The following is a 175,155-nucleotide window of genomic DNA, read 5'->3' on the forward strand; positions in this document are numbered from 1 at the left end:
TTAATATAAAATATTTCAATTATTTAATTTTTTATAAATATTAAATTAATTATGTTATTTAATGTTTATCTGCAATAAAAAGTATAGGAATTCAAATAAAATCTTATTTAAGTATGTATAAATATGGAAAATAAGTTATGAACCAATATCCTAAAAACCCCTCTCCAGAAATGCAAAGCCATCAACCGGGTATTCAATCTAAAATGAATCCCATGCCCGAAGTCATCAAAAATAATTACAAAGGAAGTGATAAATTAAAGGATAAGGTTGCACTGATCACTGGAGGTGACAGCGGAATAGGCAGATCAATTTCCGTATTATTTGCTCGAGAAGGTGCAGATATTTGTATCTGCTATTTAGAAGAAGATCAAGACGCGCTTGATACTAAAAAAATGGTTGAAAATGAAGGAAGACGCTGCCTACTCATAAAATGTGATTTACAACATCAAGATGAAATAAAGGAAATGGTAGAAACTGCCCTTCAAGAATTTCAAACTATCAATATTTTAGTCAATAATGCAGGAGTGCAATATCCACAAAAGTACATTACCGATATTAATACACAGCAACTTTTTAAAACCTTTGAAGTAAATATTTTTTCTATGTTTTATTTAACTGAACTGTTAGTTCCTTATATGAAACAAGGCGATACTATTATTAATACTACCAGTATCACCAGTTATCACGGACATGATTTACTTATAGATTACGCGAGTACCAAAGGTGCAATTACCTCATTTACCCGTAGTTTATCTACAAATCTCTTAAAAAACAAAACAGGAATTAGAGTGAATGCTGTCGCTCCCGGACCTATATGGACGCCATTGATACCAAGTAGTTTTGATGAGGAACAATTGAAAGACTTTGGTAAAGACACACCAATAGGACGTATGGGACAACCTAGCGAAGTCGCTCCAGCCTATTTATTTCTTGCCTCTGATGAAGCAAGTTATATCTCGGGACAGGTTATTCATGTCAACGGCGGTAGTATCGTAAATGGCTAGATAAAAATTGATAACTTAAATGCCTATCAGAGCATGCAGAATGATCATTATATAGAAGTTGACACGAAAGCGCGGATCTTAAGATCCGCGCTTTTATTTATCACTGATTACTTTTGCTGATTTTGTTGGCGTTGTTGATCATTTTGTTGCTGCTGTTGACGTTGCTGATCTTGTTGATTTGGTTGACGCTGCTGATCGTCTTGTTGTTGCTGACGTTGCGGATTTTGTTGTTGGCCCTGCTGATCATTCTGTTGTTGTTGCTGGCGTTGTTGGTCTTGCTGGTTTTGTGATTGATTAGCCATTTCTATATCCATCCTAGTTTTAAAATAAGTCATATGAGTTTGTAACTATTCTAAATTTGCATATTCATTGGGATAAAGCTATAAGGCTCATGTGACATTTTTTGTCGTTGTAAATTTGATTTTCTTTAAAACAGAATAAATGACTCATTAAAATCAAATTATTTAAATATTTTCAAAAGATATTAATTACATTTTTTACCGAATTTAAACATAGATAAAATTCAAATAAGGATCAAGTTTTAACTTGGCTAAGATTGCATTAGCACTGGTGATTAGCGCTAACACTATATTAACTTTAGCGCGCATATAAACTGAATTATTACAGGCTGTTGAAAAAATTGAGTTAAATAAGTATTTAAATACTTGCTATGAAGTTGCCAGAAAACCTTTATCTTTTTAAAATAAATACAAAAGTAATGGGATTGTTAACTATCATTTAAATAAGAATGGCAATATTAAAGTCGACAATAGTTTTTATACAAAAGATGAAAAGTTCAAAAATTCATTTGGTGAAGCATTTGTATAAAATGCATCCTTTAATTCTAAATTGAAAGTGAGCTTTTTAGCTAAAATCATCCGTTTTCCCAGTCGCATGAATTGACTACTGGGTTTTAAAATTTGATGAACATTATGAAACAGTATTAGCCGTTGAACCCGATAAAAATAGATATGAAGCCTTTCTCGTTCACCACACCATCAACCAGAACTGGTACAGGAGCACTTAGATTATGCTGAATCCATTGGATATGACTTGAGTGATGTAATTAAAAACCAAACAGACTCAGAAATAACTTCCCTAATGAATCATTTGAAGCATAGACCACATGTTCATGCTTTTTTTCTATCTCAACTTTGCATAGAATAATAATCAACAATTTTCTCAAGATATTATAATTCCATGCAATTCATCTGGTTTCGACAGGATTTACGCATTCAAGATCACGCTGCTCTTTGGCATGCTACGCAAGCGGGGCCCTGCATTGCATTGGTTATCATTTCACCTGAACAATGGGCTTTACACAGCGACGCCGCTGTTAAAATAGATTTTTATTTAAGACAACTTCAATCGCTTAAAACGCAGCTAAAGAACTTTAATATTCCGTTAGTGGTTCGGCATATTCCCTTTTGGAAAGATGTTCCACAAGGCATTTTGAAGGTTACCCAACAGCTCAATATCAATTGTATACATGCCAATATCGAACTGGGTGTAAATGAGTTAAAGCGCGATGCCCAGCTTCAGAAGCTCTTAGAAAAGGATAATAAATCCTTTGAGCTGTACCATGACCGCACTTTATTTCCAGTGGGCAGTATTCGCAATAAGAGTCATCAACCTTATCAGGTTTTTGGTGCATTCAAGAAAAATTGCTATGAACAATTCAGTGTGAGTTTACCGCAATGTTATCCTCAAATTGAAGCACAGTCTGATCTTCGGCTTGACTCTCTCATAGACGAACCTGTTTGTACTTTTGCTGAGTTATATCCAAATCATCCTTCAATAGAACTACAGGATCGTTGGCCATTCAGTGAAGAATATGCCCTAACTTCATTGGATGATTTCATTAATGATAAAGTGATTCACTATGAAAAAGAGAGAGACTTTCCTCATCAGGATTCAACCAGCCAATTATCACCTTATTTAAACTTAGGAATAATTTCTATTCGTCAATGTATTCAAGCTCTATTTCGTCGACAGCATGGTCACTTCCAGATAGAACATTTAGGTCAACAGACCTGGCTTGATGAACTATTATGGCGCGAATTTTATCAACATATACTCTTTGATTTTCCTCAAGTCTCTAAACATCAGCCTTTTAAGACACACACAAAAAAAATCCAGTGGCGTGATGCCCCTAAAGACTTGGCTGCATGGCAGCAAGGACAAACCGGCATTCCAATTGTAGATGCAGGGATGCGCCAATTATTGGCAACCGGCTGGATGCATAACCGTGTTCGTATGATCACGGCCATGTTTCTGACTAAAAATCTGCTGATTGACTGGCGGCTGGGTGAACAGTGGTTTATGCAACATTTAATTGATGGTGATTTGGCAGCCAATAATGGCGGGTGGCAATGGTGTGCCTCTACAGGTACGGATTCAGTGCCCTATTTCCGTATATTCAACCCCATCAGCCAGTCGCAAAAGTTTGATGTCAATGGAAACTATATTCGCCAATGGGTTCCTGAACTGGCCCATTTAGATGCCAAAACCATCCATGAGCCTTATGCCAAAAATTCCAATTTGGCTTTAAATTATCCGAAACCAATTGCAGATCTGAAGCAAACCCGAATTCGGGCAATTGAGGTTTTTAAAAGTATCTAAAATAGGCATCAGGTATGTTGATCGCTTCCTCTATCCCACACATAAGGCAGTCTCATTTTAAAGCTGCCTCAAATGCTTCCAGGTTCATACCATCGAGATGCGAATAACGCCTAATTCGATTGTAGAGCATTTCGGTATAATCAAATACATCTGCACGGACCATTTCTCGTGTTTTACAGATCCGCTTTTTAATTCTTTCCTTCTTTAAACTTCTAAAAAAGGACTCTGCAATGGCATTGTCTAATGAGCAATTTACTGTACAAGGCCTCGACAACTTATGCGGGGAATTAAGTTACGCTTAGAGTGGTGACAGTCCAATTTAGTTTTTGTGTAAACCGAATGCAGAGTTAAGCAAGTTCAATTGCCTTTGAACGATCAGTTCGATACTATTTTTATAATTATACTTTGCAAGCATATTTATTCTATGTCCATATCCCAGCTTTCATTAAGTGAATACTTATCTGCGGTAAAGGAAGTTATCCGTATCACTTTTAATGAGCCGGTGTGGGTGAAAGCAGAGATTCGTAATCTCAGTATCAAAGGTGGTCATTATTATTTAGAGCTTGCAGAAAAAGAACAAGATACCGATAAAGTCATTGCCAGCTGTAAGGCCACGATCTGGAAATTTTCAGCGGCCAAAATGGTTTTAAAGTTTGAGCGTGAAAGTGGAATTGAGCTAGCGAGAGATTTAAATGTTCTTATAAAAGTGAAAGCCACTTTCAGTCCTCAGTATGGTTTTTCAGTCAATATAGAAGATATAGATTCCAGTTATACCTTGGGTGATATTGCTAAACGTTATCAGCAAATATTAGAGCGCCTTCGCTTAGAAGGCTTAGCCAATAAAAATAGCTTACTCCCTACTCCTTTCGATATTCAGAATGTTCTGGTAATTGCTCCTGAAAATGCTGCAGGTTTAGGTGACTTTAAAAAAGATGCCGATGCTTTAAATCAAGCGGGTGTATGTCACTTCGTATATCACACGGCGACTTTCCAGGGAAATACAGCAGCGGTCAGTATGATTGAATCTTTAGCAAATGGTTTGGGTCAATGGGCGACAGATTTCCATTCTGCTCCTGATTTGATTGTGATCATTCGGGGCGGCGGTGCTGTAAATGATTTAGCGTATTTGAATGACTACCCTTTAGCAGCTTTCCTATGTAAATGCTCAGTTCCAATATGGGTAGGCATTGGTCATGAAAAAGATCGGACTATTTTAGATGAAGTCGCCCACCGTTCTTTTGATACGCCTAGCAAAGTAATTGGGGGAATTCGAAATCTGATTGTGGAACGTGCTCAAGACGTACTAGATTTTCTGCAAACCATTAAGCTTTTATCTCATCACCAAATCGCGGCCTATCAAAGTCAAAATGATCAGTACCTTAAAGTGATTAAGACGCTTGCCCAAAATCAAATTAATACGACTAAGCACACACTTGAGTTAATGAAAAGCAATAATCAGTATTTCGCGCAACAACAAATTAAAATGGCATCCACTCAGGTTGAATCATTGATGCGGGAAACCCTACTACAGAACCCAAGAAATGTAATGGCCAAAGGGTACGGGATTGTCCGCAGTCAAGGAAAAGCTATTCGTTCGATTCAACAGATCTCCGGTGAGAGCATCCAGGTAGAATTACAGGATGGTATTATTAACGCCAATGTTAAAGAGGTGATCGACAATGACTAAAAAAGAATTAACCTTTAAACAAGGTTATGAAGTTCTTAAAAAGAATGCAGAACTGCTTGAGTCTCAGGAAGAACCGGATATTGATAATTTAATGAAAATTGTTGAACAATCTATGATTGCATACAAAGCCTGTAAATCACGGGTAGATGCAGTGCAACAAGCTCTGAACGAGACGTTTAAAGATTGATTCAACCGCTATCTTTCCAGTTGTTAGATTCTTATTTGAATTAAATATCTTCGGGTGTTTTGTTAAGGTTTTAATCTTTGGGAAAAGAATCAAGCAAGAATTTTAGAACCTTCGTAATTGTCTTTCTCTGCGTAATAGGCCTAATATCTCTTTTCGCTGGATAATCTGATCATCAGTAAATGGTAAGTTGATTCTCAGCTCTGCAAAGGTGAGCGAATGGTTCTCAATCAGATAACCATCCTGCTCTGTGGTCCAGCTGGTTGTGGCTACTTCAAGTGGTTTTCTGGTTCGTCTATTCATTTATAAAATTATAGAACATCCACTACCGATTAGACAATTTAAACAATTATTTCCCAAATAATAGAATTTTCTTCGGCTTCATAAAACCCTACCACTTCATTAGTGTCATCCATTTGCGGAATAAAATGATTGTTATGCATATCATAATAACCGGCATGGTCTTGTGCCTTAGCTAAGGTGACTTGATCACCGAGAACTTTATTAATCGTTCTTTCTTCACCGGAATTTGGATTTTTAATTTTGATCATATCTATTTTAACTCTCTCTCTAAGTTTCTATCATAAGGAATCTAAAGTGAATGTATAACTTACTTTGTTAGCTTCAATGTAAATGTATAGTTGATTTTTGATATTTACATTTTTCCCTTTTATTGAAAACCAGACTGCTATTACTCAAATCAATTTTGGAATCAGGTTTTTAAATACATTATATTTTAAATATTTACCTGATATAAAAGCCAATATATCCTTCATTTTTTTTATTATTCTTAATCTATTAAATCTCTAATTTTATAATTTATAAAAATATTTGTACCTCAAAATTATTCAACTGCCCTGCTTGTTATTTCTAACTGATGTAAAAAACTGGAAAACCCTTCTGGAGCACGAGCATTTAAACGGCTACTTGTCTTAACGCGTACTAAATTAGTCCAGATGATTTTTAAATTCAGGTTCCGCATTCGCTGGATTAAGTCAACGTCTTCATGACAGCATAATGCTTTAAATCCACCTGTTTGGAGATAGGCAGTTGAACTAAAACTTAGGTTGGCTCCATGAATATGGGTATGATTCATAACATCCTGATAATGCGCCAAGTATTTTTTGCGAGTAAGAATAGAAAAATTGCGCCAGCTATCGACTTCTACCACACCACAAATTGCATCTGCAGGTTGATGATTGAGTTGTTGTAAAAGCCATTGGATATCCACACAGGTATCGGCATCAGTACATGCAATCCAGGTAGCGCCTGAATTAATAAGGTGACGCACACCTAAATCACGTGCTTTACCTACGCATCCAAAATTGCACTGTAAATAGTCTACTCCTGCATTTTGGACAATGTCTAACGATTGATCATTACAGTTGTCTAATACCACCAGTACACGGACTTCCCGGCTCAAAGTAGGCAAAGCCTGTATTGCTAACCGTATATAATGTAAACACTTTTCCAAGTATTGTTGTTCATTACACGCTGGAATTACAATCCCAATCATATCAAGCCCTCTTTGAAAGCCAATGTGGTTGTTTCTTTATTCCATAAATCAATTATAAAATCAGGATCGTTGACATTCAAATAATGCTGTAAATGAAAATGCTGCTTTAATAAATGATGAACTTTTTCACCTGTCAATACAAATCCATCAATCGGATAACGCCAATGACAACATAAGACTACCCCTTGTGAGGTTAAACTGTTTTCAACTTTTTCTATTAACCTGGATAATTCCTCTGGTTTAAGATAATACATAATTTCACTAATGATAATCAGATCAAATGATCCAGCAGGAAATTGATCGGGAATGCGCTGCTGGATAACTTGTACGTGAGATAAATTTTCAAGACGTGTCTTTGCTAACTGTATCGCTTTAGAATTAGCATCCAGACAGATTAATTGCTTAGCTCTTTGAGCCAGGTGCTGACTAAAAACACCGTTAGAACAGCCAATTTCCAATACCTTTGAATAGACAGGTTTTAACAGCAAGGCCAAGCAAATTTGCCGTTTACGATCTTCATACCAACGCTGTTCATACTCCCAAGGGTCATCACTTTTTTTATAAAGTTCATCAAAATAATCAGTTTGATCAAGCACAAATATATACCTCGCAAGGCAATAAAATTCGTTGAATAGTCTGCTTGGATAAAATAGGCGCTTGTCCTGTACTTGCATCGATTTCCAGCTGGCTTTTAAAACACAAGATTGCCTTATTTTTATATTGTAATTGTTGTGGGGTGAGTTCCAGCTTTAAAGCCTTTTCCCAAGGAATACGGCGATCATCTGGAGTGGCCCAATGCCATGCCCAGATCAGCACTTGATAACAGCTTAAGTAAGCTTCATTTGTCAATTGTTGTACCACTCGTCCTGTGGCTTCATGATCAGGATGCCCATCTTTATCAAAGGTGCATACCAGGATATCATCGGGACAGATCAATTCTGTTAAAGCTTGATAAAGCCTGTCTTGCTGAGCAGTAATTTCGCCGTCCATCAAGTTTAAAGCAATACGTTTAACTGTATGGTTTACACCTAATACTTTAAGCGCACTATGAGTTTCAGCAGGCCGTATTGTATTTAATTGATCAGGTGTATAAAGCAATGAGTCTGGATGGCTCTGAGTTCCGTTGGTGACGGCTACAAGTACAATGTCACGTTTAAGCTCAGCAAGTTGTTGTAATAATCCTGCACAACCTAGAATCTCGTCATCCGGGTGTGGCGCGATGATAAGGACACGCTTTCCTTCAGGAAAACAGGTAACGAGATCTAACTGCTTTAAAGACTCAAGTCCCGACCAGTCTTGCCATTCTTGGTAACTTGTCCCTTCTCCATAAATAATGCGATCTTCCACCTCATTGTCTTTTATAACATCCATGTAGCACCTTTATCTTTCTGGAGTACAAGCTTTGCAATTTGTTCTAAATCAAATGCTGCATGACTCTGTCTTAAAAAGACCGGCAAGTCTGCTGCCAAAGCTGCAAAGGTTCTATTTTCACAGAAGGGTCGCGCACCGAGTGCCTTACCTACTTGGTCTAAAACCAGCTGTGCCGTTTGCTCAACTTTGGTACGTAATATCCGGATAATAAGTTCATGGCTTTGCTTAGGATACTGATCAATCTGATTTGCAACATGATGAAAATATTGTTTCGTTGTAAAGAGTAAAGTACTAACTTCTCCCAGATACATCAAACGGTAAGCATGCGGCTTCGTTTGGCATGCCTGATATAAAAAATCGGCCAGACGTGCTGCTGCCCCAAACCAGCAGGCTGCGACTCCAGCTGCACCGTGCCAAAAACCGGGTCTTTCTAAATAGGCATTTGACTGACCAAGCGCTTTAGCACTCACCTGATCAAAAGATAAAGAGGCAGTGCGTGTATGTTGCATTCCAACGGCGTTCCAACCGTTATGTTTGATTTGAATATTTGGCTGACTCATATCGACAATGATTAACTGTGAGTGATTGTACTCATCGCGGTAGGTAAGCAAACCATAATCAACGAGTCCTGCACCCGAACACCAGTTTTTCTGACCTGAACAAAGAGCTTGTTTAAAATGAATGGGAGGTGTACTTCCTTCCGCTGCCCATACTGCCCAAAGCCCAGTGTTGACCGGACTATAATTTAATTCATTTAAAATGCTCAGTGCATCCAGATGTGACTCAAACCATTTGGCTAAATTTAAATTAGTGGATCCCACTTTTGCCAATATCTTCCATCTTGCTAATGTTTCTCCCTCTCCCGGATGAGGAATATCAGGTACAAACATGATGAGTTTTTTAATGGTATTTTCTAAATTTTGATCAATATCAGTTTCATTCTGTTCGAATTCAAACAAAACTTTATTTAAACTCAAGGATATTTCTCCTTTTATTTTATTGCTATACGCATTCATTCCTACACCATGAATAGGGGGTTATAATTGAATTTTATTTCTGTTACATTTCAATCAATCTTAAATGGGTTAATTATTTGAATTATAGTAATTTTGTATAGTAATGATAAAATGATATGAAACTCTTAAAGCAAAACAGTAGCGCCATTTAGAATGACACTACTGTCTAAGATAATTTACTTTCATATGATTCATTTAAGAATCTTAATGCACCTATGAAGGTGTCAAATTAAGGCGTTAAGATCACTTTACGGCATTCCTGTTCACGTTTATCAAAAATACGATAACCTTCAGCCGCTTCTGACAAATTCAGACGATGAGTGATAATGACTTCGGGCGATAAGTCGCCGTTTTCAATATACTCTAAAAGTTGAGGCAAGAATTTATGCACATGCGTTTGACCCATTTTGAAAGTAAGACCTTTATCAAAGGCATCTCCAAACAGAAATCCGTGAATGGGACCTGCATACACACCCGGAACACTCACCACACCACCGCGACGCACCGCGGCTATACATTGACGTAGTGCTGCCCCGCTTGAACCTTCAATTTTAAGATTGGTCAGCACAGTTTCAATCATGCTTCCTTTGGCTTCAAAACCAATCGCATCAATAACTGCATCTACACCGCGTTGACCAGCAGTATTACTGATAATAAATTCAGCCGCATCGACCTTGTCAAAATTTACAGGAATTGCTCCATAGGTGTTGCGAGCATACTCCAAGCGATAATGATTATGATCGACCATAAAGATCTGTTCAGCACCTAACATTTGTGCACATGCAGCGGATAGCAACCCCACAGGACCTGCTCCATAAATGGCGACGCTGGAACCTTTACCAATATTTGCATTGGTCACCGCTTGCCAGGCAGTGGGTAAAATATCTGTCAGGAATAATACTTTTTCATCGGATAATGAACCTGGTACCTTAAAAGGTCCTACATTTCCCTTTGGCACCCGTACATACTCCGCCTGTCCACCCGGTATACCTCCATATAAATGACTATATCCAAACAGTGCTGCACCTGGGGGAATCTGTTTCTTATTTAAAATAGCTCCTCGCCCGGTGTTAGTCTTTTCACACGCTGCAGTCAAATCATGTTCGCAGAAAAAACAGTGACCACAGGCAATAACAAATGGAATAATCACCCGATCACCTTTTTTGACTTCGGTGACCTGCGGCCCTACTTCTTCGACAATTCCCATAAATTCATGCCCGAAGATATCCCCTTCTTCAGTTGCAGGAATTTTACCGCGATAAAGATGCAGGTCTGAACCGCAGATAGCCGTCGCAGTGACCCGCAAAATGACATCATCAGGTTCCTGAATCACTGGATCTGGAACAGACTCGACTCGAACATCGCGAGTACCATGATAAGTAAGAGCACGCATAATGATTTCCTCTACTATTTGAGTTTTAAATGACATATTCAGGCTGAATAAATTTTTTTAAATTTTACGGCGGATATTTTGGTAATAAATGATGCTTCTTTAAACTTAGGGCTAAAAAGACAATTGTTCATGTCCAAAATTGTATAAAATATAACGTTTGAGTTATTTAATTGTGTGTTTGAGGTATCTATAAATAATAAGTTTTAGAGTTTATTCCTCTCGTTTATACAAAATTATCGCCTAATATCAGGATGGTTTTAACTAATTTTTCTCTATTTATAATTTATTGCCTGAGTCAAAAATGAATACCCTATAGCCTTTTCTAAACTGATAAAGCTTAATAGGGTAGCCTCTTTTTTACGCTTTGCATTTCCGTAAGTCCCGAATTATCTTATTATAATTATTATGTGATTTTTCAATTTATCTAATGCGAAGTTCATTTTAAAATATGAGCAATAAATAATATCGAAAATTTCTTTTTTGTAAGCGATTACCTGCAAATATGAAGATTTCTTCTCTTATATAGATGAGTCACTACAAGTGAGCGATCAATAATTTAAATAATACGAATTAAGTGGAAAATCTAAGTTTTAACTTGCAACAATCAGAATAGGCATATCTTTCTCAATTTATTTTTCATATTCTTATTCTAATAAGAAATAAGGAGTCCAAAAAAACATAAAACAATAATTATAAGTATTGAGTAAAAAGTAAGTGGGTGACAAGAGTTATAGCAAACCGTATATAAAGAAGCCCTGACAGGACATCGGAGCTGCTTTTATTAGTAGGGTACTTTTTTATAAATCCCAAAAAGGTATCTTGCAAGATATCTATAAAGTTAGTTTCTATTCATATCGTACATTGTGGCTAAATGAGTCAAAAAAATGTCATAGATATTATAGTCATTTAGTGTATTAAATAAGCTCAAGGCTTTTAAAATTCTGAGCGCAAAAAAATAATATAATTTTGCTGTTATTGTTGCAGCAAGGAGAAAATCGATGCCAACTATAATCCGGCCGATACACTTTACCCTACTGTTCACTCTGGCACCTCTAGTGGTGATGATCAGTGGTTGCTCTGCTACGGAACCTCAAAATCCCACTCTTACAACGCTGAACTCTCCTAATCGGATCGCTTATCCCAGCATTGATCCTGGCCTAGGTGAAAATCTGTACCCTCATGAAGCGGCAATAGCCGAAAAAATCTCGGAGGTAATTGAAAAATCGATCCGTAAACAATATTCCGCGGGCACGGCCCTTCGTGATGCACATCCGAAAGCTCATGGATGTGTACGAGCAGAGTTTCATGTGAGGGAAACGCTTCCTCATTATCTTGCACAGGGGATTTTTATTCCGGGTAAAACCTATCAGGCATGGATTCGTTTCTCGAATGGTTCCCGTGATGCAACGAAAGCAGACATTAAAAGAGATGCAAGAGGGATGGCAATCAAAATTTTAGGTGTACCGGGAGAAAAACTCTTAGAGGATGAGGCCACCACACAAGACTTCATTATGATCAATCATCCAGTATTCTTCGCTAATGATCCTGAGCGCTATATGGCATTGATGCAAGATATAAATAGCGATAATTTTTTTAGAAAGCTGCATATTCCTTTCGCACTGGGTGCTAAAGGAACTCTGATTGCCTTAAACCTCAATACCCGAATTTCAAATCCCCTGCAAACCCGATATTGGTCTATGGTTCCTTACCAGCTAGGACTAGGTTCTGATCGTCGTGCGATAAAATATTCTGCTAGGGCTTGCTCGACAGTAACAGACCCCATACCAGAAAAACCGAGTCATGATTTTCTGCGAGATGCCCTACGAAATAGCCTGCAAAAGGGCGATGCCTGTATGGAGTTTCTGGTACAACCCAGAACATCAGATATGTTGCCCATCGAAGATTCAATGACCGAATGGAAAGAAACGCAGGCACCCTTTTATCAGATCGCAACTATTCGTATTCCTGAGCAGGTTTTTGATACACCTGATCAGAATAAATTTTGTGAAAATCTTTCCTTCACCCCATGGCACTCTTTACCTGAACATAAACCCCTCGGAGCAGTGAACCGACTGCGTAAAGTGATCTATGATCGGATCAGTCGAGTCAGACATGAGATGAATTCGGCTAACAGGAACGATTTCCCAAGCAATGATTCATCGGAGCCTATTAACTCAGTTAAGTGATCCTTATCATGAATATATAGCGAAAATTCAGGTTTGAGGAGTAGATTAATTGCTCACCCTTTCAAATCTAAGTACTCGTACAATTTTATGAGGTATGCTTCGTTCTCTTGAGCATTTAGATTAATGGGTAGATATGGTCTATTCATAAAATTTACCAATAATAAACCTCCCGCAGGAGGCTTGGTGTTATTCTATTATTTCTATAATTAAGATTAATCTCTGACCCAAAGCAAAACGCATATTAGGCATCACCGAATGTCTAGGCATTTTGCCATAGGGATGTTTAGATGAACGCAAATAATTTCCCTCTTGATCACGATAAAAATAATTTAAAGTCCCCATGCTCGTATCTTCTTCAGCATCGAGTTCTATCAGTTCACCTGTATTTCGATCTCTAGCAATAATTTTCATTCTAATGCCTTAATATTATGGATTAGGCTGTACAATTTATCATGACGAATGAATATAATTTCATTTGGGAACTTAACCCATACTGACCCTTACATAAGAAAAGAAAAAACCGCCCATAACTCGTATGTGGCGGCGTTTTATAGGGCCATAGTGATTCGGCTATAAAGGAATGAAACTTATATTTTGTCCAGGTTTTTTCCACATTTTCGGCACACTTTGATCATCTTGCCCTTGTCATCCTGTTCATACTCATACGCGTGCCAACAACACAACTCTCTTAAAAATTGCATTAAATTAATACTCCACGGTAATCACAAATGTATTCTCGCCCTCTAAATGAGTTTGAAAATTAAAAGCGTGTTTTCGGCAGTATTCTTCCAATTCTAAAATTGCACCCTTTTTGATAGAATCTAAAGGTTCTTTCAACCGAACGGGATTTTGCTCTCGTTTAGCAATAGCATTGTGAAGTTCAGTAAATAATTCTTCAAATGTTAATAGCGAAGTGGATACAGTCATTTTGGTCACCATTGATTACCAAAAATACAATTATAACCCAAATACAAAATTATAAAGGCATGATAATAAATCATAAGTATCTGTTTTATATTATTAATTATATCTGTAATCTTCACCAAGTCACTTCCGACACTCAATTTCATCAAAGTATTCATAGGCATGGAGATAAAATCATTTACGTAGAAATTAGCGCATTTAAATTTTTTTAAAAAAATAGAATTTTAGGCAAAATAAAATCTACTTAATTGGTAAATTAGTCGAATTTATCTACTTGATTTATTTTTTCTCTATCTTCGAATAACTGAACTAAAGAAGCTCCCCCTTGCTAAGGAAGCTTCCTCTTGTCATTTGAAATGATTAAAGGGATATTGTTAAAATAAATTAAATCCTTATCGATGTAATTGTTTATATACCCATGCCAGAAACTCATTTTTATGCCGTATAGGAGGCGCTAAATTAATATTGATTATTTGTCGGCTGCCAAATTTACCAATAATTTTAGAAGGTGAATCTAGCCTTATCTCCGATTTTTGATCTTGCTGTATTTCTGAAAAAAATTCTAATAATAGATCTAACTCTCCCTTGGTTTTAAAGTTCGGTTTCTCAGCAATAAAGTTATAAACTTGCTGCAACATCTGAAAATTAATGGCACTTTTCATTTTTTATTGCTCCAGCAAACTTATTCATTAAATAATATACACCCGAAGAATTTCAAAAATATTCACTGCATTTGTTAGCTGATTGTTCACATTTAGTTATAAAAAAAGCCCGTCTTTCGATGAGCTTTTAAGTTCTTCTTTTTACTTCAATAACTTTATTTTAAGAAAAATTAACCACAGTTGGCTTGGGTAATTTTCTTAGTAACTGGATCAATCGTCACTGTAATTCGATTTGCACGGTAATCCATAGTTACTGGCTGTCCAGGCGCTATTCTACGAATAATTTCAGATTGAGTTTTTTGTTTAATCTGAGCATCCGTTAAACCCGTTTGCCCTACCAAAACTTTCGCTTCTTCTGCTAAGCATTCTTTTGAACTATCTCGGAAATATTTCCACTCTTCAATAACTTGACTATTTGGCAAATGGCAATAACCTACCTGACCGTTCGTCTCATTTTTGATTTCTAATTTTCCACCTTGGTTAATACAATATTCACTCGCAGGATTAGCTGTACCTAATTTTGGTGCAACAGTATCTGTGTTGTGTACAGTTGAACAGGCTGCAAGTGAGGAAATCATAAAGCCTAGTAACACTATCTTTTTCATGATTTTGAATTCTTAGTAAAATTTAAAGATATCAAAAATAGGAATATTATCAATATTGTTATTTGAGGCAACCCCCTCTACTTCAAGCTTAATCAATTCTCATTTGAATTCTTTTCAAAAATTTTTTTTATAATTATCTTTATAGCCCAACTGCTTATAGCATTTACTTTTTTTAAATAAGAATTGTAGATATTTCTATAATCTTTTTATTATTAAGGCTAATAAATCATAAAAAAGCTTTTTTATTTTAAAAAAATCTTAGAAAAAGGTTTCTAATCTAGTACCGACTTAGGTGAAGTTTATTCATAATAAATCTAACAAATTGGCTAAGCAGCGTCATTTGAATATCGTCCCAAATGCTAAACGCTGTAGAAACTATAAGAATTTTACTCGGTTGCTCCTAATTTTAATCATCTATTCTAATTGTGATGCTGTGTGATAACTTTAATTTACCTTTTAAATAAAGTTAATAATGGGCTAAAAAGTATTAAAATCGAGAATGAAACTGTAGATCAAAAGTAAAAAGCGTACAGTAAAAAAATGAGCCTATAAAAGCTCATTTTTCTTCTTTATAGCTTTTATTATGCCTTTTGCGGGTCATATTGACGGTCTTTGATAAAGATCCCCGATACCGCGCCACATAGGAAATATGCACCGCCCATAATCAGGAAGCCCAGGCCAATTGATCCACCACTTGCAGCAGCACCAATAATGGCTGGGGCAAACATGGCGCCAATACGTCCGGCATTATAAGCTCCACCGACTGCTGTACCACGAATAGAGGTCGCAAAACTTTCGGTCATATACGTGGCATTAATGGCATACGGAATACCATAAAGGAAACCGAAGAAAATCAGTAAATAGGCAATATTATCCGGGCTATTAAACAGGACAATTACCGGCAGAAAGATCGCTGTACCGATCGCACCAAAGGCAAAGACAAAGCGACGCCCTAAACGGTCTGCAGCAAAACCGGCCAAAATTTTACCAAAAATCATGGCGACATAAGTACCAATCATATAGCCCGCCATCGATTTGAAATCCATATGTAGTTCAGACTCCAGATAGGCAGGCATCCAGTTGTTGACCCCGTAATACCCAAACTGTAAAAAGCCGGCGGTAAAAATCCAGAGAATAAACATTCTGCGGTTTCGAGGATCGGCAAAAATTTCCTTGGCTGTGCTCTTTTTGATAGGTTGATTTGCCGTAGCCTCAGCAGGCGCATATAACCGTTGCAGTCTGGCACGCTGCCAGGATTCTGGTTCCGGAACCAGTTTCTGGATAAAGATGGCAAGTACAGACGGAATAATTGCGACAAAGAACAGCATACGCCAGCCGTAGTCTGGAATAATCCAACCGGCAAGCAAAGTTGCCACAATATAGCCTACAGTCCAACCGGCTTGTAATGTTCCCAATACCGTTGTTCGGTATTCTGTTGGGACATACTCCGCCATCAGTGTATTGGCGGCAATATAAAGAGAACCTATACCAAAAGCGGAAAGAAAACGTAATACCGCGAATTGTTCAAAATTTTGAGTGAAGCCGAGTGCCGCCGTTAAAATTGAAAAAATAAGGATAGAAATGACCACGGTACGAACACGACCTAAGCGGTCGCAGGCCCATCCTCCAATAAAACCACCGATAGCCATACCACCAAGGGTAAAACTTCCAAGCGTTCCTGCCTGCAAATTGGTCAAACCAAATTCAGCTTTCAGACTGTTTAAACTAAAAGACAGCAACAGCATGTCTGCGCCATCGACCAATAAGGCTAAAAAAGCAAATACAAAAGCAATTTGCTGTGTCCTTTTGGTGGTGGGCTTAATTTTTTCTAACGCTCTCATTAAATCCGTCATGGGTTAATATCCTTGTTGTTCCCTATCCTGTGTTTATTGTCCAGTTTGCATATAACTCAACCATTATCTGGATGAATGCTTTTTTACTATGTATATCTAACTATCCATAGTTCAGATCGTTCACTCACAGCTCCTGTTTTTCTAATGATTCTTTAGCGATGGTCTTGATCCCATCTTGATTTGAATAATTACTCTAAAGCTGATTTAGGGTAATCAAGATATCGTGAATTTTCAATAAAATTCGATAAATAATTTTGTCATACGAAATAAATTACCATAAAGTTGATTATTAAGTCGTTTTAATATAGTTTTTATATGATTAATGAAAATTAAATAACATTGAATAAGATAAGACAGGGAGCGTAACAATGGGTGCTTTAACAGGCTTTCGCGTATTGGACTTAAGCCGTATTTTAGCCGGCCCTTGGTGCAGTCAAATTTTGGCTGATTTAGGTGCAGAAGTAATTAAAATTGAAAAACCGGATCATGGCGATGACACGCGCATCTGGGGACCACCTTGGTTAAAAAATGATAAGCACGAAGACACGCATGAGTCAGCTTATTATCTCTCTACCAATCGCGGCAAACACTCTGTTGCGGTCGATTTATCTACACCTGAAGGCCAAAGCATTATTAAAAAAATTGCCCAGCAAAGTGATGTGGTGATTGAAAATTATAAAGCCGGGTCTTTAAAAAAGTATGGTCTGGATTACGAAAACCTGAGTCAATTGAATTCACGATTGGTGTATTGCTCGATTACCGGTTTTGGACAACATGGGCCACGCGCGCAGGAACCGGGTTATGATTTTATTGTGCAAGGTATGGGTGGCATGATGAGCGTCACAGGTGAACGTGATGACCTGCCAGGCGGTGGCCCGCAAAAAGCCGGTTTGGCCTTTGCCGACCTGACCACCGGTTTATATTCTGCGATTGCCATCCAAGCTGCCTTACTGTCTCGGGAAAAAACTGGTGAAGGTCAGCATATTGATATGGCGCTGCTAGACACCCAGGTCGCCTCTTTATCTGTTTTAGCCATGAATTATCTCACTTCAGGCAAAGTGCCGGGTCGCTTTGGTAATGCACATGCCAATATTGTGCCTTATCAGGTGTTTAAGGCGCAGGAAGGTGAGTTTATTATTGCCTGTGGCAATGACTTGCAATTTAAAGCTTTATGTCAGGCAATTGGCTTGCCAGATGTATCCACAGATCCTCGCTTTCAGAAAAATTCAGGACGGGTTAAGCACCGCGAGGAATTGACGAAGATTCTACAGAGTCATTTTTACACTCAGCCGGCAAAAACCTGGGTAGATCTGATTCATGCGGTTAAAGTACCGGTGGGTATGATTAATGATTTAAAACAGACTTTGGAAGAAGAGCAGGTACTTGCCCGTGAGTTGGTGATTCAAATGCCGCATGCTTTACGGGAAGATTACACCTCTATTGGTTCACCAATAAAATTATCCAAAACACCTGTGGAGTATAAGAAAGCACCACCATGTTTAGGTGAAGATACCGATGCTATTTTAAGCCAGTTTTTAAGCCCGGATGAAATTGAGGAATTTAAAAACAAAAAAGTGATTCAGCAACGCTAAAAATTTTCATAAAAAATAAAAAGGAATCATAAGATTACTTTTTATTTGGCTTATATTGCGGAAGCCTGCATGTGTTTTCGATCCAATACATCGAAAAACACGGTCATTAAGCTAAAAGCTAAACCTACGATACAGCAACCGGTCCATCCCCAATGATACCAAGCGTATAATCCGGCCATGGAACCAACAGCAGCCCCCATAAAATAGATAAACATATAAATAGAATGTTGTCTTGAACGCGTTTCATCGGCTGAACGTAAAATCAAACTCTGATTTAGCACATGGAGCATCGAAAGTGCCGAATAGCCGCAGAGCAAGCCAAAAACATATGCCATGAGTGAATGTTGTGCGAAATATAGCATTAACCATTGAACGATAAGCAGAGCACAGCCTAGTACTGCCACAAGTTTTTCTTTGGCCTGATCAATTTGCTTACCTGCCCATTTTGTTGCGAATACCCCAGCAGCTCCGACAAATCCAAAAAAGCCAATATAAAGTTCCGAGAATGCATAAGGTGGATTAGCCAACACAAAAGCCATGGTACTTAAGGCAAGAATCATGGATGCAAATGCCGTGGCACCTACACAACTCCGACGGATGAGTTGTGGCGAATGCATGGCTATACTGAACATCGATTTATAAATCTGCATGAGTTTTAGATTCTTATTCGATGCTGTAGGAACAGGTAATTTAAAATACATCACTACAGCTAATAATATAATGAGTAATCCACTGCTGAGATAAACCAGGTGCCAATCTGCGATAGTGGTAATAATTCCGGCATAGGAACGTGCCAGTAAAATCCCTAAAAATAGTCCACTCATCAGTGTGCCAATAATTTCCGACATTTTTTCTGATTCAACAATGCTGGAAATGAAAGGAATTAAAACTTGAGAGGCAATTGAGAAGGTCGTGGCAATAAAGGTAAAAAAATACAGACTCCACAATTGTTGCGAAAAAGAAATACAAATTTGGGCCAATCCACAGATCACCATTAAACTAATAATGATTTTACGTTTGGAATATTTATCTCCCAAAGGAATCAGGACAATCAGCCCTAAAGCATAGGCAAACTGGCTAATCACAATCGTTACGGCTGACTGTTCAACCGTTACTCCAAGGGATTTAGCCATGGCATAAATCAGCGGCTGGTTATAATAGTTGGAACCGGCACAAACCCCACAAGTGATCGCCATAATTAAAATAAAGCTTCGGCTAAATAAAGATTGACTCATGAGATCTGTGCTTTCCGTACGATGTTTCAAATTAACGATTAAAATTTATATTGTGCAGACAGGTTTACCCTTGAAATGTCTGCCGTTTTCCCTTCAAAACTTTTACGCTCCCCCAGATGATATTCCACGCCCAAATCGACATAAGGACGTGGGGTATAAATCAGATTAATAGCATGATCGGTTAGTTGTTTGTTATTGGTGATATTTGCTTTTGCATATGCACTATCATCTTCAAATTTCATCAGGGAGGTCGCAATATTGCCACGCCATTGATCATTGAATTTATGCGAGTAGCCTAGCGTCAAACTGTCAAACTCATTCTGCAAAAGTGAGTTATTGTTCAAATCTACAGAATAATCCCCTCCCATTGCTGCACCATCACTACTCGAGCCTTGTGTGGTGTAAGACACAAATTTCTGATCACCTTTGACATGGTAATAATTGGCTTGAACAGACTGTTTTGGAGTAATTTTATAGCGTGCACCTAACCCCACGCCCCAGCTCAATTTATCAATATCACGATTATCCACTTCAGCGCGCTTTTCATTGATAAACCCTTGGCCCATCAATAATACGGCCTGGTTCTTGTAAATATATTTTGCAGTTAATGCCGGTAGTTCAGAGGTGCGATCGCTTGCATATTCCAAAGCTAACTGTAATTTATTTGCTGCATTAAAATTGAAATCACGACGTACTTGCGGCAAGCGTGTAGTGGAAACCCCTAAAAACTGGGTGTAGTCAATACTTTCAGTCATGGTTTCCATATTTGACATCAATGACCAGGTTTGACCGAATAACCAGTCATCAAAATTTACATAGGCATGACGGATTCTAAGTTTGCCATCGCCTTTACCATTGTCAACCCAGAAATCGGCTTCCAGTTTAGCTTTAACATCTTCACGACCTGCCAGATTTTTAATATCAAAGCCAATACGCGAGGCTGCAATGGTGAAGTCAGAGCGCTTACCTTGAGCGGCATCAAACGGTACTTTATTAATTTGATTTGAAGTTCGGCTACGCGCAGCCGTGGTATCTTTAAAGTCTATGGCACCATCTAAACGCAAAATCCCATAAACATCCACATTGTCTGTCCAACTGCCACTATTTTTTTGCGCTGCAGATTTAAGCTCCGTATTGAATTGTTCTTGCTGCTGAACCAATTGAATATTGGTATTTTTCTGGGCAGATACTTCCTGTTTTAAACGCTGTAATTCCGCTTCCAACAAATTAATACGCTGCTCTGTTGTCGAAGTTTCGGCAAAAGAAGTCCCTGTCACCGCAGCGCAAGCTGCGGCTAAAATTAATTTTTTCATTATTTTCCCTAATAAATCAAATCAATGGTTTGAAAATAAATTTATGCTGCGGTTCTCGTATCAATCAAGACACAACCAGTTTTTTGCTGTAGTTCTTCAAAACTCAAACCTTCTACAATTTCTGTCACGAAGGCTTGATTGTCTTTTAAATCAATAATGCACAAGTCCGTATAAATCCGGTTCACACAATTTGCACCAGTTAAAGGATAAGTCAGTTCATTCACAATTTTAGGTTGATTATTTTTGGTCAGATGTTCCATACACACATAGACACAGCGTGCGCCTACTGCCAAGTCCATTGCGCCGCCCACAGCAGGAACAGTATCGGCAGAACCGGTATGCCAGTTAGCCAGATCGCCATTCACAGCGACCTGAAAAGCGCCCAAAATACAGATGTCTAAATGACCACCACGCATGATGTCAAACGAGTCTGCCGAATGCATGAAACTGCCACCACCCAACATGCTAATTAACTCCTTACCGGCATTGATCAAGTCATCATCTGCATGTTCTGGAGAAGTTAAAGCACCGAAACCTAAAACTCCATTTTCTGAATGCAAGATAATTTCATTTTCAGGTTTTAAATAACCTGCAACTTTGGTTGGCAAGCCAATACCCAAATTGACATATGAACCCGGCGCAATATCCTGGGCAACGCGTTCTACAATTTGTTCACGGCTGCGTTTTTGGATGATCATTTAATATCTCCAACTTTAACTACGTGCTGAACGAAAATGCCCGGTGTCACAATCACTTCTGGATCTAACTGGCCTAATTCAAGCACTTCATGTACTTGAGCAATTGTGGTTTTAGCTGCTTTGGCCATGAGTGGACCAAAGTTTCGAGCTGCCTTTCGATAAACCAAATTACCCCAGCGATCGGCCTGATGGGCATAAATCAAGGCATAATCAGCATAAATTGGATATTCCAGCACGTAATTTTTACCCTCAATACAGCGCGTTTCCTTGCCTTCCGCAATTTTGGTGCCATACCCGGTTGGCGTGAAAATTGCCCCTAAGCCAGCACCTGCAGCCTGAATCCGGCAAGCCAGATTGCCTTGCGGAACCAGGTCCAACTCAACTTTTCCGGCTTTATATAAATCCTCAAAAACAGTGGAATTGTTGGCTTTAGGAAACGAACAAATCATTTTTTTAACCAAACCAGACAGTAGCAGATTGGTTAAACCACGATCACCCGAAGCTGCATTATTATTAATGATGGTTAAATCTTTCGGACCAAAATCAATCAGCGCTTCAATCAGCTCGATAGGCTGTCCTGCCAAGCCAAAACCGCTGGTCATAATGCGTGCACCATCTGGTATTGACTTAAGGACTGTCTCAATATCCGTTGTGACTTTATTAATCATGCTGTTCCCTAACACTGTATATACGTTTGAAGAATTAAATTAGTCTGCTTTTTGTGGATCGAATAAACGATCTTTAATAAAGATGGCAGGAATTACACCACACAAGAAATAAGCCACACCCATAATGAGCAAGCCTGTACCAATTGAACCGCCCTGCGCAAAATAACCAATCGTAAGGGGTGCCAATACCGCGCCTAAACGACCGACGTTATAAGCTCCTCCGACTGCCGTACCACGAACCTTGGTCGAAAAACTTTCAGTCATGTATGTCGCGTTAATACCGTATGGAATGCCATATAAGAAACCGAAGAACAACATCAGCCATAAGATATTGTCAGGTGTATTACCAAACACGATGATGGGAATAAAAATAGCTGTACCAACCGTACCGAAAGTAAATACCGCGCGGCGGCCTATTTTATCGGCAATGATGCCTGCAATGACTTTAGTACACATCATGATCAGGAATGTGCCAATCATATAAGTTGTCATTTCTTTGAACTTAATTCCTAGATCTGACTCTAAATATGCTGGCAACCAGTTACTGACACCGTAATAACCGAATTGTAAGAATGCTGTACTGAATGACCATAAGATGAACATGCGGCGGCTGAGAGTATCTTGAAAGATCATTTTGAACGTATTTTTAGGTTTTTGTTCAACGATTCCACTTGCTTGTGCAGCCAGACGTTTACGACGAGACTCAACCCAGGCTTGCGGTTCAGGCACCAAGAAATACATAGCCACTGCAAGAACGATTGGAATGATGGAAATGTAATATAAATATCTCCAGCCAAACTCTGGCAATAGCCAGCCTGCTAAAAGGGTTGCGACCACAGAACCTAAAGTCCATCCAGTCATCAAGCCTGCCAATATAGTAGAGCGGTATTTAGTTGGAACATATTCTGCCATTAAGGTATTACAGGCAATGTAAAGTGCGCCTAATCCAATTGCGGAAATAAAACGCAGCCATTTAAATTGCTCATAGCTTTCTGCAAAACCGAGCCAGCAGGTAAGTAACGAGAATAAGGCAATTGCGATAACAATGACGCGTACGCGACCAAATCTATCACAGGCCCATCCACCGAAGAAACCTCCAATAGCCATGCCGGCAAGTGTCCAGCTGCCTAAAGCGCCCGCTTGAATACTGGTTAATGAAAATTCTTGTTTTAAACTGGTCAAGCTATAGGAAAGGAATGCAATATCTGCACCATCCACCAGTAATGCTAAAAAAGAAAAAATAAATGCCAGAATCCATATTTTCTTTTTCGGTGTATCGGTGTTGTCTAATATGACCTGTTCTGAACTTACTGTCATTAGCTGTTCCCTATTATTCTTCAAGCACTCCTGTGCTCTACAAATTTTTTAAAAATTTATGGACTATTTAAGTATTAATGAAACACTTGATTCAGCTGTGTCCCAATTTAAAGTAGCCTGTTAAATATGATATTAATAAACCATTTTTAAATCTAAAAAACAATAATAATAAAATATTATTTCTTATAGCGAAATATAATTATCAATATTGATTTTTAGTTTTGCTTAAAAATACAATTAAAAATAAGCCAGTAAAAATTTACTGGCTTATTTTTATTACATTAATTACCGAATGCAGCGATGCCGGTTTGTGCACGACCCAGAATCAGGGCATGCACATCATGGGTGCCTTCATAGGTATTGACTACTTCCAGATTGACCAGATGACGCGCTACCCCGAACTCGTCACTGATGCCATTCCCACCGAGCATGTCCCGCGCCAGTCGGGCAATATCCAGCGCCTTGCCGCAGTTGTTGCGTTTGATCAGTGAAGTCCCTTCAACCGATGCAATGCCTTCATCTTTCATCCGGCCAAAACGTAAGGCAACCTGTAAACCCAGTGCAATTTCAGTTTGCATGTCAGCAAGTTTCTTCTGGATCAGCTGGTTGGCCGCCAGTGGACGGCCAAACTGTTTACGGTCCATGGTGTATTGATGGGCAGTATGCCAGCAGAATTCAGCCGCCCCCATCGCGCCCCAGGCAATGCCGTATCGGGCACTGTTCAGGCAGGTAAACGGACCACGCAGGCCGCGGATTTCTGGAAAGGCATTTTCTTCAGGTACAAACACGTTATCCATCACGATTTCACCGGTGATCGAGGCACGTAAGCCGACCTTGCCGTGAATCGCCGGTGCAGACAGCCCTTCCCAGCCTTTTTCCAGAATAAAGCCGCGGATCTCCCCGACATTACCTTCTTTTGAAACCTCTTTGGCCCAAACCACAAACACATCGGCAATCGGGCTGTTGGTGATCCACATTTTCGCGCCACTTAAACGGTAACCGCCCTCGACCTTTTTGGCCCGGCTAATCATGCTGCCAGGGTCGGAACCATGATCCGGCTCGGTCAAGCCGAAACAGCCGATATATTCACCGGTGGCCAGTTTCGGCAGATACTTCTGTTTCTGTTCTTCCGAGCCAAATTCATTAATTGGTACCATCACCAGCGAGCTTTGTACACTGGCCATGGAACGGTAACCTGAATCGACATATTCAATTTCACGTGCCACCAGGCCATAACTGACATAGTTCAGCCCTGCACCGCCATACTGTTCCGGAATGGTGGGACCCAGCAGGCCCAGCTCACCCATCTCGCGAAAGATAGAGGCATCGGTGGTTTCATGGCGGAACTGTTCTAGGACACGCGGCAACAATTTACCCTGGCAATAGGCCTGGGCAGAATCACGAATCATGCGCTCTTCTTCGGTCAGTTGCTGCTCGATTAAAAACGGGTCTTGCCAGTTAAACTGAACTTTTGCTGTTTTTTTGGTATTGATCATTTGATTCATCGCGTCCTCTGCTCGATATCATGTTGTATTTATCTGACTCGATGCTAGGGGGGAAAAAAGATTCTTTCAAACGATAAATTTTCATGCAGATATACCATTTACGCATATCTTATTTTAAGCAGGTAGATAACAAGGGATTTAGCGAATTTATTTGTCAGATATTATTCAATTTCTAGACTAAAGTTGAATAGGTTTCGCATCTTCATATGTCATTTTAAAATATCTAGTTTCAGATAAAAAGATTTATCTATGCGTCGTTACATCCCATCATTACAAAGTTTATTATGTTTTGAGTCTGCGGCGAAACATGCCAGTTATACCCATGCCTCACAAGAACTGTGTATTACCCAAAGTGCAGTGTCACGGCAAATTCAACAACTCGAAGAATTTCTAAAGCTTGAATTATTCACCCGTACCCGACATGGCGTCGAACTCACCCTTGCAGGACAGCAATATTACAGTCTGATCAAACCTTATTTATTGGGTCTGGAGCAAAGCACTTTAGATATTATGGCGCACAAAGGTCTAGGCGGAACATTAAAATTAGGTGTGGTTCCTACATTCGCCACCTGTTGGCTGCTCCCTAAATTGCATCGCTTTAATGAAATTTATCCTGAAATTACCGTCCATTTGGAAACCAGCACCAAACCCTTTCTGTTTAATGAAACCATCTTTGATGCAGCCATATATGCAGGAACACCTCAGCAAATCGCGCATTGGCCAGACGTACAAACCCATTATTTAATGAAAGAAGACCTGATTGCTGTTTGTTCCCCACAGCTTATTTTAAAAAACTTTCCCGATGCACAAAGGATTAATGAATATAGCTATGATTTAAGCCCTGAACAACTCACCCAACTTCCACTGTTACAACAAACCACCCGCCCTAGCATTTGGCAGGAATGGTTTAAAACCCATCAAATTTTTCATCCGAAATCTGACATGGGTCATCGGCATGAACTGTTTTCCATGTTAGCGGTAGCAGCCAAACAATCAATGGGTATGGCACTTATTCCACAAATCCTGATCGAGTCAGAACTTCAAAATAAAGAATTGGTCATCGCATCAAGTAAAAAACTCGAAGGAAGCCGTTCTTATTATTTAGTGCATTCTAGTCGAGAGTCCTCTCCTCTGATCCAAAAATTTATTGATTGGATTCAACAAGAATTACTGCTTTCATCAACCAAAGATGATGGATAGAAATATAGAGGAATAAAGCAACTCATTCCGATGCTTCTTTAGTTCAACTGAGATATCAATAATGAATTGAAATCGTGTTATTGAAGTGTTTTTTAATCGCGCTCTGCTGTGTATTTTTATACTTTGCGAAGCTAATTTTCCGTTCCTTGATCACTCACGGTAATCAAATCTCAATAAGTGCTCACTTAAAGACTTTCACATTTGATTTTTTAATTAATGACATCGATATCTAGTTAATGTTCATCAATTCTAATTCCCCATAATATCATTCAAATTTTTTCTTTATTTATTCTTTAGTTTTTTATGAATAAAAAAATTAGACAATAAAAAACCCCGATTAATAATCGGGGTTTTGAATTTGGCGGAAGCGGTGAGATTCGAACTCACGGAGGACTCACACCCTCGTCGGTTTTCAAGACCGGTGCATTAAACCGCTCTGCCACGCTTCCAATGGCGGCTATGATATAAATAAAATCTGATCTTGGCAAATACTTTTCTATATTTTTCTTATCAACCGCTTAAAATAAAAACAAAATATATTAATTTGCTGAATTTTCAGGCATTTCATAACGAATTTGATTGATATACCACTGTTTCTTACCTAAGGGAGTTAGCACCTCAACTTCATCATTGACTTGTTTTCCGAGCAAGGCACGTGCCATAGGCGAATCAATCGAAATATGCTGTGGATGATGATCATAAATTTCATCCACACCAACAATACGTAAAGTTTTTTGGTCGCCTTCTTCATTCTCAATTTCCACCCAAGCGCCAAAATAAATTTTTCCTTCTTGTTCAGGTGAAAAATCAATAATTTTAAGCTCTTCTAAACGCTTGCCCAAGTAACGAACACGACGGTCGATCTTACGTAAAATTTGTTTATTGTACTGGTAGTCAGCATTTTCCGATCTATCGCCCAGACTCGCCGCCCAGTTTACTTTTTTGGTAATTTCTGGTCGCTCTTCATGCCACAAATGTTGTAATTCTGCGACTAATTTATCATGCCCAGAACGTGTAATTAAGTTAGATTTCATAGTCTCTTTTGATATTTTACTGACATTTTGTTTACAAGAATGGCCTATTTTATCCGCTATTTACACATAACTAAAGTTTATAAAATTAATTCTTCAATTAAATTAATTCCTTATGTTACATACCTCCAAAAACTTTAGTACAAAATTTGACAAGTTTATTTTTCACCCTTATTATTCGCGCATGTTCTCAAATCGTCTATTTTTTAATCTATGTAGAAATTCTACATTATTCTCCTTTTAATCCAATGTCATTTTTGAATGACGTCATGACTGCCCTACCCTTATTGAATTTATCAAACTTGAAGAAGCTTGAGGCATGTGCGCCTTTGCTTTTTAGGGCATAAATTACTTGTAGCGGAGACAACATGCACAGTAGTTCAACTTCTGGAGTGAGGCTTTGCCTTAACTCTTTAAAATCTTCTCTCTCATTAAAAATTCTTGCATTCAGTACCTTGTTAATCCCGTTTCACAGTATTAATGCAAGTAAATCGTCCCAGTACGATTCTGTAGTTAACGGCAAGCAACTCACCGTCGTTTCAGTCGAAAATTCGACCACCGTATTTAAAGATGGTGCGCATCTACATGGTTTTGGTTATGACTTGGCACGCAACTATGCCAACAGCTTAAATGTTAAGCTGATCTTTAGAACCGTACCGGATAATGCGACTGCACTCAAATGGGTATCCCAAGGTAAAGCCAACTTTGCCATGACCACCGCAAATCTCAGTTCAATTGAACAGAAGCGTTTAACTTCTTTTTCTGCAACTTGTGGTGATATGGGCAGCTTGAAACAGAATGGCTTGAATACCAACCTGAACTGGGTGTTTAAACATGCAGATGATCCACTCACCCAAACTGCGAGTGGTTTTGTCTGCAAAGGCAAACAATCGGGTGCAATTCGACAACTTGCTTCATTCTATAACCAGAATGTAGTAGAAGAACAAGCTTGGGATACTATTCAGCGTGATCTGAATAAGCGTATGCCGATTTATAAAGCCAGCTTTAAAACTACTGCAGCTAAATATGATTTAGACTGGCATCTGTTAGCAGCGATTGGTTATCAGGAGTCTTACCTGAAACCTAATTCCGTCTCGCCTACTGGTGTGCGTGGTTTAATGATGCTCACCAACAATACCGCAAAGGCTATGGGGGTCAGTAACCGAACTGATCCTACCCAAAGTATTGAAGGTGGAGCAAAATATTACGACCAGATGTTAAGCCGCTATTCAGACGTACCTTTTCCTGACCGCAACTGGTACGCACTTGTGGCTTATAATATGGGGCCAGGTGCAGTAAATCAGATTCAGAAACGCATTCGGGCACAAGGTAAAAACCCAAACAACTGGGTTAATCTGTACAGTTATTTGGATAAAAATAAGGCCAGTAATGGACGTTATCGTCAAGCAGTACAATATGTGACACGTATTCGTGCCTATTTAGAACATATTAAAACTTCAGAGTTAGTGAATATTTAATATATCCTAGATATAAAAAAAGCTTACCTTTGGGTAAGCTTTTTTTATGCTTAAAATTTGTTAAGTTGTTTGCTCAAGCACTTTCTTAAATAAATCTTTTTGTTCTTGGCTTGGCTTGGCAGTTTGTAAAGCCATCAATTGTGACATATCACCTTGAACCTTAATTTTCCCGGTCATAAAGGCTTGCATAGCAGCAGCCATATCAAATTCCAGGAATACTTTACGAAGGGTTTCACCATCCATATTCAAAGTGGTTTTGGCATTTGGAGATAAACCTTTTTTGATTGCCCCACCATCCAAAGACAATTCTGTATTGCCTTGTACATCTGTAACCACCAAGTTAATTGCTAAATTTGCCAATGCAGGTGGCAAGTTTAAATCACCCGCTTGCGCAGTTAAGGTTTCTACAGTTGAAAACCAATCATCAGTTAAAAAGGTAGGCATGATCTTTCCTCAATTTATTCGTTCATTTGTGTCGCCTATCCAGACAACATCTTTGTGAAGCTATTTATGCTTGAGGATTGTTATAGCATGTAAAATTGTTTTCTGCTTAAAGTTTTTTGCACGATACGTTCAATTTTTATATTTCTAATACATTATTTAACTGAATCAAATATATAAATAGACACCAATCCTAAAACTGATGTCTACCACAACGATTATTCAGCAGCAAAGCCTAAGTTCACCATATTAATACGTTTGCTTTGCGGTTCCTCTTCTGTTGAACAGCTACCGGTAAAATCAATTTCACGTTGTTCATCTAAAGCTTCAAAGTCGAACAGTTCACGATCGGCCAGTTGCGAAGGCGATACATTTTGCATGGCACCGAAAATACTATGTAAACGCTTCGGATACTGTGCATCCCATTCACGCAACATATTATTAATCATGGCACGCTGTAAATTTTCCTGTGAACCACACAAGTTACACGGAATAATCGGGAACTGACGCATTTCTGCATATTTAATAATATCTTTTTCTTCCACATACGCCAGTGGACGAATCAGAATATTTTTCTTGTCAGATGACAACAGTTTTGGTGGCATAGCTTTTAAGCTACCGCCATGAAACAGATTCAAGAAGAAAGTTGCCATAATGTCATCACGGTGATGACCTAAAGCTACTTTGGTCGCGCCAATTTCTTGGGCAAAGCCATATAAGGAACCACGACGTAAACGCGAGCAAACCGCACAATAGGTTTTACCTTCAGGGGTCAGCTTTTTGGTAATGCTGTAGGTGTCTTTTTCCAGAATGTAATATGGAATGTTATTTTCTTCCAGATAACGTGGTAAGACATCTTCAGGAAAACCTGGCTGCTTTTGGTCTAGGTTCACCGCAACAACATCAAAGTTTACGGGTGCAATCCGTTTGAACTGCAACATTATGTCCAGTAAGGTATAACTGTCTTTACCACCAGAAATACATACCATCACCTTGTCACCTTCTTCGATCATTTTAAAATCACGAATGGCATGACCGACTTGGCGGCGAAGCTTTTTCAACAAACGGTAATATGCCGAACTTGTTGGCAGTTCTGGTTTGAAATTAAATCCTTGTTCGGACTCAACTGGCGAGTACATAGACGAGATTTACCCATAAATAAAAATACCGCGCAATTTTAGCCGATTCAGAGTTAACAAGCACCAAAAGAATGTAAATTCTGAAAATTGATCTTCATTGTCATTTTCACGTAATCAAGCAAGTGTTATTTTAGACGTTAGAGTTCAAATTTTATGCACAACGCTTACCAATTGTACTTTTCCACAGTTGTCCACAAAACCTGTGGATAACTTTGTGGATTTCAAAAGGCTTGACAAGGTGTCTGTCCTATTATTTAAGGCTTCTATTTAAATTGATCATTTTTTAATCAATTTAAATATTATTAATAATCAGTATGTTATTAGTGTCAAGTTATCCTGATTAAAAAAAAATTAAAATATTTTTTGATTACTCTCTCTACAATTAGCACTTGCTTTTTACAAACTTGTTGAGAAATTAATTCTACAAAGCTTTTTATTCTGTTTTTTTTTGTTAAACTCCTGTTGAACTGTTTGGAGCAGATTTTTTCTAAATAAAAAAATGAAAAATAACCTTGTAAGTATCGGTCTTTATTTGTTGGGGTATGTAACAGTTGGTTTGGTTGCATCGAGCAGTTATGCCGGTCAAACTATTTATCAGTTAAAAGAGTCAAATGGAACTACCTTGCTCACCAATAAACAGAGCCGCTATAGCCATTTGAAAGTAGAAAAAAAGACTTACTACCCTGACAGTAATATGCATAGTTATAGTAACTGGGGAAGTTCAGAAGCTTCAGTTTTGCCCAGCTACAGTCGAAATAAAAATGCATTTGACCCGATTATTAAACAAGCAGCATCGCAACATGGCATTTCTGAAGGCTTGATTAAAGCAGTCATGCATACTGAATCCGGTTTTAACGTCAATGCACGTTCTCCAGTCGGTGCACAAGGATTAATGCAACTGATGCCAGCAACGGCGCGACGCTTTAATGTTTCAAATGCTTATGATCCTCATCAAAATATTATGGGGGGGGCAAAATATTTGTCTTGGTTAATGAAACGCTTTAACGGTAATACCTCCCTGGTTTTAGCCAGTTATAATGCGGGTGAAGGCAATGTTGCCAAATATGGCGGCATCCCTCCCTTTAAAGAAACGCAGGATTATGTAAGACGGGTCAGCAGTCGTTATAGCAACTTATACTCTAGTGGAATTGCTGGCAGTAACGGTTCAAGTAGCGACTCCTACTCGAATAATGCAAAAATTATTGCGCAATCTTCCCCTGATGAGTCTTCTTCCAGCTCGACACCGCACTATAGCGCGCAACGCCAAATTATTATGGCCTCTGATGGGAGTTTTACGGACGCACCTATAGGCTCTTACGCCACGGCACATGCCACGGCTTCAGCAAAAATTTCAATTAGCGACTAATAAAGTCATTTTTTTAATCCGCCTCATCCAACAGAATTACTTATTTTTCTTCTTGAATTTTTAAGACTTACACCTCATATTTACTAACATGATTTTTGATTCATAAATCAGATTATTTTTTTATTATAAGAGGATTCTCTCAATGATGCGGATTGGTTTGTTCTTGCTTACCAACCTCGCGGTACTGGTTGTAGCTGGCATTATTTTGTCACTCTTCGGTGTCGGTAGTTACCATGGCGCGGGTGGCTTAAATCTAGGCAACCTATTGGTCATCTGTTTTGTCTTCGGTATGGTTGGTTCTCTCATTTCCCTGTTCATGTCAAAATGGATGGCGAAAAAAACTACTGGGACAGAATTAATTGACCCAAATGCGCCTCGTAACCAAGCAGAAGCATGGTTATTACAAGAAATTGCGCAATTGTCGCAACGCGCTGGTATTAACATGCCAGAAGTGGGTATTTTCCCTTCTTATCAGTCCAATGCTTTTGCCACAGGTTGGAACAAAAACGACGCTTTAGTAGCCGTTTCAACGGGTTTACTCGAACGAATGAACAAAGACGAACTTCGTGCGGTACTTGCGCATGAAATTGGTCACGTTGCCAATGGTGACATGGTGACCCTTGCCTTGATCCAAGGTGTGGTCAATGCCTTCGTGATGTTCTTTGCACGTGTCGTTGGTGACTTTATTGACCGTAATGTGTTTGGTCGTGAAGACGGCGAAGCACCGGGTCTGGCCTACTTCGGTATTACCATCGTCCTGGATATCGTGTTTGGTATTTTGGCATCTTCTATTGTCATGTGGTTCTCGCGTCAGCGTGAATATCGTGCCGATGAAGCGGGTGCTCGTTTAGCCGGTAAACAAGCCATGATTTCTGCATTATTACGTTTACAGGCAGAATCAGAATTGCCTGATCAAATGCCTAAAGAAATGAAAGCATTTGCAATTGCGGAAGGTAAGGAAGAAGGGTTCAGCTTGGCAGCTTTATTCCAGACCCACCCAACGATTGAACAACGTGTAGCTGCCCTACATCAGCTTAACTGCCCATAATATGGTTTGATTAAAAATATTGGTTAATTAAATTGAATATCAAAAAGTCTCCACATGGAGGCTTTTTTAATGCTGCTGAATACAACGCAACAGACTGCCGTTGATATCAATAACACAGAACATCTCTATTTCAGTTAAGTGTTCTATAGCAGTGATTCGTGCTAGTGCAAATGCAGACCAATTTAAACCCTGCCACGCATGATAAAGTGCTGCCAAATCCTGAACACGAATACACGCACTATGCCAAGAAGTTTCTGGCTCCAGCTCGGGATGATGGAAAAACTCTAAACTCAAACTACCCCGATTTAGAATCAGCCATTCTTTTGATTGATGCAAACATTGAAAACCGAGCATACGATAAAAATCACAAGTTTCTTCAACATTGATTGCAGGTAAGTTTGCAGCAATATAATCCATAGATTTTACCCACTAAAAATCAAAAAGTATTCATAGCCTGAAACCATTGCCATAACCAGCTCAAACCGAACCACATCGCAATCAGCATCAATACTAAAACGATTGTACCTAAAAGATCAGGAATATGTAACCACAACCAAGCTACCACAGGATTTCGCCAAAAAGCCGAGTTCTGCTGTTTACGCTCTAAACTTTCATGCAGAAATGGATGAACCACATGTAAATCACTACCAATCTGGTATTCCTCTCGGATATGCTCATGCACAATCGCTAAAGCTTTACGACTGGGACGAATAAAAACGTCAAAAACCGTTCCTACTACAGGGACAAAACCCACCACTGCATCCAGCATAGCCAGTTTCATCACCGGATTAAGCTTGCTTTGTGGTACCCCTATTTGCTTAGCCTTATAAATGGCATAACAGGTCAAGACAAAACCTGCGACATCTCCGGCAATGGGAATCGTACTTAAAGCAGCATCTGCCCCGACGCCTTGTTTAGTAAACGGAATACGTACCACAGAGTCCATCATATTGGCAAACTTGGCTAAATCCCGTTCGAGGCGTACAACTTCTTGCTGACTGAGTTTTTTTTGTTGTTGCTCTGGCATAAGCCTTAATTCCCAGGAAAGCATTATCTAAACACTTGAGATTACATCATATCTTTTCTTATCGCTGTGTATCGATATGATTAATACAGCAGTTCAATGATCGAAAATGACAAATAAGGATGAATAACCAGACTCCTATATTTGCCCATATGACTTTTTATCATCTGGCTGCTGCTGCATGGCTCATAACTGCAGCACCCCTCACCCAATAAGCATCTTTAAGATCATACTTATGAGATGATGGAGATTGTTTAAGATTCCTGTTGAGCTTTGCCTTTAAATACAGTTCGGATCAGAACATACATAAATGGAATAAAAATCAGCACCAACACGGTCGCAAAAATTACCCCACCTAAAACACTCACTCCAATTTCCTGGCGGCTAGCAGCCCCTGCACCAAAGGCAAAGACCAATGGAATTACCCCTGCACCAAAGGCAAGCGAAGTCATCAGAATTGGACGCAAACGCAGGCTTGCACCTTCCAAGGCGGCTTCAATCACACTGCGCCCCTGATCCTGAGCCAGCGATGCAAACTCAACAATTAAGATGGCATTTTTACACGACAGGCCAATGGTGGTGAGCAGAGCAATCTGGAAATAAATGTCGTTGGGAAAACCGACAAAATAGCTGAACAGGATATTTCCGCCAATCCCTAAAGGAATGGCACTCATCACAGCACTAGGAATTGACCAGCTTTCATAAAGTGCAGCCAAGCACAGGAAAATAAAGCCAATTGAGATCAGATACAGCAACAAGGCCTGATTACTGGACTGTTTTTCTTCATAAGATAAACCGCTCCATGCCACATCAATACCGGGCTGCTGTCCAACCAGTTTGGCAACATCTTGCATGGCGAGGCCTGAACTCACATCTTTTGCAGTATCGGCTTCCATTTGCAGCGCGGTATACCCCATATAACGGTTCACTACTTCAGGCCCCCCACTCCAGGTCACATTGGCAAAATTGCTAAATGACACCATTTGATTTACATCATTGCGCACATACCAATACTGCAAATCTTCAGGCTTGGACCGGAATTCGACATCCCCCTGCATCATCACGCGTTTAATCCGGCCACGATCAATAAAGTCATTGATATAACTGCCGCCCCAGGCACTGGACAAGGTACTGTTAATTGCAGATTGTGAGAGTCCGTTGGCCATAGCCAGTTTTTGGTCTACATTAACTTTCAGTTCGGCTTTATCCGGATTGGAACGTTTATCCAGATTTTCAAAAGTGGAATATTGCTTTGCCTGTTCCTGAAGTTGCTTAAATTGAGTGTCCAAAAATTGACGTCCCTGACCATTAACATCGCGAATCCAAAAATCCAGTCCATCAGTTTGACCTAAACCACTGACCGAAGATGGCATGCTGACGTTAATTTGTGCATTGGGGTTTTTTTTGAAATATTTTAAAGCACGTTCGCGAATTGCTTGTGCCGAGTTTTCTTTACCAGAACGCTCATCCCAATGTTTTAAGGCAATAAAACCCTGACCCAGATTCTGTCCCGTGCCGGAAAAATTACGTCCATAGCGAATCATCACTAAATTCACGTTATCTTTTTCATGTTCCAGAAAATATTGTCGAATCTGTTCACCAATTTCACGGCTTTTCGACATCGGTGCACCATCGACCAATTTAAACTGTACGCTTAAAATGCCTTGGTCTTCACTTGGAATAAAACTGGTCGGTAAGGCACGATAAAATAAAGCAAAAACACTGATGAGTGCGGCAAAAATGACTAAGCAAATCGCTTTATGCTGAATGGTAAGAGTAGATAATTTTAAATAACGATGTTTTAAAGCATCCAATTTTTGATTAAACCACAGCGCCCATTTGGCCGGTTGTGGATTGGGCTTTAAAATCAGTGCACATAAAGCAGGCGTTAAAATAAGAGCAACGGCCAGAGATAAGGCCATGGCTGCAACCAAGGTAATTGAGAATTGGCGGTAAATTACTCCGGTTGAGCCACCAAAAAATGCCATGGGAATAAATACAGCAGTCAGCACCAAGGTAATCCCGATCAATGCACCACTAATTTCTTGCATGGACTCTATCGACGCTTGTTTCGCCGTTAATTGCTTTTCATGCATCAAGCGCTCGACGTTTTCAACCACCACAATGGCATCATCAACCAAGAGTCCAATCGCCAGTACCAAAGCAAATAAAGTTAGGGTATTAATGCTCATCCCTAGCACATAGAGCACAGCCATGGTACCTAAAATGACCACAGGTACGGTAATGGCAGGAATAAGTGTCGCTCGCCAGTTTTGCAGGAAGATGAACATCACTACAATTACCAGCAATATGGCTTCAAACAGTGTTTTGACTACTTCCTTAATGGACTCTTGTACAAAGGGAGTATTATCGCGTGGATAAACCAGTTTGTAGCCTTCAGGCAATTGTGTCGAAAGACGATCGACCTCCGCTTTAATTAAGGCTGAAGTGGCCAAAGCATTCGCACCCGAAGCTAAGGAAATCCCCATTCCGGCAGATTCAAAACCATTAATGGTATTGAATGATTGATAATTTTCTGCACCTAACTCAATACGTGCGACATCTTTTAAATAGATAAAACTTCCATCGCGGGCAGATTTGACAATAATATTTTCAAATTCAGGCACGGTTTTTAAACGTGAGCCTGAAGTCACTTTAGCATTTAGGTATTGGTCTTTGAGAGTGGGTAAATCACCAATTGCCCCAGCAGCGACTTGGGTATTTTGTGCTTCGATTGCTGCCCGAATATCACTGGGCATTAAATTGTATTGTTTTAATTTTAAGGGATTTAACCAAATCCGCATTGCATATTGCGAACCAAAAACATCAACTTCACCCACGCCTTCAATGCGCGCCAGCTCTTCTTCCAAATGCGTCATCATATAATCTGACAGTGCAATATTGTCACTTTTACCCGAGGCGTCGTACAAGCCAATCACCATATGGGTATCGCCAAGGGACTTAAATACATTCACCCCCTGACGTTGTACATCCTCAGGTAAACGATTCACTACCCCGTTAATTGCATTTTGTACTTGAACTTGTGCGGTATCAGGATCTGTGCCATTTTCAAAACTAATGCTGATTCGACTACGACCCGATGAATCACTACTTGAACTAAAATAAAGCAGATGATCAATACCTTTAATTTGTTGTTCTAAAACTTGGGTAACACTTTCTTCGACTGTTTCTGCTGAAGCACCATTATAGGTTGCACTCACCGTAATGCGTGGCGGTGCAATATCAGGATAGCGCTCCACAGGCAAATTCAGCACCGCAAAAAGCCCAAAAGCCATCACAATAATGGCCAGTACACCGGCAAAAATAGGTCGTTGAATAAAAAATTTCGACAGCATATGACTTGATCGCAGGTTAAAGAAGTGGTGTTGCTATACCTTAGAATGAATTCTAAGATCGCTTATTAAGGTTGATATTCAGTGACTAAAAATCAAAATACAATAACATTTAACAGAAAAAACAATTTTTATCATAAATAAGGAGAAACTATGAAGATATATCATTTGATCTCGAATTATCCGCCAGTTCATTCCCTATCTTCTTTCATCAGACTGTTAATCCTTGCTTGAACAAGATTGCTTTTTATATCCACCCTCAACAGCTGAAAATAGATTCACTTTATTCAATTCAATATAAGCAACCCTTAATTCAATCTAAATTTAATTAGATTCACTCAGCTCATAGAAACATCACCCAAGAATATAGTTTTTAGGATTCAAATTGAGAGAGACCGCAACATGATAGATGCAAAAGAACTATTCTTAACATTTTGATGTTACATATTTTTATCATAAGAAAATTTAATCATAAAGCATTTGAAATTAATCTCTGTTTAATAAATCTGTTCTATGGTGTCTGAAATTGATGAAAATTTTTAGTTATGAACTCATATTCCCCCTTTAAAGGCAAAACCGGTTTTAAGCGTATTATCCATGCCACTCATTATTCTTTTTCGGGTTTTAAAACTGCATTCATTAATGAAGCTGCCTTTCGTCAAATTGTATTTATAAATTTGATTCTAATTCCTGCGAGTTTTTTTCTTAATGTATCCCGTGTAGACCAAGCCGTGATGATTGCGGTGTGTTTGTTGGCACTCATTGTTGAATTATTTAATTCAGCGATTGAAGCAGTGGTAGACCGTATTTCTTTAGAAAAACATGAGCTTTCAAAAAGTGCTAAAGACATGGGTAGTGCTGCGCAATTTGTTGCACTGGCGATTATTTTCTTTACTTGGCTGATTATTTTAGTACCCTAAGATTTTTTACTCCCTATCAAGTTATTTACTATATAAAACAATAAAGAGAACATATTTTTATGTTCTCTTTTTTATTCTATTTTAACAATTATAAAAAAACCCTGCTTTCGCAGGGTTCTTTTTGAATCATTCGGGAGGATTAACCACCGAATTGGTTCATTGTGTTTTTAGCGTCATCACCCGCTTTAAGCGCGTTGTCACCAGCGAAGATTTCTTTGTGATCATCACCGATGTCAGAACCAGCCATTGCTTGGTGTTTAACACATGCGATTGAACCGCGGATTTCTTTACGTTGTACGCCAGCAACATAAGCAAGCATACCTTGATCGCCGAAGTAACCTTTAGCAAGCTCATGTGTAGAAAGAGCAGCTGTGTGATAAGTCGGAAGTGTGATCAAGTGATGGAACACACCCGCTTCACGAGAAGCATCTGCCTGGAATGTACGTACTTTTTCGTCAGCGTCAGCAGCCAATTCAGTTTCGTCATACTCAGCGCTCATTAATTTAGCACGGTCGTATGCAGATACATCTTTACCTTCAGCAACATAACGGTCATAAGTTTGTTGACGGAAGTTTAAAGTCCAGTTGAATGATGGGCTGTTGTTGTAAACAAGCTTAGCATTTGGCACTGTTTCACGTACACGGTTAACCATGTGAGCGATTTCGTCAACGTTTGGCGTTGCAGTTTCGATCCAAAGTAAGTCAGCACCGTTTTGAAGGCTAGATACACAGTCAAGTACAACACGGTCAATTTGAGTGTCAGCACGGAACTGGTAAAGGCCAGAAGGTAAACGTTTAGGACGGTGTAATTTACCGTTACGTTTGATCAGGATTTCGTCTTCTTGTGCATCAGCGATGTCAATTTCAGACGTTTCCAAGAAACCGATATATTGAGAAGCGATGTCGCCTGGCTCTTTAACCACTGGGATTTTTTGAGTCAAGTCAGCGCCTTCAGAGTCAGTACGCGCAACGATGATACCGTCATCAAGACCCATTTCTAAGAATGCATAACGAAGTGCATGGATCTTAGCGATGAAGTCTTCGTGTGGAACAGTTACTTTACCGGCTTGGTGACCACATTGTTTCGCATCAGATACTTGGTTTTCGATTTGTAGTGCACAAGCACCCGCTTCGATCATTTTCTTAGCTAACAAGTAAGTTGCTTCTTCGTTACCGAAACCGGCATCAATGTCCGCAATAATTGGTACAACGTGAGTTTGGAAACCATCGATTTGCGCAGTAATTTCAGCCGCTTTAGCAGTATCGCCTGCTTCGTTTGCTTTTTTAAGCGCACGGAACAAGTCATTTAATTCTTTCGCATCAGCTTGACGAAGGAAAGTGTAGATTTCTTCGATCAATGCAGGTACTGAAGTTTTTTCGTGCATAGATTGGTCAGGAAGTGGACCGAATTCTGAACGAAGTGCAGCAACCATCCAACCAGATAAGTAGATGTAACGTTTGTCCGTGGTACCGAAATATTTTTTGTTCGCAATCATTTTTTGTTGTGCGATGAAACCGTGCCAGCAACCCAAAGATTGAGTATATTTGCTAGAATCAGCATCATATTCAGCCATATCACGACGCATAATAGCAGCAGTATATTTAGCAATGTCTAAACCAGTTTTGAATTGGTTTTGCATTTGCATACGCGCAGCATCTTCTGGGCTGATATCGCGCCAAGTGTTGCCGAATTTTGCTTTTAATTCGCGGATTGCGTCAATCGCTGTTTGGTATGTAGTCATGATATTTTCCTGTATATAATTTTAGGATTTCATCAATCAAAGGACTAAATCTGCAAGATATTGATTTGTTCAGATTTAGAGCGCTTCGTTGCAATGAATACAGCTTAGATGCAGTCAAATAATTAATCCAATAGTCTGCAAGAATCTTCAGTATTTATTTAAAAAATATGTAGATTAAAGTCTAATTATAATTCTCCCTATATTTCACAAATTACTAATTTTTAATACTATATTGAAAAAACAAAAATTCTTTTTTTGTATAACAAATAAGCAAAATGCTGTTTTATTTTTCATTAGACCTAAGTATAGGGGTTATTAAAAAAGAACTATCTGCTCCATTTTCCTCTGTTTTTTTATTATTTAATCCTTAGTATTTTAAAAATACAATTGTATTTTATTTCATCAAATCATGTGTTCTTATTTTTTATCTATTCAAAACCTGAGCTGTAAAAGGATCATTTCGCTTTTCAGTATAAATTTATGAAATACAGCTTTTCACCTCAAGGCCTTTCCATTCAATTAACATCGACACAATTAGAACTGCTCTATTTGAGCGAATTGTATAAGTCGAAAATTAAACTTTAAACTCCCTCTATTGAAGTTATGCAGATTATCAAACTTATATTCTAATTTTCTTAAAAACCAATTGATAATTATCAAGAATTCAGCTCCTATAAAATGACTAAATTTATAACAAATTCACTTTTATACCGATTTTTTCTTCATCATATTTCCTACACAAGCCTTACCGCTTATGGCATAATCAATATAATTTCATGGTTTTATTATCGGTATTTCTTATATGAATCTGGAGCGGGTCGATCTCAATCTATTAATTTACCTTGATGTTCTTTTACGTGAAAAAAATGTAACCCGCGCAGCAGAACAATTGGGCGTTACCCAACCCGCCATGAGTAATATTTTACGTCGTCTACGTAATTTATTTAATGATCCGCTTTTAATTCGTTCTTCTGAAGGCATGACTCCAACAGAACGTGCTTTAGAGCTTCAGCCGCGAATCCGAGATGCTCTTGCTGATTTATCCATGATTTTGGAACCTCGTACAGAATTCCGCCCTTATACCTCGAATCGCGTTTTCCGCATCATGACCTCTGATTATGCCGAAGCGACTCTAGTTCCTCGGCTGGTTAAAGCTTTGCGTTCAGAAGCACCGAATGTGGTTCTCGACTTTTTAACCCCAAGTGACGTGTCTTACCGTGACATGGAACAGGGTAAAGTTGATTTAGCCATTAACCGATTCAATGAAATTCCACAAAGTTTCCATCAGGTCTTGGTTTGGCGTGACAGTTTTTCGTGTTTACTCAACAACAAACATCCTGCTAGCGCAAACTTAAATCTTAAAAGCTATTTAGATGCACAACATATTTGGGTATCTAAAACTGGTATGGGGGTTGGCTTTGGTGTCAATCCTGATAAACAAGCCGGTCTTGGCTGGATTGATCAGGCTTTAGAACGTATTGGTCAAAAACGTAAAATTTCTGTCTTTACCCGTCATTATCAAATGCCTGCACTTTTGGCATCCAATGTTGACTTGATTGCCACTCTCCCAAGCCGTATTGCAAAATTACAATCGAACAATCCAAACCTGCTGCTCAAAGATCCACCGTTTTATATTCCTGAATTTGAATTAAAAATGGCTTGGTGTCCATTATTGCACCATCATCCTGCACACCGCTGGTTACGTCAGCTTATTCTGTATGTAGCCCGTCAAATGATTGAAGAAGAAAATCGTGAATTTTTAAGCAATAACTCACAATTTTCTCACTATTAAGCGTAAAAATTCTTAAATTCTTCTTTTTTAAGATTATACTGTAATCACCTAGGTAGTAATTTGCTTACTACCTCTCGTCCTTTTGTGTTAAAAATATTCCATAATAATGATGATCAACAGGTGGATTCGTGAGCCTTTTCCAGAATATCCTCATCATCGTGATACTGATTGCGGGAGCCGGTTTTCTATCATTAACGGAGATTGCACTTGCCGGTGCACGTAAGGTCAAACTTAAAATTCTTGCAGAATCGGGCGATGAACGCGCCCAAAAAGTTTTAGACCTACAGGAACAATCAGCTGATTTCTTTGCGGCTTCGCAAATTGGTTTAAACGCGGTTGCCATTCTCGGTGGTATTTTGGGTGAAGCAGCATTTCGCCCTTATATCGTAAATTTTGTGAATCGCATTTATCAAGGTCCATGGACTGAAAACATTGGCTTTATCCTCTCCTTTAGTTTAGTTACCTCGCTTTTTATTCTTTTTGCAGATTTAATGCCGAAACGCATGGCCATGATTGCACCAGAAAAAATTGCAGTTTCAGTAATTAACCCAATTCAAATTTTTATTAAAATTTGCAAACCGCTGGCTTGGATCATCAATGCCATCGCTAATTTATTGTTCCGCTTGTTTAAAATTAATACCATTCGTGATGACAACATTACCTTTGCTGATATTTCGGCAGTGATGGATGCTGGTGCGCAAGCTGGTGTATTACAAAAGCAAGAACATCATTTCATTGAAAACGTATTTGAACTTGAAGAGCGTAATGTCCCTTCAAGTATGACCACTCGTGAAAATGTGGTGTTCTTTACTTTAAAAGAGTCTGAAGCCAGTATTCGTCAAAAACTGGCAGAATATCCTTATTCCAAATTTGTGGTGTGTAGTGAAACTATTGATGAGGTGATTGGCTATATTGATGCCAAGGATATTTTAGTCCGTATTTTAAACAATCAGTCTTTATTGCAACTTAATGAAAACACCATTCGTAGTGTACTGACCATTCCAGATACATTAACTTTATCTGAATTACTTGATCGCTTCCGGTCCACCAAGGAAAAATTCGCCGTTGTGATTAACGAATATGCCTTAGTGGTCGGTGTGATTACCCTGTCCGACATTATGATTACCGTGATGGGCGACTGGGTAACAACGGTTGAAGCGGATCAGCAAATTATCAAGCGTGACAATAATTCCTGGCTAATTGATGGCAGCACACCGATTGAAGACATCAAGCATGCGCTTGAAATTGATGAAATGCCGGATGATGAAAACTATGAAACTATTGCTGGTTTCATGATGTATAAATTGCGCAAGATTCCTCGTCCTGCAGATGCGGTGATATTTGGGGGTTACAAATTTGAAGTAGTCGATGTCGATCATTTTAAAATTGACCAATTACTGGTGACGCGTCTTCTGGAAAAATCAGCAGAAAATGGAATTCAGGAAGAAGCAGAGTAATCTGCTTTTTCTTTTTTAAACGCAAAGTTAATAACAGAACAACAAAATTGGAAAAGGAGAATGAATATGTCTTTATCGGCACTCTTCGCCTGATTCAGTTTTTATTCTTCTGGTCTTTGTATGAGTTACTACTTTTTGCCAAACAAGCCCAGCCCATCATCATTCTAATAGCAATTGTACCGCTGATTTAGGTTTAGTGGATTACATCCCATAACTATAAAAGCAATCGAAAAGTGATGACTCAACGCTGCGTATGAGTGAATTTCTTTGGAGGCTTCTTATTCCTTGGTGGAGACTGCTTATTTGGCTAATGGGTGTATTCTTAGCCTAGCTTTATCTATAAAAAACTCAATGCAGCATAAAAAAGCACCCTTTAACAGGTGCTTTTTATTTTTATAAGTAACTACTTAATGAGCGTTATTTAAAATTTTCAATCAAGTGCTCAATGACAAGCGCATAGTGAATACCAATGTCTTCTTCCAGAATATTGTAGGCATTATCAAACTGAACCATTGGCCAGCCTTCTTTCCAGAATGGGAAAATATTATGTAGATCGTGCGTTACAATTGCATCTTCACGAACAATTGCTTGCGCAACTTGTGATAAAACCTGCGCTGTTTCAGCACCGTCAATTGCCATGTAATCAATACCTCGTACTTTCAAAATACGGATACGGTCTTTTTTATATTTAATTTTTTTCGCTTGTCCGGGATTTAATCCTAATGCCAAAGTCACTGCTTCAACAAAGTTTTTTTCAAAAGTGTCATGTAAAGCCACAATTGCCTGTTTATACGCTTCTTGACGACCAGCTTTACCTCCATTACGGATAATCTCTTTCGCTTCAGTATTCAGCTCATCGTCTTTCATGGACTGTAAAATGTCTAAAATTTCGATATCGCTTAAAGATTCAGGAGATTGATCAGTCATAAACTGTCCTTGGACAAAAATAATAAAAGTCTATTTTCGCATAAATCATCTTTCAATACAGGAATAAAATCTGCTTCTGACGATTATTCAGCCATCATGCAGGCCTGTTGGGCTTTTGTTGTGTTAAATATGCTGAAAACCTTTATATTAGCCTTCGTTCTTCTTTGTCTTTGGCTCTTATGATCAGCAAGCAACAAACGGTTCTTTTTTTAAAACAATTGCGGCAGGAATACCCTTCGGCCTTTAAAAGAAATTATTTGTTTTATAGCATGATTAAGACCAAAGGTATTTTAGATGAGTTAAAAGAGCTAATTCCTTGGCTATTGGCCGCAATGATTTTTATCAGCCTCGCAATTAGTCTTGGTCATTTGATTGCACTTCAACTGCCGCAACTCAGTGCCTTTCGTGCGCAAGGCACCGCTGTATTGGCAATTATGTTGCTGTTTATGCTATATACACCATTGGTGATTAAACAAATTAAACACAGTTCCATCTCGATGTATCAACAACTGCGCCATACTCCTGTCAAACTGGCCACCCTGATTGTGCTACAAACGATTAATATTGCCTATATTGAAAGCATCTTCTTACAAGGAATTTTATTTTTCTTTGCCTTAAGTTTTGGCTTTGTGCACTTCTATAAAGAGAATATGTTCCGTGCCGACACCCAAGTTGAACAATATTTTTACTTGCAAGAGATACGACGCATTTGCTTTTGGTCATATAAACAAATTTTAAAAACTAAACTTAAGCGCCTAATCAGTACAAAAAATTCCGTGCCCTATAAAACAGCGCAGCAACAGGAAAAACAGTTTGTCGACTTATATATGCAACTGATTCAATATGAAAATGCGCTGTGTAAAACCTATAAACATGCAGATATAGAGAGCTATTTAGATACTTTAATGTAAAGATTATTGTTCTAATGCGCCCTATTCAGTTGCATGTAAAATAATAATTTTAAAATTGCCGAATAAGCACAGCAATAGCTACCCACTACTTCAGCTAACAGACTCATTGTCGTATTTACGCAAGTGGCGTACGCAACCCAACTGGGTTACAGTTCGAACCTGGTTCCAATAAACTTTGGGCCATTGCCAATGAACGAGATGAAATTGGTGCAAGTTTGGTGCCTGACTATTTAACCTCTATTCAAGATGGTGGCTTTTATGGCTGGCCCTATAGCTATTACGGTCAAAATATTGATACCCGAGTCAAACAACAACGTCCAGATTTAGTAAAAAAAGCCCTTAAACCAGACTATGCTTTACGCTCACATGTCGCTGCACTTGGATTATGGTTTTATAATGGCACAGGATTGCCGGCTCAATATAACGGTGGTGCATTTGTCAGTAATCATGGCAGTTGGGATCGGTCTCCGTTAAGTGGTTATGACGTGGTGTTTATACCCTTTAAAGATGGTATGCCAAGCGGCAAAGCGATACCAATTGTGACAGGATTTCCTTCCAAAGATGAAAGCAAGTTGTTTGGCGCGCCTGTGGGCCTAACACAAGATCGTAACGGGGCTTTGCTTGTGGCAGACGATGTAGGCAATATAATTTGGCGCGTTTCGGCTCAATAATAAAATTCAGCATTAATAAATGACCACTGTTTTAAGATAAAAGGGATATCTTTTTTGTTCTATTTCTTAACTAAAACAAAAAATCAAGAGAAATCCCTTTTTTAAGCCATGCGGTTACTGCATAAAAAGTAGGCACAAAAAAAGAAACGGCAAAGCTATTATCGGTATTAGGAGACTTAAGAAAGTTAAAATTCGATCTCTTTACCCCCATAAGCACATGAATTGATTGAAAAGAAAGCAAACACACCGAAAGATACTTGCCAAGTTTTATTTCGTCCTCTATTATTGCGCACATGCCCGAGTGGTGAAATCGGTAGACACAGGGGATTTAAAATCCCCCGCCCACAAAGCGTGCCAGTTCGAGTCTGGCCTCGGGCACCATTTTAAGTCTTATTAAAATGGTGCAATAAAAGACCCAGCGATAAGCTGGTTTTTTTATACCTAAATTCTTAAAATACAATCACTACATCATAAGAAATAAAATAATGAACAAAAACAGAAGACATAGCATTTGGTATGTCAGCCTATTCATCTTGATTATTTCATCTTTTTGCTACGCAGAAGAATCAGTTAACAAAGAACAAGCTAAGGTTATTTATGATTTATTTTCTGGAACGATTACTCAAGATAAAGATCAACTTATCTTACATCGCTGTAGTATAGCCCGAGATCAATTCCTACTTGATTTTAATCATCCTGAAGATGAAATAAAAATCCGCAGATTAATACAACAAGATTCCTATTTTTGGCTCAATCTAAGAGCCAGAGCTTATGAGAATAATAAGATATACCGTTTAAGAGTAGAGGGAATCTCCGCGGTACATCTTAAAAAAAGCTGTCATCTTTCAGATTTATTATCCGATTTAGATAAACTTCCCAAAGGAAAACTAACCAATAGAGAGTGACTTACCACTCTCTATTAGATACTAGTTCTTCCATTTCAATATCCATATAACCGTGCTCTTGTACCACCATCATCATGGCCTCAGCAATATAATCGGCTGCAGTATCATCTAAGGATGAATCTAGATCTTCAAACTGGGGTTTCATCTTATTAATTAAAACAACGGTTTCGGCAGCAAAACGATAAATTTCCACTTCAGACAAATCAGACTTTGCGACTTTCTTTGCAAACTGTTTAATAACCTGCTTAATTTCCGCTACCAGAATATCTGGATAATATTCATCATCAAACATGGGGAGAAGTAAATCTTCAAACATACAACACTCAAAAAAGACACGCATTAAAGCGAGCCTGTATAACATAAAGCAACATAATTACCAAACCAAACCACAAAAAAGAGAGGGGACTTTACCTATATTCTATTTTATTCACACTTCTTACATTCAATTACGCTTGGCTCATTACCTGCCAAATTGCCTCACTGATTGCTTTTCTAAAATATTCACTAATTCTATCTAAACCTAAAATAGATTATTTTCATATTTACTCTTCCTTTCTGTAGTTAAGGCATACTAAAAGATAATTAGACTTGCAACCTTTCTCACAATATAAACTAAACAACTAATTTATTTAAATTTTTAAATTTAATGTAGGGGTTTGGTTGAGTTTTCGATACATTCGATAGCCTTACTAGGATTTAAATAAAACTTACTTTATAAAATAAAAACATGATTTTTATAGGGAAATGTTATGAAAGCCATTTTAGTTACATTTCTTGGAATAACCTTAGCAGCATGCTCTACAACACCAATGAAAGATACTCACAAAAATATTATTTCTGAACCCGAAGTAATAGCGGCACAGCAAGCTTGGTGTAAAGCATTACTTGATATCAGTTCAATCTACGATAAAAGCGGAAAACAAGCAGCAAATGATCTCGCCAGTAAAGTGATTGATACTGCATATTTTTATCAGGATGGCCCTGTTTTATTTAAACCCACATTAGCCACCAATCCACAAACATTCAGAACCACAAAACAAGGTGCTTTATCTTATTTCGTGGGAGGAGATCCAAATTTTCCGAGTGACAAAGGGTTTGCACTCGGTGGGTGGCAAAAATGCGAAATCGATAATGCAGCTATAAATATATCGGGTAACAGTGCGACCACTTTAGGCAAAGTTCACTTCACCAATAAGAATGGCGAAGTCACTACTGTAGATAAAACCTGGAAATTTGTAAAAGATAATGCAGGTAAATTACGAATCGTTGTTCACCATTCTTCGCTTGAGCATAAAGACAAATAATTACATCTTTAAAGCAAAAAAAAGCTCGACCCCCTTATTGAGCTTTTCTTATTTACAGACCTAGATGATTCACTGCATTCCACACTTTAATTGCATCTGACATCGCTTTGACATCGTGTGCACGTACCATACAAGCGCCCTGTTGAATACTGAATAAATGAGCAGCAACAGAACCAACCGCACGATTTTGTGCATCTGCCCCACCCAATGCTTCACCAATGAAACGCTTTCGAGAAAGCGCAGATAAAATGGGATAACCCATGTCATTTAATTTATAAAATTCATTTAATAATTTTAAATTTTGCTGTGCATTCTTAGCAAAACCAAATCCTGGATCAACCATGATATTTTCAGGTTTTATCCCGACTTCTAAAGCATCATCGACACGTTGTTGCAGCTCTTTGATTACATCCGTTGTTACATCAGCATATTGGTTTAAATTATTCATTGTGGTTGGTTCACCACGCATATGCATAATGATGACAGGTATATTCAGTTCAGCCGCGGTTTCAAGTGCCTGAGGACGTGTTAACGCCCTAACATCATTCCAGATATGCGCTCCTGCTTGAACTGCTGCACGCATCACTTCCGGTTGTGAAGTATCAATTGAGATAATTACCTCATGTTTCGATAATTCATTCACCACAGGCACAACACGACGTATTTCTTCTTCGACTTCTACAGTTGATGCTCCCGGACGTGTTGATTCCCCTCCTACATCAATAACAGTCGCGCCATCCGCAATCATTTGCAGCGCATAAGCCACGGCTTGATCTTTTCCATTATGCTTTCCACCATCACTAAACGAGTCTGGAGTAACATTTAAAATACCCATCACATGCGGTTGAGATAAATCCAGACTTATCCGTCCACATTGCAATACTCGTTTTGGTAATGGCATTAACCGCATAATAACTCTCCTTAAATATCTAACTCACAGTGTATCAAGAGTTGGTTTCACTCTAGCTGAAATCTTTTTAAATTCTAAATTTTTAGCATAAAAAAGAGCCTCAATTGAGACTCTTTTTACACCAAAACCCAAGTCGTTAGCTTGCAGGTAATGGTGGAGGTGTTGCTGGACCATCAGTCGGTGTTACATCAATCACTGGATGATCAGCAATATAGACCTTAGGTGGTTGAGGTTCACGACCTTCCATAATGTCACGGATTTGATCACGATCAATGGTTTCCCATTCCATCAATGCTTTAACCATCGCATGAGCAACATCTTTTTTACTTTCTAGGATATCGCGTGCGATTTTATACTGCTCATCTAAAATTCGACGAATTTCACGGTCTACTTCTAGTTGTGTAGTTTCAGAAATACTGCGACTACCAATACTTCCCATGAAAGATTGCTGCGCATCTTCTTCATAAACCATCACGCCCATTTTGTCAGACATGCCATATTTGGTGACCATTGCACGTGCCATTTTCGTTGCACGTTCAAAGTCGTTTGAAGCCCCTGTAGACATCTGATTAATGAATACTTCTTCAGCAATACGACCACCAAACAAAATTGAAAGTTCATTCAACATTTTGTCTTTATAATGGCTGGTTTGATCAAATTCAGGTAACTGCCAAGTTACACCCAAAGCCCAACCACGCGGCATAATGGTTACTTTATGCACCGGGTCTGTACCGGGTAAACTTTCAGCAACAATCGCATGACCGGCTTCATGATAGGCCGTAGCTCGACGCTCTTCGTCACGAAGCACCATCGATTTACGCTCTGGCCCCATGTACAACTTGTCTTTTGCATCCTCAAAGTCATGCATATCGACTGTGTTTTTGTTGCGACGTGCTGCAAAAAGTGCCGCTTCGTTCACAAGATTCGCCAATTGTGCACCTGAGAAACCTGGTGTACCACGTGCAAGAACTTTTACATCTACACCTGTTACAGAAGGCAATTTTTTCATGTGAACATTAAGAATTTGTTCGCGACCTTTAATGTCTGGAAGACCCACCATCACTTGACGGTCAAAACGTCCTGGACGAAGTAAGGCTTTATCCAGTACATCTGCGCGGTTAGTTGCAGCGATTACAATAATACCCTCGTTACCTTCAAAACCATCCATCTCTACAAGCATCTGATTCAGTGTTTGTTCACGTTCATCGTGACCACCACCGGTACCTGAACCACGGTGACGACCGACTGCATCAATCTCATCAATAAAGATAATACATGGTGCATGGCGTTTTGCTTGTTCAAACATATCACGGACACGAGACGCACCCACACCGACGAACATTTCAACGAAGTCAGAACCAGAAATACTAAAGAAAGGAACTTTTGCTTCACCAGCAATGGCTTTGGCAAGTAAAGTTTTACCTGTACCTGGGGGACCGACCATTAAAACACCACGTGGAATACTTGCACCCAGACGTTTAAATTTGGTTGGGTCTTTCAGGAAATCGACAATTTCCACCACTTCTTGTTTAGCTTCATCACAGCCCGCAACATCTGAAAAAGTGACTTTAATTTGGTCTTCAGAAAGCATTTTGGCTTTTGACTTACCAAAACTCATCGGGCCACTTTTACCACCTGCACCACCACCCATGTTTCGCATAAAGAACATGAATAACAAAATGATTAAAAGTACAGGGAAGCTGGCGATAAGAAGTTGCATCAACAAGCCTTGACGCGCAGGTGCAGTACCCTCTACGACCACACCCTGTTTGATGAGGCTTGGCATAAGTTCCGGGTCTTGAATTGCAGGACGAATACTCTCAAACTCTGAACCGTTTGTTTTTTCACCACGAATTCTTTCACCATCAATCGTGACTTGCTTAATTTGACCAGCATTCACCGCTGAAACAAACTCTGAATAATTCATTGCAGTCGGTTGATTGCGGTCACTGATGTTGCTGAAAATCAGAATCAGCACACCGAGTATAACCAGCCACAAAACGGCATTCTTGAAGAGATCGCTCAAAGCTTTATTCCCATATCAATCTAATTTGATCATGCCCAAAAACGGGTGACCCTAATTTAAGCTGAAGATCAGCTTTGCAATATTTTAAAAATGTACAAAATGCACAATTTTTAACGTCTTGGCAAGTAAACTTTATTTAGAAGCCTTCTTGCGCCCTTGTCCGATCAAAAATACTTCTTTAGAACGGGCACGTGAAGCAGCAGGTTTTGATGTTTTTAATACATCAAAGCTATCTACAACTTGTTTACGGAATTCATCAAATCCTGTGCCCTGGAAAACCTTGACTACAAATTGCCCTTTAGGTCCTAGAACCTTGTTGGCAAAATCTAAAGCAAGTTCACACAAGTAAATCTGACGCGGTTGATCTACAGCCTTATTACCTGATGTATTGGGGGCCATATCTGAAATTACAACGTCTACGGTCCGTCCGTTTAAAAGATTTAACAATTTTTCGAAAACTTCTTCTTCCCGAAAGTCACCTTGTAAAAAAGTTACATCAGGCAATGCATCCATTTCCAAGATATCTGAAGCGATCAGCAAACCTTTATCGCCGACCAATTTTCCGGCAATTTGCGACCAACTACCTGGTGCAGCACCCAGGTCTACAACTGTCATGCCTGGTTTAATAATTTTATATTTTTCTTGCATTTCAAGAAGCTTATACGCAGCACGCGCACGGTAGCCTTCCTTCTGTGCTTTTTTCACAAACGGATCGTCTAAGTGCTCGCGCATCCAATCTCGACTGCTTTTCGATAACTTTTGGTTGGTAATGCGTGTTGCCATAACTCTCTAAATAATAAAAAACTTCTAATTTATTATTGTACGTGAAAAATGCCATAGTTGCAGTATACATCTGTATCTAAATCTGATCTTTGGTATGTTTTTTTCAATCACTGAAATCGATTATTTCACAGAATATAAAGCGTTTAAATGTGAGATTTGCTATACTAGGCCGTTTTTAAAATTAGGTTATCTTTATGGCGGCTTTATCAATTCAGGAACGCAAGCGTTTGCGTCAAATCGGACATGCACTTAACCCAGTGGTTATGTTGGGCGGTCAAGGTTTGACTGAAAATGTCATCGAAGAAACAAACCGTGCTTTAAATGATCATGAACTGATTAAAGTTAAAATTGCCGGTGAAGATCGCGAAGCACGTGTTGCTGCAATTAACGAAATTGCTCAAGTGACTGGCGCTGAGATAGTACAAACGATTGGTAAAATTGCGTTGCTTTATAAAAAAGCTGCAAAACAAAATCCAAAACTTTCGAATCTTGTACGCCACGCACATTTGTCTAACTAAGCTTTATGGCCAGTTACGAACTTAATGCTTTCGATCGTCGCTTTCAATCCATCTCGTTAGTGGGAGCGATTGAACAACAAGGTCCATATGGTATAAATGTAGGCTATTGGTTACGTGATCCAAATCAATTCATGCAGTGGCCTGATTTGGTGCAAGGTAATCTACGTCAAGATTTCTTATGGGAACATACCTGTTATGAAATTTTTATTGGCGTGCAGGGTGAAGATTTCTATCGGGAGATCAACCTCTCCCCTTCACAAGCTTGGCAGGCGTATCAATTCGAAGAATATCGTTATCCTGAAGATATGCCTCCGCAAGCTGCAGATGACATTGAACTCAATCAACTCAAACGTACACATTACGGTTTAAATGTAAGTCTGGATTTAACCGAATTTATGTTAAAGCATAAATTACAATGGTCAAATATGTTCTTGGGTTTAAGTGCTGTACTTAAAACTTCGCAAGGTACCCAATACTACGCAATGCAACATAGCAGTCCGAATGCAGACTTTCACAACAAACGTGATTGGCTACATCAGTTTTAAACCAGAACATTGATATTTGAAAAATAAAAAAGTGAGGCAGACGGCCTCACTTTTTTATGCTTTCAATTTTATGTTTTCAATACTTGGGTTCAGGAAATATTGTATATCCCTCTCTTAGTTTTGCATTTTGCATTTTGCATTGAACAATAAATCAGCTTTTTAATGTTGGTTTTTCTTCAGCTTTAACAGAAACCTTTTTCCATGCATCTAAAGTATGCTCTTTTGAACGCTTGAAGGTTTCAGTTAAATGATCTTTATGTTTAACAGAAATCTGGCTTACATCCTCTTTTAATTCTTTACCCAATTTGGATAAATCCTCAATCACTGCATTGAATTCGGTTTTCACAAACTCCTTCAACTCAGTTAAATCTTTTTGTGAAAAATTCAATTGTTTTTTAATGGTATCAATGCGTTGTAGCAGATCCTGTTTCAGATTTTGAACTTGATCTTGTACATTGGCCTGCAGTTCTTTGGCATCAGCCTTAATATTTTCAGCCGACTCAGTTACTGTTTCGGTTACCTTTTGCTTTGCCTCTTTAGATGCTTGCTCCAACTTTTCAGCACTATCAGCAACTACCTCTTTTAAGGCAGGTTTAGCTTTAACTTGTTTTTGTTCTGTAGTCATGGCCTTGTTCCTATCGTTATTGGATGAGAGCTATAGACTAGTCGATTTGATAAAATTTAAGTTTTGATTTGTCAGACAATTATTATTTGCTTACATTTTACATACACTGTCTACAAACAGACTTTTGTTTAAAACACAAGGTATTTATCTTTCATATTCGGGATAAATAGCATGGACTTCAACAGGTCGACTGCGTATAATGCCGTGTTAAGTTCAAGCGAGCAGACATAGGGAGGGTTGGTTAAAAAAATAGCCTTCCTTTTTTTTCGTCTTCTCGCTTTTTTACAGCCTAAATTTCAGGAGCTTTGGTTTGAGCACTCCCGCCATTTTAGCCCTCGCAGATGGAACGATCTTTAAAGGTACGTCTATCGGTGCATCGGGTAGTACGACTGGTGAAGTCGTTTTTAATACAGCAATGACTGGCTATCAAGAAATTTTGACTGACCCGAGTTATGCACAGCAACTTGTGACTTTGACTTACCCGCATATTGGTAATACAGGTTGTAATGATGAAGACGCTGAGTCAGGTCGAATTCATAAAGTATGGGCAAACGGTTTAATTATCCGTGACCTTCCTTTATTGCATAGCAACTTCCGTGCGAATCAATCTTTGGGTGAATATCTTCAACAACATAATGTTGTTGCAATTGCCGATATTGATACACGTAAATTGACCAGAATTTTACGTGCCAAGGGCGCGCAGAATGGTTGCATCCTTGCCGGTGAAAACATTACAGAAGAAGAGGCTTTAGAAAAAGCACGTGCATTTGGCGGTTTAAACGGTTTAGACCTGGCGAAAGAATGCTGTGACCCGGCCGGTTTTGAATGGACTGAAGGTTCTTGGGCACTTGGCCAAGGCTTCTCTCAACCTGAACTTAAATTCCATGTGATTGCATATGATTACGGTGTCAAAACCAACATCTTACGTATGCTGACTGATCGCGGATGCAAACTAACTGTAGTTCCAGCTCAAACGCCTGCAGAAAAAGTTCTCGCATTAAATCCGGATGGTGTGTTCTTGTCGAACGGTCCTGGCGATCCAGCTGCATGTGATTATGCAATTGAAGCGGTAAAAACGATTGTTGAAACCACCAACTTACCTGTATTTGGTATCTGTTTAGGTCACCAGATCCTTGCGCTTGCTTCTGGTGCTAAAACTGTGAAAATGCCTCACGGTCACCACGGTGCAAACCATCCTGTACAAAATCTTGAAGATGGTACAGTGATGATTACTTCTCAAAACCACGGCTTTGCAGTGGAAATTGATACTCTACCTGCAAACCTGAAAGCGACGCACATCTCATTGTTCGACCAAACCCTCCAGGGTATGCATCGCACGGATAAACCAGCGTTCAGCTTCCAGGGTCACCCTGAAGCGAGTCCTGGTCCACATGACTGTGCCCCTTTGTTCGATCATTTCATCGAACTTATCGAAGCGTCTAAGAAGTAATTAAGGAAGCGATCATGGCTAAACGTACAGACATTAAAAGCATCTTAATTATTGGTGCGGGTCCGATTGTGATCGGTCAGGCATGTGAGTTTGACTACTCAGGTGCACAAGCATGTAAAGCCCTTCGTGAAGAAGGCTACCGTGTTATTCTGGTGAACTCTAACCCAGCAACCATTATGACCGACCCGTCAATGGCTGATGCAACGTATATCGAACCGATTACTTGGCAGACCGTTGCACAAATCATTGAAAAAGAGCGTCCAGATGCTGTCCTACCGACTATGGGTGGTCAAACAGCATTGAACTGTGCGCTTGCACTTGATGAACACGGTATTTTAGAAAAATACAATGTTGAATTGATCGGTGCGAGTAAAGATGCCATTGAAATGGCTGAAGACCGTAAACTGTTTGATGACGCGATGCGTCGTATTGGTCTTGAATGTCCACGTGCTGCTGTTGCAAGCACCATGGAAGAAGCATTCGAAATCCAGGCAAAATTAGGCTTCCCTTCGATTATTCGTCCATCATTCACTATGGGTGGTTCAGGCGGTGGTATTGCTTACAACCGTGACGAATTCATTGAAATCTGTGAACGTGGTTTCGACCTGTCGCCGACTCACCAACTTTTAATCGATGAATCATTGATTGGTTGGAAAGAGTACGAAATGGAAGTTGTTCGTGACAAAAACGACAACTGTATTATCGTATGTGCGATCGAAAACTTTGACCCTATGGGCGTTCATACAGGTGACTCAATCACAGTTGCCCCTGCGCAAACATTGACCGACAAAGAATACCAAATCATGCGTAATGCATCGATTGCCGTTCTGCGTGAAATTGGTGTGGAAACAGGTGGTTCGAACGTTCAATTCGGTATTAACCCGAAAGACGGTCGTATGGTTGTGATCGAGATGAATCCGCGTGTATCACGTTCATCTGCACTTGCATCTAAAGCAACGGGCTTCCCGATTGCACGAATTGCAGCGAAACTGGCTGTGGGTTACACCCTTGATGAATTGAAAAATGACATCACTGGCGGTGCAACACCTGCGTCATTCGAACCTGCAATTGACTATGTAGTAACTAAGATTCCTCGTTTTAACTTCGAGAAATTCCCACAAGCTGAAGCAATTCTAACTACACAGATGAAATCTGTGGGCGAAGTGATGGCGATTGGCCGTAACTTCCAGGAATCTTTGCAAAAAGCGCTTCGTGGTCTTGAAGTGGGCGTATGTGGTTTTGACGAAAAACTCGAAGTCGGTGCTGATGGCGCACGCGAGAAAATTCTTCAAGAACTTAAAGTACCTGGTCCAGAACGTATTTGGTTCATCGGTGACGCATTCCGTCATGGTTTCACTTTAGACGAAGTGTTTGCAGCAACCAACATCGACAAATGGTTCTTGATCCAAATCGAAGACATCATCAAAACTGAAAACCAAATCAAAACCTTAGGTTTTGGTGATTTGAATGCGGACAATATCCGTTCGTTCAAACGCAAAGGTTTATCAGATCTTCGCATTGCAGATTTGATGGGCATTTCACAAAAACAATTCCGTAAACACCGTTGGAACTTGGGCGTAACCCCGGTTTACAAACGTGTCGATACCTGTGCAGCAGAGTTCGAATCTGATACTGCTTACATGTATTCAACTTACGACGAAGAATGTGAAGCAAATCCATCGAACCGCGACAAGATCATGGTCATCGGTGGCGGTCCTAACCGTATTGGTCAAGGGATCGAGTTCGATTACTGCTGTGTACACGCAGCGCTTGCAATGCGTGAAGATGGTTACGAAACCATCATGGTGAACTGTAACCCTGAAACGGTTTCAACTGACTATGACACGTCAGACCGTTTATACTTCGAACCGATTACCCTGGAAGATGTGCTTGAAATCGTGCGTATCGAGAAGCCTAAAGGCATTATCGTGCAGTACGGCGGTCAAACACCTTTGAAATTGGCACGTGCTTTAGAAGAAGCCGGTGCACCAATTATCGGTACATCTCCAGATGCGATTGACCGTGCAGAAGACCGTGAACGTTTCCAGCAAATGATTCAACGTCTGCAGCTTCGTCAACCAAGCAACAGCATTGTAAAATCTGCTGAAGAAGGTATGGCTGAAGCATCTAAAGTGGGCTACCCGCTGGTTGTTCGTCCTTCATACGTACTTGGCGGTCGTGCGATGGAAATCGTATATAACGACGACGAATTGAAACGCTACTTACGTGATGCAGTTCAAGCCTCTAACGAAGCACCTGTATTGCTGGATCACTTCCTTGATGATGCAACTGAAGTCGATGTTGACTGTGTATCCGACGGTAAAGATGTGGTCATTGGCGGGATCATGCAGCACATTGAACAAGCGGGTATTCACTCGGGTGACTCAGCATGTTCTATTCCTCCTTATTCTCTATCTCAAGAGATTCAGGACGAAATGCGCCGTCAAACTGTTGCCATGGCGAAAGAGCTTGGCGTAATTGGTTTGATGAACGTACAGTTTGCGGTTAAAGGCAACGACGTTTATATTCTGGAAGTGAACCCACGTGCATCACGTACTGTGCCTTTCGTTTCTAAATGTATCGGTGAGTCTTTAGCGAAAGTGGCTGCACGTTGTATGGCGGGCCAGTCTTTGGAATCTCAAGGATTTACCAAAGAGATTATCCCGACTCACTTCGCTGTAAAAGAAGCGGTGTTCCCATTTGCAAAATTCCCGGGTGTTGACCCAATTCTTGGCCCTGAAATGAAGTCTACGGGCGAAGTGATGGGTGTGGGTACAACTTTTGGTGAAGCATTCTATAAAGCTGTGTTAGGCTCGAATGATCGCTTGCCTGGTAAACCAACTGAAGGCGAAGTAAAACATGCATTCCTGTCTGTACGCGAGTCAGATAAACCGCATGTTGCACGCATTGCACAACAACTTGTTGATTACGGTTTCAAACTTGTAGCAACAAGTGGTACGCATAAAGTGATTACTGAAGCTGGTATTGCATGTGAACGTGTGAATAAGGTAACCGAAGGTCGCCCTCATATCGTAGATCGCTTGAAAAATGGCGAGATTCACCTCATTATCAATACTTCTGAAGGTAAACAAGCTCAGCAGGATTCGTTCTCAATCCGTCGCTCTGCGCTTCAAGGTAAAGTGTATTACACTACGACCTTGAATGGTGCTGATGCTGTATGCCAAGCTTTAGCAATTAAATTGCCAATGGATGTATACCGCTTGCAAGATTTAACAGTAGGTTAATAAATTACCGATAAGTCCCGTCACCTTATTGGTGGCGGGATTTTTTCATTTATAAACCATTCATTTTTATACTCACTTAGAGGGACAACAATGCAACGTTATCCTATGACTCCTGAAGGCAAACTTGCCTTAGAGAAAGAATTACATCAGTTAAAAAGTATTGATCGTCCACGTATTATTGCAGCCATTGCTGAAGCGCGTGAACATGGGGATTTGAAAGAAAATGCGGAATACCATGCTGCCCGCGAGCAACAAGGTTTCTGTGAAGGCCGTATTCAGGACATCGAAGGTAAACTCGGCGCAATGCAAGTGATTGATGTTAAAACACTTGAACAAAACGGTCGGGTCGTTTTTGGGGTGACAGTAACGATTGAGAACCTGGATACTGAAGAACAAAAGACTTATCAAATTGTAGGCGATGACGAAGCAGACTTTAAGATCAACAAGATTTCTGTGAACTCCCCTATAGCTCGTGGTCTTTTAGGCAAAAGCGAAGGCGATGAAGCAAAAATTCAAACACCAAATGGTGAAGTGGAATACGAGATTGTGAAAGTTGAATATCTTTAACTTTAAAGATTGAATACTTTTAAAGCCCCTCTAATGAGGGGTTTTTTATTGCAAAATCTTCATTTCATCTTTAACTTATAGACTAATCACCAGATAAATAAAAAATGGATGATCGCGTTATACAAGCTTTTTACTATGCAATAGGTGGTTTGATACTGGGTATTGCTATCGCCATAAAATGGTCATATTTCATAGACATGAATACCAATTCCGCACTTATTATCTTTATTACTACAATCAGCTCTGCAATTTTAGGTTTTCTTTTTCCTAATAGTGTCAAAGGCTTATTTATGAGTCTGTGGAATTTTTTTAGATAAAATTTTTCATAATTTTAATCTTTACATCTCCCTTTCGAACTCGAAATATATTTAAAGGATTCTCATCTCCTAAAAGGAGAGGAAACATTGATTATTAATTCAAATATTCCTTGAATACAATTCTCTATTTAACCAGTTAAACAACTTTAGTCATTTCATAATGGAAGTCCCTTTTGCCTATGGGATGAGCAGCACTGCTGCACAAGTAGGATGAGGGCTTAAAGCTTTTACGCTATAATCCCTCAACCTCCCATATCACATATTTCTCTATGGATAATCTGATCAACTCCCCTGTTAAACACTGGTGCGAGTTCGAATTCATCTCTAAAACAGTGAAGAACCCGAATATTCACATTAAGGGGAATTACAGTTATTACAGCGCTTATTGGGATCAAGGTTTTGAGCGTTGTGTCGTGCGTTATTTACATGACAAGCCTGCAACTGTAGAGAAACCAATTGATCAGCTCCATATCGGTAATTTTGTTTGTTTCGGCGCAGAATGCGCGGTTATGATGGGTGGCAACCAATTACATCGTACCGACTGGATTTCAGCATTTCCTTTTGATACTCGCAGTTTTGTCCCTGCTGGCGACACAGTCATTGGTGACGGTTGCTGGATTGGTTCGCGTGCCATGATTATGCAAGGTGTAAAACTAGGCGAAGGTGCTGTTGTTGCTACAGGCGCAGTTGTCACCAAAGACGTACCACCTTATGCGGTGGTCGGCGGTGTACCTGCCCAAATTATTAAATACCGTTTTCCTGAGGAAGACATTAAAAAACTGCTTTCTCTAAAGCTCTATGATTTAGATGAAAAGCAGTTTTTAAAGATGCGTGAACAGTTACAGACAGATGATGTGGCTAGCTTGGTAAATTTTATATCTAATTTATAAAATTACAGTCCAGTTTTTATATAATTCATCCAAGATTCAATAAAATCACTAGTTTTACTCAAAGGGCTTATTGAAAATGCAGACAAGTACTCTATGTACTTGCTTTCTTTCCAACTAGCATCATCTCTAATTCGCTCAATATTATGATGCTCATGAATAAAGCAACCCATAAAAAAATCTTCAATTTTATAATCCCATTTCAATATATCTCGCACCCATGTAGTATCAGTAATTGCATCAAACTTAGTATCAAAACTTAAATTAAGATTATGCTTTTTCATAAAATCTCTCTTATTTAAATACAGATTATGAGATAAGATTTTCATAATTGTTTCAAAATACCTAATATAATCATGTTTTACCGATAACGGCGTCATCATTAGGCTAATAAGAATTAAATTCTTATTATTTTCATTTGTCCTTAATAAAGCATATTGATTTAGCTTTTTAACTAACTCACGCGGATTTAATTTTTTCTCTAATTGCAAAGCTAAAACCCAAAAATAGAACTCGTTCACTTCATCTTTATTAGCCAACTCTCCTATTCGAAAGAGGTGTTCTTGGATAATATTTTCATAATTTTTTTCACACTTTTCTGAAGAAAGATGTACTGTAAAATCAATAATTTTTTCAAAATAATCGCCATTCAATTCCGAGTCATAACCATAATAACTTTTTACTGATTGCAACAATTGGGGTTTATTTATAACCAATAAAAAAACTATTTTGGGGATATCAAAAAAATGTTTAATTCTTTCAATTAAACGAATCGCAAAATCTGGTCGGCAACGATCTAGCTCATCAATGATAAATACCAAAGGCTTATCTAACTTTTCAGCGAGTTTAGCTAATTCATTTTTAAAATCTTGAATCGTTTCTTTCTCAATATGATGATTATTAATTTTCTCCTCTATTTTTTCTTTTACTTTTTCTGTAATTTGGTCGCTTGCTAAATCATATAGCTCTTTCCCCTCCTTATAAGTTTGCTGAGCAGCTTCACCTAAAGCACCTAAACCAATCATATGCAAGCCTGCACGAGCAGCAATCATAGGAATAATCGAAGCTAAAGAAATTAATACTGAAGCTGTCTTTGAATTAAAGTCTTCAATCTCTTCAGCATCGATTTCATTAGAGCCTTTAAAAGCTTGACTAATCTCTGCTGCAATTGTTAGAAAAGGATCATCAAGATAATCATTTGCGAAAGCATCTAAATAAATCACGTTATGATTTTCATTTTCTAAATGCTTTTGCCAATGCCTAACAAACCATGTTTTACCTTCACCCCAACGTGCATCCAATGCCAATACAGCGCCACATTGTAAACGATCCACATAATTCGTGAGCTGAATACCTAAACGCTCTCTCCCAAAGATCTCCATCCCACGCTTCTTCAATATTTTCAAAATCGTCTTTTGCCCAATTCAGCTGCTTTATCTCAGTCATTTCTACTTCATTATTAATAATTTAATACACTTATGATATGACAATTCTCAAAGTCAGTTTGCCTATATTTTTACATATAATTTCAAATTAAAAATCTGCTTACAATTTCATCAGACTTTAGTTTTAAACCTACTAATTTTCTATCCAATCCATGTTAGATTAACTTATAAAAATATTTAGCGGAGTTAATTATCCCTATGAAATTACTAGGTTTTATTCCATCAGGAATACAGCTAGTATTGGAGTGTAAATTGTTTTTATAAACCATAAATCATAGTGTTAAAAGCATCCGTGCAAGTAAAGATTATAAGGAGAAACACATGTCATATCATAATATTTTAGTTCCAGTTGACGGTTCAGAAACTGCATATGCAGCGGTAGCAAAAGCAGCTGAATTTGCGAAAGCATTTGGCAGCAAAGTTACAGTGGTACAAGTTTTATCACTTGACCCTTACATTGCAGCGGAATATATCTCTGCCAATCAAACCAACGATTTAATCGAACGCGCCCGTACCGCAATTATTGAATCCCTTGATGCTGCAAAAGCAAAATTTCATGAACAAGGCATTGAAGTAGAAACCAAACTACTGGAAGGACAAGTGGTTCATCGTGAAATTGTCAAAGCTGCCGAAGAGAATCATGCAGACCTGATTATCATTGGTTCACATGGTCGTACTGGCTTCAAAAAACTTTTCCTCGGCAGTGTCGCACAAAGCCTGTTGGGTGAATCCCATATTCCTGTACTGATTGTGCGTGAATAATAATGATCTTGGCCTTTCCCATCTCTGTCTAAAGGTGGGAAATCGCTAACTCCTAAGCATTTATTACTATTATTACTCATTTATCCATTGATATTGTTTTAAATTAATCTTGTCTCCAATCACCATCACTCCTTCTTCCAATAATTTTAAGCGTTGAATATTGTCACCATGATGATCAAGCTTACTTAGGCTAATTTTTCCTTGCGAATTAATCACTCTATGCCAAGGAATTTCTGCATCTGCCTCCAAATGCTTTAAAACATATCCTACTAAACGTGCATGTTTGGGCAATCCTGCCATCTTTGCAATTTGTCCGTACGAGGCCACTTTCCCATAAGGAATGAGAGCCACCACCTGCAAAATTTGACGGGCTAATTCATCACTAGAACGACTTGAATGTTGTGGCATAGATCGTCCTTCAATTATCCAATTTAAACTTGTGAACATAAAAAAACCTTTTAAAAGGCTTTTTTTATCAGCGTTAACGATTAGAAATTATCTGGACTTTCCAAGCGTTTCACAGCCTGTACCTTTTCCGGATTATGCATCACAGCAACCCCATCTTCAGCTTTTTCATCAATTAAGGCATCTGGGTTATATACTGTAATAGTTTCATTACCATTGGCGTCTTCACCCACAATATACTGAAAGCCTTTCTTGTTCATTTTATGACACATGCGTTGATACCAACCTTTAAAACCCGTCGTTTCTTCATTCGGGTTGTAATAGAACGCATTCATAACGGCGGGTAAACCGAGGCCACAAACCAGACCAGAAAGTAATACTGCAATAAAGGTATAACCAATTAAGATACTGCTATATTCGCTTAACTGCGGAATATTGGCTACTGCCAGAATCAAGGCAAGCGAAATTCCTCCGCGCACCCCGCCCCAAGATAATATAGCCAGACTGCCGTTATAACTTTTGTTTCTAAAACTCGGGAAAAATGCAAACGACAGATAGTTAGCAGCAAAGCGCGAAGCATGCAAAATAATAAAGGCAACAATACCGCCTAAAATGAGACTAATGCTTAAATCTAAAATAAACAGTTCCAGACCAATCAGCGTAAACAGGAATGAATTGATAATGCCTTCGACAGTATGCCAAAAATGGTTAACTTCACGAATTTCACGTTCTTGCAGAATTTCTTTCCATTTATTCCCCACCACTAAGCCACCAATGACGCAGGCAATAGGTGCAGAAGCATGTGCAAATAGGGCAACCAGATACGAGCCACAGGCCAGTAATGCCGTAGTTAGAATTAAAGACTCCATTTCATGTTTACCACGAAGCAATCTTAAAATTCCCAGACCAAAGGCCCAGCCAATAATGACCGCCACCACGATTTCGTAGAGCAAGGTTTCTAAAGTGCCAAGAATAGTAAAGTGTTCACCCTGCAATACATTCAACAAAGTCATGAATACAGCGATACACATGGCATCATTAAACAGTGACTCCCCTTCGAGTTTCACAATCAGATGATGAGGAGCACGCACTGAACTTAAAACACCTTTCACCCCAATCGGGTCAGTTGCACCAAGCGCAGCGCCTAATAACAGCAGAACCAGTATGTCGACATGCTTACCTATCAGGAATTGATAGCCATATAAAGTCATGCCAAAAAAGACTGCACAAAGTACCAGAGCAATACTGGCCAAAATACTAATCGGCTTCCAATGGCTTTTTAAATCGGATACTTTAAATTTTAAAGCTGAAGAGGTCAGAATAAAACAAATTACCCCATTAATTAAAAAGTCATAAAAATCAATATGACGAACCGCTTCTTCAATATTGTGAATATTAATTGTTATAAACTGATTACCGCTGAGTAAACTTGCGCCCCATTGTAAAATAAACACAAAAATCGCCGACACAATCGGTACACCAATCGCTTGCGGGAAACCCAGAATACGTTTATTAAAAATTGTCGTGGCAATAGAAAGTGCAAAAATGACAGTAAAGACTTGAAGAAAAAAGAAATTTCCCATTAAGGTTCCAATTTTAGCGATTCATTGGAATAAAGCGAATTTATCCAACTATTTCCCAGTAAAATAATTCATTAGATAACATTTATGAACTGAATCAGTTTAACGATTTTTTGTAGAGCAAACAAAATAGTTAAGTTTTTTTACATATTTTTAGCAATGATTTAATATAGACAAACATCTCAGCGTTTAGTGTAGCCACACTTTTTTTAATCTCCACATTAAGTTGAATTTATTCATGCATCAAACAGTGAAAACCATCTTTCGACTTTTTTTTGCAGTTGTCATTTTTCTCATTACCTTGGCTTTATTTTTCAGTGCCTATTCTAAAATCAAAGAAATTTTGCAAGCAGATCAGCAGTTCCAGCAAGCCAAACATATTTCACTCAAGTCGAGCGCTCAAGAGCAATTGGTTTTGGTTTCCAATAATAAACGCCCCGATCAAGCGATTTTTATTTTGATTGCCCAAAATGGTTATATTGCTAAATTAAACTGCATCCATTATCTGCAAAATATTTGTACCGATGAATATAACCAGTCACATACCCGACAAATCCAGCAGCTCGATTTATTAAAAGTGGGTCAGCAGCATTATATTGAAAATATTACTTATCAAGACAGCCGTACCCAAAAGCAGCAACAATGGTCTTATTCCAAGCAACAAATTCAGCAATTTTATCAGGTGGACATTGCTAGTTTAAAATACATTGTTTTTAGCATCCTTCTATTTGCACTAGCGGCACTGTATGTCTCCATTCGGATTCTCCGCAACTTTAAAAATTTTTTAACGCGTTAACAAGCCCAATAAAAAAGAGGATATGGAATCCTCTTTTTTAATCACTTTAAATAGCTTGATTGAAGGTATCGCAATCATTGATATTTCCCGATTTCAAACCAGTTTGAAACCATTTCATGCGCTGTTCGCTACTACCATGGGTAAAGCTGTCTGGTACAACCTGTCCTGTGGAACGTTTCTGTAAATAGTCATCTCCAATTTTGTGCGCTGCATCCATCGCTTCTTCAATATCGCCTTGTTCCAGGAATTGGGTACGTTGCTGATTATGATTGGCCCAAATTCCGGCAAAGCAGTCCGCCTGTAATTCCTGACGCACAGAGAGTTGATTACCCTGAACTTGACTAGATTGAGCACGTGCTTTTTGCACCTGATCTGAAATGCCTAACAGGGTTTGAAGATGATGTCCCACTTCATGCGCAACCACATAGGCTTGAGCAAAATCGCCGGCCTGATCTTGGCGGGATAATTCAGTGCTGTTCTGTTCACCGGAAATCCCCATTTGCTGACGCATATCTTTAAAGAAGGCCGTATCGATATAGACTTTTTGATCTGTTGGACAATAAAAAGGTCCCATCGCAGATTGTGCTGTACCACAGCCTGAATTCACCACCCCACTAAACATCACCAATTTAGGTGCCACATATTGGCTATTCAGTTGCTGCTGAAATACCTGAGTCCAGGTATCTTCGGTATCCGCCAACACTGTGCCAACAAAATCCATGGCTTCTTGCTGTTGTGGAGTTGGATTATCCAAGCCTCTGGTTTCAGCCAATTGTGATTGTGAGGTCACCTGTTTGGTGGCTTGATAAGCTTGCTGCGGGTCAACGCCAAAAAATTTCCAGGCTACGAACGCAACCACAAGTCCTAAAATACTAATACCACCTGCTTTCGCACCAGCTCCACCACGACGGTCCTCGACATTGGTACTTACACGACGTCCTTTCCAGCGCATAATGATATTCCTTCTAGTATGCTTTAATTAATTTTAGCGAGTTTTCTGATTATGCCTGCTTTGATTTTGGCCAAAACTTTTGGATTGTTGTAATCACTACAAAAACCAGTAAACCAGCTACAAAACCGATAGCAAGGTTGATTAAAGTCGGAGTAAGTGAACCAATAATATTGCCGACCGTAGGAATATGCTGAATTTGATCGACTGAATCTTCAGTAAAATGGTGTAATTGCGGAATAGCATGAGTAATAATACCGCCCCCCACCAAAAACATGGCAATTGTTCCAACAATGGTCAGGGTCTTCATTAGTTTAGGTGCAAAAGCCAGCAAACCATTACCTATACTTTGCTTTAGATGAGATGTCTGTTTGGTTAAATACAATCCCAGATCATCAATTTTTACAATCATGGCTACAAAGCCATAAACACCTACTGTCATTAAAATCGCGATAACTGACAGCACGAGAACTTTGGTACCAAAAGCAGCGGTAGCAACCGTACCCAGTGAAATCACCACAATTTCGGCTGATAAAATAAAGTCGGTACGAATCGCACCTTTGACTTTGTCTTTCTCGAACTTTGCCAAGTCGGTTTCAATGGCAGTAAATTCCGCTTCAGCAGCTTCTTTAGTTTTGGCTTTTTTATGCTGCAAACTGTGCAGCACTTTTTCCACCCCTTCATAACATAGAAATAACCCTCCAATCATTAATAAAGGGGTAATCAGCCAAGGAGCAACCACACTAATCAGTAAAGCTAAAGGAACAAGAATTAGCTTATTAACAAAAGAACCTTTGGCAACGCTCCAAACTACCGGAAGTTCACGCTCAGAACGTACACCGCTCACCTGTTGGGCATTGAGTGCCAAATCATCTCCCAACACTCCTGCAGTTTTTTTTGCCGCTACTTTGCTCATGACAGCAACGTCATCTAAAACAGTGGCAATATCATCTAATAATATTAATAAGCTACTCGCCATTATTTTTATCCTTAAAGTTACTATTCAATATCTTAAATAGAAATAGTTAAAAAAACTGTATCAACTTCATTAAATTATTCTTATTTTTTTCTATGTTCTGTTTTCATTGCGTCTGACATTCAAAAACATTATGCCGTACAATATGGCAAATTCATCGGCATATAAATGTAGTGCTAACTACTTTGGAATAGATAGATAATGAGTAATCAAGACAAGCGTCCTGTTATTTTGACTGGCGACCGCCCAACTGGACAACTTCATTTAGGTCATTTTGTAGGTTCTTTACGTTCACGAGTAGGGCTACAAGATTCTCACCATCAACATCTCCTCCTTGCTGATGCTCAAGCTTTAACCGATAACGCAGATAACTTTGAAAAAGTACGTCGTAATATTATTGAAGTGGCGACTGACTATTTAGCTGTGGGTATTGACCCAACCAAAACAACGATCTGTGTTCAATCCTGTTTACCGGCATTGAATGAACTGACCATGTTGTATTTGAATTTTGTCACGGTGTCACGCTTAGAGCGCAATCCAACCATTAAATCTGAAATTCAGATGCGGGGTTTTGAACGTGATATTCCTGCAGGTTTCCTTTGTTACCCTGTAGCACAAGCAGCTGACATTACCGCTTTTAAAGCGACAGTAGTTCCTGTGGGTGAAGATCAGATTCCCATGATTGAACAAACCAACGAAATTGTCCGTCGCCTGAATCGTCAAATTGGCTATGAGATTTTGCCTGAATGTAAAGCGCTGCTTTCAAATGTAGGCCGTTTACCTGGTTTTGATGGTAAAGCAAAAATGTCTAAATCTTTGGGCAATACCATTGTGTTAGATGCTTCGGATAAAGACATCAAAAAAGCAGTCAATGCGATGTATACTGACCCGAATCATCTTCGTGTTGAAGATCCGGGTCAGGTTGAAGGTAACGTGGTATTTACTTACCTCGATGCTTTCGATACTAATAAAGAAGAACTTGAAGAGTTAAAAGCTCATTATCGTCGTGGTGGTTTAGGTGATGGTACGGTGAAAAAACGTCTTGAAGGGGTTTTAAAGGAATTAATTACGCCCATTCGCGAACGTCGTATGGAACTTCAAAAAGATCCGGACTACATCATGGATATTTTAAAAACCGGTACTGATAAATGCCGCGATATTACCCAGCAAACCCTGGACGAAATTAAATCGGGCTTAGGGGTTTTCCACTTCTAAAGCAACTGATCTAAACAAATAGCCTTTCTTATAAAGAAGGGCTTTTTTATGCTAAAATAATGAGCAATAAATCACACTAACCAATAGTTATTAACCTGAATTTACACAACTTAACTGAAAACCTCATGAAATGACTGATCATTCATTTTATTATACTTTTAGTGCTTAGAGCTCATTAGAGTTCTAACATTCTCCTTAACCGAAACTGTGCAAACAGATTCGTTGTTCTACGCAGTGATCACCCCAATCATTGCGTATTTTTTTGTCTAAAATCTTTCTTATAAAAAATTTGAAAATTAGTACATAACTTTGATTATTTAATTCATATTTAAAAATAAGCTCAGATAAAAAAATCCTACATCTACGGGGTTCTTTATTTGCAGCTATACAAAAACCCTCGACACTTATATCTTGATCATTATCAATTTGTAAATCTCCCTCCCCATTTACACAATTTTTTGCATCCCCGCTCCCACCACCAGTATTAAACGCTAAGGCAGCTTGATATTGTGATTTTTGCTTATCTCCAAATGTGTGCGGGATATTCTTTTAATCCGATTCAGCAAATAAACTTATTTTAAAGTTATTATTATCCGCTTTAATTGCAGCTTGAACTGAATCAATGACTTTCTGTTGTGTATTATCTGATTTTTTTTGCCAAAACAATTGCACGCTGAATCTCGTCCTCATTCATTGGCCAAGTTGAGATACTGATGTGAATAACGATGAAGGCCTGCTGATTTAATCGGTTTATATCTGTTCTCAAATGATCCTCATTTAAAACACGTCCCTGAGCAAAAATTGTTGGTGATGCACTCATCATCATTGCTATAAATAGTATTTTCAACAAAAATTTTATTTATATTATAAAGCCTTAACCCTATAGGCACCTTATTTTCTTTAAGCCTTATTTCCAATATTTATAGTTTAGTGTGGTTATAATTATCCATAAAAAAACCCGCTCTAAAGCGGGTTTTTTGATATTCACAACTTAGTTTTTATGACGCATATGCGGGAATAAAATCACATCACGAATACTTGCTGCATCAGCAAATAACATGACCAAGCGGTCAATACCAATACCTTGACCTGCTGTTGGAGGAAGACCATATTCCAGTGCTTCAATGAAGTCTGCATCGTAATGCATCGCTTCATCATCACCTGCATCTTTCTCTGCAACTTGCGCTTGAAAACGTTCAGCCTGGTCAATCGGGTCATTTAATTCCGAGAAACCATTGGCCAATTCACGACCACCAATAAAGAACTCAAAACGGTCTGTAATGTGTGAATTGGTGTCATTACGGCGTGCAAGCGGCGAAGTTTCTGCTGGGTATTCTGTAATGAAAGTTGGCTGGCGAAGTTTAGTTTCTACCGTTTCTTCAAATACGATGGTTTGAAGTCTACCCAGACCAAAACCTGGTTTTACCTGTTCTTTCAATTCTTCCTGAATAAATTTAGCCAAGAACTCACGATCAGAAACATTTTCTGCTGTGAGTTGCGGGTTATGTTCAAGAATCGCATCAAACATCGAGATTTTCTTGAATGGGCCTTTGAAGCTGAAGACTTCACCTTGATAAGGCACATCAGTAGAGCCCAAAATATCAATCGCTAATTTTTCAAGCATATTTTCAGTCAAAGCCATCAAGTCTTTGTAATCGGCATAGGCTTGATAGAATTCGATCATGGTAAATTCTGGATTATGACGTGTCGAAATCCCTTCATTACGAAAGTTACGGTTAATTTCGAACACACGTTCAAAACCACCTACCACCAGACGTTTTAAGTAAAGCTCAGGCGCAATACGTAAGTACAATGGCATATCTAGTGCATTATGATGTGTTTCAAATGGACGCGCTGAAGCCCCACCTGGAATCACATGCATCATTGGCGTTTCAACTTCCATGAAGCGTTCATTGGCTAAATACGCACGCATCCCCGAAACCACTTTGGCACGGATTTCAAAAGTTTTACGTGTTTCTTCATTCACCATCAAATCAAGATAACGCTTACGATATTTGACTTCGGTGTCATTTAAACCGTGGAATTTATCTGGAAGTGGACGAAGTGATTTAGTTAAAAGCTCAAAATGTTCAATGTGAACATAAAGATCACCTTTACCCGAACGACCGATATAACCTTCAACCGCAATAATATCACCCAGGTCTAAACCTTTGATGGTAGCAACGACTTCTGGATCTAATTCTTTACGTGCAACATACAGTTGAATACGGCCAGTCATATCCTGAATCACCAGGAATGAACCTCGGTTCAGCATCACACGACCTGCAACTTTTACATAGACGCGATCATCTGCTTCAATTTCTTCTTTAGACTTGTCAGCAAATTGTTCTTGTAGATCTTGAGCATAATGTTCACGCTTAAATGTATTGGGCCAAGGGCTGATTCCCTTTTCCTTAGCATGTGCTTCAATATGCTTTAACTTGGCATGACGCTGTGCAATTAAATCGTTTTCGGAAATGTGTTGTTCAGAAGTCGATTGAGCGTTATGTTGCGTCATCTCTGCCTCGAATATGTGTAAAAAACGGAAGTTGCATAGCATAGCAGATTTAGTAAAATTTCGTATGACTTATTGCCAAACAAAAGCATTGATTTACTAAACCCAAATTCCTTAATTCATATTTTAAGCTTCAGCTAATTGCTTAACGATTTCAAATCCTCGCTTTAATCCATTATTCATCAATTCCACATGATCTTTAGAGGTTTCTAGCTCCACACCCAATATTGTTTGGCCATTAAAATCTTTAAGCTCATATTTTTCTAAGACACCGCTCCATTGTTTAACTTCTTCGCTATCTAGATCTTCAAGGCCGTCTTGCAACATTCCCAAGTGTTTAAAGGTCACGCTTTTAAATTCATCAAGTTCAGTAATTGTTGATACCATGCCTTCCCCATTGGCATCTAAGAATACCGTTTTACCATTGACGGTCCAGTCGGAATGCATGGATGAACCAGGTGAAAAATATTGTGTCCATTGCATATACGTTTCAGGATTCCATAAAACCTGCCAAACTTTTTCTGGCGTTGCAGCAATCAAAATTTCATATTTTAAAATTTCCATAGCTTTGCTCCCTAAAGTCATCGTCTACCTTTAAAATTATCCATCTTTATTTTTTCAGCAAATAAATCATTTGTTACTTAAATATCAATTCAGCCCAAAATATTTATAACCGAATATTTTTAATCAATAATTTATTTTGTAAGCTGTTTTATTCTATTTGGTCTAATGAGTGTCTTAGACCAAAAGCTAAGTTGTTTCTCTGGCACAGTCACCTACAATAAATTCAAGCAAAATAGTTGAAAACTAAACTATTCAACCCTTTCTATCTTTGTGATTAAAGACAGTCTGAACGATCAAACAATGAATACATGTACTTCGAAAATCTTATTTTTACATGGACTCGATTCCTCTCGTGAATCGACAAAATTCCATGCCATTGATGCCAATCAGAAATATTGCATCGATATAGATTATCGCAATCTAAATTTTCAAACCGTTGCCGATTTTTATCGCGATATTATTGCCAAAATTAAACCGGAAATACTGGTCGGACATAGCTTGGGCGCGTATTGGGCCTTAAAAATGTCAGCCTTGTGTAAAATTCCAACGGTTATTGCCAATCCGAGTCTTAGTCCAAACTTTCGCGAAGACTACCCCCCAATTAATGAAGATGATCTGGAACATGACATTGCTCAAATTGCCTATTTGGAATTAGGTGACGAAATACTGGATATGTATGCTGTTCAAGAACAGCTCGAACCTTATATGATTGTTCAAGCCTTAGAAGGCGGCCATCATCGCTTAGCGAGTCCAGAAAACATAAATGAATTAATTCAGCACATGCAAACGCATTTTCTGAAAAAATAAAAAAGCCTTGGTTAAACCAAGGCTTTTTTAGGACATAACATCAATTAAGCGACTGCTTGTTCTGGCTGAGATTTATCATCCAACACTGACCAAACTTCTAAACCTAAATCATTATGTAAATCGGGTAAATCGAGGAAAATGCTCGCTCCCAAAATTTCATGGTTACATTTATTGACCAGCTGTTTCACCGCTTTTAAAGTACCGCCTGTTGCCAATACATCATCTACAATAATAATTTTTTGCGGTTGGATGTTTGCAGACATTTCCAAACGGTCCATACCATATTCTAAGCTATAACCTACGCCCACAACCGGTGGTGGCAATTTTCCTGCTTTACGCACCAGTAACAAGCCTTTGCCTAAACGCTGAGCCAATAAACTTGCAAGTACAAAACCACGCGCTTCTACAGCAACAAAACTGTCTACTTGTTCCAGTTTTTCAACAGGAATACTGGCAATTAAAGCATCGGTTAACGGTTCAATATTGCTCATAAACAAAGGGGTTAAATCGAAGAAGCAAATACCCGGTTTAGGGAAATCTTGGACAGTACGAATGTGAGACCACAAAATTGTAGACAAATTGCTCATGGGAGAAAAGTAATTTAGAAGAGGATAGGCAATTTTAACGCTTTATCAGGTTCATGGCCAGTAAATGATCATGCTTACCATCCAGCAACACCTGCTAAAAAATTATAAGCCATTGATTTAATTATGTTCATTTTTTTAATAAATATTAAATATAGATTTATCTGATCTTAAATTAACAAACTTTGTCTATTTCTTCTCCCCGACCTTAGTCTAAACCTGACGTTTAACTCATAAAGTCATTTCTTGAGCTTCTCTATCTCATTCTGATTTATGCACTTTTTAAAATTCATACCCTGTTTAAATTGTTAGACAGAAACCATAATTACGTATTTCTATGACAAGTTTTGTCCTGCTCTGCAATTCTGGTTTCAAATTCACTGATTAAACTCGCATATTTGCTTTACATTAAGGCTAGAACTGCGTAAAAATTTGGTTGAATATGTACAATGAAAGTCATATTACTAGAGTCATGCTGTATATGGAATTTTACTGACTTCACTTCTTAAAAAGTCAGTGTTTTGGAGAGTCAAATGAAAAAGTATCAATGCATCGTTTGTGGATGGATTTATGACGAAGCTGAAGGTTGGCCACAAGATGGTATTGTCGCAGGTACAAAATGGGAAGATATCCCAGATGATTGGACATGTCCGGACTGTGGTGTATCAAAAGTTGATTTTGAAATGGTTGAAATCTAACAATTGATATCAAAGACCATAGTGAATGGTCTTTTTTTACGTCTTATAGAAAACAGTTTGGAGAAAACTATGCATCCTATCGTCATCATTGGTTCGGGTATGGCAGGATATACCGCAGCACGTGAGTTTCGTAAGCTAAATCCCGAGCATGAACTGGTCATGATTTGTGCAGATGATGCGGTAAACTATGCTAAACCCACGCTGTCTAATGCTTTAGCCGGAAAAAAAGCACCTGAGCAAATTGCTTTAGGTGATGCCAGCAAAATGAGTGATCAACTGAAGATGCGTATTGAAGCGCATACTCGGGTTAAAGAAATTCAAGCTGAACAGCATCAACTCATTTTAGAAAAAGATGGACAACAAATCACTCAACCCTATTCAAAGCTGGTTCTAGCTGTAGGTGCAAACCCGGTTCGTCTGGCGATTGCTGGCGATGGCAGTGATGACATTCATGTGGTCAACAATTTGGATGACTACAAAGCATTCCGCAAAAACCTGGATCAACATCACGATAAACGCGTGGTCATTTTAGGTGCAGGTCTGATTGGCTGTGAATTTGCCAATGACTTGCAAAATACAGAACACCAAGTGACAGTGATTGATTTGGCTGCCCAACCTTTGGGACGTCTCATTCCTGACTACGTTGCCGCTTCGTTCCAAGAAAAACTTGAAGCTATTGGCATTCACTTTGTCTTGGGCACAACGGTTGAAAAAGTAATTAAAGTTGAAAAGGGTGACTATCAGATTACTTTAGCCAATGGTCAGTCTGTTGTTGCAGACATTGTACTTTCAGCGATTGGCTTACAACCGAATTTGGAGTTGGCAAAAGCCGCGAATATTGATTGTAGTCGCGGCATTTTGACCAATGGTCATTTAGAAACCAATCAGGCAGATATTTACGCGATTGGCGACTGTGCAGAAGTCAATGGTTTACTGTTGCCTTACGTCATGCCGATTATGCAACAAGCACGCGCTCTAGCGAAAACCTTGAATGGTGAACAAACCCATGTTCATTATCCAGCGATGCCTGTTGCCGTCAAAACCCCAGCCGCTCCCCTCACGGTACTTCCAGCACCAGTGGGTGTGGATGTCAATTGGGAGACCGAAGAACTTGAAGATGGCATGATTGCTAAAGCTCTAGATGGTCAAAACACCTTGCGTGGTTTTGTTTTATTGGGCGCGACCGCAGCAAAACAACGTCTAAGTCTAACTAAACTGGTACCTGACTTGATTCCTGTAGCTGTTTAAGGGTTTAATAGTAAGGACATTTTTTAAGCAAAATGTCCTTTTTTGGGAAAATAACAATGAATCATAGCGCACTTAATTTTACAGGCTCACCCTATACTTCTTTTATGCACGAAACCAAAGTGACTTTAAGCAATGGAATAGAGCTGCATGTTGAAATGGGTGGAGATCCTGAACATCCTGCGATCATGCTGATTATGGGTTTGGGTGCGCAAATGTTGTTTTGGCCAGATTTTTTCTGTAAATCCCTGATTGATCAAGGTTATCGGGTTATTCGTTTCGATAACCGCGATATTGGGCTTTCATCAAAAATTCGGCATTCAGGGCCACGGCTCAATACCTTAAAACTGATGGGACGTTTTGCACTGGGCTTACAAAATCAAGGTGCGCCTTATAATCTGTATGATATGGCGGAAGATGCGGCCTTATTGATTGAGCATTTAGGACTAGAACAAGTCTCTGTAATTGGCGCATCCATGGGCGGCATGATTGCACAAATTCTGGCAGCCAAGCATCCTGAAAAAGTCAGCAATCTCGGTTTAATGTTCACCAGTAATAATCAGCCGCTCTTACCTCCGCCTTTTCCAAAACAGCTTTTTAGCCTGATTGGCCGGCCTGAGTCTACGGATGAAGAAGGTATCGTCAATCATAGCGTGAAAGTATTTAACATCATTGGCTCACCTGGATATATCAACCAAATCGAGATTATTCAGACCGCACGTAAACTATATCAACGAAGTTATTATCCAGCGGGTGTACTTCAACAATTTTTAGCAATATTATGTACCGGTTCTTTGCTACAATTGAGTAAGCAAATTCAGCAACCTACCCTTGTGGTACATGGCTCTCGTGATCGTTTACTGCCACCAAGCCATGGCAAAGCAGTTGCAAAGGCAATTACAGATGCTAAGTTTGAATTAATTGATGGAATGGGGCATGATATGCCTCCGCATTTTATTCCATATCTTAGCGGATTATTTGCTGATCACTTTAAATTAAAACATTAGGACACTATGGCTGCATTACCCTCTTTAAGACAGCTGTCATACCTCGTAACACTGTCTGAAACGCTACATTTTACTGAAGCTGCGCGCCGTTCATTTGTGACCCAATCGACTTTGTCAGGCGGGATCATGGAGTTAGAGCGTTTGTTAGGTGGAGTCCTCGTTGAACGTGACCGCCAAAATGTACGTTTAACTCCGCTTGGAGAACAGGTTGTGGCTCGAGCCCGTGTTCTATTGGCAGATGCTCAAGACTTGATGCGTTTAAGTCGTGAAATGAGTGAACCTTTAACGGGTGATTTGCATTTAGGCATTATTCCTACTATTGCACCTTTCATTTTATCGAAACTGCTTGATGAAGTGCATAAGCAACTGCCTAAAATTCAATTGCATTTGCATGAAGCGCAAAGTGAAAAAATTGTTGAAAAACTGGAACATGGCAATCTCGACATGATTGTTTTGGCACTTCCTTTTGACACTCGAGGTTTAAAAGTTGCTGAAATCGCCAAAGAAGATTTGTATTTGGTCTGTCACAAAAACGACCAAAATACCAACACAGCAAAATCGCTGGATGACTTAGATTTATCCCGTTTAGTCTTGCTAGAAGAAGGTCATTGCTTACGTAATCATACTTTAAGTGCATGTCCAATTGGTGAACGTAAAAATGATCATCGCTTAAAAGCCAGTTCATTACCTACGTTAGTTGAAATGGTCTCTGCGGATTTAGGCTTTACTCTACTTCCTGAAATTGCCATTCATACCAATATGATTAAAGCGAATTCAGATTTAGTGGTGAAATCTATTGAAGCTGCACCAAGTCGTACGTTAGCTTTGATCACCCGTAAAAGTACACCATTGCAAAGTGAATTTGATGTGTTATTGCAAATCTTGCAAAAAATCACCCAAAACCTTCATTAAAAATAAGCGATAAACTAAAAGGAGCAGTCGCTCCTTTTTTTATTGCCCCATTCTTTTCCTAGCCAATATTTTACTTAAATAAATTCGAACATTTAATCTAAAAACAATAAGTTCTTTGTTTAAAGAAAAAAGTTTACTCCCTACGCTAAACTCATTTTGAAATTAAAATATAATGTCTCGTATTTGGATGAGCTAAGATATGAATGATTCAATAATTTTAAAAACAATTTAATTCAATCGTATACCATAAATTATTTTTTGATTATTATTCTATATAAGCTTAATTTAATTTCATCAATTAGCTAATTCTTAGCTTAGGACTTTTATAAGTTTATATAACGAAGTTGCTCAATAAAATCGAAACCCGTATGAGAATAGTCTAGCCGATGAATTGGTATTGCCTGTTCCCGTCCTATTAATAGAGAATCAATCCGCTTTTAACCCTGTATTAGAAACATTCTTCATTGGATTAGGCGGCTATCCTACAGAATTAATGATGAGCATGACTCATCTTATTGAAGCTGACTACTTATCACAACCACATTTGCCCAACCTGATTTCGATAGATTATCCCTCAATCAAACAGCAACGCTTACATTTATCAAGCAACTCAAAATTTCTCTTCCGATACGAGCAGGATAATGATCTTAGCCAACCACAGACCTCTTTACTGTTAAAGGCTATTTAGACAGTGCGCAGGATTATTTTTTATGTAAATACTGAGACAGACTTATTAAATAACATTAAAGGTATTCCGTACGGTGGAGCGCCGATCTATCATGTTTTAGCGCAATATATTTTGTCGCATCAAGTAAAATCTGACCAATCAATATCAACCACTTGACTCAACAAACGAATACGTTTAAGCGCAATAAATTTTTAAATTTGGTATCAGTGGATTTTAACCTACTGCATGTCACAGAACAGACTTCGACTTCTCTTCAAAAAATTGAAGGCTCTATTAAAAATACTTCCAGGAAAATTGCATGCTTAGAAAGTTGGATTTTTTATTTTCAATATTTCTGTTGTATAAAAATAAAGGAGTCCAGAGACTCCTTTATTTTCTTCTTTGAGAGTTGAAGGAATTATTTGATGATATCCAATAATATTCTTTGCGCATTATGCGGTTCCTGGCCTTCTGCAACCTGTGCACGAACCCAGTTTCCATCTCCTTGCAACAACCATGCTTGCTGATTGTCTTTCAAATATGTCAGTAAACCTTGCTGATAAATCCGTTTTTTCAGGGCTGGATCTTCAATTGGGAAACAGGCTTCAACACGATTAAACAAATTACGATCCATCCAGTCCGCACTTGAACAGTAAATTCGCGCGTTACCATTATTACCAAAATAGTAAACCCGGGTATGTTCCAGAAAACGCCCGACAATTGAACGCACACGAATATTTTCTGAAAGCCCCGGTAAACCAGGACGTAAACAGCAAATTGAGCGAATAATTAAATCAATTTTTACACCCGCTTGTGAAGCTTCATATAACTTGTTGATCAGCTGCCTTTCAGTTAAGGCATTTACTTTGACAATAATTTGTGCGGGCTTGCCTGCTTTAGCATTAGCAATTTCTTCATCAATAAAATTGATCAGTTGCGCATGCAGGGTAAATGGTGCATGCAGAAGTTTCTTCAACTTTGCCATTTTGCCCATACCCGTGAGCTCCTGGAAAATGCGATGTACATCTTCACACAATTCTTTATCTGTGGTCAGCAAGCCATAGTCGGTATAAATTCGCGCATTTCCTGCATGATAGTTACCCGTACCTAAATGTACATAACGTACCAGCTTGTTATTTTCACGGCGAACCACAAGAATCATTTTGGCATGGGTTTTGTAGCCCACAATACCGTATACCACTACGGCACCGGCTTCTTGCAGTACATTTGCAACTTCAATATTTGATTCTTCATCAAAACGCGCACGTAATTCAATTACCGCCGTGACTTCTTTCCCATTCCGCGCGGCTTCTGCAAGTACCTGAACAATTTCAGAATCTGGCCCACTGCGGTACAAGGTTTGCTTGATCGCAAGTACTTGAGGATCACGTGCTGCCTCGCGTAACAAATTGATCACAGGTGCAAATGATTCAAATGGATGATGTAATAAAATATCCTGCTTCTGCATGGCTGAAAAAATATTTTCAGACTTCTTTAAAACTTTTGGAATAATAGGCGTATGTGAGTCATAACGTAAATGTGGACGTTTAAAATTCGACAATAAACGGGCCAGATTCACGGGGCCATCAACCTTATAAAGTTGATCTTTTTCCAGATCAAATTCATCCAGTAAATAATTATAAATATGTTCAGGACAATTATGTGTGACTTCTAAGCGTACTGCACGACCAAAACGGCGTGAGTTCAATTCCCCTTTTAGGGCTTTGGCCAAGTCTTCGACATCTTCATTTAAAGCCAGATCTGCATTACGTGTGACACGGAATTGATAGCAACCTGTAGCGGTCATGCCGGGGAATAAATCAGACACATGCTCATGAATAATCGCGGATAGCATGACATGATGTTCTTTGCCATCAGTGAGTTCATCCGGTAAACGTACCACACGTGGCAATGAGCGCGGTGCAGGTACAACAGCCAAATCAATTTGACGACCAAAAGCATCTTTCCCTTCCAGGGTCACAATAAAGTTTAAACTTTTGTTGACTAGACGCGGAAATGGATGAGCCGGATCTAGACTGATCGGCGTCAGCACTGGAGCGACTTGCTCTTGGAAATACTTTTTAACCCAGGCAGATTGAGCCGGGGTAAGTTCACCACGACGTAAAAAACAGATATCTTCTTCACGCAGCTTTGGCAGAATTTCTTCATTTAAAATACGATACTGACGGTCAATCGCTGCATGCGCAGTTTTAGAAATAATCTCTAACACTTGCTTTGGGGTTAACCCATCCGGACTGTGACTTTCATTGCCCAAATCGAGCTGTTCCATCAATCCAGCGAATCGGATTTCAAAAAACTCATCCAGATTACGCGAGAAAATCAGCAAGAAATTCATGCGATCAAGTAAAGGATGCAGTGGGTCAACCGCCTGTTCTAATACACGGAGATGGAAATCTAGAATAGAAAGTTCACGATTAATATAACGATCGTTATATGTATATTCTGTTTGTGTAGGAGATGCGCCTGCTGCAGTATTCATACCTAACCTATGATTATTCGAAAGTGATCCGTATCTTCATAAGTATGCTTCAAAATTATGACAATTTCATAAAAAAAGCCCAAAAATTTGGGCTTTTTAGTCCAGTCTCTCATTAGGGAATATTGCTATAACGCATATATTTTTGAATCATACGTTTACGGTATTGCAGTTTTCGGTCATCACGGTGGTCTTGGTAATATTTTGGATTGGGTAAAATGGCTGCTAAAAAGGCGGCTTGTTCACGGCTTAAACTTCTCGCACTTTTACCAAAATAATGTTGGGTTGCCGCTTCCACACCGTAAATATTGTCGCCAAATTCAACCGAGTTTAAATAGACTTCTAAAATACGTTCTTTTGTCCAAACACGCTCCATCATCCAGGTCGCCACGGCCTCTTGGCCTTTGCGCAGAAATGAACGCTTGTTATATAAAAATAGATTCTTCGCCAACTGCTGTGAAATCGTTGACCCGCCGGCCACCACTTTGCCTTTGTCTTTATTGCGCTCTAAGGCAAATTGCATTCCCGCCCAGTCAAAACCGTGATGTTGCAAAAATTTACCGTCTTCTGCGGCAACGACTGCATTTTTGAGATAGTCACTGATTTGATCGTAATCGCGCCATTGGTGTTTGATCGGCTTAGAGGGTTCAGACCAATAATCCAGACGCATCATCATGGTGGTGTCAACCGGATGGGTGCGCCACCACACCAGACTTGCAAAAATCCAAAGTTGTATCAAAAGTATCAAACTGACAAGTATTAACAAACTACGAACAATAAAAGCTTTCATGTCAGTGAGTTACTCCAAAATATCTGTTTTTTTCGTGCTAAGCTTGAAGCTGAATATAGCAAAGATTATAAAAGAATAGCATGGCTGAACTCTCACCTCCTTCCATTCGAACTAAACCCGAGGTTCACCTTTGGTGGCTGACTGCAGTTTTTATTGCCATTAATGTCGGTTTATTTCTCTGGCAAGTGCTCACAGGCGTCAATATTAACAGCCCAAGTCTGGTCGATGCTATTCGTTGGGGAGCTGATTATGCACCTTTAACCTTTTTAGAGGAACCCACTCGCCTGTTTAGCAGCATGTTTTTTCATTTTGGTTTGATCCATTTGATGCTCAATATGTGGGCACTGTATATTTTCGGCAGTGTGGCGGAACAGCTTTTTGGCCGATTCTATTATTTGGGTTTATATATTCTTGCCGGTCTGATGGGAAGTTTGCTCAGTGGCTTTATCGATATTCAAAATACCTTTCAACTGCTGCAAACTAATGACCCCAAACTTTTCCCGACGGTCAGTGCCGGTGCTTCTGGCGCAGTCATGGGGATTGGCGGTGCTTTAACCATCTTGTCTTTATTGCCCATCTTACCAAAACAACGCTTTATTTTAGATAAAAAAACCTTGGTCATGGTCATGGGAATTAACCTGTTGATTGGCTTTACCATGCCGGGTATTAACAATGCTGCCCATATTGGCGGCCTGCTGATGGGTGCGGTATTGGCTGCTATTTGGTATCTTGGACAACGGGTGCATAAACCTAATTTAGGCTTTACTCTAGGTTTAGTTGTCGGTGTAGTAAGCTGCTATGTATTTTATGATTACTGCATGCAACAGGTTCAAATCCTTGAACCTGTTTGGCGTCAAATCCTTGCAGCCATGCGCGCACAGCTGAATTTTTAAGGTGAATAAACTATCCGGTTAAGCGCTATTATTGAGTTGAGATGAGTTGTTTATTGATTCATCTCGCGCAAACTTTGTAATGGTGGAATATCACACAAATAACTCAAGCGATAGCGTCCAATCAAGGCACACACCACGGTCATTAAAATGGGTAAAATCAGCCAGATCTCCCAATGTGCCTGAATCAACAAATTCATTTTATAGCTGGCAATCGCACTAATCACTTCTGCAAAGAAGCATGAAACTACACCTGCCATAAATCCAATAAAGCCGATCTCTACAGTCATCATTTGTTTTAATTTTTGTTTAGAACTGCCAAATGAGCGCAATAAAGCCACCTCACGTTTGCGTTCATCCATCAACAGGTTCAAACAGGCAATTAAAACCAAAACGCCAGAGACACTGACCAATAGCGCGATTATGGTAATAATTTGCACCAGCACATTCACCACGCGTTTCACTTCATCCAGAATCAAACTGACATCAATAAAAACCGTATTGGAAAATTGCTGAATCACGGAAACCAGCTGTTTTTTATCTTGTTCGGGCACATAAAAACTGCCTAAATAACTGCCCGCATTTTCATCCATGGTTTTGGGTGCAAAAATAAAGAAAAAATTCGGACTAAAACTTTCCCATTCGACACTACGCAAGTTAATGACTTTGGCTTGAACTAATCCTTCAGGCAAACTAAAAGTCAGTCGATCGCCTATTTTAATGCCCAGCTCTTCCGCAGTTTTCACTTCCACCGATACATCACCAACATGACTCAATGCTGAAGTTCCCTGTACGATTCTATTGTCCGCAGGATATTCGGATGTTTGGGTTAAATTGAGTTCACGGCGTAAAGAGTTATTGTTTTCCAGCAATTCCTTGGAAAAAGGTTGATCGTTCTTTGCCACCAATCGCCCACGAATATTGGGATATAAAGGTGTGCTTGGCCATCTATGTTGCTCAATCTGGGCTTTAAATAAAGGCATATCAAACGGCGGCAAACCATAAACAAATTGATTCGGCGTACCTTCCGGTAATTGTTGCTGCCAGCGCTCGAGTAAGTCCGTTCGCAATACGGCCAAAACCGTAATTAAGCTGAGACCGAGGGCCAAAGCAGTAATTTGAAAGGCGGTTTGATAAGGCGCGCGGACATAGGCTGAAATGGACCATTTCAGGCTTTTAATTAATTTTAAGCTGCCCCAAATGAGCATATACAGCACAGTACACAAGATGATCATTGCCCCTATGACCCATGCGGTAAGCACAATATTTTCAGTCAGCACCACACTAAACAGCACCAGACTGGCTGTGCCCATCAGCAACATCCACAGCATAGACTGCACAGATTTTTCTTGTTGGCGAATCACCCGAATAGGTGGTGTATTCAGTAATTGCCATAAACTTGGAACGATAAAACCCAGCAACACCACGGCACTGGTCAGCATGGCAATCGGTAAGGGACCAAGCAGCATATCCAAGGCAGAAAACTGAATTTGCAGATGTGGAATCAGTTTTAGCATCAATTGCAATAAACCATAGCCAAGCCCTACCCCTGCCAGACTACCAATCGCCATTGCGACAATTAACACCACACCCAACAAAGTCAGATATGCACTCAGAATTTGATTTTTTGTGGCACCAATACAGCGCATTAGCGCAATATTATCCTGATTTTGCTGCACATAACGCTGACTGGTTAAGGCAATCGCAATGCCGCACAGTAAAATGGTCAAAATATTGGCAAGTTGTAGGAATGTATCTAGATTGGCAACCGGCTTCATTAAACGGGTATTGCCTTCCCTGGCATTACGTAACTTTAGACTATTCTGTTCATTGTCTATTTTGCTTTGAGCAGACCCATGCAGCTGGTTGAAATCTTGTTCAAACTGTTTGGTGTGTTGGGCAGACCCTGCCATCAATAAACGGTATTCAACCCGACTGCCAATTTGAATGGCATTGGTACGCGCAACATCGGCTTGGGAAATAATCACCGTAGGTGAAAAGCCGGAAAAGCCCAGTTCCTGATTGGAATCATGTTCAATTTCAGCAGTGACCTTAAAAGTTCCATCGGCAATATTAAGGCTATCCCCGACTTTGACATGCAACAAATCCATGGCACGATTACTGAGCCAAACCTCTCCTGGCTGAATTTTCTTTGCTGGGGACGCAACCCGAATTTCTCCGCGCAAAGGAAAGGCATCATCAATGGCTTTCACATTGACCATGACAAATTGCTCATGGGTATGCGCCATCGAACTGAAGGTGGTGACTTCAGATTGTTGTAGGGATAACTGGTTGGCTTTGTCGTGCCACTTGTGTTCAAGCGGCTGATTGTCGCTCAGGACCAAATCGCCTGCCAGCATTTCAGCAGCCTGTAATGCTACGGCATTTTGGATTTGTTCATTACTAAACTTTAGTGCCGTAGTCGCACTGATCGCCAAAGTTAGAGCAATGATCAGTAAGTAAACGCCTGTACTTTTAAAACTCTGGGTCAGTAAAGGTCGAAAGAGTGGATTCATTTCAGCCCTCACCGTTACGATGTTCAATTAGACGACCATCCAGCAATTCAAAATGTCGCTGACATTGCTCGGCCAGTTTTGGATTATGGGTTACCAAAACTAAGGTCGTCCCAAATTCACGGTTCAGCTGAAATAACAATTGCTCAATTTCACTGGCGGTTTGTGTGTCTAGGTTACCTGTAGGCTCATCTGCGAAAATGATTTTCGGGTCGCTAATTAAAGCACGCGCAATGGCCACACGCTGTTGTTCGCCCCCCGACAGCACTTTGGGAGTTTGGGTCGCCTGACGTTCTAAACCGACTTTTTTAAGTAGGGCCAATGCCTTTTTCTCAGCAGCTGCAAAATTAAAATTGTTCTGTAAGCGCAGCGGTAACATCACGTTTTCTACTGCTGTTAAATGCGGCAATAACTGGAAAGACTGAAATACAAAACCGATATATTTTAAACGTACCAACGCACGCTGTTCTTCATTTAATTCAGCGACAGACTCTCCACACACCACCAATTGCCCTGAGCTGGCTTGATCCAGAGTGGCTAAAATTCCAAGCAAGGTCGATTTTCCTGAACCTGAACGTCCGGTAATAGCCACTTGTTCACCCGTCTGGATTTCAAAGTTTAAATTTTCAAAAATGCACAGTTCTTTTTGTACAAGTTTTATCTTTTGTGTCAGTTGCTGGGCAGAAATAATCACTTGTGGCATGATGGAAGGGTCGCTCGTAACTTGGGTCATAAAATCCCTATATGCAAAATCGCAATTTAAGAACTCGTGTATTTGCTTGCTTGGCGATGTTCAGCCTGTGTCTTGCTCCAGTCGTGGTGTCTGCTAAAACCATTATGATTCTGGGTGACAGTATTAGCGCGGGTTATGGAATTCAGGCACAGCAAGGTTGGGTGCATTTATTACAAAAACGTTTAGAGCAACAGTATCCGAAACAACATAAAGTGGTCAATGCCAGTGTCAGTGGTGAAACCACCAGCGGTGCTTTGGCGCGCTTGCCTAAATTATTGCAAATCCATAAACCGCATATTGTAGTGATTGAGTTAGGTGGAAATGATGGTTTACGGGGTCAATCCCCGCTATTGATTCAAAAGAACCTGGCTCATCTCATTCAACAAAGTCAGCAAGCTAAAGCCACAGTGATTGTTTTTGGAATGAAAATCCCACCGAATTACGGTACAGCTTATAGCAAGGCCTTTGAAAAAAATTACCAGATTGTGAGTCAACAATATAAAGTAAAATTGATGCCATTCTTTTTAGAAGGAATTGCAGGCAAGAAAAACTTGATGCAACAGGATTTAGTTCACCCGAATGCCAGCGCACAAAGCATTTTACTGAACAATGCCTATCCCTATATAAAAGGCGCTTTATAAAGCGCCTTTTGTTCGATTTGAAGCTTGATTCAATTTTAAAAATCAAAAAACAAAACTTCACCCGTTTCTAAAGAGTATTCTGCACCGACAATTTTCAACTGCCCTTTGGCAATCAGGCATTCTAAAACCGCAGAACCATGACGCAGCTGATTTACAGAGGCAAAGACATTAGAACGAACTGCATGTTTCGAGAGTTTAGATAAATCGTTTTTCAATTCAGTTTGCATCAATGTTTCAACCGATGGGCGAACACGGTTTACAATAGACATTAGATTTAATGAGGGTGGATGATCCGGATTCATTAAGGTATCAATGGTCGCTTGAATAGCGCCACAATGACTATGTCCTAATACAATCACGACAGCGCAATCATAACGTTCTGCAGCAAATTCCACGCTGCCTACCTGTGAGGGTGCAACCACATTCCCTGCCACACGGATCACAAATAAATCGCCTAGACCCTGGTCAAATACCATTTCCGCAGGAACACGAGAATCTGAACAGCCCAAGACGATGGCAAAGGGGTTTTGATTTTCTGCCATCTCTGCCCTTTGCTGATGTGACAGTTGTTTGGGGTGTGTCGTTTCCCCTGATACAAAACGCTGGTTCCCTTTTTTTAAACGATCTAAAGCTTCTTCTGCTGTTAGCATGCTGGTCTTCCAATGTTTGAAGTTGCAATATTTTAATGCGATGAAATTGGAATGTCACTTGCAAAAAGAATAGCTGATTAATTAATAACAAAGTTACAAAATATTTTATTTCGCTCATAAATTTGATCTGGTGCACACTTTTATAGCTTCACGTAACGGACTTCAAGAAACAATTAAGTGACATTTCTACGATAATACTTACAATAAAATACAGACATTTTAAAAAAAATAAAATGCAGTCAAAATTAGATGGTTTTTAAAGGGTAAGTTAGCAAAATGACCGTCATTTACACATAAGGATAATGATCAATGACACAGCCTCACTCGACTTTATCCCGCTGTTTGCAGATGGCCTGCTTAGCCATTTCAATCAGTGTGCCGCTTTTTTCTCATGCAACTATAAATAAAAAAATCTTCGTTGCTCAACCTTCATTCGAAAATTATTTAGTGAAAGAACGTAGTGCGGCCGGCTTACGCAGTAAAACGATTAAAATTGATGATATTACTTGGAGCTACAGTGAAGGTGGCTCCAGCAATAAACCTGCGGTATTGCTTATTCATGGCTTGGCGGGAAATCGTGACAACTGGAATGGCGTGGCACATTTTTTAACCCCTTATTATCACGTAATTATTCCAGACCTGCCAGGCAATGGTGAAACCAAAGTTGCGGATAATTTTGATCTGTCTATTCCCAATGTCACGGAACGCTTGCGCCGTTTTGTTGAAGCCCTTGATGTGGAGGACAAGCTGAATATTGCAGGTCACTCGCTAGGCGGCTCAATTGCAACTGTTTACGCATCACAATATCCATTTGATACGCAAAGTCTTTTTTTACTCAATAGTGCTGGCATTTATAAACAGGCCAATACTGCCTATACCAAAGACCCTTATTTTTTAAAGCATCTGATTGTGTCCAAACCGGGGGATTTAGACGATGTCATGGCTCAAGTCATGCAGAATCCACCGGATTTACCCATTTATTTTAAAAAAGCCCAAGAAAAAATACTGATCTCTCAATCATTGCAATCCCGTAAAATGATTGATCAATTAATCACCCTAAGTCGTATTTATACCCCGGAATCCTTTGCTCGACTGACACGAACCATTGAAGCCCCCACGCTCATTCTTTGGGGCAAGCAAGATAAAATTATTAATGTGGAAGCAGCAAATGAATTACAATCTTCATTGAAGCGTGCCGAAACGCCTGTTATTTTAAATAATGTTGGGCATATGCCTATTTTAGAAGCAGAACAACAAGTGGCGGACCACTATTTACCTTTTCTATCCAAAACCCAAAAGTTAAAAAATCCACTTGCTGATAAACTTATCCCTTTAAATTAGCTTATAGAGACAGTATGCCGAAACATCCGATGATTGAGCAATTGATCGAAGCTCATCTTGAATTTTTAGAACAAGAATTTTCACATACTGCCACTATTCAAAGCGAATTTTTAAATTTCTATCAGTGGTTTAGAAAACAGACCTTGCAGGATATCTGGTCATTTGAACAAATCAATGCACTCTTGCAAAAGCAGGTTTTAGCCACTCCCGCGAGTCACTTTTTAATTGAGCAAATTACCGAACATTTTCGTTTTGCTTTAATTCATCCTGCCAATGAAAACACGCAAATTGCAGATGTGATTCCGGTATTAACCGTCGATAAAATTGCCCAATATGTTGCGAGTAAAAGTGGTCATCGTCAACGTCTGATTAAAACTGTGGTCAACAGCTCTGCTTTTTCAGCCATGATCACACAATTGATCCAACATTCAATACAGGATTATCTGGATAATTCGGTGATGGCAAAACGGGTTCCGGGTGTGTCGCGTTTTATGAAAATGGGCAAATCGGTTTTAGAAACCGTGACTGACTCAAATCTGGATGAAACTATCGGCCATTATCTACAAAAGAATATTTTAAAGCTCAGTCAAATGAGTGAGCATGTGTTAAATCAACATTTTGATGATGAAAAGTTGTATCACTTCCAAGCCAATCTGTGGCATAAAATTAAAGATCTGCCTCTAACGGTTTTAAAGAATTATATTGAAATTCAAGACCTACCTCATACTGTGGGCTTAGGGCATGAAATTTGGGATCATCTGCGCCAGACAGAATACCTAAAACAGCAAGTTCATGATGGTATCTATGCCTGGTACACCCGTAATCAGGAACGTAGTTTTGACTTGTTAATGCGTGACTTAAATATTGATGAGGCTTTAATTCAGCATGAATTGCAGCATTTACTAAATCCTGTAATTCAAAAGCTAGTTTCATCTGAATACTTAGGCATGCGTGCACGCGCATATTTAGAAAAGTTTTATTATGCAGAAACTGCACAGAAGATTTTAAATATCCAGTCATGAGAAAAGCCGCTTCAAGCGGCTTTTTCTTTATTCAACTTATCAGAAATTGGCGACAAAACTAATGCCATAACGGCGTCCATCTAAAACCTGATCGCCATCTGCATCTTCTGCTTTTTCATCAAGGATGTTATAAACCCCGAATTTACCTTTTAAGCTTGGGGTAAATTGGTAGTTAAAACCGACATCCAAGAATTGATACGCAGGGGTCGGATCAGACATTGCTGCACGACCTAAATAAGAAGACGTTTCACTACGATAATGTAAGCGTGTCCAGACGTCCAGAGCATCATTGATGTTGTAATCCACGGTTGCATTAAACATATGCTTTGGCATTTGATTTAATGGCTGACCTTTTAAATCACCTGATTTCTGCTCGGTTTCCGTATAGGTGTAATTAGTATTTAGGTTTACCCCTTCCGCAAGCTCGGTGTCAAATGAAGCCTCCACACCTTGCATGATCGCTTCATCCACATTGATGCGTGAACTGATAAAGTTCCACAAGCGGACATTCCCCGTCGCTGCATCAATGCGACCAAATGGGTCTGCACAGGTCCATGTTGCCGAATCACTGTTACTCCCATTTGAAGATGAGCAATCGCGTATTTCTGTAATTTTATCTTTATATTCAGTATAGAAAGCAGTTAAAGAGGCTTTAGACTTGTCGCCCTGCCATGCGGTGCCAAGTTCATAGCTCAACGATTTTTCCGGTGTTAAATCGTCATTCCCCATAATAAAGGCACTGCCTTTACCGGTCACAGAGTGTACATCACTTGATGATTGTCTTAAGTCGGGTTGTTTATAACCGGTAGATACCCCGCCCTTAAATGTCCAGGCATCTGTCGGGTTATACACCCCATATAAACGGGGTGAAAAGTTGCCATCATAATTTTCATCGTGATCGTAACGCAAACCTGTGGTTAAATTAAAAGTATCGGTAATTGACCAGGTATCTTCTGCAAAAACTGCAAATCCCCAACGGTCTAATTCAGTTACAGGCATCTCTAGATTTTGATTGGTAGCACGGTCAACCAGTGACTCATTTTTAAAATACAGACCTGAGATTAAATTGTGATTGCTCAACTGCCAATTCCACTGGGTATTGGCCAGCCAAGTGTCGAGCTCGATTCCGCTTAAACCTGAAGTGCTGTTTTTGCGATCGGGATTTTTTGATTTTTCATATTGAATATAAGAACTGCTATTCAGTACATCGCTATATCGGCCATTATGAGTTAAGCCGAAGACTTCACGATAATTTCGACCGTATGAATCTGTTCCCGTACTTAGAATGGTTTGACCCGCGGTAGATTCAGATTCCTGTTTCGTGAAATTCGCGTCAAACTCTAAATCATGATTATCATTAATTAAATAAGTCAGTCTGGAATTTAGACTTTCCACTTCCGTACCGCGGAAGCCACCTACATAGCTGTCTTCTTCACGCTTTTGCTTATTCACTCCAAGCTGCATGCCGAGTTTATTTTCAATCAAAGGCCCGGCTAGATAGACCGAAGCATTTTTGATATCTCCAGAATTATTAGAATCCTGTAAAACTGTTCCGAGTTCAGCTGTTCCCGACCATTCATCACTGACTTTTTTGGTAATGATATTAATTACCCCCCCCATAGCATCACTGCCATATAAGGTAGATGCAGGTCCTCGAATCACCTCAATACGTTCAATCGATGCAATCGGCGGTAAGATATTTTTTTCAAAACCACTGTCATCGCCATTTGGATTCACGTCTTTAGAAGATTGACGTTTGCCATTAACCAAAAATAATGTGTAACTTGAACTCATACCACGAATACTGACCGTTTGTGCAGAACCGGCTCCCGAAATCACCACACCTGGCGTATTTCTGAGTACGTCAGTAATATCATTATACTGTCTTGCTTCTAGTTCTTCCTGGGAAATCACAGTCATGGATGCGGGAGCTTTACTTACATCCTGTTCATAGCCTGCTGCTGTAACAACTATTGTTTCTAACTTGACCGGATTAGCAACAATAGTTGTGTTTTGATCGGCTGCAAATGTAACTGAAGTGAGAACAGATAAAATTGAAAGTGACAGTGCAGATTGAACAATACGCTTGGTCATTCAAGTTTCCCCAAGTAGCAAAATAATAGATAAGTAATGAAATTTTCGTTGCACATTGTAACAAACAATAAACGTATTGCAATTATTATTGATAACTATTCTCAATATCAATTATATTTTAAGCAAAAAATAACCTCCATAAAGGAGGTTATTTTTAAAGTACTTTCAGATTTTTACTTAAAGTAAGCACCTTCAGTATTACTGTGGTCAGTTTGGTCAACCACACGTGACAACTCGGGAACATGTTGTTTTAAAGTAGTTTCAACACCTTGTTTCAAGGTCAAGTCAATTGATGAACAACCTTGGCAACCACCACCAAATTTCAATACAGCAGTTAAGCCATGTTCTTCATCTTCAATAATTTCAACTAAAGCACAGTTACCGCCATGACCTGCAAGACCCGGGTTAATTTCAGACTGAAGTACATAAGTGATACGCTCTTCAATCGAAGCATCGGCCCCTACGCGTGGCACTTTTGAATTCGGTGCGCGGAATGTCAATTGACCACCAAAACGGTCTTTATTGTAATCAATCACCGCATCCAGCAAATATGGAATTGATGGCGCATCAATATATGCGGCAAAGTTTGGATAATCTTGTTTATAGTCTGTAGGAATCACTTCTTCAGGTGCACTATATGCCATACAACATTCAGCACGAGGCGTACCTGCATTTTCCACAAAAATACGTACAGCAATGCCCGGAGTATTCTGTTTATCAAGCAAATCAAACAAATACTCTTGTGCCGTTGGCGTAATCAATAAATTTGGAATTTCTTCTGCAACTGCAGCGCTGATGTTATCAGTCGACATAATCATATTTCCTCAAGCTGAAGTTATCATTTTAACTGAAGATGCGGGGTAATAAAAAAAATTCAACTAAAATTGTCGGAATTATTATAAAAGTTCATCTTAACACTTCATTTAATGGCATTATTAGTTATAAATATTTAAAAGTTGAACTTTCACTTTATGCTAGATTTACCTTTTAACCATACTGTTTGCCTGATCCTGATTACAGTGGCTGTTTCACTGATTGCATTTTCAAATCAGAAGGTCATGAGCCGGCTTATTTTTTGGCCCCCTGCGATGCAGCGTGGACAATATGACCGCTTTATCACCCATGGTTTTGTTCATGCCGATGGCGCACATCTGATCTTTAATATGATTACGCTATTCTTTTTTGGGAGCGTGATTGAAAGTTTTTACCGACAGTATTTTTTTGATCTTGGCTTTGTATTGTTCTACTTAGGCGGCTTGATTGTTGCCATTGTTCCGAGTTATCTCAAACATAAAAATGACCATCGTTGGGCAAGTCTAGGCGCTTCCGGTGCGGTTTCGGCAGTCTTGTTTGCTTATATTTTATTTGAGCCGTGGAAACTGATTTTTGTATTCTTTATTCCTGTACCGGCAATTATTTTTGCAGTTTTATATGTCGCTTACAGTATCTGGTCAGGCAAACGTGGCAATTCCAACATCAACCATAGTGCACATTTATGGGGTGCGGCTTATGGGGTAATCATGACTATTATTCTTGAGCCTCGTATAGTGCCCCACTTTTTGAATAAGTTGATGCAATTACCTTTCTAAGCTAATTTGTTCAGCTATGAATAGTCCAAGACGCTGAATTTTCAGCGTCTTTTTTCCAATAAAAATAAAATAATTTCCATTTGTTAATGATTATTATTTAACAATATTCGATTCTCTGCTACTCTTTTGCACAAATTTAAGAGAACATGACTTGCGAATGAATACTAGAGTTTTATTTTTAAGCGCCATTTTGGCTTCAGTAGGATTAAATGGTTTGGCGCATAGTGCAAGTTTTAATCTGGCAACCAACAAACAAAACATTGAACTCAAACAAACGCCAAAAAAAATTGCAGTGTATGACCTCTCCATTTTAGATACTTTAAATGCTTTAAATATTCAGGCTCAAATTGTACCTAAAACTACATTTACAGGCAGCTTGACCTCATATAATCAAGCACAATTTGTTAAAGCAGGCAGTCTTTTTGAACCTGATTTGGCTCAATTAAAACAGTTAAAACCCGATTTAATTTTTGTAGGGGGTCGTTCAGCGAAAACGCTTGAAAGCTTGCAACCGATTGCCGCAACGGTCGACCTTTCTCCCAATACCGACCAGTACATGACTGATTTGAAAAATCGCACCTTGAATCTTGCTAAAGCCTTTAAGCGTGAAAATATTGCCAATAAAAAATTAAAAGATTTGGAACAGCTACAACAAAAAGTGCAGCAACAGACTGCAAGTAAATCAGCAATGATGCTCTTTGCTGGTGGAGATCATTATATGCCGCATGCAGCAAATGACCGTTTTGGTTTTATCTATGAGTTAACGGGTTTTAAATCTGTTCTTCCCCTGACTGAAAAAACCGATGCCGCTCGACCTGAAGCTGGATCAATACAGGCTTTAGCTGCCCAAAAGAAAAATGCAGAACTGTTAGAGTCTGCCATTCAACAGAATCCGGATTATTTAATTGTGCTGGATCGTGGCGCCGTAAATACCCAGAAATATGCTACAAAGCAAGGTATTAAAACCCATCCTATTTTAGGGCAGTCTCAAGCCGTGAAACAGAATCGGATTATTTTTGTGAATGCTGATGCCTGGTATATTACAGGTGCAGGTCTGGATAATACTGCATTCATGCTGAAAGAAATCGCTAAAAGCATTTCGAAATAATACTGAAATGATAAAGCTTATACATTAAGGAGCTTCGGCTCCTTTTTACTGGGTCTTTTGAAAAAGATTTACACAATTTGTCATTAAATGCTACCCATCAAATCAATTTGGCATAGATAATGTAGACATCTGTATATTAATGATCAAAAAAAACGAGATTTTTTGCATGTCTACTTCACTAGATGGTCTTCAATTCCCTATCAACCCAAGCAGCAATAAAGCCAGCAGCTCCCAGACAGGCAAAGAAATTATTGCTGAAGCTTTATCTATTGTTGACAACAAGTCATCTATAAATGCACTTGGGGAAAAAAACTGGCGTAAGCATTATCCTCTCTATTTTAAGGCCTTGGTTGAACAAGGTATTCGAACTCTCAATAATCCAATTACCATTGCCAAACAGGGCTTGCACAAGGCCCATCATAGCTTTGACTTTTATAGGAATGGTCAGCGCTATTTACTTAAAGATATTATGAAGGATATCGATACAGCCAATCTGTATACCATCCAGCTAAAAGGTGAAAGTGAGGCTGCCCCTGAATGGTATGTGCCTTATAAAGGGCAAAAATTACAGGGTCAGGCTTTACTGGATCAAATTCAAATCTGGCAAGATGCTGGCATTATAGAACCAAGCCATGCGGATGCTTTACGTGCGGCACATGCCCATCCCGAATGGTTTGATCTTTCTGATCGCACTATGGTCTTATTTGGTGCAGGTTCTGAAGCCGGTCCCCTAACCTGGCTATCCAAATGGAAAGCCAACATTGTAGCTGTCGATTTACCCAATAGTCGCGTTTGGGACAGAATTTTAAAGACCATTCAACAAGGCAATGCAACCCTGTATGCACCTTGTGCGGAAAAATTGGCGGAAGATACTCCAACTGCTACGCTAAAAGAAAAATTGGGGGCCGATTTACTCACTCAAACACCTGAAATTGCCCATTGGCTGATCCAAAGTGAACGTCAGCTAGACCTTGCAGCCATTGCCTATTTAGATGGTGAAAAACACGTCCGGGTATCCATGGCCATGGACAGCATTATGCAGTATGTGAGTGAGCAAAAGGCTGACACCAGTTTAATGTTTATGTGTACCCCAACCGATGTTTATGCCATTCCTAAAGAGGTTGTAGAAGCTTCAAATCTCAAGCTCCTACAGCGCTCAAAATCGCAACGCATTATCAGTGAAAGCATTTCCATGCTTTCTGCCCAGCACTTTTTCAAGAAAAACCTGGATGCATTAATCAGCTCTGATAATGGTCAAAAATATGGTATTGCAGACTGTCTGGTGGTTGAGCAAGGGCCAAACTATGCTTTGGCAAAACGAATTCAGCAATGGCGCGCAACGCTGGCACGTCATTATGGACAACGTGTCAGCATCAATATCGCGCCCTCTACCACTACCCGTTCAGTGACTAAAAATCCGTTATTGAAAGCCGCATTTAATGGGGCAAGTCTGTTTGATGTGGAATCATTTAATCCGGAAACCACAAATGCACTGATGGCTGCATTATGGGTTTATGACTTGCGTCATCCAGAATCGGTAGCCAACCCGGAAATACCTTTGGGTCATCCATTAGAATTGATGATGAAAGGTGCCAATCATGGCGGTTTATGGCGTGTGGCTTATTTGGCCCGTACCGCGCTGCCTTTTGCCGCACTGTATGGCTTTGCCAATGAAAAATTGCCTATCAAGAAGCTATTAAAAGTGTTTAGGAAATAGGATTATTCTCTATTATTTTAGAAAAACTCCCTTTCCTGTTAGGAGATGAGAATTCTCAGAATATATTCTAAGATCGCAAGGGAGAGGCTTAAATCATATTTTATATTTAATTCTCTCCATGTCATACAGAATATATTCCTCCTCCCAAAGGGAGAGAGCAATAAAGATGAGCCATCAAAAAAAGCTGCAATTGCAGCTTTTTTTATTTCAAACCGAGATCTTAAACAAACTGCAAGAATAACCAGAACAGACCACCTGATAAACAAATGGTAGCAGGTAGCGTGAAAATCCATGCTGAAAGAATGGTTCGTACCATCTGGAAGTTTAAGCCGGATTTGTTGGCCACCATGGTACCTGCAACCGCACTGTTTAATACATGTGTTGTCGATACTGGCATACCAAAGCCATCTGCTGCTGCAATAGTAGTCATAGCAACCAGTTCAGCTGACATGCCTTGGCCATAAGTCATATGGTCTTTACCAATACGTTCACCCACAGTCACTACAATACGTTTCCAGCCCACCATGGTTCCCAGACCAAGCGCAAGCGCTACTGCAACTTTTACCCAAGTCGGAATATATTGCAAGAATGAATCGAGGTTTTTACGGTATTCCTTGACTGTCTTGGCTTGACTTTCTGACATTGCAGGAAGCTGCTTAGTTTTATCTAAACGCTTGAAGGCAGTCGTGCTTAAGTACATATCGTTACGGATAGTCGAAACTTGTTTTTCTGGAATATCTTTTAAATCACCATATTTGGCAACGTGATTACCCAAGTGATCGGTCAAACTTGCCAAAGCAGGCACCACTTCAGGTGACATTTCTTTAGTTTGAATATACTTGGTCAACACTTCACGCGCTTGTGTATCCGGAATATCTTGATGATTTGGATAAATAACTGCCGCAGTTTGCACAGATAACTGTTCAAATGATTGGAGATGCTGGGTGTCCAGGTTTTTATTCAATGAGTACGCCAAAGGTACACAACCGATCAAGATCAGCATGATTAAACCCATGCCTTTTTGACCATCGTTTGATCCATGCGCAAAACTTACCCCAGTACAGGTAAAAATCAAAATGGCACGAATTAAAGGCGGTGGTGGTTTGTTGCCTTCAGGGGGTTTAAAAAGTTCAACTTGCTTTTTAAAGATTTTTTTTACCAATAAGAATACTATTGCAGCAAAAGCAAAACCAATTAAAGGCGAAAACAACAAGGCTTTACCGACTTTAATCACTTGGTCCATATCTACGCCACTGGCACCATTACCCATGTGCAGGAGGTAATTCATAATGCCCACCCCTAAAATCGAACCGATTAAAGTATGTGAACTAGACGCAGGAATACCCAAGAACCAGGTACCCAAATTCCACAGAATCGCCGCAATCAGCATGGCAAAAACCATGGCAAAACCAGCACCAGAACCGACATTCATAATCAGTTCGACAGGCAATAAAGCAATGATGCCGTAGGCTACTGCTCCACTTGCCACCATCACTCCAAGGAAATTACAAAAGCCTGCCCACATCACAGCAACAGGGGCAGATAAAGCATTGGTATAGATGACTGTCGCTACCGCATTGGCAGTGTCATGAAAACCATTAACAAATTCAAAGCCTAAAGCAATTAACAACGCAGTCGCTAAAAGAATAACGGAATATAAACTTAATGTCGGGACATGTGACAAATCAGCTGAAAGTTGAAAGCCGATGTACACCAAAGTAGAAATAATAACCGTGAGAAACACCGGCATAAAAAATTTCGGCGTAGCAACATGCACATTCGTCGATCTTGCTGGTGCTGATGGCACCTGGTCTTGGACGGGAGGAATATTAGAATTCATGCAGACGGTTCAAGAGGATAATAAAATCCCCTTATTGTTCAATTTAATTGTGACAATTATATGACAAAAGGATGCCATATAAAGCCAAATTTCAATAATTGGCTTAATTTAACTCATTCAACTTTATCTTGATGAGCCGAACTGTTTTAAATCCATCAATTTGCATTATTTAAAGCTAAAAATAGTTTGTGCCTCAATATTTCAAAATGCATGAATACCTTTAGACAAGATATTTCTAATAATCAAATTACCCAGCTTGTCGTTATCTGTAGCCGATCATAGCCTGCTGATATTTCAATTCGATGAAAAATTCGGCACTAATGGGCTTATTTTAAGCTGTGTCTCACGATGTCGGCTGAATATTCCTCAAAGGCAGTGTAATTCTGCTAAAATGATGCCCATTTTGTATTCCATCGGATTGGGGTTATTTATGTCCACGCTTGCCACCCTGAAAGAGCTTCTCGCCAAACGCATCCTGATTATTGACGGCGCTATGGGTACCATGATTCAACGCCATAAACTAGAAGAAGCGGATTATCGGGGTGAGCGTTTTGCTGACTGGGCATCTGACCTCAAAGGTAACAATGACCTTTTAGTCCTGACTCAACCCCAGATTATTCAAGGCATTCATGAAGCCTACCTAGATGCCGGTGCAGACATCATTGAAACCAACAGCTTTAACGGCACACGTGTTTCTATGTCTGACTATCACATGGAAGATTTGGTGCATGAAATTAACTTTGAAGCAGCGCGTGTTGCCAAAGCAGCTTGTGAAAAATATTCAACGCCAGACAAACCCCGTTTTGTAGCCGGTGTACTTGGTCCTACATCTCGTACCTGTTCGATCTCACCGAATGTAAATGACCCGGCATTTCGTAACATTACATTTGATGAACTCAAAGAAAACTATATTGAAGCAGCTCACGCCCTGATTGAAGGCGGTGCGGATATTCTGTTGATTGAAACAGTGTTTGATACACTAAACTGTAAAGCAGCAATTTTTGCAGTGAAAGAAGTATTCAATCAGTTGGGTTATGAATTGCCGTTGATGATTTCGGGCACCATCACCGATGCTTCAGGCCGTACTTTAACCGGTCAAACTGCAGAAGCATTCTGGAACTCGGTTCGTCATGGCGACTTGTTATCAATCGGCTTTAACTGTGCCTTGGGTGCAGATGCCATGCGTCCGCACGTCAAAACCGTATCTGACATTGCCAACACTTTTGTTTCAGCCCATCCCAATGCAGGCTTGCCGAATGCTTTCGGTGGTTATGATGAGACCCCTGAAGAAACTGCAGCGTTCCTGAAAGAATTTGCAGAAAGTGGCTTAATCAATATTACCGGTGGTTGCTGTGGTACAACTCCCGATCATATCCGTGCCATCTACAATGCTGTAAAAGACATTGCGCCGCGTCAGATTCCTGAGATTAAACCAGCCTGTCGTTTAAGTGGTTTAGAGCCATTTAACATTGATGAAAATTCTTTGTTCGTCAACGTGGGTGAACGTACCAACGTGACCGGTTCAAAAAAATTCGCGCGTTTGATTCGTGAAGAAAACTATACCGAAGCTTTGGAAGTTGCCTTGGATCAAGTACAAGGCGGTGCGCAGATTGTCGACATCAACATGGATGAAGGCATGCTGGATTCACAGGGAGCGATGGTTAAATTCCTGAATCTGATTGCCTCTGAACCGGATATTTCCCGTGTGCCGCTGATGATTGACTCATCGAAATGGGAAATTATTGAAGCCGGCTTGAAATGCGTACAAGGTAAAGCAGTAGTGAACTCCATTTCCCTAAAAGAAGGTTATGAGGAGTTCGTACATAAAGCACGCCTGTGCCGTCAGTATGGTGCAGCAGTTATTGTCATGGCATTTGATGAAGATGGTCAGGCTGACACGGCTGCGCGTAAACGTGAAATCTGTAAACGTTCTTATGATGTGTTGGTAAATGATGTCGGCTTCCCTGCTGAGGACATTATTTTTGACCCGAACGTATTTGCGATTGCAACAGGTATTGAAGAACACAACAACTACGCGGTCGATTTCATTGAAGCAACCGGCTGGATTAAGCAAAATCTTCCACATGCCATGATTTCTGGTGGCGTATCTAACGTATCGTTCTCTTTCCGGGGGAATGAACCGGTTCGTGAGGCCATTCATGCCGTGTTCCTTTATCATGCCATTCAACAAGGCATGACCATGGGGATCGTGAATGCGGGTCAGCTGGCGATTTATGATGACATTCCTGCTGAATTAAAAGCTGCGGTTGAAAATGTGGTACTGAACCAAAACCAAGGCGAAAGCGGTCAGGATGCTACTGAGAAATTACTTGAAATCGCGGAACAATATCGTGGTAAAGGCGGTGCGCAACGCGAAGCTGAAAACCTGGAATGGCGTGAACAGTCTGTTGAAAAGCGTCTTGAATATGCTTTGGTTAAAGGTATTACCGCTTATATTGATATCGACACTGAAGAAGCGCGCTTAAAAGCTGCTCGTCCTTTAGATGTAATTGAAGGTCCGTTGATGTCGGGCATGAACGTTGTGGGTGACTTGTTTGGTGCAGGTAAAATGTTCCTGCCACAAGTGGTGAAATCTGCACGTGTAATGAAACAAGCCGTGGCCTGGTTGAATCCGTACATTGAAGCGGAAAAAACTGAAGGTCAGGCCAAAGGGAAAATCCTGATGGCGACCGTTAAAGGCGACGTGCACGATATTGGTAAAAATATTGTCGGCGTGGTACTGGGCTGTAACGGTTACGACATTGTTGACCTTGGCGTGATGGTGTCTGCGGAAAAAATCCTGCAAACCGCGATTGATGAAAAAGTCGATATTATTGGTTTATCTGGTTTGATTACACCTTCACTGGATGAAATGGTATTTGTCGCCAAAGAAATGCAGCGTAAAGGTTTCCACGTTCCGTTAATGATTGGTGGTGCGACGACGTCTAAAGCACATACAGCAGTGAAGATTGACCCGCAATATTCAAATGATGCAGTGATTTATGTAGCAGATGCTTCACGTGCAGTCGGAGTTGCAACTTCCCTGCTTTCACCTGAAATGAAACCTGAGTTTATTAAAGGTTATCATGAAGAATATGCCAAGGTACGTGAGCGTATTGCCAACAAGCAACCAAAAGCAGCAAAACTGACTTATGCCGCTTCAATTGCCAATGGCGTGAAAATTGACTGGACGAACTATGTGCCGCCTAAGCCAAATGTTCTTGGTCAGCAAGTTCTAAAAAATTATCCGCTTGAAACTCTAGTGCCATATTTTGACTGGACACCCTTCTTTATCTCTTGGAGTTTGGCAGGCAAGTTCCCTGCAATTTTGACAGATGAAGTGGTGGGTGAAGCGGCAACAGATTTGTATGAACAAGCGCAAATCATGTTGAAAGATATTGTAGAGAACAAGCGTTTTGATGCACGTGCGGTGTTTAGTCTTGCTCCTGCAAAACGTACCGGTGCAGATACCGTTTCGATTTATGATGAAAATCAAACTGCAACGCATAAGTTTGAGCATACCCGTCAGCAGTCAGACAAAGTTTCAGGTAAACCGAACTTCTCATTAGCAGATTTCATTGCCCCTGAAGATACCAAGCTAGAAGACTACTTGGGTGGTTTCACGGTATCAATTTTTGGTGCGGAAGAATTGGCACATGAATATAAAGCCAAAGGGGATGATTATTCTGCAATTTTGGCACAGTCTTTAGGTGACCGTTTTGCAGAAGCGTTTGCCGAGCATTTGCATGAGCGTATTCGTAAAGAGTTCTGGGGTTATCAAGCGTCTGAACAGTTGTCGAATGATGAGCTGATTAAAGAGAAGTATGTCGGGATTCGTCCTGCACCGGGTTACCCTGCCTGCCCAGAACATTCTGAAAAAGCGACCTTGTTTAGCTGGTTAGATTCAACCAATGCAATTGGTACCGAATTGACATCAAGCTTTGCAATGTGGCCACCTTCAAGTGTCAGCGGTTTCTATTACAGCAATCCACAATCTGAATACTTTAATGTTGGTAAGATTGCACAGGATCAGTTGGATAGTTATGCAGAGCGTAAAGGCTGGTCAATGGATGAAGCGAAGCGTTGGTTAATGCCAAACCTAGATGATTCGATTGAGATTTAAGATTTTTAAGATGTAAAAAAATCCCCTCTAAGTGAGGGGATTTTTTTTATTTATATTTTTTTTGGTCATATAGACATAATAGCTTTTTAAAATTTAATTCACGGTTTGAATTGAAAGATTGTAAATAGTGCTCTAAATCATCAAGTGTAATTTTATCGTTATATATTAAGCAAAAAATACATTCAATCTTATAGCTTTCAGCCACGATGTCTGTCTTTAAAACATCTTCTATCGTTGCAAAACCTAGAGTTAAATATTTCGTACAGTTAATTGATCTGAGCAGCTCTTCAATTTTTCTATCTTGTTGCTGTTGTAATACAGTCAATTTCGATAAACCATTATAAATCGATGAAAATCCATATATTGGAAACCAATGCGATTTAGAGATTTTCATATCATCAATTAACTTAATTAATGATTCATCTTTCTTATGTAATATATCAAAATAGTCTTCAATTAATTGTGAAGGCTCCTTGTAGGTATATTCAATTTTAGTCTTTGTAACTGGCGAAATAGCTAATATTTTCTCTGAATTTTTGAGATCATCAATGTCTTCAGCGATACTTACTTTAATTGAGCCACCTGATGTGATCTCTTTCACAGTATCTAGCACTCTCTTTACTTGATATGCTGTCACTGGTAGGCTCAGACCTTCGATAGCCTTATATATATCTATGTAATTATCAGTTTTAATTTTATTGATTCTTATTGTATTACCATCTACATCAATATCATGATCAAGTACATCTAAAGAGTCTGATCCTTCGGTATATTCAACCAGCAAAAAATTATTTCTAATTCGATCTGCTTCTCGTGAATTAAGCTGCACATATTTATAAATAGTACTCAAAATTTTCTTAATATTAATATCATTCACACTATAACCAATAAAAATTATAGGGTTATGTACAAATATTGAGATTAACTGTGCGCGTATTAAATCATAACGATCATCAAAGTCATCATAATCTTCTGTTGTAAAAACTAATCCTTCGGGTTCTTCAATAGATCCATGAATTTTATAAACAGAACCATAAGGATTACTTAATAGAATATTATTTCCAACTAATGCATCAAACTGCGTAATATGTTCGATTAACTGATCATAGTTAGTTGTAATAATTGAAGAAATATTTTTAGACAATTGTTTTATAATCTCAATCTCTTCTTCCTTAGCTTCTTTAAGTTTTAAGTCTTTTAAAAGGTAAGAAATATATATCTTAAACTTATCTGATGATATTCCTTCATCTGCCTTTTTGTAGTATTCATCATTAATGTCTTTAAATTTACCATTTCGATTTTCAGTAGTAGATGCTACTTTGTTGAACTCTTTTTGAAGAAGGCTGGCTAACTTCATAAAGTCATATTTATCAGTTTTCCTGTCGTAAACTTGACCTTTTAGATCATGAAAATATTCATTATCACCTTTAATTTCGAAAGCAATGGCTTTTAATAAATTTTCCCAAGAATAGGAATTCTTCAAATAGCGCAAACTAAAGCCAGTACCAAGGAAAAGTACTGGATGATTTTCATATTTATTAATAAAATCAAAAATGTCCATAGTTTTTTACATTAATCAATTCTAAAGTATTTCTGTTTTATACCACTAAAAAAATATAACTACCATAATTTAGTAGCTTCCTATTGATTACCTTTATCGCTCTAAATCGGCTCTTTTCCAATCCCCCTTCCCCAAACCCTCCATTTTTTTACATTTTAACTCTGCAATCTCAGGCACTTTCAATAATAATAGGGCAATAAATTTATCTCCTAAATTCATAACTATTGGTGTTTAAACATACTAAAACAACTATTTCAAATCAATAGAAATCAATAGATAGATAAAGGCGTATTACTCACTAACTCTAGGTAATTTCTCACCTGATTTCTGCCCTGCCGTTTAGCCAAATATAAGGCCCGATCGGCCAAACGAATGGTCTGTTCTTTATTTAAATGGCTTTGAGAGAGTGCTACACCAAAACTTGCACTTATTTTTAAAATCTCTTCTGTTTCTAGCTGAATTTCTTCCTGTTCAATTATTTTACGACAACGTTCTGCAATCTCTATGGCTTGCTGTAAATTTTGCTCTTTTAAAATCAAAATAAATTCTTCACCACCAAAACGCCCCACGATATCCTGCTCCCGTGTAGTAGCACATAAAATTGCAGCAACGCGTTGCAAAACCATATCTCCAACTTCATGGCCATATTGGTCATTAATTTTTTTAAAATGATCCAAATCCAGTAAAATTACCGCATACGCTGTTTTTTTCTTACGTTCTAAAGCGGTGAGCTGTTCACCAACATGACGACGATTAAATACATTGGTCAAGACATCGGTCTGGCTCATTCTTTTAATATTTCTTTCACGTCGACGCCATTGCGAAAGCAAAATTTCAAAAAACAAAATCGAAACCAGCAAGATCGGCAGATAGACTTCCGCCATACTTCCGATCCAGAATTCATTATGATAGAACTCCCCATGAGTAAGTGCATCACTAAACACAGGCGCGTAACGAATCATCCCATTAAAAGTTAAATAACAAACAATAATGGTAAATATAAGAGCAGGAATCGCAATACTATAAATGATGAGTCGTGAATAAAAGACCAAGCCAATCAGAACGATATTAACAAATCCGGCAATGGTAGCAGGGCTGTAAATACCCACGGTATAGCCTGCATAAATCATAGTGCCACCAAAAAATATCGGTGAAAAATGAGAAATAAATTTACGGAATCTTTTATTCCGCTTATATCTGAAACTCAGTACTACCAACAACATGAAAAACAATAAAGTAATAAACACGGTAAGCATACGGATGAAAAAAAAGTCCGTATTAATCCAGACAGCATTTTCTGCTGAGAAATAGCTCACCAGATACCATTTAATTGCACTGACTTGGCAAAATGCACCGAAAACCAGAAGCAATACTCCTTTATCAAAATCAGGCCAGTTAATAATTAAATTATCTGATTCGAGTAGGTGAAATCTAAATCTGCCCCAATAATGAAAAATCAATGTATATATTTTTCTAAACAAGTTCATATACTTAATTACTATATTTATAATTTATAAATTTTTATTACTTTATCTTTATAGCACAAAAATTAAACAATGAAGAATTATATCCGCTGAGTAAACAACACCCCATCTAAATGATCCACTTCATGCTGCACAATTCTTGCAGGGAAACCGGTATAGATCATTTCTATTTTTTGACCTTGCAATGTTAGATAACGCACTTTAATCGTTTCTGCTCGTGCCACTTGCCCACGCTCATCTGGAACACTTAAACAGCCCTCTTCACCTAGAACCAGTAACTCAGATTTTTCTAAAATTTCAGGGTTTACCATCACCACCGCATCCATTTCAGGCGCATCGGGATAACGTAGGTTAGAGCGTGAAGCGACAATAATCACCCGTTTCGAGACATAAACTTGAGGGGCTGCAATACCCACACCATTGCGCTGCATCATGGTGGTATGCATGGCTTCAGCAAGTTGATTTAACCAGTCACTATTCAGCTCCGACTTTGCAACTGTAGCCGCTGTTAAGGTCAAAATGATTTCACCACGCTGTGCAACAGGTAAAATGGTGCTCATAAATTTAATCCTGACTTTGCTATAAAGCTCAACTCTATATTATTTTAAACCACAAATTTTGTATAAATCTTAGCGTCAAAAAGCAGACTTTCATATTCTGTTTTTGGATACTTTTATTTCACCTTTTCTGCAAACCAGGGCGAGCTGTATATAAGCAAAAAATTAAGCCCATTTTAATTTTAGCTGGTTATAATCAGGCTAAATCTTTTATAAATATAAAATAATGACCACAACCCAACTTCTTCTCGGCGTCCTGTTTAGTTCTATTGGCTTAGGCTATTTTCTGTATGGAAAAAAGCAAAAAGTCACTGTGCCCTTGGTATGTGGCTTAGTCCTGATGATCTTCCCTTATTTTGTGGAAAATACTACGATGCTCACCCTGATCGGCATCATCCTCTCAATTTTGCCTTACTTCGTAAAACTATAATATCTAGACAGATCATGAAGGACTATTCATAAATTTAAGTTGTCATACCTAAAAGAAAGATTGATTTTTTATATCAATAGCAATTGATTAAAATCAAAACTTTATCATCATTTGTAGCGCCAATGACCCATATAACCAGCACGGAAGCAGCTGCACGTCTAAGCAGTGAAGATAAACGCACCCTTGGACTTTCCTCACTCGGTGGCGCACTTGAATTCTACGACTTCGTCATTTATGTCTTTTACGCCAAAATTATCTCAGAGCTGTTTTTCCCGAGTGGCTTAAGTCCTTTTTGGGCTATGCTGAATACTTACGGTATTTTTGCCGCAGGTTACTTCTTCCGCCCTCTTGGTGGCGTCGTCATGGCTCATTTTGGTGATTTGATTGGACGTAAACGCTTATTCAGCCTGTCCATTTTACTGATGGCACTCCCGACCTTAATGATTGGTGTAATGCCGACCTTTGAAAGTATCGGATATGCCGCGCCCTTATTATTATTGCTGATGCGCGTAGTACAAGGCATTGCCATTGGTGGAGAAATTCCTGCGGCCTGGACTTTCGTATCCGAGCATGTCCCCGCAAGAAAAATTGGTTTTGCTAACGGCCTACTCACCGCAGGCTTATCTTTAGGGATTTTACTCGGCGCCTTGATGTCCTTGTTTATTTCTATCAAGTTTTCAGAAACACAAATTCATGACTGGGCATGGCGTGTTCCCTTTATTGCAGGTGGTATTTTTGGTTTAGTCGCACTTTATTTGCGTAGCTATTTAAAAGAAACGCCCGTATTTAAAGCCATGCAGGCGCGTAAAGAACTTTCCAAAGAAATGCCGGTAAAACAGGTTTTAGCAGAACATAAAACCGCGGTGGTGATTGGAATGTTGTTTACCTGGTTCCTAACTGCTTGCGTAGTGGTACTGATTTTAGCCATGCATAACTTATTGGTCGGTGCTTTTGGTTTTGAACGCGCCGATGCCTTTAAAATGCAAAGTGCCGCAATTGTCATGCAAATGTTGGGTTGTATTCTGGCAGGACTTTTAGCTGACCGTTTTGGCGCAGGCAAAGTGATTTTATTCGGCTCACTTGCTGTCGCGATCATTGCGGGTGTTTTCTATAACAGCCTCGGACATGTCGCTCCATCCACCGTGTTTATGCTTTACATGTTGCTTGGATTATTTTCAGGAACTGTGGGCATGGTGTCTTACAGTATGGTGAAAATGTTCCCGGCTCAAATCCGCTTCTCGGGTATTTCATTTTCCTATAATGTGGCCTATGCCATAGCTGGCGGTATTACTTTGCCATTGGTGCAATGGTTAAGCCTGTATAGCAACATTGGCGCAATGTATTACATTTGGGTGGTATGTGTGGTCTCGTTCTTTACCGCGATGCTGTATAGAGCTAAATTTGAAAAAATGGACGTCGTAGCCTCTGCAGTTTCTACACCGCACAATCCAGTGCAAGATTAATCATTAATAAAAGACCAATAAAAGAAAAGCCCTTGATTAAAATAGTGCTGATCAGTTAGGGAGTTTTTAAAATAAACTCCTTAACTTTTGGTTTATTCACTGCAGATTATTATTTTAAGTCAAAAATTTGAAGTTTTTGCTTGTTTTGCGGAATAGTGTTTTTCCTTAACAATAATGATTAGCCCAAATATATATTTTGCGTGCGTAAGAATAGTATTTTTTCATCGCAAAACCCGTCTACTGCTTAAATTAAGAAAAATTGCAAAAACTGTATTTTTTAAATTTAGTTTTGCCTTGTACTGTAAACAAAGCATGGCTTTGTTCTTGCTCAAGTTATGAATGACATTTTCATGTATCAAATAACATATTGAATTCAAAATAAAAAATGCCAGTCAATTTCTTAAAAAACTGGCATTAATTTATTAAAAAGCTTTTTTATCATTAAGCAGAGAGGTTTTTCTTTAATTCATCTTCAACAATCTGAATCTCCAAATCACTGAACTTACGAATTTCACCTTCCGCATGTTTTTCTAGCATACCGGCAATCAAAGGAACTTTGACTTTTACCTGCCAGTTTAATGTGAGGTGAATTTGCTGGTCGTCCCCAGTTACTGAACGTTCACAATTTGCTTCTAAAGGTAGATTTGCACCCAATTCTATGGTCGATGTTAAAGCTTCCAAATTAGTGATATCGGTACGCTTCAAACGGAAAGCATCTTTGAGCAGTTTTTTTGCGATCTCCGGAATATTCACATCTAAATTATATGCACGGCGCAAAGTATAGGTACCGCCCTGAATCCTAGATTCAATAATTTCTAATTTTTCACCTGGAATACGTCTGCACACGGCTTCGTGCAAAGCTGTATCTGCTGCAAGTCTTTTAAAGTCGTCAATTGAAACGCCCTGAATTGTGGAGTTCACAGTAAAACGATGTGCCATCTTTCTATCCTTATTTTTTATTGGTTATTTTGAATACTTATAAACCATTCAATCATCACTAAGCTAGTGCCTTTGGTCGCTGTTTATTTAATTGAATTTTAGTGACACTGTCATTGACCGCCCATAACAAACTATTAATCATATATGCCACAGCGTATTTCAATTTGCTCAGAACAGGAAATACTGAGGAAATGGTTTCTATATTCAATGATTGCATAGAATTGCTCGGCACCATCATCCAGGCCTGTAGCTGCCCAGGTGCTGCCTTTGGGAAAATGATTCAACCATTCAGCCTTATAAAAATCAGAGACTGAATCGAAGTTAATATAGTCAGCAGGCGCAGCTAGAATCCGAGATGCCATTTCATCAAATTGCGTCAATTGATGTTGCATAAAATCAATCAGCATAGCTGTCAATCCAAGTGCGCCATAAAAGATTTATACACCCTTAAAATGAGTGATTGCCTGTTTCTTTTTCACTTGTTCCCACTGCCACCAGCCAAAAGCCGCCAAGCCGACAAAGGCGGCATATAATCCCGCGGTCAGGAATAAATCTTTATAAATAAACATACCCACATAAATGATATCGACAAAAACCCACAAAACCCAAGTGGCAATATGTTTACGACTGGTCCAATAGGTGGCCAGTAAACTAAACGCTGCCAATTGTGAGTCTAGCATCGGTACAGCTGCGTCGGTAAAGTGTTTTAAAGTTAAACCAAAAATCAAGCCACCCAATGCTGCAAGTGACATTTGTAGAATCACTATTCTACGCGCAATCGGTTCTATCCGAATTTCATGATCTTGCTGTTTGCCTTTCAACCAGTGATAAAAACCATAAAAGTTTACCACCATAAAAAAGAACTGCAGGATGGTTTCACCATACAGCTTAAATTCATAAAACAGGTAGGCATATAAAACAAAGGCTGCGAAGTTGAACCACCAACACCACATATTGCGTTTAATGGTTAATGTCACACCAATAAGACTAATAATGACAGCAACAATTTCTAAAGGTGACATAGCAACAAACAGACAGGCAAAGTGTGCTGCTATTATGAAAAAAATAACGCTGAACGCAAGATAAATTATATCAATTCAGTCCTTCAATCTGACCGATGCCACAGCTGTTTCGAACTCTAGGCGATCACTTCAATAGAGACTGAAATTAAATACCCAGATTTGACAGTTTTCTAAAGACCCTTTAAAAATATAAACAACGATCGAAGTAGAAGAATAAAAATGTCACAACAACATGGAAAAGTCAGCCGGGAAATTCGCGGGTCGCTGTTCTTGATTGGACTCGACCGAATCACCAAAAGAAATGCCTTTGATAGCCATCTGATTCATGATTTATCCTTGGCCTTAACCGAATATGAAGATCATGCCGAATTACGCTGCGCTGTGATCTTTGCTCATGGCGATCACTTTACTGCGGGTCTGGATTTGGTTGAATTACAACCCAGGCTGAGTAGCGGCATATTTAACTACAATGAGCATCAGATCAACCCATGGGGAACCAGCGGCCGTCAGCGAAAAAAGCCGATCATTGTTGCAGTACAGGGCTTTTGTTACACCGCAGGGATCGAGCTGATGCTAAATGCCGATCTTGTGATTGCTCAGGACAATAGCCAGTTTGCACAAATGGAAGTGCAACGTGGTATTTTACCTTTCGGCGGTGCAACGGTGCGTTTTGTACAGGCAGCGGGCTGGTCTAAAGCCATGCGCTACTTGCTTACTGGAGATACGTTTGATGCCCAAACGGCACTGAACTTAAACCTGATCAATGAAATCACCACTGAAATGCCTCTTAACCGAGCGATTGAACTGGCGGAACGTATTGCCCAAGCTGCACCACTGGCAGTACAAGCCACGCTTGCTTCTGCTAAAGAGGCTGCCGAACATGGTGCAGAAACTGCATTTTCTCATTTACAACAGCACCTTACCCCCCTGTTAAATACCCAGGATGCACAGGAAGGTGTCATGGCGATGCTGCAACGACGTACACCCGAATTTAAAGGTCAATGATTTATAAAAATGAACCATCCAAACTCCATAAAAAAGATTTTGCTATGCTACATCTGAACCCTACGCCCGAACCCCGACATTTTGAACAGTTTTATGAACATGCCGCGCAGTTTTTTAGTATGGGAGTCAAAGGTTGTTTAGTCATGAGGCTTTTTAATAAAGTCAAAATTTTAATCAACACAGTCTGGCCGATTATAAAGGAGCGATTTTAAGGTATCGCCTCAATGATGACCTATTCTATTCCCGCCCGTAAAGCATATAGCCTTTTCTCATTGATCTAAAATATTTGACATTTGAATCCATCCTTTAATCAAACGTGGCTAAGTGCATCTTTCATTTCAAATTTATGCTCATCCCCAAAACGGTCGACATAGGTATAAAACACCCCATAACGTCCAACATAATATTCCAAAGACTGATCGTAGAAAGTCCAGTAAATAGACCATTCATCTAAATCAAGCTTGCGAATTTGGCTATGCGTTTTGGCTGGCATTTTTTTTAATACCTCTTCTTGAACTACGATTGCCTGACTCAAATTTCGTTCGGCCAATTCGCGTTCAAAAAATATTTGGCAGACATCATCAAATAACTGTTGTTCGTATTCCTCCACTTCCTCAATACGTACTTCGTGGGCAGATAATGGCTTGGTTGATGTCACTGCTTGTTTATCTAAATCCGCTAAATGCTTGATTTTGAATTGTTGAAAATGTTGATTGATCTGAAATTTAAGAACGACTTTCCAAAGCCCTATAAGCACAATGAAAAGACACAACCCCACGAGTATTTTTATCATAGCGACACTCTCACGAGTAAATAATTGTTATCTTTATGTTTATAAAACAAATTGAGTAAAAATCATACAATTTTTAAAATATTATGCAATAAAAAAATTTATGTAGAGAGTTTCTCTTCATGCTAGCCGTTCCATATTCTGCATATCTGCTTGTGCTCTGGTTTACTTTGGACATTCAAGTCATCAAGGCCACTTCATGACGTCTATTTTTTGCATGGGATGACTTTTTTTCTTGCCTGAAATAAGGAAAATCCAATCAATCCTGCCTCCAGTAAAAATTATTTTTCCTCATCACTATCCGAACAGATTATAGCCTCTGTTGTTTATTGCCTTTTTTCTGGCCACATCTACCATCATAGCTACTCTCATTACACACCCATATTACGCTGATCTATAGCGCTTTATTTTTCTCAGTAGTGGTGATAATTGTTTATTATCAACTGCTGAGCAAAGTCAATTCGACCACCCTGATGCTGATTACAATCATGATGCCTCTACTGGCTACGCTACGGGCAACATGGTTCAATCAGGAAGCTCTAGATTCACATTTAATTCTTGAACTGTTTTTACTATGTGCGGGATTGTCGTTATCTTTTTATTTCATCCGTAAAATAATATCAATTAAATGAAAAAATCCCGGGTATGATTTTTACTCGGGATTTTAAAAACACTTAACTGAAAACCCTGTTCATTATTCGATTCGAATGATTTTACCGTGATCATCATGATGAACCACACTGACTTTTTGTAGACGCCCCTGCTTAATGTCCTGAACAGGTAAATCAAAATGATCCACATAATCTGACATTTTTTTGGCTGGAGTTTTCTTGACAACTTTGGAAGGAACAAAATTTGACCACAATAATAATCCGACCACACATGCCAATAATGCACTAACCCCATGTTCAACCCCTAAACCAAAAGCTGAAAAAAGTTTATGAATCACATGCTGTTTTTGCAGACTCACCACACCCATCACAATTAATAATGGACGCCACAACAATAGCCATACTGCCCACATCATTGCTGTAGAGGTATTGGAGGCATAGCGTTTATGCCAGGGCAACAAACGGCGCACATCAATAATTAAAGAATTATTTTTCATTGAGGATACTCTTATTATTGACTGTTGAATTACGCATACCGCGGTCTGGACTGACCCAGCGTGCACGCTTGCCATCACTACGGAATAAAACTTTTGGAAATGCCACAATACTGGCAGACAGCGTAATCAACCAGAAGACAAATGGATACCAGATCATCCAGAAGTAATTTTTGCCGAGTCCGGGTTCATAACGACTGTCCATCCATTTACTTAAAGCAAACTGAAGCAAACAGGTCGCACCTAATAACATACCGGTTCCGTAAGGCAGAAATGGAGAACTCAGCCCATTAATTCCAAACGGAACAACAAAATGTATTAACCAGAGAATCGCCATAAACAGCATTAAATAAGACCAGACCAGTGTCAGGATGAGCTCAAACAGCAAGGGCCATAAAAAATTCAGCTTTGGTTTAAACAGTACATCCATGTTTTTTATCAGCACTTGTGCCCCGCCCATAGCCCAACGCAGGCGCTGTTTCCACAAACCATTAAAGGTTTCAGGCATTAAAATCCATACCAGGGCATTCGGTTCAAAGTGGATATTCCAGCCTGCCCGTTGCAGCTTCCAGGTAATATCAATATCTTCGGTCAGCATGTCAGGTGACCAATAACCGACTTCATGCACTGCACTTTTACGAAATGCAGTAATTACACCAGAAACCGTAAACAGTCGTCCAAAACTACGTTGTGCACGTTTGATCATCCCTACGATAGAAGAAAACTCTCCGACCTGAATACGACCAATTAAAGTGGAACGGGTACGAATCCGTGGATTACCCGTAACAGCAGCGACCGTTTCATCTTTCAGAAAATGACGAAGCATCCAGGTTGCTGCATGCGGATCGAGCAAGGCATCCCCATCGATGCCAATCAAATATTCAGCCTCGGTCAACAGGCTTCCCGCCTGTAAAGCCATGGCTTTGCCTTGATTGTGTGCCAAATGCACCACACGCAGCTTTTCATACTGTCCAGCCAAACGGTTTAAGACGTCTGCGGTGTTATCCGTGCTCCCATCATTAATCGCAATGACTTCAAAGTTTGGATAATCCAGTGACAAAGCATGACTTAAAGTTTCTTCAGCGTTATCACCTTCATTAAAGCAAGGCACGAGCACTGCCACTTTGGGATAAGCAGCCAGTGGCTTCGGTTGTTGATACGGTGGATCTTGTCGTTCTTTCCAATAGAAAATCAGTGCACCAATCATCCATAAATACGACATAAACAAGGGATAATAAAAGACAAAGTGCAAAGCAGAATGCCAAAAGTGCTGGAGCGTTGACATATAAAATTCCTTTAAGGAACAAGTTTGCTTGATTTCAAATCAAAGGCTTTGCGTAACACTTGTGTATCGGGATGATCTTGAATCGGATCATCTGGATAGTAAGCCACGTGCATTGCACCTTGTTCATATAAAGATTGAATAGTCTGCGCCATCTCATCTGATGGAACTTTTTGATTGGTTAGCCAGTTCACTGCCTGCAATTCAAAGACGGTTTTTTTGATTCCCTTTGGAAATTGCTTCACGCGATGGACAATATCTCGATAAAAAGCATCGCTATTGGGTGCTTGCTCCATATACGGCATCGCCATAATGGCTGTAAAATCGTAACGGTTGATGGATTGTTCTAAAGACTGTGAGTACCAGTTTTCCGCATAAGGTTTAAGTGCAACTTGCGCATATAAATTACGTGCGGTGAGTAAAAAGGGTTGATACTGACGTACTTGTTGTGCCAGTTGCATGGCAAAGTCATCAATATATTTGGTTTTATAAGCGGTCCATTTTTGCAGATCTGCATCATTGCTACGAATTTTGGCTAAATCGGTCGGCAAACCAATAGCTGCATAAGCTTTTAAGGCTTTAGGACTGGCATCTTCATAGTCCGATAAAGTGGTATCGTCATGGAATAAAATACCGTTAAAAGGCACAGACTTGGCTAAGTCCTGATAAATCCCGCTAATGGTTTTGCGCGCCTCCGGTGAAAAGGGGCTTAATCGACGATAGCCCATATTCAGATGTTCTGTATCAACGGCTTGCTGGGTTTCAACCAGATCTTGGGACACAGGATTATTTTTAGGTAGTTCCCAAGCCAATAATGGCATCCAGGCATATACTCGCCCCACTTGAGTACGGGTCTGAATTTGCCAGGCGACACGGTTAAACAGGTCTGCGCGCATTGGCAAATAATGATTGGGGAAATACACCATATCCGCTGAGCCATTGGCATCAGGATCGGAAAAGGCCTGTAAATACACGGTATTCACTTTCATCGCCATAATCCGGTCAAGCAAGTGGTCGAGATTACGTTCTTGCTGAATCGGATCTTTGTCGTAAATGTAATCTAAATCGATATGCATAATTTTTTGCGGACGATTATTGTCGCCCAAATGCTGCTGTCGACTTTGAATTTCTCGTGCTAAATCCGCTGTGGTCATATTGCCTTCAATCAAAATACGATTGAGCTGACCCAGTGAACTTTTAGCCGAATCTGCACCATCATCCAGACTAATCGCAATAGGCATACCCAACTGTTTGGCAACCTTTACGAGCTGCATATTGTAGTGACCATAAGGCCAGACCATGACCCGTGGTGATTTCAAACCATGGGCTATCAGCAATTGGTTATTCTGTTTTAAATCATTGGATATACGCTGCTGATAATGGCTATCATCTTCATAGCTTGCAGACTTTGGATCATATAGGCGTGTGACAGCCGCAGGTTCCAGATTACCTTGTGGATTACCTAAAATACCGCGATGTAAATTATAACTGTGACTGGCAATTTCCACTAAACCACTGTCTTGCATCTCTCTCAATTCTGCCCAGGACAGCATTTCTTTACGTTGAATCTGCTCACCTGAAAAATCTATATTTTTCTCTTTCTTCGGCTCTAACCACGAACCGACCACTGCCAAAACCACAGGAATTTTATTGGCTTTAAGAATTGGATAGGCATTTTGATAAAAAGATGCATAACCATCATCTACCGTTAATAAAACCGGTTTTGTAGGCAAGCTATATTTCCCTTGATGAGCCTGGATAAGCTGATCAACATTAATAAAGTGAAAACCGTTTTTTTTCAGCCAATCAATATGTTGCTGAAATTGGGTCGTACTTACTGCATATTCAGGAATAAGTGCACTTTTAGTGTTGATAATTTCATGATAACCAATCACCGTTAGGGTTGGATTATGCACTGGCGTTTGACTCCAGGCTAAATGGGGAATCTGCAATAGAACTGCAGAAAGAGAGGTGGAAAGCAAAGTTGCAAGCAAGCGAGGTTTCATTAAAGGGTGCTCAAAAAATCATTTTATTCTCTGAACACCATCCATCGCCTATCCCTAGGGTGCTTTCCTTTTTATGATGTGTGACATTCAGTAGTTCAGCATGCTTTTTATCCCACTAAACTGAAATGAATCTTAAAAAATAATAGCGTAATAAAAAAATAAACCTTTAAAAAACACAATAGCATGCCTGTTTTTTAGTCATGCGATTAAATTTAAATAAACCACTTAGATTGATAAGAACATGACTTTAAAATATGAATGCAGTCCGATTAAACAATATACCTGTTGCTCTCATTAACGCTTCTGACGCCAGGAACGAAATGCTTGGTACTGATCTCGACCTGCGTTCTTTGCAGCATAGAGCTGAACATCCGCTGCTTTCATCAGTTCGTGAATATCGGCATACGGATGATTTTGGTCCATCCAGGATACTCCCATACTTAAGGTCACATATGGCTTTTGGTCAGGCCTATTTAAATGTTCTAAACCTGCTTGTCTTACTGCATTTAAAACCTGTTGCAATACATTTAACACCACCTCACTGGGAACATTATGCAGAATAATTGCAAACTCTTCTCCACCATAACGTGCCACATAAGCTGAAGCTGGCAAGGCACGCTGTATAATCTTAACCAAATCCTGCAAGACCACGTCGCCCTTCAAATGCCCATAGAAATCATTATAATTTTTAAAAAAATCTACATCTAACATGGCAAATGCCAAAGTATGATTGGTGTGATTTTTTGTCAGGGTAAATAAACGCTGAATTTCAGCATTTAAAGCACGGCGGTTAAATGCGCCTGTTAATGCATCAATTTGAATTTGTAACTCTAGCTGTTGATTGAGCTGATTTAATTGCAAAGTGCGCTCTTGTACTTTCTGATCTAGAGAACTATTCAGCTCGAGTAAATTATTGTTGAGTTGCTCAATATACTGAGTATGTTTTGCATAATTTTTGGATTGCTGAAACATAATCAGCAAGGCATAAAAACTGGTTGAAATAAAAGACAGGTTAAATGAATCAATTAAATTAAGGGTCAGTAAAAAGTCATGCAAAAAAGTGGTACATAATAAAATTACGGCCCAGAAGTTAATCGTCGAATATTTTTCTTTTAATTTCACCGTTCGATAAAAACCGTAAGCAAAATTTAATAGCACCACCGGACTAAATAAAAAACTATAAAATATTAAATACTCAAAAATTTCCGGTTCAGTAAATAGGGTGATAATAATATCAACGACAAATATCGACATTGCGACAAAATAAACAATTGGATGTATATAACGCCAATTGAGCAAATACATATAAGTAAGAAAAAGTGCGATTGTAAAATAGGTAAACAGATACTCTAATCGTACTCCCCAAATCCAGCTAAGACTTGTAAATGTAGTATAGGCATAAGGTGCTGAAAATAAATTATGTAAGGCAAGGAACAAAATAAAAATACCAAACACAAATACTCTAATGCTGCTACGCGTGATTTTTCCTTGAAAAATTGAAAACATCAGGGTAAAGATACCGATCCCTAATACTGCACCGCATACCAGGCCAATACTCATCATCAGTTGCTGGAACTGACGAGAAATTGTTGTACCTAGCCCAATTCGCATCGGATTTTCTAAACCACCATGCAGAGTATTGAAATTGGATGCTTGAATGGTCAGGGTGAAATATTCTTTTTGTAAGACAAAAAAGGCTATTTTAGGTACATTTTCTGTCCGGTGACTGATTTTATCTTTTCCCACCTCCCCTAAACGTAGTATGAAATCACCATTTAAATACATCCGGTAAGCACCATATTGGTTGGGAATATAAATGGCAATACGACGTCCAATATATTGTTTCGGTATTTTAAAATGTCCAATAAAGGTACCGTAGTTTTTATTGGTACCCGTCAGCTGTTTAAAAGAAATCGGTAAACTTACCGTTTCAGATTTTAATACTGCATTGGGTTTAACGATTAGCTGTTGAGGATAATACTCCCATGATCCTTTTAAGGGGACGGTACTGGTTTCAGTAAACTCAAACGGAGTGAGTGATTTTTGTTGTAAGTAATAAGAATCAGGCGCGGCATTATATTGTGCCCATGCATATTTTTGACACGCGAATATGCAGACCCATGCAATAATAAAAAACTTCAAAACATATATTAAATTATAGTTCTTATCCAAAAAGCGAATCATCCTTAAATTACGCTTAACCATTACCTAATGTAGCTATAAAAAATGAAAACTCAAACAATTATTCACCTATTCTGCAAGATTCATCCTTGTATCTTGCAAGATATTTATTAATTGGAAATTAATAAATTTTAATCACGGGTTTTCACGTCAAACAATTCAATTTCAAAAATTAGGTTTGAGTTTGCAGGAATGATTTTGCCCATTTTCCGTTCACCATAAGCCAAGTGCGCAGGAACAAGTAATTTACGCTTGCCACCTACATTCATGCCCATAATGCCTTGATCCCAGCCTTTAATCACACGACCAGTACCAATCACGGTTTCAAAGTAACTGCCACGGTCAATAGAAGAATCAAACTTGGTACCATCTTCCAGCCAGCCTGTGTAGTGGGTAGTAATCAGTGCCCCTTTAACCGCTTCCTTACCTTCACCTACTTTTAAATCAATAATTTGTAATTCATTTGTCATTGTCATTTACCTGATCGGATTACTCAATTTTCAATGGCTATTATAAACCGGATTACATTGATTTCTTGATGATTTAAGGTTTCAATATTTAAAAACTCAGCTCTTGGATATTCGAATCGTTGAGTAAATAAGCGGTCAGTTTTTTATGATTTTCAGCGGAGCCGATTAAAATCCAGCGGCCACTCATTCGATGTTCAGTTTTATGTTGCACACTGCGAACCACCTTCATCTCGTAAGTCCTAAATAAATCTTCATACTGATCTAAAGTCTTGTGTTGATAAGGACAAATAATTCGATAGGTGCGGGCATGACTCAGGGCTTCTATTCGCTCCTGAACATAGATTAGAAAAATTAAAACGATCAGCACAATCAAGGTTGCAAACAGGCTTAGCAGTTCATAACCTGCGCCTGCCGCCATTCCCAAGGCAGCAGTCATCCAGATTGTGGTGGCAGTGGTAATCCCGGAAATACGGTTCTCATCTTTAAAAATCACCCCTGCCCCGACAAAACCTAAACCCGTCAGGATATTGGCTGCAATTCGATCAGGACTATCAATACCAATTTTTAAAGACAGCATGGTAAACAAACAGGAACTGAGACTGACCATGATCATGGTTCGAAGGCCGGCAGATTTACTGCGATACTCACGTTCAGCACCGATAATGGCACCAATACCCAAGGCTATAAGCAAACGATATAAATCAGGCTGCACTATTCACCCCTCTCATTGTTATTCTTTTAAGGTATACGCAATTTTGAGATCAGAATGCAAGCCTAAACCCGCATCCTGCTTATATTTACTGTAACTGTTCCCATTCAACTACGACTTGTGCATGCTCGCCAATCAGCGTCCATTCACCATCCATAACGTTGAGTTGTAATTGCATGGTACGTGCGCATAATTGTGCTAGTGCATCTGTTGTTGCTGTAGACAATTTCCACACTTCAACATTTCTTAAAGTTTTTAATTTGCTATTGCGTTTATACCATTCTTCGACTGAAGACCCATAAGTCACCACTGCGACTTGCTTGCAACGTGCGCTGGCTTTTTTAACTTTATCTTCATCGGGACTACCGACTTCAATCCATTTGACCAATTGACCGGTTAAGTCTTTTTGCCACAATGCTGGTTCATCGGTTTCAAACAGATCTTTGGTAAATTCTAGGGCTTCATCAGCAAAACGCGCATAGGCCAAAATACGCACCATCAATCGCTCAATGGTTTCCGATGGATGTTGAGCCATAGTTAGTTGATAATCAGCATATTGATGATCATCCATATTGGCAATATTCAAATCAGCCTTATAAATTGTTGCTTTAAGCGCCATAAAAGAGTCCTCAAATTTGGCGCTTAGCATATAAGATTTGCACTACTTTTGCTGAGTTGTTTTATCCGTTTCATCCAAATTCAGCTGACATTGTAATAATTGATCTTCAAAATATTGCCAATCACGCTGATCTCGTACAATGATTTCAATACGGTTATCTATACCCTCCTCTGAGGACTGGTAATTAAATTGCTCCGAATTGAAGTTAAAGACTTTCCAGCCCTGATTGGTATTAAAAATTGCTTTAATACGCAGCCAATCTTGTTGTTCACAAAGCAAATCCAATAAAAGATAGAAATCGAATTGCCAACGTTTGGGTAATTTCCAACCCGCCACACTATAGCCTTGCGTGGTCTCGACATAGTGATAAGGCAACTGTTTAATTTCAGGCAAAATTTGTCTTGCAGTATATGTTTTTTGAATTTTAAGCAGCGGCTGAATTTTACGTTCCGTACATACATATAAGATATCAATTTGTTCAAGTGTAATATGCGCTTGCCCACTCATCAGCCAAGTTTGCTGATAAGCCTGATATTCTTTCTTCAATACTTCCAAAGCTTGGCGATCTGCAACGTCCATGATATCAGCATGGGATACCACAAGAATTTGGGCAGCTTTTAGCTGATCTGCATACAGGTTTTGCTTGCTCCAATCAGCATCATGCAAACGCGAACCATCCACCACCGTGACTAAGGCCCGCATCGCAATATTTTGCTGCCAATGCGGTTCGGTCAGCTGTTCCAGTAATTGTGCAGGATGTCCCAAACCAGTCGGTTCGATAAACAAGCGATCCGGTTTGCTCTCTGACAATAACCGTGATAAAGCGATTTGCATGGGTAATTGACTACTGCAACAGAGACAGCCGCCTAAGAGTTCTTTAACTTCATAACCTTGGGTTTGCGGTAATAACTGCTGATCCACCCCAATTTGTCCAAACTCGTTCATGAGCACTGCCCAAACTTCATTTCCAGGTTTTTGACTGAGTAAATGTTGAAGCAAGGTGGTTTTTCCAGCACCTAAAAATCCGGAAATGATATGCGTAGGGACAGCTTTTGTGGGAGAAATCAGTTTCAAAACTTACTCGCTATACATGGAGGGAAAATTAATACACATTGTGATAAGAGCAATTCACACAACTGAATTGCATAACACTTCACTTTAATTTTTTCCTTTCGCTCTGGCAACGTATTCATCTTATTTAAAAAATTAAACAGCGGGATAATTAAATTTTACTTATATAAATGAATTAAATATCTAAATTAAGTTCAGTATTAACACACTCTTTTTACTGCATTCCAAATGCAAAGTGATCAAAAACCCCATCGTAATCTGAAAAATTTATTTACATTTAATCTATTCAGCAATTTTATGAAAAACCGTCATTCTCTGGTGGTTTGTTTATTTTAAGTAAAAACATACTCTCAGAAAGCTGATCTAGAAATATCTCTATACATTTTTTATGCCTCTTTTTAAGTAATTTTTACAGTAAATGTACAGCAAATCCTTACTTGTGATTTTTATGTTAACCGACCTGTTTCACTTTGTTGCTTTGATTGCTCCCCTGTCCTAGGCTCTTTAGCATGAGCCCTGTCCATATTTATGTGATGATAAATATGGATCTAATCACTTTTTTAAAGAATAAAGGATGCCTAAAATGAAATTAACTCAACTATTACTTGCTTCTACTTTTACCATTGCTGCTGCAACCACCTTTGCCGCTAGTGCTGATAAACAACCTCAAGAAGAAAAAGTGATTGTCTCTACTCAAGAACAACCGGACACTGTAAGCTCTGAAAGTGCTGCTGCCAAGCCTACATCAGCTCAACCTGCTTCAGAAGTCGCTGTAGAAGAAGCACCGGCTAAACCTGCACAATAACCTTAAAACTCGATCTCTAAATTATTACCCCACCTTGTTTGCTCAAGTTAATATTTTAGAGATCAAAGCTGAATTATGTTAATAATTCAGCTTTTTATTTTAGGGAAGATTTCTATAAACGATAGAAATAAATGATCATTCATTTAAAAAACCATATAGTTAAATACACATATAATTATTAATTTTCAAATATTTAAAATATTAATAAAATTCTCCCTGTTTTGTTTTCATTCAACATATCTACTATGGCATAGCTTGTTTAGACCCTCAAATTCACCGTTAATACAGTTAAATGTGAATTGATTGAATGGACATTCGCTATGAGCAACAAAACAAATTACACCACTGAAGTGGCAATCTTGGGCGCAGGTCCGGTTGGTTTAACAATTGCGAACTATTTAAGCAAACAAGGTGTTCAGGTCACTATTATTGAGCAGCTGGATAGTTTGATTGACTACCCACGTGCCATTGGTATTGATGATGAATCTTTACGTACCATTCAATCACTCGGCTTAGTCGATCAAGTATTGCCGCATACTACTCCGAACCATGCAATGCGTTTCCTGACTCCTAAGGGTCGTTGTTTTGCTGACATTCAGCCGCTTACCCGTGAATTTGGTTTCTCGCGTCGTAATGCATTTATTCAGCCTCAAGTTGACAATGTATTACTGCAAGGTTTGAAGCAATACGATAAAACTGAAGTGCTTTTTTCACGTCAGCTGAATGAATTTAGCCAAGATGCAAATGGCGTAACGCTAAAGATTCAAGATAAAAACCAGAAACAAGAAACTGTTCAAGCAAAATATTTAATTGCCTGTGATGGTGGTAACTCAATTGTACGTCGTACTTTGAATATTGCTTTTGATGGCAAAACTGCACCGAACCAATGGATCGTAATCGACATTGAAAATGATCCTTTAGCGACTCCGCATATTTACTTATGTTGTGACCCAGTACGTCCTTATGTATCTGCTGCGCTTCCGCATGGTATTCGTCGTTTCGAATTTATGGTGATGCCGGGTGAAACTCAGGAAGAGTTAAGCCAGCCAGAAAATATCGCAAAATTGTTGTCCAAAGTTCTACCAAATGCTGAAAATATTGAAGTGATTCGTCAGCGTGTTTACACACACAATGCACGTATTGCGGATAAATTCCGTGTCGACCGTATTTTACTTGCCGGTGATGCAGCACATATTATGCCGGTATGGCAAGGTCAGGGTTATAACAGCGGTATGCGTGATGCCTTTAACCTGGCTTGGAAAGTTGCGCTCGTGGTACAAGGTAAAGCAACTGCTGATTTATTGGATTCTTACCAGATTGAACGTAAAGACCATGCCAAAGCGATGATTGATCTTTCTGTGATGGCAGGTCATGTGCTTGCACCACCTAAAAAATGGCAAGGTTTTGTCCGTGACGGTATTGCCTACGCATTGAATTACATCAAGCCAATTAAACAGTATTTGCTTGAAATGCGTTTTAAACCAATGCCAAAATATAATGACGGTGCCTTGCTTGCAGATGGTAAAAAAGAATCTCCAATCGGTAAAATGTTTATCCAGCCGCAGGTAAAACTTGAGTCTGGTGAAAAAGTTTTACTGGATGACGTGATTGGTAACGACTTTGCCATTATTGCTTGGGGTGTGGATCCACAATGGGGACTCAGTGCGACCACCATGCAAGTCTGGAAAAATTTAGGTGTTAAATTTATTCAGATCATTCCTGAAGTTCAGTTTGGCAATGAAAATCGCAAGAAATTTGACGGCGTGATTACCCTGGGCGATATTGGTACCGATATCCGTACCTGGTTTGGTAAAACATCAGAGTCGGTTGTGATTTTACGCCCTGACCGTTTTGTGGCCGCACTTGCAATTCCACAAACTTTAGACCACGTGAGCCAGCAGTTATTCAAAAAGCTCCACGTAAAATAATCATTCAACTGAATGATATTAAAAGATCTGACCACGTGAAAGCGTGGTCTTGTTTTTATCTAAATTCTTTAGCGATGTAAATTGCATATTTCTATCAAAATGAACACCTAAAGGCGTATATAACTGGACATCCGTTCTTGCTTTTCTTAGACAAAGAAAAAACCAATTATTCACGAATGAATAATTGTTTAGGTTTCTAATAACTAAAATTAACTAGTTTAGTGTTCCAAATTATAAAGACGGAACTAAACAAAATTAATCACAGAATTAAATTAGTCGCTGAGACCTTTCAATTTTTCAGCAACAAGATGAGTATGCTGCCTATCAACAATGCTTAAACCCATATGCTGTGACTCAGCCCAAACTAAATACTCGAATATATCTTGTAATGGTTTTTTATCTATCAGCATTTTATACAATGGCATAACATAGCTATCATATTCATTAAATGCTTCTGGAAAATTTTGCACACCAATAGAATCCCATTCTTTTAAAAGAATAACTGAAATCCTTTTGTATAATGATTCAGCAAGCTCTATATTTTCCTCCATTATGTTTTTCCTTTCATTGGCGTTACAACTCAACCTGTTTTGAAATCTACGATAACTCGAACATTATTCACAGGATCATAATATTCTTTCGTCCTAGGTCTAGTTAGATAAGAATAGGTGTTCAAGTCGTTATTGATTTTGCATAAATGAAAGAAAAACCATTTTAGGCATTTATTTTTTGAAACCACGGTACATCTTTCATCGAATCCCGGCTTCCAATCAGTTGAATAAAAGGCTTGAACTCATCCAGATAAGGCAAGATTTTAAAAGAGATGGCGAAAACCAGCCAGTAAGCCAGATATAAATCTGCTGCTGAAACTTTCTCGCCGAGCAAATATGGGTTGGCCTGTTGCATTCCCTGTTTTAGGAAAGCGAATAAAGTTTCCTCATGACCAAAAGCCAAGCCGGTTTTTCTCTTTTCAATTTGTTCTTTAGACACCTCAAGACTTTTTAAGTCCATATATTCGGTCAAGGGGCCATGACAAAAGAACATCCATTTCAAATATGCACCACGCTTAGGATCATCTAATGCCGGCGCCAAACCTTTTTCACTGTATTTATCGGCCAGATAGGTAAATATTGCCGCCACTTCTGAAACCACGATTCCTTGATCGACCAGACATGGCACTTTTCCCATAGGATTAATCTTTAAATATTCAGCCTGGTGCATGTCTTCATAGGGAACTTGGATCTGTTCAATCTGATCTTCAATTGCCAGTTCTTTTAGCAAAGGAAAAAGCGTCATTCCACGTGATTGAGTATTGTTATAGAGCTTCATCATTTTTGTTCAATCTATCTTGTTGTTTTAATTATTGAGTATAAAGCGATAAAACAGTTTGTGCATTGTTGTTCTGTGAATCGTTGTAATGCAAAGGATTGTTTTATGAAACACTGTGATGTTACGCAATATCTTTTATTTATTAAAACATGACGCAACATCTAGGTTTTTAATTTTTTAAAAGAATCCCATATAAAACTGTTCTTTCAATATTTTTAAAATCAGCTCAATGATTTGATTCTTTTGACCTTTACGGTAACTTACATATAAGTCAATCATCGGCAAAGGCTCAATGGTGTTTTTCACCACAATTTTATCCCCTAACAGTGGAATAACATAAGCCGGTACCAGACTCCACCCCACCCCCATCCCAACTAAATTTACATTCAATAAAATATTGGTCGATTGCTGTACCACATTGACATTCACTTTGGATTGCTTAAAAAAGTCGGTAATAATTTTATATAACTGCGGTGAAGCAATTTCATCACTGATAATGAAGTCTTGATCGTTAAAACTCTTGATACTGACGTGACGTTGCTCTGCTATAGGCGAATCTTTTGGAACAATTAAAGCCAAAGGCTCGCTAAAAATTTGTACATGCTCAAGTTCACTCGACTCATCAATATAGCGGGTAAAAGCAATATCAATATCGCTTTTCTTTAACGCCTTGAACTGATTTGCATCGGTCATACTGTGAAAGTTAATTTTGATATCAGGAAAGTGTGCACGAATATTCGGCATGATATAAGGGAAAATTTTCATTTCCGCTACCGGCACAAACCCAATATTCAGCTGGTCTTTGTTTAAGTTGGCAATTTGACGGGCATCCTGAATAGCTTTCTCAGCATGTTCCAAACTTAACAGGGCCTCTTTTAAAAATGCTTTGCCTTCTTCAGTCAGTTCAACTTTACGATTTGACCGAATCAACAACTGCACTCCGACTTCTTGTTCAAGATCTTTTATTTGCTGACTTAAAGAGGGCTGTACCGTACACATGCGTTGTGCCGCCTTGGTAAAGTTCAGCTCTTCTGCCACTGCAACGAAATAGCGTAAATGACGTAATTCCACGGCCATACCTCTTTATTTGGGTTGTTGAACTGCTGCTGATACCACTGAGTATTTATAGACAAACAAGGTTGCCACAGTAATGACAGCACAAAATAGATAAGTCATTTGATAGCCATAACTCGCAATGATCAAACCAAGAGCTACCGAACCAATCGCCATGCCTAAATCAAACAAGGTGAAAAAGGTTGAGACTGCATGTCCCATTCGCTGCTTGGGCACAGATTGAATCGCTAAAGTTTGAAAACAGGGAAATAAGGAGCCATAGCCAATCCCAATAAATATAGCAGATAGCCAAAGAATCCATTGGTTTGAAATAAAACTCACCACCACCAAGCCTAAAGCAAAGAAAATAAACGAAGGATAAATGACGGCGCTGGCACCTCTACGATCATAAATTCTTCCAACCCACGGCCTTACTACAATCATGGAAATTGCGAATACAATAAAAAATAAACTGGTATAGGCGAGTAAATCTTTAGATTCGCTGTATGCGGTAATGAAGCTCATAATGCTGGAATAGGCAAATGCAGTTAGCAAGGCTACAAAGCCAATCGGAACTGCGCGCATTTCAATAATATCATGAAAACCTAAACGTTTTTCTTCTACCGTGTTAGGTAACTTGTCGAGTTTATTTTCTTGTACCGGCACCATTAAGCAAAAAATAAAGCCCAGACAGATCACAGCGCTTAAAATGGCAAACAGCATCATAAAGTCGGTAAATTGAAGCACGGTTAAGGCAATCAAAGGGCCAAAGACCACGGCAAGATTGGTCGACATGACAAAATAGCCCATGCCCTCACCTTTACGATGATCCGGAATAAAATCATTGGCAATCGGTACGGTGACGGTGGTTAATACACTAAACCAAATGCCGTGAACAAAGCGAATAATCAGTAAAGCCCACATGTTATCTGCAAACAGATAGCTAAAAGAAAAAAGAACAAATAAAAATTCGGAACCGCGAAAGGATATTTTTTTTCCCAATTTTTCAATAATTAATCCGGAAAATGGGCGAACTGCAATTGAAGACAGCAGAAATAAAGTGAGTGCCAAACCTGCTTCTTTGACCGTTCCACCTAAATGCTTCATGATGTAAATCGGCAAAATGGTCAATAGCGCATAATAATACGTAAATAAAAACAGGTTATTGAACAGACACAATAGAAAAGAGCGATTCCATAAACGCCCGGTGTTCGTTGCAGACATAATGACCCACTTCAGTGTAGCGCAGCGCTACTTTTGAATCACAACGGGTTGCATCAGCAAACCCACAAGATTTTGAATATACGTTTCATCGGGCATACGATTGAAGAAAATAATCTGATAATGAATAGGGCCATACAGCGCATCTAGCATCAGCTCAAATGGATAGTCAGCAATAATTTCATGACGTTGAATGGCGATTTGAATCAGCTTGCGGGTTTGCTCACGACGCGGCAATAAATACTGTTTAAAGAATTCACCCGCAGCTTCACGATGCTCTGCCATGACGACCAACAGTGCCCGTCCAACAGGATGATTCAATGCATGCGACAACTTTAAAAGCTGCTGATTCAGATTAAATTGCAAACTTTGTTGAAAATCCAATTCAAATACGGAAGCAGTGTGTTCTTTAAAGGCATCGAAAACCAAATCAGACTTATGCTTCCACCAGCGGTAAATTGTTGATTTTCCAACCCCTGCCCGAGCAGCAATATCTTCTATAGTCAAATGACTATAATCATATTCTTCTAATGCTAAAGTCACTGCATTTAAAATACATTGCTTACGACGTGACGTTTTCTCTACTTCTACTTCAGTCATAAAATCACCAAAACGAAACGATACGTATCGTTTTATATTATGCCGATTGAGTTGAGTTGTACAGACATCCCGCCTCATTTCATATCAAAAAAAGACCGCTAAGTAGCGGTCTTTTTTCATTTGATATTTATTAACATTGTGAATTTTTCTTATAAATACTACAGGATGGATGATGATTTTCTTGCAGACGCGCTACTTTGCGATGTTCAGCCGCTTCAAAACGGCAACGCTTCCAGTCATTATCTAAATTGAGCGCTGGAATCTGTTGTGGCTTACCATTTTCATCTACAGCAACCATAGTGAAATAACAACTATTGGTGTGGCGAATCGTACGTTTTTGAATATTCTGCGCCTCTACACGAATCCCGATCTCCATAGAGGTGCGCCCTACATGGTTCACGCTAGCAAGGAAAGTGACTAATTCTCCCACATGAATCGGTTCTTTAAAATTGACTTTATCAACCGACAAAGTCACCACATAACTCCCTGAATAACGGCTGGCACATGCGTATGCGACTTGATCCAACAATTTTAAAATTGTTCCACCGTGAACATTACCTGAAAAGTTAGCCATATCTGGGGTCATCAAAACCGACATAGTTAATTCAGACTGGTCATCTAATGCTGGAGCAATTTGATCTAATGGGGACATCGCGTTCTCTAGACTCTTGGATAGACAATAGTATTAAGCCATTATTATATCGTCTTTCTACGAAATAGAATGTCAAAATCGGCAATAAAATCATCATTATTATTTATAGTGATTTTAGTATCATTCAAAAAAATATATAACTGTTTATTTAACACACTGTATCTACTATATTTTTAATTCATTCTTGTTTTATAGAATAAATACTCAAAAATTGACTACAAAAAATACACTCACATAAATTTTAAAGCATTCCATTTTTAAATAATGAGCTAGTGAATATAATTAAGACTCAATAAAAATCTATTTACAGATATTCTTTTAAGACTTTAATGGTTCAATAATAGAATACAGCCTGTTAAATAACATTAAGAAGCGATTTTACGTAACATCTCTGTGGAAATATTGCCATAACTAAGCACATTCTGCTGATCGAGCTGTGTTTCAATACTTAAGGTACCATCCGCATTTTCTGCAGTCACTGTAAAAACAAGATGTTCCATTGTCGCCATTTTGACTTTATGCCCGATGCTAATTGTTTCTATATTCATCCTGCTGTTATTCATTTAACGCCCCTTACAGAAATATATTTTCATATTGACTCTAATAAAATTGAGTTTATTGACTTTTAACTCAGCGGTAAACTTAAACAATTGAACAAAAACATATTAATATAAAAACAGTATATTATAAAACTTTTAGGCACTTAATTAATTTTACTCAGCAATATCAATCAATTAATCTATCTTTACAATAAAATCCAGCTTAATTTGCACACTTATCAATCAAAATTAAAATACTTATGACACCATTAAAAACAGGAACAAGGCTTCATGATAAAAACTTATACCTCGTTCTTAGCATTCATTTTATTTAAACTTCCAATTAATCATGCACACTCAATTGTTGAATTGGAGTTGCAGTTGAATAGTGTTTTTGACTGAATACAATTGAAATAGCATTTAATTGATTGAGCGTTGCTTCAGCACCGGCTTGCATAGTCATTTCACGGCCTCTGACATCAAAAATATGTGCTTTTTCTCTTAAATCAGGCTGAATTACAATATCTGCATGTTTAAGTTCTTCTCTGGCTAAATGATTCTGCATAATATTAATGTTTTGGTTAAACAAGCCCCAAACATTACTGGTTTCGGTATGCATGGGTTGAGCCAAAATGTCTACTGCAATAATGATATCTGCACCCAGGTCACGTGCCACATCTACAGGTACAGGACTGACCAAGCCACCATCAACATATTCATCTGCGCCAATTTTAGTGGGAACGAACATGCTGGGAATAGACACTGAAGCGCGCACTGCCTGCCCGGTGTTGCCATAATTAAAGACCACTTTTTTGCCTTCTTTTAATTCTGTCGCTACCACATACATGGGCGTTTTAAGTAATTCTAACGGAGTATTATTCACTTGTTGATTGACGTAGTTTTCAACTTTTTTGCCGTCAAAAAAACCTTTTAGATCCAGTTTTACATCACGTACATCCTGAGCTTTCATATTTAACGCAATATCACGTAACTCATTCGCAGTTTTACCGCTGGCATAAATTGAACCTACAATACTTCCTGCGCTGGTACCCACAATAAAATCAGGATGAATGCCTTGTTGTTCCAATACTTGAATTACACCAATATGCGCATAGCCGCGTGCACCGCCACTACCCAGTACCAAAGCAACAATTGGACGATTTTCTTGTTTTTTTAATTTTTTAAAATTAATGCGATCGGCATGTACTTGTGCATCCACACTGGGAGATTCAGATAAGCCTGTAGAGCCTACAGTAAGCTTAGAATGCGGAACACTTTGGCATCCCGCTACACTTATTACAGCTAAAGCAATATAACCAAATTTGATATTTATCATGAACCACCCAAAGATTGATCAGCTTATCTTTTAAAAGTCGTACAGTTTAAGAACTATATGTTTTTCACATTGTAGTATTTCGTTAAACTGCCATCAAAAAATATTAAACTTTAAAAGATCGACCTTAATGAATTTATCTATGCCATCCCTTCATTATCGCACTATTTTCCTAACTTTTCTAAAATTAGGTTGCCTTGCATTTGGGGGTCCTGTTGCGCATCTGGTGTTTTTTCATCACACCTTTGTGAAGCAATTAAAATGGTTAGATGACCAACAATATGCACAACTGGTTGCTTTGGCACAAATTTTACCTGGACCAACCAGCAGCCAAGTGGGTTTGGCGATTGGCTATGTGAAAAAAGGCTATGGAGGTGCAATACTTGCATGGTTAGGTTTTACTCTACCTTCCGCAATATTAATGACTACGGTAGCAATATTAGGCCAACAATTTTCACCGCTGCTTTCTTCAGCATTTTTTCATAGTATTCAACTTATTGTTTTGGCTGTGGTGACATGGGCTTTCTGGCAAATGCTTCAAAGCTTTTGTACCCAAATCTGGCAATACATTTTAATGCTCTGTTCCACAATCTTTATTTACACGGTTTCCCTGCCGATGAATCAAATCATAGTGATTTTTATCGCGGCATGGTTGGGCATATTCTTCACACAAAAAATTACTCCTGCCAAAGAAAACAAAGTGGAAGCCTCTTCTTTAACAGATACGATCTCTTCTACAAAAAGATCAAATGCTTATTTCTGGATCATTCTTTTTGTATTACCTTTTTTTATCTTTCTCTTTCTGAGCTTGCAGCAAAGCAATGTATTCATACAAGTTGTAGAAAGTTTCTATCGTAGCGCTTCTCTGGTTTTTGGGGGCGGACATATCATTCTGCCTTTTTTACATCAAGATTTCGTTGCAACTGGTTTAATGTCTGCCGAGAACTTTGATTTAGGTTATGCCTTGGCCCAGCTGATGCCTGGTCCTTTATTTAGCTTTGCCAGTTATGTGGGTGCACTCACACCTTTAACCCCATATCCGATCCTGAATGCCTGTGTCGCTACATTAGCTATATTCCTGCCCTCCTTTTTTCTTGTTTTTGGAACCTTACCCTACTGGTCATGGTTAATGAATCAGACTTATATTCGTCATGCGGTTGTAGGAATCAATGCGGCTGTGGTGGGACTTCTGCTTTGTATGGTCATACAAATGGCAGAGCATTATATTGTACAGATCACTGATCTTATATTTGTTGCTGTAGTCATCGCCTTACTCAAAACCAAGCTACCCGTCTGGCTGAGCTTAATGGGCAGTTTCATGGCCTACCAGCTCATTCTGACCTTTTTATAATGTTCAATAATAAAAAAGCCCTAGATTGCTAGGGCTTTTTAGAAATACATTCAGACTTATACAAAAAACTTAAGAATCACCTGAATGACAGTGGCGTTAATTAAATCGACAAAGAATGCCCCACATAACGGAACAATCAAGAATGCCTTATGCGAAGGGCCATACATATTGGTAATGGCTTGCATATTCGCTACAGCAGTAGGTGTCGCACCCATACCAAAACCACAATGTCCTGCAGAAAGTACGGCAGCATCATAGTTTTTACCCATAACGCGGAAAGTCACAAATGCTGCATAAAGTGCCATGGTTAATGTTTGCGCACCCAGAATGACAACCAGTGGACCAGCCAAATCAGACAATTGCCATAACTTCAAAGACAGTAATGCCATAGCGAGATAAAGCGATAACGAGGCATTTCCGAATACATCAATTGCACGATCGAAAATTCCAACTTTAAATACCCCTTCCAGGACATTTCGCAGAATTACACCGCCGGCGAGAGTCCATACAAAGGTCGGAAGTTCAAACCAGGTTCCTTTACTAAAGCCAGTCATGAATTCAGCAAAAGCTAAACATGCCGCAAACATACCTAAAGTGGTAATCGCATTATCAGCCGTAATTAAACGCACCTGATGCGGATATTCAAATTGGGTAAATTCAGTTGAATCTGTATCTGCATTGAGTGTTGAATCACGGTCTTCTATTTGCTTATTGCTACGTGGCTGGGCAAGCTGATGACGGTTAATCAACATTTTGGCCAAAGGACCGCCAATGATGCCGCCAATGATTAAACCAAAAGTCGCACTGGCCATGCCCAAAGCTAAAGCACCTTGAATGCCATGTTCAACTTCTAAAATCTCACCCCAGGCACCCGCTGTACCATGCCCGCCTGTCAAGGTAATTGAACCCGCAATTAAGCCAATTAAAGGATCGATTCCTAGTAAAGTCGCTAAGCTAATACCGACAAAATCTTGCACGATAATAAATGAAGCCACACAAACCAGGAAAATCACCAGACCTAAACCACCTTCTTTCAACTTGGCAAAGTTTGCACTTAAACCAATGGATGCAAAGAAAATCAGCATAAAACTGGTTTGGAGTTCAGTACTTGTAGAGATGCTCAAACCCCAAATATTGTGCACAAATAGTGAAGCAATTGCAGCAACTAAGCCGCCCGCCACTGGTTCGGGTATATTGTAGCGTCTTAAAAAATCAATTTTATTGACAAGAAACCGTCCTAATAAAAGAACGATTACCGCTGCAATGAGCGTATAAAAGGCATTAAAAGTAAATTCCATCATCATTGTCCATAAAATAGTTGGATTCTTTTTGTTCTATAGCCTTAGTATTTTCTTGATTAAAAAATCTCAAGAACCATTTGGCAAAGACCAAACAAAATAAAAGCTGTACAACAAAAAGGAATAAAAAATTCATTTTTGATGAAACCATAGACAAGGAGATTATTTTTCCATATAGATGGAAAAATAAAAAAGAGACGACGCAAGTTATTATATTTTTGGAATTCAAAGAAAGAACATTTCCTTAAATCCCTACTAACCCGCTTACTCATGAGAGATCGTCTCATTTAAAGCTTCTAGTCCTCATCATGCCATTTTTTGCAGGATACGCAAAAATAAACATGCATTTTCAGCAATGATAAAGCTATCACGCCAAGTAATGTTCAAAAAGAGCGTATATTATCCAAATTTTGTTATTAATGTCTCTATTTATTTACAATTTTGCCTATTACCCACAATCGGACTTTTTATATTTTAATTTATTAAATATATAGCTTTTATAAACAACTACTCATATTTTTCCAACTAGAAATAAAAAGAGGCGAATAAATCGCCTCTTTTTATTTCTATATTTTTAGAGATTAAGATTAGAAATTATATTTCGCCATTAAGCCTACACGGTTATCTTTAAATGACTGTCCAGCAAAGGTATCACGTTTACCGTTGACGTATTCAATACCCAGGTCAATCGGTGCAGCCGGTGAATAGATAAAGTTGATCCATGCTTGTTGAACTTTCTCATTTGCTACAAGTGCAGTTGAATTAGCTGTAGCATAATCATTGCCATCATCAGCAAAGATTGCTCCATAAGCCAAGGTTGAGCGTAATTGAGGAGAAATCTTGTAAGTCGCACCGACTTGTACTGCTGTAAATTCATTCTGCTCAATATCACCATTGACTACAGAATACGCACTATTACTGCCATATAAGTAATTACTATTACCCACTACATGTGAAACATCGGCAGACACTTTTAAAGGATCAGTGATTTGATAATTTACGCCAGCAGCAATCCCCCAACCTGTTTTATTATCGTCTGCTGTCGTCGATTTATAATTTTCAACTAAAGCACGTGCTGATGCTGAGCCTTTACCATCGGCAAAACCTTGAGTTAATTTTGCGGTTAAGTTTGGCAGACGGTATTTGATATCTGTAGCAGAGCTATCGCCCTCTTCAGCAGAGAAAAATAATTGAGTGGCAGGAGCGAGTTTAAGACCATAGCGTACTTGTGGAACACGTGTTGTACCACCACCAATGTTTGTAGCAAAGTCAATCATTTCAGGCGCATGATTTGACAAGAAGTTAGAAGTGGTTTGACCAAACAACCAGTCGTTATAGGTCAAATAAGCATGACGGATACGTAAGTTTTCAGCGGCACTTGCAAAATCAACTTCAACTTTACCACCGACTTTTGCATCACCTACTGGCGAACTAAAATCTAAACCGATACGGGTGGTTTTAGCTGTAGCGCGCAACTTATCATTTACGGAACCAACGGTACCATTGCCAACTTTAGCAGCATTACCGAAGTCATCATCTGCACCTTCAATAATATAGTTGGCATCACCACGAACGAAACCATATAGGTTTACACTTGCGCCCGATTTTGTTTTAAAGCCCGTCGCTGGTGCTTCAGGTTTAGCTACTGGTGCTGCTGCAAGTTGAACAGGTTGAGCTTTAACTTGCTCAATTTGAGTTTGCTGCTGTTGTTGAACTTGATGTTGCTGTTGAATTAAAGATTTTAATGTTTCAACTTCTTGACGTAGTTCTTGAATTTGTTGTTGCTCAGCTTTTCCTGCATGTGCTGTGCTTACCATTACAGCAGTCACTGCTAATGCTAAACTTTTAGCCATAAATTTACCGTTGAGTAAGCGACTCATTCTAATCTCCAATTTAAATATTTCGCATCCGTGCATAACTGACCCTTAAAAACTCGAAAAATCAATGAAAAATCATGATTTAAAATTTTAAAAAGCTTTAAAAATCATTGCATTTTCTGCTTATTAGTACAGTGAAAAAGCTTAACGTATTATAAAAGTACAACATATGTAAACGATATGTTGCAAACAATCTATCAAGTTCTCTACTTTATTAAAATCAGTTTTCTTGAACAATGATTAAAAAACAATCTTGTTTTTTAAATATTTCTTTAAAATATTGAATATATTCTTTAACTTATGAAAAAATTGTACATAGTCGCAGGTTCAAATATTAGACTAATGTATATAGGACTTCGTTCTAAAAAACTCATTTCAAAAGGAATTTTTATGAATTTGCAACAAGTTCGCCATGTTGATGATGCGATTACTTCACGTCATTCTGTACGGGCTTTTTTAAATAAAGCAGTTGATCCGCAAATTATTAAAGACATTTTAACTGTGGCGAGTCGGGCACCTTCAGGAACCAATACACAACCTTGGAAAGTTTATGTAGTGACGGGGAAAAAACGGGATGAAATGGTTGAACGGGTATGTAAAGCACAGATTGAACTGGCTACCCAACCCGAACTTGCAAACCGATACCAAGAGACTTTTGCCTATTATCCTGAAAACTGGATTTCGCCCTTTATTGAGCGCCGCCGTGAAAATGGCTGGGGTTTATACGGATTATTAAATATCCAAAAAGGCGAAAAAGAAAAAATGGCGCACCAACAACTGCGCAACTTTCAGTTATTCGATGCGCCTGTCGCTCTATATTTTACTGTAAATAAAATTATGGGTATTGGTTCTAAAATGGATATTTCCATGATGATTCAAAATGTCATGATCGCGGCCAAAGCGCGTGGTCTGGATACCTGCCCTCAAGCAGCCTGGAATCACTTTCATCCCATCGTACTGGACGTACTGAATGCCCCTGAAGATGAAGAACTGGTTTGTACAGTTGCCTTGGGTTATGCCGATCCGGACAATATCGTAAACACTTTTATTACCCCACGTATTGCGATTGAAGAATTTACCGTATTTCTGGATGAGTAAGTGGGATAAATAAGCCGGTTCAATTAATCTAAAAATAAAAAGAGACCTTTAATCTTCTATTTAAGTCTCTTTTTATTAGAATTTTTTGTTTTAGCTTTTAATCTTAAGTTTTTGCTTGCTCATGGGATGCAGGCGGATTTAATTGCATGATCGCCAGCAAAGTTATAGCTACAAACATGAGCATCACCAAGCCCATATTTAAAAGTGAATTCCAAATCAGGAAATTCAGGATCACACCACCGAGTAAACCACAGGCAAACTGCATGCTCCCCATAATGGCACTGGCAGTTCCTGCACGCGATCCTTGTTCCGACATTGCCAAAGCCATGGCATTCGGTCCTGTAAAGCCAATACCCGCAACCGCCAAAAACATGCCTGAGAGCACCATCCACAAGGGGATCTGACCGATCAGACCGGAAATGGACAAAATAGATGCGCCTATCAGCTGAAGCGTCCCTCCTATTTTCAAACGACCAAGTACCGAAAATTGATGTGCCAGTTTTTTATTTAGCGTAGATAGCAACATAATACCAAAGGCATTTAAACCAAAGGCATAAGCGAATTGCTGCTGATTCAAACCATAATCATCCATCAATACCGAAGCCGATGAACTGATATAGCAAAATAATACGCCACCCGAAAAACAACCCGCCAGCATCGGTAATCTAAAACTACGATCGGTGAAAATCACAGCATATAAATTGCATATCTGGCTTATATTCATTTTTAAACGGCGTTCGGGCGTCAGGCTTTCTTTAAAGAAAAAGTGTACGCACAGCAAGCAGATTATGCCCATCAGCGTTAAAAAGACGAAGACTGCCTGCCAGGCAAAAAACTTCAATACGATTGCACCCAAGCTTGGGGCAATAATCGGTGCAATCCCCATTACAATCATCATACTGGCAAAGGCTTGCGCAGAAGCTTGCATGTCCAAACGGTCACGAATGGCAGCCCGTGCAATCACTACCCCGACACAGCCCCCAACTGCCTGTAAAATACGCGCTGCAATTAAGCTCCATTCATCGGTTGCAAAGACACATAACATACTTGCTAAGATATAAAGCACCAAACCAAAATAAAGGGGCGGTTTACGGCCAATTCGATCGCTTAAAGGACCATAAATCAGTTGGCCTAAGGCCAGACCTAAAAAATAGGCAGGTAAAGTATTGGCCATCATCTGGGTACTGATCCCAAAGTCATTGGCCATTTGTGGCAATGCCGGCAAGTACATATCGATGGAAAGTGGACCGAGTGAAGTCAGTAATGCCAGCAGCATGATCCATGTCGTAGAATATTGTTGAGTAGACTGTTGTTCAGACATATTGATATTTAATTTTTAAATGACGGCTTTAAAGACAAGCTTACACTGTACATAGTATTATTTCTCAGAATGGAGAGTGAAAAATCACATAATTCACCTCACTGATGCATAGATCACTTTGTGGTAAGGACATAATTTGAAATCTTGGCTCACACGTCTTAAACAAGCGACGTATAACACTACTTTCATGTATAACCTGCGCATGGTGATTGCATTCGCAGGTACTGCTTTTGTGCCTTATTTTATGGGGCAACAACTGGCGACTATTCCTTTAACTTTGGGTGTGGTGGCTGCAGGCCTAAGTGATATTGACGACCGTTTTTCAGTTCGTATCATGAACCTGGTTTATACTTACATCGGCTTTTTTATTACCGCCACCTCGATTTATTTCTTATTTCCTTATCCGATTTTATTTGCCTTAGGCTTGATTGTTTCCTGCATTGGCTGGATTCTTCTTGGCTCATTGGGACGGCGCTACGCCACTATTTCCTATGGTTGCTTGGTAGTTTCCGTTTACTCGATGCTAGGTGTGGGATTATTTGATAACTGGTATACCCAAGCCTTGCTATTGGTTGCAGGTGCTGCATGGTATGGGCTGATTTCAACAGTCAGTTTTTTATTGTTTCCGGTTCGCCAAGTCCAAGATAAATTATCACAGTGTTATTCGTCACTAGGGGATTTCTTATTTGCGAAATCGAATCTGTTTGATGTCGATATGACACCAAGCAGTTATCAACAAAGCATGATTGAGCTGTCTTTGGAAAATGGCAAACTGGTCGGTATTTTCAATGAAATGAAAACTGCGCTACTGACCCGTTTAAAGGGTGACCGTGGACAAAAAGATACCCGCCGCAGCTTGCAGTATTATTTTGTGGCTCAAGATATTCATGAACGTGCCGATTCAGCGCACATTGACTATCAGAAACTGGTTAAAATCTTTGAACATAGCGACATTTTATTTCGTTTCCAGCGGGTTTTATCCCTTCAGGCCAAAGCCTGTAAAGACTTAAGTTACAGCATTTTGCACCGTGAAACCTATCAACATAATAAGCGTTTTAAACATACTTTTACCAACTTAAGAATTTCTTTAGAAAAATTACGTGCTGAACAACAATATGACCCAGTCTGGATCAACGCATTATTTTCCCTCTATCAAAATTTAAAGTCGATTGATGCTCAACTCCGTAATGTAGAAACCGAACGTCATATCAAGCTTGATAAAACCAAACACATTGAAAACCAGTTGAAAGATGACGACTTGAAAGGCTGGGATGATGTGGTGATCCGCATCAAACAGCACTTAACCCCGGAATCTGTGCTGTTTAGACATGCAATACGGGTCTCGATTGTTCTGCTTATCGGTTATATTTTTGTTCAAGTGACCCAGATTGAATATGGTTACTGGATTTTACTGACTGCTCTTTTTGTCAGCCAACCGAACTTCAATGCCACCAAACGTCGTTTACGCCTGCGTATAGTCGGGACTTTAGTGGGTATTATTCTGGGCTATGCGGTTTTGTACTTTATCCCGTCGATTGAAGGTCAACTATTATTATTAGTGTTGAGTGGCGTGCTGTTCTTTGAATTGCGCAGTAAACAATATGCCCAGGCCACCGCGTTTATTACCATTCTTGCGCTGATTAATTTCAATCTGGATGGAATGGGCTTTGATGCAGCTTTGCCTCGCATGATTAATACCTTAATTGGCTGTGCAGTGGCATGGTTTGGAGTCAGTTTTATTTTTCCAGACTGGAAATTCCGTCGCCTGTCGCGCACCATCAATCGCTCACTCACCGCGCAATGTAATTATTTGGCAGAAGTGATCGAACAATATAAGCAAGGGCGTAATCATGGTCTGAAATATCGTGTAGTACGTCGTGCTGCACATAATAATGATGCTGAAGTTGCCTCGCTGATTTCAACCTTAGCCACAGAACCGGATTTCGATCCCACACAAAAAAGCCTGGCTTTTGAATTCTTATGTTTAAATCACACCCTGCTAAGCTATATTGCCGCGCTCGGGGCACATCGTGAAAAAATACAAGATCAAGAAGTGTTAAATCTTTTAGATCTGGCTTTAGAGAATATCCAAGGTTCTTTATTAAAAGATGAAGTTCCCGATCTGACAGCACAGAATATGTTGAATACCGCTCGTCAACGCTTAAGCCAAAATAATGAAGATGATCAGAAATCGCTGATTGTTTTACAGCAATTATCTTTGATGTTAAGTATTCTGAAACAACTCAGTCGCTTAAAGCAAAGTTTGAGTCATGACCGTGATGAGGAAGCCACCGAATTGGGCTCCTTATAATTCGAATGATTTTGGAACAATATACTCCCTGAATGGGTATAAATAATGCTAAACTTTTTACAGTTCTAGATTTGTTAATTCATTATGACCGCGAAAAATTTATACGCTTATACCCTACAGCCTGTGAACTATGAAATTTCAGAGGCTGAACAACGTCAAGCTCAACTTGCTATTTGGCGTAGTACCAACAAAATTGGCACCAAGACTTGGATAATTATGGCGGTTGTGGCTGCGCTATCTATTGTTGGTATTATCCTATTAAAGAATTATTCGACTATTTTTTGTTGGGTTGCATTAGTCTGCGTCGTGGCGTACTTCCTCATCCGTAAATTCGGACTGGAATGGTATGTAAAACGTAAAATGAATGAATTCCCAGTACAGGAAATTAAGGGCATTCGTTTAGGTGTGCAACCACACGGGCTTATCATGCGTCAAAAAATGGGTGCGCAGGAAGGTGTTGGTGCAATTGGCTGGAAAGATATTTATGAATGGTATAACACACCTGACTTTATGTTGATTAACTTCAAGGTTAAGGGTCAGCAAGGTGCTTATATTTTGCCAAAACGTATGGATTCGAAGAATTTTTCATTTAATACCATTCGCAAGCATTTAAAAGAAACAGTCGGCGAAGCAAAACAGGTCTAAGCTCTGTTTTAATCAAAACGATTTACCTAAAAACCTCCAAATAATTGGGGGTTTTTTAATTAAAATAAATACAAATGAGAATGAGAATAAATATTACCTGCAAAATCCTTATTATCTTCCAGAAGTTCAGTTATAATTCGCGCTAATATCGTCCACCTCCCACATCTTTTCAGCTATGTTAAAAAAAATCTTTTTTCAGATCCACTGGTTCCTCGGGATTACCGCTGGTTTAATTCTCTCGATTATGGGGGTTACCGGTGCCATTTATTCCTATGAACAACCGATTCAAAAATGGCTGAATCCAGATAGTTATACCGTACAAGCTGAAAATCGGGACAAGTTAACCCCTGCAGAACTTTATCAGCATTTCCATAGTACTGATCCAGAGATGAAAATTAATAGCATCACTGTGGCCAAAGACCCGAACGCATCTTCCAGCCTGAACATTGTCAAAGAAGGTGCACGCAAGGGTTATAACATGATGATAAACCCCTACACTGCCGAAGTTTTACCCGAAATTAAAGGACGCGAGTTCTTTCAGTTTATTCAGCAGTTACATCGTAACTTAACCATTGGACCAGTCGGCAAGCAGATTACGGGTGCATGCACCCTAATGCTGCTGATCTTTATATTCAGTGGTTTATACCTGCGTTGGCCTAAAAAGCATTCTTTTAAACAATGGTTCCTGATTAAACCTAAACTTAAAGGCCGTAATTTCCTGTGGGACTTACATGCGGTTGTGGGGACCTGGGTGGTTGTTTTCTTCCTGATTATTGCCTGTACTGGCTTAACCTGGTCTTATGGCTGGTGGCGTAGCGGTCTGTATACCGTGATGGGGGTCGAACAAAAAAAAGAATCAAAAGGTGAAGCTCCACAGCGTGGCGCTGGAGAAGGTCGCGGTGAACGTGGCGGAAACACCCCAAGCGGTGAAGGACGTGATGACGCTCAACAGGCACAATCTACGAGCAAAGATCGAGAAGGTTCTCGTGGTGAAGGTGGTGATAAACGTGGTCTAAGCGCTGAGCAAATCAATCTTGCGCTCACCCAGACATGGACTGGATTTAATGCCCAAGTCGGTCGTGATTATTCTAGTCTGACCCTGAACTTGCCGAAAAAAGCCAATGGCGAAGTTGAACTGACTTTTGTGGATGCTATCCCGCAACATGAACGTGCACGCAATAAAGCCACATTTGACTATAAAACTTCATCTATTAAAGACATGGAAATTTATGAAGATAAAAAGTTAAATGAAAAAATCATGAGCAGTATGCTGCCGGTTCACCGTGGAAGCTTCTTTGGCCCGGTGTACCAATTCCTGGCAATGTTAGCCGCCCTAGCCATGCCCTTATTCTTTGTTACAGGCTGGATGCTGTATCTTAAGCGCCGTAAACAAAAGAAACTCACGAAAGCTGCACGCAATAGCTTGACTGCTGTCAGTATTGATCCAAATGCAAAACCTTGGCTGATTGCTTATGCCACACAAACCGGCATTTCCGAACAACTGGCTTGGCGTACTGCGACCAGCTTACAAGAAGCTCGACAACCTGTAACAGTGAAAGGCGTACAAAACTTAAGCCTGGATGATTTAAAAAATACTGAGCAAGTCTTGTTTGTCGCCAGTACTTACGGCACAGGTGAAGCGCCAGATTTAGCTTCAAGTTTTACCAAGAAAGTACTTTCATCACAAATTGATTTAAGCCATCTAAAGTATGCTGTTTTAGCTTTGGGTTCCAGCGAATACCCAGACACTTTCTGTAGTTTTGGACATGAAATTGAGGCATGGTTAAAGCAAAATAGGGCGCAGCAATTGTTTGCGACCATTGAAGTGGATAATGCCAACAATCAACAGATTCAGGCTTGGAACAATGCTTTAGCCAAAGTCACTAAGCTTGAGTTGCAAGCCATGAATATCGAAAAAATATTCGATACCTGGACACTCACAAAACGTAATGTGCTGAATCCAGATAGTCTAGGTGCGCCTGCCTTTAATATTGAATTAAAGCCAACCCATGAAGTGATTTGGCAAGCCGGTGATATTGCAGAGATTCAACCGGGTAATAGTCCTGAACGTATTGCCCAGTTTATGCAAAAATATCAAATTCAAGCGCGTACACAAGTAGACTCATTACAGCTCAGTATTGAACAGGCACTATGGGATAAAGATTTAACCGTGGAGGTTGAACCTTTTGCCAATATGGAACATTTACTTGAACAGCTAAATCCTCTGCCTTCACGTGAATATTCAATTGCCAGTATTCCATCACAACAAGTGCTACGTTTAGTAGTTCGTCAACAATCGGACGCTCAGGGACAATTGGGCCTAGGTTCAGGCTGGCTGACTCAGCATGCAGTATTAAATGGCCCGGTTGCACTGCGTATTCGTACCAATGAATCCTTCCATCTGATTGATGATAACCGTCCTGTAATTTGTATTGGTAACGGTACAGGTATTGCCGGATTGATGAGTTTATTACACGTACGTACCCGTCAGGACTATACCCAGAACTGGCTGATCTTTGGGGAACGTCAACGTGAACATGACTTCTTCTATCAAAGTACCATTGAAGCGTGGCAAAACACCGGCATGCTACAGCGCCTCGATTTAGCCTTCTCTCGTGATCAAGAACAAAAAATCTATGTACATCACGTACTACGCGAGCAAGCTCAAGAACTTAAATCCTGGGTGGATCATGGCGCTGTGATTTATGTTTGCGGTAGCATCAATGGCATGGCCAGTGATGTTGATCAGGCATTGATTGATATTCTGGGGGAAGCAACGGTTGATCAGCTTCGTCAAGATGGTCGTTATCGTCGTGACGTTTATTAAATATTAAAGCCAATAAAAAACCGAGCCTTAGCGTTCGGTTTTTTTATACTTAAAACATCCAAATTGTTTAAACTAACAGCAACATTCATACAGAACCCTCTTATGTCTGATCCTCTAAAACGTAGCTTCAGCCTTATCATAGGCAGCTTATTGGCACTCGATGGTTTATGGTTACTATCACTCGATAAAATCCATTTTGGAATCATTCTTCCTGTTATTATCGGTATCGGGTTCATTCTGTATGCCATATGTTTTAAGTGGATTCAAAAATTTATCCAAATCAGTAAATTACGACAGACTATATGGCGTTGTACTTGGGCAGGATTCTTTATGTGGCTTGGTACATTACTGATTTTTTTCGTTTATTTACAATATACAATTCAGCAAAATCTTACTCCACAGCCAGCAGCCGCAATTATTGTATTGGGGAGTGGTATAGAAAATGGACAACCTTCCCCTACTTTAAAACAACGTTTAGAGGTCGCCGCAACATATGCCAAGCACTATCCCCAAACAATCATAGTGATGACTGGCGGTTTAGGTTTTAAAGAGCGGATGACTGAAGCTGAAGTAATGTCTGAATACATCCAAAAACATCATCAGGTTGAGCCATCTCGCATTCTATTAGAAGATCAAAGTAGCAGCACTGAACAGAATTTGCGTAATGCTCAAACCCTACTTTTGGAACATCACATTACCCTCGATCAGCCCATCGTCATTGCAACCAGTGATTTTCATATTTTACGTGCCAAAGCCATAGCCCGACATCAAGGCTATCAAAACATTCTAGCCCAAAGTGCTTCGACACCTTTATATATTCGCTACAATTCCTGGTTAAGAGAATACTTTGCTTTTATCAGTGGCTGGTTACTCAACGAATATTAAATTGCTAAAGAAATTTAGGAATCATTGATTTGACTCATTAATTTAAACGAATATTACGTGGCAAAGGCAACCTGGCGTCTTTGAATAATTCTGGTTTTTGCAAATAAATCCGATAAAGATATTTTTTTATGTCTAATAATAATTTTTCCGGTGCAACCAGAACATTTTGCCCTTCTGGCGTTAAATCCATCGATATACAGGTATTTTCTTGACGCAAAAAAGGAATAACTTTTTCGACAAAATCTTTTAGTGAAATATCCTGAATTTGATATCTTTCCCAATTATCTTTAATTAATAATTTTGCCAGGCTTTTATGTTGCCAAACGGCGAAAGCACGCTGACCGGTAGGAGTGGCACATAAAGCCCAACCGTCATCATATAATGCGCTGATAGAACCTTGAACGACGATGGTTTCAATAAATTGTTTATAAATATCTTGAGCATTATAGACGATATTTTGATTCTTTGACGCAGCCTTGCGTTGATATGGATTTCTCATAGTTTTTAATTTTTTTAAATTATTATAGTCGTAAGATTCTATGAAAAAAATGGGATTGGAGCAAGGATAATATATGGTGGGCGCTGACGGGATCGAACCGCCGACATTCTGCTTGTAAGGCAGACGCTCTACCAACTGAGCTAAGCGCCCTTGAGGAATAAAAATAGCATGGCTATTTTTATGACGCAAGAAAGAAATCTTGCTGGATGTAACCATGATCTAGAACAAGGAATCTAGAAAATGGCGCAGCGGACGGGACTCGAACCCGCGACCCTCGGCGTGACAGGCCGATATTCTAACCAACTGAACTACCGCTGCACGGCAAACTTATAAATAAGTTTCATATCCGAAGATATGGTGGGCGCTGACGGGATCGAACCGCCGACATTCTGCTTGTAAGGCAGACGCTCTACCAACTGAGCTAAGCGCCCTTAAAGGGTGTTGCATTTTCGATTTTAAGGATGGCGCAGCGGACGGGACTCGAACCCGCGACCCCCGGCGTGACAGGCCGGTATTCTAACCAACTGAACTACCGCTGCATCGCAAAAAATCTGGTGGGCGCTGACGGGATCGAACCGCCGACATTCTGCTTGTAAGGCAGACGCTCTACCAACTGAGCTAAGCGCCCTTAAAAGGTCTATCATGTAAATGGCGCAGCGGACGGGACTCGAACCCGCGACCCTCGGCGTGACAGGCCGATATTCTAACCAACTGAACTACCGCTGCACTTACATAATATCGCTATTAAAGTACAAACAACTTGTTATCTGAATTAAGTGGCGCAGCGGACGGGACTCGAACCCGCGACCCTCGGCGTGACAGGCCGATATTCTAACCAACTGAACTACCGCTGCACTTAAAACATTTAACGTAAAGGCTTGGTGGGCGCTGACGGGATCGAACCGCCGACATTCTGCTTGTAAGGCAGACGCTCTACCAACTGAGCTAAGCGCCCTTTACGACTTCATCGTTTGTGTGGTGCATTATAGAGAATCTATCCAGCCTGTCAAACGCTTTTCTGCCTGTTTTTGGTATTTTGCGTTTGAGTGATTAAAAAATAGGTTAATCGCTATAAAAACAAACAATTTCTGTAATTTATTTAGAATTTTCTGCAAAAACTTATACATTCATGCTTTGGTTTTGACTCAAAAACGCTCAAGCTTTTTGAACGACTGGAAAATAATGCTATTTTCTACCCATATACATAGCAGAGTTTTCACTTTTCAGCTTTTAATATGTTGCTTTAGATATTTGTGCGGATTTTACCGTCAATTAAATTCAAACTATATTCTGAAATAAAAACCAATGCTTGTTCAGGAATAAGATCGAATAATTCAATCACATCTTCATTGCGCATCCGGATACAACCATGTGACATGGGAATACCCATCGGTTCGGTGTCTGGAGTGCCATGAATATAAATATAACGTTTAAATGTGTCACAGCCCTCCCCCTGATTTAAGTTCTCTTCCAAACCGCTTAACCAGAGAATACGGGATAGGATCCAATCCCGTTCAGGGAATTGGGTCGCCAATGCATCATCATAGACTTCACCGGTTTCCTGTCGCGCTTTGAAAACTGCATTTTTAGGTGCGCTGTGACCAAATTTGAGTGCGACTTTGTGCCAGCCCCGAGGTGTCTTACCTGAGTTTTCTTGTTCACCAATACCGTTCTTACCTGAAGAAATCACATAAAATTTATTATGTTTTGGCAAGCTTAAAGTTTGTCCGGCTAAATCAATCCAGACATCTGCTTGTGCTAAGGTATATGACATGGTGGATATTACTCTGCTTCTTTGATCGGTTCATTCGAAGGTTCAGGACGTAGCCACAGCCAAATGGAAACCGAAAGCATGATCAAGTTGGTAAATACTTTGACCAATAACGGCGCATTGGTAAACAACATAATGATGGCGCTAATCAACATCATGATACTGGCGAACCATTTTGCCTTACGCGGCACCGTGCCATTTTCACGCCATGATCGCAAAGTTGTTCCATATTTAGGATGATTGAGCAACCAGGCATCCATTTGCGGCCAGCCTTTTGAGGCGGCCCAGGCAGCTAAAATAAGAAAGACTGTTGTTGGCATACCCGGCAAAAGCGCACCGATAAAGCCCAGGATGACAAAGATCATCACCAAACTCCGCCAAAACAACATCTTCATAGCACTGCCCTACATGACTAATTGCGGTAGTATAAAGTGTTTTTGCAGATTATCCGTTGTAATTCTGCACTTTTTAATTTAGCGCTAGGTGTTTCTATGTTTGTTTTAAATCAAGCGTCTGATCTTGATGAACCTTGGCTTCAATTTAAAAATTTACTGGTCCGGCAACTGGCATTTTGTATAGCTAGTCCGAATATTTTAGCTGCTATTCCAGCAGAACTGGTGCTTAAGCATTCTTTTCAATTACATGCCAGTAAAACATGGACAAAGCATTTTCAGCATTATCATTCAAGATTGCTTTATTTAGATCAGCATCCTCAAGAATTGGAAGTCTTTTTACAGCAACTTAAAAGCACCCGTTTAGGTTTACGCTTTGAAATGTTTATCTGGTTTTGGCTGCTGGATCAAAACTATCATCCTTATAAAGTACTCGGCCATAGTATTCAGAAAATAGCGGGTGCTAAAACCTTGGGTGAACTTGATTTTCTATTACTCAATACCGAAACCAATCAAGTTGAACATTGGGAAGTGGCCTTAAAATATTACTTGGCTGAACGGGATTTTTCCTTGGCATATTGGTATGGCTTAAATCGTAGCGATACTTTAGTTCGAAAATTAAATCATTTTAGCCAAAAACAATTTCAATTTGAAGATGCACTTGAATATGAGATTGAGCGACGCTATGCAGTGTTAAAAGGTCAACTCTATCTTCCTGTTGAACCTACACAGCAAATCATTCCACCTTGGGTCAATCTCAAACGGCGATTAGGCTATTGGGGAAGTTATATTCCTCCTCAAAATTCACATTTTTATCGTTTGCAACGACAAGAGTGGATCTGCCCAGCCTCCCATGTAAGTAGTGAAACTGCACACTGGTGGATCAATGGTTTATATCTGCAAAAAGATAAGCCCAATTTCTATATGTTCAGACATGCACCGCTGCTTTCTCAAAGAGTTGAATGATTAACTTTATGAGAAATGTCTACTTTTATAACAATTGATTACTTTTCTACCATGAAAAACTCATATTTTTTACGTCAGGTATTATTTAACCTAAACTCACATCAAAATAATGAATTACTTGGAGATGATGATGAAAAAAATTCTAGCAACTTCCCTTATTATGGCATTTGTTTTAACTGGTTGTAATACATTTAAAGGCATGGGTAAAGATGTATCCAAAGCTGGAGATGCCGTAACCCATACTGCTGAAAAAACTTCTGACGAAATCCGCAAAAACTAATTCGTTATTAGTACATATGAAACCCTATCCTAGATAGGGTTTTTTTATGGCAATTTTATCGCAGTCGTTCACATTCAAGCGCATATTCGCCTATTATAGTGCTGACAAATTTATCGACTTATGAAAATCGCATGACATCTTCCGCTACCCTTGATTTAAGCCTACAATTGTTACGTCAGCCTTCTGTAACCCCGATCGATCATAGCTGCCAAACCATTATGGCGGATCGTTTAGAAAAAATTGGTTTCAATATTGAACCGATGCGTTTTGAAGATGTCGATAATTTATGGGCACGTAAAGGAACTGAAGCTCCGGTTTTATGTTTTGCAGGTCATACCGATGTTGTTCCAACAGGCAGCTTAGATGACTGGAACTCGGATCCCTTTGTACCCGAAATTCGTGATGGCAAGCTTTATGGTCGTGGCAGTGCAGACATGAAAACTGCGCTTGCAGCGATGGTGGTTGCCTCTGAACGCTTTGTTGCAAAACATCCCAATCATAAGGGTTCCATTGCATTTTTGATTACTTCTGATGAAGAAGGTCCATCGATCAACGGAACGGTAAAAGTCGTGGAAGCCTTAGAAGCCCGCAATGAGAAAATGACCTGGTGTCTCGTGGGTGAGCCATCAAGCACCAATCAATTAGGTGACATTGTTAAAAATGGTCGTCGTGGTTCGTTAAATGCCAATTTAACCGTTAAAGGCAAACAAGGGCATGTTGCCTACCCTCACCTTGCGATTAACCCCATTCATACCGCATCTAAAGCCTTGGCCGAACTTTGCGATACAGTTTGGGACAATGGCAATGAATACTTCCCTGCAACTTCTTTTCAAATTTCAAATATCAATGCCGGCACCGGTGCAACCAATGTCGTTCCCGGCACAATGAACTTACTGTTTAACTTCCGCTATTCAACTGAAGTCACGGCAGATGAACTCAAGGCACGTACCTTAGAAATTCTTGACCGCCACAATGTGGATTATGATATTAACTGGACACTTTCTGGTTTACCGTTCCTGACTCCAGTGGGTGAACTGGTGAATGCTGCAAAAAATGCGATTCGTAATGTGACAGGTATTGAAACTGAACTTTCAACCAGCGGCGGGACTTCAGATGGCCGTTTTATTGCCCCTACCGGTGCTCAAGTGCTTGAGTTAGGTGTTTTAAATGCCAGTATCCATCAAATTGATGAACATGTGAATGTGGCTGATCTGGAGCCGCTTGCTGAAATTTATGAACAAATTTTAGAAGGCTTATTGGCCCACTAAAATTCCAATAAAAAAGGAACTTTTAAAGTTCCTTTTTTTTATGAATGATAGATGAGCTACTTGTTAAAATCACAATCCTAACGAGGTTTGAATTTGCGCCAAATTAGGGATATGAAAAACTTGATCTGCCATACGTACATATTGAAATACAGCAGGGTCAATTAAATCCCTTTCATCGTCAACTACTTCAGAGATACGTAGACGAATGGTTCTTGGCATCTCATTGCACATCAGGGCAAAACGTTGACTCACCTCATCGCCTTCAATCACCAAAGCCACACCTGTTTTCTGTTCAGGATTATTCACCGCATAGACGGGTAGCTTAAGTTCATGCCATTCCACAAATGGAACTTGCGTGGCACTATCCAGGGCTGACAAGACGATATTTTGTGGTAATACCATCGCCTCCTTACCATGACAATCAATAATATAAGCGTCGATAAATCCAGTCGACACGGTAATAAGGTGATGCAACTCTTGCTGTGTAATTTGATTCACAGCAGAGTTTGAAACACTATTTTGGCTCATTTATTTACCCCTGGCTGGTTTCTAACAAGTTTTCAACATTGCTCAGCAATTCTGCTTCCTGGAATGGTTTACCCATATAGTGGCTTACACCGAGACTGAATGCACGTTCACGGTGTTTCTCACCTGTTCTTGAAGTAATCATGATAATTGGTAAATCTCGATGCACTTCATGGTGTCGAACCAGATTGGTTACTTCAAATCCATCCATACGTGGCATTTCAATATCCAGCAACATCAAGTCTGGCTTCACATTTTCAAGCTGTTCAATCGCATCCACCCCATCCTTAGCCGTCACAATGTCATAACCCTGACGTTCCAGTAAACGTGATGTCACCTTACGTACAGTAACTGAATCATCCACAATCATAATTAAGCGGCGTGCATTATTATGACGGGACAGATCGCGCTGCTCTGACAGATGCTTAATGCGCTGTGTGGCTTGAATTTGTCGTGCAATATTTTGACCATCCAGAATCAGGCAGACCTGACCATCCCCCAGAATGGTTGCTCCGGCAACAACCCCAACGCTCGAGAATTGCTGACCAATCGGTTTCACCACAATTTGTGCACGTGAACCAATCAACTGATCCACCAACAAGGCGATGGTTTGACCGCTATTACCTTTAATTAATAGCACTGGTAAAGAATGCGCAATATTAGTTAAACGTGGTAACGGCTGATTTGCAACAAACTCGGATAAATAACGTAATTTGTAATTGGTGTTATCAATTTTAAAGAAGTCATCTTTACTATTGAAATATTCTTCCAAAGTAGAGGGTGAAATTCGGACAATACGGTCGATTTGAGCCAATGAAATCGCAAATTGCTGATCACCCGCTTTCACCATCAAGGCATCACTTACTGCTACTGTGGTTGGTACGCGAATGGTAAAGGTGGTTCCTTCTCCAAGATTTGAATCAACAGAGACATAACCACCGAGTGCTTTAATTTCACTTTGCACCACATCCAGACCTACCCCACGCCCAGAAATCTGGGTAACTTCTTTTGCGGTACTGAATCCCGGATGAAAAATCAGTTGCAGGATTTCCTGCTTATCAAGGAATTGATCAGCTTTAATCAAACCTAAGCTTACTGCTTTTTCTTTAATCTTCGATTCATCAATCCCTTTACCATCATCACTAAATGACACGAGGACATCTGTACCTTGACTGCTGATATTTAAGACAATTCGTCCCACTTCAGGCTTCTGTGCTTCGCGTCGTAATTCAGTATCTTCCAACCCATGGTCAATCGCATTACGAAGCATATGTTCAAATGGGGTTACCAAACGCTCAAGAATGGTACGGTCCAATTCGCCTTCAGTATTTTGTACAATCAATTCTGCTGGACGATTCAATGTGGACGAAGTTTGACGTACGATACGCTGTAAACGTGGCAACATGCGATCAAATGGTACCAGACGAGTACGCATCAAACTTTCTTGAATCTCGGCCTGAATACGTGATTGTTGTAACAATAGACCTTCTGTATCACGAATTTTTTCCGACAAGGTCGTTTTAAAGTCCACCAAGTCGGATGCAGATTCTGCCAATGATTTTGACAATTGATTTAAAGATGAATATTGATCCATCTCTAATGGGTCAAAATCAGCATAACGTGAATTTTCTGAACCATGTTTTGCAATAATTTGTGACTCTAACTCACCTTCCATTCGACGTAACTGGTCAGCTAAACGCTTCATCGCCAATTCCATCTCATTCAAGGTATTACCAAGCTGGCCCAAATCCATTTCAATACGTGAACGGTTAATTGCATTTTCACCAGACAAATCGATCATTTTTTCCACCAAGTCGGCAGAAATACGGATCATTTCATTGCTGTTGTCTTGTTGTGAACTTAAGTCCCATTCACCCAACATTGCTGGGGGTTCAGTACCATCACCCTGAACAAATTCAAAGGTTTTAGGTGCAGATAATAGATCGGCTTGAGTCACACGATTTGGGAGTCGAGCGGTTACGTCAACAAATCCAATTGACTCCAAACTTAATTTTAGACTATCAAAATTACTGTAATCACCTTCGAAGATAGCCTGTTTTAACCATGCAAACGTGGTCTGTAATAATAGGTCGTATACATTAGAGTTAAAATGATGAACCGCAAACTGCTCAAAAGTGGTTTCCAGTTGATATGAAATGGCAGCTACAGGTTCATTTTCAATCATACGTGCACCACCCTTAAGACTGTGGGCGGCACGTTGTAATTGAAGCAGCAAGCTACGATCGCTTCGTTGATCAAACCATTGTTTTAATAGATCATCGGTAGATTCTAAAATTTCTTCCGCTTCTTCCAGGAATGTTTCTTCTGCAATTAAGCGAATACTATCCTCAGGATCATCAACAGCTTCTACATTTTGTGAAATATACTCTTGTTCTATTTCATCCTCTAAAGTGAGTGTCTCCACTACTGGTTCTGCTAATTCATGCACCTCAGTTTCAGCTACCACATTTTCAACTGCAACCGTTTCCAGCACAGCCATGCTTGCAGACTTGCCTTGCGAAATTTCTTGAATATTGCGCAAAATTTCAATCGATTCAGCACCAGAGTAGTCAATATTATCTTCACGAATAATTTGAATTCGATCTGATACATCATCCTGAACTAAGCGAATAATACTAATCAGTTGTGGCGTAACCGTTATTTGTTGACGAATCACACGCTCATAAATTGACTCTAATTCATGGGAAATTAAGCCAATATGAGTCGCTTGAATCATATTTGCACCCCCTTTCAAGGTATGCAAATAGCGCATTAAATTATTCAGTGCAGTGGTATTGGATGGATCCTTGCTCCAAGTATTTAAATCTTGGTCAATACCACCCAACAATTCTTCTGCTTCTTCCAGGAAGATTTCCAGTAAATCCGCATCGAACTCACTATTTGCATCAGCTGCATGCATTTGTGCACGGTCAGAGCGCATTCTTTGTGAAATCTGTGCAAGATCCACCGTAGTTGATGCTGTATTTATTGCAGCTACTGGCAATTCTTTAACTACAGATGCAGCATTTTCAAACTGTTCAAGGTCTTGCTGTACAAAGGCAGAAAGATCACTCAATATTTTCTGAACTTCATCGGTCAAAATGACACGTTGCCCGGCGGCCAAAGTATCAAACAAATGAATGAATTCTTGATGTGCCTGTCCAAATAACTCATAGGCATAATCGGTATTGAGTAATTCTGGCTTTGATACCAATTCTTCATAACTTGACTTTAATTCATGGGTAAATTGATGAATGCCAGCAGCAGCACGATTATCCGTATGGTCTAATAAATGTTGAGCCTGTTCACTTAAAGCCTGAATATATTCCGGATATTCAACCTTGACACGTTTTTCAAATTCGAATTCAGCATCGAGTAACAAATCAATATTTAATGCGATTAGCTTAGAAACCAGACCTTGAGGATTAACCCCTTCATCTACTTCAGCCGAAGTAAAGCCATAGTTATTCCAGGCATCATTAAAGGTTTCATAGATCACATCAAGTTTTTGCATTTCACCCTGTCTCAGGGTATGCAAATAATCACCTACAAATTCGGCATATTGAATCAGTAAAGCCATTTGCTTAGAGGTCGAACCAATTTCTTCTTGTAATAAGGTTTTGAATAAATTTTCTACCTTGGTACTGGCTTCAAAAACCTGCTCGATTTGAGCCATGGATGAACTGCCACGCAAGGTATGTAATGCACGAATGAGAGCGTTATAATCTTGTTTATTTTCATGTTCATTTTTCAAGAACTGATCAATCGTTAACAAGTGTTCTTCAGCTTCTTCAATAAAGATCGCAACTGTTTCTTCAATATCATTATTATCTGTTATTTCAGCAGCCTGTTCTGAAGCTTTTATTATTACTGCTTCTTGCTCTACTGCACTGGATGGGGTTTCATGCAACTCTAAACCAGTTACACCATCTTCAGCAGTCAAGGTTGTAGAGAGATCCAGTAATTCTTCCAAAGCAGGTTCTAAGCTTAATTTTTGCTGTATTTGCTGGCCCAGTAAAACCAAAGGTCGTAAATCAATATCAGCCAGCTGAACGGTTTTGAAAATTGGATATAACTTATATTGATAAATTTTGAATACAGTTTGAGCGAAGCGTTGAACTGTTGTATCTAATGGAATCGTACCCGAAATGACACGGTTTAAAGTGTCTTCAACTGCCCAGGCCAATTCACCGGCAGATTTTGCTCCCACCATGCGTCCAGAGCCTTTAAGGGTATGGAAATGGCGTCGAATAGTATTCAAGATTTCTTGGTCATTGGGATTTTCAAGCCAAGTCGTAAATAAAGTACTTAACTCAACGAAGATTTCTTCGATTTCTTCAACAAAAATTTCTAAAATTTCTGCATCTTGATCAAGATAACTATCTTCAGGAAGCGTAGTCGTTTCAACTAAATTTTTTAATATTTCTTTCATAGTTTAGGCTTCTTACGTTTATCTGCCACCAAGAAGGGCGCTCAAACTTAATTGTCACCATCACGCGAGACCTAACGATAAGGTTAAGTTCATCTTGTCGATGCTTTATCTGTGATTTATTGATGTGCCTTACCCTCAAGTCAGGCACATCACCCCAAAGCTTTCGTCTTACCTTAGTCCGGCAATTTAAAGTCAGTTACAGATTCACGTAGCGATTCGGCCATATTTGCCAATTCAGATACTGAACGTGCGGTATCAAAAGTTGCTGTTGTGGTTTGTGAGGTAATTTCCTGTACCACATTCATTGTGGTTGCAATATGACCTGCTGACGCAGATTGCAGTTTTGCCGCATCAGAAATGTTGGCAATCAATTTCGCCAGGTTGCTGGATACGTTTTGAATTTCATCCAGTGCCACACCGGCATCCTTGGACAAGTTCGCACCACGTACAACCTCGGAAGTTGTTTGTTCCATGGAAATAACCGCTTCGTTGGTATCCGTCTGAATGGTTTTTACCAAGCCTTCAATCTGTTTGGTTGCAGATGCTGAACGCTCAGCAAGACGCTGTACCTCATCGGCTACCACGGCGAAACCACGGCCTGCTTCACCTGCCATCGATGCCTGAATCGCAGCGTTTAATGCCAGGATGTTGGTTTGGTCGGCAATATCGTTAATCAACGCAACGATGTTACCAATTTCCTGAGAAGACTCACCCAAACGTTTAATACGTTTTGAGGTTTCCTGAATCTGCTCACGAATCATGTCCATGCCTTCAATTGAACGGTTTACAACATCGGCACCATTGGCAGCAATTTGCACTGAGCGCTCTGCAACGACTGCAGATTCGGTTGCATTTGAAGATACCTGGTCAATTGACATGGCCATTTCGTTAATCGCGGCAGAGGCACCGGCAATTTCTTGTGCCTGATGTTCAGATGCTTCCGCTAACTGATTGGTAATACCCTGCGTATTGGCAGTATATTGCGCAACTTCTTGAGAAGTTTCGGTAATACGTGATACCAGGTCACGTAATTGGTCAATTGCAAAGTTAATCGAGTCGGCAATCGCACCGGTGAAGTCTTCTGATACCGTTGCGTATGAACGAAGATCACCATCTGCTAAGTCAGCGATCTCATCCAGTAAACGTAAAATCGCATTCTGGTTACGGTCATATTCTTCTTGCAGGTTAGCCACACGCTGTTTATCTGAATGACCACGTAATGCAAGCAATTTGAATACACAGATCAAAAAGCCGACTAGACACAAGATTAAAAATAGTGCAGGAATAGTAACCGACCAACTTGAACCGGCAGATAACTTATTCAGGTTAGCCAATAGCTCATCTGATTGGGCAAAAATTGAAGATGAGGCTTGACGTACTTTTACAATTTGAGTCGAGTTTTTAAGAATTGTTGCGGACGCAGATTTTAATACCTCATCATAGTCAGCTTTGATGCCTTCCAATGACGCACGCAAGGCTGGATCGGCAATACGCTCCACCCCAAGTTCAGCACTGCCATTCAACTGTGCGTCAAGATAAGAACCAAAGGTTTCCGTATCGGCACTAAAGTCGTCTGCTGACTCACGAGAGTTATCACTACCGGTTAATACCGAACTGATTGAACGAAGAATACGTTCTGCAATAAATACCTGGTTTTTCGCAATGACCACCTGGTTACTCGGCATATCTTGACGTGCCATTTGGTCAACCATCAAGTTATATTCAGCCTGAATACCAGGAATGGTTTCACCAATTGCAATATTGGTATCATAAAGCTGGTTAATCATTTTTTGTTGAGAAGAAATTAAATCAATACCATCTGATACTGCTTTCCATTGCTTTTCAACTTCATCCAGTGCTGGAGTATGCGCATGAATATCGTTCACAGTTTCAAGATTTTCTGCAAAGCTTTTTTGAGATTGTACTAATTTATCAATTGATTCTTTGGTTCCTGAAGCCGTTGCTTCAGTTGCCTGACGAGAAATCGTCTGCGATAAAAGACGCAGATCACCCACACTACGTGTTAATTCATTGTTACGCGGCACACTATAGAATAAATATAGCAACAGGAATAGTGCGACGACCAGACAGAATGCTGCACCCAGAATTAAGGGTTTGGACTTCTCACTGTCACCAAATACACGTGATAATTGATCAGTTTGTGATTGAATCTTTGCCAATAAAGCATTACCAACCTGAGGGTTGCTGCCTTCACCTGTATTTTTCTTTTTAAGTTTAAAGCCCATCCAGCTTCTCCCCGACTTTCGCCATCATTCTTCAGCGCGCGAATATTAATTTATAAATTTTATAGATGCATTCATGTATTTTGGGTTTTGCAATAAACGACTAAATAAAAAAACATGCCAGTGTTGATTATGTTGATAAAAATATCCCTGACAATACTCTTGTAAATTGCTGTCTAATTCACTATGTTTAGAAAAGAAACTCTTCTTATTAAAGTGTTGAATCCCCAAAACTTGATCTACAACCAAACCGACATAATGGTCATTATGACTAATACACAGTACTTTTTGAGTGGGTGAAAACTGAGTTCGGTACCCGGAAATATATTGAGCCAAATCAGCCACTGAAAGTAAGCGTCCCCGAATATTGGCCAGCCCCATCACCCATGATTGAGTATTCGGAACGGGCGTATATTTAGGTGGATAAATCACTTCCGACACTTCACCTAAAGGAGCAACAAAATATTGCCCCATCATCTCAAAAGCAATGCCTGACCATCGGTTTACTTCATTTTCAGTGCTAACGTAGTTTTTATTGCCACGTTTAGCCAGCCGAAGTAATTCGATAAATCCATTAGCTGCCATAGAGCTTATCCTGCATTGATGTGGTGTTTAATCACATCAATTAATTGTTTTTCGTCTACAGGTTTGGTTAAATAATCACTTGCCCCTTGACGTTTCCCCCAAACTCGGTCAGTTGCTTGATCTTTGGTACTGACAATCACAATTGGAATGTGTTTGGTGGTTGTACCACGTGCAATTTGACGTGTTGCTTGGAAACCATTTACCCCAGGCATTACCACATCCATTAACACAAGATCCGGCAATTCTGCTTGTGCCATTGTGACACCATCAGCCCCATTCGCAGCTTCAATTACCTCAAAGCCATGTTTCGTTAAAATCTCTTTAAAACGGAATGTTTCTGTTGGTGAATCATCAACAATAAGGATACGTGACATGCTTTCCCCCAAAAAATAAAATTATGCTGTTACGTGATTACGGATTGCGTTTAGCAATTCATCTTTACTAAAGGGTTTAGTTAAATATTCATCCGAACCGACAACACGCCCTTTAGCCTGATCAAATAAGCCATCTTTACTTGACAGCATAATGACCGGAATATTTTGATAATTTTGAGAATTTTTAATTAATGCACAAGTTTGATAACCGTCCAAACGTGGCATCATAATATCGACAAACACGATATCTGGATTGGCTTCAGCAATTTTTGCCAATGCTTCAAAACCATCTACTGCTGTTATTACTTCACAACCTTCACGCTGTAGTAATGTCTCTGCTGTACGACGAATGGTTTTTGAATCATCAATCACCATGACTTTTAGATTTTGGAATTTATCGTCCATTTAATGACCCTTCCCATTTTTAGAGTGTACAAACAATTCGAGTAGAAAGTTTTATTACAAGTTACTAACATTTTTAACATATCTTTACTTTCATTTCCAATGAACATTTTCCGCACACCGACGCATTTTCTTGTTTTTTCAGTAACGGTTTCACATTTTCTGTCGGTCAATGATTTTTTTTTGACTAAGAGAGGTTTTTTATTGATGATTTTGAGTCTAATATACAAGTTTTATTACTTTAAAAATAAGTAATTTAGTCTACTTTAAATCGGGGGTTACAATGCAAAGTCAGTTTAAACACAAACTTGCTTTCATTGCACAAAAAAAAATGACTAGGAAATTCATTCTTGTATTTTTGTTAACATTTCAAGCAATATATATCTTTGCAGAGCCGCCTCCTAAAGCCACATGGTACCGTTACTATGACAGTAAAGGTATCGCCAATATTAGTACCAGTGTTACACCAAATCACATTCGTCATGGTTATGAAGCCTTAGACCGAAACATGCAGGTGATTCAACGTAATCGTGCCTACGATACCGAAGCAGATATAAAAAAAGCACCGCTACGTGCCGCACAAGCCAGACAAAATGCAGCTGATCTAAAACTCAAGACTGCATATACCAATTCTGATGTTGCTGCAACTAAACGCAATGATGCATTGGTGCATATTAAAAAACAGATTGCCTTTCAACAGGATCAGCTAAAACAGCTACAAAATGACCGGATCTCCTTTAAACGTCAACAAATTGAATATTTACGTAAAGCTGAAAACGTTCCAACTTCCTTAAAAAACAATCTTGATAACAATCAAAAAAATATTGAATCCAAAAAAGAAAGTATTAATTCATTACAAATACACTATCGAAATACCCAGGCACAATACGACAGAATCATCACTCGTTTAAAAGCTCTTGAATAAATTGTATTTATTAATAACAGGGCTGAGGTTATGTCACGTTAAATAAAAGGATTTACCCGCATGCCATTTGGACAGCGTATAAAAAAAACTAAATTAAGCGATCATAAGTCATATTTAATTTGTAGTGCTCTCTGCGTGAGCTTACTATTGGGTGCGTGTCAAAAAAATGAAACAGAAGCACCTGCTGAAACCAAGCAAAAAATAGAATTGATTCAACAAGATTTAGTTACAGTTAAAGATGGGGTTTCTATCGTTAAAACTGCCTTTACCGGCACACTTCGTGCAGTAAATCAAAGCAGCATACAAGCGCAAGTGACTGCGACCGCAACAGCTGTCAATGCCCAAGTGGGCCAAGCTGTTTCAAAAGGTCAGGTTTTAGTTCGTTTAAATAATCCAGATAATGCTGCACGACTTGCACAAGCCCAAGCCAACCTTAGCTCGACTCAGGCCCAAGCCACTTTGGCTAAAAACATGATGCAACGAAAAAAACGATTGCTGGATCAAGGATTTATTTCCAAAGTTGAATATGAGCAGGCAGCAGTTGATTATCAGGCACAACTTGAAAATGTGCATGCACAACAGGCCAACGTCAATATTGCTCAAAAAGCCGAGCGTGATGGAACTGTCTTGAGCCCTATCTCAGGAGTCATTACCAAACGTGAGGTTGAATCCGGGCAAACAGTGGCTGCCGGTCAAACCCTATTTGAAATAGTCGATCCTGATCATTTAGAAATACAGGCCAAATTACCCAGTGATATGCAGGCAGCTTTAAAAGTCGGTCAAAAAATTGAATATACCATTCAAGGTAATCCTGCTCAGCTTACGGCAGTCTTGACCCGAGTTTCTCCAATTGCCGATCCTGCAAGTCGTCAAATTGAATTCTTTGCAAAGCCGAATGAAACCATTAACTCACTTAGTAGTGGTTCGTTTGTCGAAGGCAGCATTCTTTCTTCTACCCAAGTTAGCGGTCAGTTGATTCCGCTGGATATTATCCAGAATTTAAAAGAAAATCCTTTTGTCTGGGTCATTCGCCAGAAAAAAATCGAAAAAGTAAATCTGGTAATTTTAGAACAGCGCTATCGCGACAATTTAGCCGTGGTGCAAGGACTGCAAACTGGTGACCAAATCAGCCGTATTAAATTTAATGACCAAGACCTTCATCAGGAAGTCATAATCACTCAAAAATAAGCACAGGATTGTTCTTATGTGGTTCACCCGAATTAGTGTTAAGTATCCTGTTTTCACCATCATGATGATGTTGTGTTTACTGGTGTTGGGGTTAGCGTCTTGGCAACGGATGAGCGTTGAAGAATTCCCCGATGTAGACTTCCCGTTTGTGGTGGTTTATACCAGCTATCCCGGTGCATCGCCTGAAATAATTGAATCTGAAGTCACCAAAAAAATGGAAGAAAAGATCAATACCATTTCAGGTTTAAAACAGGTGATTTCACAATCGAGTGAAGGGCTTTCGACCATTATTGTCGAGTTTAATCTAGACGTTTCTTCTGCTGTCGCCGCACAGGATATTCGCGATAAAATCTCCTCGGTCACTGCCGGGTTTCGTGATGAAATTCAGGATCCGGTAGTCGAGCGTTATGACCCCACAGCCAATGCGGTCATGTCCATTGTTTTTGAATCAGAAACCATGCCGTTACGCGATTTGAGTTCCTATTTAGATCAGAGGATTGTTCCACAATTACAAACCGTTCCCGGCGTGGGCGCGGTCAATTTACTCGGTGATGCACAACGGCAAATTCGTATTGAAATCGAACCACAAAAATTACAAAGCTTCGGCATTGGTATTGATCAGGTCATCAACACCTTAAAAAGTGAAAATATTGAAGTTCCAGGCGGAACTTTAAAACAACCCACCTCGGAACTGGTGGTTGAAATCAAATCCAAGGTGATTCATCCACAATCGTTTGGTGATTTAATTATTGCCAATAAAAATGGCGCGCCTATTTTTCTAAAACAAGTAGCAAAAATTGAAGATAGCCAAGCCGACTTAGAATCCAGTGCCTATTTGAATGGTAAAACAGCGGTAGCGATTGATATTTTGCGCAGCTCTGATTCCAATGTGATTGAAGTGGTGGATGCCACCTATAAAGCCATGAAGAAGATTGAAAAACAATTACCTCAAGGCACCGTTGCCAAAGTCGTGGTGGATAGCTCTAAAAGTATTCGCGGTAGTATTAAGGATGTTGCGCGTACGATTATTGAAGGGGCTGTTTTAGCCGTTCTGATTGTGTTGCTGTTTTTAGGTTCATTCCGCTCTACTGCCATTACCGGCTTAACCCTTCCAATTGCTTTACTCGGAACACTTACTTTTATCTGGGCATTTGGCTTTACCATTAATATGATGACGCTGTTAGCCCTTTCCCTCAGTATTGGCCTGTTAATTGATGACGCGATTGTGGTTCGGGAAAATATTGTCCGCCATGCCGATATGGGCAAAGACCACGTTACAGCAGCACTGGATGGCACCAAAGAAATTGGGCTTGCGGTTTTAGCCACAACGCTGACGATTGTAGCGGTATTCTTGCCGGTTGCTTTCATGGGCGGGATTATTGGTAAATTCTTTTATCAATTTGGGGTGACGGTCAGTGCCGCAGTGCTGATCTCCATGTTTGTCAGTTTTACCCTCGATCCCATGCTTTCGGCACATTGGGCTGAAAAACATGATCCGAATAAGCAACCAGGAAAAATCAAACGCTTTTTTAACTGGATTTCCAATACGCTGGATAATTTAAGCCACTACTACGAAAAACTGTTAAAACTGGCACTGCGTTTCCGCATTGTTACGCTCATGATTGCAGTCGCTTCACTGTTTGGGGCCTTAGCACTCTCTAAGCTGGTGGGTACAGAATTTGTGCCCGTACCTGATAAAAGTGAAATTCGGATTAAGTTTGAAACACCCGTGGATGCATCACTCGAATATTCACAAGCCAAGTTATTGCAAGTTGAGCATATTATTCGCCAGCACCCTGACGTGCGCGGTACCTATAGCATTATTAACGGCGTGACTGACCGTGGTAAAAATCATGTCAGTATCCGGGTCAGCGTCACCCCTCGTTTAGAGCGCAACAAGAACCTGACACAGCTTAACAATGAATTTCGCCAACGCTTAAAAAGCGTAGCCGGTATTACCATTACTTCTGTTGCTTCCGCCGACGAAACAGTTTCAGGGGGTCAAAAGCCGGTTCTTATTTCAATTAAAGGTCCCGAACTGGATGAATTGCAGAAAATCTCGGATCGCTTTCTGGCTGAAATTTATAAAGTAAAAGGTATTGTCGATCTGGAAAGCTCACTTAAAGAACCCAAGCCGACCTTGGCTGTTCATATTAACCGCATGCTTGCCAGTGATTTGGGTCTATCCGTCAATCAGATTGCCAATGTCATCCGTCCACTGATTGCAGGTGATAATGTCACCACCTGGCAGGATGAAAAAGGTGAAATCTATGATGTCAATCTTCGCTTGACCGAAAATAAACGCAGCTTGCCAAGTGATATTGAGAACCTTTACTTAAACTCAAAAAAAACCGATGCATCCGGTCAGCCTATTTTAGTGCCACTGACAACTGTCGCCTCATTTGAAGAAAGTCTGGGTGCATCACAGATTAACCGTCGTGACTTGGCACGTGAAGTATTGGTAGAAGCCAACACTGCCGGTCGTCCTACAGGTGATATTGGGAAAGATATTAAAAAGATTCAGGATAATTTTGATTTACCACCAGGTTATAGTTTCGTCACCCAAGGAGCGAATAAAGATATGGCTGAGTCTGCAGGTTACGCCATGACTGCGATTACCCTCTCGATTGTATTTATCTATATTGTACTGGGATCACAATTCAATAGCTTTATTCACCCCGCTGCCATTATGGCCTCCCTGCCCCTGTCCCTCATTGGCGTATTCTTGGCCTTGTTCCTGTTTAACTCAACCATGAATCTATTCTCAATCATTGGGATTATCATGCTGATGGGATTGGTGACTAAAAATGCCATTCTGTTGATTGATTTCATCAAGAAAGCCATGGACCGGGGTGAAGACCGTTTTGATGCCATTATTGCCGCCGGTAAAACCCGTTTACGTCCCATTTTAATGACCACAAGTGCTATGGTAATGGGCATGATTCCCCTTGCATTAGGCTTAGGCGAAGGGGGTGAACAAAGTGCACCTATGGCACATGCCGTGATTGGTGGTGTGATCACTTCTACCCTGTTGACCTTAGTAGTCGTACCAGTGATCTTTACTTACCTGGATGACTTAAAGAATTTTATGACGCGCCAAATACGAAAAATCATGTCATAATTTATGACATCACAATGAGGTGACATTCAGAAATGTTCACCTCATTTTTTATTGTATAATCTTGGCTTTCAAGGCTTAATTTTTAGGACAGCTTCCATGCGCGCGAGTCGCTTTTTATTTGCTACGTTAAGAGAAACCCCGAACGATGCTGAAGTTATTTCACATCAGCTAATGTTACGTGCGGGTATGATTCGTAAATTGGCTTCGGGTTTATACACTTGGTTGCCGATGGGCATACGTGTGCTAAATAAAGTGGAAGCGATTATTCATGAAGAAATGAATCGTGCTGGCTCACTTGAAGTATTGATGCCTGTGACTCAACCTTCAAGTCTATGGGAAGAATCAGGTCGCTTTGTTCAATATGGTCCTGAACTGCTACGTTTCAAAGACCGTCATAATAATGATTTTGTGCTTGGACCTACACATGAAGAAGTGATTACCGATCTTGCGCGTAACGAACTGAAAAGTTACAAGCAACTTCCAGCAAACTTCTACCAAGTACAAACCAAATTCCGGGATGAAATTCGTCCACGTTTTGGGGTAATGCGTTCACGTGAATTCATCATGAAAGATGCCTACTCTTTCCATATCGATCAAGATTCTCTACAAGAGACTTACGATACGATGTACGATGCGTATTGCCGTATCTTTACCCGTCTAGGTTTAAATTTCCGTCCAGTTCAAGCAGATACCGGTTCAATCGGTGGTTCAGGTTCACACGAATTCCATGTGTTGGCATCAAGCGGTGAAGACGATATCGCCTTCTCAACTGACTCCGACTATGCAGCCAACGTTGAAATGGCTGAAGCAGTGCTTGTCGGTGAACGTGCTACGCCTACACAAGAGTTAAAATTGGTCGAAACACCAAACCAAAAAACCATTGCTGATGTTTCAGCATTCTTGAATACAGAAGCAAAAGATTCTGTTAAAGCCTTATTGGTTCAAGGTGTGGCAGATGAAAAAGGTAATGTTCCTGTTGTTGCATTATTCCTTCGTGGCGATCATGAACTCAATGAAATCAAAGCTGAAAAGCATGCCACTATTGCTGCGCCTTTAACTTTTGCAACAGAAGAACAAATTGCTGCACTCGGCTTAACTACTGGTTTCATTGGTCCACAAGGTTTAGTTGAAAAAGGCTTAACCGTGATTATAGATCGTGCAGCATCTGTATTGTCTGATTTCGTTGCTGGTGCAAATGAAGCAGACAAACATGCAACTGGCGTAAACTGGGAACGTGATGCGCAGTATACTGAAATCTATGATTTACGTAACGTAGTTGAAGGTGATGTTTCCCCAGATGGTAAAGGCACACTCCAAATTAAACGTGGTATTGAAGTCGGCCATATCTTCCAGTTAGGTAAAAAATACTCGGAAGCTTTGGGCTGTAAAGTCCTTGGTAAAGACGGTAAGCCGACAGTGGTAACGATGGGTTGCTATGGTATTGGAGTAACACGTGTAGTTGCATCTGCCATTGAACAAAACTTCGATGACAAAGGTATTATTTGGCCTTTAGCCATTGCACCATTTGAAGTTGCAATTGTGCCAATGAATGCACACAAATCACCACGCACCCTTGAGGCCGCTGAAGCACTATATGCAGAGCTTCAAGCAGCAGGTTTTGATGTGATTTTGGATGACCGTGATGAACGCCCAGGGGTTAAATTCTCTGACCTTGAAATCACGGGCATTCCTCATCGTATCGTGATTGGGGAAAAAGGTTTGGACGCAGGCACTTTTGAATATAAAGGACGCCGTGATGCTGAATCTGTGAATATTTCTAAAGAAGAATTATTGACAAAAATTGCTAAATAATCTGTCTTCGAAATAAAAAAATCCCGCTCAGGCGGGATTTTTTTATAATCTAATTAACAAAATTTTAAACCACCATAGCAATTTGATGTAACTTCTTGGTTTTTCAAAATCTGGTTGTTAAGGGTTAATGTAGATGGATTAGCCTGAGTCCAAGGCCCCACATTAATTTCTAGTGTTTTAACAATAGGAGTATTTACTAGTGCCTTAATAGAATCACCCAAATCAATTGGAATTTTCATATCTGGCTGCCCCAGGCTATTTGTAATATTTTGAGCAACTTGAGGAAGCACCGCCGAAATATCTACAGCCCCTGCCACATTTAGTTGTCCTAATTGTACAGGATCAGCAAATGACATCCACCAACCTCTTTGCGCAACATCTGCTGCATCAGCACCAGGCCAATGTAAAGCAAGCTGTTGCAAGGCTAAATAACCACCCGAACCAGTTAATGGCACATTATGCACCATACTTAGCAATTGATTGAAGGTGACATTCATATTGAGGTTGGTTAGTTTAGAACCCTCTCCCATTTTGAATTTTGAGGTACTCACTAAACAAAGCGGTCCTAAGCCCACACATGGATTGATATTCACCAATAGTTGGTCATTATCAAATTGTGTAGTATTCAAACCATTATAGACCTCATAATTTGCATTATCTGCAGCTGTACCTTTTGCCAAAGGAATCACTGGAATAGCCACCATAATATTGGTTGCACTTGCCTTAGTTTGACGGTTTCCAGAAACGGTAAAGCCGGGGACATTAAATTTCACATTATTTAACTGCGGTACAGTAATACCGGTTGTTGCTGAATTTAATGGATCACTGGTAAAACCATGTTCACCGAATAGCGCAATATCCAGCACACCTGCAATTTGCTGATTCGCCGCCTTACCAAATTTTGCTGCTGCAGTATTGGTAGAACCTGTGGTATCTGCAATTTTCATATAACCACTAAAAGATTGAATACCATCTGTAGGGGACTGTGTATTAGCAATACCTGTGGTTAATAAACCCAAAATTTCTTGCGCACCCAGACGGAATCCAACTATTTCCCGAGTAGAGGCCTTATCATTATTTTTTATTGCAAACTCAACAAAAGGGTTGGTTATTTTTGCACTTGTCGAGGCACGGTCATTGGCAAACACGGGATTTCCCAAACTATCATAACTTGTAGGTAATCCACTTAAAGCTAAATTCGAAATATCAATATCACAGCCATCTGCACCATTCACCCCTCCACAACCTAACTGTAAGGATTTAATATTGGTATTCAATTCCATTTCAGCATCAAGACCAAGTTTAAAAAAGTTAACCGTCTCGCTGCCTGCTGTGGTATAGCTATAAGCATCTTTGGAAAAATTTAACAATGCCTGACCATCTACTTTAGCCAATTCGGTATCGGATAAACTTTTAAATCCTGTTGCATGTGCACCTGAGTAAATACAACAGATTAATGCTGGCAATAATAATTTTTTCATTTTCAGTCCCTATAATTTTTTTATCGCGGAGTAATACCTAAAGTGCTACGCATTGCTCCTCCTGTAATGGCAAGATCCGCGATTTTTTGCATATTGCCTGCTGGAGACATTGCCATTTCTGCGGTAAAAACTTTACCTTGAGAATTTGCATTAGCTAAATGATTGAACTTGACCTGATTGTCTAACACAACAGTATCTTGTTTCATCTGAATTCTTGATTCAAAACCTATATGCCCTTGAAGCTTATTTAAATTGATACTAGATTCAGTTGTTCCAGTCGTCTTGACATCTTCGTTAATGATGCTTAAGAAACTGCCTCTATCCGTGGGACCTGTAATATCTTTAAACTTAAAATTCCCTTTTAAAGACAAATAGTTGGAATCTGGTGTTGCATTTGGTCCATTCAACCCCGGAACAATCAGCAATTCACCTTGACCGTCAAGCTTAAAAGCAATTGAAGATAATACATCATCTTTTTTGGCAAAATTATCAATAGGTACAACTTTGTTATCACAATTTGCACCGCCAGTTGCTGCTGTACAGTTATATAAAGATCCTGGCAATTGCCCAATTGCAATTTCAGCTTTTGCTGCAAATAATAAATTGTCTGCTCTAATATAAATTCCTTCATCTTCAAAACCAATTACACCATCTGATTTTAAATATGAATCGATATTTCGAAGACCTGCATAGTAATTTACTTCTTCGTTATATACTCCCTTTGCACCATCCACAACAATAATAGAAGTGGTACTCGGTGCTCCAGTTTTTTTATCAATACCATAACCTTCTGTAGACATCGCCAAGTTATAACCTAAACCTGCACTTGTCACACCGTTATAACTATAGTTTTTAGAAAATAGAGCCAGATTGGCATTTAAATTAAAGATCGGTATACCTAAACCCCACTCTCCTGAGGGACTGGTTATTTCAGCAATTGAGTTATCTGAAATAAAGCGTGCTTTACGAGCTATCGCTTGAAAATCCATACTCCGGATTGCAATCAGTGCTACATTTTGTCCTTTATCAACTGGCACCATGTAATAGGTTAATTCATTAGTTGCGGCACCGAGTATCTTTTTAACATTTTCATTGATAATAAAATTCAAACTTTTAACTTGTGCGGTATTGATATAAATATCACCAAAATCAATATAGGCATTCCGAGTATTCAAATTCGTAGCATTAGTTGAATTACGAATAATTAAGGGAGATAAATTTGAAAATTCAATAGCATAGCTACCATGCCCCGTATGGCCTATTTCCAAAGTTGTTGGAGCAAAATTTTGACCTAATAGCGGATTTCCTTCACGTGTAAACTCAGCAGAAACACCAAAATGCAAACCACCTGCGCCTGCAAACCCATAACCTGAAGCAGACTTTATGGTTTCTGTTAAATCTGTTCCAGACCGATTAACCGTATTAAAATCTTTAAGGCCAGCCTGATTGGCATTTAAAAATATTTTAGCATTTGTAACAGCACCCGATGCTCCCATACGAATTACATTTTTCTGGTTATCGGGATCTGCCCCATAGCGCAAGTCAATATTTACCCCAGGATTTTTTGCATTTACTCGACTGGAATCGACATCACTTGAATCGGCAACTCGGGCTAAATTCACAATATGATCTGTATTTCCATCGCGGCTTTTAGTGGTCATCACTATGCCCTCATTCGGGTCTACATACATATAACCATCGGCAGAAAAATTAAAGTTAAAATCTTTTAAGGTTAAATTTTTGCCATTTAAACCATAACCAATACTTGCATTTTGTAGTTGAAAATCTAAATGCGCTTTGTCATCGCGGTTAAATAAACCATGCGTAGTTTCTAGATAGAATTTTAAAGGTGAAGTCGTTGAAAGGCTTAAAGAACCCAAATTCTGTTCAGCCGTTGTACAAGTTGCAGCATCGCATAGCAGCATAAGCTTTTCTACTGTGGCCTGAAATGGGGAAATGCTGGCTTGAATTTTCACGCCAGTACCTCTATCCGTTGTGCCTACGTCAAAATCGAGCGTACTTTTAATCGTACTGTTATTTACTCCTTTGACTTCAACATTGTGCATTCCTAGCTTCATATTACCTGTATCGGTATAATCAACCCAGTTCGCCTGATCTATATTTATTTTTGAGACTTCATGAGTAATAGAAATACCATCTTGACCTGTCACAACACTTAAAGACTGATCTGTTAACTGCTGAAGTGCAAAAGATTGTTGTGCCATTAATACACAAGCCGTGAGCAGATTTAGTTTTATTATTTTTTTCATTGCAACATCCTTATTCTTAAAAATTTTTATTTAATTAACAACGACTGGTTCCAGTACCTGCGCAGTTATAACTAAAAATTTTCAAATCTCCCGACATATGTAAATTTCCATGTACGTTCAAGCCCATAAATCCTTTTTCAGCACCTTTATCAAAAGTAGGAACATCTACACTGCTATAAACTTTTACACCTTGGGCATTTAGTGTATAAGCATTATATTGATTATATTTTTCATCTTTTAAATAGCCTTTAGTCGCCGCATCATCCGTTTCAACTGACAAACTACTAAAACCTAAATTTCTTATTTTTAAAGGTTTATCATCAAAAAATGAGAGTCTCATTGCTGTTTGAGGCATCATATCCTTATTGATAATCGTGCTTCCCGCTAAAGAAAACTTATCTACCTGAATGGTGCCTTGAATTTTCTTAAAGACCAACCATCTTTGATTGCCGGCTGCATCCGCATGATTATTAGGTGAAAATGCAAAACGGCATTGCACATCCGAGACACAGTCATATGTGTAATATACGCCTTGCTGATCAGAGATATTTTTAATACTTAAATCATTTGCATAACGATGGTTTAATGACAAAGTCCAGCTTAAATCAGCCCCCCCTTGCCCTGTAACATCTAGTAATGCACCATTATCCAAACCTACCAATTCTGCATGTGCTGCACAAGCCATAAGTAAAACGACGGAAATAGATATTTTATTTAACATTTTTATACTCCTATAAGCCCGTAGTTTTAAACTTAAGATGCTGAATCAGAACACCATCTATTACAGCCGAACCTAAATTAACAGCTGAACCTGATGGACTTTTAAATACGATGCCTGTCGCGTCCGCCCCTCTATTCGCTTTTAGAAGATTGGTGGATACATCTCGGGTCACACTACCAATTGCAATACTACTGTGCGTCGCATTTGTCCCCTGATATCTAACAGTATTGGTTCCCGTGGTAATGTCTGAGAAATTTGAACCGCAGTAGCTTACATTGCAGGTCGAACCTTTAAACGACGCTGTAGTTAACCCTGTACCTGCTTGAAATTGAGGATTTGGATCGGTATCTGCATATAAGGTATAAATTTGTGAATATATGGCAGGTATTTTAGGAATGCGTGTTACTTCCAGAATAATATTATTGCCTTCCGATGCCAGAATAAAAGGTTGATACATATTCCCTAACACAAGGTTTATATTTGCACTATATAGATAAAGACCGTCTTTATCGTTGAACAGTGGAGCCAAAGACCCATCCATTGCTGGCGTTACTGCTGTACCATCATCTGCATCAGTTTTAGCAGCAGTACTTATACGAATTCCTTTTTCATTCAGGTTGGTATCAGTAAATTTCAATGTGGACGGATTATCATTAGTATTTATCCGTAATAGTGCAGCTATCCCTAATGTTTCATCATAGAGTTTATTGACATCATCATTTTGAGTTTGGAAGAGCCTTATCTGTGAACCATTAATACTCAGGCCATTGGCCACAAATTGTGATCTTAAGCGATAGTCTTTATCTAAACCACTCTCTGGTGCTCCTGTAATAGCATTAATTGTCCGCATTGAATCAAGAGACCGAGAGAAAATATCAGTCCAAAATCCCAATTTGATTCGGTCACTTGTGGCGTCAATCCCATCTTTAGCTAGAGGTGCTTCTAAAGCCAGATAACCAATATCACTCTTGTTCGCACCTGAAAACTGTTGAATATCTTTTGCTGTACCTGCACGGAATAACCAAGGATTAGCAGCACTTCCCCAATTTAAACCTACATTGCTATAACGCTCAGTTAAGTTGCCATTACTTTTAGATAAAGCCAAACCATAAATAAAAACATCAGCTTTAGTACGGGCATTGGTTATAGCACCTGTCGCTGTTGTATTTGCCACATTTGCTGCATTGGTTTTTGCATAATTGTCGACAGTGGTATTTGCAGCAGAGGTTGCTTGCTGGGCAGCAGTACTGTTTGCTGATGCTCTAATCTGAGCAAGGGTGGTTTCTTTTAAATGATTATTAACTGCGGTCGTAATAGTGGAGCCATATGCAGCTTCAATCTTTTCAATGGTATTTAACCGAGCATTTTCTGCTGCCTTCTCTTCATTTAACCAGGCACCGCCATATTTAGTTGTGCCATCATCAGGAACTAATGCCGGAGCGTTCCAATAATATTGGTCGTAACGTTTATTATAATAATCTGTATAAGTTTTTTGTTTTAAATAAGGTGAAATTTCCTGATTACGATACGTGGTTTCATTTTTTGTTTTTACCTGACTATAAGTCGTTGTATAGGTTGTTGTTGTGGTACTGCCATTTTGATAAATTCCATTATAAACAGTATCATAGATCGAATTATAACTACCTTGATATAAGTTGGCTTTTGCATACGCATAATTTGAATTGTAATTCTGTTTATAAATTTTATCGTATGCACGTTGATACAGTAATTCGTAATTTTCACCTGTTGGAATAATACGAATAAAACCAGTATCGTATTTAGGTTTATCGGCCGCAGAAATAGTGGCATTGTTATAACTTGAAGCAGTAGAAATATCATTCGGTCCCTGAAAAACCATCTTAAAATTTTCAGGCAATAATGCGACCCCCTCACCGGTAGTTTCAGAAAGGTTATTATCTGACAAAGGTTCAAGCGCATAAACTGACGGACTAAGTAAAACTGCGATTACACCCGCCAAACAAGACTTTTTAAATCTTGCATTATTCCAACTCTGAGTCATCACGACCTTCCTTTTTATCAGATGCTCCGCATCATTATTTTTTAATTCATCCTAAGCTTGGTATATCTCTTTTATTTATTTGTCATTACAACAATGTTCTTACCAAGTTTGTATAACTTTTTATTATGCTGAATATTTACTCAATTGCAAAAAAAACTGGGTGAATGAACCCAGTTTCCGATGAATGAATTTTATAAAAAATAAGCGGATCAAAATGATCCGCTTATTCAGTTATTTATGCTTTTGGCAAAGTGACACCAGTCTGACCTTGGTATTTACCACCACGGTCTTTATATGATATTTCACATACTTCATCTGATTCAAAGAACAACATTTGGGCCACACCTTCACCTGCATAAATACGGGCAGGCAAGTTTGTCGTATTTGAAAATTCCAAGGTAACGTGCCCTTCCCACTCAGGTTCAAGCGGAGTCACGTTTACAATAATACCGCAACGTGCATAAGTCGATTTACCTAAACAGATCGTCAAAACATTACGTGGAATACGGAAGTATTCTATTGTACGGGCCAAGGCAAATGAGTTTGGCGGTATAATGCATACATCCGATTCAATATCGATAAAGCTTTTATCATCAAAGTTTTTTGGATCGACAATTGCTGAATGGACATTAGTAAATACTTTAAATTCACGCGCGCAACGAACATCATAACCATAGCTTGAAACGCCATAAGAAATGAGTTTTTCACCTTTTTCATCATAACGTACTTGATTTTCTGCATACGGTTCAATCATGCCGTGATTTTCGCTCATTTCACGAATCCAACGATCAGACTTAATTGCCATTATTTCTATATCCAAAAATAGTTAAATCAATTATTGCGCTGTACTTTAACTGAAATTGGCTGCAATGGAAATAATGATCAGGCGATGACATCATTTTTTACCAAATGCATATTTCATCTTCTTAACTTAAAGACTTAAAAGAGCAGAATAACCCAGTGGAATAGAGAAACTGACTAAAACCAAAGAAGCTGTTTTTTGTAAGTTAGATTGATTTAGCCAACGTACTTTATTCGAGGCTAGAATAGAACCGATAAAAGTCCAAAACAAAGCAATTGGCACAATTAAAATGAGAAACATGCCAAGATGAACTAAGTAATTATGCACTGTTAACCATGCTGAACTTGGAAAAACAGCAGAAGCAAAGAGTAATGCCTTAGGGTTCAATAAGGTTGCACAAAACAGTTCACGTGCACGAATGGTCGGCAGATTATAACTGGCTTGAATATCTGCGGTTTTCCAAAGTTTAATAGCCAGAAAAATAATATACAGCGCACTTAATAATTTCAGAAATATGGGCAGAATAGGGAATTGACTTGAAACTGTACCAATAATGACTCCCCAAACAGTAATTGAAATTAAATAACCGATTGATTCTGCCGGGATAAGTCGTAATGATTGGCGTACACCTACCTGTATACCAGAAGATGCAAGCAATGTATTTGTTGGGCCTGGTGTCAATAAGATAGTGACAACTAAACCGATGAACAGCCATGAAATCATATGCGACCTCTCTTTAGAGAGCGCGAAGAGTAAATTAGTTTATTGTACTTAGCAAATACGTTTTTTTATATATTTATAAAAATTCCAATTTTAACTCAAAAAAAACATATAAATCATGAATTTATATGTAAAATTCCTCAAAACAACTAGACAGTCATTTGTTATAAAAAGTTTCAAGGAACACTTTTTTAAGCATTAATATCTACATTCAGTCATACTTGCACTGCTTCGAGGTAACTGACTCAAGCAAAATACATTATTATTTTAGTATCATATATTTATGGCAAAACAATTTTTTCAATCCTGGCTTCCCTCTCCTCATAAAGTCGCAGAGATGAAACTGTTGAAGATTTTTGGTAAACGCACCTTAAATCCTTTGCTTTGGTATGTGAACAGAAAGTCTATTTCAAAAGCCATTTTTATTGGCACGTTTTGGGGCATGTTGCCTTTACCTTTTCACAGTATTTTGATTGTTTTGACAGTATTACTTTTTGAGGTGAATTTACCGGTAAGCTTATGTCTCGCTTGGTTGACGAATCCCTTCACACTTGTCCCCATTTTATATATTGGTTTCTGGTTGGGTGCAAAGGTGTTTCAAGTAAATATGATTGATCAGGATATGATACTCGGTGTTCTGCATCAGATCAGTCACTGGATTACCCACTTTGGAAAGGGACATGTCGATTTGAGTTTAGCGAAAATTCTATTATCTGGTTTATTATTGGAAGCTCTAATTTTTGCCGTAATATTATTTATGATTACGCGGCTGTTTTGGCGCTGGAATATTATTCAACATTATAAGCGTCGTCAATCTACCCCCTAGAGATGAATAACTGATTAAAATCTTCTGCACATATTTTAAAATTAGATAATTATAAAATAGTTTTATTTTAATCTATTTTAAGTTGAGCTTCTTAGTTCAAGCAAAATTGAATATAACCAAAATAATCTAGCATAAAAAAGCCCAACGTACGTTGGGCTTTACATGAATACTTAAATGTATTTAGTATTTAGAAAATTCTATTTTGCTGCTTTTCTACTTTTGGCAATTGATCTGCAATTTTTTGAGCAATAACCATATAACTTTCAGCAGAATCATCACCTGCAATTACCGAAGGTTTACCTGCATCTGCATTTTCGCGAATTTGAACATTTAAAGGCAAACGACCCAGTAAAGGAATATTGTATTGTTCAGATAATTTATCACCCCCACCGGTACCGAAAATTTGCTCTTCATAACCACAGTTCGTACAAATATGGGTCGACATATTTTCTATTACCCCCATAACCGGAATCTGAACTTTATTAAACAGCTCAATCCCTTTGGTCGCATCCATTAATGCGACATTTTGTGGAGTAGTGACAATGACAGCACCTGTCACAGGAATACGCTGTGCGAGTGTCAACTGAATATCACCTGTGCCGGGGGGCATATCAATCATTAAAACATCCAAATCAGGCCATAAAGTCTGGTTAAACAACTGCATCAATGCACCCGTTGCTTTCGGCCCCCTCCAAGCCACAGGCGTATTGTTATCTCCCGTTAAATGTCCAATCGATAGCACCGGCATACCATAAGCATCAATTGGAACGAAATTTTCAGCTTCAATCATCGGAGTCCGCCCTGTATTACCCAACATAGTCGGAATACTTGGACCATAGATGTCAGCATCTAAGACACCCACTTTTAGACCTAGTTTTTGCAATGCCAAGGCAAGATTTACAGTAGTAGTCGATTTACCCACACCACCTTTACCTGAGGAAACCAAGATGACATTTTGAATACGGGGATGCTTAGGTACATCTCTTTGTTGGGGCGCTGGTTTTTGAATCGGTGGATTATTTGGATCTTGCTCATTTTTTATTTCAGCTGGAGCTGTTTTGCCTGAAGCATCCACTACAGGTGGAAGTTTCTGAGCTTGAGGAGTTTCATTTTTATCCTGTGGTCGGCTAGAACAACTATGACCTTCTTTTCCATGATCATGATTGGAACAACTTTCACCTCGTGCATGTTTTTGCTGGATCACATGCATATTAAGTTCTTGGATACCGCATTTTTCTAAGGCATCCGCCAAATCATCATGGATTTTTTGTAAATGATCTGCTTCTTCAGGATAAGTATTAATCGTTATTTGTAATACTCGCCCTTCAACATTCACTTGGGTAATTCGGTCTTTTAATATATTGCTTGAATTTGGCAATATATAGCCTTGTAGCACATTCTGAATGTCTTCCTCCTTCACCTCCTGCGAGGGTGAAAAAACAGATTTAAGCGAAGAAAGCCATGACATAAGTTTACTCCAAGTACGGACATACAACTGAATATCATAGTTTAGCTTTAAATGAAGTGAAGGTTAAGCAAAGTTCGAGATTGCTTTATGAATGTTGCTAAAAATCCGATCTAATCAGTAGGTTTTAGTGCTTAACTCTTTATTTTGATAAACAGCTTAAGTGCTTTTATGGATTCATATATAAATATATTTTTATTAAATCATCGACTAGCACAAGCTAAATCAGATAGATTCGAAACAGTTTAATAAATTTAATTTTTTGGTTTATCTACATATATAACGATTATTTCTTAACAATTATTCTGCAGACATGCCTATATTTTGTTCTTTATATTATCTACACATTATTATCATAATAATTTTTTATCTGGGATAATATATTTATATAAAACAATTATTTAAATTTATTGTATTGACTGCTATAGCCTTTACCGATGCAGCAAATGAAACTTCTTCTATATATACGTCCAAAGGACAATTAATCAGTTTAGGCGATAATTTTAACGATATATATAATCGTTTTAAGTTATCTCCAAACTCAATAATTACACCTTAACTCAAAAAAGGTGAAAATCGTTATTTATCTGCTGATCATTCCAGCTAAATTAAAGATCATTTAACTGGAATATTTGATTAAAACTCAACTGAATCAGCCTTGGTCATCTTTTTTAAATTTGTTGAGAGTGTCTGTTGCTGTTTTCTTTAACTCATCAAATTTAGTACCTGCCTGCGCTTTCAGTTCATCAAACTTAACTGAGGCTTCTTGCTTAAATTCAGTCGCTTTTAATTTGGCTTCTTCAAGTTTATGGCTAGCTTCCTCTTTTAAATGGTCTAATTTATCCTGCACATTATTTCCTGTCACTGGTGTTTCAGCTTTTGCATGATTTACTTTTTCATCAAATGAAACTTTACCTTCCGTATATTTAGCATCAGCCTCCTTGTTTAAATTATGAAGCGCCTTTTCACTTTCAAGCTTAATTTCAGCAACTTTATGTTTTAGATCATCAACTGTTTTGTCGCCCTGCAATTGCGCTTCGTTCACCTTATATTTTAGATCTTCACCTAAATTAGTTATTTTATTCTTTAACTCATCTAATTTATTTTCATTTGTCATAATTTTTCCTCTATGTTATTCAATATTTAGCTTAGTTATTAGTTATACAAGGACATTTTTATGAATAAAATCAAAAACTGCATTTTGAAACAAAGCATATACAGGATGTAGCAAGGGGCTATAACACCTTAAATTAAAACTATCTAAAAGTTCTAAAAATAATTTAATAACCAAGATTAATAATTCACTCTATATTTGGATAGCGATAACCCTTTAAGTAATTGGCATACATTTAACAGTATATTATTTGATTTACGCAGTCCTCTTAAATTAAAGAAACTTGTGTTTCCTATATAATTATTCAACAGGAGGGTAAAGTATGAATGTGGAAATGAAGATCAGCTGGAATAAAACAGGCGTCAAAGCTTTTCCCTTGCTGGATTTTTTCCAGCCTAACTATTTGCGACAGCGGTTTTCTTTTCTGGCTCTTTCAGTGATTATTTTTGAGGCATAAAAAAAGCCCCGCTATTTAAGCGGGGCTTTTGGAATAATGAGCTGGCGATGACTTACTCTCACATGGGTAACCCCACACTACCATCAGCGCAAAGAGGTTTCACTTCTGAGTTCGGGAAGGGA

The 175,155-nt window shown here is 39.3% G+C and carries 148 protein-coding genes, 10 tRNA genes, 1 rRNA gene and 3 pseudogenes; 60 read left to right on the plus strand and 102 right to left on the minus strand.

The genetic code is table 11. The features are described from left to right. Window positions 1–137 precede the first annotated feature (137 nt). Entirely contained in the window at window positions 138–1,004 is an 867-nt protein-coding gene (locus tag E0H89_RS05740) for an SDR family oxidoreductase (RefSeq protein ID WP_131215364.1), read from the plus strand. A 107-nt stretch (window positions 1,005–1,111) separates the two neighbouring features. Here E0H89_RS05740 and E0H89_RS05745 read toward each other — a convergent pair whose 3' ends face one another. Beyond that, window positions 1,112–1,306, minus strand: coding sequence for a hypothetical protein (locus E0H89_RS05745; RefSeq protein ID WP_131215366.1), 195 nt, complete (start codon window positions 1,304–1,306; stop codon window positions 1,112–1,114). Between the two features lie 898 nt (window positions 1,307–2,204). Between E0H89_RS05745 and E0H89_RS05755 the strand changes: the two genes are divergently transcribed. Then, the gene (locus tag E0H89_RS05755; RefSeq protein WP_131215368.1) at window positions 2,205–3,626 is read left to right on the plus strand and encodes a cryptochrome/photolyase family protein; all 1,422 of its coding nucleotides are present in this window, start codon (window positions 2,205–2,207) and stop codon (window positions 3,624–3,626) included. Window positions 3,627–3,678: 52 nt separating this feature from the next. On the opposite strand, the pseudogene E0H89_RS05760 reads toward E0H89_RS05755, so the two are convergent. Further along, a pseudogene (locus E0H89_RS05760) lies at window positions 3,679–3,870 on the minus strand (IS3 family transposase); the annotation flags it as partial. A gap of 180 nt (window positions 3,871–4,050) precedes the next feature. On the opposite strand from E0H89_RS05760, the gene xseA reads away from it, so the two are divergent. After that, the gene (gene xseA, locus E0H89_RS05765) at window positions 4,051–5,313 is read left to right on the plus strand and encodes an exodeoxyribonuclease VII large subunit (RefSeq protein WP_131215373.1); all 1,263 of its coding nucleotides are present in this window, start codon (window positions 4,051–4,053) and stop codon (window positions 5,311–5,313) included. Further along, entirely contained in the window at window positions 5,306–5,500 is a 195-nt protein-coding gene (gene xseB / locus E0H89_RS05770) for an exodeoxyribonuclease VII small subunit (protein WP_131215375.1), read from the plus strand. The genes xseA and xseB overlap by 8 nt, the downstream gene beginning before the upstream one ends. 338 nt (window positions 5,501–5,838) lie before the next feature. Here the strand turns inward: xseB and E0H89_RS05780 are convergent, their stop codons facing one another. From E0H89_RS05780 to E0H89_RS05805, 6 genes are all read right to left on the minus strand, one after another. Next, a complete protein-coding gene (locus E0H89_RS05780) occupies window positions 5,839–6,048 on the minus strand; it encodes a hypothetical protein (protein ID WP_131215379.1) in 210 nt (69 codons plus the stop codon). A 293-nt stretch (window positions 6,049–6,341) separates the two neighbouring features. After that, entirely contained in the window at window positions 6,342–7,013 is a 672-nt protein-coding gene (locus E0H89_RS05785; RefSeq protein WP_131215381.1) for a glycosyltransferase family 2 protein, read from the minus strand. Then, window positions 7,010–7,609, minus strand: coding sequence for a class I SAM-dependent DNA methyltransferase (locus tag E0H89_RS05790; RefSeq protein WP_250697844.1), 600 nt, complete (start codon window positions 7,607–7,609; stop codon window positions 7,010–7,012). The genes E0H89_RS05785 and E0H89_RS05790 overlap by 4 nt, the downstream gene beginning before the upstream one ends. After that, window positions 7,602–8,384, minus strand: a complete 783-nt coding sequence (locus E0H89_RS05795) for a PIG-L deacetylase family protein (protein WP_131215385.1) — start codon at window positions 8,382–8,384, stop codon at window positions 7,602–7,604. The genes E0H89_RS05790 and E0H89_RS05795 overlap by 8 nt, the downstream gene beginning before the upstream one ends. Beyond that, window positions 8,372–9,400 (minus strand): acyl-CoA dehydrogenase family protein, encoded by a 1,029-nt coding sequence (locus E0H89_RS05800; protein WP_131215387.1) that lies wholly within the window; start codon window positions 9,398–9,400, stop codon window positions 8,372–8,374. Before E0H89_RS05800 ends, E0H89_RS05795 begins: the two co-directional genes overlap by 13 nt. Window positions 9,401–9,629: 229 nt before the next feature. After that, window positions 9,630–10,793: a zinc-dependent alcohol dehydrogenase gene (locus tag E0H89_RS05805; protein ID WP_131215389.1), complete on the minus strand. Its 1,164-nt coding sequence runs from the start codon at window positions 10,791–10,793 to the stop codon at window positions 9,630–9,632. A gap of 998 nt (window positions 10,794–11,791) precedes the next feature. On the opposite strand from E0H89_RS05805, the gene E0H89_RS05810 reads away from it, so the two are divergent. After that, window positions 11,792–12,979 carry a catalase family protein gene (locus E0H89_RS05810; protein ID WP_131215391.1) on the plus strand — a complete coding sequence of 396 codons (1,188 nt, stop codon included), beginning with the start codon at window positions 11,792–11,794 and terminating at the stop codon, window positions 12,977–12,979. 186 nt (window positions 12,980–13,165) lie between these two features. Here E0H89_RS05810 and E0H89_RS05815 read toward each other — a convergent pair whose 3' ends face one another. The 5 genes from E0H89_RS05815 to E0H89_RS05835 all read right to left on the minus strand — a co-directional run bounded on the left by E0H89_RS05815 (window position 13,166) and on the right by E0H89_RS05835 (window position 17,023). Then, on the minus strand, window positions 13,166–13,390 hold the full coding sequence (locus E0H89_RS05815) for a hypothetical protein (protein ID WP_131215394.1): 225 nt from the start codon (window positions 13,388–13,390) through the stop codon (window positions 13,166–13,168). 294 nt (window positions 13,391–13,684) lie between these two features. Further along, window positions 13,685–13,906 (minus strand): hypothetical protein, encoded by a 222-nt coding sequence (locus tag E0H89_RS05820; RefSeq protein WP_131215396.1) that lies wholly within the window; start codon window positions 13,904–13,906, stop codon window positions 13,685–13,687. 389 nt (window positions 13,907–14,295) lie between these two features. Continuing rightward, complete coding sequence (locus E0H89_RS05825; protein ID WP_131215398.1) at window positions 14,296–14,565, minus strand: hypothetical protein; 270 nt, start codon at window positions 14,563–14,565, stop codon at window positions 14,296–14,298. 170 nt (window positions 14,566–14,735) lie between these two features. Continuing rightward, entirely contained in the window at window positions 14,736–15,170 is a 435-nt protein-coding gene (locus E0H89_RS05830) for an I78 family peptidase inhibitor (protein ID WP_131215400.1), read from the minus strand. A 581-nt stretch (window positions 15,171–15,751) separates the two neighbouring features. Then, window positions 15,752–17,023, minus strand: coding sequence for an MFS transporter (locus E0H89_RS05835; RefSeq protein WP_131215403.1), 1,272 nt, complete (start codon window positions 17,021–17,023; stop codon window positions 15,752–15,754). Window positions 17,024–17,391: 368 nt separating this feature from the next. Here E0H89_RS05835 and E0H89_RS05840 point away from each other — a divergent pair, with 368 nt between their 5' ends. Continuing rightward, window positions 17,392–18,615 carry a CaiB/BaiF CoA transferase family protein gene (locus E0H89_RS05840; protein WP_131215405.1) on the plus strand — a complete coding sequence of 408 codons (1,224 nt, stop codon included), beginning with the start codon at window positions 17,392–17,394 and terminating at the stop codon, window positions 18,613–18,615. 50 nt (window positions 18,616–18,665) lie between these two features. Here the strand turns inward: E0H89_RS05840 and E0H89_RS05845 are convergent, their stop codons facing one another. The 6 genes from E0H89_RS05845 to E0H89_RS05870 form a co-directional block, all read right to left on the minus strand. Continuing rightward, on the minus strand, window positions 18,666–19,850 hold the full coding sequence (locus tag E0H89_RS05845; protein ID WP_131215407.1) for an MFS transporter: 1,185 nt from the start codon (window positions 19,848–19,850) through the stop codon (window positions 18,666–18,668). A 38-nt stretch (window positions 19,851–19,888) separates the two neighbouring features. Beyond that, window positions 19,889–21,163: a DcaP family trimeric outer membrane transporter gene (locus E0H89_RS05850; RefSeq protein ID WP_131215409.1), complete on the minus strand. Its 1,275-nt coding sequence runs from the start codon at window positions 21,161–21,163 to the stop codon at window positions 19,889–19,891. Window positions 21,164–21,204: 41 nt separating this feature from the next. Continuing rightward, window positions 21,205–21,861 (minus strand): 3-oxoacid CoA-transferase subunit B, encoded by a 657-nt coding sequence (locus E0H89_RS05855; protein ID WP_131215411.1) that lies wholly within the window; start codon window positions 21,859–21,861, stop codon window positions 21,205–21,207. After that, complete coding sequence (locus tag E0H89_RS05860; RefSeq protein ID WP_131215413.1) at window positions 21,858–22,529, minus strand: 3-oxoacid CoA-transferase subunit A; 672 nt, start codon at window positions 22,527–22,529, stop codon at window positions 21,858–21,860. Before E0H89_RS05860 ends, E0H89_RS05855 begins: the two co-directional genes overlap by 4 nt. A 39-nt stretch (window positions 22,530–22,568) precedes the next feature. After that, window positions 22,569–23,846 (minus strand): MFS transporter, encoded by a 1,278-nt coding sequence (locus tag E0H89_RS05865; RefSeq protein WP_131215415.1) that lies wholly within the window; start codon window positions 23,844–23,846, stop codon window positions 22,569–22,571. A gap of 281 nt (window positions 23,847–24,127) precedes the next feature. Next, complete coding sequence (locus E0H89_RS05870; protein WP_131215417.1) at window positions 24,128–25,351, minus strand: acyl-CoA dehydrogenase; 1,224 nt, start codon at window positions 25,349–25,351, stop codon at window positions 24,128–24,130. A 249-nt stretch (window positions 25,352–25,600) separates the two neighbouring features. Between E0H89_RS05870 and E0H89_RS05875 the strand changes: the two genes are divergently transcribed. Continuing rightward, window positions 25,601–26,551, plus strand: coding sequence for a LysR substrate-binding domain-containing protein (locus E0H89_RS05875; protein WP_131215419.1), 951 nt, complete (start codon window positions 25,601–25,603; stop codon window positions 26,549–26,551). A 359-nt stretch (window positions 26,552–26,910) separates the two neighbouring features. Here the strand turns inward: E0H89_RS05875 and E0H89_RS05880 are convergent. Both E0H89_RS05880 and greB read right to left on the minus strand, forming a co-directional pair. Next, window positions 26,911–27,000, minus strand: a tRNA-Ser gene (locus E0H89_RS05880). A gap of 90 nt (window positions 27,001–27,090) precedes the next feature. Then, window positions 27,091–27,585 carry a transcription elongation factor GreB gene (gene greB / locus E0H89_RS05885; RefSeq protein ID WP_131215421.1) on the minus strand — a complete coding sequence of 165 codons (495 nt, stop codon included), beginning with the start codon at window positions 27,583–27,585 and terminating at the stop codon, window positions 27,091–27,093. A gap of 365 nt (window positions 27,586–27,950) precedes the next feature. Here greB and E0H89_RS05890 point away from each other — a divergent pair, with 365 nt between their 5' ends. Beyond that, entirely contained in the window at window positions 27,951–29,060 is a 1,110-nt protein-coding gene (locus E0H89_RS05890) for an MltF family protein (RefSeq protein ID WP_131215423.1), read from the plus strand. Between the two features lie 60 nt (window positions 29,061–29,120). On the opposite strand, the gene E0H89_RS05895 is transcribed toward E0H89_RS05890, so the two are convergent. Further along, entirely contained in the window at window positions 29,121–29,504 is a 384-nt protein-coding gene (locus tag E0H89_RS05895; protein WP_131215425.1) for an SCP2 sterol-binding domain-containing protein, read from the minus strand. A 215-nt stretch (window positions 29,505–29,719) separates the two neighbouring features. Next, on the minus strand, window positions 29,720–30,640 hold the full coding sequence (gene ttcA, locus E0H89_RS05900; RefSeq protein WP_131215427.1) for a tRNA 2-thiocytidine(32) synthetase TtcA: 921 nt from the start codon (window positions 30,638–30,640) through the stop codon (window positions 29,720–29,722). 499 nt (window positions 30,641–31,139) lie between these two features. On the opposite strand from ttcA, the gene E0H89_RS05905 reads away from it, so the two are divergent. Together E0H89_RS05905 and htpX are read left to right on the plus strand one after the other, a co-directional pair. Further along, window positions 31,140–32,006 carry a lytic transglycosylase domain-containing protein gene (locus E0H89_RS05905; protein ID WP_131215429.1) on the plus strand — a complete coding sequence of 289 codons (867 nt, stop codon included), beginning with the start codon at window positions 31,140–31,142 and terminating at the stop codon, window positions 32,004–32,006. A gap of 142 nt (window positions 32,007–32,148) precedes the next feature. After that, window positions 32,149–33,054, plus strand: coding sequence for a protease HtpX (gene htpX / locus E0H89_RS05910; protein ID WP_131215431.1), 906 nt, complete (start codon window positions 32,149–32,151; stop codon window positions 33,052–33,054). Between the two features lie 66 nt (window positions 33,055–33,120). Here the strand turns inward: htpX and E0H89_RS05915 are convergent, their stop codons facing one another. From E0H89_RS05915 to E0H89_RS05925, 3 genes are all read right to left on the minus strand, one after another. Continuing rightward, the gene (locus E0H89_RS05915; protein WP_131215433.1) at window positions 33,121–33,471 is read right to left on the minus strand and encodes a DUF8817 family protein; all 351 of its coding nucleotides are present in this window, start codon (window positions 33,469–33,471) and stop codon (window positions 33,121–33,123) included. A gap of 19 nt (window positions 33,472–33,490) precedes the next feature. Next, window positions 33,491–34,081 carry a DUF4112 domain-containing protein gene (locus E0H89_RS05920; protein ID WP_131215435.1) on the minus strand — a complete coding sequence of 197 codons (591 nt, stop codon included), beginning with the start codon at window positions 34,079–34,081 and terminating at the stop codon, window positions 33,491–33,493. Between the two features lie 251 nt (window positions 34,082–34,332). Beyond that, window positions 34,333–37,434 (minus strand): multidrug efflux RND transporter permease subunit, encoded by a 3,102-nt coding sequence (locus tag E0H89_RS05925; protein ID WP_131215437.1) that lies wholly within the window; start codon window positions 37,432–37,434, stop codon window positions 34,333–34,335. Window positions 37,435–37,976: 542 nt separating this feature from the next. Here E0H89_RS05925 and E0H89_RS05930 point away from each other — a divergent pair. Beyond that, window positions 37,977–38,351 carry a diacylglycerol kinase gene (locus tag E0H89_RS05930; protein WP_131215440.1) on the plus strand — a complete coding sequence of 125 codons (375 nt, stop codon included), beginning with the start codon at window positions 37,977–37,979 and terminating at the stop codon, window positions 38,349–38,351. Window positions 38,352–38,490: 139 nt separating this feature from the next. Here E0H89_RS05930 and E0H89_RS05935 read toward each other — a convergent pair whose 3' ends face one another. After that, window positions 38,491–40,092 carry an isocitrate lyase gene (locus E0H89_RS05935; RefSeq protein WP_131215442.1) on the minus strand — a complete coding sequence of 534 codons (1,602 nt, stop codon included), beginning with the start codon at window positions 40,090–40,092 and terminating at the stop codon, window positions 38,491–38,493. Window positions 40,093–40,894: 802 nt separating this feature from the next. Here E0H89_RS05935 and E0H89_RS05940 point away from each other — a divergent pair. Then, a complete protein-coding gene (locus E0H89_RS05940; protein ID WP_131215443.1) occupies window positions 40,895–41,884 on the plus strand; it encodes a LysR family transcriptional regulator in 990 nt (329 codons plus the stop codon). 128 nt (window positions 41,885–42,012) lie between these two features. After that, window positions 42,013–43,341 (plus strand): polyamine export protein PaeA, encoded by a 1,329-nt coding sequence (paeA, locus tag E0H89_RS05945; RefSeq protein WP_131215445.1) that lies wholly within the window; start codon window positions 42,013–42,015, stop codon window positions 43,339–43,341. A 417-nt stretch (window positions 43,342–43,758) separates the two neighbouring features. Here the strand turns inward: paeA and E0H89_RS05950 are convergent, their stop codons facing one another. Beyond that, window positions 43,759–44,268: a hypothetical protein gene (locus E0H89_RS05950; RefSeq protein ID WP_131215447.1), complete on the minus strand. Its 510-nt coding sequence runs from the start codon at window positions 44,266–44,268 to the stop codon at window positions 43,759–43,761. A gap of 179 nt (window positions 44,269–44,447) precedes the next feature. On the opposite strand from E0H89_RS05950, the gene E0H89_RS05955 reads away from it, so the two are divergent. From E0H89_RS05955 to E0H89_RS05970, 4 genes and pseudogenes are all read left to right on the plus strand, one after another. Continuing rightward, on the plus strand, window positions 44,448–45,179 hold the full coding sequence (locus E0H89_RS05955) for a hypothetical protein (RefSeq protein WP_131215449.1): 732 nt from the start codon (window positions 44,448–44,450) through the stop codon (window positions 45,177–45,179). A 110-nt stretch (window positions 45,180–45,289) separates the two neighbouring features. Then, a pseudogene (locus tag E0H89_RS05960) lies at window positions 45,290–45,850 on the plus strand (PQQ-dependent sugar dehydrogenase); the annotation flags it as partial. Between the two features lie 295 nt (window positions 45,851–46,145). After that, window positions 46,146–46,231: transfer RNA gene (locus tag E0H89_RS05965), tRNA-Leu, on the plus strand. Between the two features lie 104 nt (window positions 46,232–46,335). Continuing rightward, the gene (locus E0H89_RS05970; protein WP_131215453.1) at window positions 46,336–46,755 is read left to right on the plus strand and encodes a hypothetical protein; all 420 of its coding nucleotides are present in this window, start codon (window positions 46,336–46,338) and stop codon (window positions 46,753–46,755) included. Between the two features lies 1 nt (window position 46,756). On the opposite strand, the gene E0H89_RS05975 is transcribed toward E0H89_RS05970, so the two are convergent. After that, entirely contained in the window at window positions 46,757–47,071 is a 315-nt protein-coding gene (locus E0H89_RS05975) for a DUF5713 family protein (RefSeq protein WP_131215454.1), read from the minus strand. A 433-nt stretch (window positions 47,072–47,504) separates the two neighbouring features. Between E0H89_RS05975 and E0H89_RS05980 the strand changes: the two genes are divergently transcribed. After that, the gene (locus E0H89_RS05980) at window positions 47,505–48,059 is read left to right on the plus strand and encodes a metal-independent carbonic anhydrase family protein (RefSeq protein ID WP_131215456.1); all 555 of its coding nucleotides are present in this window, start codon (window positions 47,505–47,507) and stop codon (window positions 48,057–48,059) included. 52 nt (window positions 48,060–48,111) lie between these two features. Here the strand turns inward: E0H89_RS05980 and folP are convergent, their stop codons facing one another. From folP to rlmE, 3 genes are all read right to left on the minus strand, one after another. Then, window positions 48,112–48,969 (minus strand): dihydropteroate synthase, encoded by an 858-nt coding sequence (gene folP, locus E0H89_RS05985; RefSeq protein ID WP_131215458.1) that lies wholly within the window; start codon window positions 48,967–48,969, stop codon window positions 48,112–48,114. Window positions 48,970–49,105: 136 nt separating this feature from the next. Beyond that, window positions 49,106–50,995, minus strand: coding sequence for an ATP-dependent zinc metalloprotease FtsH (gene ftsH, locus E0H89_RS05990; protein ID WP_131215460.1), 1,890 nt, complete (start codon window positions 50,993–50,995; stop codon window positions 49,106–49,108). A 132-nt stretch (window positions 50,996–51,127) separates the two neighbouring features. Next, entirely contained in the window at window positions 51,128–51,778 is a 651-nt protein-coding gene (gene rlmE, locus E0H89_RS05995; RefSeq protein WP_131215462.1) for a 23S rRNA (uridine(2552)-2'-O)-methyltransferase RlmE, read from the minus strand. Window positions 51,779–51,972: 194 nt separating this feature from the next. On the opposite strand from rlmE, the gene yhbY reads away from it, so the two are divergent. Then, window positions 51,973–52,296 (plus strand): ribosome assembly RNA-binding protein YhbY, encoded by a 324-nt coding sequence (yhbY, locus tag E0H89_RS06000; protein ID WP_067868089.1) that lies wholly within the window; start codon window positions 51,973–51,975, stop codon window positions 52,294–52,296. Window positions 52,297–52,301: 5 nt separating this feature from the next. Beyond that, on the plus strand, window positions 52,302–52,841 hold the full coding sequence (locus E0H89_RS06005; RefSeq protein ID WP_131215464.1) for a DOMON-like domain-containing protein: 540 nt from the start codon (window positions 52,302–52,304) through the stop codon (window positions 52,839–52,841). Between the two features lie 151 nt (window positions 52,842–52,992). Here E0H89_RS06005 and E0H89_RS06010 read toward each other — a convergent pair whose 3' ends face one another. Further along, entirely contained in the window at window positions 52,993–53,466 is a 474-nt protein-coding gene (locus tag E0H89_RS06010) for a hypothetical protein (RefSeq protein WP_131215466.1), read from the minus strand. 310 nt (window positions 53,467–53,776) lie between these two features. Here E0H89_RS06010 and carA point away from each other — a divergent pair, with 310 nt between their 5' ends. The 4 genes from carA (at window position 53,777) to E0H89_RS06035 (ending at window position 59,935) form a co-directional block, all read left to right on the plus strand. After that, window positions 53,777–54,916 (plus strand): glutamine-hydrolyzing carbamoyl-phosphate synthase small subunit, encoded by a 1,140-nt coding sequence (gene carA / locus E0H89_RS06015; RefSeq protein WP_131215468.1) that lies wholly within the window; start codon window positions 53,777–53,779, stop codon window positions 54,914–54,916. 14 nt (window positions 54,917–54,930) lie between these two features. Continuing rightward, the gene (gene carB / locus E0H89_RS06020; protein WP_131215470.1) at window positions 54,931–58,161 is read left to right on the plus strand and encodes a carbamoyl-phosphate synthase large subunit; all 3,231 of its coding nucleotides are present in this window, start codon (window positions 54,931–54,933) and stop codon (window positions 58,159–58,161) included. 90 nt (window positions 58,162–58,251) lie between these two features. Further along, complete coding sequence (greA, locus tag E0H89_RS06025) at window positions 58,252–58,728, plus strand: transcription elongation factor GreA (protein WP_131215472.1); 477 nt, start codon at window positions 58,252–58,254, stop codon at window positions 58,726–58,728. A 586-nt stretch (window positions 58,729–59,314) separates the two neighbouring features. Next, window positions 59,315–59,935 (plus strand): CatB-related O-acetyltransferase, encoded by a 621-nt coding sequence (locus E0H89_RS06035; RefSeq protein WP_131215475.1) that lies wholly within the window; start codon window positions 59,315–59,317, stop codon window positions 59,933–59,935. 2 nt (window positions 59,936–59,937) lie between these two features. On the opposite strand, the gene E0H89_RS06040 is transcribed toward E0H89_RS06035, so the two are convergent. Further along, window positions 59,938–61,266, minus strand: a complete 1,329-nt coding sequence (locus E0H89_RS06040; protein ID WP_350416981.1) for a KAP family P-loop NTPase fold protein — start codon at window positions 61,264–61,266, stop codon at window positions 59,938–59,940. 432 nt (window positions 61,267–61,698) lie between these two features. On the opposite strand from E0H89_RS06040, the gene E0H89_RS06045 reads away from it, so the two are divergent. Beyond that, the gene (locus E0H89_RS06045) at window positions 61,699–62,139 is read left to right on the plus strand and encodes a universal stress protein (protein WP_131215477.1); all 441 of its coding nucleotides are present in this window, start codon (window positions 61,699–61,701) and stop codon (window positions 62,137–62,139) included. 72 nt (window positions 62,140–62,211) lie between these two features. Here the strand turns inward: E0H89_RS06045 and E0H89_RS06050 are convergent, their stop codons facing one another. Continuing rightward, complete coding sequence (locus E0H89_RS06050) at window positions 62,212–62,547, minus strand: MGMT family protein (RefSeq protein ID WP_131215479.1); 336 nt, start codon at window positions 62,545–62,547, stop codon at window positions 62,212–62,214. Window positions 62,548–62,627: 80 nt separating this feature from the next. Further along, entirely contained in the window at window positions 62,628–64,127 is a 1,500-nt protein-coding gene (locus E0H89_RS06055; protein WP_131215481.1) for a cation:proton antiporter, read from the minus strand. Between the two features lie 235 nt (window positions 64,128–64,362). On the opposite strand from E0H89_RS06055, the gene E0H89_RS06060 reads away from it, so the two are divergent. Beyond that, window positions 64,363–64,920: a hypothetical protein gene (locus E0H89_RS06060; protein WP_131215483.1), complete on the plus strand. Its 558-nt coding sequence runs from the start codon at window positions 64,363–64,365 to the stop codon at window positions 64,918–64,920. Between the two features lie 46 nt (window positions 64,921–64,966). On the opposite strand, the gene ypfJ is transcribed toward E0H89_RS06060, so the two are convergent. Together ypfJ and E0H89_RS06070 are read right to left on the minus strand one after the other, a co-directional pair. After that, window positions 64,967–65,872: a KPN_02809 family neutral zinc metallopeptidase gene (gene ypfJ, locus E0H89_RS06065; RefSeq protein ID WP_131215485.1), complete on the minus strand. Its 906-nt coding sequence runs from the start codon at window positions 65,870–65,872 to the stop codon at window positions 64,967–64,969. A 49-nt stretch (window positions 65,873–65,921) separates the two neighbouring features. Then, window positions 65,922–66,848 carry a DUF808 domain-containing protein gene (locus E0H89_RS06070; protein ID WP_131215494.1) on the minus strand — a complete coding sequence of 309 codons (927 nt, stop codon included), beginning with the start codon at window positions 66,846–66,848 and terminating at the stop codon, window positions 65,922–65,924. Window positions 66,849–67,046: 198 nt separating this feature from the next. Here E0H89_RS06070 and trpS point away from each other — a divergent pair, with 198 nt between their 5' ends. Next, window positions 67,047–68,060 (plus strand): tryptophan--tRNA ligase, encoded by a 1,014-nt coding sequence (gene trpS / locus E0H89_RS06075; RefSeq protein ID WP_131215496.1) that lies wholly within the window; start codon window positions 67,047–67,049, stop codon window positions 68,058–68,060. Window positions 68,061–68,441: 381 nt separating this feature from the next. Here the strand turns inward: trpS and E0H89_RS16695 are convergent. The 3 genes and pseudogenes from E0H89_RS16695 to E0H89_RS06085 all read right to left on the minus strand — a co-directional run. After that, a pseudogene (locus E0H89_RS16695) lies at window positions 68,442–68,886 on the minus strand (capsule assembly Wzi family protein); the annotation flags it as partial. Window positions 68,887–69,051: 165 nt separating this feature from the next. Next, a complete protein-coding gene (lysS, locus tag E0H89_RS06080) occupies window positions 69,052–70,578 on the minus strand; it encodes a lysine--tRNA ligase (RefSeq protein ID WP_131215498.1) in 1,527 nt (508 codons plus the stop codon). A 123-nt stretch (window positions 70,579–70,701) separates the two neighbouring features. Next, window positions 70,702–71,139, minus strand: a complete 438-nt coding sequence (locus E0H89_RS06085; RefSeq protein ID WP_131215500.1) for an SRPBCC family protein — start codon at window positions 71,137–71,139, stop codon at window positions 70,702–70,704. 300 nt (window positions 71,140–71,439) lie between these two features. Between E0H89_RS06085 and E0H89_RS06090 the strand changes: the two genes are divergently transcribed. Next, window positions 71,440–71,946, plus strand: coding sequence for a YqiA/YcfP family alpha/beta fold hydrolase (locus E0H89_RS06090; RefSeq protein ID WP_131215502.1), 507 nt, complete (start codon window positions 71,440–71,442; stop codon window positions 71,944–71,946). Between the two features lie 44 nt (window positions 71,947–71,990). Here the strand turns inward: E0H89_RS06090 and E0H89_RS06095 are convergent, their stop codons facing one another. Next, window positions 71,991–72,533, minus strand: a complete 543-nt coding sequence (locus E0H89_RS06095) for an adenine phosphoribosyltransferase (protein ID WP_131215504.1) — start codon at window positions 72,531–72,533, stop codon at window positions 71,991–71,993. Window positions 72,534–73,063: 530 nt separating this feature from the next. On the opposite strand from E0H89_RS06095, the gene rubA reads away from it, so the two are divergent. The 4 genes from rubA (at window position 73,064) to oxyR (ending at window position 76,392) form a co-directional block, all read left to right on the plus strand. Beyond that, complete coding sequence (rubA, locus tag E0H89_RS06100) at window positions 73,064–73,228, plus strand: rubredoxin RubA (RefSeq protein WP_005179369.1); 165 nt, start codon at window positions 73,064–73,066, stop codon at window positions 73,226–73,228. Window positions 73,229–73,297: 69 nt separating this feature from the next. Further along, window positions 73,298–74,476 (plus strand): NAD(P)/FAD-dependent oxidoreductase, encoded by a 1,179-nt coding sequence (locus E0H89_RS06105; protein ID WP_131215506.1) that lies wholly within the window; start codon window positions 73,298–73,300, stop codon window positions 74,474–74,476. A gap of 56 nt (window positions 74,477–74,532) precedes the next feature. Beyond that, entirely contained in the window at window positions 74,533–75,480 is a 948-nt protein-coding gene (gene estB, locus E0H89_RS06110; RefSeq protein WP_131215508.1) for an esterase EstB, read from the plus strand. Between the two features lie 6 nt (window positions 75,481–75,486). Further along, a complete protein-coding gene (gene oxyR, locus E0H89_RS06115) occupies window positions 75,487–76,392 on the plus strand; it encodes a LysR family transcriptional regulator OxyR (RefSeq protein ID WP_131215510.1) in 906 nt (301 codons plus the stop codon). Window positions 76,393–77,477: 1,085 nt separating this feature from the next. Here oxyR and ppk1 read toward each other — a convergent pair. Further along, window positions 77,478–79,559, minus strand: coding sequence for a polyphosphate kinase 1 (gene ppk1 / locus E0H89_RS06120; RefSeq protein WP_131215512.1), 2,082 nt, complete (start codon window positions 79,557–79,559; stop codon window positions 77,478–77,480). A gap of 112 nt (window positions 79,560–79,671) precedes the next feature. Beyond that, window positions 79,672–80,346, minus strand: coding sequence for a monofunctional biosynthetic peptidoglycan transglycosylase (gene mtgA, locus E0H89_RS06125; RefSeq protein WP_131215514.1), 675 nt, complete (start codon window positions 80,344–80,346; stop codon window positions 79,672–79,674). Between the two features lie 80 nt (window positions 80,347–80,426). Here mtgA and E0H89_RS06130 point away from each other — a divergent pair, with 80 nt between their 5' ends. Beyond that, window positions 80,427–81,239, plus strand: coding sequence for a rhomboid family intramembrane serine protease (locus E0H89_RS06130; RefSeq protein WP_131215516.1), 813 nt, complete (start codon window positions 80,427–80,429; stop codon window positions 81,237–81,239). A gap of 50 nt (window positions 81,240–81,289) precedes the next feature. Here E0H89_RS06130 and E0H89_RS06135 read toward each other — a convergent pair whose 3' ends face one another. Then, a complete protein-coding gene (locus tag E0H89_RS06135) occupies window positions 81,290–83,752 on the minus strand; it encodes an ABC transporter permease (RefSeq protein ID WP_131215518.1) in 2,463 nt (820 codons plus the stop codon). Between the two features lies 1 nt (window position 83,753). Continuing rightward, window positions 83,754–84,482 (minus strand): ABC transporter ATP-binding protein, encoded by a 729-nt coding sequence (locus tag E0H89_RS06140; protein ID WP_131215520.1) that lies wholly within the window; start codon window positions 84,480–84,482, stop codon window positions 83,754–83,756. Window positions 84,483–84,538: 56 nt separating this feature from the next. Here E0H89_RS06140 and E0H89_RS06145 point away from each other — a divergent pair, with 56 nt between their 5' ends. Further along, complete coding sequence (locus E0H89_RS06145; protein WP_447054331.1) at window positions 84,539–85,123, plus strand: arylesterase; 585 nt, start codon at window positions 84,539–84,541, stop codon at window positions 85,121–85,123. Between the two features lie 35 nt (window positions 85,124–85,158). Here the strand turns inward: E0H89_RS06145 and E0H89_RS06150 are convergent, their stop codons facing one another. Continuing rightward, a complete protein-coding gene (locus tag E0H89_RS06150; RefSeq protein WP_131215524.1) occupies window positions 85,159–85,773 on the minus strand; it encodes a carbonic anhydrase in 615 nt (204 codons plus the stop codon). Between the two features lie 309 nt (window positions 85,774–86,082). On the opposite strand from E0H89_RS06150, the gene E0H89_RS06155 reads away from it, so the two are divergent. After that, window positions 86,083–87,114: an alpha/beta fold hydrolase gene (locus E0H89_RS06155; RefSeq protein ID WP_131215526.1), complete on the plus strand. Its 1,032-nt coding sequence runs from the start codon at window positions 86,083–86,085 to the stop codon at window positions 87,112–87,114. 14 nt (window positions 87,115–87,128) lie between these two features. Then, entirely contained in the window at window positions 87,129–88,136 is a 1,008-nt protein-coding gene (locus tag E0H89_RS06160; protein ID WP_131215528.1) for a hypothetical protein, read from the plus strand. Between the two features lie 39 nt (window positions 88,137–88,175). Here the strand turns inward: E0H89_RS06160 and E0H89_RS06165 are convergent, their stop codons facing one another. Together E0H89_RS06165 and nfuA are read right to left on the minus strand one after the other, a co-directional pair. Further along, window positions 88,176–90,230, minus strand: a complete 2,055-nt coding sequence (locus tag E0H89_RS06165) for a TonB-dependent receptor domain-containing protein (protein WP_131215530.1) — start codon at window positions 90,228–90,230, stop codon at window positions 88,176–88,178. A gap of 173 nt (window positions 90,231–90,403) precedes the next feature. Continuing rightward, window positions 90,404–91,042 (minus strand): Fe-S biogenesis protein NfuA, encoded by a 639-nt coding sequence (gene nfuA / locus E0H89_RS06170; protein WP_067868192.1) that lies wholly within the window; start codon window positions 91,040–91,042, stop codon window positions 90,404–90,406. 159 nt (window positions 91,043–91,201) lie between these two features. On the opposite strand from nfuA, the gene E0H89_RS06175 reads away from it, so the two are divergent. The 3 genes from E0H89_RS06175 (at window position 91,202) to E0H89_RS06185 (ending at window position 94,644) form a co-directional block, all read left to right on the plus strand. Beyond that, complete coding sequence (locus E0H89_RS06175) at window positions 91,202–91,819, plus strand: rhomboid family intramembrane serine protease (protein ID WP_131215532.1); 618 nt, start codon at window positions 91,202–91,204, stop codon at window positions 91,817–91,819. 157 nt (window positions 91,820–91,976) lie between these two features. Further along, the gene (locus E0H89_RS06180) at window positions 91,977–92,927 is read left to right on the plus strand and encodes an ABC transporter substrate-binding protein (protein ID WP_131215534.1); all 951 of its coding nucleotides are present in this window, start codon (window positions 91,977–91,979) and stop codon (window positions 92,925–92,927) included. 166 nt (window positions 92,928–93,093) lie between these two features. Next, on the plus strand, window positions 93,094–94,644 hold the full coding sequence (locus tag E0H89_RS06185) for a hypothetical protein (RefSeq protein ID WP_131215536.1): 1,551 nt from the start codon (window positions 93,094–93,096) through the stop codon (window positions 94,642–94,644). Window positions 94,645–94,864: 220 nt separating this feature from the next. On the opposite strand, the gene E0H89_RS06190 is transcribed toward E0H89_RS06185, so the two are convergent. Beyond that, the gene (locus tag E0H89_RS06190) at window positions 94,865–96,484 is read right to left on the minus strand and encodes an inorganic phosphate transporter (RefSeq protein ID WP_131215538.1); all 1,620 of its coding nucleotides are present in this window, start codon (window positions 96,482–96,484) and stop codon (window positions 94,865–94,867) included. A 430-nt stretch (window positions 96,485–96,914) separates the two neighbouring features. Here E0H89_RS06190 and metH point away from each other — a divergent pair, with 430 nt between their 5' ends. After that, window positions 96,915–100,607 (plus strand): methionine synthase, encoded by a 3,693-nt coding sequence (gene metH, locus E0H89_RS06195; RefSeq protein ID WP_131215539.1) that lies wholly within the window; start codon window positions 96,915–96,917, stop codon window positions 100,605–100,607. Window positions 100,608–100,653: 46 nt separating this feature from the next. Here the strand turns inward: metH and E0H89_RS06200 are convergent, their stop codons facing one another. From E0H89_RS06200 to def, 3 genes are all read right to left on the minus strand, one after another. Next, window positions 100,654–102,168, minus strand: coding sequence for an SIR2 family protein (locus tag E0H89_RS06200; RefSeq protein WP_131215541.1), 1,515 nt, complete (start codon window positions 102,166–102,168; stop codon window positions 100,654–100,656). Window positions 102,169–102,437: 269 nt separating this feature from the next. Next, window positions 102,438–103,298, minus strand: coding sequence for a GGDEF domain-containing protein (locus E0H89_RS06205; RefSeq protein ID WP_165494026.1), 861 nt, complete (start codon window positions 103,296–103,298; stop codon window positions 102,438–102,440). Between the two features lie 434 nt (window positions 103,299–103,732). Beyond that, window positions 103,733–104,212: a peptide deformylase gene (def, locus tag E0H89_RS06210; protein WP_131215544.1), complete on the minus strand. Its 480-nt coding sequence runs from the start codon at window positions 104,210–104,212 to the stop codon at window positions 103,733–103,735. Between the two features lie 223 nt (window positions 104,213–104,435). Here def and E0H89_RS06215 point away from each other — a divergent pair, with 223 nt between their 5' ends. Together E0H89_RS06215 and E0H89_RS06220 are read left to right on the plus strand one after the other, a co-directional pair. After that, a complete protein-coding gene (locus tag E0H89_RS06215; RefSeq protein WP_131215546.1) occupies window positions 104,436–104,639 on the plus strand; it encodes an amino acid transport protein in 204 nt (67 codons plus the stop codon). Between the two features lie 122 nt (window positions 104,640–104,761). After that, on the plus strand, window positions 104,762–106,102 hold the full coding sequence (locus E0H89_RS06220) for an MFS transporter (protein WP_131215548.1): 1,341 nt from the start codon (window positions 104,762–104,764) through the stop codon (window positions 106,100–106,102). A 441-nt stretch (window positions 106,103–106,543) separates the two neighbouring features. Here the strand turns inward: E0H89_RS06220 and E0H89_RS06225 are convergent, their stop codons facing one another. The 3 genes from E0H89_RS06225 to pnuC all read right to left on the minus strand — a co-directional run bounded on the left by E0H89_RS06225 (window position 106,544) and on the right by pnuC (window position 108,063). Beyond that, on the minus strand, window positions 106,544–107,041 hold the full coding sequence (locus E0H89_RS06225) for a DUF2505 family protein (protein WP_131215549.1): 498 nt from the start codon (window positions 107,039–107,041) through the stop codon (window positions 106,544–106,546). 134 nt (window positions 107,042–107,175) lie between these two features. Continuing rightward, window positions 107,176–107,448, minus strand: coding sequence for a hypothetical protein (locus E0H89_RS06230; protein WP_131215551.1), 273 nt, complete (start codon window positions 107,446–107,448; stop codon window positions 107,176–107,178). Window positions 107,449–107,478: 30 nt separating this feature from the next. Next, window positions 107,479–108,063: a nicotinamide riboside transporter PnuC gene (pnuC, locus tag E0H89_RS06235; RefSeq protein WP_131215553.1), complete on the minus strand. Its 585-nt coding sequence runs from the start codon at window positions 108,061–108,063 to the stop codon at window positions 107,479–107,481. 219 nt (window positions 108,064–108,282) lie between these two features. Here pnuC and E0H89_RS06240 point away from each other — a divergent pair, with 219 nt between their 5' ends. Beyond that, the gene (locus E0H89_RS06240) at window positions 108,283–109,068 is read left to right on the plus strand and encodes a crotonase/enoyl-CoA hydratase family protein (protein ID WP_131215556.1); all 786 of its coding nucleotides are present in this window, start codon (window positions 108,283–108,285) and stop codon (window positions 109,066–109,068) included. Between the two features lie 310 nt (window positions 109,069–109,378). Here E0H89_RS06240 and E0H89_RS06245 read toward each other — a convergent pair whose 3' ends face one another. The 9 genes from E0H89_RS06245 to E0H89_RS06285 all read right to left on the minus strand — a co-directional run bounded on the left by E0H89_RS06245 (window position 109,379) and on the right by E0H89_RS06285 (window position 119,304). Further along, window positions 109,379–109,861, minus strand: a complete 483-nt coding sequence (locus E0H89_RS06245) for a hypothetical protein (protein ID WP_131215559.1) — start codon at window positions 109,859–109,861, stop codon at window positions 109,379–109,381. Window positions 109,862–110,552: 691 nt separating this feature from the next. Continuing rightward, entirely contained in the window at window positions 110,553–110,966 is a 414-nt protein-coding gene (gene pgaD / locus E0H89_RS06250) for a poly-beta-1,6-N-acetyl-D-glucosamine biosynthesis protein PgaD (protein ID WP_131215562.1), read from the minus strand. Next, window positions 110,956–112,248: a poly-beta-1,6-N-acetyl-D-glucosamine synthase gene (gene pgaC, locus E0H89_RS06255; RefSeq protein ID WP_131215564.1), complete on the minus strand. Its 1,293-nt coding sequence runs from the start codon at window positions 112,246–112,248 to the stop codon at window positions 110,956–110,958. The genes pgaD and pgaC overlap by 11 nt, the downstream gene beginning before the upstream one ends. A gap of 11 nt (window positions 112,249–112,259) precedes the next feature. Next, entirely contained in the window at window positions 112,260–114,251 is a 1,992-nt protein-coding gene (pgaB, locus tag E0H89_RS06260; protein WP_131215567.1) for a poly-beta-1,6-N-acetyl-D-glucosamine N-deacetylase PgaB, read from the minus strand. A 294-nt stretch (window positions 114,252–114,545) separates the two neighbouring features. After that, window positions 114,546–116,435, minus strand: coding sequence for a diguanylate cyclase (locus tag E0H89_RS06265; protein WP_131215569.1), 1,890 nt, complete (start codon window positions 116,433–116,435; stop codon window positions 114,546–114,548). 128 nt (window positions 116,436–116,563) lie between these two features. Continuing rightward, window positions 116,564–116,902 (minus strand): FKBP-type peptidyl-prolyl cis-trans isomerase, encoded by a 339-nt coding sequence (locus E0H89_RS06270; protein ID WP_131215571.1) that lies wholly within the window; start codon window positions 116,900–116,902, stop codon window positions 116,564–116,566. A gap of 88 nt (window positions 116,903–116,990) precedes the next feature. After that, window positions 116,991–117,614 carry an MgtC/SapB family protein gene (locus E0H89_RS06275; protein ID WP_131215573.1) on the minus strand — a complete coding sequence of 208 codons (624 nt, stop codon included), beginning with the start codon at window positions 117,612–117,614 and terminating at the stop codon, window positions 116,991–116,993. Between the two features lie 85 nt (window positions 117,615–117,699). Beyond that, complete coding sequence (locus E0H89_RS06280) at window positions 117,700–118,230, minus strand: YaeQ family protein (RefSeq protein WP_131215576.1); 531 nt, start codon at window positions 118,228–118,230, stop codon at window positions 117,700–117,702. Window positions 118,231–118,272: 42 nt separating this feature from the next. Then, window positions 118,273–119,304, minus strand: coding sequence for a CobW family GTP-binding protein (locus E0H89_RS06285; RefSeq protein WP_131215578.1), 1,032 nt, complete (start codon window positions 119,302–119,304; stop codon window positions 118,273–118,275). 580 nt (window positions 119,305–119,884) lie between these two features. On the opposite strand from E0H89_RS06285, the gene E0H89_RS06290 reads away from it, so the two are divergent. Together E0H89_RS06290 and E0H89_RS06295 are read left to right on the plus strand one after the other, a co-directional pair. Continuing rightward, entirely contained in the window at window positions 119,885–120,106 is a 222-nt protein-coding gene (locus E0H89_RS06290; RefSeq protein WP_131215580.1) for a hypothetical protein, read from the plus strand. A 320-nt stretch (window positions 120,107–120,426) separates the two neighbouring features. Beyond that, complete coding sequence (locus E0H89_RS06295) at window positions 120,427–122,034, plus strand: bifunctional 3-(3-hydroxy-phenyl)propionate/3-hydroxycinnamic acid hydroxylase (RefSeq protein WP_131215582.1); 1,608 nt, start codon at window positions 120,427–120,429, stop codon at window positions 122,032–122,034. Window positions 122,035–122,306: 272 nt separating this feature from the next. Here E0H89_RS06295 and E0H89_RS06300 read toward each other — a convergent pair whose 3' ends face one another. The 8 genes from E0H89_RS06300 to E0H89_RS06335 form a co-directional block, all read right to left on the minus strand. Then, window positions 122,307–122,585: a hypothetical protein gene (locus E0H89_RS06300; protein WP_131215584.1), complete on the minus strand. Its 279-nt coding sequence runs from the start codon at window positions 122,583–122,585 to the stop codon at window positions 122,307–122,309. 163 nt (window positions 122,586–122,748) lie between these two features. Beyond that, window positions 122,749–123,363, minus strand: a complete 615-nt coding sequence (locus tag E0H89_RS06305) for a glutathione S-transferase family protein (RefSeq protein ID WP_131215663.1) — start codon at window positions 123,361–123,363, stop codon at window positions 122,749–122,751. Window positions 123,364–123,540: 177 nt separating this feature from the next. After that, window positions 123,541–124,434, minus strand: coding sequence for a LysR substrate-binding domain-containing protein (locus E0H89_RS06310; protein ID WP_131215586.1), 894 nt, complete (start codon window positions 124,432–124,434; stop codon window positions 123,541–123,543). Between the two features lie 12 nt (window positions 124,435–124,446). After that, complete coding sequence (locus tag E0H89_RS06315) at window positions 124,447–125,640, minus strand: MFS transporter (protein WP_131215588.1); 1,194 nt, start codon at window positions 125,638–125,640, stop codon at window positions 124,447–124,449. A gap of 27 nt (window positions 125,641–125,667) precedes the next feature. After that, window positions 125,668–126,237 carry a TetR/AcrR family transcriptional regulator gene (locus E0H89_RS06320; RefSeq protein ID WP_131215590.1) on the minus strand — a complete coding sequence of 190 codons (570 nt, stop codon included), beginning with the start codon at window positions 126,235–126,237 and terminating at the stop codon, window positions 125,668–125,670. A 130-nt stretch (window positions 126,238–126,367) separates the two neighbouring features. Beyond that, the gene (locus E0H89_RS06325; protein WP_131215592.1) at window positions 126,368–126,889 is read right to left on the minus strand and encodes an acyl-CoA thioesterase; all 522 of its coding nucleotides are present in this window, start codon (window positions 126,887–126,889) and stop codon (window positions 126,368–126,370) included. A gap of 365 nt (window positions 126,890–127,254) precedes the next feature. Continuing rightward, window positions 127,255–127,437 (minus strand): hypothetical protein, encoded by a 183-nt coding sequence (locus tag E0H89_RS06330; RefSeq protein WP_131215594.1) that lies wholly within the window; start codon window positions 127,435–127,437, stop codon window positions 127,255–127,257. Window positions 127,438–127,771: 334 nt separating this feature from the next. Further along, entirely contained in the window at window positions 127,772–128,764 is a 993-nt protein-coding gene (locus E0H89_RS06335; RefSeq protein ID WP_131215596.1) for a patatin-like phospholipase family protein, read from the minus strand. Window positions 128,765–128,903: 139 nt separating this feature from the next. Between E0H89_RS06335 and chrA the strand changes: the two genes are divergently transcribed. Next, window positions 128,904–130,112, plus strand: coding sequence for a chromate efflux transporter (gene chrA, locus E0H89_RS06340; RefSeq protein WP_131215598.1), 1,209 nt, complete (start codon window positions 128,904–128,906; stop codon window positions 130,110–130,112). Between the two features lie 56 nt (window positions 130,113–130,168). Here chrA and gltS read toward each other — a convergent pair whose 3' ends face one another. Beyond that, a complete protein-coding gene (gene gltS / locus E0H89_RS06345) occupies window positions 130,169–131,410 on the minus strand; it encodes a sodium/glutamate symporter (protein WP_131215600.1) in 1,242 nt (413 codons plus the stop codon). Window positions 131,411–131,997: 587 nt separating this feature from the next. Then, window positions 131,998–133,290, minus strand: coding sequence for a DcaP family trimeric outer membrane transporter (locus tag E0H89_RS06350; protein ID WP_131215602.1), 1,293 nt, complete (start codon window positions 133,288–133,290; stop codon window positions 131,998–132,000). Between the two features lie 387 nt (window positions 133,291–133,677). Between E0H89_RS06350 and E0H89_RS06355 the strand changes: the two genes are divergently transcribed. Next, entirely contained in the window at window positions 133,678–134,385 is a 708-nt protein-coding gene (locus tag E0H89_RS06355; protein ID WP_131215603.1) for a nitroreductase, read from the plus strand. 103 nt (window positions 134,386–134,488) lie between these two features. Here E0H89_RS06355 and E0H89_RS06360 read toward each other — a convergent pair whose 3' ends face one another. Beyond that, window positions 134,489–135,706: a multidrug effflux MFS transporter gene (locus E0H89_RS06360; protein ID WP_131215606.1), complete on the minus strand. Its 1,218-nt coding sequence runs from the start codon at window positions 135,704–135,706 to the stop codon at window positions 134,489–134,491. 136 nt (window positions 135,707–135,842) lie between these two features. On the opposite strand from E0H89_RS06360, the gene yccS reads away from it, so the two are divergent. From yccS to E0H89_RS06380, 4 genes are all read left to right on the plus strand, one after another. After that, a complete protein-coding gene (gene yccS / locus E0H89_RS06365; protein ID WP_131215608.1) occupies window positions 135,843–138,017 on the plus strand; it encodes a YccS family putative transporter in 2,175 nt (724 codons plus the stop codon). 84 nt (window positions 138,018–138,101) lie between these two features. Next, window positions 138,102–138,662, plus strand: coding sequence for a YcxB family protein (locus E0H89_RS06370; RefSeq protein WP_131215610.1), 561 nt, complete (start codon window positions 138,102–138,104; stop codon window positions 138,660–138,662). A 175-nt stretch (window positions 138,663–138,837) separates the two neighbouring features. Then, a complete protein-coding gene (locus E0H89_RS06375; protein ID WP_131215612.1) occupies window positions 138,838–141,489 on the plus strand; it encodes a PepSY domain-containing protein in 2,652 nt (883 codons plus the stop codon). Between the two features lie 102 nt (window positions 141,490–141,591). Next, a complete protein-coding gene (locus tag E0H89_RS06380) occupies window positions 141,592–142,374 on the plus strand; it encodes a YdcF family protein (protein ID WP_131215614.1) in 783 nt (260 codons plus the stop codon). Window positions 142,375–142,411: 37 nt separating this feature from the next. Here E0H89_RS06380 and E0H89_RS06385 read toward each other — a convergent pair whose 3' ends face one another. The 11 genes from E0H89_RS06385 to E0H89_RS06435 form a co-directional block, all read right to left on the minus strand. Then, entirely contained in the window at window positions 142,412–142,873 is a 462-nt protein-coding gene (locus tag E0H89_RS06385) for a DUF2750 domain-containing protein (protein ID WP_131215616.1), read from the minus strand. A 74-nt stretch (window positions 142,874–142,947) separates the two neighbouring features. Continuing rightward, a tRNA-Val gene (locus tag E0H89_RS06390) sits at window positions 142,948–143,023 on the minus strand. Between the two features lie 91 nt (window positions 143,024–143,114). Continuing rightward, window positions 143,115–143,191 (minus strand) — tRNA-Asp (locus E0H89_RS06395). Window positions 143,192–143,228: 37 nt separating this feature from the next. Further along, window positions 143,229–143,304, minus strand: a tRNA-Val gene (locus E0H89_RS06400). Between the two features lie 31 nt (window positions 143,305–143,335). Then, window positions 143,336–143,412, minus strand: a tRNA-Asp gene (locus E0H89_RS06405). 13 nt (window positions 143,413–143,425) lie between these two features. Further along, a tRNA-Val gene (locus tag E0H89_RS06410) sits at window positions 143,426–143,501 on the minus strand. 21 nt (window positions 143,502–143,522) lie between these two features. After that, window positions 143,523–143,599: transfer RNA gene (locus E0H89_RS06415), tRNA-Asp, on the minus strand. Window positions 143,600–143,650: 51 nt separating this feature from the next. Beyond that, window positions 143,651–143,727 (minus strand) — tRNA-Asp (locus tag E0H89_RS06420). 25 nt (window positions 143,728–143,752) lie between these two features. Continuing rightward, window positions 143,753–143,828, minus strand: a tRNA-Val gene (locus E0H89_RS06425). A 288-nt stretch (window positions 143,829–144,116) separates the two neighbouring features. After that, window positions 144,117–144,647: a cell wall-recycling L,D-carboxypeptidase ElsL gene (elsL, locus tag E0H89_RS06430; RefSeq protein ID WP_131215618.1), complete on the minus strand. Its 531-nt coding sequence runs from the start codon at window positions 144,645–144,647 to the stop codon at window positions 144,117–144,119. Window positions 144,648–144,655: 8 nt separating this feature from the next. Then, complete coding sequence (locus E0H89_RS06435; protein WP_131215620.1) at window positions 144,656–145,039, minus strand: YbaN family protein; 384 nt, start codon at window positions 145,037–145,039, stop codon at window positions 144,656–144,658. Between the two features lie 96 nt (window positions 145,040–145,135). On the opposite strand from E0H89_RS06435, the gene E0H89_RS06440 reads away from it, so the two are divergent. The 3 genes from E0H89_RS06440 (at window position 145,136) to dapE (ending at window position 147,550) form a co-directional block, all read left to right on the plus strand. Then, entirely contained in the window at window positions 145,136–146,002 is an 867-nt protein-coding gene (locus E0H89_RS06440) for a DUF1853 family protein (RefSeq protein WP_131215622.1), read from the plus strand. A 130-nt stretch (window positions 146,003–146,132) separates the two neighbouring features. After that, window positions 146,133–146,282, plus strand: coding sequence for an entericidin A/B family lipoprotein (locus E0H89_RS06445; RefSeq protein WP_131215624.1), 150 nt, complete (start codon window positions 146,133–146,135; stop codon window positions 146,280–146,282). Window positions 146,283–146,413: 131 nt separating this feature from the next. Then, window positions 146,414–147,550 carry a succinyl-diaminopimelate desuccinylase gene (gene dapE, locus E0H89_RS06450; protein ID WP_131215626.1) on the plus strand — a complete coding sequence of 379 codons (1,137 nt, stop codon included), beginning with the start codon at window positions 146,414–146,416 and terminating at the stop codon, window positions 147,548–147,550. Window positions 147,551–147,619: 69 nt separating this feature from the next. On the opposite strand, the gene E0H89_RS06455 is transcribed toward dapE, so the two are convergent. From E0H89_RS06455 to pilG, 6 genes are all read right to left on the minus strand, one after another. Then, window positions 147,620–148,078, minus strand: a complete 459-nt coding sequence (locus tag E0H89_RS06455) for a hypothetical protein (RefSeq protein ID WP_131215628.1) — start codon at window positions 148,076–148,078, stop codon at window positions 147,620–147,622. 4 nt (window positions 148,079–148,082) lie between these two features. After that, the gene (locus E0H89_RS06460; protein ID WP_131215630.1) at window positions 148,083–152,507 is read right to left on the minus strand and encodes an Hpt domain-containing protein; all 4,425 of its coding nucleotides are present in this window, start codon (window positions 152,505–152,507) and stop codon (window positions 148,083–148,085) included. 173 nt (window positions 152,508–152,680) lie between these two features. Then, window positions 152,681–154,753 carry a methyl-accepting chemotaxis protein gene (locus tag E0H89_RS06465; protein WP_131215632.1) on the minus strand — a complete coding sequence of 691 codons (2,073 nt, stop codon included), beginning with the start codon at window positions 154,751–154,753 and terminating at the stop codon, window positions 152,681–152,683. 45 nt (window positions 154,754–154,798) lie between these two features. Further along, window positions 154,799–155,335 (minus strand): chemotaxis protein CheW, encoded by a 537-nt coding sequence (locus E0H89_RS06470; protein ID WP_131215634.1) that lies wholly within the window; start codon window positions 155,333–155,335, stop codon window positions 154,799–154,801. A gap of 5 nt (window positions 155,336–155,340) precedes the next feature. Beyond that, a complete protein-coding gene (locus E0H89_RS06475; protein WP_131215636.1) occupies window positions 155,341–155,709 on the minus strand; it encodes a response regulator in 369 nt (122 codons plus the stop codon). Window positions 155,710–155,730: 21 nt separating this feature from the next. Beyond that, the gene (pilG, locus tag E0H89_RS06480; protein WP_131215638.1) at window positions 155,731–156,114 is read right to left on the minus strand and encodes a twitching motility response regulator PilG; all 384 of its coding nucleotides are present in this window, start codon (window positions 156,112–156,114) and stop codon (window positions 155,731–155,733) included. 280 nt (window positions 156,115–156,394) lie between these two features. Between pilG and E0H89_RS06485 the strand changes: the two genes are divergently transcribed. The 4 genes from E0H89_RS06485 (at window position 156,395) to E0H89_RS06500 (ending at window position 163,157) form a co-directional block, all read left to right on the plus strand. After that, window positions 156,395–157,036 (plus strand): hypothetical protein, encoded by a 642-nt coding sequence (locus tag E0H89_RS06485; RefSeq protein ID WP_131215639.1) that lies wholly within the window; start codon window positions 156,395–156,397, stop codon window positions 157,034–157,036. Window positions 157,037–157,096: 60 nt separating this feature from the next. Beyond that, window positions 157,097–158,224, plus strand: coding sequence for an efflux RND transporter periplasmic adaptor subunit (locus tag E0H89_RS06490; RefSeq protein ID WP_131215641.1), 1,128 nt, complete (start codon window positions 157,097–157,099; stop codon window positions 158,222–158,224). A 16-nt stretch (window positions 158,225–158,240) separates the two neighbouring features. Continuing rightward, window positions 158,241–161,345, plus strand: coding sequence for an efflux RND transporter permease subunit (locus tag E0H89_RS06495; protein ID WP_131215642.1), 3,105 nt, complete (start codon window positions 158,241–158,243; stop codon window positions 161,343–161,345). A 96-nt stretch (window positions 161,346–161,441) separates the two neighbouring features. After that, a complete protein-coding gene (locus E0H89_RS06500; protein ID WP_131215644.1) occupies window positions 161,442–163,157 on the plus strand; it encodes a proline--tRNA ligase in 1,716 nt (571 codons plus the stop codon). A 53-nt stretch (window positions 163,158–163,210) separates the two neighbouring features. On the opposite strand, the gene E0H89_RS06505 is transcribed toward E0H89_RS06500, so the two are convergent. The 6 genes from E0H89_RS06505 to E0H89_RS06530 all read right to left on the minus strand — a co-directional run bounded on the left by E0H89_RS06505 (window position 163,211) and on the right by E0H89_RS06530 (window position 171,174). Next, the gene (locus E0H89_RS06505; protein ID WP_131215646.1) at window positions 163,211–164,638 is read right to left on the minus strand and encodes a hypothetical protein; all 1,428 of its coding nucleotides are present in this window, start codon (window positions 164,636–164,638) and stop codon (window positions 163,211–163,213) included. Between the two features lie 20 nt (window positions 164,639–164,658). Then, the gene (locus E0H89_RS06510) at window positions 164,659–166,908 is read right to left on the minus strand and encodes a DUF6160 family protein (protein ID WP_131215648.1); all 2,250 of its coding nucleotides are present in this window, start codon (window positions 166,906–166,908) and stop codon (window positions 164,659–164,661) included. 34 nt (window positions 166,909–166,942) lie between these two features. After that, window positions 166,943–167,629, minus strand: coding sequence for a hypothetical protein (locus tag E0H89_RS06515; RefSeq protein ID WP_131215650.1), 687 nt, complete (start codon window positions 167,627–167,629; stop codon window positions 166,943–166,945). Window positions 167,630–167,639: 10 nt separating this feature from the next. Beyond that, window positions 167,640–169,649: a hypothetical protein gene (locus E0H89_RS06520; protein WP_131215652.1), complete on the minus strand. Its 2,010-nt coding sequence runs from the start codon at window positions 169,647–169,649 to the stop codon at window positions 167,640–167,642. Between the two features lie 235 nt (window positions 169,650–169,884). Continuing rightward, window positions 169,885–170,454, minus strand: a complete 570-nt coding sequence (dcd, locus tag E0H89_RS06525; RefSeq protein ID WP_131215654.1) for a dCTP deaminase — start codon at window positions 170,452–170,454, stop codon at window positions 169,885–169,887. A gap of 126 nt (window positions 170,455–170,580) precedes the next feature. Beyond that, window positions 170,581–171,174, minus strand: a complete 594-nt coding sequence (locus tag E0H89_RS06530; RefSeq protein WP_131215656.1) for a LysE family translocator — start codon at window positions 171,172–171,174, stop codon at window positions 170,581–170,583. A gap of 274 nt (window positions 171,175–171,448) precedes the next feature. Between E0H89_RS06530 and E0H89_RS06535 the strand changes: the two genes are divergently transcribed. Then, window positions 171,449–171,997 carry a DUF2062 domain-containing protein gene (locus E0H89_RS06535; protein ID WP_205755856.1) on the plus strand — a complete coding sequence of 183 codons (549 nt, stop codon included), beginning with the start codon at window positions 171,449–171,451 and terminating at the stop codon, window positions 171,995–171,997. 187 nt (window positions 171,998–172,184) lie between these two features. On the opposite strand, the gene apbC is transcribed toward E0H89_RS06535, so the two are convergent. Together apbC and E0H89_RS06545 are read right to left on the minus strand one after the other, a co-directional pair. Beyond that, a complete protein-coding gene (gene apbC / locus E0H89_RS06540) occupies window positions 172,185–173,465 on the minus strand; it encodes an iron-sulfur cluster carrier protein ApbC (protein ID WP_131215659.1) in 1,281 nt (426 codons plus the stop codon). Between the two features lie 649 nt (window positions 173,466–174,114). Continuing rightward, window positions 174,115–174,579, minus strand: a complete 465-nt coding sequence (locus tag E0H89_RS06545) for a hypothetical protein (protein WP_131215661.1) — start codon at window positions 174,577–174,579, stop codon at window positions 174,115–174,117. A 319-nt stretch (window positions 174,580–174,898) separates the two neighbouring features. Here E0H89_RS06545 and E0H89_RS16840 point away from each other — a divergent pair, with 319 nt between their 5' ends. Continuing rightward, window positions 174,899–175,033, plus strand: coding sequence for a hypothetical protein (locus tag E0H89_RS16840; RefSeq protein ID WP_284702740.1), 135 nt, complete (start codon window positions 174,899–174,901; stop codon window positions 175,031–175,033). Window positions 175,034–175,072: 39 nt separating this feature from the next. Here the strand turns inward: E0H89_RS16840 and rrf are convergent. Continuing rightward, window positions 175,073–175,155 (minus strand): 5S ribosomal RNA (gene rrf, locus E0H89_RS06550); the annotation flags it as partial.

Origin of the sequence: Acinetobacter sp. ANC 3781, assembly GCF_004331285.1 — a bacterium.
Classification (GTDB): Bacteria; Pseudomonadota; Gammaproteobacteria; order Pseudomonadales; family Moraxellaceae; genus Acinetobacter.

Bases quoted from the DNA above. Each gene is read 5' to 3' on its own strand.
- E0H89_RS05825 (WP_131215398.1), bottom strand. From the start codon at position 14,565: ATGAAAAGTGCCATTAATTTTCAGATGTTGCAGCAAGTTTATAACTTT.
- E0H89_RS06200 (WP_131215541.1), bottom strand. From the start codon at position 102,168: ATGGACATTTTTGATTTTATTAATAAATATGAAAATCATCCAGTACTT.
- E0H89_RS06360 (WP_131215606.1), bottom strand. From the start codon at position 135,706: ATGTCTGAACAACAGTCTACTCAACAATATTCTACGACATGGATCATG.
- E0H89_RS06465 (WP_131215632.1), bottom strand. From the start codon at position 154,753: ATGGGCTTTAAACTTAAAAAGAAAAATACAGGTGAAGGCAGCAACCCT.
- E0H89_RS05980 (WP_131215456.1), top strand. From the start codon at position 47,505: ATGAAAGCCATTTTAGTTACATTTCTTGGAATAACCTTAGCAGCATGC.
- E0H89_RS05970 (WP_131215453.1), top strand. From the start codon at position 46,336: ATGAACAAAAACAGAAGACATAGCATTTGGTATGTCAGCCTATTCATC.
- E0H89_RS06335 (WP_131215596.1), bottom strand. From the start codon at position 128,764: ATGATAAATATCAAATTTGGTTATATTGCTTTAGCTGTAATAAGTGTA.
- E0H89_RS06485 (WP_131215639.1), top strand. From the start codon at position 156,395: ATGCAAAGTCAGTTTAAACACAAACTTGCTTTCATTGCACAAAAAAAA.
- E0H89_RS06045 (WP_131215477.1), top strand. From the start codon at position 61,699: ATGTCATATCATAATATTTTAGTTCCAGTTGACGGTTCAGAAACTGCA.
- E0H89_RS06315 (WP_131215588.1), bottom strand. From the start codon at position 125,640: ATGTCTGCAACGAACACCGGGCGTTTATGGAATCGCTCTTTTCTATTG.
- E0H89_RS05875 (WP_131215419.1), top strand. From the start codon at position 25,601: ATGCGTCGTTACATCCCATCATTACAAAGTTTATTATGTTTTGAGTCT.
- E0H89_RS05925 (WP_131215437.1), bottom strand. From the start codon at position 37,434: ATGCTGTCGAAATTTTTTATTCAACGACCTATTTTTGCCGGTGTACTG.
- E0H89_RS05935 (WP_131215442.1), bottom strand. From the start codon at position 40,092: ATGACTACATACCAAACAGCGATTGACGCAATCCGCGAATTAAAAGCA.
- E0H89_RS06270 (WP_131215571.1), bottom strand. From the start codon at position 116,902: ATGACAAATGAATTACAAATTATTGATTTAAAAGTAGGTGAAGGTAAG.
- htpX (WP_131215431.1), top strand. From the start codon at position 32,149: ATGATGCGGATTGGTTTGTTCTTGCTTACCAACCTCGCGGTACTGGTT.
- E0H89_RS06295 (WP_131215582.1), top strand. From the start codon at position 120,427: ATGAGCAACAAAACAAATTACACCACTGAAGTGGCAATCTTGGGCGCA.
- dapE (WP_131215626.1), top strand. From the start codon at position 146,414: ATGACATCTTCCGCTACCCTTGATTTAAGCCTACAATTGTTACGTCAG.
- E0H89_RS06505 (WP_131215646.1), bottom strand. From the start codon at position 164,638: ATGAAAAAATTATTATTGCCAGCATTAATCTGTTGTATTTACTCAGGT.
- E0H89_RS05905 (WP_131215429.1), top strand. From the start codon at position 31,140: ATGAAAAATAACCTTGTAAGTATCGGTCTTTATTTGTTGGGGTATGTA.
- E0H89_RS05780 (WP_131215379.1), bottom strand. From the start codon at position 6,048: ATGATCAAAATTAAAAATCCAAATTCCGGTGAAGAAAGAACGATTAAT.
- elsL (WP_131215618.1), bottom strand. From the start codon at position 144,647: ATGTCATATACCTTAGCACAAGCAGATGTCTGGATTGATTTAGCCGGA.
- E0H89_RS05955 (WP_131215449.1), top strand. From the start codon at position 44,448: ATGATCAGCAAGCAACAAACGGTTCTTTTTTTAAAACAATTGCGGCAG.
- pnuC (WP_131215553.1), bottom strand. From the start codon at position 108,063: ATGTCACCTTTAGAAATTGTTGCTGTCATTATTAGTCTTATTGGTGTG.
- E0H89_RS06500 (WP_131215644.1), top strand. From the start codon at position 161,442: ATGCGCGCGAGTCGCTTTTTATTTGCTACGTTAAGAGAAACCCCGAAC.
- yhbY (WP_067868089.1), top strand. From the start codon at position 51,973: ATGGCGGCTTTATCAATTCAGGAACGCAAGCGTTTGCGTCAAATCGGA.
- E0H89_RS06005 (WP_131215464.1), top strand. From the start codon at position 52,302: ATGGCCAGTTACGAACTTAATGCTTTCGATCGTCGCTTTCAATCCATC.
- E0H89_RS06515 (WP_131215650.1), bottom strand. From the start codon at position 167,629: ATGTTAAATAAAATATCTATTTCCGTCGTTTTACTTATGGCTTGTGCA.
- E0H89_RS06300 (WP_131215584.1), bottom strand. From the start codon at position 122,585: ATGGAGGAAAATATAGAGCTTGCTGAATCATTATACAAAAGGATTTCA.
- E0H89_RS06035 (WP_131215475.1), top strand. From the start codon at position 59,315: ATGGATAATCTGATCAACTCCCCTGTTAAACACTGGTGCGAGTTCGAA.
- E0H89_RS05870 (WP_131215417.1), bottom strand. From the start codon at position 25,351: ATGAATCAAATGATCAATACCAAAAAAACAGCAAAAGTTCAGTTTAAC.
- E0H89_RS06055 (WP_131215481.1), bottom strand. From the start codon at position 64,127: ATGGGAAATTTCTTTTTTCTTCAAGTCTTTACTGTCATTTTTGCACTT.
- ttcA (WP_131215427.1), bottom strand. From the start codon at position 30,640: ATGTACTCGCCAGTTGAGTCCGAACAAGGATTTAATTTCAAACCAGAA.
- E0H89_RS06220 (WP_131215548.1), top strand. From the start codon at position 104,762: ATGACCCATATAACCAGCACGGAAGCAGCTGCACGTCTAAGCAGTGAA.
- E0H89_RS16840 (WP_284702740.1), top strand. From the start codon at position 174,899: ATGAATGTGGAAATGAAGATCAGCTGGAATAAAACAGGCGTCAAAGCT.
- E0H89_RS06530 (WP_131215656.1), bottom strand. From the start codon at position 171,174: ATGATTTCATGGCTGTTCATCGGTTTAGTTGTCACTATCTTATTGACA.
- E0H89_RS06160 (WP_131215528.1), top strand. From the start codon at position 87,129: ATGCCGAAACATCCGATGATTGAGCAATTGATCGAAGCTCATCTTGAA.
- E0H89_RS06105 (WP_131215506.1), top strand. From the start codon at position 73,298: ATGCATCCTATCGTCATCATTGGTTCGGGTATGGCAGGATATACCGCA.
- E0H89_RS06455 (WP_131215628.1), bottom strand. From the start codon at position 148,078: ATGAGCCAAAATAGTGTTTCAAACTCTGCTGTGAATCAAATTACACAG.
- E0H89_RS05840 (WP_131215405.1), top strand. From the start codon at position 17,392: ATGGGTGCTTTAACAGGCTTTCGCGTATTGGACTTAAGCCGTATTTTA.
- E0H89_RS06305 (WP_131215663.1), bottom strand. From the start codon at position 123,363: ATGAAGCTCTATAACAATACTCAATCACGTGGAATGACGCTTTTTCCT.
- E0H89_RS06085 (WP_131215500.1), bottom strand. From the start codon at position 71,139: ATGGAAATTTTAAAATATGAAATTTTGATTGCTGCAACGCCAGAAAAA.
- E0H89_RS05865 (WP_131215415.1), bottom strand. From the start codon at position 23,846: ATGACAGTAAGTTCAGAACAGGTCATATTAGACAACACCGATACACCG.
- E0H89_RS06320 (WP_131215590.1), bottom strand. From the start codon at position 126,237: ATGACTGAAGTAGAAGTAGAGAAAACGTCACGTCGTAAGCAATGTATT.
- metH (WP_131215539.1), top strand. From the start codon at position 96,915: ATGTCCACGCTTGCCACCCTGAAAGAGCTTCTCGCCAAACGCATCCTG.
- apbC (WP_131215659.1), bottom strand. From the start codon at position 173,465: ATGTCATGGCTTTCTTCGCTTAAATCTGTTTTTTCACCCTCGCAGGAG.
- E0H89_RS06060 (WP_131215483.1), top strand. From the start codon at position 64,363: ATGCATCAAACAGTGAAAACCATCTTTCGACTTTTTTTTGCAGTTGTC.
- E0H89_RS06175 (WP_131215532.1), top strand. From the start codon at position 91,202: ATGCTAGATTTACCTTTTAACCATACTGTTTGCCTGATCCTGATTACA.
- E0H89_RS06280 (WP_131215576.1), bottom strand. From the start codon at position 118,230: ATGGCGCTTAAAGCAACAATTTATAAGGCTGATTTGAATATTGCCAAT.
- E0H89_RS06385 (WP_131215616.1), bottom strand. From the start codon at position 142,873: ATGAGAAATCCATATCAACGCAAGGCTGCGTCAAAGAATCAAAATATC.
- E0H89_RS06240 (WP_131215556.1), top strand. From the start codon at position 108,283: ATGTCACAACAACATGGAAAAGTCAGCCGGGAAATTCGCGGGTCGCTG.
- E0H89_RS06165 (WP_131215530.1), bottom strand. From the start codon at position 90,230: ATGACCAAGCGTATTGTTCAATCTGCACTGTCACTTTCAATTTTATCT.
- E0H89_RS06190 (WP_131215538.1), bottom strand. From the start codon at position 96,484: ATGAATTCTAATATTCCTCCCGTCCAAGACCAGGTGCCATCAGCACCA.
- E0H89_RS06205 (WP_165494026.1), bottom strand. From the start codon at position 103,298: ATGATTTATGCAGGCTATACCGTGGGTATTTACAGCCCTGCTACCATT.
- E0H89_RS06355 (WP_131215603.1), top strand. From the start codon at position 133,678: ATGAATTTGCAACAAGTTCGCCATGTTGATGATGCGATTACTTCACGT.
- E0H89_RS06050 (WP_131215479.1), bottom strand. From the start codon at position 62,547: ATGCCACAACATTCAAGTCGTTCTAGTGATGAATTAGCCCGTCAAATT.
- carB (WP_131215470.1), top strand. From the start codon at position 54,931: ATGGCTAAACGTACAGACATTAAAAGCATCTTAATTATTGGTGCGGGT.
- E0H89_RS06130 (WP_131215516.1), top strand. From the start codon at position 80,427: ATGGCTGAACTCTCACCTCCTTCCATTCGAACTAAACCCGAGGTTCAC.
- E0H89_RS05890 (WP_131215423.1), top strand. From the start codon at position 27,951: ATGCACAGTAGTTCAACTTCTGGAGTGAGGCTTTGCCTTAACTCTTTA.
- E0H89_RS06225 (WP_131215549.1), bottom strand. From the start codon at position 107,041: ATGGCACATCGTTTTACTGTGAACTCCACAATTCAGGGCGTTTCAATT.
- pilG (WP_131215638.1), bottom strand. From the start codon at position 156,114: ATGGACGATAAATTCCAAAATCTAAAAGTCATGGTGATTGATGATTCA.
- E0H89_RS06150 (WP_131215524.1), bottom strand. From the start codon at position 85,773: ATGCTAACAGCAGAAGAAGCTTTAGATCGTTTAAAAAAAGGGAACCAG.
- estB (WP_131215508.1), top strand. From the start codon at position 74,533: ATGAATCATAGCGCACTTAATTTTACAGGCTCACCCTATACTTCTTTT.
- E0H89_RS06095 (WP_131215504.1), bottom strand. From the start codon at position 72,533: ATGAGCAATTTGTCTACAATTTTGTGGTCTCACATTCGTACTGTCCAA.
- E0H89_RS05895 (WP_131215425.1), bottom strand. From the start codon at position 29,504: ATGCCTACCTTTTTAACTGATGATTGGTTTTCAACTGTAGAAACCTTA.
- E0H89_RS06380 (WP_131215614.1), top strand. From the start codon at position 141,592: ATGTCTGATCCTCTAAAACGTAGCTTCAGCCTTATCATAGGCAGCTTA.
- greA (WP_131215472.1), top strand. From the start codon at position 58,252: ATGCAACGTTATCCTATGACTCCTGAAGGCAAACTTGCCTTAGAGAAA.
- E0H89_RS06440 (WP_131215622.1), top strand. From the start codon at position 145,136: ATGTTTGTTTTAAATCAAGCGTCTGATCTTGATGAACCTTGGCTTCAA.
- E0H89_RS05800 (WP_131215387.1), bottom strand. From the start codon at position 9,400: ATGAATGCGTATAGCAATAAAATAAAAGGAGAAATATCCTTGAGTTTA.
- E0H89_RS06490 (WP_131215641.1), top strand. From the start codon at position 157,097: ATGCCATTTGGACAGCGTATAAAAAAAACTAAATTAAGCGATCATAAG.
- E0H89_RS05805 (WP_131215389.1), bottom strand. From the start codon at position 10,793: ATGCGTGCTCTTACTTATCATGGTACTCGCGATGTTCGAGTCGAGTCT.
- E0H89_RS05740 (WP_131215364.1), top strand. From the start codon at position 138: ATGAACCAATATCCTAAAAACCCCTCTCCAGAAATGCAAAGCCATCAA.
- E0H89_RS05785 (WP_131215381.1), bottom strand. From the start codon at position 7,013: ATGATTGGGATTGTAATTCCAGCGTGTAATGAACAACAATACTTGGAA.
- greB (WP_131215421.1), bottom strand. From the start codon at position 27,585: ATGAAATCTAACTTAATTACACGTTCTGGGCATGATAAATTAGTCGCA.
- ppk1 (WP_131215512.1), bottom strand. From the start codon at position 79,559: ATGAATACTGCAGCAGGCGCATCTCCTACACAAACAGAATATACATAT.
- mtgA (WP_131215514.1), bottom strand. From the start codon at position 80,346: ATGAAAGCTTTTATTGTTCGTAGTTTGTTAATACTTGTCAGTTTGATA.
- E0H89_RS05850 (WP_131215409.1), bottom strand. From the start codon at position 21,163: ATGAAAAAATTAATTTTAGCCGCAGCTTGCGCTGCGGTGACAGGGACT.
- E0H89_RS05835 (WP_131215403.1), bottom strand. From the start codon at position 17,023: ATGACGGATTTAATGAGAGCGTTAGAAAAAATTAAGCCCACCACCAAA.
- E0H89_RS05745 (WP_131215366.1), bottom strand. From the start codon at position 1,306: ATGGCTAATCAATCACAAAACCAGCAAGACCAACAACGCCAGCAACAA.
- E0H89_RS06070 (WP_131215494.1), bottom strand. From the start codon at position 66,848: ATGGCGAGTAGCTTATTAATATTATTAGATGATATTGCCACTGTTTTA.
- E0H89_RS05820 (WP_131215396.1), bottom strand. From the start codon at position 13,906: ATGACTGTATCCACTTCGCTATTAACATTTGAAGAATTATTTACTGAA.
- E0H89_RS05755 (WP_131215368.1), top strand. From the start codon at position 2,205: ATGCAATTCATCTGGTTTCGACAGGATTTACGCATTCAAGATCACGCT.
- E0H89_RS05920 (WP_131215435.1), bottom strand. From the start codon at position 34,081: ATGCCAGAGCAACAACAAAAAAAACTCAGTCAGCAAGAAGTTGTACGC.
- E0H89_RS05915 (WP_131215433.1), bottom strand. From the start codon at position 33,471: ATGGATTATATTGCTGCAAACTTACCTGCAATCAATGTTGAAGAAACT.
- nfuA (WP_067868192.1), bottom strand. From the start codon at position 91,042: ATGTCGACTGATAACATCAGCGCTGCAGTTGCAGAAGAAATTCCAAAT.
- E0H89_RS06245 (WP_131215559.1), bottom strand. From the start codon at position 109,861: ATGATAAAAATACTCGTGGGGTTGTGTCTTTTCATTGTGCTTATAGGG.
- E0H89_RS05940 (WP_131215443.1), top strand. From the start codon at position 40,895: ATGAATCTGGAGCGGGTCGATCTCAATCTATTAATTTACCTTGATGTT.
- E0H89_RS06265 (WP_131215569.1), bottom strand. From the start codon at position 116,435: ATGATTCGCTTTTTGGATAAGAACTATAATTTAATATATGTTTTGAAG.
- E0H89_RS06135 (WP_131215518.1), bottom strand. From the start codon at position 83,752: ATGAATCCACTCTTTCGACCTTTACTGACCCAGAGTTTTAAAAGTACA.
- E0H89_RS06230 (WP_131215551.1), bottom strand. From the start codon at position 107,448: ATGCTGATTGATTTTATGCAACATCAATTGACGCAATTTGATGAAATG.
- E0H89_RS06215 (WP_131215546.1), top strand. From the start codon at position 104,436: ATGACCACAACCCAACTTCTTCTCGGCGTCCTGTTTAGTTCTATTGGC.
- E0H89_RS06370 (WP_131215610.1), top strand. From the start codon at position 138,102: ATGACCGCGAAAAATTTATACGCTTATACCCTACAGCCTGTGAACTAT.
- E0H89_RS05845 (WP_131215407.1), bottom strand. From the start codon at position 19,850: ATGAGTCAATCTTTATTTAGCCGAAGCTTTATTTTAATTATGGCGATC.
- E0H89_RS06445 (WP_131215624.1), top strand. From the start codon at position 146,133: ATGAAAAAAATTCTAGCAACTTCCCTTATTATGGCATTTGTTTTAACT.
- dcd (WP_131215654.1), bottom strand. From the start codon at position 170,454: ATGGCAATTAAGTCTGATCGTTGGATTCGTGAAATGAGCGAAAATCAC.
- E0H89_RS06545 (WP_131215661.1), bottom strand. From the start codon at position 174,579: ATGACAAATGAAAATAAATTAGATGAGTTAAAGAATAAAATAACTAAT.
- E0H89_RS05950 (WP_131215447.1), bottom strand. From the start codon at position 44,268: ATGACTGATCAATCTCCTGAATCTTTAAGCGATATCGAAATTTTAGAC.
- E0H89_RS05810 (WP_131215391.1), top strand. From the start codon at position 11,792: ATGCCAACTATAATCCGGCCGATACACTTTACCCTACTGTTCACTCTG.
- E0H89_RS05975 (WP_131215454.1), bottom strand. From the start codon at position 47,071: ATGTTTGAAGATTTACTTCTCCCCATGTTTGATGATGAATATTATCCA.
- E0H89_RS06495 (WP_131215642.1), top strand. From the start codon at position 158,241: ATGTGGTTCACCCGAATTAGTGTTAAGTATCCTGTTTTCACCATCATG.
- E0H89_RS06330 (WP_131215594.1), bottom strand. From the start codon at position 127,437: ATGAATATAGAAACAATTAGCATCGGGCATAAAGTCAAAATGGCGACA.
- E0H89_RS06185 (WP_131215536.1), top strand. From the start codon at position 93,094: ATGTCTACTTCACTAGATGGTCTTCAATTCCCTATCAACCCAAGCAGC.
- E0H89_RS06180 (WP_131215534.1), top strand. From the start codon at position 91,977: ATGAATACTAGAGTTTTATTTTTAAGCGCCATTTTGGCTTCAGTAGGA.
- rubA (WP_005179369.1), top strand. From the start codon at position 73,064: ATGAAAAAGTATCAATGCATCGTTTGTGGATGGATTTATGACGAAGCT.
- pgaC (WP_131215564.1), bottom strand. From the start codon at position 112,248: ATGTCAACGCTCCAGCACTTTTGGCATTCTGCTTTGCACTTTGTCTTT.
- lysS (WP_131215498.1), bottom strand. From the start codon at position 70,578: ATGACGCAACATAACGCTCAATCGACTTCTGAACAACACATTTCCGAA.
- E0H89_RS05830 (WP_131215400.1), bottom strand. From the start codon at position 15,170: ATGAAAAAGATAGTGTTACTAGGCTTTATGATTTCCTCACTTGCAGCC.
- trpS (WP_131215496.1), top strand. From the start codon at position 67,047: ATGAGTAATCAAGACAAGCGTCCTGTTATTTTGACTGGCGACCGCCCA.
- E0H89_RS06090 (WP_131215502.1), top strand. From the start codon at position 71,440: ATGAATACATGTACTTCGAAAATCTTATTTTTACATGGACTCGATTCC.
- E0H89_RS05860 (WP_131215413.1), bottom strand. From the start codon at position 22,529: ATGATTAATAAAGTCACAACGGATATTGAGACAGTCCTTAAGTCAATA.
- pgaB (WP_131215567.1), bottom strand. From the start codon at position 114,251: ATGAAACCTCGCTTGCTTGCAACTTTGCTTTCCACCTCTCTTTCTGCA.
- E0H89_RS06290 (WP_131215580.1), top strand. From the start codon at position 119,885: ATGAAATTAACTCAACTATTACTTGCTTCTACTTTTACCATTGCTGCT.
- gltS (WP_131215600.1), bottom strand. From the start codon at position 131,410: ATGGAATTTACTTTTAATGCCTTTTATACGCTCATTGCAGCGGTAATC.
- E0H89_RS06435 (WP_131215620.1), bottom strand. From the start codon at position 145,039: ATGAAGATGTTGTTTTGGCGGAGTTTGGTGATGATCTTTGTCATCCTG.
- xseA (WP_131215373.1), top strand. From the start codon at position 4,051: ATGTCCATATCCCAGCTTTCATTAAGTGAATACTTATCTGCGGTAAAG.
- E0H89_RS06145 (WP_447054331.1), top strand. From the start codon at position 84,539: ATGTTCAGCCTGTGTCTTGCTCCAGTCGTGGTGTCTGCTAAAACCATT.
- E0H89_RS05855 (WP_131215411.1), bottom strand. From the start codon at position 21,861: ATGATCATCCAAAAACGCAGCCGTGAACAAATTGTAGAACGCGTTGCC.
- rlmE (WP_131215462.1), bottom strand. From the start codon at position 51,778: ATGGCAACACGCATTACCAACCAAAAGTTATCGAAAAGCAGTCGAGAT.
- E0H89_RS06510 (WP_131215648.1), bottom strand. From the start codon at position 166,908: ATGAAAAAAATAATAAAACTAAATCTGCTCACGGCTTGTGTATTAATG.
- E0H89_RS06475 (WP_131215636.1), bottom strand. From the start codon at position 155,709: ATGTCACGTATCCTTATTGTTGATGATTCACCAACAGAAACATTCCGT.
- def (WP_131215544.1), bottom strand. From the start codon at position 104,212: ATGAGCACCATTTTACCTGTTGCACAGCGTGGTGAAATCATTTTGACC.
- folP (WP_131215458.1), bottom strand. From the start codon at position 48,969: ATGCGGTTAATGCCATTACCAAAACGAGTATTGCAATGTGGACGGATA.
- xseB (WP_131215375.1), top strand. From the start codon at position 5,306: ATGACTAAAAAAGAATTAACCTTTAAACAAGGTTATGAAGTTCTTAAA.
- E0H89_RS05795 (WP_131215385.1), bottom strand. From the start codon at position 8,384: ATGGATGTTATAAAAGACAATGAGGTGGAAGATCGCATTATTTATGGA.
- oxyR (WP_131215510.1), top strand. From the start codon at position 75,487: ATGGCTGCATTACCCTCTTTAAGACAGCTGTCATACCTCGTAACACTG.
- E0H89_RS06470 (WP_131215634.1), bottom strand. From the start codon at position 155,335: ATGGCAGCTAATGGATTTATCGAATTACTTCGGCTGGCTAAACGTGGC.
- ypfJ (WP_131215485.1), bottom strand. From the start codon at position 65,872: ATGCGCTGGAAAGGACGTCGTGTAAGTACCAATGTCGAGGACCGTCGT.
- E0H89_RS06140 (WP_131215520.1), bottom strand. From the start codon at position 84,482: ATGACCCAAGTTACGAGCGACCCTTCCATCATGCCACAAGTGATTATT.
- E0H89_RS06155 (WP_131215526.1), top strand. From the start codon at position 86,083: ATGACACAGCCTCACTCGACTTTATCCCGCTGTTTGCAGATGGCCTGC.
- chrA (WP_131215598.1), top strand. From the start codon at position 128,904: ATGCCATCCCTTCATTATCGCACTATTTTCCTAACTTTTCTAAAATTA.
- pgaD (WP_131215562.1), bottom strand. From the start codon at position 110,966: ATGAAAAATAATTCTTTAATTATTGATGTGCGCCGTTTGTTGCCCTGG.
- E0H89_RS06520 (WP_131215652.1), bottom strand. From the start codon at position 169,649: ATGACTCAGAGTTGGAATAATGCAAGATTTAAAAAGTCTTGTTTGGCG.
- E0H89_RS06350 (WP_131215602.1), bottom strand. From the start codon at position 133,290: ATGAGTCGCTTACTCAACGGTAAATTTATGGCTAAAAGTTTAGCATTA.
- E0H89_RS06325 (WP_131215592.1), bottom strand. From the start codon at position 126,889: ATGTCCCCATTAGATCAAATTGCTCCAGCATTAGATGACCAGTCTGAA.
- E0H89_RS06460 (WP_131215630.1), bottom strand. From the start codon at position 152,507: ATGAAAGAAATATTAAAAAATTTAGTTGAAACGACTACGCTTCCTGAA.
- E0H89_RS06010 (WP_131215466.1), bottom strand. From the start codon at position 53,466: ATGACTACAGAACAAAAACAAGTTAAAGCTAAACCTGCCTTAAAAGAG.
- E0H89_RS05930 (WP_131215440.1), top strand. From the start codon at position 37,977: ATGAACTCATATTCCCCCTTTAAAGGCAAAACCGGTTTTAAGCGTATT.
- E0H89_RS06375 (WP_131215612.1), top strand. From the start codon at position 138,838: ATGTTAAAAAAAATCTTTTTTCAGATCCACTGGTTCCTCGGGATTACC.
- E0H89_RS05815 (WP_131215394.1), bottom strand. From the start codon at position 13,390: ATGAAAATTATTGCTAGAGATCGAAATACAGGTGAACTGATAGAACTC.